We start from the raw sequence: 230148 nt of genomic DNA, 5'->3' as shown, positions 1-230148 counted from the left end.
ATCAGATCCCGGCGTGGTTCGACGCCGACGGCAAGGCCTATGTCGCCGAGACCGAGGAGGACGCGCAGGCGCAGGCCGGGGCGGGCGTCGTCCTGACCCGCGATCCCGACGTGCTCGATACGTGGTTCTCCTCGGCACTGTGGCCGTTCGCCACACTCGGCTGGCCGGAGAACGACGATCCGACGCTCGGCGGGCGTTATCCCAACGACGTGCTGATCTCCGGCTTCGACATCCTGTTCTTCTGGGATGCGCGGATGATGATGCAGGGGCTGCACTTCATGCAGCAGGTGCCGTTCAAGACGCTGTATCTCCACGGCCTCGTTCGCGCCGCCGATGGCGCCAAGATGTCCAAGTCGAAGGGCAATACGGTCGATCCGCTCGGCCTGATCGACAAATACGGCGCCGATGCGCTGCGCTTCTTCATGGCGGCGATGGAGAGCCAGGGCCGCGACATCAAGATGGATGAGAAGCGCGTCGAGGGCTATCGCAACTTCGCGACCAAGCTGTGGAACGCCAGCCGCTTCGCGCAGGCGAACGGCATCGGCGGCTCGGCGCCGGGCAAGGCGCCCGCGGCGACGCTGGCGGTCAACCAGTGGATCATCGGCGAGACGATCGCGACGGTGCAGGCGATGGACCTCGCACTCGCCGACCTGCGCTTCGACGCGGCGGCGGAGGCGATCTACCAGTTCGTCTGGAACCGCTTCTGCGACTGGTATCTCGAGCTCATCAAGCCGACGCTGGGCGAGGATGCGACGAGGCATCCGGAGCATGCCGCCGAAACGCGCGCGGTGGCGGGCTGGGTGCTCGACCAGATCCTCGTGCTGCTCCACCCGTTCATGCCCTTCATCACCGAAGAGCTGTGGCATGCGATGGCGCCGCGCGAGCACGACCTGATCGTCGCGCAATGGCCGCTGGTCGATGGCGAGCATATCGATGCCGGGGCGATGGCGGATATCGCGTGGCGCATCCGCCTGATCGGCGAGGTGCGCACCGCCAAGAACGAGCTGGGCATCGCGCCGGGCACGCAGCTCACCGCTTATGTCCGCGATGCCGACGCGACGACGCAGCGGCGGGTCGGCAGCGCTTATACCGCGCTGCGCAAGCTCGCCCGGTTGCAGGAGGTGTCGTTCGATCCCGCGCCGGCGGGTGCGGCGATCCAGCTGGTGGTGGACGAGGCGACCTATGTCATCCCGCTCGACGGCATCATAGACCTCGACGCCGAGCGCACCCGCCTGACCAAGGCGATCGCGGCGGCGAAGAAGGAGCGCGACGCGCTGGCGGGACGGCTCGGCAACCCGAGCTTCGTCGAGCGCGCGAAACCCGAGGCGGTGGAGAAGGCCAAGGCAGACCATGCCGACAAGGCGGCGGAGGAGGAACGGCTTTCGGCCGCGCTGGCGCGGCTGGGATAGGCGATTGGACCAATCCCGCCGTCATTTTTGGAACAAGGCGAAACCTCTACGAAAGTTTGCATCGCGTCTGGAACAGCATAGTGCTCCTGCGTTCGCAGGAGCAAGGGTAGGGTTTTGCAGCGGTCCCGGACAAGTCCGGGGGTCGGCCGGTGAGAGGGCTCGAACCAAATGAACGACCGCCGCGTCTTCGCGGTGACGCGGTTATCGCGTAAGGCCGCGCCCTCGTCTACGCGATCGCGCGAGGCGAAGAGGGGGCACGAGGAATGGCGAAGCCGCAACGCGACCTGACGTCCGGGCCGATCGGCAAGACGTTGCTGCTGTTCGCGCTCCCCACTCTGGGGTCGAGCGTGCTCCAGTCGATCAACGGTTCGATCAACGCGATCTGGATCGGCCAGTTGCTCGGCGAGCGTGCGCTGGCGGCGACAACCAATGCGGGGCTCGTCATGTTCCTGCTGGTGTCGGCGGTGTTCGGCTTCGGCATGGCGGCGACGATCCTGATCGGGCAAGCGATGGGGCGGCGCGACATCGACGGCGTGCGGCGCGTGGTCGGTACCGCGCACGGTTTGTTCGCGATCCTGTCGCTGCTCGTCGTCGCGGCCGGGTGGGTGACCGCGCCGGCGATCCTCACCGCGCTGCGCACCCCGGTGGACGCCTATCCGCTCGCGCTCTCCTATCTGCGGGTGATCTTCATCGCGATGCCGACCAGCTTCCTGGCGGTGCTGCTCAGCATGGTGCTGCGCGGCGCGGGCGATTCGATCACGCCGCTCAAGTTCATGGCGCTGGGGTCGCTGGTCGACGTGCTGCTCAATCCGGTGCTGATCCGCGGGCTGGGGCCGATCCCGGCTTTGGGCATCGCCGGGTCGGCGACGGCGACGTTCATCGCCAACACCGTGTCGTTCGCGGCGCTGCTCGCCTACGTCTACCGGCGCGATCTGGTCGTGCGGTTGCGCGGCGCGGAGTGGCGCTATCTGATCCCCGACCCGGCGCTGCTGCGGCCGATCGTCGCCAAGGGCGTGCCGATGGGGCTGCAGATGCTGGTCGCGACCGGATCGGCGCTGGCGATGATCGGTCTGGTCAACGGCTATGGCACGACGACCACCGCCGCTTATGGCGCCGCGAGCCAGCTCTGGACCTATATCCAAATGCCGGCGATGTCGGTCGGCGCGGCGGTGAGCGCGATGGTCGCACAGAATATCGGCGCGGGGCGGTGGGACCGGGTGGCGCGGATCGCGCGATCGGGGCTGCTGCTCAACCTCGCGATGACCGCGGCGCTGATCGTGGTGGTCACGGTGCTCGACCGGCCGGCGCTCGGGCTGTTCCTGGGCAGCGATACCGGCTCGATCGATCTTGCCGCGCATATCAACATCATCGGCTCGGCGAGCTTCCTGCTGTTCGGCGTCTCGATGGTGCTGTCGGCGACGGTGCGCGCCAATGGCGCGGTGGTCGGGCCGCTGGTTATCCTGACCGTGGCGCTGTTCCCGATCCGGCTGGGGCTCGCTTATGCGCTGCAGCCGAGCTGGGGCGCGGATGCGATCTGGTGGAGCTTCCCGGCCGGATCGGCGGCGTCGATGGTGATGACGATCGCATATTATCGCTACGGCAACTGGCGCAAAGGCGCGTTGATGTCGGTCGTTGAGGGCGAGGAGCACGTCAAGGCCGCCACCGAACCCACCGCCAAGCAGATGCCGGTGGGGTGATTTGCGCGCGATGGCGCAAAGGCGCGAAGCGGTGTTCGTTGAAGGGATGACGGCGCAAAATCAGCGCGCTGCGGGCGCCGGCACCATCACCTCGATCACCCCCGGCGCGACCTGCGCCATTACCGGGGTATGTGCCAGCACCTCGCCGTCGATCGAGATCGGCAGCGATGGTTTGGTGTCGATGCGCAGCGACTTGCCCGCGAAGCTCACCGTATCCTGATGCCGCGATTCGTGGCCGAAGAAGCTCGCGGCCCAGTTCTTGACGAGCGTCCGCTTGTAGCGCCCGGTCACCGCCTGCACGACGATCTCGCCCGAATTGACCGAGGCTTCGTCGACCAGCCAGGTGCCGCCGTGATACGGACCGTTGGAGATGCGTACCTCGACGACGCGCATCGTCTTGGCCTCCGTGCCGTCGTCCACCGTCAGGATGAATGGCTTGAAGCGCGCGAACTGCCAGCTCGCCCAGCCGAGATAGCCGATCCGCCCGAGCACCTTCTTCAGGCCGTGCGGCACCGTCTCGGCGATCTGCGGGCTGATCCCCATCGCGGCGCAATTGGCGAAATAATCGCCGTCGATCCTGCCCAGATCGATGCGCTTGCGCACGCCGGTGCGGATCGCCTCGATCGCGCCCTCGACGTCCATCGGCAGGCCGAGCGTGCGCGCGAAGCTGTTGGCGGTGCCGAGCGGCAGCACGCCCAATACCACGTCGTGGCCGACGAGTAGGTCGACCAGCCCGCTGATCGTGCCGTCGCCGCCGCCGAGGATGACGAGCTGCGGCTTCTTCGCCAGCGCGTTGCGGACCGTCTCGACGAGGTCGTCGGGATTTTCCACGGCATGGGCGTCGACCGGATACGGCAGCCCGCTCAACGCCTTGCACGCCCGTTCGAACAAGGCCTGGCCTTTTCGCGACTTGGCGTTGACGATCAGCGCGGCGGACGTGAACTGGGTCATGGGGTTCCGATCGGTTACGGGCGCGCAACGCTTGGCAAGTGCGCCGCGATCCCTCAAAGCCACCCTAACCCGTCAAGCAGGATGCGTCATGACCGCTGCCTATCCCGCGCTCCGTCTGCGCCGTACCCGTTCGAGCGGCTGGAGCCGCCGGCTCCATGCCGAAACCGTGCTGACCCCGGCCGATCTGATCTGGCCGATGTTCATCGTCGGGGGCGAGGGCGTCGAGCAGCCGATCGACAGCCTGCCCGGCGTGTCGCGCTGGTCGGTCGACGGCATCGTCGCGCGGGCGAAGGAGGCGCGAGCGCTCGGCATCCCCTGCGTCGCGCTGTTCCCGTTCACGCCCGCCGAACTCAAGACCGACGACGGGCGCGAAGCGCTCAACCCCGACAATCTGATGTGCCGCGCGATCCATGCGATCAAGGATGCGGTGCCAGAGGTCGGCGTGCTGACCGACGTCGCGCTCGATCCCTACACCAGCCACGGTCATGACGGACTGGTCGATGCGGCGGGCTATGTCGTCAACGATACCACCGCCGACCTGCTGATCCAGCAGGCGCTCAACCAGGCGCGGGCCGGCGCCGACATCATCGCGCCGTCGGACATGATGGACGGCCGCATCGGCATGATCCGTAGCGCGCTGGAGGGCGAGGGCGCCCATAATGTCCAGATCATGAGCTATGCCGCCAAATATGCGAGCGGCTTCTACGGCCCGTTCCGCGACGCGGTCGGCAGCCGCGGGCTGCTCAAGGGCGACAAGAAGACCTATCAGATGGATGCAGCCAACGCCGAGGAAGCGCTGCGCGAGGTCGCGCTCGATCTCGCCGAGGGGGCGGACAGCGTGATGGTCAAGCCGGGGCTGCCCTATCTCGACATCATCGTTCGCGTGAAGACGCGGTTCGAGGTGCCGGTGTTCGCCTATCAGGTGTCCGGCGAATATGCGATGCTGGAGGCATCGGTCGCCGCCGGCGCGGGCGAGCGCGACGCGCTGGTGCTCGAAACGCTGATGGCGTTCAAGCGCGCCGGCTGTTCGGGCGTGCTGACCTATCACGCGGCCCATGCGGCGCGCCTGCTGAATGGCTGATCCGACGGAGGGCGCCGCGCGCGCCTGCCGCTTCACCTTCGTCGTCACGATCCTCACCGGATCGTTCCTGCTGTTCCTCGTCCAGCCGATGGTCGCGCGGATGGCGTTGCCGCGGCTCGGTGGCGCGCCGGCGGTGTGGAACTCGGCGATGCTCGTCTACCAGACGTTGCTGCTCGGCGGATATGCGTATGCGCACGCACTGGCGCGGGTGCGGCCGGGGTTACAGGTGCTCATCCATATCGCGGTGCTGCTGGTCGGGGCGGCGTGGCTGCCGATCGGGCTGGCGCTGACCGGGAGCCCGGCGGGCGTTACCCCGGCGCTATGGGTGCCGTGGCTGCTCGGCGCGTCGATCGGGCCGCTGTTCTTCGCCGTCTCCGCGCAGGCGCCGCTGGTGCAACGCTGGTTCAGCATCGCGAGCCGCGACGGCGATCCCTATGCGCTCTATGCGGCGTCCAACCTCGGCAGTTTTGGCGGGCTGATCGCCTATCCGCTCGTCGTCGAACCGCTGCTCGCGCTGCGCCAGCAGAGCTGGTTGTGGAGCGGCGGTTATGTGCTGTTGATCCTGCTGGTGATCGCCTGCGCGTTCCGCCTGCCGCGCGGGGCGAGCGCCGCGGTCGCGCGACCGACCAGCGTGCCGGCGACGCGGCGGCGGGTGCTGCACTGGATCGCACTGGCGCTGGTGCCGTCGGGCCTGATGCTCGCCACCTCGACCTATATCACCACCGATATCGTCGCGATGCCGTTGCTGTGGGTGCTGCCGCTCGGCCTCTATCTCCTCAGCTTCACGATCGCCTTCGCCGCCAATCGCGAGATCGCCGACCTGCTCACCCGGATCGCGCCGATCACCATCCTGATGTTCGGCGGGGTGATGATCGGCGGCTTCAACGAATCGCCGCTGGTCAATCTGACCATCGCGCTGACGTTGCTGTTCATGGCGTCGGTGGCGCTGCACACGCAGATGTACCGGCTGCGGCCCGAGCCAGACCGGCTGACTGGTTTCTATCTGGCGATGGCGTTCGGCGGCGCGCTCGGCGGAGTCTTTGCCGGGCTGGTCGCGCCGGTGGTGTTCGACTGGACCTATGAATATCCGATCCTGATCTTCGCGGCGGGGCTGCTGGTGCCGCAGGTCTTCCTGACGCACCGCATCCGCAGCCTGTGGACGACGCCGGCGAAGCGGCGCCTCGCTTATGCCGGGGTGGTGGCGATGCTCGTGTTGCTCGCGACGCTGACCTTCCGCGGGCCGGCGGATCTGTTCGGCGAGGGGCATCAGGGGCTGACCTTCATCGGCATCGCGCTGATCGGGGTGATCTCGGTGGGCGCGCGCCTGTCCTATGCGATGATCCTGGCGGTGACGCTGGTGATCTTCGGCGGCTGGCGCGCGGTCGAGCTGTCGCTTGAGCAGGGCGCGCGGACGCGCAGCTATTTCGGCGTCTACACCATCCGCGACGGACGCGGCGTGCGCGAGCTCGACCATGGCACGACGGTGCACGGCATCCAGTTCACCGGCAGCCCGGTGCTCGAACGGCTGCCGACCACCTATTATGCGCCGCCCTCCGGCATCGGCCGCGCGATGGAGGCGCTCGACGGGCTGTACGGCCCGACGGCGCGGGTCGGCGTGGTCGGCCTGGGGACCGGGACGCTCGCCTGCTATGCGCAGCCGGCGCAGCGCTGGCGCTTCTACGAGATCGACCCGGCGGTGGTGCGTATCGCCCGCGATACCGGCCAGTTCACCTATCTCAAAAACTGCCTGCCGCATCCCGACATCCGCATCGGCGACGCGCGGATCAGCATCGAGGCGGACCGGCCGGCGAGCCTCGACCTGCTCGCGCTCGATGCCTTCTCCTCCGATGCCATTCCGATGCACCTGATGACGCGCGAGGCGTTCGCCGGCTACGCGCGGGTGCTGCAACCCCGGGGGCTGCTGCTCGTCCATATCTCCAACCGCTTCCTCGATCTCGAGCCGGTCGTCGCGGCCGCGGCGCAGGCGGGCGGCTGGCGGGCGGCCAAGCTCTATTACCAGCCCGAGCAGCGTACCCCCGTCGCCTCGCCGAGCCAGTGGATCGCGCTGACGCGGGACCCGGCGACGATGCGCGCGTTGAGCCAGGCGGATGCGCGCTGGGTGCCGCTCACCCCGCGCGCGGGCTTCGTCGCCTGGACCGACGATTACTCGACGATCCTGCCGCTGCTCAAGTGGCGCCGCTAGGCGGCGGGCAGCATCGCCTGCAACCGGTCGATCGTCGCGCTCTGCCGCTCCGCCTCGGCGACGATACGCTCGCGCAGCGTGGCGAGCGCGGGATAAGCAGGGGCAAGCGCCGCGGCACGGTCGGTCGCCGCCTGGTCGAGGTCGGTGAGCAGCGACGAGGTCTGCGCGCGCCAGTCGTCCAGCCCGGCCAGCGCCGATTGCGCGTCGAGCCAGGCGTCGCTGCCGACGCTCTTGCCGCGCGCCCGGCCGGCGGCGGCCTCCGCCTTGGCGGCATCGGTGCCGAACCCCTTGGCGATCGTGTCGAGCGTCCGCTGCCAGTCGGCGATCTTCGCATCGAGCGCCGGATCGGGCTTGGCCTCGGCGACAGCCACCGCCGGCTCGGCGAAGCCCAGCTTCTCCACCGCGCGCGGCGCCAGCGACGGATAGGGCGTCGCATCGTGCGCACAGCCGGCGAGCGGGAGGAGGAGGAGCACGGGCGCGAGCAGCGGGACGGTTTTCATACCATCGGTCTATGCGCGCGCAGAAAATGGCGCAACGCACTTGCGCCGGGCGAAGCGTCTGCTATCAGCGCGCCTCCGATGTGCGCCCGTAGCTCAGCTGGATAGAGCATCAGACTACGAATCTGAGGGTCGGACGTTCGAATCGTTCCGGGCGCACCAGGATCTCCCCCGCGGACCAACGATGGTTCGGCGGGGGTTTTCATATCCGCGGTCGGCGATCGCGGGGTGGCCGCGCGGCGGCCGACGGCCTAAGCGGTGGCCATGTTGCGCGCGATCCTGTCCTTTTTCGAACCCTTCATCCTGATGCTGCTCGGCACGGTGCTGCTCGCCAGCCTGGTGCCCGCACGTGGGCCATATGCGGACATCGTCGGCGGCGCCGCGGACGTCGGCATCGTGCTGCTCTTCTTCCTGCACGGTGCCAAATTGTCGCGCGCCGCGATCTGGGAGGGCGCACGCAACTGGCGGCTGCACCTCACCGTCGTCGCCACCACCTTCCTCGTCTTCCCGCTATTCGGGCTGGCGCTCGGGCAGGTGCCGGGTCTCACCGGCGCGGTGGCGACGGGGATGCTGTTCCTCACCTTGCTCCCGTCGACGGTGCAATCCTCGATCGCCTTCACCGCGATCGCACGCGGCAACGTCGCGGCGGCGGTGTGCAGCGCCTCCTTCTCCAATCTGATCGGCATCGTCCTGACCCCGGCGCTGGTCGCGTTGCTGATCGGCAGCGGCGTCGGCGGCAGCGGTGGGCAGGGGGGCGGCATCTCGCTTTCTGCGGTCGAGGCGATCGTCGCGCAATTGCTGCTGCCGTTCGTCGCCGGCCATCTGTTGCGGCCGTGGATCGGCGGCTTTGTCGCACGGCAGAAGCGGCTGCTGACGATCGTCGATCGCGGCTCGATCCTGCTCGTCGTCTACAGCGCCTTCGGGGCGGCGGTGGTCGAGGGGCTGTGGAGCCGCGTGTCGCCGGCGGACCTAGTGCTGATCGGCGTCTTCTGTTCGGTGCTGCTCGCCGCGGTGCTGTCGCTCACCTGGCTGGCCGGCCGGCTGCTCGGCTTCAGCCGCGAGGATGCGATCGTCCTGCTGTTCTGCGGCTCCAAGAAGAGCCTCGCGTCCGGCGTGCCGATGGCGGGCGTACTGTTCCCCGCGGCGCAGGTCGGCGCGGTGCTGTTGCCGGTAATGCTGTTCCACCAGTTCCAGCTGATCGCCTGCGCGGTGATCGCGCGGCGGTATGCGGAGGCGGGGGGTGCGGCCTCAGTCAGGGCGGAAGGAGGCGAGGCGGCCTAGTGATACCGAAAGCCGCCCCTGTCGTACCGACGAACCACGATGGTCCGCCGGCACGGATGTGTCAGAGCTTCGCCCGCACCGAGAAGCTGAAGTTCCGCGAGAAATAGCGGACGTCTCTTGGCACGTCGTATGAGCCGAAATAGCTCTTATCGCCATTGCGGGTCAGGTTGGAGCCTTCGAGCGCGACCGTCAGGTGCTTGTTGATGTCGTAGTTGATCGAAGCGTCGAGCCGTTCGATCGGATCGATGAAAATGTTATTATAAGGATTGTACGCATCGCGCCAGACCTGCTGCCGCGAGCGCCAATTGTAGGCGACGCGGACGTTGAGACCGTTTCGTTCGTAAAAGCCAACCAGGTTATAGATGTATTTTGATACCCAAAGATAAGGGCCGGAAACAGAGACCTCTTCGGCCTTGTTGCCGTAGGAGGGAAATTCGGCGTGCGTGATATTTAAGGTTCCGTTGACCGAGCCGCCGAACGATTTCAGGATGCCCGGTAGGAAGGTGAAGAAGGTGGTTGCGGCTCCCTCGATGCCACGATGCCGACCTTTGCCGAAGTTATACGGGCGCGTGACCAGGGTCGGGGCATCGGGCAGCTCCGCCAAATACTCTGGATACGTGCGGTCGGCTACGAGACCATCTTGGTCCCACTGCCAAGCAGCAAGGCTGATCGACCCAGTTGCACCGAAATACCACTCAAGCGACGCATCATACGCCTTCTTCTTCACCGGGCCGAGGTTTGCATTGCCTCCTCGCGCGTAAGCCTGTGCCACATTCCGGGCATCAAGATAAAGTGCCGGGTTGAGCTGTAATGCAGTTGGACGACCAACATCATATGAGTAGGATGTCCTCAATTGTAACTTGGGAGTAATATGAATAATTGCATTTAAACTTGGCAACGTGTCGAGCATATTACTTTTCGGCGTGTTCATTTTATCAATATAGACGGTCTTATATTGGCCATCGACCTTCTCTATCGTCGTCGTGCGCTGAAGGGCGGTAAGTCCGGTAACCGTATTGACGAGGCGCGCTCCCAGCGTGCCTTCTATTGGAAAGAGCAGCTTGAAGGTGTAATGAAGCATTCCGTAGCCGGCGTAGGTCGTTTCGGAACCGTGGAAGGCCTGAAACGGATCATACGTCGGATAAGGGTCGCTCAAGTCCGGATGGATCTTCTGTGCCATATTCCGGATGAGGCTCCAGCTGCTGCGAATGGATTTGCTGTCGCCGATCAGCCAGTTGGCAGTCGATGCCGTTGGCGCACTCGGAAAAAGCGGGCCGGCTTCGACCAGATGATAGTCCGGCAGGCTGCTCATTGGGATGCGCAGTTCTCCGTACGCTCGTCGGCCATACTGCCGATCATAGCTGCGATCGGCAGAACGAACCCCAACCTTGAACCAGTCTAGCAAGTTCCAAAAGGTGTTGAGACGTAGGTCGGCCTGAAATTCCTTCATGCCGCTGTAGGTGAATTGCTTTGTCTGATCGATGCCGTCGACGTACAAATAATTATTTTTATCAAGCAGGTCGACGTTTTTAAACCTGACGTTGGGACCGCCTTTCGGGTCAGACGTGTCGTTAAATATTACATCCAAGGCGGGTTGTTGATTAAAGCGAATCCAGTGAAACAGATTATTTGAGTCATTGTCTGACCGGTTGTAGTTTAGCCACGTATTGAATTCAAAGCGATCGCTGCGATATTCAACTTGGAAGCGAGCATTATAGGCAAGCGTGTGATGCAGATATGATGCGCGACCAGGGCCGACGGGATCAAGTCCATAAAGTGAAAGAGATTTAACCAAGCGACCGTCTGTTCCCATCACTATATTGGACAGATTTGCGGAGGGGGTGGCTGTCTTGGTATAGGTGACCGGGATGTCGAAAACGTTGTCCCCCCAATACATGCGCTGATCGTTGTAGCCCCCTTCGAGCGTGATCGACCAACGATCGTCTGGCCGCCACTGGGTTGACGCCGAGAGTGCAGCCCGCCGCGACCAGCCATTCGTCCCGGCAAAGCCGATCTGATACGGTAGATAGATATTTGCGGAGAGCGTACTTGGTGTGACTATTGCTCGGGTGTCGCTGTATTGAGTTGGTAGAGCGTTATATCGAAGGGATTCATTCCAATTTACTTTGTTGTACGTACCGCTTAGAGTAAAGCCGATCTTGCCAAGCGACGTATCTGTATTGTAGGCGATGAGTGCGGTATAATAAGGATTGAAGATCTTTACCTGATCGGCATAATCCTCCCGAATGTTGAAGGAGTAGGTCGCTCCATGTTTGAAGTCAGTGGGTCGGCGCATCGTCAAATTGACCACCCCGGTTTGGCTGCCTTCGACCTGATCAGGAGTGCGCGTCTTATATACCTCGATGGCCGCGACGAGGTCGGATGAAATATCCTGTAGATAGGTAGTCCGATCGCCCGCCGAGAAGGTCGGTGATCCATTGACGGTGGTCATTACGCCATCAAGTCCGCGGATTTTGATCGTGCCGCCTTCCCCATGATTGCGATCGATCTGTACGCCCGGCACGCGCGCCAGTGCCTCGGCGACGTTCTTGTCCGGCAATTTGCCGATATCCTGCGCGACGACGACGTCGACGATCTGATGCGCGTGTCGCTTGGCGGCGCGGGCACTCTTCACGTTCTCGCGAAGACCTACGACGACGATATCACCTTCGAGTCGCCCTGATTCGTTGCTGATCTTGGGTTGCGACTCGTCCGCCTTGGTTATGGCCGCGGCCTTCTTGGCGCGCTTGCTCTCACGTGCTTGATCTTTCGCCTTTTTCTTTTGCTCTTCGACCTTTTTCGCTGCTTCGCCCTGTGTTTTGTCGTCCGGCGTCTGTGCCGCGGCCGCGTTGGTGACAAATGTCGCAATCATGGCCGCGATAGCGACTTCCGCGACAAGTTTTCCTTTTCTTGACATCAACTTGGCCTCCCCCTGTCGCCGTAGGGCTACATGGCCCCTCCATGCCCCCCGGCTCAGATTACATACGATATACAGTTTCTGTATTGTCCTACAATTCTTTTTGATCCAAACATGCTGAGGGGGTGACCGGTGCGATTGTTGCGTACCGGGTTAACTCGGCGTCGCGCCCGAACGGGCGGTTTGGAACAGGGGAGAGGGTGATGACGGGGGTTGAGAGGATCGAGAGCGAGGATGCCGTGCGCTGTGGCGGGCGGCGTGCGGCCTTGGCGGCGCTGGTGGGGGGCGCGATGCTGACCGGGCTGGCGAAACCGGCGGCGGCACAGGTGTCGTCATCGGTGGATTCCGCGCCGCTGCAATTCGCGCTCAACCTGCAATATCTGACGACGAACTTCCTGCAGGTCGTGACCTATGGCCAGGGGCGGCAGTTGCCCGCCCAACATATCCGCGGCGGGGAACTCAGCGACCAGCCAGGGGTGTCGGCCACCTCGGTGCTGCAGGTCAAATTCCCGAGCGGCGTGCGCAGCATCCAATCGCGTATCCATGAGATCGCGGACGAACATTGGTATCGCACGCTGATGCTGCGCGGCATCTTACGCGCCGATGCGCCGGCACAGACGCTAATCGATTACTCGGCGGAGACGTTCGCGAAAATGTTCGTCGCGGCGGGCGCGATGGCGAGCACCGACACGCTGTACCTCTACGCCGCATCCCCGACCGACGCCTTCGAACTGGTGCGCAACATCCTGCTGGCGGCGGACACGATGGTGAGCGTCCAGGCGTCGGTCTACGCCGCGATGCTGCCGAGCATGACCAACGAGGTGACGCAGCCGATGATGGCGTCGCTGTCGGCGAGCGCTGCCAGCAATGCGACGACAATCCGGTCGATGCTGTACGAAATGGCGCAAACAAACCCGGCGCTAATGACCAAGGTCGACAGGCTTGCGGCATGGCGCGACCGGATCGACGGTTCGGCGACGACCGACGTGGGACTGTCGCCGGTCGATGGCACGGCGCGCACCGCGGTTACCGATGCCACCGGCGTCTATGTCGGCCGGACGCCGCAACAGGCGCTCAACGTGCTGTTCATGAGCGCGGATTCGGTCACGCAGGGCGGTTTCTTTCCGAACGGGATCAACGGCACGATTGTGCGCAGCGGCAAAGCGAACTGACTGAAACGCTATGAAGGGGGACGATATAATGGGCACGAATGTAAAGAAGACGGACGTCAGCGAGACGCGGCGGCGCGTCCTCGCTTTGTTCGGTGGCGCATCGGTAGCGGCGGGGGGACTGGCGCTGCTGTCAGGGTGCAACGACGAAATCCGGGACGCTACCAGCATTCCGACTCCCACGCCGACGGCGACGGCCTCCGCCACCGCCGCGCCGGGTGCCTATACGGCAACGAGCGCGGACTGGCTGAACTTCACGCTCCAGGTGCATTACCTGCTCGCCGCGTATCTCCAGCGCTCGCTCGACGGGACGGTGCTGTCGGCGAGCCTGACCAGCGGCAGCGGTGCTGCGGGGCAGGTGAAGGGTGGGCAGGCGGTCGCGTTTTCCGATCCGACGCTCAAGACGCTGGCGCGCGAGGTGGCCGGTGCGACGGTCGCGCGCGTCGGCCTGCTCCGCCGGACGCTGGGATCGGCGGTCACCGCGCAGCCGGCGATCGACATTTCGGGAGGGCAGGGCAGCGCATTCCAGGCGATCGCCGCCTATAACGGGGCGAGCGCGACGGCGAACGCCTTCAATCCTTATGCGTCGGACAAGGACTTCCTGCTCGGGGCGGTGGCGTTGTTCGCCGTCGCGACCAGCGCGATCACGCGGGTGGCGGCACTCGCCGGCAGCGACGTCCGCGCCTCGCTCGGCGTGCTCAGCGCCGGGGTAGCGGCGAACGATTCGACGATGCGCAACGCCTTGTTCTATCGCGCCGACCTCGAACCGCTCAAGGCCGCCGCGGGGGAGACGTCGCTGTTCGACCGTGCCAATGCGATGAGCGCCGGCCGCGACCAATTCGACGGTCCGAGTGCGCTCGACCGCGGTATCGGCAACTTCTCGGGCAAGACCGACGTCAATTCGAACATCACGATAAAAGACGCCAACTGGATCCAGATACGTCGCACCCCCGAACAGGCACTCGGCGTGCTATATGCTTCCGCCAGTTCGGTGCCGTCCGGGGGCTTCTTCCCGGCGGGGATCAACGGAACGATCCACGTCAGCGGTGCCAATATCGCTTGAGTGGCGACAGGCGCGGCCGCCGGGCCGCGCCTAATGCGCAGCCGCGACCGCCGCCAGCACCTGATCCGCCAGTTCCGGGCGGCAGATCAGCAGGTCGGGGAGCAGCGGGTTGGCGCAATTGTAGACCAGCGGGCTGCCGTCGATGCGCGAGGCGTGCAGGCCCGCCGCCAGCGCCACCGCGGCGGGGGCGCAATTGTCCCATTCGTACTGGCCGCCGTCGTGCAGGTAGATGTCGGCGCGGCCGTCGACCACCGCCATCGCCTTGACCCCGGCCGAGCCCATGCCGACCCGCGTCGTCGCCAGCGCCTCGCTAACGCGCGCGACCATGTCGGTCATGCGGGTGCGGCTGACCACCATGCGCGGAGCGGCGGCGCTGCGCAAATGCGTGCAGCGCGCCTCGGCGGTGGTGTAGATACGGCCGGTGGTCGGCACCGCCACCGCACCCACCGTCGGACGGCCGCCGATCGCAAGGCCGATATGCACCGCCCAATCGTCGAGCCCCTCGGCATAGTCGCGGGTGCCGTCGAGCGGGTCGACGATCCACACCCGCTCGGCAGCGCAGCGGGCGCGATCGTCGATCGACTCCTCCGACAGGATGAAGTCGTCGGGTCGCGCAGCGCGCAGGCGATCGAGGATCAGCGTGTTGGCCTCGCGATCGCCGGCGTCGCCCAGAGCCTTGCCATGCGCATCGCCGCGGTCGCGGATCGCGAGCAGCAGCGCGCCGGCCTCTTGGGCGACGCTGCGCGCCAGTTCGACGTCGGTGGCGGCGGCGGTCACAGTTCGAAACTCCATATGCCGAGCACGTGCTCGACGATCCGTTCGGCGGCAGCCTCGGCGCTTTCGCGGCGCGTGTCGATATGGATATCGGGCCGCTCGGGCGGTTCGTAAGGGCTCGAGATGCCGGTGAAATGCGCGATCTCGCCGGCACGCGCCTTGGCATAGAGGCCCTTAGGATCGCGCGCCTCCGCCTCCGCCAGCGGCGTGTCGACGAAGATCTCGACGAATTCGCCCTTCGGCAGCAGCCCGCGCACCAGGTCGCGCTCGGCGCGGAACGGCGAGATGAAGGCGGTGAGGACGATCAGCCCGGCATCGGTCATCAATTTGGCGACCTCGCCGACGCGGCGGATGTTCTCGATCCGGTCGGCATCGCTGAAGCCGAGGTCCTTGTTGAGCCCGTGGCGGATGTTGTCGCCGTCGAGCAGGAAGCTGTGGCGGCCGAGCGCATGCAGCTTCTTCTCGACCAGATTGGCGATCGTCGACTTGCCCGAGCCGGACAGGCCGGTGAACCACAGCAATCGCGGCGACTGGCCCTTCTGGCGCGAATGCGCCTCGCGGGTGATGTCGACCGACTGCCAATGGACGTTCTGCGCCCGGCGTAGCGCGTGGTGGATCAGCCCCGCCGCGACGGTCGCATTGGTTTCGCGGTCGATCAGGATGAAGCCGCCGAGCTGGTGGCTGTCGGCATAGGGCTGGAAGACCAGCGGCGTGTCGGTGAACACCTCGGCAACGCCGATGTCGTTGAGTTCGAGCGTCTTGGCGGACAGATGCGCCTGCGTGTTGACGTCGACGACATAGGCGGGCGGCTGCACGGTCGCGCCGACGGTGCGCGTGCCGAGCTTGAGCCAATAACCGCGGCCGGGGACGAGCGCGGTGTCGGCGAGCCAGACGATCGTCGCCTCGAACTGACTTGCAGCCTCGGGCGGGGCATCGGCGGCGGCGATGACGTCGCCGCGCGAGCAATCGACCTCGTCGGCGAGCACCAGCGTCACCGCCTCGCCCGCGCCGGCCGTGTCGAGATCGCCGTCGGCGGTGACGATGCGCGCGACCTCGCTCGTCTTGCCCGATGGCACGATCCGGACGGGATCGCCGACGCCGATACGGCCCGCCGCGATCGTCCCGGCGAAACCGCGGAAGTCGAGATCGGGGCGATTGACCCATTGTACCGGCAGACGGAACGGTGCGGCGGTCGCTTGATCCGCCTCGACCGGCACTGTTTCGAGATGCGGCAGCAGCGCCGGCCCCTCGTACCACGGCATGGCGTCGGAGGGCGCCAGGATGCTCGCGCCGGTCAGCCCGGACAGCGGGATGGCGGTGAAGCCGGTGATGCCGATGCTGAGCGCGAACGCGCTGTAATCGGCGACGATCTGCTCGAACCGTGCCTGATCGTGATCGACCAGATCCATCTTGTTCACCGCCAGCACGATGTGGCGGATGCCGATCAGGTGGGCGAGGAAGGAATGCCGCCGCGTCTGCGTCAGCACGCCCTTGCGCGCGTCGATCAGGATCACCGCGAGATCGGCGGTCGACGCGCCGGTGACCATGTTGCGGGTATATTGTTCGTGACCGGGGGTGTCGGCGACGATGAACTTGCGTTTGTCGGTCGCGAAGAAGCGATAGGCGACGTCGATCGTGATGCCCTGTTCGCGCTCGGCGGCGAGACCGTCGACGAGCAGGGCGAAATCGATATTCTGCCCCTGCGTGCCGAGCCGCTTGCTGTCCGCCTCGAGCTGGCTGAGCTGATCCTCGAAGATCGTCTTCGAATCGTAGAGCAATCGGCCGATCAGCGTCGATTTGCCATCGTCCACCGACCCGCAGGTGATGAAGCGCAGCATCGACTTGTGCGCATGGCCGTCGAGATAGGCGTGGATGTCCGCGGCGATCAGCGCATCGGGGGTGTAGGCGGTCATCAGAAATACCCCTCGCGCTTCTTCTTCTCCATGCTGGCGGCCTGATCGTGGTCGATCGCGCGGCCCTGGCGTTCGGAGGTGGTGGTGAGCAGCATCTCCTGGATCACCGCGGGTAGCGTCGCCGCCTTGCTTTCCACCGCGCCGGTGAGCGGATAGCAGCCAAGCGTGCGGAAGCGGATCGAGCGTTCGACCGGCACCTCGCCGGGATGCAGCCGGAAGCGGTCGTCGTCGACCATCAGCAGCATGCCGTCGCGCTCCACCGTCGGGCGCGGCGCGGCGAAATAGAGCGGCACGATCTCAATCCCCTGATCGAGGATATATTGCCAGATATCCAGCTCGGTCCAGTTGGACAGAGGGAAGACGCGGATGCTCTCGCCGCGGTGGATGCGCGCGTTGTAGAGGTTCCACAATTCGGGGCGCTGCGCCTTGGGGTCCCAACCCTGGCTCGCCGAGCGGAACGAGAAGATGCGCTCCTTGGCGCGGCTCTTCTCCTCGTCGCGCCGCGCACCGCCGAAGGCGACGTCGTAGCCGCCCGCCTTCAGCGCCTGTTTGAGCCCCTCGGTCTTCCACACATCGGTGTGGCGGCTGCCGTGGTCGAAGGGATTGATGCCGGCGGCGAGCGCATCGGGATTGGTGTGGACGATCAGCTCCATCTCGGCCTCCGCCGCCGCGCGATCGCGCAGATCGTACATCGCGCGGAATTTCCACGTCGTATCGACGTGAAGCAGCGGGAAGGGGGGGCGTGCCGGGAAGAAGGCCTTGCGGGCGAGATGCAGCATCACCGCCGAATCCTTCCCGACAGAATAGAGCATCACCGGCCGTTCCGCCTCGGCGACGACTTCGCGCATGATGTGAATGCTTTCGGCTTCAAGCCGTTGTAAATGGGTAAGCCCGCTCATCACCGTCCAGATAAGCATCCCTCGCCGGGAAGCGACGAACTTATCCTATCGGGCGGCCCTAGTCCGACTGCCGCCGCTCGACCGAATCGAGCAGCACGCCGCCGACCATGAACACCGCGACCGGGCAGCAGGCGAACAGCAGCCAGCCGCCATAGCCCGGATATTGCTGGAGATAGTGGATGCCACGCTCGACCGCGCCCAGGCCGAGGCCATAGATGACGAGGAACGCCTCGAACTTGGTCTTGATCGTGAAGAGGCGCTTGATCCGGGTCCACATGCCCCGGCCCTACGCAAGCACCGGGCCAGTGGCGGAAAACCGCCATTTCCCTTTCGGTGCACAGGGTTAACTGTCAATTAACCCGACAGGCCCAGCGCCTCCCACAGCCGGTCGTGCGCGATCTCGATGTCGCGGATCAGCGCGGCGTCGCCGAGCGCGCCGGGGTCGATCGCCTCGGGCCACCAGCGGCGGACGACCGCGCGAATCGCATCGAGCTTCGCCGCATCGACGAGGAAGCGCGGGTCGATCGTCGCGGGGTCTGCGACGACGCGCAGCCGCAGGCAGGCGGGGCCGCCGCCATTCGCCATCGACTGGGTGACGTCGACCGTCTCGACCCGGCGGATCGGGCCGTTGCCGGCCTGATGGCGTTCGAGCCAGGACCATACCCTCTCATTGGCCCTGGCCTCCATCGGCACGACCAGCGTCGGGCCCTGCGCGGTCGTCACGAGCTGCGCGTTGAACAGGTAGGAGGCGATCGCGTCGGCGAGGCTGACCTCGCTCTCCGGCACTTCGACGATCTCGACCTCGGGCAGCAGGCGGCGCAGGTCGGCGTAAAGCCGGTCCTTGTCGGCGAAGGCGCGCTCGTGCGCGAACAGCACGCGCGCGTTGGCGACCGCGACGACATCGTTGTGGAAGGCACCGGCCGCCACCGCCTCTTCGGATTGCTGGACGAACAGCGTCCGCGCGGGATCGAGCCGATGCGCGCGGGCGATCGCGGCGCTCGCCTGCAGGTGCTGGCGGGCGGGGAAATGGCCGCCGGCGATGGTGTAGACGAACAGCTCGACCCCCGGCGCATCGTGCGCCGCGGCCAGCCGCATATGGTTGGCCGCGCCCTCGTCGCCGAACGGGGCGGGGATCGGGCCGTGCACCGCAAAGGCGTCGTGCGCGAAGGCGGTGCGGAGCTGTGCCAGCGTCTCGGGCCATTCGTGGCTGCGATGCGGCATCGTCATCAGATTGGCGACGGTGAGATGGCAGTGGCCGTCGGCGGTGTCCGGCGCCGGCGAGACGGTGGCGGCATTGGCCGCCCACATCGCCGAGGCCGACATCGCCTGCGCCTGCAACAGCGGCTGCGCGTCTTCGTAGCGGGTCGACAGCGCCGCCAGCCACGGCCGGTCCGGCCGGCGATGCGGCAGCAGCACCCCCTGCGTCAGTCCGAGCGCGAGATTGGCGCGCATCTTGTCGAGCCCCTGCAACGCCGCCGCCCGCGGTCGCGACACCTGTCCGGCATGCGCGGTCGCGGCGAGATTGCCGACCGACAGGCCGGCGTAATTGTGGCTCGGCCCGACGATGCCGTCGAAATTGATCTCGATCACCACCGCGGCACCTGCAACACTTCGTCGCCCGCCTGCACGCCGAGCACCTCGGCACAGTCGCGCGACAGCGCGATGCCGCCGTCGATGTGCCGCACCATACCGAATGCGCAGCGGAAGTCGGCCAGCCGCCCGACTGCGACCAGCGACTCGTCGCCGTCGTCGCCGTCGATCGACACGATCCGCCGCTCGCGCGCCTGTTCGACCGTCTTCACCCGATCGGTGCGCGCCGTCATCGTCGGACCACCGTCGAAGATGTCGACATAATGTTCGTAGCTGAAGCCTTCGTTCTCAAGCATCCGCATCGCGGCGCGGCCGCTGGGATGCGGCAGGCCGATCGCCGACCGCGCCGCTTCGGAGAGCATCGCGGTGTAGATGGGATGTTTGGGCATCAGGTCTGCGATCATCTGATGGCCGTTGATCGCGTTGAACTGGTCGGCGTCCTGGAAATTCATCCCGAAGAACCGCCCCGCGAGCCCGTCCCAGAACGGCGAGCCGCCCGCCTCGTCGATCACGCCGCGCAGCTCGGCGAGAATTCGGTCGGCGAAGCGCTGGCGGTGCGCGCGGATGAACAGATAGCGGCTGCGCGCGAGCAGCAGGCCGAGGCCGCCGGCGCGCTCGCCGGGATGGAGGAACAGGCCGCCGACCTCGCACGACCCTTCCAGATCGGTGGTCAGCGCCAGCATCTCGGCGCGGAAGGTGCGCGCCAGCTCCTTGCTGTGCTGGGTCAGCGTGCCGAGGCGATAGCTGTAGAAGGGATGCTGCTGGCCGACCTGGGTGAACAATTGGCAGGTGCCGCGCACTTCGCCTGTCGCGGCATTCTCCAGCATCAGCACGAACAATTCGTCGGTGACCGCGCCGTCCTGCCGCGCGAAGGCGGCGCCGGCGCGTTCGAGCTTGCCGCGCAGCGCGGTGCGGTCGGGCGGCAGGTTGGTGAAGCCGCCGCCGGTGAGCTTGGCCATTTCGTAGAGATGCTGCAGGTCGTCGGCACGCGCCGCCCTGATCCGGAAGGTCATGCATGCCCCTTTCGCAGGATGCGGTGGATGGTGAGCGCCGACAGCGCCGCGCGTTCGGCGAGGCTGTCGACGATCATGAATTCGTCGGCCGAATGGATCGCGCCGCCGCGCACGCCCATCGTATCGACCACGGGCACGCCGGCGGCGGCGATGTTGTTGCCGTCGCAGACACCGCCGGTCGCCCGCCACGCGATGGGGATGCCGAGATCGGCGCCGGCGGCGGCGACGAGCCCGAACAGCGCCTCCGCGCCGGCATCGACCGGCTTGGGCGGGCGGTTGAAGCCGCCGTGGACGGCGATGGCGACGTCGTGGCTCGCCGTGACCTGCGCGACCGCGTCGTCGATCGCGGCGCGGGCGCGGGCGATCTCCGCGGCGGCGGCGGGGCGGAAATTGACGCGCAGCACGGCAAGATCGGGGACGACGTTGTTCGGGCCGCCGCCGTCGATCCGCGCCGGATTGACCGCAAGCCCCGGTGCGCGGGCCTCGGCGAGGCGCACCGCCAGCGCGGCGGCGGCGACGATCGCATTGCGACCGTCTTCGGGATTGCGGCCGGCATGCGCGCTGCGCCCGCGCACGACGATCGAGAAATTGCCCGTGCCGCCGCGCGCACCGGCGAGCGTGCCGTCGGGCAGCGCCGGTTCGTAGGTCAGCGCGGCGACCTTGCCGCGCGCGGCGCGGGCGAGCAGCGCGGCGGAAGACAGCGAACCCGTCTCCTCGTCGGAATTGATCACCACCTCGTACCCGAGCCGCGACGCGCCCGCCGCTTCGACCGCGCGCAGCGCGGCGAGCATCACGGCGAGGCCGCCCTTCATGTCGGCGGTGCCGGGGCCGTTGATCGTACCGTCGGCGCGGTGGGTCAGCGTCTGGAAGGGATGATCGGCGGGGTAGACGGTGTCCATATGGCCGGTGAACAGCATCTGCACATGCGCCTTGGGCCGGACCTGCAGGTGGAGGTGGCGGCCGTGTGCGATCGCCGCGACGCTGCCGTCGGCGGCGACCGCTTCTGCCGCTTCGGGTTCGACCAGCGTGATCTCCCCCGGCAGCACCGCAAACGCGTCGGCGAGTAGCCCGGCCATCCGCCCGACCCCGGCGAGATTGCGCGTCCCGCTGTTCACCGCCGCCCAGCGCTCGACCTGATCCAGCATCGCGGCCTGGTCGATCGTCCCGACCAGCGCGTATTCGTCGTCCGGCAATCCTCTCATCCGGGGACGTTAGCCGATGGACGCGGCGGGGGGAACCGGGGTGAGGGTGGAGCTAAGACCGATCGACATTCAACTCGTGGAAGATGACAATTCCTCCCCCATCAAGGGGGAGGATCCTATAAAGCCTAGAAGCTGTACACCAGCGACGCGCGGCTGGTCGTGTCGGTCGACAGCGAGCCCACCGGCGGCATGCTTTCATATTGCACGTTGTACGATAGCGCCGCCGACAGCGGTCCGATCAGCTTGGCGTTGACCGAGGTCGTGCCGCTCAGCGTCGAATTGGAGCTTTGCACGTACGCCGACGCATTCTGCGTCACCGACAGGCCGGGCAGCAGCCGCCAGTTGAACGCCAGGGTACCGCGGCCGGCGATATTGCTCTGGTCGGTCTCGTCGGTGAAGGCGGTCTGGCGGAACGCGGGGCCGAGTTCGATGTCGAGCCGGATCGCCGATGTCTTGATCGCACTGTAGCCGACGCCGGTCGAGGCGGAGTAACGGTGATAGAAGCCGAGGAACCGGTCTTCCTCATATTGCGCCGCGCCGTAAAGGTAGACGCGATCCTTGATCTTGTAGTTCGGTTCGTAGCTGGCGAGATAATGTTCGCGCGTCGTGATCCCGGCGTTTTCCTGATAGTCCGCCTGCGCGTGGAATTTGTGCCGCCATTGCAGGCCTTCGCGGGTCAGGTCGAGCACAGCCGAGCCGCCCTTGCTGTCGGTGTTGCCCGTGGTGATGTAGCCGCCGAGCTCGGCGCGGCCGCTCCACAGGTCGAACATGCTCGCCTGGCGGATCGTCGTCTGCCGCGCCTGCGCACGGTCGCTGCGCCATTTCTGCGCGATCGCCAGCACCGCGTCGGCGCTCGCGGGATCGGCGAGCCGGGCGTATTTGACCACCACCGAGACGTCGCCGTCGTTGCCGCTTTCGATCGCCGCATCGAGCATCGAGCGGATCGCGGCGGGGATCGGCACCTTGCTGTCGTCCGGCTCGCCATCCGCCGGCGCATTGGCGAGCAGCAGCGGAGCGAGGATCAGGATGAGGATCGGGGACAGCAAGGTAGCGCGCACATCGCGCGCTCTACCCGTTGAGTCCGTAGAGGAAACCCCCAAATCCGCTCACCCCGTTTGGTCTGCGCCGAGCTGAGGCCGGAACGCGGCGAGCACGGCCTCGTACAGATCGCGTTTGAACGGCACGATCAGCGTCGGCAAATCGTCCGGATCGCTCCACCGCCAGGCGCGGAATTCGGGGTGGGGCGTGTTGATCCGCACGTCGCCGTCCTCGCCGAGGAAGCGGAACAGGAACCAGCGCTGGCGCTGGCCGCGCCATTTGCCCTTCCACACCTTGCCGACCATGTCGTCGGGCAGGTCGTAGAAGAATTCGTCCGGCGCCTCGGCGATCAATGCGACCTTGTCGGGGGTGATCCCCGTCTCCTCGCCGAGCTCGCGGATCGCCGCCGCATAAGCGTCCTCGCCGGGGTCGATCCCGCCTTGGGGCATCTGCCACGCCTCCAGGATCGTATCGATCCGCTGGCCGACGAAGACCTTGCCCGCGCGATTGACCAGCATGACGCCGGCGCAGGGGCGATAGGGGAGGCTTTTGATGTCGCTCATCGTCCGGCCGCCTGTGTCATGACGCGCGTACCCTCGGCCTCGGCGATCACGTCCTTCAAGGCCGCGAGATAGCCTGCGACATCGGTTTGCGCCGAGGGGATTGCCTTGCGGAAGACGACGAAGGCGTGGATGAGCCCCGCCGCCTCGCGGAACACCGTCGGCACGCCTGCCTCGACCAGCGCGGCGGCGTACGCGCGGCCCTGATCGCGCAGCGGATCGAGACCGGCGGTGACGAGCACCGCCGGCGGCAGGCCCTTCAGCCGGCCGTGCAGCGGGCTCGCGCGCGGGCTTTCGGGATCGGCGCCATAAGCCGCGTTGTAATATTCCATCGCCTCGCGGGTCAGCAGATAGCCCTCCGCGAAGGTCTCATAGGACGGATAGTCCATGCCGCCGTCGACGACCGGATAGATCGGCGCCTGGACGATCACCGGCACCGCCGCCGGCTCGTCGCGCAACGCCATCGCCGTGACGATCGCGAGCGCGCCGCCGGCGCTGTCGCCGCACAGGATCAGGCTGGTGACGCTGCGGTCGAGCGTCGCCGGGCTCCCCGCCACCCAGCGCGCCGCCGCCTCGGCGTCGTCGGGCGCGGCGGGCCAGCGATGTTCGGGTGCGAGGCGATAGTCGACCGCCACCACCGGCACGTCGAGCACGCGCGCGATCTCCGCGCAGACGCCGGCATGCGTATCGAGATCGCCGACGACGAAGCCGCCACCGTGGAAATAGACCAGCGCCGGCCCCGGAACGCGCGTCGCGCGCGCGTCGAACAGCCGCGCCGGGATCGTGCCGGCCGGGCCGGGGATCGCCAGATCGCGGACCACCGCCAGTTCGCCGACCGGCAGATCGGTGACGGTGCGAGTCGCGCGGAATGCCTCGCGTGCCTCGGCGGGCGGCATCTCGTGCCTGGCCGGGCCGGGCAACGCATTGAGATAGTCGAGGAAACTCCGCACGTCCGGGCGGACGTCAGGGGGCGTATCGGTCATGCGTCACTCCGCAGGCGGCTTGGGGAACGGCCGCCGCATCCCCAATTACCGATCGTGATCCCGATCGTCCATCATCCCGCCTATGTCGCGCCCGCGCCGGCGCGCTCCACCTACCGCTGGAACAAGAACGGCCTGATCCGCGACCTCCTCCTCGCCGAGGGCGCGCGGGTGGCGTGGCACGAGCCCGAACCGATGCCGCTGCGCTGGCTGGAGGCGGTGCACGACCCCGGTTACGTCGCCGAGGTGCTGGCCGCGGACGTGCCGTATTTGAAGACGCGCCGCATCGGCTTCCCGATCACGCCAGAGGTCGCGGCGCGGGCGCAGGCGGTGCCGGGCGGCACGTGGCTGGCGGCGCATCTCGCGCTCGACCACGGCTTCGCCGCCAATACCGCCGGCGGCAGCCATCATGCGGTCGCCGACACCGGCGCGGGCTATTGCGTGTTCAACGACCTCGCGCTGGCCGCGGTGCGGCTGATCGAGGAGGGGACGGTCGACCGTCTCGTCGTGGTCGATTGCGACGTGCATCAGGGCGACGGCACCGCCGCGTTGCTCGCCGGACGGCCGGAGATCGCGACCTATTCGATCCACGCCGAGAAGAACTTCCCGGCGCGCAAGGCGCGTTCGACGCTCGACGTCGGGCTGGCCGACGGCATCGGCGACGCGGCGTATCTCGCGACGCTCGCGGCGACGCTCACCCCCTTTCTCGCCGAGCACCGGCCACAGCTCGTCCTCTATCAGGCCGGGGTCGATCCGTTCGCGGGCGACCGGCTCGGGCGGCTGTCGCTGACGCTCGACGGACTGGCGCAGCGCGAACGGCTGATCGCGCGGCTGACCCGCGGCATCCCGCTCGCGAGCACGGTCGGCGGCGGCTATGGCGACGACGCGCTCGAGATCGCGCAGCGCCACGTCGCGGCGATCCTGACGCTCGGCGAGGCGATCGCCGCGCGCTGACCCTTCCCTGATCGGGCAAGCTGCGGCATGAGCGCCCGCGACATGGCTGCGGACACATTTCAGACACGCGCGCTCGCCCCGATCTTCCACCGCTTGCTCAACCGGATCGATGCCGGGCTGGCGAGCGGCGGCATCGAGGCGCGGCTGCCCGACGGCACCCACCGGCTGCTCGGCGGGCGCAAGCCGGGGCCGGTGCCGATCGTCACGCTGCATCGCTGGCGCGCGCTGGTGCGGTTGGTGACGGGCGGCTCGGTCGGCTGGTATCGCGCGTGGCGCGATGGCGACTGGTCGAGCCCCGATCCGGTGCCCCTGTTCGATCTCTTCATGCGCAACCGCGTCGAACTCGCCGACGTGGCGCGGGCGGGTGGCGGGTCGAAGCTGCTGCTGCGCCTCTGGCACCGGCTGCGCCGCAACGACAAACAGGGCGCGCGCCGCAACATCGCCGACCATTACGACCTCGGCAACGATTTCTACCGCGAATGGCTCGACCCCGGCCTGACCTATTCGAGCGGTATCTTCGCGCGCGGCGACACGCTGGAGAGCGCGCAGGATCGCAAGCTCGCCGCGATCCTCGATCGCACCGGCACGGCGCCGGGCGAGACGATCCTCGAGATCGGCTGCGGCTGGGGCTCGTTCGCGGCGAAGGCGGCGGCGGGCGGCCGGCGCGTCCATGCGCTGACGCTGTCGACCGAGCAGAAAGTGGCGGTCGATGCGCGCGGCTTGCCCGGCGTGAGCGTGGCGCTGACCGATTATCGCGACGTCGCCGGGCAATTCGATGCGGTCGCGAGCATCGAGATGGTCGAGGCGGTCGGGCAGGCCTATTGGCCCGCCTATTGCGACACGCTGGCGCGGGTGCTGAAACCCGGCGGGCGCGCGGCGCTGCAATATATCAGCATCGCCGACGACGTGTTCGACCGCTACGCGGCGAGCGTCGACTTCATCCAGCGCTATGTCTTCCCAGGCGGCATGTTGTTGTCGGAGAGCCGCTTTCGTGCGCTGTGCGGGGCACGGGGGCTGGCGTGGACCGACCATCACAGCTTCGGCCTCGATTATGCGCAGACGCTGCGCCACTGGCGCGAACGGTTCGAGAATGCCGACAAGGCGGGGCGTTTGCCGGCGCGGCTCGACGCGCGCTTCCGCGACCTGTGGCGCTATTACCTGATGTATTGCGAAGGCGGCTTCCGCGGCCGCGGCATCGACGTCGCGCAGGTGACACTGGTGAAGACGCGCTAATTCCTCCCTCGCTTCAGCGGGAGAGGGGGACCGTTCGCGAAGCGAATGGTGGAGGGGGCATTTCCGCAAACGCGGACCTAACCGTATCCTCCCCCTCCGTCAGGCTTTCGGCCTGCCACCTCCCCCTTGCGGGCAGGGTAATCGCATATGAAATTTTTGAGTTGCGATCGTGCGCCGGAGGCCCGCAGCTCAATTGGAAAATGCCAACCTCGCGAAAGGTCACGTACCCATCGTTGCGTGGAACATTGCGTGGAACGTCATATGCGATAGCCCTGCCCTTGCGGGGGAGGAGTTAGGGTCACCCCACGCGTTCGCGGTGTCCTGCCTCGAAGCCGGCGATCGCCAGCGCGACAAGCCGTTAAATTCCTCCCCCGCAAGGGGGAGGTGGCAGCGCATCGCGCTGACGGAGGGGGAGGAAAGGGTGGGAGCTTTGACAATCGAGCTGCCGCCCTATCCTCCCCCTTCCACCATTCGGCTGGCGCCGAACGGTCCCCCTCCCCCTGGCGGCGGAGGACTAATCAGCCCACGCGTTCGCGGTGTCCTGCCTCGAAACCAGCGATCGCCAGCGCGACGATCCGCTCGGCGACCACCTCGGGCGGCTTGACCGAATCAGGCGCCTCGCCCGGATAGGCGCGCGCGCGCATCTTCGTCCGCGTCGCGCCGGGATCGACGATCGCGGTGCGGATCTTGCTGATGTCCGCGGTTTCGTCGCCATAAGCGCCGAGCATCGTCTCGAACGCCGCTTTCGAGGCGCCATAAGCCCCCCAATACGCGCGGGCATTGCGGCCGACGCTGGAGGTCAGGCCGATCACCTTGCCCGCCGCCGCCTTGCGCAGCATCGGGTCGAACGCCTGGATCATCGCCACCTGCGCGCTGACGTTGAGCGTCAGCACCTGTGCCAGCTCCTTGGCGTCGATCGCCGGCACCGCCGCGAGACTGCCCAGCATCGCGGCGTTGAGCACCAGCACGTCCAGCGCCTGCCAGCGCTCGCCGACCGCGGCGGCGAGCCGCGCGATACTGTCGGTCTGCGTCAGGTCGAGCGGCGCGATCGTCGCCGAGCCGCCGGCGTCGAAGATCGTCTCCTCGACCGCTTCCAAATCCTTCGCGGTGCGCGCGGTCAGCACGACATGCGCGCCCGCCGCGCCCAGCGCGATCGCGGTGGCGGCGCCGATGCCGCGGCTCGCGCCGGTGACCAGCGCGAGTTGGTTCGCAAGCGGCTGGGCCATGCGTTAGTTGACCCGCTCCGCCAGCATCGCGAACTGGTCGACCGCAACGCTGTCGTCCTGGTCGGTCAGCGTCGTCGGATAATCGCCGGTGAAGCAGGCATCGCAATATTTCGGGCGGATCTCGGCGCGCTTCGCCTCGCCCAGCGCCTTGTAGAGGCCGTCGATCGAAACGAACGACAGACTGTCGGCATGGATGAAGTCGGTCATCCCGCCGAGGTCCAGCTTGGCGGCGAGCAATTTGGCGCGCTCGGGCGTGTCGACGCCATAGAAGCAGCTATGCCGCGTCGGCGGGCTGGCGATACGCATATGCACCTCGGCCGCGCCAGCATCGCGCATCATCTGCACGATCTTGAGGCTGGTGGTGCCACGCACGATCGAATCGTCGACGAGGATGATCCTTTTGCCCTTGATGAGCGCGCGATTGGCGTTGTGCTTGAGCTTGACGCCGAGGTGACGGACCTTGTCGCCCGGCTGGATGAAGGTTCGGCCGACGTAGTGCGAGCGGATGATGCCGAGCTCGAACGGAATGCCCGATTGCTGCGCATAACCGATCGCCGCCGGCACGCCCGAATCGGGCACCGGGATGACGAGGTCGGCGTCGACCGGCGTCTCGATCGCGAGCTGCGCGCCGATCTCCTTGCGCACGGTATAGACCGACTGGTCGCCGGCGATCGAATCGGGGCGGCTGAAATAGACCCATTCGAAGATGCACGGCCGCGGCGCCATCGGCGCGAACGGGCGGATCGAGCGCACCTCGCCGTTCTGGACGATGACCAGTTCGCCCGGCTCGACCTGCCGTTCGAAGGTCGCGCCGCAGACGTCGAGCGCCACCGTTTCGGAGGCGAAGATCACCGCGCCGTCGAGCTTGCCCATCACCAGCGGCCGGATGCCGAGCGGATCGCGACAGGCGATCATCCCCTCGGGCGTCATCACGACGAGGCTGTAGGCGCCCTCGATCTGCTTCAGCGCATCGATGAAGCGGTCGAGCAGGGTGCGATAGTTCGACGTCGCGACGAGATGGATGATCGTCTCGGTATCGCTGGTCGACTGGAAGATCGAGCCGCGCCGGATCAGCTCGCGCCGCAGCTTCATGGCGTTGGAGATGTTGCCGTTATGCGCGACCGCGAAGCCGCCGCTGGCGAGTTCGGCATACAGCGGCTGGACATTGCGCAGCGCCGTCTCGCCGCTCGTCGAATAGCGGACGTGGCCGACCGCATAGTCGCCGGGCAGCGCGCGGATCACGTCGTCGCGGTCGAAATTGCCGGCGACATGGCCCATCGCGCGATGGGTGTGGAAGTGATGGCCGTCGAAGCTGCTGATCCCAGCCGCCTCCTGGCCGCGGTGCTGCAGCGCGTGCAGGCCGAGCGCGACGAGCGCCGCGGCGCTATCGCTGCCGGATACACCGAATACGCCGCACTCTTCGTGCAGCTTGTCGTCTTCAAACGGATGGGTCGTCAGCATGGTGGCGGGGGCTCACATCGTGCGGGTGGCCATATAGGAGCGCATTCCGCGTTTGTCGCGTATTTGTAATGCGCAAATCGAACCGATTGTCGCGATACGCGTTTCGGGCGCCGGAAGGAGAGGGTGATGGCCAAGGACCACGGTGCGCAGATCAAGGACGACGCTTTGTACGAGGAATTGCTGAAACAGGGCAATTCCAAGGAGAAAGCGGCGCGAATCGCCAACGCCAAGGCGGCCGGCACGCTGGACCACCCGGGCGGGACGTTGGACGCGCGCAGCAAGGCGGACCTGCTCAAGGAAGCGCGCGAGATCGGCATCGAGGGCCGATCGAAGATGGACAAGGCGGCGCTGATCAAGGCGATCCGCAGCCACAAGTAACTGAAATTCCTCCCCCGCCAGGGGGAGGATTTAAAGGCGCATCTAAGGCTGCCCGGCGAGCGGCAGGTGCCGCGCAGAGGACGAGGCGGACGGAAAGGCGGAACTCGGCCCTTTCGCCCCGGTACTATCGGGTGCCGCCGCATCCCCCTTGCGCCGCACGCCACCCAGCTCCGCCACCGGCGTTGCGGTCGGGACGGGCGTCGCCGTAGCGACCGGCACGGCCGTCAGCAGCACCTGCTGCTTCATGCACTGGTGCCGGTCCGGGCGCGGATATTTGGTGCAATTCCACAGCGTCCGCTCCACCCCCGCATCGCGGTCGCGCAGGTAGCTGAACGCCATCGCTGCGACCTGATCCGCGGTCAGCGGCGCGGCGGCCGGGGTCTTCGCCGCATCGCTCCACGCCGAGAAGCGGCACGCCTTGCGCTCGCCGCACGCCTTGGCGGCGATCGTCGGATACAATTCGGTCTGCACGCCCCATGGCAGCGTCACGAAGAAGCTGTCGCCGTCGCCGGCCGAGGCGGTGAACGGCGCCGTCTCGCCCGCCACGCCGTCCGCCGCGACCAGCCCGAGCGCCGCCGATGCATCGAGCAGCGCCGCATCCGCCTCGGCGAGCGCGCCGCCCATCTTGTGCGCGTCCGAAATCGGCGCGAGCTGCGCGATCACCGGTTCGCTCGAACTCACCTGGCGGTTGAACGCGGGCGGCGTCCCCCACCAGCCGGTCCAGCGGAAGAACAGATGGCTGTGGACCGCGACGACCTTGTCGAGGCTCGCCTGCCAGTACGGCACGACCCAATCGGTATGGTAATGCGTGGCATAGCCGACCGGGCGATAGACCGCCCCGGCCAGCGCCATCGTCGCGACCTCGCGCGCGCGCCGCCACGCATCGGCGGTCGGCGTCCAGCGGGTCAGCGCGTGGTCGCAGGCGAAGCTGAACTGGCAGCCGGTGCTGCGCTCCTGCCCCTCGAAGATGACGCCGCAGACGGTCTTGGGGAAAGCGGGATGGCGCAGGCGGTTGAGCACCACCTGCGCGACCGCGCGCTCACCCTCGGTGTCGTCGCCCGCCTCGTAGAGCACGCCCGCCGCCATACAGTCGGTCGCGCGCGCGCGATCCTCCGAACCGCCGGCGAAGCGGAACGGCCGCGCCGCCGGATTGGGCAAGTCCGAAAAGGGCACGCTGGCATTGAACGCCTTGGCGTCCTCCGGCGTCAGGTCGATGAACGTCACCGGCTCGACCGGCGGCAGTTCGGCGGCGGGCACGACCCGGCGATGCAGCGCGACACGCGTGTGCGGCTGCGGAATGGCGGGCGGATGGGTGACGACGAGGGCGGGGACGGCGACCGCGACGATCGCGGTCGCCGCCAGCACCGCGCGCAGCCACGCCGGGCTGCGCGCCTGTGAAGGACGCGTCACTGTTCGGGCAGGAAGTCCGGCACCGACAGATAGCGCTCGCCTGTGTCATAGTTGAAGCCGAGCACGCGGACGCCATCGGGCAAATCGGGCAGCTTCTGCAGGATCGCGGCGAGCGTCGCGCCCGACGAAATGCCGACGAGGATGCCCTCTTCCGATGCCGATCGCCGTGCCATGTCCTTGGCGACCGCGGCGTCGACCTCGATCACCCCGTCGAGCGCCTGCGTGTGCAGGTTGCGCGGGATGAAGCCGGCGCCGATCCCCTGGATCGGGTGCGGCCCCGGCTGGCCGCCGGCGATGACCGGCGAGGCGGCGGGCTCGACCGCGAAGACCTTGAGGTTCGGCCAATGCTTCTTCAGCGTCTCGGCGACGCCGGTGATATGGCCGCCGGTGCCGACGCCGGTGATGATGACGTCGATCGGCGTATCGCGGAAATCGTTGAGGATCTCCTGCGCCGTGGTGCGGACGTGGACGTCGATGTTGGCGCCGTTCTCGAACTGCTGCGGCATCCACGAACCCGGCGTCTGATGGACCAGCTCGAGCGCACGCTCGATCGCGCCCTTCATGCCCTTTTCGCGCGGGGTGAGGTCGAAGGTCGCGCCATAAGCGAGCATCAGCCGCCGCCGCTCGAGCGACATCGATTCCGGCATGACGAGGACGAGCTTATAGCCCTTCACCGCGGCGACCATCGCCAGGCCGACGCCGGTGTTGCCGCTGGTCGGCTCGATGATCGTGCCGCCGGGCTTGAGGTCGCCATTGGCTTCCGCCGCCTCGACCATCGCGAGCGCGATACGGTCCTTGATCGACCCGCCCGGGTTGGAGCGTTCGGATTTGATCCAGACTTCCGAATCGGGGAACAGCTTGGCGACGCGGATGTGCGGCGTGTTGCCGATCGTTTCCAGGATGGTGTTGGCCTTCATGGCTTGGCTTCTCCGTGCTGCGGTTCGATCTGTAACATGTCTGGCGGGTCGAAGGTCCGTGCGGCGCGCAGTTCGGGGAACAGCCGCGCCCACAGCAAGGTGACGACGATCGCCGCGATCCCGCCGAACGCGACCGCGCCGACCGGGCCGAGCAACGACGCCATCAGCCCGCTCTCCGCCTCGCCGAGTTCGTTGGATGCCGAGATGGTGAGCTGCGACACCGCGCTCACCCGGCCGCGCATCTCGTCGGGGGTGTGGAGCTGGATCAGCGACTGGCGGACGTAGACCGACACCATGTCGGCGCCGCCCGCGACGATCAGCGCCGCGAGGCTCAGCGGGAAGGAGGTCGACAGGCCGAAGGTGAGGACGGCGACCGCGAAGACGATCACCGCGATCAGCATCTTGGTGCCGACGTTGCTGTCCATCGGCCGCACCGAGAACCACACCGCGGTCACCGCCGCGCCGATCCCCATGCCCGCGGCGAGCACGCCCAGCCCCTGCGCGCCGACGTGCAGGATGTCGCGCGCGTAGATCGGCAGCAGCGCGGTCGCCCCGGCGAGCAGCACGACGAACAGGTCGAGCGTGATCGTCGCCAGCACCAGCCGGTTGTTGCGGACATACCGGAAGCCGTCGAGGATACGCGTGAGCGGATGTTTGTCGGTCTGCGCCGGCGGCTGCGGCACCGGGCCGATCAGGAACATCGTCGCCAGCGCGAGCACGAACAGCCCGGTGATCGTCGCATAAGCGACGTCCGGGTGGATGGCGTAGAGCAGGCCGCCGACGCTGGGGCCGGCGATCGAGCCGACCTGCCAGGCGATCGACGAGATCGCGATCGCGGTCGGCAGGCTCTCGCGCGGCACCAGATTGGGGGCGAGCGCCGAATAGGCCGGGCCGGTGAAGGCGCGCACCACCCCGATCACCACCGCCGCGAAGAACAAGGCCGGCAGCGTCAGGTCGCCCCAATAGGTCAGCACGCCGAGGAACGCCGCGACCAGCGCGATTACCGCCGTCGTCGCGCGGACGATCCAGCGCCGGTCGACGCTGTCGGCGACGAGGCCGGTGACGGGGGTGAGCAGGAACAAAGGCACGAACTGCGCCGCGCCGATCATGCCGAGCAGGAACGCCGCCTGCCGCACGTCCATCGTCTCGCGGGCGAGGCCATAGACCTGCCAGCCGATGACGATCGCCAGCGCGGTCTGCGCGATCGTCCCCGACAGGCGCGACAGCCAATAGCTGCGGAAATTGGCGATACGGAAGGGATGGGTGGCCATGTGGCGCGCAGCTTTGCCGCGTGCGCAACGGAAGGGCAACATAGTTGCACTTGATCGGGGTTCGGCTGCCGCGACGGACGGGGGTCGCGTCACCCCGCACGGGAGGATGACGCCGCCGCCGCACCCGCTATACGTGCCGATATGGCCGACCCCTGCGAAACCGAACTCGTCCTCGATCCCAAATACGATGCCGCCGGGCTGATCACCGCGGTCGTCACCACCCGCGACGGTGCGCTGCTGATGGTCGCGCACATGAACGCCGAGGCGCTCGCCGCGACGCAGGCGAGCGGCGAGGCGACCTTCTGGTCGCGCAGCCGCGCGCGGTTGTGGAAGAAGGGCGAGACCTCGGGCAACGTGCTGCGCGTGGTCGAGATGCGGATCGACTGCGATCAGGACGCGCTGTGGATCATCGCCGATCCCGCCGGCCCCGCCTGTCACACCGGCGCCGCGAGCTGTTTCTACCGCCGCGTCGACGGCGATCGGTTGCAGGCGATCGGATGAGGCGCGCGTTGCTGGCGACGCTGCTGCTCGCCGGCTGCGGATCGCCGCCGCCGGCGCCGCAGGACACGCCGGGCAGCCGGCTGGAACGCGCGGCGCAGCGTGCCGGCCTCGTCGGCGATCCCGCGCGCGCCGGCCTCACCGGGTCGTGGGCCGCCGATACCGACCGGCTTTGCATCGTCCCCGCCGGCCGCGACACGTTCCGGATCGGCGCGCTGATCGATTACGGCGAGGGGCAGGGCTGCGCCGCCGCTGGCACCGTGCGCCGCAGCGGCGAGCGGGTCGCCGTCGCCTTCGGCCCCTGTCGCTTCGACGCGCATTTCGATGGCGAGCGCATCGTCTTCCCCGCCGCGATGCCCGCCGCCTGCGATCGTTATTGCACCGGTCGCGCCTCGCTCGATTCGCTCACCGTCGAGCGGCTCAGCGGCGCGCTGGCGGAGGCGGCGACGCTGCGCACGCCATCGGGAAAACGGCTGTGCAGCGTGGGGGAGTGAGTTGACGTTGACGTAAACGTGACGTAATAATCCGTGCATGGCCTCGTCACCCGCTTATGCCGTGATCGAACATCGCCACGATCGCGACTCCTTCACGATTTCCGATCTTTGCGAGGAGTTCGGCGTCACCGCGCGGGCGCTGCGCTTCTACGAGGACGAGGGGCTGATCGCACCCGAGCGGCGCGGCACCCAGCGCATCTATTCGCATCGCGACCGCGCGCGGCTCGCCTGGATCCTGCGCGGCAAGCGCGTCGGCTTCAGCCTGGGCGAGATCCGCGAGATGATCGACCTCTACGATCTCGATGACGGCCGCCGTCTCCAGCGGCAGGTGTCGATCGACCGCTGCCGCGCACGGATCGAACTGCTCGAACGCCAGAAGCAGGACATCGACGCCGCCATCGCCGAGCTCACCGAATTCGTGGCGGTCGTCGAGGCCGTCCATATCGCCGACACACAAGGATAATCGGATGCCCCAGTATACGCCCCCCGTCCGCGACACGCGCTTCATCCTCGAACATGTCGTCGGCCTGCAGAATTACGCCAATTTGCCCGGTTTCGACGCCGCCACTCCCGACGTGGTCGAGGCGGTGCTGGAGGAGGGCGGCCGCTTCGTCGCCGAGGTATTGTTCCCGCTCAACCAGTCGGGCGACCTCGAAGGCTGCACCCGGAACGAGGACGGCAGCGTCACCACGCCCGCCGGCTTCAAGGAAGCCTATAGCCAATATGTGGAGAGCGGCTGGGCGACGCTGGGCAATGCGCCGGAATATGGCGGCCAGGGCATGCCGCACGTCGTGTCGATCGCCTTCCAGGAATATATGATCTCGTCCAACATGGCCTTCGCCATGTACCCCGGCCTGACGCACGGCGCGATCGCCGCGCTGGTCGCCAAGGGCAGCCCCGAGCAGCAGCGGATGTACGTCCCCAAGATGGTGTCGGGCGAATGGGGCGGCACGATGAACCTCACCGAGCCGCAATGCGGCACCGATCTCGGCCTGATCCGCACCAAGGCGGAGCCGCAGGCGGATGGCTCCTATGCGATCACCGGCACCAAGATCTTCATCTCGGCCGGCGAGCACGACCTGACCGACAACATCATCCATCTCGTGCTGGCCAAGACGCCGGGCGCGCCGGACAGTTCGAAGGGCATCTCGCTGTTCGTCGTCCCCAAAGTGCTGGTCAACGACGACGGCAGCCTGGGTGAGCGCAATGCGGTCACCTGCGGCTCGATCGAGCACAAGATGGGCATCCACGCCAATTCGACCTGCGTGATGAACTATGACGGCGCCAAGGGCTGGCTGGTCGGCGAGGAGATGAAGGGCCTTGCCGCGATGTTCATCATGATGAACGCGGCACGGCTCGGCGTCGGCCTGCAAGGGCTCGGCATCGCCGAGGTCGCCTATCAGAACGCCGTCCAATATGCCGAGGACCGCCGTCAGGGCCGCGCGCTCACCGGCCCGAAGCAGCCCGAGGAGAAAGCGGACACGTTGTTCGTCCACCCCGACATCCGCCGCATGCTGATGGAAGGCAAGGCGTGGACCGAGGGTCTGCGCGCGCTCTGCCTGTGGGGCGCGTTGCAGGTCGATCTGGAGCATCATGCCGGCACCGACGAGGAGCGCGAGCTGGCGGGCGACCTGATCGGCCTGCTCACGCCGGTGATCAAGGGCGTCGGCACCGACAAGGGCTATGAGGTCGCGACCAACGCGCAGCAGGTCTACGGCGGCCACGGCTACATCGCCGAATGGGGCATGGAGCAATATGTCCGCGATGCCCGCATCGCGATGATCTACGAGGGCACCAACGGCGTGCAGGCGATGGACCTCGTCGGCCGCAAGCTCGCGCTGAAGGGCGGCCGTGCGGTGCAGGCCCTGTTCAAGATCGTGACCGAGGAAACGACGGCCGCCGAGGGCGTCGAGGCGACCGCGGCGATCGCCGTCGCGCTCAAGAAGGCACTCGGCGAGCTGCAGGCGGCGACGATGTGGTTCATGGCGAACGGCATGAAGAACCCGGAGAATGTCGGCGCCGGCGCGGTGCCGTACATGCATTTGATGGGCATCGTCGCCACCGGCCTGATGTGGCTGCGGATGGCCAAGGCCGCCGCCGAACTGAAGACTGCGGGAGAGGGCGACACCGCGTTCCTCGACGCCAAGCTGGTCACCGCCCGCTTCTTCGCCGAGCGGATCGCGCCCGACGCGGGTGCGCTGCGCCGCAAGATCGAGGGCGGCGCGGAGAGCCTGATGGCACTGCCGCCGGAGATGTTCCGCGCGGCGTGAGCCGCGGGGGCGCCGGCGCTTTGGACGCCGGTGCTCGTGCTTCCGCGGGGTTTTGCGACAGCCGATTTCCCATCCTGTGTTCCCGCGGATGCGGGAACCCAGGGCCAAGCAGAGCAACGACCCACCATGCGCGTGACTCCTGGGCTCCCGCCTGCGCGGGAGCATTGGTGAAGTTTGGCCGAAGGCGCCGCGCTTTCGGCAGCTCTGCGAGAGTCGCCACAAACCCCAAAGGCTGTACCCCGGCGAAGGCCGGGGCCCAGTTGGGAAGGCCGTTGTAAGTAGTTCCGAACCGTCACCCAACTGGGCCCCGGCCTCCGCCGGGGTACATAAAGCATTCCTCCAAGTCTTCGCGCTCACCATTATGACGGCGTGGGTGAAAGCCGGACGCCAAGGTTCGACATCTACCCAAACCGTCCTCGGACGATATACTGCGCCGCAAGACGAGCAGGTCGACCGCGTTCATGGTCGCCGCACCGGCCCGGTCCGGTGACCGGGAGCGAGGGGATGCCGTAACCTACGCGCAGGCGGCACCGGCCGCCCGCGCGTTCGACGCGGAGACGGACCCATGACGTCGAAGATCCAGATCGTCATCGTCGGCGGCGGCGCGGCGGGGCTCGAACTCGCCACCCGGCTGGGCGCGCGCTACGGCCGCAGGCGGCACGACATCATCGTCGTCGATCGCAACCGCACGCACATCTGGAAGCCGCTGCTGCACGAGGTGGCGACCGGCTCGCTCGACGCCAACATGGACGAGGTCGGCTATCGCAGCCATTGCCATCGCTGGGGCTATCGCTTCTTCTACGGCACGCTGCGCGCGATCGACCGGACCGCGCGGCAGGTCCATCTGGCGCCGGTGTTCGACGATCGGGGGCGCGAGGTGATCGCCGCGCATTCGATCCGCTACGATTATCTGGTGCTCGCCTACGGCTCGGTGACCAACGATTTCGGCACGCCCGGCGTGGCGGAGAATTGCACCTTCCTCGACAGCCGCGCGCAGGCCGACCGTTTCCGCGACCGGCTGCTCGATCATTGCCTGCGCGTCTCGCGGACGATGACCGCCGACCCGGCCAGCGACGCGCACGTCCGCATCGCCATCGTCGGCGGCGGCGCGACCGGGGTCGAGCTGGCCGCCGAATTGTTCAACGCCGCCGCCGCGCTCGGTCATTACGGGCTGGAGGTGTTCGATGAGAGCCGGCTCGCGGTGACACTGATCGAGGCGGGTCCGCGCATCCTTCCCGCTTTGCCCGACCGGCTCGCCGATGCCGCCCGCGGCGAATTGGAAGCGCTCGGCGTGCACGTGTTGACCGGGACGCCGGTGACCGCCGCAGACCGCGACGGCCTGACCACCGGCGGCGGCGAGCGGATCGATGCCGATCTGATGGTCTGGGCGGCGGGGGTGAAGGCGGTGCCGATCGCCGACGGTCTCGACGGCCTCGCCCTCGCCCGCGGCGGGCAGGTGGTGGTGACGCCGACCTTGCAGAGCGTCGGCGACGCGCGGATCTTCGCGATCGGCGATTGCGCGGCGTGCACGCTGCCGGGCAGCGACCGACCGGTGCCGCCGCGCGCGCAGGCTGCGCATCAGATGGCGGCGACGGTCTTCGTCAATCTCAGGCAGCTGATGGCGGGCAAGCCGTTGCGGCCATTCGTCTATCGGGATCATGGCTCGCTGGTGTCGCTCAGCCGCTTCTCGACCGTCGGCACGCTGATGGGCAATCTGGTCGGCGGCAAGCTCGCGATCGAGGGGCGGCTGGCGCGGTTCGTCTATCTCTCTTTGTACCGGATGCACCTGATCGCCATCCACGGCTGGATCAAGGGTTGCGCGCTGATCGTGATCGGCCACGTCAACCGGATCGTCCGGCCGCGGCTCAAGCTGCACTGATCCGGCGAGCGCTGAAATCCAGCCTATCCGCGGGGCAAACCAAGCTGCTTTGCCAAGCCGCCATGCTCCGCCGAGATGGCAGGCCGCAGCAAGGATCGAAACCATGGTTGAGCCCAGCGCCGACGATTTTCCGTCGATCGCCTTTCCGCAGGAGATCGACGTCGTTGTCGAGCGATTGCAGCGCGCGCGGATCGAGTGGCGCACCGCGCATCCGCACAACGACGAACGCGGCAGCCGCTTTCCCTCGCGCCAGGCGCTCAAGCGGATCACCGGGGAGCTCGGTACCGCGCTGTTCCCGCTGCGGCTCGGCCCGTCGGAGCTGACCGTCGCCAACGAGAATGCGTTCATCGCCGCCTCGGTCGAATCGACGCTGGCGCAGCTCGCCGCGCAGGTCGATCTCGAACTCGGCTATAGCGGCAGCGATGGCGACAGCCATGCGACGGCGGTGCGCGCCGAGCGGCTGATCGGCGCGTTCGCGGCCGGGCTGCCGGAAATCCGCCGCATCCTCGACAGCGATGTGGAGGCGGCTTATGCCGCCGATCCCGCGGCGCGCAGCGTCGACGAGGTGCTCGTCGCCTATCCGTCGTTCACCGCGATCATCCATCATCGCATCGCGCATCTGCTGTATCGCCTCGGCGCGCCGCTGGTCGCGCGGCTGATCGCGGAGATCGCGCATGCCGGAACGGGGATCGACATCCACCCCGCCGCCCGCATCGGCCGGCGGTTCTTCATCGATCACGGCACCGGCGTGGTGATCGGCGAGACCGCGATCCTCGGCGACCGCGTCCGCCTCTACCAGGGCGTCACGCTGGGCGGCGACCCCGATCTGTTCGGCGACAAATCGGGCGCGCCGCGCCATCCGATCGTCGCGGACGATGTGGTGATCCACGCCAATGCGACGATCGTCGGCCGGGTGACGATCGGCGCGCGCTCGCGGATCGGCGGTGGCGTCTGGCTGCGTCAGGACGTGCCGGCGGACACGTTGGTCGAAGCGCCGCCGCCGCTGTTCCGCGCCTTGCCGGCGGCGGCCGCGACCAACTGATCAGGCAGTCAGCGCCATCAGATAGGGGTGCGCGAGGACGCGGTCGGCGTTGCGCGCGCCGATCGCGGTGTCGTTGACCAGCCGGCTGCCCGCGACGGTGCGATAGAGCGCGACGCAGGCGTCGATCCGCGCGAAGCGGGCGCCCGCCGCGGCGGCACGGGTATAGAAATCCCAGTCGTTGCAATTGTGGAAGCTGGGGTCGAACCCCTCGACCTGCGCCACCATAGCGCGGCGGACGATCGACCAGCTCGGGCCGATGACGCCGCCGCTCGCCAGCCCGCGACGGATGCAGCCGCCGTCCCAGCCGCATTCGGGTGCTTGCGGCGCGCCGTCGCCCTCGACGCGGGCGAAATGACCGACGACGATGTCGTGCAAGCCGCCCGCGGTGCCGTCGAGCAGCGCGCGCGCCGCGCCGGGCAGCCAGACGTCGTCGCTGTCGAGGAACGCGATCCAGTCGGATCGGGCGGCGCCCGCGCCGGTGTTGCGCGCCTGCGACGCGCCGACGTTGCGGGGCAGCACGATCGCCTCGACCGACGGATGCGCCGCGGCGAGCGCGCGGATCACCGCCGCGCTGTCGTCGGACGAGCCATCGTCGACGACGATCACGCGGGCGGGTGGATGATCCTGCGCCAGCACGCTGGCGACCGCATCGGCCACGACATGGGCGCGGTTGTGGCAGGGAATGACGACGTCATAGATCGCGAGCGGCGCGAACAGCAGCGGAACGTGGAGCATCGCCGCTCATTGCCAGTTTCCGCCGCACGATCAAGCGCCGGGCGGCTCAGCTGCCGCCGAACCGCACCTTGGCGCCCGCATAGAGGTAGCGGCCGACCGGCGAGATCGGCACATTGGTCTGGAAGCCGATATCGGGTTTCTGGTCGGTCAGGTTATTGACCCCACCGTAGAAGGCGAAATCGCGGGCGACCTCGATCTGCGCCTGCACGTCGTGCTGCCACAGCGCCTTGTAGCGGAAATAGCGGGGATCGACGAGGTTGGCGTTGCCGTCGCTCTCGAACCGGCTGAAGCGGCGCACGCCGTTCTGCCAGCGTAGATTGTAGCTCAGCGTCAGCGGGCCGTCGCTCCACGTCGGCGACAGCGTCGCGTTCCAGCGCGGGCGGAAGATCTGGTCGACGTTGTTCTCGACCTCGGCGCCCGGCGTCGCCACCTGTTCGAGCGTGTTCAGATAGCCGCCGACCAGGCGCACGTCGAAGGTGCCGGCGCCGCTGGTGCGGAAGCGATAGGCGACGTTGAGTTCGGCGCCCGAGGTGCGGAAGGCGGAGACGTTCTGCGGCGTGATCGTATAGCCGTTGATGAAGCCGCTGCCGGTGCGCCGGCTGATCTGCCCGCAGAACGGATTGGCGAGCGTCGGCTGGTCGACGCAGAGCGCGGCGATGCTGTTGGCGGCATCGCCATTGGGGTTGTTGATCGCATCGCGCAGGCGGATATCGTACCAGTCGACGCCGATCGACAGGCCGGGGACGAAATCGGGGCGCAGCACCACGCCCGCGGTCCACGTCCGCGCCACCTCCGCCTTCAGATCGGGGTTGCCCGACACCGATCCGGGGATGAAGATCGCGGCATCGGGATTGTTGGCCGCGGTGAAGGCCGCAGGATTGCCGCCCAGCCCGCTGATCAGCGCGACGCAATTGGCGGCACGCGAGGTGCTGCCGAGATTGCGGTTGCCGACGTAGCAGGGGTCGGAGAAGAAGGCGCTCGACCCGGTCGTCGGGCGGAACAGCTCGCCGATATTGGGTGCGCGCACGGAACGCCCGTAGGAGCCGCGGAAGCTGATCGCGCGGATCGGCGCCCAGATGCCGTTGAACTGATAGGCCCTGGTCGAGCCGACCGTCGAATAGTCCGAATAGCGTCCAGCCGCGCCGACCGAGAGCAGGTGGAAGAACGGCCGGTCCTTGATCAGCGGCGCGTTCAGCTCGCCGAACGCCTCCCATACGTCGAAACGGCCGCGCGACGCGGTCGGGATGATATATTCGTCATATTGGTAGAAGGCGTTGTCGACGAGCGATTGGGCGGGCGTGAAGCGGCTCGATTCGCGCCGATATTCGCCACCCGCGGCAAAGGCGACCGGGCCGCCGGGCAATTCGAAGAACTGGCCGAAGTCGCCCGTCAGCGCGGCATTGACGACATGCTGGGTGATCCGCGCGTTGCTCACCGGATTGTCGAGATAATAAGCGTAGGAGGCGGGATCGACGGTGCCGCCGCCGAAGGTGTTGACCGGTATGCAGCCCGCCGCCTGCGCCGCCGCCGATCGGCAGACGATCGTGCCGCCGGGGCCGCGCACCGCGTCGAGCGCTTCGAGGAAACGCGTGTTCACCCGGTCGTTGAGCTTGGTCGCGCGGACGTCGGTCTGGCCGTAGGTGTAGGACACGTCGTAGCTGGCATGGTCGTTCAGCCGCCCGGCGATGTCGACGACGCCGCGATAGGTGCGTCGGCGATCGGTCTCGCCGCGGCGGGGAATGTCGAAATTGTTGCGATTGACGTCGACCGAGGTCAGCCCCGCCGCGCGCGCCGCGGTGAGGATGGTCGCGGGGATGAACGGATTGTCGAGCGCGATCGTCGCGGGATAATTGCCGCCATAGCCGCTGAAGCTGGTGATCGTCGACTGGACGAACTTGCCTTCCAGGCTGATCTTGAACGCGTCGGAGGCATCGTAATGCGCCAGCGCGTTGACCGCGTGGCGGCGGGTGCGCGGCAGGATGTCGCCGATATAACCCGCCACCGGCGTGTCGTCGCCGCCGATGCTGTACCCGTCGTTCTGGAGGACGCGGCCCGGCGTGTAGATCGCGCCGTCGCCGCGAAACGTCTGGTTGCCGATATAGATGATGCCCTGGTTCGAGCTGGCGGGGTAGCGCAGGTCGCCGAGCGGCGCCTTCTGGTAGCTGCCCGCCTGGCCGGGGACGTAGCTGTCGACGTTGACGAAATACTGGCGCTGCGCGGCGGTGAGGTAGGAGCGGTCGTCGTTGGCGAGCGGCTCGTCCGCGTTATATTCGTAGGCGAGCGTCACATTGGCGCGGCCATCGGCGAAATTGTGCCCCGCGACGATCGAGGCGAAGCGGTTGGCGGCATCGCCGCGGTCGGAGATGCCGAATTGCGAGCGTGCCGAGATGCCGTCGAAGTCGCGCTTCATCACGAAATTGACCACCCCCGACACGCCGTCGGCGCCGTAGACCGCGGAGGCGGCGCCGGTCAGCACGTCGACCCGGTCGATCAAATCGGTGGGGATCGCGTTGATGTCGACCGCCGCGGTGTCGGGCTGGCCGGCGACATGGCGGCGGCCGTTGACCAGCACCAGCGTGCGGTTGGGACCGAGCCCGCGCAGGTCGAGCAGATTGAGGCCGACCTGGCCGAAGCTGCCGTCCGCCTGGTTGCTGCCCGCGGTTCGCGTGCTGTCGAGCGAGTTGGTCAGCGCCGGCACCCGCTGGAGGAAGGTGGTGACGTTGGTGTTGCCCGATTGCTGCAGATCGGCGGCGCCGAACGACACGATCGGGTTCGGCGCGGCGTAATCGGGGCGCTGGATGCGCGACCCGGTGACGACGATGTCGGCGGCGGGTGCCTCGGCGGCCGGCTCAGATGCGGGGGCAGGTGCTGGTGCGGTAGTCTGGGCCTGCGCCAACGGCGCGACGAGGAGCGCCGCACCTGACAGCAGGCAGCGGCTGCGATGAATGCGGCGCGACATGGTATTTCCCCTGTGTACCGGCTCGGTTCCGCCGGCATTCTGTTGCGCCGATCTTTAAGGCCATTGCCGAGGGGTTCAATCGCCACACGCCCGACGTAGTAAATAATACAGCGGGTTATGAACGATTTAACTCCATCGCATGGGTGGTGCCCCAGCCCTGGATGCGCCATCGTCGCACCGATGGGAGCGGGGAGCAGGGACGTCGCATGGACGCGAAGGGAGGCGATCGGGCTGTTGCCCGCGCTGGGTCTCGCCGGCTGCGGTGGCGCGCGCGGCGCGTCGCGCCCCCTCGCATTATGGGCGATGAGCTACGAAGGCGACTATTCGCCGCTGCTGATCCCCGCCTTCACCGCCGCGACGGGCGTCGACGTCGAGGTGCAGTCGCTGCCGACCACCGCGAGCCACGAGAAGCTGCTCACCGCCTTCGCCGGCGGCGCGATGCCCGACGTGCTGATGCTCTATGACGATTGGGTCCAGGAGTTCGCGATGATCGGGGCGATCGCGCCGCTGCAATCGCCCGACCTCGTCGCCGACTTGGTCCCCGGCGTGCTGGCGGCGACGCGCTTTGGGGGCCGCAATTACGCGGTGCCGTGGTCGGTCGCGCCGCAGGTGCAATTCTACCGCCGCGATATCCTCGCACAGGCGGGCTATGACCGCCCACCCGAGGATTGGGACGGCTGGCGCACGATGGCGGGCGCGATCAAACGCCGCCGGCCCGACGATTACGTCGTTTTGATGCTGCTCAACTGGCCCGACGGGTTGATCACGATGCTGTCGCAGACGGGCGCGACGCTGCTGCGCGACCGCAACACGCGCGGCGATTTCCAGACGCCCGAGGTGCGCGCCGCCTTCGGTTATTACGCCTCGCTCTACGCCGACGGGTACGCCCCGATGGCGCTGTCGACCGAGATCCAGGACCCGGTCGCCGCCTTCGCCACCGGCTATTGCTCGGTCTGGCCGAGCGGGCCGACGACGCTGAAGGATTTCGCCCGCCGCGCAGACCTGATCCCCGCCGATCGCTGGGCTACGGCACGGCTGCCCGGTCCGCACGGCGCCGGCGTTGTCTCCGGGTTGAGCACCAGCCTGTGCGTATCGACCCAGACGAGGCGCCCCCGCGAGGCCTGGGCTCTGGTCCGCCACCTGACCTCCGTACAGAGCGAATTGCGCTATCAGCGGCTGATCGGCAATTTGCCGGCGCGGGCGGCCGCGTGGACGTCGCCGCAACTCGCCGATCCGATCTTGCGCCCCTTCGCCGAGCAGATGCGCTGGCCCGCCGTCACGCCGCCAGTCATTGAATGGGAACGTATCAAGATCGAAATCCAGTTCGCCGCCGAACGCGTCGTCCGCCAGGTGCAGACGATCGACCAGGCCCTCGCCGCGCTCGACCGGCAGGTCGACCGCCTCTTGGCCAGACGCCGCGCGCTGGTCGAGGCGGGGCGGATCGCATGACGCGGCAGGAGCGGACCGGCTGGCTGTTCACCGCGCCGGTGCTGGCGATCATCGCGCTCGTCTTCGTGCTGCCGACCGCGCTCGCGCTGGCGCTGTCGGTCACCGATTATTCGATCTACGCGCTCGCCGACTGGTCGAACCTGCATTTCGTCGGCCTCGGCAATTTCACCGAATTGCTGTCGACGCCGTTGTTCTGGCGCGCGCTCGGCAACACCCTGCTGTTCGCCGGGCTCGGCGTGCCGATGGCGATCGGCACCTCGCTGTTCGTCGCCTTGCTGCTCAACGATGCGACCGTGCGGTGGAAGCCGCTGTGGCGCGTGCTGCTGTTCGCGCCTTATGTGACCAGCGTCGTCGCCACCGCGGTGGTGTGGCGGATCCTGTTCAACCAGCGCTTCGGCCTGATCAACCGCGCGCTCGCCGCGGTCGGCATCGCGCCGGTCGACTGGCTCGGCGACCCGCATATGTCGATCCCCGCGATCCTGCTCTTCGTGACGTGGAAGATCTTCGGCTACAACATGATCGTCTTCACCGCCGCGCTGTCGGCGGTGCCCGGCGAGCTGATCGAGGCGGCGCGGCTCGACGGGGCGGGGCGCTGGGGCCGCTTCCGGCACGTCACCCTGCCGGCGATCGGCCCGACGCTGCTGCTGGCGACGGTGATGAGCGTCGCCGGCTTCCTGCAGATCTTCGCCGAACCCTATGTGATGACGCTCGGCGGCCCGGCGCAGAGCACGACGACGGTATTGTACTTCATGTTCGACGAAGGCTTCAAATGGTGGAATTTGGGGCAGGCGAGCGCGGTCGCGTTCGTGCTGTTCCTGATGATCCTCGCGGTGACGATCGTGCAGACGCGGATCGGGAGGCGCCACGAATGGCTGTGAGGCGGCTGCGCACGATCGTCTCGACCGGCGCGGCGGCGGTGCTGACCGCGCTGACCATCGTGCCGCTCGTCTATATGGTCGTCGTCTCGTTCATGCCGCGCGGCGAATCGACCACGCTGCCGACGCCGTTGTGGCCATCGCGGTGGTCGGGCGAGAATTATTACGAGCTGCTGGTCCGGCGATCGATCGACGGCGCCTGGTTCGACTATCGCATCGTCCCGGCGCTGTTGAACAGCCTGGGTATCGCCGCGGCCTCCACGCTGCTCGGGCTGCTGCTCACCGTGCCGGCGGGCTATGCCTTCGCCAAGCTGCGCTTCCGCGGGCGGGCGCGGCTGTTGCAGATATTGATCGCGTCGCTGGTCGTGCCGGGGCAGGTGGCGATGCTGCCCCTGTTCCTGATCTTCAAGGAGCTGGGGCTGGTCAACAGCTATGCCGGCGTCATCCTGCCCAGCCTCGCCGGCATCTTCGCGATCCTGTTCGTCCGCCAGGCGACGCTGGCGATCCCCGACGAGATGATCGACGCGGCGCGTATCGACGGCGCGGGCGAGGCGCGGATCTTCGTCAGCATCGTGCTGCCGCTGCTCACCCCGATCGTCGTCACGCTGGCGCTGTTCCTGTTCCTGGGGAGCTGGAACGACTTCCTGTGGCCGCTGATCGTGCTCGCCGACCAGCATCTCTACACCCTGCCGGTGGCGATCGCCGCGATCGGGCGGGAACATGCCGCGGACGGCGAATTGATGATGGCGGCGGCGGTGGTGACGACGATGCCGGTGCTGCTGCTGTTCCTCGCGCTCCAGCGTTATTATCTGACCGGGCTGCTCGGCGGCAGCATCAAGGGATAGGCGCGGCCGTCGGCGGCGAACAGATGCGTATCCGCTGCGGCGACGTCGAAGCGTAGCGTCTCGCCGAGCGTCACCGCGCGATCCCCCGGCAATTGCGCGACGATGGTCCCGATCGCGCCCTGCGCGCCGAGATGCGCGAACGACAGCGGCCCCAGCCGCTCGAACAGCTCGACCGTGCCGGCGAACGCACCGTCCGTGGCCGCGACGAGATGCTCCGGCCGCACCCCCAGCGTCGCGGCGGCGCCCACCGCATCGGCGGGCACGCGCGCGGCGCTGCGCACCGTGGCACCGCCCGCCAGACGGACCACGGCCCCGTCCGCGTTCGCCTGCGCGATCGTCGCCGGCAGCAGGTTCATCCCCGGCGAGCCGATCGCAGCGGCGACGGCCAGGCTGGCCGGGCGGCGATAGACGTCGAGCGGCGCGCCGACCTGTTCGACCCGTCCCTCGCTCATCACGACGATGCGGTTGGCGAGCGTCATCGCTTCCAGTTGGTCGTGCGTCACGTAGATCATCGTCGCGCCGAGCTGCTGGTGCAGCCGCGCGAATTCGTGCCGCATCCGCGCGCGCAGCGCGGTGTCGAGGTTGGACAAAGGCTCGTCGAGCAGCAGCACGCGCGGCCGGCGCACCACCGCGCGCGCGATCGAGACGCGCTGGCGCTGACCGCCGGATAGCGCGCGGGGACGGCGATCGAGCAGGTCGGAAAGGTCGAGCATCGCCGCCACCGCCGCCACCCGCTCGGCGATCTCGCGCTTCGCCACGCCCGCGACCTTGAGCGGAAAGGCGATGTTCTGCGCGACGGTCATCTGCGGATAGAGCGCATAGGATTGGAAGACCATCGCGACGCCGCGCTCCGACGGGGCCGCGTGGGTGACGTCGCGCCCGCCGATCGCGACGTGGCCGCCGCTGGGGTCTTCGAGCCCGGCGATCATCCGCAACAGCGTCGACTTGCCGCATCCCGACGGGCCGACCAGTACGAGGAATTCGCCGTCCTCGACGACGAGGTCGGTCGGCTGCAACACGGTCACGCCGCCGAAGCCCTTGGTCAGTCCTGTTATTTCGACGCTGGCCACGCTCGTCTCCCGCGGATCGGTCCTGCGGGGGGGCGGTGGCCGCTGTCAAACCAAAGTTACTGACGTAGGTTGGCGGGACCGCGCTGCGGCCGCGCCGCGCTTGTGCGAATCACCGGCGGATGGCTAGGCTGGCGACATGACCGAAGATGCAGCGACCCACCGGTTGGGCGAAGCCCTCAACCATCTCCACGCCTTCGCCGCGACCTTCGACGCCGGCGACTATGTCGACGAGGCGAGCGCGCTGACCGCCGACGACCTCCACCTCATCCTCGATACGCTGGAGCAGGTGCACGGCATCGTGAAAGCGGCGCCGGGTCTGTGAAGCGGCGCCACGCCGGGATCGATCTCGGCGCGACGGTCGCGACCGTGCTGTTTCTGGCGGGCTTCGGCGGGATGATCTACGCGCTGGGGGCGAAGATCGGCTTGTTCTGACGCGTAGGGTGATGCCGCCGCGACGGCGGTACAGAACGGATCGACATTCCGGGTTTGCTGAAAGTCCTCCCCCGCCAGGGGGAGGTGGCGCGGCGAAGCCGTGACGGAGGGGGAGGTAAGCGACACGTTAGTTCCGTGTCCTCCCCCTCCGTCAGCGCTTTGCGCTGCCACCTCCCCCTGGCGGGGGAGGATTTTTGCTTGATGTAAATCCTCTCTAGCGGTCAGCCCCGCCGGTCACCCGCGAGCGCCGCCATCACGATCCGGCTATATACGCGATGCGTCGCATTCTCGGCATGGTCGCCCGCCGCGGCCGGGGCGATGCCGAGCGACGCCGCCGGGGTGAAGGTCAGCTCGCCGAAATAGATGCCGTCGCTGCCGTCGTAGAGATCGACGCGGACGAAATCGAACGGCGCGGACAGCGCCCTGGCCGCCGCCATCATCGCCGCGATCCGCTCGGCGGCGGGGAGTGCGTGGCCCGGGGGCGGCTCGAGCCCGTCGTCGCGGTCCATCGGCTCGAAGCTCGGGACGCGATAGAGCCGGCTCCACGGCTTGCCGAAGCGGCTGTGATCGACCTGGCAGACCAGCGGCTGCCCGCGCACGCAGTGGAATTTGTAATCGTCGGGAAGGGTCCCGGCGGCGCTCGGCACCAGCGCCTCGACGATGATCTTCCGCGGCAATCGCCAATATTGCATCTCGCGCAGGATCGCGGCGTAATCGCCCTGCGCCAGCCAGAACAGGCGACGCAGGTCGTCGGGTCCGGTGACGTCGCGCAGGAAGACGGTGCCGCCGCTCGCATGCGTCGGCTTGGCGATCGTCTCGGTGCCGACGAACGAGCGCAGCGTCTCGAACAGCGCCTCTGGCGAGGGGACGTCGTCCATCGCCACCACCGATTGCGTCTCCGGCACGCGCAGTCCGGGCGACAGCCGTTGCGCTTCCCGCTTCGCGGTCTCCTTGTCGACGAAGGCGCGTTCGAGCGCCGTCCAGCGCGGATCGATCATCCGGCCGAAGATCACGTCGTTGATCGTCGATCGCGGATCGGCCGCGGGCAGGGGCCAGCGTCCGAAACGGCGGCGGAAATGCGGACCGGCGACGACATGGTTGAACGCGCGGGTCATCGGCGCGGCGGCGTCGAACGCCGCGCCGTCGGCGGCCTCGCAAATGTCGGTATCGGCATCTACGGCCCGCTCATCCGGAACGCGGCAGGACAGGGGCGGGCGGGCGCGATGCATCTTCGGCGGGTAGCGCGGGGTACGGGTACAGGCAATCGTCAAGGCGGCGCCAGCGCATGCCGCGGCCACACGCCATTAACAATCAGACATAGTCCAGCAATTGATATTGCTAGTGACTCGCAACAACGATGACGCTAGGTCCCCGCGGATCGAAGGGGAATTGAAGTGATCTATATCAGCGTTCTACTTGCAGGCGTGGCTTCGGTGAGCGGCGCGGCGCCCGTGCCCGCCCCGGCGGCCGCGGCCGAGCCGTCGGAAACGGCCGCGGCCGATCCGCAGCGCGAGGACGAGATCCTCGTCGTCGGCAAGAGCTATGGCCGCGGCGTCGGCAAGACCGTCACGCCGCTGAAGGACACGCCCAACACGATCACCGTGGTCGATCGCGAGCAGATCGAGGCGCAGAACCTCTTCACGCTCGAAGACGCGCTGACCGCGACCAACGGCATCACCGTCAACGGCGTCGGCAGCGAGGACCCGTCGTTCCTCTCGCGCGGCTTCGCGATCAACAATTACCTGATCGACGGCGTCCCGACGCTGTCGGTCAACTTCCCTTCGGCGGTCCCCGACCTGTTCTTCTACGACCGGCTTGAGGTGCTGCGCGGGCCGGCCGGGCTGTTCAGCGGATCGGGCAATCCCGCGGGCAGCATCAATCTGGTGCGCAAGCGGCCGCTCGATACCGCCAGGATGCAGGCGAGCGCCGGCTATGGCAGCTACGACAATCTCCGGCTGGAACTGGACGTCTCGACCCCGGTCGCCGGCATCGCCGCGCTCCGCGCCGGCGTGATGGCGCAGGATCAGGATCAATTCTTCGACACGGCGCATCGCAACCGGCTCGCGGCCTTCGCGGTCGGTACGCTGGAGATCGGGTCGCGGACGACGCTGACCGCAGGCGCGAATTACGATCGCTTCCGCCCGGCGGTCCAGTCCGGCCTGCCCGGCTATGCCGGCGGGGCCGACGGCAGCGACGGGCGGCTGCTCGACGTGCGGCGATCGACCTATCTGGGTGCCGACTGGAACCGCTTCGATGCCAAGACCTGGTCGGGATTCGTCGAGCTGGCGCATCGCGTCTCCGATCGCTGGACGTTGCGCGCGACCGGGCTCTACACCGATGTCGATCGGGTCGATGTCTACAGCTATATCGGCGCGCAGCCGGTGACGCCGGCCAATCGTGGCCTGACCAACCAGATCGCCTATCGCGGCGATAGCAAGCAGCAGACGCGCTCGTTCGACGTCAACGGCATCGGCAGCTTCCCGCTGTTCGGCCGCGACCAGACGCTGATCCTCGGCGCCGATTACCAGGCGAGTGCCGGCACCTCCTATTTCACCCGCCTGTCGAACTATGCGCGGATCGACGTCTTCGATCCCGTCTCGCCGGCCGAGCCGCCGCTCGATCCCTACGGCCCGCTGCCGCCCTATCCCGTGCAGGGCACCGCGGGCATCTGCACGCCGGTGCAGACCCCGGCGCAATGCGTCACGCAGGTTTATGGCGGGTCGGTCACCCACCTCGAACAATATGGCCTGTACGGCCAGATGCGGCTGAGCCCACTGGCCGGGCTGACGCTGATCGGCGGCGGCCGCCTGACCTGGTTCGATACCGACACGCGCACCGTGCTGCCGACAGCGGGCGCCCGCACCGGCTATACGATCGACAACCGCTTCACGCCTTATGCCGGATTGGTCTGGGACGTGACCCGCCACCTCAACCTCTACGCCAGCTACGCCGACAGCTTCACACCGCAGGCGCAGCCGGTCGGCCGCCAGCGAGGCGACGGCGGCAGCATCCAGCCGATGGTCGGCGAGCAATATGAGGCGGGCAGCAAAGTGTCGCTGATGCAGGACCGCCTGCTGCTCTCTGCCGCGGCCTATCAGATCACGCAGCGCAACCGCCTGGTCAACGACCCCGTCGACGTCAATCTCTACTATCAGCTCGGCAAGGTGCGTGCGCGCGGCATCGAGCTGGAGGCGACGGGCGAGATCCTGCCGGGCTGGCGGATCAATGCCGGCTACAGCTACACGCGGACCAAATTGCTCGAGGACATCAACCCGGCGCTGGAGGGCACATCTCTGGTCCCGGTCATCCCCCGCCACATGGGCAAGGCGTTCACCAATTACGCGCCGACGGCCGGCGTGCTGGCCGGCGCGAGCTTCGGCGGCGGGCTGACCGTGTTCGGTGCCGCCTCCGGCGGGACGCCGTCGTCGATCGCCGCCAACGGCACGCGTGTGCTGTCGACGCTGGTCCGGCAGGGCAGCTATGCCGTGTTCGACCTGCGCGCGGGCTACAAGCTCACCGAGCAGCTCGGCGTGTCGATCAACGTCAACAACGTGCTGGATCGCACCTATTATGCGCGCATCTTCTCGACCGCCCGCGGCAATTACTACGGCAGCCCCCGCACGGTCTTCGCGACCTTGCGCTACACGCTGGGATAAGGCGCGGTAGCTACGAAGAGCGCAACGGTGTCCTCAGCAGTGTTCGAGGTCCGGAAGATCGTGCTCAATCGTAATAATAGGGAGAGCGCGCCGTCCATCTGGATCGGGGGTACCGCCGGTGCAGCAGCAGGAACGCGCGGCGACCGAAATGGTCGTGGCCACCGCCCCAGCGCGCGACGCGGATCAGGCGGTACAAGGCTTCGGGCGCCCGGGAGTCGTTAGGATGCCTGGCGACATAGGCGAGACCGCTCTCCCAGAGCGATGCGCCCGGCGGCCGGATCGTCACCGGATTCCCGCTGGCGCCGAAATGGCGGGTGGAGAAGAGGAACGAGCGGCGCTCCTCCTGTGCGCGGGGCAGCAGCGGCAGCGCGAAGGGCGGATAATGCAGCGGAAAGATGCCGGGGCCGCACTTTTCCAGACAGGGCAGGTCGACCCGATCCTGCATGCGATCCGGCGCAGCGGCGCTGTCCCAATAGCCGTCGGGCAGATACGCGCTGTCGGGCGGAAACGGGCGGGAGGCGCCTTTGCGGCCGGGCAGTGGCAGCAGCAGATCCACCCAATAGCCGCCGAACTGGCCTAGTGTGCCGGTCGGGCGCGCATAATCCGCCAGATCGGCCCGCAGGCTCGGTATCTTCATCATCACGAACGCCTCGGCGAACAGCTTGTCCGCGCCCGGCGGCGTATTCGCGATCCGGCGCCAGTCGGCGGCGACCTGCGGAAGCAGCGTCGTCAGCCGCCCGGCGAGATGATCCACCGCAGCATCGTCGCGAAGCTGCACCGCGCGCACGAAGCTGGTGAGCGCGATGTCGAGCCGAATTTCGCGCGGCAACGCGGCCATGTCGGCGATTGCCATCCGTTCGCGCTGGGGAAGCCGGTCGATCATCGCCCGCGCGTCCGGTCCCAAACCTGCGAAGTCACCCGAGGGACGTCGGCCGATCAGGCCGTCGCCCGCCGTTCGGAAGTCGGCGGTGCAGGTGGCGATTCCCGTCCGGCAATAAGGCGCGCGCAGCACATGCGCGGCGAAATCGGCGAGCGACGAGGCCATTTGCGCCCGTACGGCTTCGAAGACGTTCCGGTCCGACCGGATGAGGTCGTTGCGCGCCAACACCGCGTCCACCTCCGCCCGGATCGACGCCGCGTCCGCATTCGGCGTCAGCAAGCGAAGCCGGTGATATCGTACGGTCAGCCATGCCGGATCGGCGGGCGGCACCCGCCGGGCCGCTTCCGCCAGCGCACCCGCGCCCGCATCCATGGGGTCGGCGAGCATCAAGGCGGCGACGAGCCAGGCGGTCCTGCGGCTGGCCCGCCAGCGTTCCTCCGCATGCGCCAGCGCGGCGACACGATCCTTCGCCTGGATCGTCCGTATCCAATCCGCTGCCTCCGGCTTGGCCGGATGCCGGTCGGCAAGCGTGAGATAGTCGCGAAGGGCAACTGCCGGCTCGGGCAGCGGCGCGGGCGCGTTCAATTCCCGGTCCAGCCGCGCGAGGAGTTGCTCGGGATGTTCGTGGAAGGCCAGTATCTGGCGCATCCGCACAAGCTCGCTTTGTCCGAACGTGCCGGCAGGCGCGGTGGCAAGCCGGCCGAGCGCCGCATGCGCCGCGGCGAAGCGCGCGGGCGCAGGGGTGTCGATCGCGGCGTGCAGCAGCGCGCGTGCCGACAGGTACAGACCGGACCGATGCCAGGGCGATGCCGCATCCCCGGCGATGGCGGCGAAGCGGCGCGCGGCCTCGTCGGCGTTCCCGTTGTAGAGCGCCAGGGCCGCGTCCTGATAAGCGCGATCGGCGCGCAGCCACGGCGGCGCGTCGGCCGCCAGCGGTGGCAGCGCCGCGACCGGCTTGGAACAGGCCGTGAATACGGCGTCCTGCGCGTCGACCCACGCGCGGACGGCCGGTGCCGCGCTACCGTAACGCCGCACCCGCTCGGCCAGGGCCGCAGCCGCGGTCGCGAAGGCATCGTCGAAGCAGGTGGGGATCGCGACGAAGGCCGGACCGTTGCGCTCCGCCGCGATCCAATAGACGTCCGCCACCCCCGGTATCGTGCGGCGAGCGTCCAGCCACTCGCGCTGCTTGGTCGCGGGGGTGCCGCAGCACGGGGCGGCAAGCGCATCGGCAGCGGGCTGCCCCACCGTCAGCCCGTTCAGCCGCCGCCAGTCGAGGAACAGCAATGCATCGCTCGTCGCACCCTTGACGATCGGCAGCCGCCCTTCCGCCATCGCGGCGCGTTCGCCCGCGTCCTGCGGATCGGCGAAGACGTACACGGGCCGCGGCGTCGGATCGCCCGAGCCGAGCGCCCGCGTCGCGAGCGCCGCCGCCAATGCAAAGCCGACCGGACCGCGCCACCTCACCGCCATCGCTTCACCTCTTGCTCTACCGCGGCGAAGTCGCGCGGCGTCCAGCTTCGCGGATCGAACAGATACACCCGCCGCCCCGGCGGCGCACGCGGCACCGGCGTGCCGACCGCCACCCCCAGCGCGCCTCTGCATCGATCATGACGCAGATCACCTCCCTCCGCCAGCATCGCGCGCACGTCCTCGCCGCCCCGGCCCATGCGGAAGAGCATGGGGACCACCTCGTCGACCGGTGCCCCCGCCAGCCAGTCCTCGCCGCACCACGACGCCAGCGCGGTCATCGACAACAAGGTACCGCGCGGCAGCGCGCGGCGCACGTCGCCGAGGATATCGAGCAGTATCGCGCGTTCGGACGCGCGAACCTCGAAGTCGACCTGCACGCGGCGTACGGGCAGGCGGGTGGCGTAATGCAGGATCGCCGCGGCCGTCGTCGCGCGCATCGCCGCATTCCAGACGAGGGGGCGGTCGCGGCGGATCTCGACATGGACAACGCTCGTCGTCGGCGGTTCGGCGACGAGCAGCGGAAAGCGGCGCCCGCGCGCCTCGACCGCCTCGCCGTCGAGCACGATCGAGCCACTCTCGACCGCGACCTCCGCGCGGCCCTTGGCGAAGCGCAGATCCTCCGGCCGTTCCCATGCCCACAGGACGAGCGGGGAAGGCGCCGGCGGCGATGGTCGGCACGCCGTCAGGGCGAGCAGCAGTGATACCCAAGTGCGGCCGCGCATCGCGCGATTAGGCCGACGCCTCACCCTGGCGTCAAGCGGCGTTGCGGCCGAGCAGGCTTCGGACTTAGCCCGAGGAGCATCTTCCGTCACGGCATCGCGATCCGCAGGATACGAAGATCGCCGCCCCTCTGGAACATGCGGCGATTGGGGATTACGGCCGGGCGTCAGCCGTCGATCGGCCGGAACGGAGGATACTGGATGCGTGCACATGTGCTGTTGATCGCCGGCATCGCCGCGCTGGGCGGTCTGCTGTTCGGCTACGATACCGGCATCATCTCGGCGGCGTTGCTGTTCATCGGCGAGAGCTTCCCGATCACCGTCGTCGGCAAGCAGATCGTGACCGCCGCGATCGTCGCCGGCGCGCTCGTCGGATGCATGGGCGCCGGGCCGCTGTCGGACCGGATCGGCCGGCGGCCCACCGTCATGGTCGCCGCCATCGTCTTCATGATCGCCTCCGTGGCGTCGACCGTCGCCGGGTCGGTGGCGTCGCTGACCGCCGCGCGTCTCGTCCTCGGCCTCGCGGTCGGCGCGGCGAGCCAGATCATCCCGGTCTATATCGCCGAGCTGGCGCCGGCGGCGCGGCGCGGCGCGATGGTGGTGATGTTCCAGCTCGCGGTCGTCGGCGGCATCCTGGTGTCGACGATCGTCGGCTGGCTGCTCGGCGGCAGCCGCGTCGCCGACGGGCTGTTGGGCGAGGGGGGCGACTGGCGGCTGATGTTCCTGCTCGGCGTGGTGCCGGCGGCGATCTTGCTGATCGGCATGATCGTGCTGCCCGAAAGCCCGCGCTATCTCGCGCTCAAGGGCGACGTGGCGAAGGCGCGCGCCATCCTCGCACGGCTGCGGCCGAGCGCGGCGGAGGTCGAGACCGAACTCGCCGCGATCGGCGAGACGGTGCACGTAGAGGGTCGCTGGCGCACGCTCCTGTCGGGCCGGATGCGCCCGGCGCTGATCGCCGGGGCCGGCGTCGCGATGTTCTCGCAGATCACCGGCACCAATGCGGTGATCTATTACGCGCCCACCATCGCGACCAACGCCGGGCTCGGCCAGAATGCCGCGCTGCTGACCTCGCTCGTCGTCGGCGTGACGATCGTGCTGACGACGATCTTCGGCACCTGGGCGGTCGACCACTGGGGGCGGCGGCGATTGATGCTGCGGTTCCTGCCGGGGGCGGTGATCGGGCTGGCGATGATCGGGATCGCCTTCGCGCACGGCGCGCCGACCGGCGCGATGCGCTGGGTCGCGGCGGCGGGGCTGCTCGGCTATGAGGTGTTCAACGTCGGCAGCATCTCGGCGGCGATCTGGCTGGTCGGTGCGGAGGTGTTCCCGCTGTCGGTACGCGGCAAGGGGATGAGCCTCGTCGCTCTGTCGCACTGGAGCTTCGACCTGCTGGTGACGCTGACGACGCTCAGCCTCGTCCAGGGGCTGGGCACCGCCGCGACCTTCTGGCTGTTCGCCGGGATGAACCTGCTCGCCTGGGGGTTCGTCTGGCGCTTCGTCCCCGAGACGAAGGGGCGTTCGCTCGAGGAGATCGAGGCGAGCTTGCAGAACGGCACCTTCGCGGCGGCACGATGACCGACGCGCTGCCCACCGTCCTCCACGATGCGATCGGCGCGCTGATCGCCCGCGGCGGCCGCGCATTGTTCGGCATCGTCGGCCCGCCCGGCGCGGGCAAGTCGACGCTCGCCGAACGGATCGCGGTGCAATTCGCGGACCAGACGGTCGTCGTGCCGATGGACGGTTTCCACCTCGCCAATGCGGAACTCGACCGGCTCGGCCGCCGCGACCGCAAAGGCGCGCCCGACACCTTCGACGTGGCGGGGTTCGTCGCGCTGCTCGATCGCCTGCGGTACCCGCTCGCCGGCGAGACCGTCTACGCCCCCCGGTTCGAGCGCGCGATCGAGGAGGCGGTCGCCGGCGCGATCCCGGTCCCGGCGGACACGCCGCTCGTCCTGGTCGAGGGCAATTATCTGCTCCTCGACGGACCCTGGTCGCCGGTGCGCGATCTGCTCGATCGCTGCTGCTACGTCCGCACGCCGCCGGCGCAGCGCCGCGACTGGCTGCTCGCCCGGCATATGGCATTCGGCCGCAGCCGCGCGGCGGCGCTCGCCTGGATCGACCATACCGACGAGCCGAACGCCGTCCGGATCGAACGGAGCGCCGCACGCGCCGATTTCGCCGTCGACGTGACGTCCGGCTGACCCGCACGGTGCCGACGCGGCCGATGGCCGCGGCTTGGCACCGGCAAGCAAAAGTATCTCCCCTTCGGTGGGCGCGTGGCTAGCATCGCGGCCGACACAGCACCCGCTCGAAGAGGACGATGGCCATGGTCGATCACACGCTGCACCCCGAAACGCTCGCGCTGCATGCCGGCTGGCGCGCCGATCCGGCGACCGGCGCGGTGGCGCCGCCGGTCTATCAGACCACCTCCTACCAGTTCCGCGACACCGATCACGCCGCCGACCTGTTCGCGCTGCGCGAGCTGGGCAACATCTACACCCGGCTCGGCAATCCGACGACCGACGTGCTCGAACAGCGGATCGCCGCGATCGAGGGCGGCGCGGCGGCGCTGGCGGTGGCATCGGGGCAGGCGGCGTCCGCTTATGCGGTGCAGAACCTCGCGCGGGCCGGCGACAATATCGTCAGCGGCACCGATCTGTACGGCGGCACCTGGAACCTGTTCGCCAACACGCTGAAGGATCAGGGGATCGAGGTGCGCTTCGTCGATCCCGCCGATCCGCACGCGTTTTCGCGGGCGAGCGACGCGCGGACGCGCGCCTGGTATGTCGAGACCTTGCCCAATCCCAAGCTGATCGTCGGGCCGATCGCCGAGATCGCGGCGCTCGGCCGGCCGCTGGGCATCCCGCTGATCGTCGACAATACCGCGGCGCCGCTGCTCGCGCGGCCGTTCGATCACGGCGCGGCGATCGTCGTCTATTCGACCACGAAATATATCGGCGGCCACGGTACGTCGATCGGCGGGATCATCGTCGATGGCGGCAATTTCGACTGGGCGGCGTTTCCCGAACGTCAGCCGCTGCTCAACACGCCCGACGCCAGCTATCACGGCGCGGTGTGGAGCCAGGCGGCCAAACCCTTGGGGCCGATCGCCTATATCCTGCGCGCGCGCACCGTGCTGCTCCGCGATCTCGGTGCGGCGCTGTCGCCGTTCAACGCCTTCCAGATCCTGCAAGGGCTCGAGACGCTGCCGCTGCGCATGCCGCGCCATTGCGCCAATGCGGCGGCGGTCGTCGCCTTCCTCCAGTCCCGGCCCGAGGTGACGCGGGTCATCCACCCCTCGGTGCAGACCGGCGTGCAGGCGGAGCGCGCCGCACGCTACCTGACCGGCGGGCAGGGCGGGCTCGTCGGCTTCGAACTGGCCGGCGGGGAGGCGGCGGGGCGCGCGTTCATCAATGCGCTCGCATTGTTCTACCATGTCGCCAATATCGGCGACGCGCGCAGCCTCGCGATCCATCCGGCCTCGACCACCCATTCGCAGCTTTCGCCCGAGGAGCGGCTCGCAACCGGCGTCTCCGACGGCTACGTTCGCCTGTCGGTCGGGCTGGAGCATGAGGAGGACATCCTCGCCGATTTGCGCCAGGCACTCGATCGCGCCGTGGCATAGCCGCCTCGGCGACCGACAAAACTCTTGCCAAACAGCATGCTAGGCCGGCGATCTTGGCGATCGCCGGCCCCGGCGATAGGACATGGACGAAAGGAAGATCATGGCTGACGAGGATGGCGCGAACAATCTGCCCGCGGGCTATGTGCCGCCCGCGGTGTGGACGTGGGACCGGTCGAACGGCGGCCAGTTCGCCAGCATCAACCGCCCCGTCTCGGGCGCGACGCACGATGCGCCGCTGCCGGTCGGGCAGCATCCGCTCCAGCTCTATTCGCTCGGCACGCCCAACGGGCAGAAGGTGACGATCCTGCTCGAGGAATTGCTTGCCGCGGGCCATGCCGGCGCCGAATACGACGCGTGGCTGATCGAGATCGGCAAGGGCGACCAGTTCGGCAGCGGCTTCGTCGCGCTCAATCCCAATTCGAAGATCCCGGCGCTCGCCGATCACGCCACGACCCCGCCGACGCGGGTGTTCGAGAGCGGATCGATCCTGCTGTATCTCGCCGAAAAATTCGGCGCCTTCCTGCCGGCCGATCCGGCGGCGCGGGTACAGGCGATCAACTGGCTGATGTGGCAGATGGGCTCGGCGCCGTTCGTCGGCGGCGGCTTCGGCCATTTCTACGCTTATGCGCCGATCAAGATCCAATATGCGATCGACCGCTATGCGATGGAGGCCAAGCGTCAGCTCCACGTGCTCGACACGCATCTGGCGGAGCATAGCTATCTGGCGGGCGACGACTATTCGATCGCTGATATCGCGGTCTGGCCCTGGTATGGCGGACTGCTCACCGGCACCTATGGCGCGAGCACGTTCCTGAGTGCCGGCGACTATCCCGATCTGCAACGCTGGGCCGACCGGATCGCGGCGCGCGAACCGGTGCGGCGCGGCCGTATCGTCAACCGCATCATGGGCGAGCCGGGCAGCATCCTGCGCGAACGGCACGAAGCGGCGGATATCGACGCGGCGCTCGCGGCGACGGCCAATCCATAAGGGGGAATGACGGATGATCCTGGCGAAGCGACTTTTATCGGGGGCGGCGCTCGCCATGGCGGCGACGGCGGCGGGTGCGCAACCGGCGGCCCCGGCGCCCGGCTTCGCGGTCGCCGGGGCCGGTTTCGTCAAGGACGGCAAGCCCTATCAGGTCATCTCCGGCGAGATCCATTACGTCCGCATCCCGCGCGCCTATTGGCGCGACCGATTGCGCAAGGCGAAGGCGATGGGGCTCAACACCATCACCACCTACGCCTTCTGGAACGTCCACGAGCCGCGGCCCGGCGTCTACGATTTCAGCGGCCAGAACGACATCGCCGCCTTCATCCGCGACGCGCAGGCGGAGGGGCTCGACGTCATCCTGCGGCCCGGCCCCTATGTCTGCGCCGAATGGGAATTGGGCGGCTATCCTTCGTGGCTGCTCAAGGACCGCAAGCTCGTCCTGCGCTCGACCGACCCCGCCTATACCGCCGCGGTGGAGCGCTGGATCGTCCGGCTGGGGCAGGAGGTGAAGCCACTGCTGCTCGCCAACGGCGGCCCGATCGTCGCGGTGCAGCTCGAGAACGAATATGGCGCCTTCGGCGACGACAAGGCGTATCTGCGGGGGCTGGAGGCGACCTATCGCCGCGCCGGCCTCGCCGATGGCGTGCTGTTCACCTCGAACCAGGCGTCGGACCTCGCCAAGGGCTCGCTGCCGCAACTCCCCTCGGTGGTCAATTTCGGCTCGGGCGGTGCGGCCAATGCGGTCGCCAAGCTCGAGGCGTATCGCCCCGGGGGGCTGCGCATGGTCGGCGAATATTGGGCCGGCTGGTTCGACAAATGGGGCGAGGACCATCACGAAACCGACGGTCGCAAGGAAGCCGAGGAGATGCGCTTCATGCTCCAGCGCGGCTATTCGATCTCGCTGTACATGGTTCACGGCGGCACGACCTTCGGCTGGATGAACGGCGCCGATTCGCATACCGGCACCGATTACCATCCCGATACGACCAGCTACGATTACGATGCGCCGATCGATGAGGCGGGCAATCCGCGCTACAAATATGCGCTGATCGCCAAGGCGATCGCCGAGGTGACGGGCAAGCCCGCCGCGCCCACCCCGGCGCCGACGGTCGCGGTCACCTTCCCGGTCTCGCCGATCCGGCGCAGCGCGTCGCTATGGGACAATCTGCCCGATCCGGTGCGCGCGCGCCTGCCGCTGACCTTCGAGGAACTCGACCAGAATTACGGCTATGTCCTCTATCGCGTCGCGCTGCCGGCGGGCGGGGGCGGGACGCTGACGCTCAAGGGCATGCACAGCTATGCGCAGGTCTATGTCGACCGCAAACTCGCGGGCACGCTCGATCGCCGGCTGGGGCAGGAGAGCGTGACGCTGCCGCCCCGCGCCGGGGCCGCGACGCTCGACGTGCTGGTCGAGAATACCGGGCGGGTGAACTATTCGCACGCGATCCGCACCGAACAGACCGGGCTGACCGGCGCGGTGACGCTCGACGGCAAGACGCTGGAGGACTGGCGGATGTACCGCCTGCCCATGGACGATCCGTCGAGCCTTCGCTTCACGGCCGCGCCCTGCGTCGGACCGTGCTTCTACGAGGCGGAGATGACGGTGGATCAGCCGGGCGACACCTATCTCGACGTGCGCGGCCTGCATAAGGGGCAGCTCTGGCTCGGCAGCCACAATCTCGGCCGCTTCTGGTCGATCGGGCCGGTCCACACGCTCTACACGCCCGCACCGTGGCTGCAGCGCGGCGTCAACCGCATCATCGCCTTCGACGTCACCGGCGACCCCAGCGATCGTCTGACGACGGTCGACGCCCCGGTGTTCGGCAAAGTGACAACGACAAGAGAGGCGCAATAGCGCGCCGCCACCGCTGGTGCTTGCCCGCATGGCCCGGTGCCCGGCCGCGACGCCGCGGCCGGGCGTAGCCGTCAGGCGGCATCGCTATGGATCGGGATGCGGCGGACGTTGTCGGTGGCGGCGGCCGATTTGGGCAAGGTGATGGTGAGCACGCCATTGCGGAAGCTGGCGCTCGCCTTGTCGGCCTCGACGGTGCGCGGCAGGCCGATCCGGCGTTCGAACCGGCCGTAGCTGCGTTCGGAATAGCCGCGATCCCTGTCCTCGACCTCCGATTTCTTCTCGCCGCGCAGCGTCAGCACGCCGTCCTCGGCGACGATCTCGACATCCTTCTCGTCGAGTCCGGGCAGTTCCGCGGTGACGCGGATCTCGTCGTCGGTCTCGCCGAGTTCGAGCTTCGGCGAGAGCAACGCGCGCTCCGTGCCGGCGAAGGTGGGAACGCCGAAACCGCGGACGACGTCGTCGAACAGCCGGTTCATCTCGCGATGCAGCGAGAGCAGCGGATCGCGCCGGTCCTGCTCGACGCCGAACGCCGCCGGGACACGCTCGTCCGTGCGGCTCCAGGGGATCAGATCACGAATGGCCATGGGTCCTGTCTCCTTTCTGGTCAGTAAGATGATGCGGGTCGATCGATGCGGCGGGGCTGCGATCAGGCGGCGCGGAGCGCCTCGCTGTCGCCCTCGCCGATGCGGGTGGCAGCGGCGGGCGTTCCGCCGCCGATCGCGATCCGGCGCGGCTTCATCGCATCGGGAACGACGCGCCTGAGTGCGATGCTGAGCAGGCCGTTGTCGCAGCGCGCCTCGTCCACCTCGATGAAATCGGCGAGCTGGAAGCGCCGTTCGAACGGCCGCGCGGCGATGCCGTGGTGCAGGTAGCGCGCGTCGTCCTGCTCGGCCTCGCGCTTGCCGGTGACGATCAACTGGTTCTGCTGCGCGACCACCTCGATCTGGTCGGGGCGGAAGCCGGCGACCGCCAGCGTGATGCGATAGCGATCCTCGCCCTCGCGGACGATGTCGAAGGGCGGATAGCCGTCGGCGACGTCGCCGCGCCCGGTTTCGAGCAGGTCGAACAGCCGGTCGAAGCCCACCGTCGAGCGGCGATAGGGCGTGAAGTCGAAATTGGTCCTCATCTCCAAATCCTCCTGTGAAGCGATCTGGACATGAGCGGCACCGGCGCGGGAGTCGGCGCCCTCGATGTCCGGTCCGGACCCGGTTCGGCGTCCGGCGCGCGAAAACTGGGAATGCCGATCGGGAGATCAAGGGGGTGTCGGTAGATTTTTTGAGGGCTGGCGAGCGACGAATTTATGCTGCCGATCTTCGGTGCCGCATTGGCGAATGGCCGTAACGGTCCTAAGGGCTGAGGCTACGGTTCCGGGCAGACATCGGAACGTTCAGGGAGGACGATATGAACAAGATCCTGAGGAATGCCTATCTGTGGGCGAGCGCCGCGCCGCTGGCGCTGCTGATCGCGGGACAGGCCCATGCGCAGACCGCCCCAGCCGACGCGGCCGTTCCCGCCACGAGCACCGCGCAGCGCGCCGCCCCCGATGCGGGGATCGTCGATCCGGATGCGCAGGCCGGTGAGGACATCATCGTCGTCGGCACCGCGGGCGGCGGCACGCGGCGGCAGAATGCGGCGTTCGCGGTCACCACGCTCAGCAACGATGCGATCGAGCGCGCCGCGCCGAACAGCACCGCCGACCTGCTGCGCACCGTGCCTGGCGTCATGGCGGAAAGCTCGGGCGGCCAGAACGGCGCGAACATCTTCGTGCGCGGCTATCCCTCGGGCGGCGACGCGCAATTCGTCACCTTCCAGCTCGGCGGCGTGCCGATCTTCCCACCCTCGACCTTGTCGTTCCTCGAGAACTCGCAGCTGATCCGCCTCGATGAGACGGTGCAGCGCGTCGAGGCCGTCCGCGGCGGTACCGGCTCGCTATTCTCGAACGGCCAGCCTGGCCTCACCGTCAACGTCGTGCCGCGCGTCGGCGGCGACACGTTCAAGGGCTTCGCCAAATTCTCCTACACCGATTATGACGAGGCGCGCGGCGATGCCTGGGTGTCCGGCCCGCTCGGCGGCAACACCAGCTTCATGGTCGGCGGCTATTACGCGCAGGGCAATGGCATACGCGACCCCCGCTACCGCGCCGAGAAGGGCGGACAGGTCACCGCCAACATCCACCACGATTTCGACGGCGATCGCGGCTCGGTCGAGGTCTATGCGCGCTATCTGAACGACCACGGCCAGTGGCTGCTGCCGATCCCGATCGTCCAGAACGGCAGCAAGATCAGCGAATATGCCGGCTTCGACGCGGGCACCGGCACGCTCGCCGGACCCGAGACGCGGGTGACGACCAATCTCGTCGGCCGCACGCTAGATCTCGCCGAGGGGCGCGGCGCCAAGGTCGTCAACACCGGCCTGACCTTCGATTACGAGGTCGCCGGCGGCGTCCGCCTGCGCGAGCGGCTGAGCTATCTCGGCGGCGATGCCGACACCGTCGGCCTCGTTCCCGCCGATGCACCGACCGCCGCATCGGCACTGGCAACGACCCTGGGCGGTGCCGGTTCGACGGTGGCCAGCCTCACCTATGCCAACGGCGGTGGCGCGGTGGCGGGCGGCGCGGCGACGCCGCTGATGCGCGCTGGTATCTGGGAAGTCCGCAAGAAGATCAGCTCGTTCGTCAGCGACAGCGCGCTCGAATGGACCACGGGATCAAACAAGCTGACCGGCGGTTTCTATTACGCCAACTACACGACGCGCGACAATTGGTCGCTAGGCAACCAGATCCTGCTGACCGCGACGCCCAATGCCCGCGTCGTCGACATGACGCTGAACGGCGGCCGCGCCGCGACGCTGCGCGGTTTCACCAGCGGCCCGACCTTCCTCGTCAATGCGGGCTATGAAGGCAATGATTACGCTTTGTACGGCGTCGACGAGCTGCAGATCACGCCCGAACTGCGCGTCGACGGCGGCGTTCGCTGGCAGCGGCACGAGGTCACCGGCACCGTCCGCACCCCCGCCGCGGCGGCGGCCAATCTCGATGGCAACGCCGCCACGCTCTACGACAATGCCGTTGCGGTGATCGGTGCACCGACACGGATCGATTATGGCGATTCGAAATGGTCGTGGACCGCCGGTGTCAATTACGACTTCACCCGGACCATCGGCGTGTTCGGCCGATACAGCCGCGGCAACAGCTTCCCGGCGTTCGACAATCTGCGCGAAGGGCTGACCATCGTGGCGCAGGTCGACACCTATGAGGGCGGGCTCAAGCTCTCGCTGCCGTGGATCAACCTCTACGCCACCGGCTTCCACAACACCTTCGACGGGCTGGCGACGACGCAGATCATCAACAACGTGCCGTCGAGCCAGACCGGCGGCGCGAAGGCGACCGGCGTCGAACTGGAAGGCACGCTGCGCCCGTTCCGCGGCTTCAGCCTGAACGCGTCGGGGACGTATCTCGACGCGACCTATCGCGGCTTCTTCTCGAACAACGGCCTGATCGACAACACCGGCAACCGTGTGCAGCGTCAGCCGAAATGGGGCTGGCGCGTCACTCCCGCCTATGAGCTGCCGATCGGCACGCTGCGGCCGGCGCTGTTCGCCACGCTGCAATATACCGGCGATCGCTTCTCCGACCCCGAAAACCAGCAGCTACTGCCGCATTTCTACCAGCTCGACGCGGGCGTGTCGGTCGATGTGCTCGACCATGTCCGCCTCCAGGTCACGGGCAACAACCTGACCAACGAGATCGGGCTGACCGAGGGCAATCCGCGGACCATCGGATCGCAGGGGGCGGGGCCGATCCTCGCCCGTCCGATCCTGGGCCGTTCGTTCCGCTTCAGCGCCGCGGTCAACTTCTAGAACGGCCGACGCCTCCGGATCGTCTCGTCTCGAGACGATCCGGAGGTGGTCATCCCGACAATCGTCGAAACGACGCCACCGCCGCGATCACAGGTGGAATTCCACCCCTGCGCCGAACGTCTGCGGTTCGCCGAGGATCGCGCGGCCGGTGCTGGCGTAGCGATATTGGCTATAGTCTTCGTCGAGCAAATTGCGGGCGAAGGCGAAGAGGGTAACGCCATCGCGCTCCCAGCCCAGCCGCGCGTTCACCAGCGTCCGCCCCGGTAGGCGCGTCTGCGTCTGCGTCACGCCGACATCGCTGAACACCGGACCGCGGTAGCTGGCGTTGATGTTGCCAACGATCGGCCCGACCCGCGCGTTGACGCCGCCGGCGAGCGTCCAGCGCGCGGCATAGGGGAATTGCGATCCGGCCAGATCGATCACGCTGCTCGATCCGCTCGGCAGCGTGAAATCGTCGAACTTGGTGACGACATGCCCGACCGAGGCATAGGCATCGACCGCACGGCTGATCCGACCCTGCGCCTCGACCTCGAAGCCATAGAGGTGCGATTTGGCGGCGTTGACCGTGTTGTAATCATATTCGTTCAACCCGAACAGCGCGTTGGTCTGCTGATCCCGCCAGTCGATATAGAAGACGTTGGCGTTCAGCGTCAGCCGCCCGCCCAGCCAGCGCGACCGCAGCGATCCCTCGTAATTCCAGCTATATTCGGGATCATAGGCGACGAGCAGCGCGCGCGCCGGGTTCTGGCTCGACCCGCCCGAGCGATAGGCGCGCTGCACGGTGAAGGCGGTGCTGAGATCGCGCGTCCAGTCGACGTTGACGCCCGCCTTGGGCAGGAACGCATCGAAGCTGCGCGCATTGCTCGCCCGCGCCGACGAGGCGCTCGACACCAGCCCGAGCACGCCGCGATTGACCGCCGTGATCGCCTGGAACAGCGGCGTTCCCGTCGCGCCGAACGTGGCGGGGTTCGGCAGCGTGCCGGTGAAGCGTGCCACCGTCTCCGCGGTATACCGGTTCTCCTCGTGATCGTAGCGGAAGCCGCCGATCAGCGAGAGCCGGTCGGTCACCCTGTAGCGCCCGTCGCCGAACAGCGCCGCCGTGCGCACCTGCTGCGGCGAATCCGCAGCATAAGCGATCGGGATCACCGGCAGCGCATTGGTGTAGAGCGTGGCGATCTGCCTCGCCGCCGCGGCCGGGAACCCTCCACCCTGCAACAGGGCGGCGATCGTGCCGGTCGGCGTGGTGATGTTGAGCCGGTTGGCGGCGATCAGCCCGCCGCCGCGGCGATAGGCCCAGCCGCCGAGCACGCCGCTCAGCCGTTCCCCGTCGTAATTAAGCCGCAGTTCCTGCGTCCAGGTGCGGAAATCGTTGGTGTTGTCGACCACCTGCAGGTCGGCGGCGGTGCCGTCGGTGTCGATCTGAGCATGCGAATGCGTCTTGTTGAACGACGTGACACTGGACAGCCGCAGCCGCGGGGCGATCGTATAGCCGACGTCCAGCAGCGCAATGTCGCTGTCGATCTTGCCGCGGCTCGGCGCATCACCGGTGGAGACACGGTCGTGGAAATAATCGGGCCGGTCGATGCGGGCATATTCGTACAGATAGCCGCCATCGCGCCGGACGCGATTGTAGCTCGCGCGGACCTCCAGCCCCGGCAGCGCGATCGGCGTCCATTTCAACTTGCCGCGAAGGTTGAGCGAGCGCAGCGCATCGTCGTAGCCGCCGCGGGTGACGTTGCGGATCAGCCCGCGATCGGCGCGGCGCTCCGCCGAGAGGCGAAACCCCAGCTGATCCCTGACAAGCGGCCCGCCGACCGCGGCCGAGAGGGTGCGGTCGTCATATTCGCTCCACAGCACGCGTCCGTCGGCGCTATAGTCGGTGGTCGAGGCATCGCGCGTGGTGAGCACGACCGCCCCCGCCAGCGCGTTCAGCCCCTGGATCGTCGATTGCGGTCCGCGCAGGATCTCGACCTGCGCGACGTCCCACAGGTCGGTCGGGCCGCCGAACAAGGCCTCGCGCGGGATCGGCGCGCGATCGACATAGACGGTCGCGGTATCGGCATTGCCGCCGCCGCCGACGCCCATGTTGTTGATGCCGCGGATCGTGAACCCGGCCGAGCCGTAGGTCTCCGACACGTTCGCGGTGCGATTGTAGATGTCCTGGATCGTCAGGATATTTTCCTGTTCGATCCGCGCCGGCGTGGTGACGGCGACGCTCGTCGTCGTTTCCTGCACCGTGCGGTTCGACTTTTCGCCGGTGACGATGATGTCGCCGTCCGGCGCGCCGTCGGTTGCCTGCTGCGCCTGCGCCGTCCCGGCCCAGAACAAGGCGAAACCCAGCGTGGTGATGTGAATAGTTCGCATTAGCACCCCCTGGCGGCGCTTTGCCGACAGGGTCGTTGCGAGTCAATCGCATTTGGCTTGAAGCGTTGGTGGCCACGGCATTCCCACGGCAACCAGCCGCCGCTGCCGTACGGCGGATCGGCTCGTACGGCAGCGGCGGTCTTCATTCGATCAGAAGCGGAACAGCGTGCCGATATAATAAGCCCGGCCGTTTTCCAGCTCTTCGCTGAGCAGGTTGAAGGCGGGGCCGGTCACGCGCGTCGGGCGATTGTCCGACAGGTTCTTGCCCTGGGCCACGACGGTGATCGCGCGCGAGAGGCGGAGGCGGATCTGCGCGTCGAACGTGTCGCTCGCCTTGTAGCGGACGTCCTGGGTCGGGTCGGTGGTCGAAGCTGTCAGCAGCAGCGGCGACAGGTGGTTCCACGCGCCCTGCACCGTCACCGGTCCGACCGTATAAAAGGCACGGACGTTGCCGACGACGTTCGCACTTTCGACGAGGCTGGACAGGCGGCGGCTGATGCCGTTGGTCATCATGATCGTCGGCGGCGTCGGTTGCAGCAGCGTGACGTTGGCGGCGATGCCGAAGCCGTCGAGCGGCTGCGGCAGGAAGGCCATGCGGGTGATCACCGCATTGAGTTCGACGCCGCGGATCACCGTGCCGCTGGCGTTGACCGGCCGGACGGTGGTGACCTGCGTGACGACACCGTTGAACGGTTGCAGCGCGGTGTTGCTGACCGTCAGTATCTCGTCGCGTACCGACTTGATGAAGCCCGCCGCCGAGAACAGGACGTCGCGGTTGAGATAATATTCGAGGCTGACGTCGTAATTGTCGCTGCGGCGGGGACGGAGCTGCGCATTGCCGGTGGTGATGGTGACGAAGTTGGTCCCCGCGTTGATCGCGATCGTCTGCCGGCCCGCCAGATCGTTGTAATTGGGCCGGGCGAGCGTGCGGCTGAAGGCGGCACGGGCGCGCAGCTCCGCGGTCACGTTCCAGTCGAGCTGCGCGGAAGGGAGCCAGTCGCGGTAATGCTGACGCTGCTGCCCATAGCCGAGACGCACCGTCTTGCCGGTCGTGGTGAGATTATAAGAGCCCGTCGACAGGCCGGTGTCCTCGTACCGTACGCCGGCGGTCAGCCGCAACGCGTCGCGGGCGTAGCGCCCCATGAGATAGCCGGCCTTGATCTCTTCGGTCAGCGTATAATCCGACTGCAGGCTTGCCTGAGCGTTGGTCGCGTTCGCGGTGAATTTGGTCGGGTTGGCGGCGAAATAGGCGCTGACCGCGGCCGGATCGAAGAACATCACGCGCTGCCCGCCGCCGTTATACGGCGTATAACGCTGCGGCGCGATGAAGCTGGAGAGCGATGCGGCTCCGGCGATGGGCGTGTAGTCGCTGACGGTGCGATCGTAGCGGCGGTCGAGGAAGCGCGCATAGGCGCCCGTCGCAAAGCCGAACCCGTCATCCTCATTCGCCATGTTGACCGCCAGATTGGCCCGCGCGGTCAGCGCCTTCTCCTTCTGATCGTCGGGCGTGGTCTGGTAATCATAGAAATTGTACCTCGTCGGATCGGCGACATAGGCCGGCTCGGCGAAGGTGAATTGCGGGAATCCGCCCGGCGTAATCGCGTAAGTATAAGCGAGACGCGTGCCGGCGGGGATGCGGAAGACCGATGTCGTCGCGTCCTGACGATAGGTGGCGATCGCATAATTGACCCCGAAATCGGCACGGACATGGTCGCCGGGCGTCAGCTCGCCATGCAGATCGGCATATTTGATCCCGCGCTTCTGGAAGAAGCGGGACTCGTCGGCCTGTGCGTAATTGCCGCTGGTCACCTTGCCGCCCGACTGCGTGACATTGGTGATATAAGTGTATTTGTTGGTCGCCGCGGTCACCGCATTGTTCGGTGTGACGCTGTTCGCCTGGCGATCCTCGTCGTTGGTGTGATGGAATTCGGCGACGGTCAGCGCGCCGCTGAACATCGCATGATCGTCGAACTCCAGCTTGGCGAAGCCGCCGTAACGCTGGCGAAGATTGTCATAGTGCAGCCAGCGGCGGACCGACGGTACGACCGCAGCGTTGCCGGCATCGCTGACCGCCGGGTTCAGCCGCTGGCCGGTCGCGGGATCGACGTAGAGCGGTGTCGTGCTCGCGCTGTCGAGCGACGCGCTCACCCGGCGGAAATAGCTGCCGGCGACGACGATGCCGAATTTGCGGTCGGGACCGAAGGTCGTCGCGCCGACCAGCTCGGCCTGGCCCGAGGGCGGATTGCCGCCGCGCGTGCGCCGGAAGTCCCAGCGGCCGATATCGACGCGACCCCCGACGAAGCTCTTGCCGCCGTTGTCGAAGGCGCTGCGCGTGCGCAGATTGGCGATACCGCCGATCGCATTGCCGTTCATCGCCGCGGTCATCGACTTATAGACCTCGACCCGGCTCGCGAGCGACGACGGGATCACGTCGAGCGAGACGTTGCGGCGCGAGATCTCGTTGGCGGGCAGCGGCACGCCGTCGATCTCGACCAGATTGTAATCGGCATTGAGCCCGCGGATCGACAGGAATTGCGCCTCGCCGCGACCATTGTTCTGGATCGTCGAGACGCCGGGGACGCGGGTCAGCGCCTCGCCCAGCCCGAAGTCCGGCAGCGTGCCGACTTCGTCGGAACTGATGCTGTCGGAGATGACCGCGATCTCGCGCTTGGCGGCGATGTCCTTCTTCGCCTGCAGCCGCGCCCCCGTGACGACGATATCGCCCTCCGTCTCCGGTCCGGCGGTGGCCGACGCGCTTTGATCGGGCGCCGGCGGGAGCGCGCCGGTCTGCGCGACGGCGATCGCGGGCATCGCGACGGACAGCAGCAACAGGATACGGCAGGTGGTTCGTAGCAGCATGAAATTTCCCCCTAGGTCTGACATGGGAGCGTCATTTAATCACTATAGGTGACATAACGGTGACGCGGCGCGATTTGGCGCAGCCGTGCAGACGAAGGGACCTATGACGATGATATTGCTCGGCATGCTGCTCGCCGCCGCGTCGGTGGAGGTGTCCGGCCTGGTCTATGCCTGCGGCGACGATCAGGTGCGTGAGCTGACGATCGGCAGCAACGGCACCACCGAGTCGTGGCGCTGGACGGCGAAAGCCGCCGCCGATCTGCCGCCCGACTATCGCGACGGACTGCTCGGCCATATCGACGAGTGCAAGCCGGTCGAGAACGGGCTCGCGATCCTCGTCACCGCATCCACCGGCGGCGCGGTGCTGATCGATCGCGCGACCGGGCGGGTGCGGTTCCGCGCGCGCGTGCCGATGGCGCATTCGGCGGCGCTGCTGCCCGGCGGGCTGGTCGCGGTCGCGCTGTCGATCGATCCCGCCGGCGACCGGCTCGACCTGTACGACATCCGGCACAGCGAGCAGGTGATCCAGTCGCTGCCGCTGCCTTCCGGTCATGGCGCGGTGTGGGATGCGCGCCGCCGGCGGCTGTTCGCGCTGTCGCACGATCTCGTCCAGGCCTTCCGCCTCGACCGCGGTGCCGCCGGTCCGCGGCTGGTCGAAAGCGCACGCTGGTCGCTCCCGGGCCGGCACGACGGCCACGATCTGTCGGCTGCCCCGGACGGCGGCTATTATCTGACGACCGACGACGGCGTATGGCGCTTCGACCCCGATCGTGGCGGTTTCGCCCCCTATTCGCCGCTCAACCCCAGCCGGCAGGTCAAGGCGGTGAGCGCGGTGGAAGACCGTATCGCCTGGGTCCAGGCCGAAGGGAGCTGGTGGGCGCGCGGTTTCACGGTGATGCGGCGGGACGGCAGCGACCGGCGGCACGTGCCGGTGCCCGATCTGCACCTCTACAAGGTGCGCTGGGTGCGATGAGCCGTCATCGCCCCGGCGCGCTGTCTGCGGCGGCCGCGCGGCCTCCAGGTCGGCGACGCTGCCCGGTCGTGGTCCGCGCCGCTGTTGCCGCTATGCGGTTGACAAGGCGCGGCGGGCGCGGTGTCGAGGGCGGATGACCGATCCGTTCGCCGGCGCCTTTCCGGCATCCTTCCTGCGCGAGGACGGCCGTCGGACGGCGACCGCCAACGAGCGTGTGGTGATGACCCTGCTGTCGAAGCGGGGTGCCGCCTCGCGGGCCGATCTTTCGCGGGCGACCGGTCTCGCGCCGCATTCGATCACCCGGCTGGTCGAGCCGTTGCTGGAGCGCGGCCTGGTGGGGGAGGGGGCGCCCGAGATCACCGGCCGGGGCAAGCCGAGCGCGCCGCTGCGCTTGCGCGCCGATGCCGCCTTCGCCGTCGGCATCTCCGTCATGACGGATGCGGTATCGCTCGCCTTGATGGATCTTACCGGCGCGATCCGGGCCCGCGCATCCGCCCCGCTCGAAAGCACGGATTTCCCGCGCGCGGCCGATCAGCTAGCGCGCCTGATCGACGATACGGTCGGGACCGCCGGGCTGGACCCGGCGCGGCGGATCGGCGTCGGCGTGGGCGTCACCGGCTATTTCATCGGTGACGGCGCGCGCCTCAATCCGCCCGCGCAGCTCGATCCCTGGGCGCTGATCCCGCTCGATACGTTGCTCGCCGATCGGCTCGGCGGGCCGTTATGGGTCGACAACGACGGCAACGTCGCGGCGGTGGGCGAGGCGATGCTGGGGGTCGGACGGACGGTCGGCGACTTCGCCTATCTCTATTTCGCGGCGGGTTTCGGCGGCGGCGTGGTCGCGGACGGCGCGCCGCTGCGCGGCGCCCATCGCAACGCCGGCGAGTTCGCCTCGATCCTGCCCGAAGGCTGGGCGCAACCCAATCTGGAGACGCTGCGGCTGTGGCTCGCCGCGCGGGGGCAGCCGTGGCCGGACCTGCATGCGATGCTCGCCGGCTTCGATCCGCACGATCCCGTGGTCGACGGCTGGCTCGACGCTTGCGCGCCCTCGCTCAACCTCGTCGCCTCGGCGATCTCCGCGACGCTCGATCCCGCATTGATCGTGCTGGGGGGAAGGCTGCCGCCCGCGCTGGCCGATCGCATCGCCGCGCGCATCCGCTTCACCAACCCCGAACGTCGCGGGCATCATCGTCCCGCCCCACGGATCGTCGCCTCCACGATCGGCGCCGACGCGCCCGTCATCGGCGCCGCGATGCTGCCGATGCGCGCCGCGTTCTTCACGTAGCGTGCTGATCGGCGTCATGCGGCGCACGGACGATCCGCCACGCCCGCCCGCATCTACCGCAATCGCCGCCCGTAGACGTCCTGCACCTCCACCGGCTCGTTGCCGGTGCTGACCGACGGAGCCTCGGTGGTGCTGGTCGGGTCGATCGCCGACGGCACGGGCGTGACGCCGTTGCGTACCTATGCCGCGACCAAGGCGGCTGTGCGGCCCTACACGCACAGCTCGGCGGCGAAACTCGCGCCGCGTGGCATCCGCGTCAACGTCGTCTCGCCGGGCCCGCCGGATACGGATATGATGGCGTCGGTATCCGACGGTATGCGCCGGTTGCTGATGGTGTCGCCTGACGGTCTCGCCACCGCAACGAAACGCCGCGATCGCAGCGGTACCGCGGCGCCTTCATCCGGCGATGGTGAAGACCGAGCCCGAGTCGACGCGGATGCCGGCACCGTTGATGAAGCTGGCCCGCTCCGAGCACAGGAACGCGACCGCCGCGGCGACTTCCTCGGCGCGGCCGCGTCGCTTGAGCACCATGCCCGGCCGTTCCTCTTCGAGGAAGCTCTCGATCGCCGCGTCGAAGCTCTCGCCGCGTTCCTCGGCGCGCTTGCGCATCATCGTGTCGGTCATCGGCGTCGCGATGAAGGCCGGCGAGACGGTGTTCACCAGCACGTTGTCGCCGCCATAGGCCTTGGACAGCCCCTTCGCGAGGGCGAGGATGCCCGCCTTCGACGCGCAATAGGCCAGTTCGTCGACATAGGGTTGCACCGCATCCTCGGACGCGAACAGGACGATCCGGCCCCAGCCGTTCCCGCGCATCGCCGGGATCGCCTCGCGACACATCCGCACCGCGCCCAAGAGATTGATGTCGAGCGTCTGCTGCCAGCCGGCGTCGTCGACGTCGAGGAAGTCGCCGGTCGCCCCCGTCACCCCCGCGGCGTTGACGTAGATATCGGGGTGACCGAGCCGGTCGCGCACCTCCGCCCAGATCGACCGCACGTCATCGGGGCTGGTCACGTCCCCGGTCACGGCGACGACCTCGCCGAGCGGGGCCAGTTCGGCAACCGCCTCGTCCAGCGTGCCGCCGGGCTGATCGGTGATCGCGACGCGCACGCCCGCCTCCAGCAGCAGCCGCGCCGTATCCTTGCCCATGCCGGAGTCGGCGCCGCTGATCAGCGCGATACGGTTCTTGATACCCAAATCCATGACGAACTCCTCAACGGTCGGATGCGAGAAAACGGTCGGCGGTGCGCAGCGACAGCGCCATGATCGTCAGCGCGGGATTGGCCGCCAGCGCGCTGGGAAAGACGGAATTGTCGCAGATCAGCAGATTGGGAACGTCGAAGCTGCGGCCGTCGGGATCGACCACCGCGGCGTCGCCGTCCCGTCCCATGCGGCACGTACCGATCGTATGGGCGGAGCGGTCGACCGCGAAGATGTCGCTTGCGCCCGCCGCGGCCCAGATGTCGGTGAGCGTCCGCCGGGCGTGACGGTCGATCGCCTGCTCGTTGGCGTGATAGCTGAAGTCGATCCGCGCCTTGCGATGGCCAAAGGCGTCGGCCTCGTCGCTGAGCGTCAGGCGATTGTCGGCATGCGGCAGGCATTCGCCGTTGATCCCGATCCCGGCCATGCGATTGTATCCGCGCAGGACGCTCTGCAGCCGTTCGCCCCACATGCCGGCCCCGCGGGCGAGGCCGGTGGCGAGGGTGACGGGCAGCACGCCGAGGCTCTGGATCAGATAGCCGCCGGCACAGCCGGCATCACCGGGCCGCATCATGTCCTCGCTGATCAGCGACGAGGGATAGCCGCGGTTCATCCGCATGTCGGCGTCGAACCGGCCCCAGATCTGCGTCGCGACATGCGCCATGAAGTTGCGCCCGACCTGACCGCTCGAATTGGCGATGCCGAGGTTGAGCAGCAGGCGCGGCGTCTCGATGCCGCCGGCGCACAGGAAGACCGCGGCGCAGCGCTGGCGATGCTCCTCTCCGCCCTGCCGGTAGACAATTGCGCTGATCCGGCCGCTGCCGTCGAACTCGAACGACAGCAGGCGCGCCTCGGCGCGGATCTCGGCGCCATGGGCGACCGCGACGGGCAGATAGGTCGTGTCCATGCTCGTCTTGGCGGCGGTGCGGCAGCCTTGATGGCAGGTGCCGCAATTGACGCAGCCCTGCCGCTGTCCCCAATGCGGCTGGTCGCGATCGCGCGAGACCAGGGCCGCCGGCGCGTCGGTGGCGGTGATGCCGATTGCCGCGCAGCCCCGCGCCATCGCGTCGGCCGCGGCGTTGCGCGCGACGGGGGGATAAGCGTAGCGGCGGGTGGCATCCCAGGGGTAATCGGCCGGGCCGGATACGCCGGTGAACCGCTCGACCGCGTCGATGTAGCGGATCAGCTCGGCGTGATCGATCGGCCAGTCCGCGCCTTCGCCGGTGAGCGTCTTCAGTTGCAGATCGCGCGGATCGGGGCGGGGGCAGAAGGCGCCCCAATGCAGCGTCGACCCGCCGACCCCCATGCCCGAATTGTTCGAACCGAAGGCGGTGGGCGTCGCTCCCCCGCTCAGCCGCTCCTCCATCCAGTAGATGTCGGCCGCGACCTCGTCGGCGACGTGATCGTCGGGCCGGAAGGCCCGGCCCGCCTCGATCGCCACGACCGACAATCCCGCCTGTGCAAGCCGCGCGGCGAGCGGCGCGCCGCCTGCGCCCGTGCCGATCACCACGGCATCGACCACCTCCGCCGCGGCATAGCGCGATGCCGTCACGCGATGCGCTCCAACGAAGGCTGCCAGGCTTCCGGATCGTCGGCGCCGGTGCGGGTATAGCCCTGTTTGCGCCGCCCGTCGCCGCCGACCGCAAAGCCGTCATAGCCGATCGCCGCCATCGTCGCCGGCAGCGACATCCACACCCGCACCGTCTCGGCGCGCACGTCCTCGAACCACAAGGCCATCTGCTCGGGCGAGAGGCGCGCCGCATCGTCGACGCTGCCGATCTGACCGCCGGCGATGCGTTCCAGCAGCCCGCTCTGCGCATCGGGCGCGAGCGCGGCGAAGCTGCCGGATGCGGTCGCCAGGGTGGCGAGCCCGCGCTGCCATGCCGCGCGATCGGGCGGCAGGGCGGCGAACCGCCAGCCGTCGCCGGGACCTTGGGCGATGCCGGCCAGGATGCGATCCGCCAAGGCATCGGCCCCGCCGCAGTCGGGCAGGATGCGCGCGACCAGCGCTGCGGTCGTCGCCCGTTCCTCCGCCGTCCAGCCCGTTGCCGCGGCCGGCGGGCGCATCCGCGCCAGCATCGCCGCGCGCGTCGCGCGACTGACGCGATCGGAGCCGAGGATCGTCGCGAACTCCGCGGGCAGGGCGGCGCCGGCGACCGTCGCCACATGGCCGTCGATCAGCGCGGCGAGCACGTCCGGCTGCTCGTACGGGATGAGATGCGCCGCGCCTGCCACGACTTGCAGGTCGGCGGTGACATAATGCGGCAGGTTGAGCCGGCGTTGCGCGTTCTCGCCGAGGTCGCCGTCTTCGGCGCCGGCGACGATCAGCGCGGGGATCGCGATGCGGTCGGCATCGGCGGCCCGATCCTCTCGGCTGCCGCGTTCGAGCCAGCCGAGCCAGGCCTCCCGGTTCGACCGCCGCACATCGCCGATCGCCGCGTCGCGCAGCGGACCCGCCAGCGGCGTCGCGCTATTGGCATCGACGAACGTCGCCGCATCGGTGCTGGAGGCCTGCCCCGCGGCGAACCAGCCGATCATCTCGGCGCGGCGATCCTCGTCCATCGGTTCGGGCGACGGGGGCGAGGCCGCGACGAGCACGACGCCGAGCACCCCCGACAGGCCGATCTCTCCGGCGGCGGCGCGCGCCGCGACGAGCGTGACGATCTTGCCGCCCATACTGTGCCCGACGAGCACGCAGGACGCCGGCGCGCGCGAGCGGACCTCGTCCGCCAGCCAGTCCGCCATCGCGTCGACACCGGCATATCCGGCATCCGCCCTGTCGCCGAACCCGGGAAGGTCGAGCGCGACGCAATCCCGCCCCGGCAGGCGATCGACGACTTGCGTCCACTCACCCGCACTGGCGCCGAGCGCATGAAGAAATACCACCGTCGGTCCGGTCATGCACCCTCGCAAAATCAACTGCATGCCCCGACGATGCAGCGACCGGTCCGTTCCGGTGGATATCGCCCTGCGACGAATTATCTTATGTTAGCAGGGTCGCGCCGCGGTCATCCGTCGTCGCCGAGCAGATCGCGCGCGGCGCTTTGCAGCAGTTCCTCCAGCGTCGGATGGTACCAGGCCTGATCGGCGAAGGCCGCCGCATCCATGCCGCGTTCGATCGCCAGCGCGACGAGATGGCCGAGATGTTCGCCTTCCGGGGCGACGATCGAAGCGCCCAGCAGCTTGCCGTCGGCATCGGCATACAGGCGGACCAGCCCCTGATCCTCGCCATCCGCGGTCGCCCGGCCGTTGTCGGCGACACTCGCCTCGCCGATCCGGACATCCTCCGGCAAATCATCGAACGACATACCGACTTCCGTCAGATTGGGTTCGGTGAAGGCGATCGCGAAGGCCGGGAGGGGCTTGGCGGATGGCCCGCCCATCGCGACATCGCCGGCGATGCGACCACCGCGCGCCGCTTCGTGCAGCACGGGGCGCCACGCATTGGCGTCGCCGGCGATGAAGATGTCGCTGTCGCCGCAGCGGCGTGTATTTTTCTCGAAAACCGGCGTGCCATGATCGTCCAGCGCGATGCCCGTGGTATCGAGATCGAGCCCGTCGAGCGACGGCGGCCGCCCGGTCGCGGCGAGGACGAGGTCGACCTCGACCGCGCCGCCCGACCAGCTCAGTCGTGCACGACCGTCGTCGGTCAGCGCCGCGGATGCGTCGACGCCGAGCTGGAATGCGAATTCCTCGCCGATCGCCGCGATGGCGGCCGCATTCGTCTTCGGGTCCTTGAGGCCGCCGATCATCTCGCCCTCATCGATGACGGTGACCGCGACGCCGAGCCTGGCGAAGGCCTGGGCCAGTTCGAGCCCCAGCGGCCCGGCGCCGAGCACCGCCATCGTCGCAGGGAGATCGGCGAGTTCGAAGATCGTCTCGTGGGTATGGACGAGGTCGCGGACCGGATCGAGCGTCTCGGCGATGATCGGATGTCCGCCGGTCGCGATGATGATGCCGCGGCGCGCGGTGATCCGGTCGTCGCCGACCGCGATCGTCCGCGGACCGGTGAAGCGGGCGCTGCCATGGACGACGCGGTCCGTGGGGATGGCATGATAGTCGTCGAGAACCGAGTCGACGAAGCGATCGCGTTGCTGCCGGACACGGCTCCACAGTTTGGCGGCATCGACGGAGACCTCACCCGTCACGATCCCGAATTCGCCCGCCTTGCGGGCCTGATACGCGACGCGCGCCGCGGCGATCAGCAGTTTGGAGGGCATGCAGCCGACACGCGTGCAGGTCGACCCGCCGGGTCCGCGCTCGACAATCACCACGTCGGCGCCGCGCGCCACCGCTGCCTTATAGGCCTTCAACCCCGCGGTGCCCGCTCCGATGATCGCCACATCGCATGTGCGCTCGTTCAATACCCGTCTCCACCTGAGGATCACTGTTCGTTGATCGACAAGGTATTGAGGTGCCACGATGTTCCGGATTATCTCTGCGGGGCGACGATAGCGCGACGATTGCGACCCGGAACGATCCGGGCCGCGGCGTCCGTTCTATCCGTTGCTAATACCGATCATCATCCTTCTCCGACCCCGCATTGCCCCGAACGGCCGCTCCAGCGGTTCGAACCATGGCGTCACGAGCAGATGCGGTACGGCGAGCGCGGCGATGCCGGCAAACAAGGGGCGTACCCCCGACGGATCGAGCCGCAGCAGCAGCCCGCCCGTGATCCCGATCAGGACCACGGCACTGAACAGGATCGGCCCCGTTGCCCGAAGATAGTCGGCGATGTCGGCGCAGCCGAGCTGATCGCTGCGTTCGGCCGTCTGCGGCAGCGCATGCAGCATAAGGAAGCCGACCGAAAATCCGACGAGAGGCGGCAGAACGAGAAGCGCCGCCGTCCCCGTCAGAAGGCGACCATCGCGGCGCTGAATGGCGCCGGCGATCAGCCAGGCCGCGGCCCCGCCGCCGGCGAAGGCCATCACCGCCACCATCGGCGGCACGAAGGTCGACGTACCCGCAAGGCTCAGCAGCTCGGTGAGCGCACCCATATGGAGCGTCGCAGGTGTGGCGACGAGGCTCGTCCCCCGCGCGATCTTCTCGAGGATCGAGCCGTCGGGTGCATCTTCAAGCCCGAAATGCACGGCGGACGCGACCAGGAGCGCGGGCAACGCCACCGCGGGATCGGCGATCCACCACGACAGGCAGAGGATGCCGACGAGCGCATAGAGCGCGAGGAACAACGGGCGCTGACGACGCTCCACGATCGCGAGGTCGCTGGCACCGTGCGCCATGCCGATCACGCCGATCGCCACGACGGCAAAGGCGAGCTGGACGGTCAGCGACCCTAAGGCGACGGCCGAGGCTGCCGCCAGCAATAGGCTGCCGCCGATCGCCGACGCGCGCGTCGTCATGACCGATGGCCGCGCTCGTCACCATGTTCGGCCAGCGCCTTGTCGAGGTTGCTGGCGGCGTAGAAAGCGTAAACGACCTTCGCGACGACATCCATGATCAGGATCGCCCAGACCGATGCCGGATCCGCGATGATCTTCATCCCCTCCGGCCCGATCAGGAAGACGATCGGGTACAGGAACCAGATGATCGTAAGGAAGGCGACGTTCTTGTTATAGGCCGCCCCCAATGCGGCGCCGCGGCTCATCGCCAGCGTGCGCAAAGGTCCCCACAGGAGATACAGCACGCCGAGGAACGCGACGCAGGACCAGCCATACCAGACCCACTTCGCCAGCGAAGGGCCCGCTAGCGACGAGACGAGACCGGTGACGATCATCAACACGTCGAGGACGATGATCGCGGTCAGGTGACCGCCGACCTCGCCGGTCCTGCCGCGTTCGTGGAAGGCGAGCAGAACGAGGCTCGACAGGAGGATGGGTGTGGTCACCGACCAGTCGAGATACCGGGCGAGATAGGTGATCGATCCGTCGATCTTGAACAGCGTCCCGATGCCGAAGGCCATGGCGAGATAGGCCGTTGCCGCGATGAACGGCACGCTGGCGTGCAGGAGGGTATGATGGCCCGAGGGATGCGTTTTTTTTCCGGTGACGTAAATCGCGAGCGAGCCCAGCGACATGATCGTGAACCCGAGGAGGAAGGCAGTTTGATCCATATGGGATGACCCCAATTCGTGGGGACGACCCGGCGCCGACCCGCCCGTAATAACTGGATTTGTGTCTTTTTGTGTCCATGCGTCGGTGAAGTTCATCCAACTGTCATGATGAGCGGGACGGCGAGAAGATGTCGGTCTTCGCGATCCGCCGTCGGGACCGGCGTTTGCCCGACCCATGCCGTCACCGCGACGCCTGCGCGGCTCGACGCGACCGGGCCGCTGCGCAATGTAGGCGCTAGCCGCCCGGCCGATAGCGACGTTCGATATGCCCGTTCAATTCGTCGGGATAGAAATAGACCGGGCGGAGCCTGCCCTGCGCATAGCGTGCCGCTTGGTCGGTAAAGTGGCGCGAGCGCACGTCGCCGCTCTGCCCGCCGGCCATCACCGCCATCGCCTTCACGCGTGGACCGAATTCGACGATCGCGACGAAGCTGTTGCCGCTGGTGCCGTAATAGCGCTTCGTCCCCGGCCAGCGTTTCGCACCGAACGAGGCCAGGCTGCCCCATTGCGCCGACGTGAAGGGCACGGGGATGGAGGGCGCCGCATCGTCGAAGTGCGGCGCGATCGCATCGTCGATCCGCTGGAACCGATTGATGTTTCCCCACGGTACCCGCCAGCCGCCGAAGTCGCGGGTCAGCCGGTCGACCGCCTCCGACAGCGCGGCGAGCTTGGCGTCCGCACCGACGCGGGTGGCGATATAATCGGGGACGTTCAGCCGCTCGGCCTGCGCGAAGCCGCCGACCTCGCGCCACAGATGATCGCCCCAGAACACCGCGAGGCTGGTCGCGGCCGAATCGCGGCTCCAGCGGTGATCCCACGCTTTCAGCAAGGCGACCGGCGCGGCGAGCGAGGCACGGCGCGGATCGCGGGCGGGCAAAGCGTCCCACGCCTCGACGAGGCCGGGCAGCAATCGCGCGAAGGCGGGCAGATAAGGATCGAAGGCGGCGGCGCGCAGGCTCTCGGCCGTCCAGCCGCTCTTGCCGGTCAGCAGCAGATCGGCGTGCACGCCGCGCGCGTTGCCGCCGACCTGATCCATATAGCGCGGATAGTCCTTCGCCTGCGGGCTGTCCGGCCCCGCCGCGCTCCACGGCCAGTCGTTGGTATTGTGCACCCAGCCGGTGCGCGGGCCCACCACGTTCGGCAGGCTGGCGAGGCTGTGCAGCCCGTGCCAGTCGGTCGCCGGATCGCTGCCGTCGACGGGACGGGTATAGTCGAACCGGTCGCTGCGGACCGGCATGAACTGCGGCATCAGGAACGCGATCTCGCCCTTGTCGTCGGCGAACAGCGTGTCGTTGGATGAATTCGCCTTGCGGTCGGCGACCGCCGTATAGCTCGCCAGATCGGTCGCCTTGGTGCGCAGATAGCTTTGTTCGAGCGCGGGGACGGGCTTCCACATCAGCGCCGTCGCGATCCAGCGCCCCGCCTTCCTCGCGACGATCGGGCCGTGATGCGTGCGATAGGTCGTGAAGCGCCGCTCGCCCATCGTGCCGTCGTCCCTGCGGTAGCGCAGCGTGACGGTGCGGGTCGCGACCGGGCGCTGGTCGCTGCCGTAGCGATAGGCGTAGCCCGCGCCGGCCCGCACGATCCGCTCGGCGAATTCGTCGATATTGTCGACCGTCGACGAAGTGTGCATCCACCCTGCCTTGGGGTTGAAGCCCTGATAGATGAAGAACTGGCCCCAGGTGCTGGCGCCGTAAGCGTTCAGGCCTTCGCCGCTCGTCATCTGCGCCTCGGACCGGAAATAGAAACTGGTGTGCGGATTGATGAGCAGTAGCGCATTGCCGTTCGCGGTCAGGCGCGGCGCGATGGCGATACCGTTCGATCCCGCGGGCTCGCGCGGAACCGCGCCCAGATCCTCCGGGGTCGGCGGGGTGGGCGTGCCGTAGAAGGTCTTGAGGTCGCTCAGCGTGATCCGCTCGATATCGCCGCCGATGCTGCCCTCGGTAAAGCTCAGCGCCATCCAGGGTTCGAAGCGGGTCAGGACCTTGGGTCTGGTCTGCGGGTGGGTCGCCAGATAACAGTTCAGCCCGTCGGCCCAGGCCTGCATCAGCGTGCGCAGCCAGGCCGGGCTGGCGGCATAGTCGGCCCGAAGCTCGGCCGGATCGACGAACAGCCGCTGGCGCAGATCGGCCCAGATTGCATCCTCGCCCAGCGCTTCCGCGGTACGGCCGAGCGCGGTCAGGTAATTGGCCTCGATGCGGGGGAAGTCGTCCTCGGCCTGCGCGTAGATCAGGCCGAACACCGCGTCGGCATCCGTCTGGCCGCGGACATGCGGGATGCCCCAATCGTCGCGCGTTATCGTGACGCGCGCGGCCTGCGCCTGCCAGCGTGTCGCTTCGGTCGGCGGCGGGCTCGGGGCGGCCGTCAGCAGCGCCAACAGGATCACCGGATTGCGCATGCGCCGAAGGACCTTATCCATGCCCGCAGCCTAAGGCGGGACAAGGGGAAAGACCATGCGTCGGCGAACGATCGAACTGCTGCTCGCAATGCTGCTGCTGACCCCGGCGAGCGCGGTGCCCGCAGCGCCGCCGGCGTCGGGACCAGCGTCGGGGCCGGCGTCGATCCTCCTGAAACCGGCCGGCGTCTTCGATGGCGTCGACGGGATCGTCCACCCCGGCTGGCAGGTGCTCGTCAGCGGCGAGCGGATCGTCGCGGTCGGGCCGAACCTGCCGGTGCCCGCCGGGACCCGGATCGTCGATCTGGCGGGGGATACGCTGATGCCCGGTATGATCGAGGGCCATGGCCACCTGTTCCTGCATCCCTATGACGAGACGAGCTGGGACGATCAGGTCCTGCACGAGCCGCTAGCTTTGCGCACGGCCCGCGCGGTCGCGCATGCGAAGGCGACGCTGCTCGCCGGCTTCACCAGCGAACGCGATCTCGGCACCGAAGGGGCGGGCTATGCCGATGTCGGGTTGAAGGCGGCGATCGACCAGGGGATCGTACCCGGACCGCGGCTGTCGGTCGCGACGCGCGCGATCGTCGCGCTGGGCGCCTACGGCCCGAAGGGCTTCGAACCCGGCGTCGCCGTGCCGCAGGGCGCCGAGGAGGTGTCGGGCGTCGATCAGATCGTCGCGGCGGTGCGCCGCCAGATCGCCGCGGGCGCCGATTGGGTGAAGCTCTATGCCGACTATCGCTGGCGTCCGGGCGAGGACAGCCGCGCGACGCTGAGCCTCGCCGAGATGACCGCGGCGGTCGCCGCCGCGCACGACGCAGGACGCCCGGTGGCGGTCCACGCCGCCACCGCAGAGGGCATGCGGCGCGCAATCGCCGCCGGCGCCGACACGATCGAGCACGGATATGGCGGTACGCCGGAAATCTTCGCGGCGATGGCAGCCAAGGGGATAGCGCTATGCCCGACGCTCGCCGCGTCGGACGCGACGTCGCGCTACCGCGGCTGGAACGGCAGCGATCCTGCGCCGCGTGCGGTCGAAGTCAATCGCGCGAGCCTGCGGATGGCGCTGAAAGCCGGCGTGCCGATCTGTATGGGCGGCGATGTCGGGGTATTCGCGCATGGTAAGAACGCGCGCGAGATGGAGTTGCTCGTCGGCGCGGGGATGCGACCGGCGCAGGTGCTGATCGCCGCGACCTCCGGCAACGCGCGCTGGCTCCACCTTGCCGAGAAACTCGGTGCGGTGAAAACCGGTCTGCTCGCCGATCTGATCGCCGTGGCAGGCGATCCCACCACCGACATCGCCGCCGTTGAACATATTAGATTGGTGATGAAAAACGGCTCAATTATGCCTGCCACGTAATCGAGCGTGCAGGCACTCGAGTTATTTCTGCTCCTAGTCACAAATCACGAAAAGCCGCGGCGCGCTTCCCGAAATCGGTCATTGCTCCGTTTCCCCAAGGTTCTGGGCTTGAGCCGGACTCTTGCGCGTGACGATCGTACGAAGGTCGCAATAGGCCTTCAGTCCCTCGATCCCGTTTTCCATGCCGATGCCGGACTGGCGGCGGCCGCCGAACGGCACGGTCGGCGAGAGATGCTGCACCTCGTTGATCCAGACGATGCCGCTGGCCAGACGCGTCGCGATGTCGCGGGCTTGCCCCGCATCCGCGCTCCACACCGATGCGCCGAGCGCATAATCGCCGGCATTGGCGCGCGCGACGACCTCGTCGACCGCGCTGAACCGCAGCAGCGGCAGGATCGGGCCGAATTGCTCCTCGCGGACGATCCGGCTGTCGTCCGGGGGATTGTCGACGATCGTCACAGGCACGAAATAGCCGGGACCGGGCGCGGGATCTTCGCTCGATGCGAGGGTGTAACCATGCGCCCGACAGTCCGCGATCAGGTTCGTCACGCGATCCCGCTGGGCGCCGCTGGAAAGCGGGCCGATCTGCGTGCCCTCGGCAGCCCCGTCGCCGATCCGGACCGTGCGGGCATAGGCGACCAGCGCATCGCGCAGCCGGTCGTAGATGGCGGCATGGACATAGAGGCGCTTGACCGCGATGCAGACCTGCCCGGCATTGCCGAAGGCCGCCCAGAACAGGCGCGGGACGACCGCCTCCAGATCGACGTCCGGCAACACGATCGCGGGATCGTTGCCGCCGAGTTCCAGCGTGATCCGCTTGAGCGTGGCCGCGGCGCTGCGCATCACTTGCCGCCCCGTGTCCGTCGATCCGGTGAAGCTCACCTTGTCGATACCGGGATGCGCGGTGAGCCAGGGGCCGAGCCGATCGCCACCGGTGACGATGGTGAGCACGCCCGGCGGCAACAGGTCGGCGACTTGCGCGCCGAAGCGGAGCAGGGTCAGCGGCGTGACGGGCGAGGGCTTGAGCACCATCGTGTTGCCGGCGAGCAGCGCCGGCGCCAGCTTGAACATCGCCAGCAGCACCGGGAAGTTCCACGGCACGATCGCAGCGACCACGCCGAGCGGCACGGCCTGCATCTCGACCAGATGCTCGGGCGTATCCTCGATGACGCCGCCGGGCAATTCGAGTGCGGCGGTTGCCTTGAGCCAATAGGCCGCGGCGCCGATTTCGCCCTCGGCCTCGGCGAGCGGCTTGCCCTGTTCGCTGGTCAGCAGCTGCTTGAGCGTGGCGATATCGGCCAGCATGCGGTCGCCCATCGCCTCCAGCGCCGCGCGCCGCGCCGCGATCGGGGTCGCCGCCCAACCGGGAAACGCGGCGCGGGCGCTGGCGACGGCGGCGTCCAGATCCTGGCTGGAGGCATCGGGGACATGAGCGATGACGCGCTCGGTCGCGGGATTGGTCACCGCCAGCCGGTCGACCGCGGATACGGGCTTGCCGTCGATCAGCATGGCGAAATCATCGTTCGGCGTCATCCGACGTCCTCCTCTTTCGCTCGTCAGGCGAGCAGGCTGCGATAGGTCTGCGAGAAGATGTCGCGGCCGATGATGAGCCGCATCACCTCCGAACTGCCGGCGAGGATGCGGTTGACGCGCGCGTCGGTGAACATGTGGCTGATCGGATATTCGTCCATATAGCCCGCGCCGCCGTGGAGCTGGACGCCGAGGTCCATCATCCGCCATTCGGTCTCGGTCGACAGCATCTTGGCCTTGGCGCCCATGTTGCCGGTCAGCCGCCCGGCATTATGCTCGGCGACGCAATGGTCGACATAGGTCTGGACGAGGTCGATCTCGGCATCCAGCTCGGCCATCCGGAACTGGGTGTTCTGCTGCTGCGCGAGCGGCTGGCCGAACAGCACGCGCTGCATCACGTAATCGCGCGTCACGTCGAAGGCGCGGCGGGCGTTGGCGGCGGCGCCGACCGCGGCGATCAGCCGTTCCTCGGCCAGCCCCTCCATCAGATGGTAGAAGCCGCGCCCCGGCTCGCCGAGCACATTGGCCTTGGGGACCTTCACGTTGGCGAAGAACAATTCGGCGGTATCCTGCGCCGACAGGCCCATCTTCTTGAGATTGCGGCCGCGCTCGAACCCCTCCATCCCGCGCTCGACGACGAGCAGCACGAGCGCACGCGGCGTGTCGGCGCCGGCCAGCTTCGCCGCGACGACGACGATATCGGCGTTGATCCCGTTCGAGATATAGGTCTTCGACCCGTTGAGCAGGAAATGGTCGCCGCGATCCTCGGCGGTGGCGCGCATCCCGGCGAGGTCGGAGCCCGCGCCCGGCTCGGTCATCGCGATGGCGAGGATCGTGTCGCCGCTGACGCAGCCGGGCAGGATGCGGCGGCGCAGGTCCTCGCTGCCGAAGCGCTGGAAATAGGGGCCGACGAGCCGGCTGTGCAGCGTGTTGTACCAGGCGGCGCAGCCGGCGCGCACCGTTTCCTCGATAATGATCTGTTCGTAGCGGAAATCGTCGTCGCCGAGCCCGCCATAGGCCTCGTCCGGCCAGATCATCAGGAAACCCTGATCACCCGCCTTCTTGAACGCGCTGCGATCGACGATCCCCGCCTCGCGCCAGCGCTCCATATGCGGCGCGATCTCGGCGTCGAGGAAGCGGCGGTAGGCGTCGCGGAACAGGCTCTGGTCGTCGGTGAACTGGCGCATCTCGGTGTCTCCGGGGATCAGCGCGGGGCCATGCGGATGGCGCCGTCGAGCCGCACGTCCTCGCCGTTGAAATAGCCGTTCTCGATCATCAGCAGCGCGAGCGCCGCGAATTCCGCCGGGTCGCCCAGCCGCTTGGGGAAGGGGACCGACGCGGCAAGCGCCGCCTTCACATGATCGGGCGCGGCGAGCAGCAGCGGCGTGCTGAAGATGCCGGGCAGGATCGTGTTGACGCGGATGCCCTCGTTCATCAGGTCGCGCGCCAGCGGCAGCGTCAGGCTGACCACGCCGCCCTTGGACGCGGCATAGGCGGCCTGGCCCATCTGGCCGTCCTCGGCGGCGACCGAGGCGGTGTTGACGATCGCGCCGCGCTCGCCCGATTCGTCGACCGAATCGAGCGCCGCCATGCCGAGCGCCGATTTGGCGACGCAGCGAAAGGTGCCGATCAGGTTGATCTGGATGATCCTCTCGAAGTCGGCGAGCGGGAAGTGGCGCAATTCGCCGGTCGTCCGGTCGCGGCTCACCGTCTTGATCGCATTGCCGGTGCCGGCGCAATTGACCAGCACGCGCTCCTGGCCGTGGGTGGCGCGCGCCTGCGCGAAGCCGGCGTCGACCGAGGCATCGTCGGTGACGTCCACCGCGCAGAAGATGCCGCCGATCTCCGCGGCGACACGCTCGCCGAGTTCGGCGTTGAGGTCGAACAGCGCGACGCGGACGCCCCTGACCGCGAGCGCACGGGCGGTGGCGGCGCCGAGGCCGGAGGCGCCGCCGGTGACGACGGCGGCGATGGGACTGTCGAGTTTCATGGATCGGTCCTCCAGCGGGTCGGTCGCGCGATCACAGCCGCTCGACGATGGTGACGTTGGCGATGCCGCCGCCCTCACACATCGTCTGCAGGCCGAAGCGCCCGCCGGTGCGGCCGAGCGCATGGACCAGCGTCGCCATCAGCTTCGCGCCCGACGCGCCGAGCGGATGGCCGAGCGCAATCGCGCCGCCATGGACGTTGAGCCGGTCGGGATCGGCGTCCAGCATCCGCAGCCAGGCGAGCGGGACCGGCGCGAACGCCTCGTTGACCTCGTACAGGTCGATCTCGGCGAGCGAGCGGCCGGCGCGGCGCAGCGCGGTGCGGGTGGCGTTGATCGGCTCTTCCAGCATCACCACCGGATCGCCGGCGGTGACGGTAAGCGAGTCGATCCGCGCGATCGGGGTCAGCCCGTGCGCCTTCAGCGCGCGTTCGTTGACGATCAGCATGGCCGAGGCGCCGTCGCAGATCTGGCTGGCATTGCCCGCGGTGATGCTGCTGCCCTCGACCACCGGCTTGAGCCCGCCGAGCCCGGCGAGCGAGGCGTCGGCGCGCAGCCCTTCGTCGGCGGCATGGATCGCGTGCGACCCGTCGGGCCGGGTGATCGCGACCGGGACGATCTCGCGATCGAACACGCTTGCCGCGACTGCGGCGGCGCCCTTGCGATGGCTCGACAGCGCGAAAGCGTCGGCCTGTTCGCGCGTGATGCCATATTTGTCGGCGATCATCTGCGCGCCGGTGAACTGGTCGAACGCGGTGACGCCGTAGCGGCGCTTGGCCGCCTCGCTCCACGGGCCGGTGCCGAGCCCCGCCTGCGCGTAGAGCGCGACGGTCGAGCCCATGGGCACGCGGCTCATGCTCTCGACGCCGGCGGCGATCACCATGTCCTGCGTGCCGGAGAGCACCGCCTGCGCGGCGAAGTGCACCGCCTGTTGCGACGATCCGCACTGGCGGTCGATCGTCACCGCCGGCACGCTGTCGGGCAGGCGCGAGGCGAGGACGGCGTTGCGGCCGACCTGCGTGCTCTGCTCGCCGCCCTGGCCGACGCAGCCCATGATGACGTCCTCGATTTGCGCGGGGTCGATCCCGGTCCGCGCGACGAGTGCGTCGAGCACGACCGCGGCGAGATCGGCCGGGTGGATGCCGCTCAACGCGCCGTTGCGGCGCCCGCCGGCGGTGCGGACGGCATCGACGATATAGGCTTCAGCCATGTACGGCTCCTTCGAGAATGGGGAGGGGCGGCGCGGCGACCGCGCGATGCAGCGTGCCGCCGCTTTCCGCGAGGCGGACCAGCAGCGGCGAGGGGGCGAAGGCGGGGCCGTGGCGCTCAGCCAGCGCCGCCAGCGTCGCGACGATCGTCGGCAGACCGACGGTATCGGCCCAGAACATCGGCCCGCCGGTATAGACCGGCCAGCCATAGCCGGCGATCAGCGCCATATCGATGTCGGAGGCGCGCCGCGCGATCCCCTCGTCGAGGATCCTCGCGCCTTCGTTGACGACCACATAGAGCAGCCGCTCGCGTAGTTCCCGATCGGTGAAGCTGCGGCGCGCGATGCCTTTCGCGGCGGCTAGTGCGGCGATCACCTCGTCGGCGACCGGTGAAGGCGCGGCGCGGCGCTGCGCGTCGTAATCGTAGAAGCCGCCATTGCTCTTCTGTCCCAGCCGGCCGCGCGCGACGAGATCGCCCATCGGCGTCCGTTCGGTGGCATCGCGGCCGATCACGTCGAGCCCGATCAGGTCGAGCATCTGGAACGCACCCATCGGAAAGCCGTATTCGACCAGCACTTTGTCGATCTGCTGCGGGCTGGCGCCTTCGAGCGCGAGTGCATCCGCCTGCGCCATGCGCGCGCCCATCGCGCGATTGGCGATGAAGCCTTCGCACACGCCCGACAGGACGGGCAGCTTGCCGATCCGCTTGGCGAGCTGCAGCGCGGTCGCGACCACCGCTGGCGCGGTGCGCGCGCCGCGCACCACCTCGAGCAGCCGCATGACGTTGGCGGGCGAGAAGAAATGCAGGCCGATCACCTGTTCCGGGCGGCGAGTGACCGCCGCGATCGCATCGAGATCGAGGAACGAGGTGTTGGACGCCAGGATCGCGCCCGGCTTCGCCACCGCGTCGAGCCGGGCGAAGATCGCCTGCTTCACCGCCATGCTTTCATAGGCGGCCTCGATGACGAGGTCGCAGGATCCGATATCGGCGATCTCCAGCGTTCCGGTCAGCAGCGCCATGCGCCGCTCGACCTCGACGGCGTCGAGCCGGCCCTTGCGCGCGCTCGCCTCGTAATTGCGGCGGATCGTCGCGATGCCGCGATCGAGCGCCGCCCGGTCCGTCTCGACCAGCGTGACCGGTACGCCGATCGCGAGGAAGTTCATCGCGATGCCGCCGCCCATCGTGCCGGCGCCGATCACGCCGACCGTGGCGATCGCGCTCGCCGCGCCGGCCGGCAGGCCGGGTATCTTGGCGGTCTCGCGCTCGGCGAAGAAGGCGTAACGCTGCGCTTCCGATTCGCGGCTGTGGAGCAGCTCGGCGAACAGCGTTGCCTCGCGGGCCATGCCTTCGTCGAAGGGCAAGGCGACCGCCGCCTCGACCGCGGCGATGATGTTCGCCGTCGCGCGGAAGCCGCGCAGCAGCGCCGCATGATCCGCGCGGATCGCGTCGAACAGGCCGGGCTGTCCGCGGTCCTCGGCAATCCGGTCGTCGCGGTCGCGGACGCGGCGGCGCGGGGTGCCGTCGGCGACGATGGCGTGGGCGAAGGCGAGCGCATCGTCGGCCAGCCGCTCCGGCGCGCTCAACCGGTCGACGATGCCGAGCGCCAGCGCGCGCGCCGCCGGGACGGGCTTGCCGCCGAGCATGATGTCGAGCGCGACGCGCGCGCCGACGATGCGTGGCAGACGCTGGGTGCCGCCTGCGCCGGGGAGCAGACCGAGCGAGACTTCGGGCAAGCCGAGCTTCGCCGCCGGCTCCGCGATGCGATAGTCGCAGGCCAGCGCCACTTCGAGGCCGCCGCCGAGCGCATTGCCGTGGATCGCGGCGATCACCGGCTTGGGCGCCTGTTCGATCCGCGCGATCACCGCGTGGAGATCGGGCTGGACCGGTGGCTTGCCGAATTCGGTGATGTCGGCACCCGCGAAGAAGGTGCGCCCCGCACAGAGGAGCACGATCGCGGTGACGTCGGGATCGGCGACGGCGGCGTCGATGCCGCGGACGATCGCCTGCCGTACGGCCAGGCCGAGCGCGTTGACCGGCGGCGAATCGATCACGATCGTCGCGATGCCGTCGCGTGGTTCCAGCGTTTTCAACGGCATGCTGCCCCTCCTTCCTGCGTCGTCGGTCCGCCACGGCAAGGCGACCGAACCGATCATGTCGGTCGTCTGATGGCGCAAGCCGCAGGTTTTGGAAAGGGGTAATTAAACGTACAATTAATACGGCTGGATCGGGTTGATCTTTGTACCTCGAAAGCGCTACTCAGGGTCGGTCGGCGGCGGAAGAGGGCGCCGGTTTAATCGGACGGATAACGGCCGGCGGAGGAGCGGATGACGAAGGCTTATGCGCATATCGGTCTGGTGGTGCGCGACGGAGTCGCGGAACTGACGCTGCGCCGTCCGGCCGTCCTCAACGCGCTGACCGTGCCGATGGCGGTGGAATTGCTCGATGCGGTGCGCGCGATCGCGGCGGACGGGGCGGTGCGGGCGGTGCTGCTCACCGGAGCGGGACGTGCCTTCTGCAGCGGCGCCGATCTGGCCGGCGACATCGGCGCCGACGCGATCGACGTCGGCGAAAGCCTGGAGCTTTATTTCAATCCGCTGCTCGAAACCTTGTTCGCGATGCCCAAGCCGCTGGTGGTCGCGGTGAACGGCGCGGCGGCGGGCGCGGGCTTCTCGCTGGCGCTGGCGGGCGACATCATCCTCGCGGCGCGCTCCGCCTATTTCGTCCAGGCGTTCGTCAAGGTCGGGCTGGTGCCCGATCTCGGCGCGACCTGGCTGCTGCCGCGGCAGATCGGGCGAGGGCGGGCGATGGCGCTGATGATGCTCGGCGACCGGCTGCCGGCGGAGACCGCGCTGGCCTGGGGCATGGTTCACGGCGTCGAGGAGGATGCGGCGCTGCCCGATGCGGCGCGCGCGCTGGCGGCGCGGCTCGCCGCCGGCCCCACCCGCGCCTATGCGCTGCTGCGACGGGCGGTCCGCGACGGGTTGGAGAGCGGGCTGACCGAGGCGCTGGCGCGCGAACGGATCGACCAGCGCGACGCCGGCCTGACCCGCGACTTCGCCGAGGGCGCGCGGGCCTTTCTCGACCGGCGCGCGCCGGTCTTCACCGGTGGGTGAGGGGGCGGCGATGACCGGACGGTTCGACAATCTCGGCGAGGTCGCCGCGTTCCACGCGCAGGTGCGGCCCACCGCGACGGCCTTCAGGTTCGAGGGGCGGACGACCGATTTCGGTACTTTCGCCGCGCATATCCGCCGCGTCGCGGGCGCGCTCGTCGCGGCGGGTTGCCGGCCGGGCGATCGCGTCGCCTATCTGGGCAAGAACAGCGATCTGTTCTTCGAACTGCTGTTCGGCGCCGGGCTGGCCGGCGTGATAACGGTGCCGCTCAATTGGCGCCTCGCCGCCGCCGAACATGCGCAGATCCTCGCCGATGCCGCACCGAAGCTGTTGTTCGCGACCGACGATTTCCGCGATGCCGCCGTAGGGCTAATGCCCCCCGACCGGGTGATCGCGATCGAGCCCGGCGACGATCCCGTCCGGGATTTCACCGCGTGGCGCGATGCCGCGGCGCCCTTGCCCCACGAGGCGGGGGCGGTGAACCGCGATCACGTCGCCCTCCAGCTCTATACCTCCGGCACCACCGGGCGGCCCAAGGGCGTGATGCTGACGCACGGTTCGATCCTCGGCGCGCTCGAAGCCGGCGAACGGGGCGGCGAGCCGTGGCGGCGCTGGACGCCGGACGCGCTCGCATTGGTCGCGATGCCGGTGTTCCACGTCTCCGGGTCGGGCTGGGCGCTCGGCGCGTTCCATGGCGGCGGCGGTTCGGTGATCCTGCGCGAATTCTCGATACCGGGGGTCGAACGGGCGATCGCCGAGGATGGCGTCACGCATGCGATGATGGTGCCCGCCGCGTTGCAGATGCTGATCGAACGCTGGGAGGAGGCCGGCATCGGCAGCGGATCGCTTCGCCAGATCGTTTATGGCGCCAGCCCGATGCCGCCGACGCTGCTCGCGCGCTGCCTGACGCGGCTGGGCTGCGATTTCGTCCAATATTACGGCATGACCGAAACCTGCGGCAGCTTCGTCGCGCTGACCCCCGACGATCATCTCCGTCCGGTCGGCGACCGTCTCGCCTCGGTCGGGCGCGTCATGTCGGGCAGCGCGATCCGCATCGTCGATCCGGCCGGCGAGGCGCTGCCGCCGCTGGTCGTCGGCGAAATCTGCGTGCGCACCCCGGGGATGATGGCGGGCTATTGGAACCTGCCCGCCGCGACGCGCGAGACGATCGGCGCCGACGGCTGGCTGCGCACCGGCGACGCCGGCTATCTCGATGCGGACGGCTATCTGTTCCTGCGCGACCGGATCAAGGACATGATCATCTCGGGCGGCGAGAACATCTATCCGATCGAGGTCGAGAATGCGCTCGCCGATCATCCGGCGGTGGCGGCGGTCGCGGTGATCGGCGTTCCCGATCCGCGCTGGGGCGAGACGGTGAAGGCGATCGTCGTGCTCGCGCCCGGAGCAGCCGCGACCGGGGACGATCTGATCGCGCATGCGCTGGCGCGGATCGCGGGCTACAAACTGCCCCGATCGGTGGCATTCGTCGCCGCGCTGCCGCGCAATGCGGCGGGCAAGGTGCTCAAGCAGGACCTGCGTGCCGTATATGCCGTGCCGGCCGACCGGGTCGTCGCATGACCGTTTTCCCGGATTTCGCCGACCATCCCCGCGATCACGCGCAGCGCGATCCGGACAAGGCCGCCGTCCTGATGCAGGCGAGCGGCGAGATCGTCAGTTACGGGCAGCTCGAACGCCGCGCCAATCGCGGCGCGCAGCTCTTCCGCGGCGCCGGGCTGAAGCGTGGCGACGTCGTCGCGCTGTTCCTCGAAAACCACGTCGGCGTGTTCGAACTCGCCTGGGCGGCGCAGCGCAGCGGCCTGTATCTCGTCTGCCTGCCGTCCGGCGCGACCGCGGTGGAGGCCCAATATATCCTCGTCGATTCGGGCGCGAAGCTGCTCGTCACCTCGCCCGCCCACGCTGCGGTTGCCGCCGATCTGCCCGCACGGCTGCCGCAGCTCGCGCCGTTCATGCTCGACGCGCCGATCGCGGGATTTCGCGACTGGCATGCGGAGGCGGCGGCAATGCCGGCGACGCCGATCGCGGACGAAGCGGCGGGCGCGCTGATGCTCTATTCGTCGGGAACGACCGGCCGGCCCAAGGGCGTGCGCTGGCCGTTGCCCGACGATCCCGATATCGCGGCGCCGCCGCTGCTGACGCGCATCGCCGCCGAGCGGTTCGGCTTCACCCGCGACACCGTCTATCTCTCGCCCGCGCCGCTCTATCATGCCGCGCCGCTGCACTGGTCGATGACGGTGCAGCGGCTCGGCGGGACGGTGGTGGTGATGGAGCGGTTCGATCCCGAACTCGCGCTCGCGACGATCGCGCGCCATCGCGTGACGGCGAGCCAATGGGTGCCGACGCATTTCGTGCGGCTGCTCAAGCTGCCCGAGGCGGTGCGCCGCCGCCACGACCTGTTGTCGCTGCGCGTCGCGATCCACGCCGCCGCGCCCTGTCCGGTGCCGGTGAAGCAGGCGATGATCGACTGGTGGGGGCCGATCCTGTTCGAATATTATTCGGGGACCGAGGGCAATGGCTGGACGATGATCGGCCCCGAGGAATGGGCCGGCAAGCCGGGTTCGGTCGGCAAGGCGCTGATCGGTACGCTGCATATCTGCGACGAGGCTGGCGCCCCCCTGCCGCCGCGTCGCGAGGGTGCGGTCTATTTCGAGGGCGGGCCGGCGTTCGCCTATCACAACGACCCGCAGAAGACCGCGGACGCCGCCAATCGCCACGGCTGGACCACTTTGGGCGATGTCGGCTGGATGGACGAGGACGGCTATCTCTACCTGACCGACCGGCAGAGCTTCATGATCATTTCGGGCGGCGTGAACATCTATCCGCAGGAGATCGAGAATCTGCTCGTCACCCATCCGCGGATCGCCGATGCGGCGGTGGTCGGCGCGCCCGACCCCGATCTCGGCGAGATGGTGGTGGCGGTGGTCCAGCCGGTCGACTGGGTGGATGCCAATCCCGCGTTCGCCGAGGACGTGCGCCAGTGGCTGCGCGGCCAGCTCTCGGGGGCCAAGACGCCGCGGCGGATCGACTTCATGGCCGAGCTGCCCCGCCAGCCGACCGGCAAGCTCTACAAGCGGCTGATCCGCGACCGCTATTGGAGCGCGACGACATGAGCATCATCGAACCCGTCCCGGGCCGCCCCGGTTTCGGCGCACGACTGACCAACCGGCTGTTGCGTGCGATGCGCGCCAGGACGCCGCTCGACGTCGCCGACCCCGCCGCGCTGATCGCCGCGCGCGCGAAGCTCGACGGCGTCGATGCGGCGATGGCGCGGCTGCGGCGCAGCGCGAGCCTGCCGTTCGACGTCCGCGCCGTGCCTATCGGCGGCGTCGCGGCGGAGGACCTGACGATCCGCGCTCCGGCGCCGCCGCGGCGCGGCGACACCTTGCTGTTCGTCCATGGCGGCGGCTTCTTCTTCCGCTCGCTCCACGCGCATCGCCTACTCGCGGCGCGGATCGCGCGGGCGGCGGGGATCGGCCGCGTCGTGCTGCCGCTCTATCGGCTCGCGCCCGAGCATGTGCATCCGGCCGCGCAGGACGATTGTCTCGCGGTGTATCGCGCGCTGCTCGGCACCGGCGTCGAGGCGGGGCATATCGTCGTCGTCGCCGATTCCGCCGGCGCCGCGCTGGCGCTCGGCGCGATGGTGCGGGCACGCGATGCCGGGCTCGCGCTGCCGCGCGCGATCGCCTTGCTCTCGCCGATGACCGACCTCAGTTATTCGGGCACATCGATCCGCGGCAATGCGGAGCGCGACCCGATGTTCGGCGGCCAGCCGATGCCGCCGCCGGTCTATTATTGCGGCGCTGCCGATCCCGCGCACCCCTCCTGCTCGCCGCTGTTCGCCGATCTGTCCGGGCTGCCGCCGCTGCTGGTGCAGGTCGGCAGCAGCGAGCGGCTGCTCGACGACGCGACGCGGCTCGCCGCCGCGACCCCCGACGTCCATGTCGAGATCTGGCCCGGCATGCCGCACGTCTTCCAGGCCTATGATTTCCGCGAGGCGCGGCAGGCGCGTGCACGCATCGCCGCATTCCTGCGCGGCGATGCGTCCCCCGTTCCCGCGAAGGGCTGAGCCATGCCGTATATCAGGGCAGCGAGGTATAGGGCTGGAGGTAGGGATTGACCTCGACATAGCTGCGGCCCGTCACCGGGCGGCCGTTGAGCGTGCCGACCACCGCGGACGTCCCCTCCCAATAGGTCCGGTGCAGCGGCCAGACCATCTCCTGATCGATGACCTGCGGCGTCAGCGTCAGCGTGCCGTCGGGCAGCGTCACCGTCCATCCCGACGGATAGGTGTAGCCGGAGTTGACGCTGTGCCAGTGCGCGAGCGCCCTGATGCCCATCTGGTCGCCCGGCACCGGCGTGGCGGTGCCGTTGACGACGCGCGTGCCGAATTTGTTGACGATCGCGCCGGTCACCGGGCTTTGCAGGTAATAGAGCATATATTGGACGTGGTTATCGAGCTGGATCGCAAACCAGTTCCAGCCGCCGCCGAACAGCGATCCGCCCTGGTCGAGCGCGGTACCCTTGTTGAACCACTGGCGATCCTGCCACGACGTTCCCGTCACCTTGATCGGCACGCCATTGTCGTAGATCGTCCCCGTCGTATCGAGCGCGGTCGACGAATAATAAGCGGAGGTGCGGCCGACCGGGCGATAGTCGACGACGCCGTTGCCGTTGTGGAGCGCGAAGGGAATGCGGCTGCTGGTCGACAGATCGATGCCGAAGCGGCCGTCGGCTAGCGCCGCCTTGATCGCGTAATTCTGCAGCGAGCCGCCGACCGACCAATCCTGATTGACGAAGCTGAAGCTGCCCTTCCGGTCGGGGATGGCGGCGCTCACGGCGCGTTCCTCGACACGATGCAGCTTGTTGTTCACGTCGGTCACCGCGAAATGCCACGAATAGGTCGCCGGACCACCCGGCAGCGCCCAGAGCTGGAACACGGTGACCTCATAACCGAATTCGCGTTTCGCGCCGTTTGGGTCGGTGCCGTAGAGATGGCCGACGAAATACCACCATTCGAGCTGGCTCTTGTGCGGTCCCTCGTCGCGCGGCAGCACGACGGGGGCGGGCTGTTCGAACGATTGCGCCTGCACGGGCGATCCTATGGGCGAAACGCCGGTCGCCAGCGCGATCGCGCCGGTCAGCCAATGGGCCGATATCCTGTTCATGCTTCGTCTCCTCTTGCGGTGATCGTGGCGTGGTGGCGTCAGGGCAGGACGCGCAGGCCCCAATCGACCCCCCACGGGTTCATCTCGGCGAAGGCGCGGCCGGTGACCGCGCGGCCGCCGAGCGTGCCGGAGACGCGGGCAGGGCCTTCGTAATAGAATTTCTGGGTGGCGGGCGCGTAGAGCTCGGCATCCTGGATCACCGGTACGATATCGATCGTGCCGCCGGGCAGGGTCACCTTCCAGCGCGCGGGATAGGTGTAGCCGGTGTGGGGGCTCTTCCACGTCCCGACCCGCTCGAGGCGGAGCTGGCCTTCGGGGATCGGCGCATAGCCGCCATTGGCGGTGCGCACGCCGATCGCATGATCGACCGTGCCGTCGCCCTTCATGAAGAAGCTGAGGTTGTATTGCGTGCCGTCGGCGAGCAAGACGCCGAACCAGCTCCAGCCGCTGTCCGCCTGTCCCGGCGCGCCGGTCGCCCATTCATGATCGTACCAGCTCGAACCCGTGACCTTGACGGGCACACCATGGTCCCAGACCGTCCCGCTCGTCCGGTTGACGTCGAACGAATAATAAGGCGATTTCCACGTGCCATAGGTCTCGACGCCGTCGACCCCGTTGAGCGTCGGCCGCTGCGTCGCCTGCGCGGTGAGGTCGAGGCCATATTGGCCATCGGTCCGCGTCGCCTTGGCATAATAGCTGCCCATCGTGCCGCCCATCCGAAAGCCGAGCACGTCGAAGTCGAACCGGCCGGTCGCGGTCGGGAAGGGCGCGGCGATCACCCGCTTCTCGAAGCGGAAGGTGCCGCGATCGAGATCGGAAATGGCGAAATGCGCGTCGTAGGTCGGCGGCAGCCCGGCGACCGCCGCGATCTGGAACACCACCATTTCATAGGCATAGGCGTGCTTGACGCCGGCGGGATCGACCCCGTCGAGGAACCCGGTCATATACCACCATTCCGCGGGCTGGCGGTGCGCCGCCTCGTCCTTGGGCAGGGTGATGCCGGTTTCGATCGGCGGGAAATTGCCGATCTGCGCCGCTGCGGGCGCGGTGATCGCGAGGGTCACGACGGTGAATGTCGTGAGCGCGCAAGTAACGGCGCGCAGAAGCACGGTGTCCATGGCTAACATTTCCTGTTGAAAGCGTTTACAAGCCGAGAGGCGGGCAGAATACGCTGCGTCTACGTGAGTCGTTTATTGTCAGTCAGTGTCGCACATCACGTCAATTAGTCAATGCTGACTAGACCTTTCATATCCAGGACCGATCGACATTCATCGTCGTGACGTAGGTCCTCCCCCGCCAGGGGGTGCCGGGTTGAACGGCCCCCGGCCGTTCAAGGTCATGCCGGGGGCATGACCGACCCGGCACTGTGGCGCGGCGAAGCCGTGACGGAGGGGGAGGAAACGGAACGGACGTGTCGCTTACCTCCCCCTCCGTCATGCCTTCGGCATGCCACCTCCCCCTGGCGGGGGAGGAATTTCACTACGACGATGAATGGCGATCCCGCCTAGTAATTGAACCCCAGGGTCGCGCCGATCGTGCGCGGCATGCCGGTCTGGCGGACGAGCGCGTCGTTGATCCGCGTCGCCGAGGTCCAATACCAGCTGTCGGTGACGTTGCGGCCCCAGATGCTGACGCGCCAGCGATCGGTCTCCACCCCGGCACGCAGGTCGAGCAGCGTGTAGGCCGGCACCTCCTCGTTATCGTTGGGCACGAACCCCGAATACGTCTCGCCCTGCACCGCGAAATTGCCGCCGACGAACGCCTTGAGGGTGCGGTTGAGCGGCCAGCGATATTGCGCGTCGAGCGATGCCTGCACCTTGGGCACCAGCGGAAAGGCGCGACCGCCGAAATCCTGCGGCGCCCCGACATAATCGTAATTGCGGAAGCTGCCGAGCACCTTCGTATCGAGATAGGAGACGATCGGCGTGATCGTCAGCCCCGGCGCCGGCCGCCATGCCGCCGACACCTCGACCCCGGCGATGCGTGATTTCGGCACGTTGATGAGCTTGAGCAACGTCCCGAAGGCGATGTCGGCGTAGCGGCCGATCGTCTGCTTGTTGCGATAGTCGTAATAGAAAGCGGCGGCGGTGAGATCGAGGCTGCGGGCGAACAGCGACGTCTTTACGCCCGCCTCATAGGCGAGCACCTTTTCCTGCGTCACCGGGTCCATTTCCGCCTGCGTCGATGCGATGATCGTCGGGAAGCTGCCCGCCTTATAGCCCTGGCTGACGTTGGCGTAGAGCATCGTCTCGGGCGCGACCTTCCACGTCACGCCGCCGCGCCAGCTGACATTGTCCTCCTTCAGCTGGTCGGTGCGGCAGCCCATCAGAAAGGTCGGCGCGGCACCGAGCGACAGGCAGTCGGTGAGGCCAGGCGTCTGGCCGCTCGGGCTGAACAGGCCATAGGCGGCGCGCAACTGCGCCTGCAGCAAGGTGAAGAAGAAGGCGGTGTTGCCGTTCACCCCGTCGAAGGCACGTCCGGTGAAATCGCGCACCGTGCGCGTGTACCGCGCCGACGCCTGTAGCGTCAGCGTCGGCGTGACGGGATAATCGACCCCGCCGAACGCCGCCCAGGTCGCGATCTCTTGGTCGGTACGCTCGAAATTGCCCGGCAAATTGAGGACGATGAGCGGTGCTGCCGACAGCAATACGTGGCTGAGCGAGCCGTCCCTGTCCAAAATCTGGAACTGGTCGAACACGGTATCGTGTTCGTAATTGGCGCCGATCAGCCAATTGCCCTTGCCGCCGAACGTGCCGGCGAGCCGCGCCTCCTGATACCAGGTCTTCACGTCGCCCTGCTGGATCGTCGAATAATCCTGATAGCTGGTGCCGTCGGCCTCGACCGGCTGATCGCGGCGGTAGCGCTGGTACGAGGTGAGCGAGGTCAGTGTGACGTCGTCGGTGAGATCGTAGGCGAGCCGCAGCGAGGTGAAGACGAAGCTGTTGCGGCGGTGATAGTCGACGCCCCGATCCCAGTCGGCGGCGCGATTGTCATGCGGGGCGAGGGGGTAGTTCACCAGCCCCGGCGGCATTAGCGCGGTCGCGCCGGGGGTGAGCACCTGCAGCCCGAAGAATTGCGGTGCGGGCGTCTCGCCGTGATCGCGCCATGCGCTGACGTTGAGCTTGGCGTGGAAGCGGCTGCCCGGGTCCCAGTCGAGCAGCAGCCGGCCGTTGAGCAGGTCGCGCTCGCCGAGCTTCGCGCCGGTCGTATAGCTTTTCTGCCATGCGCCGCCCTCGCTGACCCGGACGGCGACGCGACCTTTCAGCGTGTCGGTGAGCGGGCCGGAGACGAAGCCCTCGGCGTCGAAGGCGTGAAAGCTGCCATAGCCGATCTGGCCGCCGGCGTGGACCGTGTCCGTGGGCCGCGCGGCGATGAAGTTGATCAGGCCGCCGGTCGAATTCTGGCCGTAGAGCGTGCCCTGCGGCCCCTTGAGCACCTCGACGCGCGCGAGGTCGAGCGCGGTGCCGACGGTTTCCGGGCTGAACGGGATCGGCACTTCGTCGCTGTAGACGGTGACGGTGGGGGCGGCGGCGAGCGTCGTCTCCTGATAGCCGATGCCGCGCAGCGTATAGACGCTGGCGCCATAAGGGGTCGGGTTGCTCGCGAACCCCGGTACCACCTTCACCAGATCCTGCGGCGCGGCGACGCCGGCATCGGTCAGCGCCTGGCTGGGCAGCGCCTGGATCGACATGCCGACGTTTCGGATGCGCTCGCTGCGCTTCTGCGCGGTGACGATGATGTCGCCGGGCTGGACGTCCCCGGCGGCGGGTGGGGACTGCGTGGGCGGTGTTGGTGCGGTCTGCGCGCGCGCGGCGAGCGGCGCCGCGATGGCGGCGATCACGGCGAGTGCGATGCGGGACGCGGTTCCCGCCAAGGCGTGCTTGGGCATTTCCTCTCCTCTTCCGGTCGTCGGAGGCTTGGACGATCCGCGTGACCGGATTCGCTTTACCTCTTGTTCCTTATTAACTACACGTTTAAATAGTAGGCGGATAGAGGGTCCGTGTCGTTTGGGAAGGGCATCATGCAGGCGGCACTCGAAACCTATTTCCGCCATGCGCTGCTCGATGCCGACGGGCCGCTGCGGATCGAGGCGATTCCGGGCGGTCAGTCCAACCCCACCTTCTTCGTGACGCTGGGGGCACGGCGGCTGGTGCTGCGCAAGCAGCCGCCCGATGCGCTGCCGTCGGCGCATGCGATCGATCGCGAATATCGCATCATGGCGGCGCTCGCCGACAGCGCGGTGCCGGTGCCCGAGATGCTGTTCTATTGCGCCGACCCTGCGGTGATCGGCACGCCTTTCTATGTGATGACGCGGATCGAGGGGCGGGTGTTCGACGATCCGACGCTGCCCGGCGTCGCCCCCGCGGATCGGCGGGCGATGTATCTGGCGATGGCGGATACGCTGGCGGCGCTGCATGGCGTCGACTGGCACGCGCGGGGGCTCGCCGATTTCGGCCGGCCGGGCGATTTCTTCGCGCGGCAGGTCGCGCGCTGGACGCGGCAATGGCAGCTCGCCGGCGGTGCCCCCTCGGCCGATATCGACGCGCTGATCGACTGGCTGCCGCGCCACGTGCCGGACGGCGAGATCACGACGATCGCGCATGGCGATTTCCGCATCGGCAACCTCATCTACCATCCGAGCGAGCCGCGTGTCGTCGGCGTGCTCGACTGGGAATTGTCGACCCTCGGCCACCCCGCCGCCGACCTCGCCTATAGCGCGCTCGGCTGGCGGCTCGATGCGGCGGATTATATGGGGATCGCCGATCGCGACCCCGCGGCGCTCGGCATCCCGTCGGAGCGCGCGTATCTCGACCGCTATCGCGCCGCGGCGACGCACGACGTCGGCGTCGCGCCCTTTCATTATGCCTTTTCGCTGTTCCGGCTCGCGGTGATCTTCGAGGGGATCGCGGCGCGGGCGCGACGGGGCAATGCCAGCGCCGCCAATGCCGCCGACGTCGGGCGGCTCGCCGGCCGCTTCGCGCGCCTCGCGGTGGCGCAGACCGGCACGGCCGGGAGGATATGATGGATTTCGATTATTCGCCGCGGGTCGAGGCCTTGCGGGGCCGGATGGCGGCCTTCCTCGACGCCTATGTGCTGCCGCACAATCGCGCCTGGGCGCATGCCAGCGAGGCGGGGCGCTATCCGGGCGAGATCATGGACCCGCTGAAGGAGCTCGCGCGGGCGGAGGGCCTGTGGAACCTGTTCCTGCCGGGGCTGCGCGACGACGAGCCCGGTACGCGGCTGACCAACAGCGAATTCGCGCCGCTCGCCGAACAGATCGGCCGGCTGCCCTGGTCGGCGGAGGTGTTCAACTGCAGCGCCCCCGACACCGGCAATATGGAGCTGCTCCACCTGTTCGCGACGCCCGGGCAGCGCGAACGCTGGCTCGACCCGTTGCTGCGCGGCGAGATCCGCTCGTGCTTCGCGATGACCGAGCCCGACGTCGCCTCCGCCGATGCGACCAATCTCGAAACGCGCATCCGCCGCGACGGCGACGATTATGTCATCGACGGGCGCAAATGGTTCACCACCGGCGCGCTCCACCCCAATTGCCGCTTCTCGATCGTGATGGGCGTCACCGATCCCGACCCCGCCGCCTCGCCGCACGCGCGCCATGCGATGGTGATCGTGCCGATGGAGACGCCGGGCGTGACGATCGTCCGCAACGTCCCCGTGCTCAACCATCTCGCCGTCGAAGGGCATTGCGAGGTCCTGTACCGCGACGTGCGCGTGCCCGTCGCCAACCTGCTGGGGCAGGAGGGGGCGGGGTTCTCGCTCGCGCAGGCGCGGCTCGGGCCGGGGCGGATCCATCATTGCATGCGCACGATCGGCCAGTGCGAACTCGCGCTCGACCTGATGTGCGAACGCGCGCTCGAACGGCACGCCTTCGGCCGGCGCCTGTCGGACTATGCCAATATCCAGGACTGGATCGCGCTGTCGCGGATCGAGATCGACCAGGCGCGGCTGCTCGTGCTGCGCGCCGCTGCGGTGCTCGACCGCGACGGCAACAAGGCGGCGCGGATCGACGTGTCGGCGATCAAGGTCGTCGCCGCGGGGCTACAGAGCCGGGTGGTCGACCGCGCGGTGCAGGTGTTCGGCGCGATGGGGCTGACCAACGATACGCCGCTCGCCGGCTTCCTCGGCTGGGCGCGCGCGCTGCGCTTCGTCGACGGGCCGGACGAGGTGCATCTGCGCACCATCGCCCGCGCCGAGATCGCGCGCGTCCGCGCCGAGCCGGGCGCGCGGGCGCTCTATTACACGCCGCCATGACCCGCTTTATCTATTAGTCAAGCTGGACTATTAACTGGGTAACGGAGTCGCAAAGGCTCGATAGACGACAGGAGCAGGATGGCATGGAGCTGAACGGCAGGACCGCGTTCATCACCGGCGGCGCGAGCGGCATCGGCCGGGCGATCGCCGAACGCTGCGCGGCGGAAGGCATGACCGTGCTGCTCGCGGATATCGAGGCGGCGGCGCTCGCCGATGCGGCGGCGGCGCTGCGCGCGACCGGTGCGACGGTGGAAACCTATCCGCTCGATGTCTCCGATCTCGATCGCTATCGCGCGGTGGCGGCGCAGGTGCTCGCCGATCATGGCCCGCCCTGTCTGCTCGCCAACAATGCCGGCGTCGCGTGGAAGGCGTCGGCGAGCGCGGCGACGCCCGAGGACTGGCGCTGGACGATCTCGGTCAACCTGCTCGGCCTGGGTTATGGCATCAGCCTGTTCGTGCCGGCGATGATCGCGGCCGGGGTGGCGGGCTATGTGCTCAACACCGCGTCGATCACCGGGCTGATCGTCTCGCCGGGCAATTCGGCGGTCTATTCGGCGAGCAAACATGCGGTCGTCGCGATTTCCGAAACGCTGGCGCACGAACTGCGTCCGCACGGGCTGCACGTCGCGGTGCTCTGCCCGGGCAGCGTCGCGACCAATATCACCGAGGCGGACCGCAACGTGCCCGCCGGCCTGCCGCGCGAGGGCCTCTCCGCCGCCGGGGCCGAGGAGCGCGCCTTCACCCGCGCCTTCGTCGCCAACGGCATTGCGCCCGCGGAAGTCGCCGATCAGGCGTTCGCAGCCCTGGCCGAGCGGCGCTTCTACGTCGTCACCCATCCCGAATATCGCGAGACGATCGAAACCCGCCACCGCGAGATCGAGGCGGCGGTGCGCGGCGCGCCCGCCAGCGACGTCGGCCTGCTGGCGATGGCGAAGCAGGTCCTCGCACTCGAACCGCTCACCTGAAAGGACCGTGCCATGACCGTTTCCGTCCCGGACGACCTGCCGCGCGGCATCGCGCTGACCTCGCTGTCGCCCGCCTTTCGCGCCGATCCGCATGCGGTGCTCAACGATGCGCGCGATCGCTGCCCGGTGCTGCACGACGGCGTGCTGCGCGACTATGTCGTGCTGTCCGCCGAGATCGGGCGCAAGGTGCTCGCCGACCGCAGCCTGCCGAGCGACCCGCGTAACACCGTCGAGACCTCGACGCGGCGGTTGCGCGGCGAGGATCTCACCCGCGATCCGCCGATCATGTTCATGGACGATCCGCTGCACAAGCGCGTCCGCGGCCTCGTCGGCCGCGCGTTCAACGCCGAGCGGATCGAGCGCACGCGGCCCCGCGTCGCGGCTTTGTGCCGGCAGTTGATCGACGCCGCCGATCCCGCCGGCTTCGACTTCGTCGACGCGATCGCGCGGCCGCTACCGACGATCACCATCGCCGATATCCTCGGCGTCGATTCGCGTCATCACGACGATTTCAAACGCTGGTCGGACGAGATGGTCGCGGCGCTGCTCAACCCGCTCGCCCCGCCCGACGTCAAGGCGCAGGGGGTGGCCGCCGCGGCGCATCTCTACCAGCTCTTCACCGCCGAGATCGCGGCACGGCGCGGTGCGATCGAAGCGCGCGACGATCTCATCACCGCGCTGATGACGGTCGAACATCAGGGCGAAAGACTCGACGACGCCGAAATCGCCGAACACGCGCAGGTGCTGCTGATCGCGGGCAACCAGACGACCACCGACCTGCTCGGTACGATGCTGTGCAACATCCTCAAGGACGCGGACAACTGGCCGCGGCTGGTCGCCGATCCGGCGCTGGTCGCCAATGCGGTCGACGAGGCGATCCGGTTCGAACCGCCGATCTTCTCCACCGACCGGATCGCGCCCGAGGATATGGCGCTGGGCGGGGTCACCGTGCCGAAGGGGCAGCAGATTTCGGTGATGCTGACCGCGGTCAATCACGATCCCGCGCTCAACCCCGATCCCGACCGCTTCGATATCGCGCGCAAGCCGGTGAAGCATTTCTCGTTCGGCGGCGGGCGGCACACCTGTCTCGGCGCGCCGCTGGCGCGGCTGGAGGCGCAGGAGCTGCTCCGTGCGCTGGTCGAGCGCTTCCCGGCGCTGGTCGCCGATCCCGCCTATCCCGCGATCTATACGAGCAATCCCGGCTTTCGCGGGCTGGAGACCTTCTGGGTCAAGCCCGCCTGAACGCCGGCGGAAAGGAACGAGCCATGGCCACGATCGATCTCGACACGCTGCGCGCCAAATATCGCGAGGAGCGCGACAAGCGCCTGCGCAAGGACGGTATCGACCAATATATCGGCACGGGGGGCGATTTCGCCTATTTCGCCGAAGACCCCTATGTCGAGCGGATCGACCGCGCGCCGGTGGTGCGCACCTGCGAGGTGGCGATCGTCGGCGCCGGCTTCGGCGGCATCCTGTCGGCGATCAAGCTCAAGGACACGGGCGTGACCGATCTGGTGATGATCGAGAAGGCGGGCGATTTCGGCGGCACCTGGTATTGGAACCGCTATCCCGGCCTCGCCTGCGACATGAAGGCCTATGTCTATCTGCCGCTGCTCGAAGAGACGGGCTATATGCCGCCACGCAATTATGCGTCGGGCGAGGAGATCCGCGCGCATGCCGAACGGCTGGTCGATCGCTGGCAGCTTCGCGACGCGGCGCTGTTCCAGACGCAGGTGACGCGCGCCGAATGGGACGAGACGGCGGCGCGCTGGCACGTCTCGACCGACCGCGGCGATACGATCTCGGCGCGCTATCTGGTCACCGCCAACGGCCCGCTGTCGCGACCCAAGCTGCCGGGGATGCCGGGGATCGCGACGTTCAAGGGCCATTCCTTCCACACCAGCCGCTGGGATTATGAATATACCGGCGGCGGGCCGGACGGCGGGCTGACCGGGCTGGCGGGCAAGCGCGTCGCGATCGTCGGCACCGGCGCGACCGGCATCCAGTGCATCCCCCATCTCGCCGAACATGCCGAGCATCTTTACGTCGTGCAGCGCACGCCGTCGGGCGTCGACGTGCGGCAGGAACTGCCGACCGATCCCGATTGGGCGGCGTCGCTCGAACCGGGCTGGCAGCAGGAACTGATCGACAATTTCAATGCGCTGACCTCCGGTGGCGCGGCGGATCGGGACCTGATCCAGGACGGCTGGACCTTCCTGTTCACCAGGATCGCCGCGGCGGCGGCGACCGCGACCGGGCCCGATGCGATGGAACAGATCCTCCACGCCGCCGAGGTCGCGGATGCCGAGAAGATGGAGGAGATCCGCGCGAGGATCGACGCGATCGTCGCCGATCCCGCGACCGCCGAGCGGCTCAAACCCTGGTATCGCCGCTTCTGCAAGCGCCCGGTCTTTCACGACGGCTATCTGGAGACGTTCAACCGCGCCAACGTCACGCTGCTCGACACCGACGGGCGCGGCGTCGAGGCGGTGACCGCCACCGGCATCCGCGTCGGCGGGGTCGAATATCCCGTCGATTGCATCGTCTTCGCCTCGGGTTTCGAGGTCGGCACCGATTATATCCGGCGCGCGGGCTATGACATCATCGGCCGCGGCGGCCGGTCGTTGCAGGCGAAATGGGGCGAGCGGTTCGCGACCTTCCACGGCATGCACGTCCACGGCTTCCCCAATCTGTTCGTCCACCAGAATGCGCAGGCGGCGCTGCCCGCCAATTTCTGCCACGGCCTCGCCGAGGGGGCGAAGGCGATCGCGGCGATCGTCGGCCATGCCCGGCGGCTGGATCGCCCGGTGGTCGAGGCGACGCAGGCGGCGGAGGACGATTGGGTGGCGCATTGCGGCGCGATGGCGGCCAATCTGGTGCCGTTCTTCGCGGACTGTACGCCCGGCTATTACAATCTCGAAGGACATCTGACGCAGGAGGCGGCGCAGGGCTTCGGCTATGGCGCAGGCGCGGCGGCGTTCTTCGCGCTGATGGATGCGTGGCTGGCGACGGGGAACTTCGACGGACTGGCGTTTTCGCGCGGGTGATCTCGCCTGAGGCGCGCACGCTGAGGGCAGGGGGATAGCAGCGCCACGCCCCCCCTCGTCATGCCGGCGAACGCCGGGACCCATGGTTGCGGGCGATCAAATGGGTCGCACTACGCTAGCGACACCGTGTCCGTGGGTCCCGGCTTGCGCCGGGATGACGAAGGGGAGGGGCTGCGCGTCATCCGACACGACCGTGCCGACGTAGGACCATAACGTCACGCCTCGATATCAATATCTTACCCCCGCTTGCGGTGCCAATATCACCCGATAGAAGGACCCTCCGTCCGCTCAGCTCCGGAAGCCCGATGACCGCCACCCCCGACGCCCCCGACGGCAAGCGCAACGTCGCCACCCGCCGCCGCGGCAAGGCGACGCGCGAGATCCTGCTCGACAGTGCGATCCGGCTGGTGGCGTTGCAGGGCTATGCCGCGACGACGACGCAGGCGGTGATCGACGCGGCAGGGGTCAGTCGCGGTTCGCTGCTCCATCAATTCCCGACGCGCGACGTGCTGATGGTCGCGATCGCCGAGGCGGCGATGGCGCGGATGCTCGCCGCGGTCGAGGAGGCGCTGCTTGCCTATGACGATCTGCTCGCCGGGATGCTCGCCTTTCCCGATATCCTCTGGCGCGTGCAGAACGATTTGCCCGCGCGTGCCTTCACCGAAATCCAGCTTGCCAGCCGTTGGGACGCGGCGCTGGAGGAGGGGCTGCAACGCGCGATGGCGACCGCGCGCGCGCTGACCGGCGACAAGGTGCGGCAATTCGCCGAACGTCATGCGATCCGCGACCTGCCGGGATTGCTCCACGAAATCTATCTGCTGATCGCCGCCACGCAGGGGCTGGCGATCGGCCGCGACCTGACCGGCGACACGGCGTTGGCGACGGCGGCGCTCGCCCTGCTCCGCACGCGGTTCGCAGAGGCGTTGCACCAACGGCTGCCCGACGACGCCTGACAATCGGCGCTTGGTTCGCGACTGTACGCGCGATACAGCGTTCATCATCTGGTTAAGGAGGAAAGATGCCGCGCAGCAAGATCGTCGTCGATACCGAAGAGCCGCCCGCATCGGGCCGCGCCCGGTTGCTGGAGGCGACGAGCCAGGTCATGCGCGCCGCAGACAGTCTCGAAGTGCCGCTCAGCGACATCGCCGCCAAGGCTGGGCTCAACGCCGCGCTGGTCCGTTATTATTTCGGCGGCAAGGACGGGCTGCTGCGCGCCTTGCTCGAACGCGATGCCGGGGCCAGCCTCGCCGAACTCGACCATCTGCTCGAAATGGATATCCGGCCATCGAAGAAGCTGCGCTATCATCTCGCCGGGCTGATCGGCACCTATTACAATTTTCCCTATCTCAGCCGGCTGATGATCAAGCTGCTGCACGAGGGAAGCGAGGAGGAGCGGCAGCGGATCGCCGACCGCTTCCTCAAGCCGATCGCCCGCGCCTATGAGGTGATCGTCGCCGAGGGAAAGGCGATCGGCGAGTTCCGCGACATCGATCCAAAGTTACTGTATTTCAACGTGATCGGCACGTGCGATCACCTCTTCTCGTCGAGTGTCTCGCTCAAATATTGCTATGGCATCACCGAAGTCGACGACGCGTTGAAGCGGCAATATATCGATCAGGTCGTCACCATCTTCCTCAAGGGCGTGCTGGTCGACGGCGCGTGATCGGCGTCATAGCCGCTCGATGATGATCGCCGGCGCCATTCCGCCGGCTGCGCACATCGTCACCAGCCCGCGCTTGAGGTCGCGCCGCTCCAGTTCGTCCAGCATCGTGCCGATCAGGATCGCGCCGGTCGCGCCGATCGGATGGCCGAGCGCGATCGCGCCGCCGTTGACGTTGACGCGGTCGCGGTCGAGGCGGAGGTCGCGGATGAATTTTTCGGCGACCACCGCGAACGCCTCGTTGATCTCCCACAGGTCGATGCCCTCGACGCGCAACCCCGCGCGATCCAGCACCTTCCGCGCGGACGGAACCGGCGCGTTGAGCATGAGCGTCGGGCAGTCGCCCATATTGGCGACCGCGACGACGCGGGCGCGCGGCGTCAGGCCGTGGCGGCGGGCGTGATCGGGCGACGTCAGCAGCAGCGCGGCGGCGCCGTCGACGACCCCCGACGAATTGCCGGCATGATGGATGTGGTCGATGACGAGATCGGGATAGCGCGCCTCGATCAGCCCGCGATAGGTCGTTCCCGCCGCGTCGAGCGCGACGTCGGCGATGGCCGCGAACGCGGGCGTCAGCCCGGCGAGCGCCGCTGCCGTCGTTCCCGGCCGGGGAAATTCGTCATGGTCGAGCGCGACGCTGCCGTCGGGATGATGGACGGGGACGAGGCTGCGCGCGAACCGCCCCTCGGCGATGGCGACCGCCGCGCGGCGCTGGCTTTCCAGCGCGAGCGCATCGACGTCGGCGCGGGTAATGCCCTCGAACGTCGCGATCGCGTCGGCGCAGACGCCCTGATGCGATTGCGGATGGCGCGCGCGGAGGCGGAGATTGCCCGCGTCCATCAGCATCGGCGGCTCGCCGCGTGCCGCCTCCTGCGCGGCCAGCGTCGCGGTGACCGACATCATCTCGGTGCCGCCGGCGACGATCGCATCCTCCAGCCCCGCGCCGATCATTCCGGCGGCAAGTCCGACCGCGGTGATCCCCGAACCGCAGAATCGGTCGAGCGTGACGCCGCTCACCCGCGGATCGAAGCCGGCATCGAGCATGCTCATCCGCGCCAGATCATTACCCTGCGCGCCGCGTTGCGCGCTGGTTCCCCAGATGACGTCGTCGATCGTCGCGCTGTCGATGCCGTTGCGCGTGACCAGCGCGGACAGCACCGTCGCGGCGAGATGCTGCGGGTGCAGGCCGGCAAGCGCGCCCTTGCCGGGCTTGCCGATGCCGCGGGGGGTGCGGACCGCATCGATGATCCATGCTTCGCTCATGAGGCGCCGTCCTTCGAATGATTCCGATCCGTTCCGTTCGCGAAGCGCGCGTCGGGGCGGGGGATGCCGTCCCACATGCGCGGGTACGGCAGCGGGGTGGCCGAATAGCGCGGCGCGGGGGCCGGCTGCATCGCGCCATCGACCGGCAGGAAGGTCTCGCGTGCGACATTGTGCGGATGATGCGGCGCCTCGGCCATCGACAGCACGGGCGTGACGCAGGCGTCGCTGCCTTCGGTCGCCGCGGTCCAATCTTCGCGCGTACGGCAGCGGATGATGGCCTCGAGCCGCGGCTTGAGCGCCGCCCAGCGCAAGGGATCGCGATGATCGTCCCATTCGGCGTCGGTCAGCCCGGCCTCGGCGCGCAGCACCGCGTAAAACTGCGGCTCGATCGCGCCCAAGGCGATGAACTTGCCGTCCTTCGTCTCATAGGTGTCGTAGAAATGCGCGCCGGTATCGAGCAGATTGACGCCACGTTCGTCGCGCCACATGCCGGCTGCAGCCATGCTCCAGATCGCGCTCATCAGCAGCGCGCTGCCATCCGTCATCGCGCAATCGATCACCTGTCCCTCGTCGCTTTGCCGCGCATGATAGAGCGCGCTGACCATGCCGAAGGCGAGCATCATCGCGCCGCCGCCGAAATCGCCGACCATGTTGATCGGCGGCGTCGGCTTGTCTCCCGCCCGGCCGAAGGCGTGGAGCGCGCCGGTCAGCGCGATGTAATTGATGTCGTGGCCAGCGGTCGGGGCAAGCGGGCCGGTCTGCCCCCAGCCGGTCATCCGACCGTAGACGAGCCGAGGATTGAGACCGAGCGCCTCCGCCGGACCGAGGCCGAGCCGCTCCATCACGCCGGGCCGGAAACCTTCGATCAGCCCGTCCGCCTCGGCGATCAGCGTCCGCGCACGGCCGAGCCCTTTCGGAGTCTTCAAGTCGAGCGGCACGATCGTGCGGGAACGCAGCGTCACGTCGCGACGACGGAGGGCGATCGCCGCCTCGGACAGGTCGGCGCTACGTTCGATCCGGATCACCTCCGCGCCATGATCCGCGAGCATCATCGCCGCGAACGGCGCGGGGCCGATGCCGGCAAACTCGACGATGCGCAGCCCGGCGAGGGGACCGGCCATCATCCGCGTCCCGGCGTCGCCGTGCGCATACGGTCAGGACGCCAGCACGACATTGATCTGTCCCTTCGGCACGACGCTGGCGAAACGGGCGACATCGGCCTGCAGCAATGCCGCATCCGGCTCGGCGAGCGCTGCCTGCAAATCCTGCTCCGACCGGAAATAGAGCAGCGTGATCGCCGAGAAGGCCGGCGGCGCATTCGGCGCGAGTGACGCAACCCCGCAGAGCACCTCGACCCGATCAAGGAACCGCCCCCACACGCGCGTCACCAGCGGCAGATGCTGGCCGGCGTAATAGGCGGCATCGAAACCGCCGTCGGGCACATGATCGTAAAACAAGGTCAAAACCGGCACAGCCGTCTTCTCCGCATAGGAACCTGCCGCATCATCGGCGGTGTCATGGATTAATAACTATACGTTTAATTACGAGCGGCAAGGTTTTTCCAATGGGTGGATGAGGAACGTCCCGATTTTTGAACGGTTGCCGATCTTGATGTACGCTCGAACGTGTTCTGGAAGTCGTCACGCGGGTGAGCGGTTCGCTGATCGCTTGCTCGAGGTTCTGCCGCCCAGTCCCGCCGCCATCGCACCGGATGCATTTCTTTCAGGCATAGCCGGGTCAATATCAGGAGCCGCGAGGCACCATCCGGGCGAAGCCCCCCTTCAGAAGCCTATGACTATTTTTGACGGTGACGTGCTCGTCGGCGTGCAGCCGGGCAACAGCCGCTCCCAACTCAACGGTGCCGCTGCGATCCCTTCTCCGCCCAAAGTGTCGACGGCGGGCGGCCCGGCCGCGCTGTTGCGACGCCTGCCCGATATCATTGCGGCCGAACGAAGACTGGCGGCGTCGAATGCCCGGATCGGGGTGGCGGTGTCGGAATATTATCCCAAATTCTCGCTCAGCGGCCTGCTCGGCACCGCCGCGATGGTCGCGGGCGGTGTATTCGGCGGCGATGCGACGCAGGCCAATGGCGTGCTGGGATTACGTTGGCGATTGTTCGATTTCGGTCGGGTCGATGCCGAGATCAAGGCAGCGAAAGGCCGCAATGCGGAGGCCCTGGCGGCCTATCGCCTGACCGTGCTGCGCGCGTCGCAGGATGTCGAGGACGCCTTTTCGACCCTGGTGCAACAGGAAGCCCGCGCCGCGATACTGGAGCAGGGTGAATTGTCCCTTGCTCGGGCCAGGGCGACTTCCGATACGGCCTATCGGGGCGGCGTCATCAGTCTCGTCGACGTGTTGGACGCCGACCGGCGCCTGCTGGAGACGCGCGACGGGGCCATACAGGCGCGCGCGGCCGCATGCCGTTGCGGCCTATCGGGGCGGCGTCATCAGTCTCGTCGACGTGTTGGACCCCGACCGGCGCCTGCTGGAGACGCGCGACGGGGCCATACAGGCGCGCGCGGCCGCATGCCGTGGCGCGGTCGCATCGTTCCGCGCGCTGGGCGGTGGCTGGGATCCGAACCGGGTCGCGCGTTCGACCGGTGCTGGTGCGATGGTGGCCAGCTGGACCAATTAGAAGGAGAGACGTATGTCATCGATTGCCGCTGAAGGTGCCGACGGGCTCACCCAGGTTCGCGCGCTGCTCGCCACCGGACGGCAACCGCCGCTCGGCGAGAAGCTGGGTATCTCGCTGATCGAAGCGGATCATGGCCATGCCGTCTTCGAAGCCACCCCCGATGGAAGCGCCTACAATCCGATGGGGTCGGTGCACGGCGGCTATATCGCGACGATCCTCGACAGCGCCTGTGGCATCGCGGCACATACCGCGCTCAAGCCCGGATACGGCTATACGACGCTGGAGTTGAAGGTGTCGTTCGTGAAGGGCCTGAGCAGCACCAGCGGCACGATCCGCGCGACCGGCCGCCTGATCTCGATGGGCCGGCGCGCCGCCTTCACCGAAGCCACGCTGCACAACGACAAGGGTCAGATTTGCGCCACGGCGACCTCTACGCTGCTGGTGTTCGAACTGCGCCCCGCGGGATAGGCGGGGCCGTCTGTATCGTTCGCACGTCACGGCGTCTTGCACCGCGCCCGTCCCTCGTTAGGCTGTGGCCAAACCATGGGGGGTGATGTTGCGACGTTCGATGATCGCGCTTGCGGCGGCAAGCGTGTGTGCGATGCCTGCGCTGGCCGAGGACAAACCGAGCTTTGGCCCGGTGCCGGCCTGGGTGAAACCGCAGCCCGCTCCGGCGACGCCTGCCCAGCAGGACGGCGCGCCGATGCGTGTTCTGCTGTCGGACCAGCAGGTGCAGTTCGAACGAGGACGACAGACGGTCTATTCGGCGAGCCTGATCGAGATCGAGACGCCGCCGGGTCTCGCCGTCGGCAACATCTCGCTGCCCTGGCGGCCCGACACGGACACGCTGACCGTCCACACGTTGCTGATCCACCGCGGCGCCGAGGTGATCGACGTACTCAAGGCGGGCCAGACCTTCACCGTGGTGCGACGCGAGCAGAACCTCGAACAGGCGATGCTGGACGGGGTGCTGACGGCGAATATCCAGCCGGAAGGCCTGCAGGTCGGCGACGTCCTCGAACTGGCAATGTCGGTCAGTCACGCCGATCCGGTGGTCAAGGGTCATGTCGAGCAACTGGCGGCAGCCTGGAACCCGCTGCCGATCACCCGGGCGCACGCCTCGATCCGCTGGCCGTCGGATATGCCGGTACATTTGCGCAGCAACGGCAGCCTGCCGCGTGTCAGCACCCGCAAGGAGGGTGGCTATACCGTCGCCGAAATCGGCATGGCGGACGTCGCGCCAGCCGTGCTGCCGAAGGGCGCACCGCCGCGGTTCCGCATCGGCCGCTTGCTCGAGGCGAGCGACTTCTCCTCCTGGGCGGACCTCGCCGGGCTGTTCGCGCCGCTGTTCGCGCAGGCTGCGCAACTGCCGGCCGATGGCGCCTTGAAAACCGAGTCGGACAGGATTCGCGCGCTTCCCGATGCCAAGGCGCGCGCGCAGGCCGCTCTGACCCTGGTGCAGGATCGCATCCGCTACGTCGCGCTGGCGATGGGGGCCGGCGGTCTGGTCCCGGCGGACGCGCCGACGACCTGGGCGCGTCGGTATGGCGACTGCAAGGCGAAGACTGCGCTGCTGCTGGGTCTGCTGCATGCCACCGGGATCGAAGCCGAACCGGTGCTCGTCGGGACCGGCTTCGGCGACGGCCTCGACCAGCGTTTGCCGATGATCGCGCTGTTCGATCATGTCCTCGTCCGTGCGCATATCGGCGATCGCATCTTCTGGCTCGACGGGACGCGCACGGGCGACACCGATCTCGACCGGATCAGGCCGCCGGCGTTCGGCTGGGGTCTGCCGGTCCAGCCCGAACGGGCGGCACTGGTGCGGATGATGCCGCCGCCGCTGACCGCACCGGGCGTGGCGACCACGATCCGGATCGACGCGCGCAACGGCCTGACGGTTCCCGCTCCCTTCATCGTCGACACGGTGATGACGGGCGACGAGGCGATCGGGCTCAACGCCTCGCTGTCGAACCTTACCGGTGCGGCGAAGGATCAGGCGCTCCGCGAATATTGGCACAGCCAATATGATTTCGTCGAGGTGAAGAGCGCCGCCGCGTCCTTCGACCGGGCGCGCGGCGAGGCACGCCTCAGCATGACGGGCAGCGCCAAGCTCGACTGGAGCAGCGGCTGGTACGAGACGGATGGCACCGGCGTCGGCTACAAGGCCGATCTTACCCGGGACGCCGGCCCGGATCGCGATGCGCCCTGGGCGCTGCCATTCCCGTATTACAATCGCGTGCAGGAGAGCATCCGTCTGCCGGCCGGGTTCCGGAGCGTCTTCGACTCGGCTGCCGCCGCCGTCGACGAGACCGTCGGGGGAATCGAATATCACCGTCATGCGGACGTCAAGGATGGCACCTTCACGATCGAGAAGACCGAACGCAGTCTCGCCCCCGAAATGACCAACGCGGAGGCCGCAGCCGCGCAGCCGCGTCTGCGTGCGCTCGCCGAGAAGACCGTCTATCTGCGCCGACCCGACGATTATGTCATGACCGACGCCGAACTGGCGATCGCGCTGAAAGAGACCCCGACCACCGCCGTCGCCCTGATCGATCGTGGCAACGCGTTGCTCAATCGCGAACGCCATGACGAGGCGATCGCCGATTATTCCAAGGCCGCTGCACTCGCACCCCATACCTATTGGCCGCTCGCCGACCGCGGGCTCGCTTATGCGCGGAAGGGCGACGTAGCAGCGGCGGAGCGGGACTTCGCTGCGGCCGAGCAGATCGAGCCGCGCAACCCGTTCATCGCCAACCGCCGCGGCTGGGTCGCGATGCAGAACAACCGCCCCAAGGAGGCGGTGGCGGCCTATACGCGCGCGATCGAACTCACGCAGGACGATACGGCTGCGCTCTACGCAAGAGCGGCGGCCTATCGCAAACTGACGGATAACGATGCGGCGCTAGCGGATGTCGCGAAGATCAAGGCGATCGCCCCCAAGGACATTCAGGCGTACATGCTGCGCGCCAACATCCTGCGGGATATGGGCCGGACCGATGACGTGCTGGCCGAGGCCGATGCGATCGCCAAGGCGTTCCCGACCGACACCTATGCCCTTGCCGGGGCTGCGGCGATACGCACCGCCGCCGGTCGGCCTGCCGAGGCCATGGCCCTGTACGATCGCGCCATCGCGATCAAACCGGAAGCGTATCTGTACGTGAATCGTGCGCTGGCACGTCCGGTGAGCGACGTCGTCGGCCGACGCGCCGATCTCGATGCGGCCTTGGCACTCGATGCGACGGGCGACGCCGTCAGATACAAGGCCGATCTCGAGCTCAAGGCCGGCGATCCCAGGGCAACGCTGGCGGCGGTGGACAAGGCGGCCGCGGCGCATCCGGACGACGACGATATCCTGCTGGTACGCAGCCTGACCCGGATGCGGGCCGGTCAGCAAGCCGCTGGCGAGTCCGATTGGGCTATTCTTCGGGCGAAGGCGACGACCCCGTTTCAGCTCAACAACCTCTGTTGGGAAGCGGCGACCACCGGCGTCGCGCTGGCGCGAGCCCTGGAAGCCTGCGACGCCGCGCTCATCAAGCTACCCAACGATGCGGCGATACGCGACAGTCGTGCGCTCACTCTGCTGCGGATGGGCCGTATCGACGAGGCGATCGTGGACTATGATTGCGTCCTGGCGATGGAACCCCGCGAGACATCGTCATTATGGGGCCGGTCGATCGCCTGGTCGAAGAAGGGCGACCGTGCCAAATCCGACGCCGACGCCGCCGCTGCGATCAAGATCGACCCACGCGTCGAGACGCGGTACGCCGCCTTCGGCATGACGCGGTGATTCACCGCCGCCGGCAGGTCCGCGGTTAGCGTTCGGGCCAGTCCAAATCGCGCGAGATACTTACGGAGTCGAGCAGCATCGTTGCACGAACGTCAAAAGTAGCGAGTTTGCGAACCGGCGTTGGCTTTCGCATTTCTCAGTTAAGCCTCAAGTCCGGATCGGGCAGGCGGTCGTCGGATGCGTTTGACGCCCAGCTATTGACGCAATTTGACCATCTTCCACCGCGCATATCCTAGCAGGATAGCTTTGGCGGAAGGATCGAGGTCAGCCGTATGGGTGTTCAAAGAAAGTACCCTCGGCTCACCTTTTCCGTAAGTTTGGGAGATGAATGGATAACTGCCCCGTGGGTGACGTTGATCGGTCTGGGGCTGGCTCACTCGACCGCTGTGAAGGCCCAGCAGAGCAGCTCGAACCAGTCCGCCATCGTTCAAGGCGAGGATGACAAGCTGCCCCGCGATGCCGACATCGTCGTTACCGGTCGCCGCGTCTTGGGCTCAATTATCTCGGATACGTTGCCGGTTGCGATCCTCGGCGGAGACGCGTTGCGATCGCTTGGGGCAACGGACCTCCGGACGGTCCTCAACCGGCTGAAACCGCTCACCGAGGCTGCTGGCGGTGGGGACCCCGTCATCCTGCTGAACGGCCGCCGCATATCGAGCATCGGTGAATTGCAGGGCCTGCCACCCGAAGCGATCGACCGAACCGAAGTGTTGCCCGAGCAGGAGGCCGCGCGCTTCGGCGTTCCTCCCACGGTTCGCGTGCTGAACTTCATCACGAAGAAGACCTATCGCGCAACGACCATCAGGCAGCTCGTCGGCACCACCACCGAAGGCGGCGGAGAGACGAACTTCGCCGAGGCCGCGATGGCGAACATAAACGGTCCGCGCCGGACCTCGCTCAGCGTTTCCCACCTCCGGCTGAACCCGATCCTGCAGGGCGAACGGGACATCGCCCCCGACACGGACACGCCTTACGCAATTGCCGGCAACGTCGTCGGCGTGAACGGCGCCAGCCTCGATCCTGCGCTGGATGCGCTTGTCGGCGCTCGCGTGACCTCGGCGTCGGTGCCGGCCGCACCCGCGCTACGCCGGCTGCTGGGCAGCTATGTCGGTCGTGCGAACGAACGCGCGGTCACCGATATCGGTCGGTATCGCACGATCAGGGATCGCAGCGACCGGATCAACGTCGATGGCACGTTGGCCGGGCCGATCGGCGGCCTAGATGGATCGATCAACCTCGCGATGGAGGCGCAGCGGACGTCCGGCCTGAACGGTCTGGCGCCAGCGACGCTGACCGTACCCGCCGGCAACGGTAACCTACCGTTCGCGAACGACGTGCTGCTCTATCGCTACCTGCCCGGAGCGGTATTGGGCGGGCGCAGCGACAGCCTCAACCTGCACGCTGGCGGATCGCTGCAGGGCGGCATCCGGCGCTGGAATTGGAACGTGACCAGCAACTACGATCGCCTGCGAAGCCGGGCCCGGTACGAACAGGGTTATGACCTGTCGGGGCTTCAGGCCAGCGTCGATGCCGGCGGCGATCCGCTGGCAACGATCGATCCGGGGCGTACGCCGCGGCTCGTCTCCCGGAGCGAGACGGTCACCGGCACGCTGGCCGGTAAAGCGGTGTTGAACGGTCCGTTGGCCACGCTGCCCGCCGGGGAGGCGCAGGTCACGGCGAGCTTCGACTATGCCCGCTCGACCAGTTCCGGGCGTCAGCCGGGCGTGCGCGGCTCCGCGCTTGATCTGGCCCGGACCACGACCGCCGCCCGCGTCAGCGCCGACCTGCCGATCACCTCGCCCGATCGCGACGTGCTGGCGTTCGCGGGACGCCTGTCGGCCAACGCGTCCATCGGCATCTCGAACGTGTCCCGCTTCGGACGCCTCGCCAGTTCGACCTTCGGTTTCAACTGGGCGCCTGTCGGGCGCGTGCAACTGACGGGTTCGCTCGACGATGCCCGTACGCCGCCCGACATCGCGCTGCTGACGAGCCCGATCACGACCTCGCCCAACACGCCGTTTTTCGACTTTACGAGCGGCAGGAGCGAGCTGGTCACGGTCCTTGGCGGTGGCAAACCGGATCTCGCGCCGGAGCGCCGGCGCAGAACGACGGTTGCCCTGTCTGTGCAGCCGATCAAGGACAAGGAGATCCGGCTCAACCTCGAATACGTCAACACGCGAACCTACGACCAAACGACGACGCTCGGCAGCGTGACGTCCGACTTCCAGCTGGCCTTTCCCGACGCGTTCCAGCGTGACCAGACGGGGAGGCTGTTGCTGGTCGACCTGCGGGCGACCAACGTCGCCTTCGAACGCGAGCGGAGGCTGCGCGCGACGGTCAACCTGTCGATGCCGATCGGTGCCAAGCCTCCTCCCGCGCCGGACAGGGCGTCAGCAGACGGGCCACCGCCTGCACCCGCGTCGCGGCGGCCGACGATCAATGCGACGATCGGCGCGACCTATCGACTTGCCGACGTGCTGTCGCTGCGTTCGGGCTCGCCTTTGCTCGACCTGCTCGACGGTGCGACGCTCACAGGCACAGGTGGTCGCCCGCGTTGGCAGAGCGATATCGACATCCGCGGCACCTACGCGACGGCAAACATCGGATTGTACGGTCGCCTCCAGGGGGCAACGCGCATCCGTAGCGATCTGGCCGCATCCGATCTGCGCTTCTCGGGGCGCGTCTGGCTGGTCCCGTATCTCGATCTCGGCGTCGAGAAGATCGTCAACCGGCCTTGGGCAAAGCAGATGTCGCTCCAGTTGACGATCGAGAACGCGCTCAACGACCGTATCGACGTGCGCGATCGCGGCGGACGGACCCCGGACCGGTTTCAGAGCGCCTATATCGATCCCGAGGGTCGTTCGGTACGCCTGGGCGTGCGGAAGATCTTTTGAGATGATGATGCCGACGACCGGCCCGTTGCAGACCGTTCAGCAAGAAAAATGCAAATTCGTTTCTCCAATACCTCACGACACGTCAGAACTTCGCGATTAGCGTGACGCCTCCGACCATCAGTAGTGCGCCGAGGAAGCGCCATGGGTTCATTTCGTGCTGCTCCATGCGGAACAGCCCGAAGTGATCGATCGCGAGGCTGGCGAGGATATTGGCGGTGATCGTGATGCCGTTGACGGGGCCGGCGCCAAGCTTCTGGATCAGCAGGAACCCGGCAAACACGGCGACTGCACCGACGATGCCCCCGAGTGGTGCCCACCATGGCATAGCGGCAAAGTCGCCCATGCTAGGCAGCGGCTTCGGCATGCACGCGAAAAGTGCGACCGTCAGGAACAAGACGAGCATGAACGAGATGGATGTTGCGAGCCACGGATTGCCGATCGACTTGTTCAACTGACCGCCCATCGACGCACCGACGGCTTGCAACATGCCAGCGACGAAAATGAATGGATAGGCCCAGGCTGCGTTCATCGAATGTCCCCCAATGATAGCATGATCGGCCCGCCGCGTCTCACTCAGGCGCAAATCAGACGTCCGACTGCCAAACCCGGAAACATTATGAAATATCCGGGCCGGTCCCTTTTATTTCAAGGTGGGCGCCCGTTCGCCTGTCCCGCGAACAAGCGCTTAGCCGCTGCACCATGCATCACTTGCTGGCTCGCACCGATCTTTGCGGCCAGCGGTGTGGGCTAGGTGCTCCATCTGCCAAAAGCCCATGGTCCGGTACGCCCACAGTCATGGGGGCAGGCCGGCGAACATCGTCTTCGGTCGCGACAGGTCGCATCAACGGATGGCTAAAGTTGGGAAGCGGGGAAGGGCGCGTTAATGTCCGCCTATGGGTCACACTTACAAAGCCGACTGCGTCGCGTGGGGAGTTGTCGCCGCGCTGTAACCAACCCCGCCTAGTCGCCGCCCGACTGATGGGGGTGCGCGTTGAGCTGGCTGCGGGATATCGATCGCTGGTTCGTCGCCGAGGTGCTGCCGCATGCGGCGGCCTATCGCGCCAAGGCAGTGTATTTCTGCGGCCGCGACGATGCCGACGATTTGGTGCAGGAGGCTTATGCGCGCGTCCTGAAGACACCGGATCATCGCGCGATCGTCGCACCGCGCGGGTTCGTGCTGACCATCGTGCACAATCTCGCGCTGGAGCGGCTGCGGCGCGCGCGCGTGGTCAGGATCGATCTGCTCGCGTCGCTGGAGATGCTGGACGTCGCCGATCCCGCGCCGGACGCCTTTGCGATCGCCGCGGGACGCTCCGAATTGCAACGGCTGCTCGATCTCATCGACGCCCTGCCGCCGCAATGCGGCCGCGTCCTGCATATGCGCAAGGTGCAGGGCATGTCGCCTGCCGCCATCGCCTTGGCGCTGTCGATATCCGTCTCGACCGTCGAAAAGCATATGGCTAAGGGGCTGGCGCTCGTAACCAGCGCCCGTCGCGATAGCGACGCGCGCGTGGAGGATCCTTGCCCGGCCATACCGACATCCCGCAGCGTCGTGCTGACCTGACCGACGAGGCTGCCGCCTGGCTGGCCGCGCTCGACGCGGGATCGGCGGACGTGGCGGCATTCGAGGCCTGGCGTGACGCCGATGTCCGCCATGCCGTCGCCTTCGCCGAGGTGGCGGGCGCGTGGCGGGATATGGACCGGCTGCGCGTCTCGCACGGCGAGATTCAGCATGCGGCGCCTGCTTTACCGGCCGATCCGGTCAGGGCGACGATAGAGCGTCCGAACCGAAGGCGCGTGTTGCGGGCCGCGGCCTCATTCGCGGCGGTAGCGGCGATCGGCGGCGGCGCGACCTATCGCGCCTATGCGCGCGACATGGCGGTGACGGCGGTCGGCCAGCGCAAGGCGGTAACTGCGGCGCCGGGTCTGTCACTCGATCTCAACACGGACAGCCGCGTGTTCTGGCGGGACGGCACCCCGGCGCGTGTGTGGCTCGATCGTGGTGAGATTGCGATCGCGCTGGCCGAGAACCGTCATCTAGAGCTGTCGACGCCGGGCGGACGGTTCCGGCTCGAACCGGGGCGGTACAATGCCCGGCTGCGCGGTTCCGGGTGCGAGCTGGCGGTGCTGGCTGGCAGCATCGCCGACGGTATGGCGCTGCGGATGGGCGCGGGCGATGTCGCGCTCGTCACCGCCGGGCAGGTCAGCCTGCAGACGCGTGACGCCGGCGCGCTCGGCCGCGTCACCGCGTGGCGCCACGATACGCTGGTGCTGAACGGCGAAAGCCTCGATTATGCGGTGGCGGAACTCAACCGCTATCTCCCCGACAAGATCGTGATCGGTGACCCGGCGCTGTCGCGGCTGCGGCTCGGTGGTACCTTCGCGACGACGGACCCGGCGGAATTCCTGCACGCGCTGCGCAGTTCGTTCGGCATCCGCGCCACCGCGGGCGGGAACGGCGTGGTCCTCACCCGCGCCTGAGAATTTTTTCGGCCGCGAATGGCGGTTTGTCGCCGCTCGTCCATCCCTGCATCGACATTCGTATCGAGCGGGGATTGCCATGTTCAAGTTTCTGACGACGACCGCCTTGGTGGCGGTCGCGATGCCGGCGGCCGCCATCGCCGCGCCGGGAGACGCCGCCCGCCTGCGCTTCGAGATCGGGGCGTCGGATACCGCGACCGCGCTCAACGCCTTCGCCCGCCAGGCCGGCGTGCATCTGGTCTTTCCCTATGATGCAGTCGCCAATCGCCGCGTCGGCGCGCTGCGCGGCAGCTTCACCCGCGACGAGGCACTGCGCCGGCTGATCGCGGGGCAGGGGCTGGTGATCGCCGAACAGACCGCCTCGATGATCTCGCTGAAGGTCGCCCCGGTCGACACCGCGCAGGAAACCGCGGCGACCACCGACCAGGATATCGTCGTGCTGGGGCAGGGGGAGTCGCGGCAGGTGCAGACGGTTTCGGCGAAGGTGATGGCGAAGCTGACCGCCGGTTCCTCGCCGTTGCGCGCGCTCGGTCGGCTGCCGGGCGTCAATTTCGACTCGTCCGATGCGCGCGGCACCTATGAGGCCGCGACGCAGCTGTCGATTCGCGGCTTCCTCACCGACCAGATGGGCTATACGCTGGACGGCGTGCCGCTGGGCAACATGCAATATCGCAACAACAACGGCCTCTCGATCAACCGCGCGCTGCTGACCGAGAACAACGGCCCGGCGACGCTGTCGCAGGGCAGCGGTGCGCTGGGCACCGCCTCCACCAGCAACATCGGCGGCACGGTCGACTTCACCTCGATCGATCCGACCGCACGGTTCGGCGTCGATGTCGAGGGCAGCTACGGCAGCGCCAATTCGTGGCGCGGTTTCGTCCGGATCAACAGCGGCGATCTACCGGGAAACGGCAGGATCGCGCTCTCCTATGCGCATGATCGGCAGGGCAAGTGGAAGGGCTGGGGCCAGCAGGTCCAGGATCAGATCAACGCCAAATATATCCAGCCGCTCGGCGACGACGTCACCGCGACGACCTTCCTCAACCTGATCGACCGGCGCGAGGACGATTATAACGACTCGTCGCTGGCTCGCATCAAAGCCTATGGCTGGGATTTCGACAACATCCCGACCTTCGCGCTCGCCGAGCAGCTCGCGACGCTGACGCAGAACGGCGGCACCCCGCCTGCGCCCTACGTCAACGCCGACGACAGCGTCTATCAAGGCGGCGGTGTGCGGCGCGATCTGCTCGCCTATGAAAAGCTTGGCTATCGCCTGTCGTCGCGGCTGTCGGGGTTCACGACCGGCTATCTGCACCTCGACAAGGGCATCGGCACCTGGGCGGACCCCTATGATCCCACGCCGGCAGCTTATGGTGGCTCGCCCATATCGGTATCGGCCAACCGCTACGATATCGATCGCAAGGGCGTCATCTCGCGCCTGACCTTCACTGCCGGCGATCACAAGATCGAGGGCGGCATCTGGTACGAACGCAACGCCTTCGATCAGGCCAATTACCTCTACGGTCTCCAGGCCGGCGTCACGCCGCAGCAATTTCAGCGCTTCTACACCAATCCGTTCCAGACGACCTATGCGAATCAGTATCGGACCGATACCGTCCAGCTCGATATCGGCGATATCTGGCAAGCGACCGCGCATCTTCGCCTGAATGCGGACGTGAAGGGCGTCGTCTCGACCAATCACGCGCACAGCATCGTCAGCCGCAAGCCGATCGACGGATCGATCAAGGCGCAGAACTGGTTCCTGCCGACCGCCGGCCTGCTCTACACGCTCGACGGACATAGCGAGTTCTTCGGCGACTATACGCGCAACATGGCGGCGTTCGTCGCCTCGACGTCGAGCGGGCCGTTCTCGAGCAGTTCGCAGGCGGGGTTCGACTATATCCGCAGCGACCTGAAGCCGGAAATGACCAACACGTTCGAGGCGGGCTATCGCTTCCACGATGCGGCGGTCCAGCTCTCGTTGACCGGCTATTACGTCAAGTTCACCAACCGCCTGCTGGCCTCGTCGATCAGCGCCACCGTCGTCGGCAATCAGAATGTGTTGCAGAACGTCGGCAGCGTCTCGTCGCGCGGCGTCGAGGCGGCGGCGAACTGGCGGATCGCGCCGGGCTGGTCGGTCTATGGCAGCTGGGCGTACAATGACGCGACCTATGACGATAACGTCCGGCCGCTGGGCGGCGCGGTCGTCGCCACCAAGGGCAAGCAGGTCGTCGCCTCGCCCAGGCATGTCGGCAATGTCGAGCTGAACTATGACGATGGCGTCGTCTGGGGCGGGGTGACCGCACATTATCGCAGCGCGCGCTATTACAGCTACCTCAACGACGCGGTGCTGCCCGGTGCGGTCAACGTGAACCTGTCGGCCGGCTATCGGTTCGACCGCCGCTTCGATCTTCAGCTCAACGTCATGAACCTGTTCGATGCGCATTACATCGCCTCGACCGGGACCGCGGGGTTCGTGACGTCCGATCCCACGGGAACCTACACCACGCTGCAGGCCGCCGCGCCTCGGCAGGTCTTCGTCACGGCGCGGGCGCATTTTTGATGCCCCGCACTCCTGCTGAACGAGGGTGATATATGGATCGACGCACTCTCCTGACCCTCGCGATGGCTGCGCCGTTTACACCGCTGCCGGCAAGGGCCGCGCCGCGCGTGACGGAGCCTGCCGGTGAGACGTTCCGCTTCGCCTTCATGGGCGATTGCCACATCCGGCCCGAACTGGATGCCGCACGTGCCTGTGCGATGTGCTTCGAGCAGATTTCGGCGTCGGACTGCGATTTTGCGATCCAGGGCGGCGATCATGTCGAGGACGCGCTGGAGACCGGGCGGGCGCGCGCGACGATGCTGATGGACCTCTATCAGCGCACCGAGCGCGCGCATCTGCGCAAACCGGTCCATCACGTCATCGGCAATCACGATTGCCTCGGCGTGTTTCCCAAGAGCGGGATCGACCCGACCGCGCTCGATTACGGCAAGCAATTCTACGTCGATCGCTTCGGGCCGCGCTATTATGCCTTCGATCACAAGGGCGTGCATTTCGTCGTGCTCGACACGATCGGCCTGACCGCCGACCGCAATTACGAAGGCCGCGTCGACGCCGAGCAACTCCAGTGGCTGCGCGCCGATCTCGTCGCGCAGCCGAGGGCCAAGCGGATCATCGTCGTCACGCACATTCCGCTCGTGACCGCGATGCAATGCTACGAGCCCGAATCCTGGGTCGATACGCCACACAATTGGACCTTCGTGGTCAATGGCCGCGAGGTGCTGCGCATCCTGCGCGACCATGACGTGCTGGCGGTGCTGCAGGCGCACAGCCACGTCTACGAGCGGATCGAGCTGAACGGCATTTCCTTCATCACGACGGGGGCCGTTGCCGGTGCGGACTGGCGCGGTGCATTCCTCGGCACACCTGAAGGTTATACCGAGATCACCGTCTCGGGTCGGATCGTCAGCAGCCGTTACCGGACGTACGGTTTCACCAGCCGCGATCCGCAGGATGTGCCGATCTGAGCCGTGCAGAAGGCCACAAGCAAGGTTGAAGTGCGTCAAGACCTAGATGGGCCCGCCAAACTTGATGCTGCTCGGCGTGGAAGCGAGAGTCTGAACTAGTCGGATACGGTCGCACGGAGGGGCGGGAAGTCTGATACGTTCATCATACCGGCGGATCGACCTTCGACAGTCACGGTGCATATCCTATAACTGGTCCGGACGATCTTCAAGATAAAACAATGATATTATATTAGGTGCAGGCGGTTAGCAGTTTTTGGTGTCGTCAAATACTGTCCTTGCCACCACCAGAACAGAAATTGATTTACCCCAAATGTTGATTACGATCGCATCCAAAAATTGAAGCTAGCCTGGACAGATTTCTTGTGACGCCGCTCCGACGTCACAAGCGAGCTCACCTTTAGAACGGCCGCTTCCGTGGTTGCCGCTCTTCTGCTAGATGAGGCGCGCTCGTCCGGGGCAAGACGAAAAGCAGGGTGAGGAACCGCAAGCCCAAGCGGATCGTGATTACCGTGGGCGCGCGCTCAAACGGCTCCTGGATGCGCTCAAAGCTTCGGACGAGGACGCAGGCAGGACCACTCCCTGCGACCATCCTGCTTACCGAGCGGGGCCAGTCATGGACGAGCGACGGGTTTCGTACGTCATGGCGCGAGGCATGCACCAAAGCCGGGATCGCCGACCTCACATTTCATGATCTGCGCGGGACGGTGGTGACCCGGCTGGCGATCGCGGGAGCGAGCGTTCAGCAGATCGCGACGATCACCGGACACAGCCTCAAGGATGTCGAGCCGATCCTCGACACGCACTATCTCAACCGCAATTTCGGGATAGAGGAAACGGCCATTTCGAAGCTCGAAAAACGAGGCAAAATGTAAACTGCGTTGTAAATCGGAGGGGGTAGGTCTGGCACAAAGCGCCGGCTCATCCCGTAAGTCACTGAGAAGAATGGTGGACGCACTTGGGCTCGAACCAAGGACCCGCTGATTAAGAGTCAGCTGCTCTACCAACTGAGCTATGCGTCCATGACTTGGCCGGTTGTTGGCGCTTTGGAGAGGCGCCGGCCCCGTCGGGAGGCGGCCAATTAGCAGTCGTGTGGCAGGTTGCAAACCCTTTTTTGCACCTGCGGCATTTTTTGTCTCACCAGCGCACCGCACGACGATTTTGGCGGTCGATCGACATCAGGATGCCTATGCACAGCAGGACGGTCATCTGCGCGGAACTGCCGAAGCTGACGAGGGGAAGGGGGATGCCGACCACCGGCGCGAGGCCCATCACCATCGCGAGGTTGATCGCGACGTAGAAGAAGATCGTCGTCGCCAGCCCCGCGGCGGTGAGGCGCGCGAAGCGGCTGGTGGCGTGCTGGCCGACGTTGACCCCCCAGCGCACCACCAGGATGAAGGCGAGGATCAACAGGCAGCCGCCGACCAGCCCCCATTCCTCCGCCATCGTCGCGAAGACGAAGTCGGTGTGGCCTTCGGGGAGATAGTCGAGATGGCTCTGCGTGCCATTGAGGAAGCCCTTGCCCCAGATGCCGCCGGAACCGATTGCGATCTTCGACTGGCTGATGTGATAGCCGGTGCGCAACGGATCGCTTTCGGGGTCGAGGAAGATCAGAACGCGGTTGCGCTGGTAGTCGTGGAGCACGTAGTTGAAGGCGATCGGGGCGGCGACCGACAGGGCCAGCGCACCGCCGATGAACAGCCGCATCGGCACGCCGGCGAGGAACATGACGACGACGCCGCCGCCGCAGACCATCAGCGCGGTGCCGAGATCGGGCTGTTTGGCGATGAGCGCGGCGGGAATGCCGACGAGCAGCGCGGCGGGCCAGATCGCGCCGAAGCGCCGCGTCTCGTTGGGCGGGAGCATGTCGTAGAAGCGCGCGCAGGCGAGCACGATCACCGGCTTCATGAATTCCGACGGTTGCAGCTTGATGCCGACGTCGAGCCAGCGCTGGCTGCCGCCGCGCACCGCGCCGACCAGCTCGACCAGCACCAGCGCGATGACGATCACGACATAAGCGGGCAGCGCCGACGCCTTCCAGATGCGTTCGGGAACGTAGGAGATGCCGAGCGCCGCACCGAGCAGCACGAAGAAGCGGATGCCCTGCGACAGCGCCCAGGGCTGGAGCGAGCCGCCGGCGGCGGAATAGAGGACGACCTGGCCGAACGCGCCGATCGCCACCACCAGCAGGATGACGCGCCATGGCTGGCGGGCGATGGGATCGGGGACGATACGGCTGCGGGTCATGGTTCGCTTCGTTCGGTCGTGCCGTCTTCGGCGACGGTGTTGCCGACCGGACCGGGGGTGGCGAGCGCCGCCTGGGTCTGGTTGGCGAGATCGGTCGCGGCCTCGACCGCGTCGGAATCGCTCGGCACGGTCGCGTCGGTCTTGGTGGCGTTGGCGGCGGGCGGCGGCGATTGTGCGGCGCGATAGGCGGCGGCCTGCGCCGCCATGCGCGTGCCGATGTCGCCGCCCCAGGTGGGCTCGACGTCGGCGAGGCTCTTCATCGCGCGGTCGCGGTCGAACAGATAGGTCATGATGTCGCGGCCGATCATCGGGGTGTCGAGGTTGCGGACGGTATGGCCGTTGTGTTCGAGCACCACCGCGATCGCGTAGCGCGGGTTGTCCGCCGGGGCGAAGCCGACGAACAGCGCGTGGTCGCGCATCTTGAAGGGCAATTGGCCGTTCTTGATGACGCCGGTGCTGCGCCGCTCCGCCATGGTGATGCGGCGGACCTGCGCGGTGCCGGTCTTGCCGGCGATGGCGACGCCGGGCACCAGCAGCCGTGCAGCGGCGCCGGTGCCGCCCTGGTTGATGACGCCGTACATCGCATCGCGGACGATCGCGAGATGTTCGGAGGCGACGGGCAGGGCGGGGGCGTCGAGGTGGACGTGGTTGGCGAGCAGACTGGGCTGCAGCGTCCGGCCAGAGGCGATGCGCGCCGCCATCACCGCGAGCTGCAACGGGTTGGCGAGCACATAGCCCTGGCCGATCGACGCGTTGAGACCGTCGGCGACGGTCCAATTATGCTTGTACTTCCTGAGCTTCCACTCGGAATCCGGTACCGTGCCATAACGCTGCGTGGCGATCGGCAGATCGAACTTCTGCCCGAGCCCGACCAGTCGCGCCACCGGGGCGATCTTGTCGTAGCCGAGCCGGCGGATCATCTCATAGAAATAGATGTCGCAGCTCTGCTCGATCGCGCCCTTGAGGTCGAGCGGGCCGTGGCCGCCCTTCTTGTGGCAGTGGAAGATGCCGGTGCCGACGCGCAGCGCGCCCGAGCAGACGATGCGGTCGTGCGCGCCGACGCCCGCGGCGAGCAGCGCCAGGCCGTTCATCGGCTTCACCGTCGACCCCGGCGGATACAGGCCCTGCGTCACCTTGTTCATCAGCGGCACATGGTCGTCGTCGGACAGCATCTTCCATTCGAGATGGCTGATCCCGTCGGAGAAGCTGTTGGGATCGTAGGCGGGCATCGACACCATCGCCAACATCTCGCCGGTGCGGCAGTCCATCACCACCGTCGATCCCGAATTGGTGCCGAGCCGGCGCGCGGCATATTCCTGCAGGCCGGCATCGATCGTCAGCCGCTGCGTCTTGCCCGGCACGTCGGCGCGGGTTGGCAGTTCCGCGACGACCTTGCCGCGCGCGGTGACCTCGACGCGCTTGGCGCCCGGCGTGCCGCGCAATTGCGCCTCGAGCTGCTTTTCGAGACCGTCCTTGCCGAGCTTGAAGCCGGGGGTGACGAGCAACTGGTCGTGCGTCTTCTTGAATTGCTCGGCGTTGGCGGCGCCGACATAACCGGTGAGATGCGCGACCGCGGCACCGGCGGGATAGGCGCGCGCGAAGCCGCGGGTCGGCGCGACGCCGGGCAGCTCGGGCTGGCGCAGGCTGATCGCGGCGAACCGGTCCCAGCTGATGTTCTCGGCGACCTGGACGGGCTGGAAGCCGGCCGCGCCCTTGAGGTCGATCTTGATCCGCTCGACGTCGTCGGGGGTCAGTTCGAGCAATCGCGCGAGCAGCCCGATCACGCGGTCGCGGCCGGCGTCGCCCCCCTCGAGGCGATCCGGGATGATGTCGATCCGGAAATCGGTGCGGTTGTTGGCGATCGGCGCGCCGTGGCGATCGATGATCCAGCCGCGGCGCGGCGGGATCATCGTCAGATTGACGCGATTGCTCTCGGCGAGGAGATTGTATTTCTCGTTCTGCGCGATCGCGAGCCAGCCCATGCGCGCGGCGAGCAACACGCCGACGCCCGCCTGCGCGGTGCCGAGCAGCCAGGCGCGGCGCGAGAAGCTGTAGGTCTGCATCGCCTCGGTGACGATGCGGGGAGAACGGCGGATCATGCGGCCGGTCCGCGTTTGCGGTCGATCCAGGCGACGAACCGGACCGAAAGGGGGAAGAGCATCACCGCGATCATGATCTGTGCCAATAGCACGGGATCGACGTGCGCGCCGAGTGGAAGCGCGATCCAGCGACCGAGGGTGAGGCAGAAGGCGATCGCGCCGCTGGCGATCAGCCAGTCCTGCCAGAAGTCGCGGAACACCAGGCGTTGTTCGATCAGGTCGATCGCGATGAAGCAGAGCGACCAGAGCAGCACCGCCGATCCCATCGGCTGGCCGCTGACGAGATCGTCGAACAGGCCGAGCGGCGCCGCCGCCCAGGGGCGCAATGCGAAGCGGGCGAGCAACCGCCAGGTCAGCAGCATCAGCAGCCCGAGCGGCGGCACCAAAGCGAGGCTGGCGACGACCGGCAGCACCGCGGTGAGCGCGGAGCCGCCGAGGACGCTCATCCACGGCACCGCCCGCGCCCGGCCGGGGGGCAGCGGCAGCTCGAACGGCCGGTGATCGATCGTGTAGCGGGACATCGGCGCTTTCCCGCTCAACGCGCGGGCGCGGGCGCGGATGGCGTCGCGGGAGGGGTGATCGCCCGCGGCGGCGGGGGCGGCGGCAACGGCATGAACGGCCGCTCGACCAGGGCGAAATCGAGCGAGTCCGGCGCGGCGAAGGGGATTGCGAGGACGCTGTCCGAGCCGTTCGTCTCGACCTGCGCGACCGGCACGCCGGGCCCGTAGAGGCCGCCCGTGCCCGAAGTGACGAACATGTCGCCGGCGGCGAAGCGGACGTTGGTCGCGTTGACCGAACGGATGTCGACGCGGCCGTCGCCGCGGCCGGCGGCGATCGCCGGCATGCCGTCGCGGGTGCGGCGCACCGGCACCAGGCTCTCGGGATCGGTGACCAGCAGCACGCGCGCGGCGAACGGCCCGGATTCGAGCACGCGGCCGACCAGCCCCTCGGGACCGCGGACCGGCATGCCGGGCGTCACGCCCTGCACCCGCCCGGCGTCGAGCAGGGCGAAGCGCCGGCCGCTCGACGCGGTCGAGGCGACGAGGCGCGCGGCGACGACCGGCTCGGGCGTGCGGTCACGGACCTTCAGCAGCGCGCGCAGCCGGCGGTTGTCGTAGGCGATGACCCGCGCCTTGGTGAGCAGAGCGCGGTGGCGCTTGGCCTCGGCGCGCAGATCGGCGTTCTCGCCATGGACGTGGAACCAGGTGCCGATCGCCTCGGGCACCGACGCGACCGCGTCGACGCCGGCGTCGAGGACGCTGGCGACGGGCGCGGTGACGCTCGCCACCGCCATCCGCACCGCGCTGAACGCCGGCGGATTGAAGATGGAGGCGGCGAGCAGCGCGGCACCGACCACCGCGCCCGCCACTGCGAGCACGTAGCCGAAGAACGCACTATACTGCCGTCGCCGCGAGAAACCCGTGCGACGGTCGCGGGCAGGCGCCATGCGCCGATGTCCCCCCGTCTCGTGTGAAAGAACGCCCGCGGCTTAGCCGGTCTGCAGCACGCCGCGGAACATCGGATCTTCGAGCGCGCGGCCGGTGCCGAGCGCGACGCAGGTCAGCGGGTCCTCGGCGACGGTGACCGGCAGGCCGGTCTCGTCGCGCAGCACCTCGTCCAGCCCTTCGAGCAGCGCGCCGCCGCCGGTGAGCACGATGCCCTGATCGACGATATCGGCGGCGAGTTCGGGCGCGGTATTCTCGAGCGCGACGCGGACGCCCTCGACGATCGTCGCGACCGGCTCGCTCAGCGCCTCGGCGATCTGGCCCTGGTTGATCTGGATCTCCTTGGGCACGCCGTTGACGAGGTCGCGACCCTTGACGAAGATGATCTTGCCGATGCCGTCGGCGGGCGGGCGGGCGATGCCGACCTCCTGCTTGATCCGCTCTGCGGTGGCTTCGCCGATCAGCAGATTGTGGTTGCGGCGGACGTAGCTGACGATCGCCTCGTCCATCTTGTCGCCGCCGACGCGGACCGAGGTGGTGTAGGCGAGGCCGCGCAGCGACAGCACCGCGACTTCGGTGGTGCCGCCGCCGATGTCGACCACCATCGAGCCGATCGGCTCGGTGACGGGCATGTCGGCGCCGATCGCCGCGGCCATCGGCTCCTCGATCAGATAGACCTGGCTCGCGCCCGCGTTCGACGCCGCGTCGCGGATCGCGCGGCGCTCGACCTTGGTCGAGCCCGACGGCACGCAGATCACGATCTCGGGCCAGCGCGCGAACTTGCGGGGGCCGTGCACCTTGCGGATGAAATGCTTGATCATCTCTTCGGCGACGTCGATGTCGGCGATGACGCCGTCGCGCAGCGGCCGGATCGCCTCGATCGAGCCCGGCGTCTTGCCCATCATCAGCTTGGCGTCGTCGCCGACCGCCTTCACCCGGCGCACGCCGTTGATCGTCTCGACCGCGACCACCGACGGCTCGTTGAGCACGATGCCGCGGCCGCGGACATAGACCAGCGTGTTCGCGGTGCCGAGATCGATCGCCATGTCATGGGACATGAATTTGAAGAAGCGAGGAAATGCCATCGGGCGCTAGGTTCCGTATGCGGGACGCGGGAGTTCCATGAGACCCGCCGCAGACCGTGTCGGTCACGAAGTTCGTCACGTCTGGCGGAGGGGCTCGCGGGATGCGTTCGCTTGGTATAGAGCTTGCGCGGTGTCAATACGCCGTCTGCCTGAACATCTCGTCAACCGTATCGCCGCCGGTGAAGTGGTGGAAAGGCCCGCCAGCGCGTTGAAGGAATTGGTCGAGAATGCGATCGATGCGGGTGCCCGGCGGATCGCGATAACCCTCTCCGAAGGCGGCCTTTCGCGGATCGAGGTGGCGGACGACGGGTGCGGCATGACCCCCGCCGACATGGCGCTGGCGCTGGAACGGCACGCCACGTCGAAACTGCCGGAGTCGCTGGTCGGCGACGAGGGCGCGATCGAAATGGTCGCCACGCTGGGCTTCCGCGGCGAGGCGCTGCCGTCGATCGCCAGCGTCGCGCGGCTGACGATCGAAAGCCGAGTCGCGGGGGCCGAGGGCTGGGCGCGGACGATCGACAATGGCGTGCTGGTCCGCGAGGGGCCGGCCGCGCTGCCGCCGGGGACGCGGGTGATCGTCGAGGCGCTGTTCGGGCGGGTGCCGGCGCGGCGCAAGTTCCTGCGCTCGCCGCGCGCCGAATATGCCGCCTGCCTCGATGCGGTGCGGCGGCTGGCGATGGCGCGCTGCGACATCGCCTTCACGCTCGAACACGACGGTCGCCGCGCGCTGGCGGTGACGCAGGCGGAGGAGCGGCCGGAGCGCGTCGCGGCGCTGACCGATCGCGCGCTCGCCGACAATGCGGTGCCGATCGACCTCAAACGGCCGACCGACGCCGGGCCGCTGGTGCTCGGCGGGGTGGCGAGCATCCCGACCTACAACCGCGGCGTCGCCGATCACCAATATCTGTTCGTCAACGGCCGGCCGGTGCGCGACCGGCTGCTGATGGGCGCGATCCGCGGCGCCTATGCCGAGATGCTGCCGCGCGACCGGCATGCGGTGGTGGCGTTGTTCCTCGACGTGCCGGCGAGCGAGGTCGACGTCAACGTCCACCCGGCGAAGACCGAGGTGCGCTTCCGCGATCCGGCGCTGGTGCGCGGGCTGATCGTGTCGGGGCTGCGGCGCGCGCTGGACGCCGCCGGCCACCGCAGCGTGCAGCGGCCGAGCGCGGATGCGCTGGCGATGTGGCAGCCCGAAACTCCCGCTCCGCCCGCTGGGGGGGCAGGTTGGGGGCTGCCGGAGACGTTAGGTACCGATGCGATGTCCGCGGCCCACGACACCGCGCCGCGCGGGGAGGGGCTTTATGGGGGCGTGCGCGATTATCGGCCAACCTTCTTCACCGCGCCGCCGGCGGCGCGCGCCGAACCCGCCTGGGCACCGCCGCCGCAGACCACGTCGCATCCGCTCGGCGTCGCGCGGGGGCAGGTCGCCAAGACCTATATCGTCGCCGAAGCGGAGGACGGGCTGGTGCTGGTCGACCAGCATGCCGCGCACGAACGGCTGGTGCTCGAACGGATGCGCGCGGCGCTCGCCGGCGGGCGGGTCGCGTCGCAGGCGTTGCTGATCCCCGAGGTGGTCGAGCTGGAGGAGCCCGCCTGCGACCGGCTCGAGGCGCGTGCCGCCGAACTCGCCGAACTCGGCCTCGACCTCGAACGGTTCGGGCCGACCGCGATGCTGGTGCGCGCGACGCCGGCGCTGCTCGGCCAGGCCGACCCGACCGGGCTGGTCACCGACCTTGCCGACGAACTCGCCGCCTTCGACCAGGCGCTATCGCTGCGCGAGCGGCTGGATGCGGTGGCGGGGACGATGGCCTGCCACGGCTCGGTGCGGGCAGGGCGGGTGCTCGGCGTCGCCGAGATGAACGCGCTGCTCCGCGAGATGGAGGCTACGCCGCATTCGGGCCAGTGCAACCATGGCCGCCCGACGTGGGTGAAGCTGGCGCATGGCGATATTGAAAAATTGTTCGGCCGCCGATGAGCGAATCCTCGAACAGCCAGGCCTCGGCGGCGCCGCGCTCGGCGAAATAGGCGATGCCCTCGCGTCCGGGCGTGGGCAGGCGGAGCATCTGCTGGCGCGACAGCGACATGCCGACGACGAAGGCCATGCGGCGCGAGCGCAGGTCGGGGTCGCGCGTCATCGCCATAAACGCCTCGACGACCTCGCGGCTCTGGATGCGCATGCCCGATGCGTCGGTCAGCGTCAGATGCTGGTTGGGACCGCAATGGAGCAGGCCGAGCGCGTCGCGATAGGACTGCCTGAACGCCGCGACGTCTTCCACCAGGAAAAACCCCGCCGACGTGACGGTGACGAGGTGACGAGCGGGGTCGACGGCGATGCTGAAACGGGCTGGCATGGATTAGTCCATAATGGCCGATGTCTTTCGCGTGAGTTAACGCGTTGATTTTCGGTGACCATTTTGGGTGTCGCCGGACGGCGCCAGCGGACATGCCATTTTATGAAAAAGGCCGCCCGGATCGCTCCGAACGGCCTCTTTCAATATATGAAGGCGAACGCGGGGCTCAGCCCTGCGCCGGCGCCTCGTCGGCGGGCTCGTCCTGCACTTCGGCAGTCGCGCCCGGCTCGGCGTTGGGATCGTAATCCTCGGTGAAGCCGGCTTCGTCGCGCTCGAACATCGACGACATGACGTCGACGCCCGATGCCTGCATCTCGGCCTCTTCCGGCGAGCGTGCGACGTTGACCTTGACGGTCACGGTAACCTCGGGGTGCAGCGCGACGCGCACGGTGTACAGGCCGATCGACTTGATCGGCTTGTCCAGCACCACCTGGCTCTTGGTGACCTTGTGGCCGTCGGCGACGAGCGCCTCGATCAGATCGCGGACCGCGACCGAACCGTAGAGCTGGCCGGTGTTCGACGCCTGACGGATCAGGGTGACACTCGCGTCCTTGAACGAACCCGCTTCCTTCTCGGCTTCGCCGCGACGGTTGGCGTTGTCGCTCTCGATGCGGGCGCGGTTCGCCTCGAACACCTTGCGGTTGGCTTCGTTGGCGCGCAGCGCCTTCTTGTTCGGCAGCAGGAAGTTGCGGGCGAACCCGTCCTTGACCTTCACCACGTCGCCGATGGCGCCGAGCTTCTCGACGCGCTCAAGCAGAATGACGTCCATGTGTCCGTTCCTTACTTAACGACGTAGGGCAGCAGGCCCAGGTGGCGGGCGCGCTTGATCGCCTGGGCGAGCTCGCGCTGCTTCTTGGCGCTCACCGAGGTGATACGCGACGGCACGATCTTGCCACGCTCGGACACGAAGCCCTGGAGCAGACGGACGTCCTTATAGTCGATCCGCGGCGCATCCTTGGCGCTGAACGGGCACGACTTGCGGCGGCGGAAAAACGGGCGAGCCATTATGCGGCCTCCTCTTCACGGTCACGACGGGGGGCACGGTCCGGACGATCGCCGCGATCACCGCGGTCGCCGCGCGGGCCACCGTCACGGCCGCCTTCGCGATCGCCACGACGCTCACGATCGCGCTCCTGCTTGCGCATCATCACGGTCGGACCCTCTTCCAGCCCATCGACCTTGACGGTCATGTAGCGGATGACGTCTTCGTTGATCTGCGTCTGGCGCTCCAGCTCGGCGATCACGGTGCCGGGGGCATCGATCTCGAGCATGACGTAATGCGCCTTGCGGTTCTTGGCGATGCGATACGCGAGGCTGCGCAGGCCCCAGGTCTCGGTCTTGACGACCTTGCCGCCATTGTCTTCGATGATCTTGGTGGCGGTTTCCGCCAGCGCGTCCACCTGCGCCTGTGCCAGATCCTGGCGCGCAAGGAACGTGTGCTCGTACAGAGCCATGCCTTGTCCTTCGTTGGCCGATCGCTGACGCCGCCCCATGCGACGCCCCTCCGACTGTCGTCTCAAACATAAAAACCGGGGCGGAGAGACTGGCTCTCCACCCCGGATGTCGCTCTCATACGCCGAAGCGGCGAAAAGGCAAGCCTTGGTGCTTAGCGGAACGAGCGCTGGATCACCCGCACGACGGTGCCGTTGTCGCGGACGAGAACCGCGTCATTGCCCGAGCGCGCCCAATACTGGCCGCGCGGCGGGGCGGCGAGGCGATAGGTGCGATAGTCGCGGACGACGCGATAGTTGGTCGCGTAGCGGCGATCGAAGCGCTGGCCGGCACGCCAGGCGCGCGGACCGTTGTTGCGGACGGTGGTCCGCTGCGTGACGACGGTGCGGCCGTTCGGGCGCTGCTTGACCGTGGTGACGGTGCGCTCGCGCTGCACGGGGGCGGCGTCGGCGGCGGCGAGTGCCAGCGGGCTGGCGACCAGGGTTGCGGCGATCGCGCTCAGGATCAGCTTCTTCATTGTAATCACTCCCATTTGCAAACCGGCGCCGTGTCCGGCGTCGACACAAGAGATAGGGGCGACTTGTCGCACACCTCTCCCGCCGATTCCCGAAAACGGTCGCAAGGTGTCGCAACTCCGAGAGGTTCGTTCAGGTTGCGTGAGGGCCGCAGCGGTCCTAGTGGCGCGCTCCTGTTATAGAGGAGACGCGCGATGCGGGCATTCATCTTCCCCGGCCAGGGCAGCCAGGCGGTCGGTATGGGCAAGGCGCTGGCCGAGGCGAGCCCGGTGGCACGCGAGGTGTTCGGCGAGGTCGACGAGGCGCTCGGCCAGCATCTGTTCCGGCTGATGGCCGAGGGGCCGGGCGAGGATCTGCAGCTCACCGCCAATGCGCAGCCGGCGATCATGGCCAATGCCATCGCCACGCTGCGCGTCGCCGAGCGCGAGGGCGGCATCCGTCTTGCCGACAAGGCCGATTATGTCGCGGGCCATAGCCTGGGCGAATATGGCGCGCTGTGCGCGGCGGGGGCGTTCGACCTTTCCACCACGGCACGGCTGCTGCGCCTGCGCGGCGAGGCGATGCAGGCGGCGGTGCCGGTCGGCGAGGGGGCGATGGCGGCGCTGCTCGGCGCCGATCTCGCCAAGGCGCAGGTGATCGCCCGCGCCGCGCTGGACGCGATCGCGGCGGAGGGTGGCGGCGACCTCGTCTGCACCGTCGCCAACGACAACGATCCATCGCAGGTGGTGATCTCCGGCCACCGCGCCGCGATCGAGCGCGCGGTGGCGCTGGCGAAGGAACACGGCGCCAAGCGTGCGGTGCTGCTGCCGGTCTCCGCGCCTTTCCACTGCCCGCTGATGCAGCCCGCCGCCGACGCGATGGCGGCGGCGCTCGCGGAGGCGCGGATCGCTGCGCCTCTGGTGCCGGTCTACGCCAACGTCGACGCGGCACCGATCGCCGACCCCGACGCGATCCGCGCGGCGCTGGTCCGCCAGGTGACGGGCATGGTGCGCTGGCGCGAATCGGTGCTGGCGATGGCCGAGGCGGGGGTGACGCAGTTCGTCGAATTCGGCGGCAAGGTCCTCGCCCCGATGGTCAAGCGCATCGCCCCAGACGTCGACGCGATCAGCGTCGTCACGATGGACGACATCGAGGATTTGCTAAAGAAGGTGTGATGTTCACGCGGAGGCGCGGAGGCGCGGAGAGATGGATCTTGAGGCGGCCGCAGCCGATGTCATTGATGTATCCTTGCGACTTCACCGGCAATTGGGTCCGGGCCTGCTCGAAAGCGTCTACGAAACCGTGCTTGCGGCTAAGATGGCGGCACTCGGTTATGCCGTGGGACGACAGCGACCAATCGCTATCGATTTCGAAGGGCTGCATTTCGACGCGGCATTTCGTATCGATCTCATCATCAATGACCGCTTGTTGGTCGAGATAAAATCGGTCGAGCGGCTGAATGCCGCTCATGCTAAACAATTGCTGACATACCTTCGGCTTACCAAGCAGCCGCTGGGTTTGCTCCTGAATTTCGGTGGCGAGACGTTGAGGGAGGGCATCCGTCGCGTCGTTAACGGCCACACCCCCTTTGCGCCTTCGCGCCTTCGCGTGAACAAAAATTTCGGAGACTAACATGTTCGATCTTACAGGCATGACCGCGCTGGTTACCGGCGCTTCGGGGGGCATCGGGTCCGCCATCGCCAAGGCGCTCGCGGGGCAGGGGGCGACGCTCGCAGTGTCGGGGTCGAACGCCGACAAGCTCGAGGCGTTTCGTGCCGGGCTCGGCGGGGCGCATGTCGCGGTTCCCTGCGATCTGTCGGATGCCGCCGCGGTCGACGCGCTGGTGCCGCAGGCGGTGCAGGCGCTCGGCGGGCGGCTTGATATCCTCGTCAACAATGCCGGCGTGACGCGCGACAATCTGACCATGCGGATGAAGGACGACGAATGGGACCAGGTGATCCGCGTCAATCTGGAAGCCGCGTTCCGCCTCGTCCGCGCCGCCGCGAAGCCGATGATGAAGCAGCGGTTCGGCCGCGTCGTGTCGATCACCTCGGTGGTCGGGCAGACCGGCAATCCCGGGCAGGCGAATTACGCCGCATCGAAAGCCGGCCTCGTCGGCATGTCGAAGGCGTTGGCGCAGGAGCTGGCCAGCCGCAACATCACCGTCAATTGCGTCGCGCCGGGCTTCATCCGCTCGGCGATGACCGACGTATTGCCCGAAGCGCAGAAGACCGCGCTGCTGGGGCGGATTCCGGCCGGCGACCTCGGCACCGGCGAGGATATCGGCGCTGCCGTCGTATACCTTGCCAGCCGCGAGGCGGGATATGTCACCGGCCAGACCTTGCACGTCAACGGCGGTATGGCCATGATCTAGGCAGGTTGGGGCTGATCACAACGATCGACCTTAACAGACGCTTGCCACCCGCACGCCTGCGTTCTACGGGCGTTCGGGAAGAACGAAACACCCCCAAAGCGAAGAGGGAATATACCATGAGCGAGACCGCCGACCGCGTGAAGAAGATCGTCGTCGAGCATCTCGGCGTCGAAGCCGACAAGGTGACCGAGGACGCGAGCTTCATCGACGACCTGGGTGCCGACAGCCTCGACATCGTCGAGCTCGTCATGGCGTTCGAGGAAGAGTTCGGGGTCGAGATCCCCGACGATGCCGCCGAGAAGATCACGACCGTCAAGGACGCGATCACCTATATCGACGAGCACAAGGGCTGAGCCTTCGGCTTGCCCGCGCCCGCTGAGGGCCGGATCTGAACGGCTCCCCGTCCCCGATTGTGAGGGCGGGGGGCCGTTTTTCGTAATAGCCGCCCGTTTCCGTCGGACGGCGACCTGTTTGGACTGGATGGAGTAAGGGTATGCGGCGCGTTGTCGTAACCGGTTTGGGTCTGGTGACCCCGCTTGGCGCGGACGTCGAGACCGCCTGGGCGAACCTGATCGCGGGCAAGTCGGGCGCCGGCCCGATCACGCGTTTCGACGCGTCGGACCAGAAATGTCTGATCGCCTGCGAGGTCAAGCCGGCGGATCACCCTTATGGCTTCGATCCCGACAAGCGCGTCGACCACAAGGTCCAGCGCCAGGTCGATCCGTTCATCGTCTATGGCATCGATGCCGCCGGCCAGGCGCTCGAGGACGCGGGCCTCACCGAGATGAGCGAGGCGGAGCGGTTCCGCGCCGGCTGTTCGATCGGTTCGGGGATCGGCGGCCTGCCGGGGATCGAGAGCGAATCGCTCGTCCTCGCCGAAAAGGGACCGAAGCGGGTCAGCCCGCATTTCGTCCACGGCCGGCTGATCAACCTGATCTCGGGTCAGGTTTCGATCAAATACGGGCTGATGGGGCCGAACCATGCGGTGGTCACCGCCTGTTCGACCGGTGCGCATTCGATCGGCGACGCGGCGCGGATGATCGCGCTCGACGATGCCGACGTGATGCTCGCGGGCGGGTCCGAGAGCACGATCTGCCCGATCGGCATCGCCGGCTTCGCCGCGGCGCGTGCGCTCAACACCAGCTTCAACGACCGGCCCGAACAGGCCAGCCGCCCCTACGACCGTGACCGCGACGGCTTCGTGATGGGCGAGGGCGCGGGCGTCGTCGTGCTCGAGGAATATGAGCACGCCAAGGCGCGTGGCGCGAAAATCTATTGCGAGGTGGTCGGTTACGGCCTGTCGGGCGACGCCTATCACGTCACCGCGCCGGAGCCCGAGGGATCGGGCGCGTTCCGCTCGATGGAGATGGCGATGAAGCGTTCGGGCCTCGCGCTGACCGACATCGATTATATCAACGCGCACGGCACCTCGACGATGGCCGACATGATCGAGCTCGGCGCGGTCAAGCGGCTGTTCGGCGATGCGATCGGCGGCCTGTCGATGAGTTCGACCAAGTCGGCGATCGGCCATCTGCTCGGCGGCGCCGGCGCGGTGGAGAGCATCTTCTGCATCCTCGCGATGCGCGACCAGATCGTGCCGCCGACGCTCAACCTCGACAATCCCTCCGAGGGTGCGGAGGGCGTCGACCTCGTGCCGCACGTCGCGCGCAAGCGCGAGGTGCGCGCGGTGCTGAACAATTCGTTCGGTTTCGGCGGCACCAATGCCTCGCTGGTGATGAAGGCGATCTGACGCCATGCGCAGGGTCGGTTGCCTCGGTCTGCTGATCGGCCTTGTCGCGATCGTCGCGGCGTTTCTGGTGGTGCAGGGCTGGGGCGGCAGCGGCCCGGCGCCGCGGACGCTCACCGTGCAGGTGGCGGAGGGCAGCAGCCTCGCGTCCGCCGCGCGCGAACTGGAGAAGGCGGGGGCGATCCGTTCGGCGGGCCGCTTCCGCTTGCTCGCCCGCGTGTTCGGATCGGGCGAGCCGATCAAGGCGGGCGAATATCGCATCCCCGCGCACACCAGCCCGGCCGACATCCTCAAGATGCTGCAAGGCGGCAAGGTGTTGCAGCGGCTGGTGGTGGTACCCGAGGGCTATCCTTCCGTGCTCGTCCACGAGGCGCTGATGAAGGCCGACGGCCTGACCGGCGACGTACCGGTGCCGGCGGAGGGGTCGGTGCTGCCCGACAGCTACGCCTTCCAGCGCGGCGATACCCGCGCGAGCGTGGTGGCGCGGATGCAGAAGGCGATGCGCGACTATCTCGCCGCCGCCTGGGCCAGGCGCAAGCCGGGGATCGCGGTGACCACACCCGAACAGGCGATCATCCTCGCCTCGATCGTCGAGAAGGAAACCGGCAAGCCCGCCGAGCGGCGTACCGTCGCGGCGGTCTATGGCAACCGGTTGCGGCAGGGGATGCCGTTGCAGGCCGATCCGACGGTGATCTATCCGATCACCAAGGGGCGGCCGCTGGGGCGGCGCATCCTGCGATCGGAACTGCACGCGAAGAACGGCTACAACACCTATGCCGAGGCGGGGCTTCCCGCCGGGCCGATCGCCAATCCCGGTCAGGCCTCGATCGATGCGGTGCTCGATCCGGCGGCGTCGAAGGCGCTGTATTTCGTCGCCGACGGGACGGGCGGGCACGTGTTCGCGGACACGCTCGCGCAGCACAACGCCAATGTGCAGAAATGGTATGCGATCCGGCGACAGCGCGGGGAGATGTAGCGCGCGTCAGCGCGCGGCCCCGTCCTCGCGCAAGCGCCCGTCGAGCTTGCGGCGTGACGAGGCGGCATAGGCGCGGCAGGCGCCGGGTGTCGTACGGAAGCGATCGGTGGCGCCGTCCTGATCGGCGTGCGCGGTGATCAGCAGATCACATGGCAGCGTCTGCATGACCGAATAGCTTTTACGGAAACCTGCGACGATCGGGCGGCTCGTCGCGGCCGTATAGCGATAGCCGTCGCTCGAGACGGGATTGAGGCTGGCGGCGAAGACGATCGTCCTGCACCCCTGGCGGGCGCAGGACCGCCAGCTCCAGCTCGTGCTGCCCATCGTATGACCGGGCGTCGCATGCGCGGTCACCGTGGTGCGCCCCAGCGTCAGCCGCTCGCCGTCCCCGATCACCCGAACCGCGGCGACGGCGGGAAAGCGGCTGTCATAGCCGCGCTGTGGATCGTCCGCGGCGAGGCGTCCGGATCGCAGCCCTTCGGCGGCGCGGGCGCTGGCGATCACCGTCGCGCCGGTGGCGCGGGCGAGCGCGGCGATGCCGCCGGCATGATCGAAATGCGGTTCGGTGCTGAGGATGTAGCGAATGTCGCGTGGCCGGAAGCCTAGCCGCCTGACATTGGCGAGGATCGCCGGCGCGGCCTGCGGCAATGCGCCGTCGATGAGGATCAGCCCCTTGCCCGTGTCGATCAGCGCGACGTTGAGCCCGCCGAAGCCCACCAGATAGCTGTCGCCGAACACCCGTACCGGCGGCCGCGGCGCCAGCCATTCGGCGACGTGATCTCCGACGATCGGCCGGGTGAGGGGATCGTTGTGCTGCATTGTAGCCACGGGCGTGGTCTGCGCGGCGAGCATGGCGGCAACGAGGCTGGCGATCATGGACGGCTCTCCTTCGCTCCCCGAATGCCCCCGGTGGCGATGCCGCACAAACCATCTTCCCTCGCCTCGGCCATGAGGATTATTCATGGCGGGATGGATCGTGCCCAGCTCCCGCTCAATGCCCTGCGCGCCTTCGAGGCATCGGCGCGGCATCTCAATTTCACCCGCGCCGCGAGTGAGTTGTTCGTCAGCCAGGGGGCGGTGAGTCATCAGGTCGCGGCGCTGGAGAAGCGGCTGGGCACCCCGCTGTTCCGCCGCCTGCCGCGCGGACTGGCGCTGACCGACGAGGGGCAGGCGCTGGTGCCGGTGCTCGCCGAGACGTTCGACCGGATCGGCGCGACGCTCGACCGGTTCGCCGGCGGACGCCTGCAACATCCGCTGGCGATCGGCGTGGTCGGCACGTTCGCCACGGGCTGGTTGCTGCCGCGGCTCGAACGCTTCGCCGCGCGCCATCCGCACGTCGACGTCCGGCTCTCGATCAACAACAACCGCGTCGATCTGGCAGGCGAGGGGATAGACGGCGCGATCCGCTTCGGGGACGGCGCATGGCACGGCACGCATGCCGAACCGCTGCTTGCCGCACCGCTGACGCCGCTCTGCGCGCCACGCATCGCCGCGCGGTTGCGTGGCCCGGCCGATCTGCTGCGCGAACCTCTGCTGCGCTCGTACCGGACCAGCGAGTGGGAAGGGTGGTTCGCCGAGGCGGGGCTTTCCCCGCCGGCACTGCGCGGGCCGTTGTTTGACAGTTCGGCGGTCATGGCGAGCGCGGCGATGGCGGGGTTGGGCGTCGCGCTGGCGCCGCGCGCGATGTTCCTGCGCGAACTCGCCGCGGAGCAGCTCGTCCAGCCGTTTGCGATCGAGATCGATGCCGGCCGCTACTGGCTGACGCATCTGCTCTCGCGCAAGCCGTCGCCGGCGATGCGGTCGTTCCGGGATTGGCTGCTGACGGAGGCGGGGGACTGATCCGCCGCCTCCGCCCTGTCGTCAGCGGCGCAGATCGCTCGCCGCGCGGGCCTTGGCCTCGATGTCGGCCATCGAGTCGCCGGTCACCCAGCTGCCGCCGACGCACAGCACCGGCTTGAACGCCAGCCAGTCGGGGGCGCTTGCCTCGGTGATGCCGCCGGTCGGGCAGAAGCGGCATTGATAGAAGGGCGCGGCCAGCGCCTTCAGCGCCTTCAGCCCGCCCGACGTCTCGGCGGGGAAGAACTTGAAATGGGTGAGGCCGAGGTCGAGCCCGCGCATGATGTCGCCCGCGGTCGCGGTGCCCGGCAGATAGGCCACGCCGGCATCGAGGATCGGCTTGGCCAGCCGCTCGGTGAGCCCCGGCGAGACGATGAACTCGACCCCGGCGTCGATCACCTGCCGCGCCTGTGCCTCGTTGACGACGGTGCCGGCGCCGACGATCGCGCCCGGGACCTTCTTCATCTCGGCGATCGCCTCCATCGCCGCGCCGGTGCGCAACGTCACCTCGAGCACCTTGAGGCCGCCGGCGACGAGCGCCTCGGCCAGCGGCCGCGCGGTGGCGGCGTCGTCGATCACCAGCACCGGGATGACGGCGCTGGTCTGCATGATGGTGGCGATGTCGGTCATGACGCAGGAGCCTCTTATATGTGTTCTTGGGCGAAGGCCGCGGCGGCGCCGAACAGGCCCGGCTGCGGATGGGTGATGAGCTTGACGGGGATGCCCGCCATCATGTTCTGGAACCGGCCCTTGGCGACGAAGCGCTGGTCGAAGCCGGAACGGATCAATTTGTCCTTGATGCGCAGGCCGAGCCCGCCGGCGATCACCACCGCCTTGGCGCCATGCGCCAGCGCGAGATCGCCCGCGACCGCGCCGAGCGCGAGGCAGAAGCGGTCGAGCGCGGCGAGCGCGATCGAATCGGTGCCGTCGAGCGCCTCGGTCCAGATCGTCTTGTCGTCGCGGCTCGGGACGGCGCGGCCTTCCAGTTCGGCGAGCGTCTCGTAGAGCGCGACGATGCCGGGGCCGGAGCAGATCCGCTCCGCCGAGACGCGGGTATAGGTACGGCGCAGGCGCTTGACGAACGCGTCCTCGATGCCGTCGAGCGGCGCGTAATCGACGTGCCCGCCTTCGGTGGGCAGCACGTGATAGCGGCCCTTGGTCTTGAACACCTGCGCGACGCCGAGCCCTGTGCCGGGGCCGCAGACCGTCGTCACGCCCTCGATGGGCAGCGGGGTGTCGGGGCCGCAGAGATGCTCGAAATCCGCATGCGGCAGCTGCGCGACGGCATGGCCGACCGCGCCGAAATCGTTGATGACGGTATAGATGTCCGCACCGAGCCGCTCGGGGATCAGCGACGGGCGGATCACCCAGGGATTGTTGGTCAGGCGGATGATGTCGCCGGTGATCGGCGAGGCGACCGAGATCGCCGCCGCCTTCGGCAGGGGCGAACCGTGACGCGCGGCGAACGCCTGCCAGGCGGTCTGGAGGCTGGCGTGTTCCGCGGTCTTGAGCGTCACCGGCTCGCCGAGCGCGACGACATGGCCGTCCTCCACCTCTGCGATGGCGAAGCGGGCATGGGTGCCGCCGATATCGACGCTGACGAGCTGCATTTCTGTTCTCTCCTGACGTTCCGCTCTCACCCTCACCCATCGCCGGCTTCGCCGTCTCTCCCTCTCCCGGCGGGAGAGGGAAGGGGCCCGCCGCCGCAAGCGGTGGGAAGGGTGAGGGTGGTTGGTGTTTCTATAGACCCGCCGCGGCGAGCATGCCCGATGCGCCCTTTTCGGCCTCGTCGGCGAGGCCGCGGAACATCGCGAACAGCTCGCGGCCGGTGCCGATCGCCGCGCCGGGCGCGTCGCACAAGGGCCGCGCCAGCCATTCGCCGGGATCGACGAGGGCGTCGAGCGTGCCGTTGACCGCATCGACGCGGATGATGTCGCCGTCGCGGATCTTGCCGATCGCGCCATGGCCAAGCGCTTCGGGCGAGCAATGGATCGCGCAGGGCACCTTGCCGCTCGCGCCCGACATGCGGCCGTCGGTGACCAGCGCGACCTTGAAGCCGCGGTTCTGGAGCACGCCCAGTGGCGGGGTCAGCTTGTGCAGCTCGGGCATGCCGTTGGCGCGCGGCCCCTGGAAGCGGACGACGACGACCATGTCCTGCTCCAGCTCGCCGCGCTTGAACGCCTCGAGGACGTCGAGCTGGTCGTGGAAGACGCGCGCCGGCGCCTCGACCACCCAGCGCTCGCGATCGACCGCGGACACCTTGATACAGGCGCGGCCGATGTTGCCGGCGAGGATGCGCATCCCGCCGTCGGGCGAGAAGGCCTCGCCGACCGGGCGCAGGATGCTGGTATCGCCGCTGTCGCCGACCGGCTGCCACGTGAGCCGATCGTCGACGATCGCCGGCTTCTCGGCATAGGCCGCGAGGCTGTCGCCGCTCACCGTGGTGATGTCGCCGTGGAGCAGCCCGGCGGCGAGCAGTTCGCGGATGACGAAGGGCATGCCGCCCGCCGCCTCGAACGCGTTCACGTCGGCGGCGCCATTGGGATAGACGCGCGCGATCAGCGGCACCGCGCGGCTCAACCGGTCGAAATCCTCCCAGTCGATGACGATCCCCGCCGCGCGGGCGATCGCCGGCACGTGGAGCAGGTGGTTGGTCGAGCCGCCGGTGGCGAGCAGGCCGACCGCGGCATTGACGATCGCGCGCTCGTCGACGCAATGGCCGAGCGGGCGATAATCGTTGCCGCGCCAGCCGATGCCGGCGAGGCGATGCACCGCAGCGCGGGTGAGTTCCTGGCGCAGCTTGGTGCCGGGATTGACGAAGGCGGCGCCGGGCATGTGCAGGCCCATCACCTCCATCATCATCTGATTGGTGTTGGCGGTGCCGTAGAAGGTGCAGGTGCCCTTGGAATGATAGGCCTGGATCTCGGCGTCGAGCAATTCCTCGCGCCCCGCCTTCCCCTCCGCATATGCCTCGCGCACCGCCGCCTTGGCCTTGTTGGGGAGGCCGGAGGGCATCGGTCCGCCGGGGATCAGGACCATCGGCAGATGACCGAAGCGCAACGCGCCCATCAGCAGCCCCGGCACGATCTTGTCGCAGATGCCGAGCAGCGCCGCGCCCTCGAACGTGCCGTGGCTCAAGGCCACCGCGGTCGCGAGCGCGATCGTGTCGCGGCTGAACAGCGACAGCTCCATGCCGGCATAGCCCTGCGTCACGCCGTCGCACATCGCCGGCACGCCGCCCGCGACCTGCGCGGTGGCGCCCACTTCGCGCGCCCAGACCTTCATCAGCTCGGGATAGCGGTAATAGACCGCATGCGCGGAGAGCATGTCGTTATAGGCGGTGACCACGCCGATGTTCATGCCGGTGTCGGCGCGCATCGTGTCGCGATCCTCCTCGGTGCCGGCATAGGCATGGGCGAGGTTGGCGCAGCCGAGCTGCGGCCGGCGTGCGCCGGTTTCGCGCTCGCGCTCGATCAGCGCGAGATAGGCGGCGCGGCTCTCCCGCGAACGTTCGATGATGCGGTCGGTGACGGCGGAGACTTCGGGGTTCATGACGCGGGTCCTGGGGAGGGGGGCAGCGGTCAGGGCGCCCAGTGGATGTCGACGGGCAGTTCGGCGTCGGCGAGCACGCGGCCGATCGGATAGGGCGACGACGGCCCCTGTTTGATCGCCTGTTCGATGACGTCGCGCTTGGCCTGGCCGGTGACCGCGATCAGCAACGCGCGCGCCGTCACGATGCCCTCGCGCGACAGCGTCACGCGCGGCACCGGTGCCTCGGGCGGCAGCGGATCGGGCATCACGCCGAGCGCGCGCCGTTCCTTGGGGCCGGACAGCGCCTCGTCGAAATCGGGGCCGGGGAAGATCGACGCGGTATGACCGTCGCCGCCGACGCCGAGCAGGCAGAGATCGAGCGGCCAGTGCAGATCCTGCATCAGCGCATCCGCGGAGCGGCCGGCGGACTTATAGTCGGCGGTCGCCTGCGGCACGATCGGCATCACCCGCGCGCCCTTGGGCAGGAAGGTCTTGGCGATCATCGTCACGTTCGACAAAGCGTCGCCGAGCGGGACGATCCGTTCGTCGGTGGGGACGATCGTCACCCGCTTCCAGTCGAGCTTGGCCTTGGACAATGTGTCGTAGATCGGGATCGGCGTCTTGCCGCCCGACAGCGCGATCACCGCCGCGCCGCGCGCGTCGATCGCCGCTTCGATGATGAACTGGATGTCGCCGGCGACCGCCTGGGCCATTTCGGCCGCGTCGTCGTAATCCCACCATTCGATCTCGGTCATGTCTTTGCTTTCGTTCGGTCGGCGTCGACGCCCGATAGACCGGGTGAACGCACAAGGTAAGAGGCCGCGCATACGTATGAGCGGCGGAAGGTGCTGGCCAGCCGGTCGGGACGCACCCCTATGTCCCGCAACCCCGGGTCAAGCCCGGGGTGACGGGGCGGGGGTCAGCCTAACCCCTCAATCGTCCTGCCACGTGACGCCGTCGCGCTCGGTCAGCGCGATCGCGCCGGCGGGGCCCCAGGTGCCGGCGGCATAATGTTTGGGCTTGGTCTGGTTGGCGTCCCAGCCGGCGCGGATCGCGTCGATCCACGTCCATTGCGCCTCGACCTCGTCGCGCCGGACGAACAGCGTCTGGTCGCCCTCGATCAGGTCGAGCAGCAGCCGTTCATAGGCGATGCGGCGGCGCGACCCGGCGAATTCGGCATCCATGCTGAGATTGAGCGGCACCTCGCGCAGGCGGATGCCCTCACGGTCGAGCCCCGGCTCCTTCGCCATCACCAAAAGCTGGACATATTCCTCCGGCTGCAACCGGATCACCAGCGTATTGGGTTGGAGGATGCCGCCGCGGCCCGAGAACATCGAATGCGGCACCGGCTTGAACTGGATCGCGATCTCGCTGCGCCGCTTGGCCATCCGCTTGCCGGTGCGCAGGTAGAAGGGCACGCCCTGCCAGCGCCAATTGTCGATGTGCGCCTTGATCGCGACGAAGGTCTCGACGTTGCTGTCATAGCCCAGTTCGTCGTCATAGCCCTTGACGACCTTGCCGCCGACCGCGCCCTCCTCATACTGGCCGGTGACGGTGCAGACCGGCACGTCCTCGGGCGCGATCTTGCGCAACGAGCGGAACACCTTGGCCTTTTCGTCGCGGATCGCGGCACCGTCGTAGAGGGCAGGGGGCTCCATCGCGATCAGCGCGACGAGCTGCAGCATATGGTTGGCGACCATGTCACGCAGCGCGCCCGCGCCCTCGTAATAGCCGGCGCGATCTTCCAGCCCGACCGTCTCGGCGATGGTGATCTGGACGTTGTCGATCCCTTGCGCGTTCCACACCGGTTCGAAGAACGAATTGCCGAAGCGCAATGCGAGGATGTTCTGGACCGTCTCCTTGCCGAGATAATGGTCAATGCGGAAGGTCCGCTCCTCGGGAAAGGCGGAGGCGACGGTGTCGTTGATCTCGCGGCTCGACGCGAGGTCGTAGCCGAGCGGCTTCTCCAGCCCGATCCGCACCGTCTCGCCGGCGAGGCCGACGCTTTCGAGGCCCTTGACCGCCGGTTCGAACAGCGACGGCGCGGTGGACAGATAGATGGCGAGCCCGCCCGACACGTCGCCGATCTTTTCGGCGAGGCCGGCGAAGCTCGCCGGATCGGAGAGATCGGCGGGCTGGAAGAACAGGCGTTCGAGGAAGCTGGCGATCTTGTCGTCGTCCTTGCGGTCGGCGGCGAGGAACTGGCCGAGCGCCTTCTGCACGAAGGCGCGGAAGGCGTCGTCATTCTGGTCGCCGCGCGCCGAGCCGACGATCGTCAACGCCTCGGGCAGCAGCCCGTCGGCGTGCAATCCGTACAGCGACGGCCACAGCATGCGCTGGGCGAGGTCACCGGTCGCTCCGAACAGGAGCAGCTTGCCGACGGGATTGCGCTGCATGACGGTCCTTCTGTTAAACGATCAGGCCGGCCAGGGGATCGAGCCCGGCCATGATGTTGAGATTCTGCACGGCGGCGCCACCGGCGCCCTTGCCGAGATTGTCGAGCGTGGCGATCAGCCGCACCTGCCCGCTGTCGGCATTGCCGCAGACGCGCAAGGTCATGCGATCGGTGCCGCTATTCTCCTCGATCGTCACCGCGGCGACGTCGCCGCTCGCGACCGAGATCAGCGCGCTGTCGACATAAGCCGCGGCGAGCGTCTCCTCGACTGCGGTGAGGCTCGGCCGGCCGGGGATTTGTGCCAGCGCGAGCGGCACCTCGCCGAGCATGCCGCGGTTGAGCCGCGCCACCGCCGGCGCGAACACCGGCGGGTGGGCGAGGCCGGCATGCGCGCGCATTTCGGGCAGATGCTTGTGCGCCAGCGTCAGCGCATAGGCACGCAGCGCCGTATCGACGCCGCCGCCCTCGAATTCCGTGATCATCGCCTTGCCGCCACCCGAATAGCCCGACACCGCATTATAGGTCAGCGGCCAGTCGGCGGGGATCAGCCCCGCCCGCACCAGCGGCGCGACCAATGCAAGGAAGGCGGTGGGATAGCAGCCGGGATTGGACACGAAGCGCGCCGCGGCGATCCGCTCTGCCTGCCCCTCGGCCAGCTCGGGGAAGCCATAGGTCCAGCCCTCGGCGACGCGATGCGCCGACGAAGCGTCGATCAGCCGCGTCGTGCCGCCGCGGACCAGCGCCGCCGCCTCGCGCGCCGCCTCGTCGGGGAGGCAGAGGATCGCGATATCGGCATCGTTGAGCGCCTCGGCGCGTGCGTCGGCGTCCTTGCGGCGTGATTCGTCGAGCGTGACGACGGCGATGTCGGTGCGGCCGCTCAGCCGCTCGCGGATATCGATACCGGTGGTGCCGACGGCACCGTCGATGAACACGGTGACGCTCATGCTGCGCTCGCCTTGTCGAGGATGGCGCGGTCGACATAGCCGACCAGGTCCAGACCAATCGCGCGGCCCCAGGCATGGCGACCGGCGAGTTCGAGCACCTCGAACACGTCACCCGCTGAGAGCGATGCGATCGGCTCGCTCATGTTGCGATCGGCGAAGACACCGGCGTCGCGCAGCGCCACCGCCGCCATCGGCGCGGCATAATGCGGCGCGAACACCTGTTCGGCGAGGCGGACGTCGGCCAGATCGCCGCGCACCGCATGCGTCCGGGGATCGAGCGTGACCGACGGGCCGGTGAGCGCGAACGCCCTACGCGAGGGCTGGCTGGAGCGACCTGGCGTCGCCTTCGCCAAGGAATTGCCCGAACTCTTCAAGAAACTCTGCCCCTTCGGAAGTACGCGCGACGAAGATGTTGCGCTTGTCGCTGTCGTCGCGTTGCCGGCGCAGATAGCCGAGCGCACCCAGCCTGTTCAAGGCGCGCGTGACGACGGGCTTCGATACGTTGAGCGCCCGGGCCAAACCGCGGACGGTATGCGGGCCGGGATTGAGGTAGACGAGGAGGAGCAGCGCCATCTGCCGGTTGGTGAGATCGGGTTCGCCCGACCGCACGTAATCCACCAGGGCCGTCATCCACGTCGCGAGTGATTGCGCGGCAGTTCCCACGATCAAATATCCGTTTCTGCGCCATTTTCGGGGCTTTGTTTCGCGGTCATAACGCCCCCGCACGGTGCAGGTTTCCGGTAAACGGACGGGCAGGGTGAATAAGTCGTCCCGGTATGTCTGCGGAAGGACGGCAGGGTCGGCGACGGGGCCTGGAAATGCGACACGGCGGGCGATCCTCCCGCATGCCATCGCGGCCGCCGCACCGGCACGGTTGATCGTTTCGCGACCCTCGCCTATGTGCGCGCCTTCATCCGAGTTTCCGGGACCATAGATGTTCACCTTCCTCCTCGTCGTTCATGCCATCATCGCCGCGGCGCTCGTGACGGTGATCCTGATGCAGCGGTCGGAGGGTGGCGGTCTCGGCATGGGTGGCAGCCCGTCGGGGCTGATGTCGGCACGCGGCGCGGCGGACTTCCTCACCCGGATGACCTCGATCCTCGCGACGGTGTTCGTCGGTATGTCGATCGCGCTCGCCTTCATCGCGGCGCACCGCCAGACGCAGACGATCGACACCTCGCTCGCCCGCACGCCCCCGGCGGCGGCACCGGCACCGGCGCCTGCCCAGGATGCGGTGCCCAACGCCCCCGCGGACAATGCCGCGGTGCCGCTCCAGCGCTAAGCCGCTGATCCGTTCATCGTGAATCGCGCGCGGGGCCGACCCGCGCGCTCTTGTCGTTCGACCCCATAACACGCTAGGCGATTTCTCCCATGGCGCGGTACATCTTCATCACCGGCGGCGTGGTCTCGTCGCTCGGCAAAGGCCTCATGGCGGCCTCTCTCGCAGCTTTGCTCCAGGCGCGCGGCTACCGCGTCAGGATTCGCAAGTTCGATCCCTATCTCAACGTCGATCCCGGCACGATGAGCCCGTATCAGCACGGCGAGGTCTACGTCACCGATGACGGTGCGGAGACCGATCTCGACCTCGGCCATTACGAGCGGTTCACCGGCGTCGCCTCGCGTCAGTCGGACAACGTCACCTCGGGGCGCATCTACAAGACGATCATCGAGCGCGAGCGGCGCGGCGACTATCTCGGCGCGACGGTGCAGGTGATCCCGCATGTCACCGACGCGATCAAGGCGTTCGCCCGCGCCGAGACGGACGATCTCGATTTCGTGCTCTGCGAGATTGGCGGCACCGTCGGCGACATCGAGTCGCTGCCGTTCATCGAGGCGATTCGCCAGCTCAAGAACGAGGTCGGCCGCGGCAATGCGATCAGCATCCACGTCACGCTCGTCCCCTATATCGCCGCCGCCGGCGAGCTGAAGACCAAGCCGACGCAGCATTCCGTGCGCGAGCTTGCCGCATTGGGCGTGCAGCCCGATGTGCTGGTCTGCCGCTGCGAACATCCGCTGCCGCCGTCGGAGCGCGCCAAGATCGCGCTGTTCTGCAACGTGCCGGAAAGCGCGGTCATCCCGGCGCTGGACGCCAAGAGCATCTATGCGGTGCCGCTGCAATATCACGGCGAGGGCCTCGATTCGGAGGTGCTGCGCGCCTTCGGCATCACGCCGTCCTCGGCGCCCGACCTCAGCCGCTGGACCGACATCATGGACCGGCTCACCAACCCCGAGGGCGAGGTGACCGTCGGCGTCGTCGGCAAGTATGTCGGCCTGCAGGACGCCTACAAGTCGCTCAACGAGGCGCTGGTGCACGGCGGCATCGCCAACCGGGTCAAGGTCAACGTCCGCTGGATCGATGCCGAGATCTTCGAGAATGACGACAGCGAGATCGTCAGCCAGCTCGAACCGTGCGACGCAATCCTCGTCCCCGGCGCGTTCGGCGAGCGTGGCGCGGAGGGCAAGATCAAGTCGGTCAAATTCGCCCGCGAGCGCGAGATCCCTTATTTCGGCATCTGCTTCGGCATGCAGATGGCCTGCGTCGAGGGCGCGCGCGACCTCGCCGGCATCGCCGGTGCCTCGTCGACCGAATTCGGTCCGACCGACGAGCCGGTGGTCGGCCTGATCACCGAATGGATGGGTCGCGACGGGCTGGAGAAGCGCGAGGAGCAGGGCGACATGGGCGGCACGATGCGGCTCGGCGCCTACGAGGCGGCGCTCGACGGCAACAGCGTCGTCGCGTCGATCTATGGCGACACGGTGATCCACGAGCGTCATCGCCACCGCTACGAGGTCAACACCGGCTATAAGGACGCGCTGGAAAAGGGTGGGCTGGTGTTCAGCGGCATGTCGCCCGACGGCACGCTGCCCGAAATCGTCGAGCGGCCCGATCACCCATGGTTCGTCGGCGTCCAGTTCCACCCGGAGCTGAAGAGCAAGCCGTTCGATCCCCACCCGCTGTTCGCCAGCTTCATCCAGGCGGCGCTGACCAAGAGCCGGCTGGTCTGACCTTGACGATTGCCGTAGTGTACGTACATTCTGGTACGGCGTTACGGTCTTCGAGTTCGACCCGGCCAAGGCGGCGGCGAATGTCGCGAAGCATGGCGTGTCGTTCGCGCTGGCGCAGGCGGTCTGGGACGACCCGCTGCATGTCATCGTGCCCGATCGCGTGGCCGACGGCGAGCGACGGTATCATGCGATCGGCATGGTGGGTCATGTCGTCTTGCTGGTCGTCGTCCATATGTATCCCGAAGGGGAGGACGCAGACCGGGTGCGGATCATCGGCGCGCGCCGTGCGACGCGCCATGAGAGGAGGCGATATGAAGAAGACGCGACTTGATCCTGCCTTGCAGCGCGAAGCCGAGCAACTCGCGGCGCTGGCGGACGAGACGATCGACACCGCGGACATTCCGGAGGCGCCCGCGGCGGCGTGGCGCGATGCAGTCCGCCCCGGCCTTTACCGGCCGGTCAAGCAGCCGGTAACCTTGCGGCTCGACGCCGATATCGTCGCCTGGTTCAAGGATCACGCGGTCGGAGCGGGTTATCAAACGGAGATCAACCGCGTGCTGCGCGATCATGTCGCCAGCACCGATCGTCGTGCTGCGAAGGGTACATCGGCCTGATCTAGCAAGGCGCCCGGACCGATCGGCCCGGACGCCCCCGACCGGTTAGGCGGCTTCGGCCACGTCCGGCGTGTTCTCGACCGCGGCAAGCGGTGCGCCGGTCTTGATCGCGATCGTCTTGGGCTTCATCGCCTCGGGCACTTCGCGGACCAGGTCGATGACGAGCAGGCCGTCGCTGAGACGGGCATCCTCGACGAAGACGAAATCGGCGAGTTCGAAGCGGCGTTCGAAGCTGCGATTGGCGATGCCGACGTGCAGGAAATTGGCGTTGCCCGCCTTGTCGTCCTTCTTGCCGGAGACCAGCAGCAGGTTCTGCTGCGCGGTGATCTCGATCTCGTCGCGCGAGAAGCCGGCGACCGCGAGCGTGATGCGATAGCGATCCTCGGCGAGGCGTTCGAGGTTGAAGGGCGGGTAATTCTCCGCGGTGGCGGCGCGCGCGTTGGTTTCCAGCATGTCGAACAGACGGTCGAAACCGATGGTCGAGCGGCGATAGGGGGTCAGGTCGAGTCGCATGTCAAATCCTCCGCGAGAAGCGAGTTGAACGACGGCATCCACGGACGTGCGATGCCGGTACACGGCCCAACAATCGGCGCCGTGCAGCGGGGATTTCGGTTCGCGCCAATCCCGGTTCAAGAGGGGGTTCGCCACCCCGTTCGGTAATTTTTCGCGTCTGCGCCGAAGCCCCGCTTTGCCGCCGCGAAGCATCTCCATCTTTGAACATCCCCCGAACCAGTGGAGTTTGCAGTCAAAATCACATCAGGGAAACCGCATGTCGCTCACGCTCGCCCTTCTTCTCGCCGGCCAGACCGCCGCTGCCGCCGCCGCACCCGGCGCGGCGCAGGACGATGCCGCACCGGCGACGGCGCCCGCCGGGGCGAGCGAAGATGCCCGGCCGGCCGCTGCGGCGGCGGGCAGCGGCGACATCCTCGTCACCGCGCGCCGCCGGGCCGAATCGGTGCAGCGGGTGCCGATCGCCATGTCGGTGGTCGGCGGCGCCGAGATCGACCGGACCGGCGCGTTCAACGTCAACCGGCTCCAACAGCAGCAGCCCTCGCTGCAATTCTTCTCGAGCAACCCGCGCAATTCGGCGATCAACATTCGCGGCTTGGGCGCGCCGTTCGGCCTGACCAACGACGGGATCGAACAGGGCGTCGGCTTCTATGTCGACGGCGTCTATATCGGCCGCATCGGCGCCTCGACGTTCGACTTCGTCGACGTCGACCGGGTCGAGGTGCTCCGCGGGCCGCAGGGTACGCTCTATGGCAAGAACACCACCGCCGGCGCGCTCAACGTCACCACCCGCCCGCCGAGCTTCACGCCCGAAGGGCGCGCCGAGATCAGCGTCGGCAATTATGACTTCGTCCAAGCCAAGGCATCGATATCCGGCCCGTTGTCGGACACGGTCGCGCTGCGGCTGTCGAGTTCGGCGACGACGCGCAAGGGCACGATCTACGACGTCACCTCGCAGCAGGACCTGCACCGCCAGCGCAACCTGGGGCTGCGCGGGCAATTGCTGTGGAACGCCACCGACTCGCTGCATTTCACCTTGTCGGGCGACTTCAACGTCCAGAACCCGGAATGCTGCGTGCAATATTATGCGCGGGTCGGCACGACGCAGCGGCCGATCGCACGCCAATATGACGCGCTGGCCGCGGCGCTCAATTACGCACCGCCCAGCCGCGATCCGTTCGACCGCCGCACCGATCTGGATGCCGCGATCAACTCGCGCCAGGAGGTGGGCGGTGCCTCGCTCGTCGCCGATTGGGACCTCGGCCCGGCGACGCTGACCTCGGTCAGCGCCTGGCGCTATTGGGACTGGCAGCCGCAGAACGATCGCGACTTCACCGGCCTACCGATCACCACCGTGTCGCAGAATCCATCGCAGCAGAAACAGGTGTCACAGGAACTGCGCCTCGCCTCGAACGGCACCAACCGGCTCGATTATACCGTCGGCGCCTTCCTGTTCCACCAGACGATCGATACCCAGGGCTCGCAGGTGCAGGGACCGGCGGCGAGCCGCTTCCTGCTGTCGGGCATCGACGCCAACAATCCCAACGTGCTCAACGGCCTGACCTCGACCAACACGATCACGTTCGACAACACCAGCTTCGCGGTGTTCGGCAAGCTCAACTGGGCGCTGACCGATGCGCTGCACATCCAGCCCGGCCTGCGCGTCAATTACGACCGCAAGTCGGGCTTCTACGAATCGGTCGTGAGTATCGCCAACAGCCAGTATAATTTCACCGCCACGGCGGATAACGTCGCGACGTTGCGGCTCAGTCAGCCAGCGGGCGCGGCGCGCACAACCTTCCAGAACCAGATCAACACGCTTGCGCCACAGCGCTACAGCCCGAAGTTCAGCGCGTGGAACACCTCGGGTGACATCACCATCTCTTATGATTTCACGCCCGAAATCCATGGCTACGCGACCTATGCGCGCAGCTTCAAATCGGGCGGGATCAATCTGTCCGGCTTACCGCTGAATCAGGATAGCACCGGCGTCGACCTCTCCACGCAGACGGTGAAGCCCGAGAAGGTCAACAATTACGAGATCGGCCTCAAGACGCAGTTCCTCGATCGCCGGCTGACGCTCAACCTCGCCGGCTTCTGGACCGACGTCTTCGATTATCAGGCGACGGTGAACAACAATGCGATCAACGTGATCCGCGGCTATCTCGCCAACGCCGGCGAGGTGCGGTCACGCGGCGTCGAATTCGATACCAGCTTCCGCCCGAGCAAGCGGCTCAACCTGTACGTCAGCGGCGCCTTTACCGACGCCACATATGTCGACTTCAAGAACGCGCCATGCCCGCCAGAACTGTCCGGCGGCAGCGCCGCGAGCCTGACCAATCCGGCAAGCCCCGCCGGTCAGGCCGGAAGTTCGACTCAACCCTCGTACAGCCCGGCGCAATGCGACATCTCCGGCCAGCGCCTGCCGGGCATCTCGAAATGGTCCTTCTCCTACGGCGGCGAATATAACCTCCCCGTCGATGGCTCGGGCGGCGAGGTCTATGTCGGCTATGACGGCAATTACCGGTCGCGTTTCTCGTCCAACCCGTCGCCGTCTGCCTATACGTGGATCGAGGGTTATTCGATCTCCAACGTTCGCGCCGGTTATCGCAAGGACGATTTCAACGTCTTCGGCTGGGTTCGCAACGCGTTCGACCAGAATTACTTCGAATTGCTGTCGACCCAGTCGGGCAACACCGGTCTGGTTGTCGGCCAGCCGGGCGATCCGCGGACGTATGGAGCCACCGTGTCGAAGCGGTTCTAGGCCGATCGACATTCAACTCGTGCACGATGACAATTCCTCCCCCTGGCGGGGGAGGACTTACATTACGACGATGAATGGTGGCGCATACCGTTGCCGTCATCGCGACCATGGGTCCCGACTTTCGTCGGGATGACGAAGAAGCCAAGCGCGCCGCCCAAACCGGATTCGGTCCGGAATCGCAGATATTTCGGTCCGCGTTATGACCCGGTTCAGGATTGTTCGGCAATAAACAGGATCGCCGGACAGGGGGCGCGACCTGGAAGCTCCCTCCCTCTGCCCGGCTACTCTGGTCTAAATCTGCGGCGGACAAGCAAACGCCCGGACCGTTGCCGATCCGGGCGCCTGCGTGACGAGAAAACCCGTCAGCCCCCTTAGGTCGTTTCCCGACGATCGCGCGTTGTTTCGCTGCGCTGCCGTTCCACTCTTCCCCGAACCACGGCCGTTGCCTGTGTCTCAGTAAGTCTTTGCTAGGCAGCACTGCCGGCTTTGTCACCGGCTATGTGGAGGGCCGGAATCGATTGCCCGAAACCTGTGTCGAATCCGCAACATTTGTTGCTTGTGACTCGCACGTCACCTAGAGGTCCGGCCATGCTCCTCTCACGCTACGAACGGATGATCGCCCGGCGCTACCTGCTCCCGGGCAAGGGCGAGGCGTTCATCTTCCTAGTCGCCTCGATCAGCCTCGTCGCGGTGATGCTCGGCGTCGCCGCGCTCGTCATCGTGATGAGCGTGATGAACGGCTTCCGCGCCGAACTGTTCGACAAGATCGTCGGGCTAAATGGCCATGCCGTCATCCAGGGCGTCGGCGGCCGCCTGCCCGACTGGCGCGAGATCGTCGCCGAGGCGCGCCGGACGCCCGGCGTCACCTCCGCGACGCCGATGGTCGAACAGCCGCTCGCCGCGACCTATAACGGCCGCGCCGAAGGCGTGCTGGTCCGCGGCGTCCGCATGGCCGACGTCAAGCCGGTGATCGGCGACAAGCTCGTCATGGGGACGCTCGCCGGCATCGCACCGGGCAACGGCCGCATCGCGATCGGTTCGCGGTTGGCCGAGGCGCTCGGCGCGCAGGTGGGCAGCGAAATCTCGCTGTTCAATCCGCAGGGGCAGGCGACGCCGTTCGGCACCGTGCCGCGCATCGTCAACTATACGGTCGGCGCCATTTTCGAGATCGGGCTGTACGATTACGACAAAGCCTACGTCATCATGCCGATCGAGGATGCGCAGACGCTGCTGCTGCTCGGCGACAACGTCAGCCAGATCGAGTTGCAGACGGTCGATCCCGACAAGGTCGCGCCGATCCTCGCCCCGCTCGCCGACAAGCTGCGCGGCGGTGCGGTGATCGCCGACTGGCGCAGCATGAACGCGCAGCTGTTCCAGGCGCTGGAGGTCGAGCGGGTCGCGATGTTCACCGTGCTGTCGATCATCATCCTCGTCGCGGTGTTCAACATCCTGTCGTCGCTGATCATGCTGGTCCGCGCCAAGACCCGCGACATCGCGATATTGCGGACGATGGGAGCGACGCGGGTCGGATTGATGCGCATCTTCATGGTCGTCGGCACCACGATCGGCGCGCTCGGCACGCTCGCCGGACTGGCGCTCGGCTTCGTCTTCCTGTTCTACCGGCAGGCGGTGGTGAACCTCGTCCAGCTCGTCACCGGGCAGAACCTGTGGGACCCGTCGATCCGCTATCTCACCGAATTGCCGTCAAAGCCCGATCCGGTCGAGATCGTCATCATCGCGCTGATGGCGCTGGTGTTCAGCTTCCTCGCCACGCTCTATCCGGCGTGGAAGGCGGCAAGCACCGATCCGGTACAGGTGCTGCGCTATGAATGACGTCCTCCGCACCACCGGCCTGACCCGCAGCTTCCGCCAGGGCGAGGAGACGATCCACGTCCTGCGCGGCGTCGATCTGTCGGTCGCGCCGGGCGAGATCGTCGCGCTCGTCGGCCCGTCGGGGTCGGGCAAGTCGACGCTGCTGCAGGCGGTCGGCCTGCTCGAAGGCGGCTTCCAGGGCTCGATCATGATCGGCGGCGAGGAGGCGGCGAAGCTCGACGCGCATGGCCGCACGATCATGCGCCGCGACCGCCTGGGCTTCGTCTACCAGTTCCACCATCTGCTGCCCGACTTCAACGCGACCGAGAATGTCGTGCTGCCGCAGCTCGTCCACGGCGCCGAGCGCAAGCCGGCCGACGATCGTGCGGTGGCGTTGCTCACCGCGCTCGGCCTCGGCCATCGCCTGACCCACCGGCCGAGCCAGCTCTCCGGCGGCGAGCAGCAGCGCGTCGCCGTCGCGCGTGCGCTCGCCAACCGGCCGGCGCTGGTGCTCGCCGACGAGCCGACCGGCAATCTCGACGAACATACCGCCGACGTGGTGCTCGCCGAACTGCTGCGGCTGGTCCGCGGCGAGGGGTCGGCGGCGCTGATCGCGACGCATAACGAGCGGCTGGCGCAGCGGATGGACCGCGTCGTCCGCCTGCACGAGGGCGTGCTGACGTGACGCTCTGGCGCGAGACGCCGACGCTGATCGGGCGTCACGTCACGCTGCGGCCGCTGGTGCGCGCCGACCGGGATGCGCTGGTCGCCGTCGCCGCGGCGGACGATCTGTGGGACACGTTCTACGCCAATGTCGCGCAGCTCAAGAACGCGGATCGCTGGATCGAGACGTCGTTCGCGCAAGCCGATTACGGCCGCGCGCTCCTGTTCGCGGTATGCGATCCGGCGGGGCAGGTGATCGGCACCACGCGCTATATGCGGATGGCGCCGGGGCATCGCCGGCTCGAGCTCGGCGGCACCTTCTACGCCAAGGCGGTGCAGCGCACCGGCGTCAACACCGAGGCCAAGCTGCTGCTGCTCACGCATGCGTTCGAAGCTTTGGTTTGCCAGTGCGTGCAGATCCGCACCGATTCGCTCAACAAGCGCAGCCAGACGGCGATCGAACGGCTCGGCGCGACGAAGGACGGCGTGCTACGCGGGCATCAGCGGATGGCCGACGGCCGGTTGCGCGATACCGTCGTCTATTCGATCCTCGACCGCGAATGGCCGGGTGTGAAGCAGAACCTCCACTTCCTGCTGGCGAGGCACGCATGACTGCGATCACCGACTTCACCGTTACCGGTGCCGACGGCGCCGCCGCATCGCTCAATCGTTGGGCGGGGCAGGTGCTGTTGATCGTCAACACCGCATCGAAATGCGGCTTCACGCCGCAATATGAGGGGCTGGAGGCGCTGCATCGGCGCTTCGCCGACCGCGGTTTCGAAGTGCTCGGCTTCCCCTGCAATCAATTCGGTGCGCAGGAGCCGGGCGACGCCGCCGAGATCGCCAGTTTCTGCTCGCTGAGCTATGACGTGACCTTTCCGGTGTTCGCCAAGGTCGACGTCAACGGGGCAGGGGCCGATCCCCTGTTCGTGCGGCTGAAGGCCGAGGCGCCGGGGCTGCTGGGGTCGAAGGCGATCAAGTGGAATTTCACCAAGTTTCTGGTGAACCGCGAGGGGAAGCTCGTCCGCCGCTACGCACCGACGACCAAGCCCGAAGAGATCGCTGGGGATATCGAAGCATTGCTGTAACGCTTACAATGTCCAGTACCCCGGCCTCCGCCGGGGTACTGGTCTTGCGCGAGAGGACCGCTCACACCTCCGGCGCGGCGAAGGCTTTCGCGCCGGTCTTGTGGTTGAGCGCCGACGCCACCGACGCGACGCCACCGAGCAGGAAGCTGATCCCGAGGATGAACCCCGGCAGCGTCAGCGCCGACCAGGGCAGCGTCGCCAGCACGTAGATCGCCAGCAGGATGTTGACCACGCCGAGGACGATCATCAGCCCCCGCCCGCGCTTGAACCGCGCGCCCAGCCCGATCTCCAGCGCACCGCGAATGCCGAGCCAGATCGCCACCAGCAGCGTCAGCGAGATCGCCGCCGTGGCGGGCGCGAAGGCCATCAGCAGGCCGATCACCAGCGACAGGATGCCGAAACCGATCGCATAGCCGCGCCCCTCATGCCCCCTGCCGGCGAAACCGGCGGCGATCGACACCAGTCCGGCGGCGATGAAGAACGCGCCGATCACCAACGTCGCGGCATAGGTCGCCGCGAACGGATTGAGGAAGGCGAGCACGCCGAGCACGATCGACAACACGCCATAAGCGAGGATCCAGCCCCAGCCGGCGCCGGCCGAGTCCGGCGTGAGCGGATTGGTGAAAGCATTCCTGTCCGACATCGACGTATCCTCCGTTGCCCTGCCGAAACGGAGTTATCCACGACCGGTTCCTCGCGCCGCCCTGTTCGAATCACGGCGGACGGACTAAGTCCCGGCAATGGCTCATTCCGGTTTCGTACCGCTCCGCATTTTCTCGTCCTACACGATGCTCGACGGGGCGATCGAGCCCAAGGCGATCGCCAAACAGGCGAAGGCGATGCGCTTTCCCGCCGCCGGCCTGACCGATCGCAACGGCCTGTATGCGGCGATGGCCTTTTCGGATGCCGCGAAGAAGGACGGCGTCCAGCCGGTGATCGGTACGATGCTGTGCGTCGCGCGGCCGGACATGCCCGACGGCGTCGTCGTGCCGCTCGACTGGATCGCGCTCTATGCGCAGGATTCGACGGGCTATGACAATCTGTGCGCGCTGGTCAGCCTCGCGCATCTCGAACGGCCGATCGAACTGCCCGCGCACGTCGATTTCGCCGCGCTGGAGGGGCGGACCGACGGCCTGATCGCGCTGACCGCGGGCGGCGAGGGTGCGCTCGCCCGGCTGATCCACGAGGACCAGCCGGCCCGCGCCGCCGCTTACCTCGACCGGTTGCAGGCGCTGTTCCCCGATCGCCTCTACATCGAGCTGGCCCGCCGCAGCGACGCGATCGAGGAGGCGGCCGAACAGGCGCTGATCGACTTCGCCTACGACCGCGATCTGCCGCTCGTCGCGACCAACCCCTGCTGTTTCTCGGACAGCGCCTTCCTCGACGCGCATGACGCGATGCTGTGCATCGCGCATTCGACCTATGTCGAGAGCGAGGATCGCATCCGCTCCTGCCCGGACGCATGGCTCAAGCCCGCCGAGACGATGCGGCAATTGTTCGCCGACCTGCCCGAGGCGATCGACAATACGCTGGTCGTCGCGCAGCGCTGCGCGGTGATGGCGCCCTATCGCAAGCCGATCCTGCCCAGCCTCGCCGGCGATCGCGAGGGCGAGGCGGCGATGCTGCGCGCCGAGGCGGCGGCGGGGCTGGAGAAGCGGCTCGACCGGATCGAACAGCTCGGCACCCAGCCCGCCGACGACCCCAATTGGCGCGACGCCTATCGCGCGCGGCTCGCCTTCGAGGTCGACGTCATCGTCCAGATGGGGTTTCCCGGCTATTTCCTGATCGTCGGCGACTTCATCAAATGGGCGAAGGATCACGACATTCCGGTGGGGCCGGGGCGCGGTTCGGGCGCCGGTTCGGTCGTCGCCTGGGCGCTGACCATCACCGATCTCGATCCGATGAAGCTGGGTCTGCTGTTCGAACGCTTCCTCAACCCGGAACGCGTCTCGATGCCCGACTTCGACATCGATTTCTGCGAAACCCGGCGCGGCGAGGTCATCCGCTACGTGCAGGAGAAATACGGCCGCGATCAGGTCGCGCAGATCATCACCTTCGGTAAGCTGAAGGCGCGCGCGGTGCTCAAGGACACCGGCCGCGTCCTCCAGATGAGCTATGGCCAGGTCGATCGCCTCGCCAAGCTGGTCCCCAACCACCCGACCGACCCGTGGGACCTCAAGCGCGCGCTCAACGGCGTGCCCGAGCTTGCCAAGGAATATTCGAACGACAATCAGGTCCGCCGCCTGCTCGATCTCGCCACCAAGCTCGAAGGCTTGCCGCGGCACTCCTCGACGCACGCCGCCGGCGTGGTGATCGGCGACCGGCCGCTCGCGCAGCTGGTGCCGCTCTACCGCGACCCGCGTTCGGACATGCCCGTCACCCAGTTCGACATGAAGTACGTCGAGGGCGCCGGCCTCGTGAAGTTCGACTTCCTCGGCCTCAAGACGCTGTCGGTGCTCAAGAAGGCCGTGCAACTCCTCGCCAAGCGCGGCATTTCGATCGATCTCGACGCATTGCTGTGGGACGACGAGGCGGTCTACAAATTGCTCCAGAAGGGCGACACGGTTGGCGTGTTCCAGCTCGAATCGGAGGGGATGCGCCGCACGCTCAGCGCCGTGCGCCCGACCAATTTCGGCGACATCATCGCGCTCGTATCGCTCTACCGCCCCGGCCCGATGGACAATATCCCGAGCTTCGGCCGCCGCAAGCAGGGCACCGAGCCGATCGTCTACCCGCACGACCTGCTCGAACCGATCCTGTCCGAGACCTACGGCATCTTCGTCTATCAGGAACAGGTGATGCAGGCGGCGCAGATCCTCGCCGGCTTCTCGCTCGGCGGCGCCGATCTGCTGCGCCGCGCGATGGGCAAGAAGATCAAGGCGGAGATGGACGCCCAGCGCGCGATCTTCGTCGAGGGCTGCGCCAAGGTGAACGGCATCGACAAGGCAAAGGCGAACGAATTGTTCGACTTGATCGACAAATTCGCCGGCTATGGCTTCAACAAGAGCCACGCCGCGGCCTACGCGCTGCTCGCCTATCAGACCGCGTGGCTGAAGGCGCATCACCCGGAGGAATTCTACGCCGCGTCGATGTGCTACGACATGGCGCAGACCGACAAGCTCTGCATCTTCGTCGACGACATGCGCCGGCTGGGCGTGGCGATCTGCGGCCCCGACATCAACAAGAGCGATGCCGAATTCGACGTCGAGGTGACCGAGGACGGCGGCCTCGCCGTCCGCTACGCGCTCGCCGCGCTGAAATCGGTGGGCGAGGGGGCGATGGAGAAGCTCGTCGTCGAGCGTAGCGCCAACGGCCCGTTCAAGAGCATCGACGATCTCGCCACCCGCGTCGATCCGCGCCTGATCAACAAGCGCCAGCTCGAAACGCTCGCCGCCAGCGGCACGTTCGACAGTTTCGACGCCAACCGCGCCGGCATCCACGCCGTCGCCGAGACGATCCTCGCCGTCGCCGCGCGCACGCACGAGGGCAAGACCAGCGGCCAGCACGGCCTGTTCGGCGCCGAGGATGTCGCCGGCGACGCGATCAAGCTGCCGGCGGGCGCGCGCTGGTCGATGGCCGATGCGATGGAGCAGGAGAAGGAGGCGTTCGGCTTCTATTTCTCGGCGCATCCGGTCGATCGCCACACCCATCTCGCCAAGATGCACGGCGCGCGCCAATATGTCGCGCTGACCGAGCTCAACATCCCCGAGGACGGCACCCGCGCCGGTGCGACGATGGCGGTGCTGGTCGAGGACGCCCGCTGGCGTACCTCGGCACGGGGCAAGCGCTATATGATGGCGACGCTGTCGGATGCGAGCGGCCAGTTCGTCGCCACCTGTTTCGATGATTCGGTCGCCGCCGAACTGGAGGACGCCGCGCGTTGCGGCGGCTGCGGCCTCATCACCGTCGAGCTCGACCGTCGCCCCGGCGAGGAGACGCCGCGCGTCTCGGTCAAGCGCATCCAGCCGTTCGAGGGGCTAGCGTCGATCGCGCGCTTCACGATCGAGGCGAAGGTCGCGCACGCCACCGCCTTTGCGGCGCTGTCGGCGTTGCTCGCGCATCACCGCGGTGCGCGCGGCGAGGTGCGCGCGCGCATTCCGGTGGAGGAGGGCGAGGCGACGGTGCTGCTCGGCCGCGACTTCCTGCTCGACATGGAATTGGTCGAGACGATCCAGGCGATCCCCGGCGTCAGCGACGTCGCGCTCGACCGCGTCGCTTCGCAATTGCGCTCGGTGGGCTGAGCCATGTCGATCGACACCAGCCTCGCTTTCCGCCCCGTCAACATCGCGGTGCTCACCGTTTCCGACACGCGCGGGCTCGCCGAGGATCGCTCGGGCGACACGCTCGTCGCGCGGATCGCGGCGGCGGGCCACGTCCTCGCCGACCGCGTCATCCTGCGCGACGATACCGACGCGATCGTCGCGCAGCTCCACCGTTGGATCGACGACGAGAGCGTCGATTGCGTCGTCACCACCGGCGGCACCGGCGTCACCGGCCGCGACGTCACGCCCGAGGCGGTCGAGCGCGTCGCGACCAAGATGATCCCCGGCTTCGGCGAGTTGTTCCGCTATCTCAGCTACGCCAAGATCGGCACCAGCACGGTCCAGTCGCGCGCCTGCGCCTGTGTCGCCCGCGGCACCTATATCTTCGCGCTGCCCGGCTCGACCGGCGCGGTGAAGGACGGCTGGGACGGCATCCTGCAGGACCAGCTCGACAGCCGCCACCGCCCCTGCAACTTCGTCGAGCTGATGCCGCGGCTGACGGAACGGTGATCGGCCAGCGGCTGTAGGCCGGCGCCGGCTCACCGGCGGAAAGCGCACGACGTCACTCCGAACCACCCGTCACCCCGGAACAAGCCCGGCATGACGGACAGTGGCTCACCGGGTCCGTCAAGAAACGAAATTAGCCCGCGTCCACCTGCATCACCGCCAGCTCGTGTCCATCGGGATCGGCGAAGTGGAACCGCCGCCCGCCGGGAAAGGCGAACACGGGCATCGTCACCCGCCCGCCGGCCGCCTCGACCGCGGCGAGCGCCGCATCGACATCCGCCACCTCGATCACCGGCAGCGCCGCCGCGGTCTGTTGGGCGGGATCGGCCTGGAACCCGATATCGGTATCCCCGCTCGTCGTCGCCGCATAGCTCGGCCCGAAATCGCTGAACCCCCAGCCGAACGCGGCGCCGTAGAAGGCCTTCGCCCGCGCCGTATCGGCCACCGGCAGTTCGAGATAGTTCAACCGCGCCATCGTATCGCTCCCATCAATGTTCTTGCTATGTTCTACGCGCCGGCCTAGCCCCGTGCAATGGCAAAGCCCCATGTCAAACGTGCCGTCCGCGGCGCCACGGTCAACACCGCGAGCCACCGCTTCAACCTGCCGCAGGTCGAGGCGGATGGCGACTGGCTCGACGCCCGCGCGGATATCGACGGTGCCGCCGCGCCGCTGCGCACCAGCGTCACCGTCGAACAGCCGCGCACGATCATCACCCGCAACAGCTCGCCCGACGTGTTCTTCGATCGCTCGATCAACCCCTATCGCGGCTGCGAGCACGGCTGCATCTATTGCTTCGCGCGGCCGACGCATGCCTATCACGATCTGTCCCCCGGCCTCGATTTCGAAACGCGGCTGTTCGCCAAGCCGCAGGCCGCCGCGCTGCTCCGCGCCGAACTCCGCAAGCCCGGCTATGCCGTCGCGCCGATCGCGCTCGGCACCAACACCGATCCCTATCAGCCGATCGAGCGCGACTGGCGGATCACCCGCGGCATCATCGAACTGCTCGCCGAGACGCGCCACCCGCTGACCATCACCACCAAATCCGATCGGGTGACGCGCGATATCGACCTGCTCGGCGCGATGGCTGCCGACGGTCTGGCAGGCGTGGCGATGTCGATCACCTCGCTCGACCCCAAGATCGCCGCGACGCTGGAACCGCGCGCGCCGCATCCCGAACGCCGGCTGAAGGCGGTGCGCGCGCTCGCCGATGCCGGCGTGCCCGTCTATGTCTCGATCGCGCCGGTGATCCCGTCGATCACCGATCACGAGCTGGAGGATCTGGTCGAGCGCGCCGCGGAGGCGGGTGCGACATCCTGTTTCTTCATCCCCGTCCGCCTGCCGCACGAGGTCGCGCCGCTGTTCCGGGCGTGGCTCGACGAACATTTCCCCGATCGCGCCGGCAAGGTGATGAGCATCATCCAATCGCTGCGCGGCGGCCGCGACAACGATCCCGATTTCTTCACGCGCATGCAGGGTGCCGGCCCCTGGGCGGAGCTGATGCGCACCCGCTTCCGGATCGCCTGCCGCAAGCACGGCCTCGGCAACCGCGGCCGGCCGCTGCGCACCGACCTGTTCCGCGCGCCCGCCGGGCCGCAGGGCGAGCTGTTCTGAACGGCGTTAGCGCCCCGCTAACCCTCCCGGCGCCATGACGGGCGCCGCATGACGCACCGGCTTTCCTGGCTGATCCTGATCCTCGCCGCGGTGGCGTTGCGGCTGCCCGATATCGGCAATCCGCTCGTCGACGTCGACGAACAGATGTACCTGCTCGTCGGCCAGCGGATGTGGGACGGGGCGATCCCCTATGTCGACATCTGGGATCGCAAGCCGATCGGCCTGTTCCTGATCGCCGCCGCCGCGCGCGGCCTGCCCGCCGATCCCGGCGTCGCCTATCATGTGCTCGCGCTCGCCGCCGCGGCGGCCACCGCCGGCCTGATCGCGACGATGGCGCGCCGCCATGCCGGTGCCGGTGGCGCACTCGCCGCGGGCCTGCTCTACCTCATCTGGCTGGAGCTGCTCGGTGGCCGCGGCGGGCAATCTCCGGTCTTCTACGATCTCGCCATCGTCGCGGCGGCGCTGCTGACCCGCGACACGATCGCCGGCCACCGCCGCGCCGCGATCCCGGCGATGCTGCTCGCCGGGATCGCCTTGCAGATCAAGCCCACCGCGGTCTTCGAAGGCGGGTTCCTCGGCATCGCGCTGCTCGTGGCCGTCTGGCAGCGCCATCGCAGCCCGGCGCGGCTCGCCGTAGCGGCCGCGCTCTACGCCGTCACCGCGCTGCTCCCGACGATCGCCGCCGCCGCGGCTTATGCCGCACTCGGCCATGGCGAGGCGTGGTGGTTCGCCAACGTCGAATCGATCTTCCTGCGGCAGGCGACCCCCGGCGATCCGGTCGCGGCGCGGCTCGCCGGCGTCGCGATCGTCCTGCTCGTCCCCGCCGGGCTCGCGGTGCGCGGGCTGGTTTTGCGACCCGATCGGTTCCTGACCGGCTGGCTCGCCGCGGCGGTGATCGGCTGGCTGCTCGTCCCGCCCTATTTCAATCATTACGCGCTGCCGCTGCTCGTCCCGATCGCGGTCGCCGCCGCGATCGCGCTTGATCGTCGCGCGATGCAGGCGCTCGCCGCCGCCGCGGCGGTGGCGCTGCTGCTGTTCAGCGGGTATCCGCATCGCGGCGAGACCGCCGATACGCGCCGGCGCCTCACCGCGCTCGCCGGGATCATCGATCGCGCCCGCGGGCAGGGCTGCCCGTTCCTCGTCCAGGCCCCGCCGGTGCTCTACGACGCGACGCATGCCTGCCTGCCGACGCGGTACCCGTTTCCGTTCCACCTCGTCGAAGCCAGCGAGGCGCACGCGATCGGCGTCGACCCGACGCAGGAGGTCGCCCGCATCCTCGCCGCCCGCCCGCCGGTGATCGCGATCGGCGACATCCCTCGCAACCGCCGCCGGCCGGTCGTGATCCTCGTCCGCCGCACGCTCGCGCGTCACTATCGCGTGATCGCCCGCGACCTCGGCGTCACCGTCTATCGCCGCGCCGGCTGATCGAGATCAGGACGGTTGCGACCGCGCGCCATTGCCGGGAACGACCGGGCCGACCGTCGGTTGGTCCCGGACGCCGTGTTGCAGAAGGACAGACGATGACCGACCCCGACCGCACCGAAGACCAGGACAAGAACGACCACAATATCGATCCGCTCGCGCCGACCGAGAATACCGACACCGAGGAATCGGGCGCCGGTTACGGCAATCACGGCGAAGGGCAGGGCAGCGTCAACGACAACGAATAATCCCTTCCGCCATCGTCCCGGCATGCGCCGGGACGTTGGATGAGGGTCAGGGGATGAGGGTCAGGCCGCGACGTCCCGCCGTTCCCGTGCATCCGCCATCAATCGATCGCGGCTCGACAGGAACGGCCCCTCCGGTCGCCGTGCCGGTGCGAAAGCCCCCAGCCCGACCGGATCGTCGATCCCCACGTAGATCGCCTCGATTCCCCCTTTGGCGCTATACGCCTCATGCCAGAACCCGCAGCCGTGGCGATCCGCGAGGAAGTCCCGCCACCAGCCGCTGTGCGGCGCCGAGCGGGTGAACCGGCCGAGGCTGTCGAGATCACGCCAATAATGGCGGATGCCGACGTGGTTCCAGCCGAACATCATGCCGTCATTGCCCAGCAATCCCTCGGGCGGCGAACGCCCGATCGTGGCGAGGCCGCGGCCGATCCGCATCAGCGCGGGCAGTCCTCGCAGGCTGCCGACCCGGAACCCGAGCAGCACCATCACCAGATCGGGATAGCCCGACAGGTCTACCGTCGCGCGCGCCGTCGCGGTTCGTCCATCCGTTTGCATCATCCGGCCTCCTTGTTTACACCGTAAGCTACCATCCCATGCTTACAGTGTAAACAGCTTATGACCACCGCACCTTCGCTCCGCCAGACGCTCGTCGATCATGCGATGCGGCTGCTTGACGCGGGCGAGCACGATCCCTCGCTCCGCGCCGTCGCGAGGGCGGCAGGGGTGTCGGCGATGGCGCCTTATCGCCATTTTCCGGACAGGAATGCGCTGCTCGGCGCGGTGGCGGCGGAAGGCTTTGCGACGCTGCATGGCCTGCTCGTCGCCGCCGATGAACGGGGTGGCGCCGTCGCGCCCGAACAGGCGCTGGTCGAACAGGGTCTGGCCTATGTCGGCTTCGCGCAGGCGCATCCCGCACTGTTCCGGCTGATGTTCACCGACGCGATCGCCGCCGCCGTGCACGTCAGCCCCGACTGCGCGGCCGAGGGCGACGCTTATGGTGTGCTCGCCGCGCGCGTCGCGACGCTCTGCCCGGATAGGGCCGCGGCTGCGACGATGGCCGCTTGGGCGCTGGTCCACGGTTTCGCGACGCTCGCGCTCGACCGCCGGCTGCCGCCCGAGCCCGACGCCGCCCGTGCCGCGCTCGCGCTGTTCGTCGCGGGTCTTACGAAAAAGGGCCCGGACGCTTAAGCGTCCGAGCCCCCGATCGTTTCAGGCGAAGGCGATCAGCCCCAGTTCGCCATCTTCTGCTCGAGGTTGGCGCGCACCGCCTCGAAGAATTGCTCGGTGGTCATCCACGGCTGGTGCGGCCCGATCAGGATCGCGAGATCCTTGGTCATCTGGCCGTTCTCCACGCACTCGATGCAGCACCGCTCCAGCGTCTCGGCGAACTTGGTCACCTCGGGCGTATCGTCGAACTTGCCGCGATACTTCAGGCCACCGGTCCAGGCGAAGATCGACGCGATAGGGTTGGTGCTGGTCGCCTTGCCCTGCTCGTGCTGGCGATAATGGCGCGTGACGGTGCCGTGCGCGGCCTCCGCCTCGACCGTCTTGCCGTCCGGCGTCAGCAGCACCGAGGTCATCAGGCCGAGCGACCCGAAGCCTTGCGCGACCTGATCCGACTGGACGTCGCCGTCATAGTTCTTGCAGGCCCAGACGAACTCGCCGTTCCACTTCAACGCCGAGGCGACCATGTCGTCGATCAGGCGATGCTCGTAGACGATGCCCGCTTCCTTGAACTTGTCCTTGAACTCGGCCTCGAACACCTCGGCGAACAGGTCCTTGAAGCGGCCGTCATAGGCCTTGAGGATCGTGTTTTTGGTGCTGAGATACACCGGCCACTTGAGGTTGAGGCCGTAATGCATCGAGGCGCGGGCGAAATCGCGGATCGAATCGTCCAGATTGTACATCGCCATCGCGACGCCGGAGCTGGGGAAATCGAAGACTTCGCGGTCGATCGTCTGGCCGTCGACGCCCTCGAAGACGAGGCGCAGCTTGCCGGGGCCGGGGACGAGGAAGTCGGTCGCGCGATACTGGTCGCCGAAGGCGTGACGGCCGACGACGATCGGATGCGTCCAGCCCGGGATCAGGCGGGGGACGTTCTTGATCACGATCGGTTCGCGGAAGATCGTTCCGCCCAGGATGTTGCGGATCGTGCCGTTGGGCGACTTCCACATCTTCTTGAGGCCGAATTCCTCGACGCGCTGCTCGTCGGGGGTGATCGTCGCGCACTTGACCGCGACGCCGTGCTTCTGCGTCGCCTTGGCGGCGTCGACCGTCACGCGGTCCTCGGTCGCGTCGCGATTCTCGATGCCGAGATCGTAATAATCGAGCTCGACGTCGAGATACGGCTTGATCAGGCGCTCGCGGATCCATTCCCAGATGATCCGCGTCATCTCGTCGCCGTCGATCTCGACGATCGGGTTCTTCACCTGAATCTTGGCCATATGCGCTTCCTGCGAGAGGGGATTTGCGCCGTCGTCTAGGCACAAGCGGGCAGGGGATCAACCATCTCGGACGGTTTGGCGGGGCGGGAGGCATGGTTGCCGGCAAAACGTTGTGTTGCATGAACGACACGGTTACACCGTGTGGTTATGCCATCGCTCGAAAAGCCACCGACCACCCCGCTGCCGACGACCACGGTGAAGTGGCGCTTCCCCTCCGTCCATCCCGAGGGTCACAAATACGCCGCCATCGCGCTCGGCATCACTTTGCTCGCGACGGTGATCACCAAGGTGCTGTTCTGGCCGTTGCTCGCCGTCGTCGTCTGGGTGCTGACCTTCTTCCGTGATCCGATCCGCACCACGCCGGTCGGCGACGGTCTCGTCGTCGCGCCCGCCGACGGGCTCGTTACGATGATCCAGCGGGTGGCGGTCCCGCGCGAACTGGTCGGCGAACTCGGCGAGGCGCCGCTGACGCGGGTTTCGATCTTCATGTCGGTGTTCGACGTGCATATCAATCGCACGCCGATCGCCGGTACGATCCGACAGGTCGTCTATATCAGCGGCAAATTCCTCAACGCCGATCTCGACAAGGCGTCCGACGAGAACGAGCGCCAGCATATCGTCGTCGAGGGGCGGGACGGGCGGCGCATCGGCTTCACGCAGATCGCCGGGCTCGTCGCGCGCCGTATCGTCCCCTTCGTCAAGCCGGGCGACATGGTCGCGACCGGCCAGCGGATCGGCCTGATCCGCTTCGGCAGTCGCGTCGACGTCTTCCTGCCCGACGACATCATCCCGCAAGTGACGCTCGGCCAACGCTCGATCGCCGGCGAGACCGTCATCGGTCGCGTCGGCGGCGCGCCCGTCACCGGCATCGCACAATGATCGGCAAATAAATGGAACCGCGCGACTCCACCCCCGACGCCGCCCGCCGCCTGCCGCGTCGGCTGCCCCGCCGTCCGCGCGGGCTGCCGCTGCGCGCGGTCGCCCCCAATGCCGTCACCGCGCTCGCGCTCTGCTCGGGCCTCAGCGGCGTGCGCTTCGCGATCGGCGGTGAATGGCAGAGCGCGGTGACGATGATCATGATCGCCGGCGTGCTCGACGGTCTCGATGGCCGCATCGCCCGCATGCTCCACGGCGAAAGCCGCTTCGGTGCGGAACTCGACTCGCTGTCCGACGCGATCTCGTTCGGCGTGGCGCCGGCGCTCATCATGTATCTCTGGTCGCTCGCCGCGCTGCCGCGTCTCGGCTGGATCAGTGCGCTGATCCTGGCGGTTTTCTGCGCCTTGCGGCTCGCCCGCTTCAACGCGGCGATCGACGCGGACGACCAGCCGCATAAATCGGCGGGCTTCCTGACCGGCGTTCCCGCACCCGCCGGGGCGGGCCTTGCGATGCTGCCGCTGTATTTCTGGTTCTGGACCGATCAGCCGATCTTCGCCAACCCGTATATCGTCGCAATCTGGGTCGCGTTCATCGCGATGCTAATGGTGTCGAGCGTCGCCACCTTCTCCTGGGGCTCGCTCCGCCTGCGCCGGACGATCCGGTTCGAGGCGATCGCCGGCGTCGTCCTGCTCGGCGCGGCGCTCGTTTCGGCGCCGTGGCATACGCTGAGCGCGATCTGTGTCGGTTACCTCATCACGATCCCGTTCAGCGTCGCCAGTTACGCCAAGATCAGGCGGCAGCGCGCAGGCGGCGAACGCCTGCGGGAACCGGAGCCGACGCCCAGCGCCTGACGGCGATACGGCGCTCGGCCGAGGCGAGCTGCGACAATGGCGCGAACGCGGGTTCGACATGACCGGCGGCGAGGCGGACGATGCGCTGCCATTGCGGCGCAACCGTCGCGGCGATCACGCCGACCGCGACCAGGAACGCACCGGAAAATACGAGAACACTGACGACTGCAACCATCGAAACGACTCCCTGGCAGGCGCGCGAGCAACCTGTGGATAACTCGCTTAACCATTGTTTAATCAGTGAGTTCCCCGCTGTGTCCATATTCGCCGATTTAGCGATGCCGCAGCGCCACTAAACTGGGATAGACTCACCGTGTCCACTGTCTGGACGCTTTATGTTCCACCTACGTTCCACTGTCAAGCAGAACGGAACGCTTGCCTTTTGCCGCCGCTGCGGCTAGTGGCGCAGCCCTCAAACCCCGCATGGGAAGCAACATAGCCCGGTGCGTGCGACCGCAAGGTCCGCGTCATCCGCTTCCCAGAGGCTTAACCGGAAGGAATTATCCTATGGCGGCACCCGTCGTCACCATGCAGCAGCTCATCGAGACCGGTGCGCACTTCGGCCACCAGACCCACCGCTGGAACCCGAAGATGAAGCCTTACATCTTCGGCGACCGCAACGGCGTCCACATCCTCGACCTGTCGCAGACCGTTCCCCTCTTCGCCCGCGCGCTCGAGTTCGTCTCGTCGTCGGTGGCCGGTGGCGGCAAGGTGCTGTTCGTCGGCACCAAGCGCCAGGCGCAGGACGCCGTCGCCGATGCGGCGCGCCGCTCGGGCCAGCATTTCGTCAACCACCGCTGGCTGGGCGGCATGCTCACCAACTGGAAAACGATCAGCAACTCGATCAAGCGCCTCAAGACGCTCGAAGAACAGCTCTCGGGCGACACGCACGGCCTCACCAAGAAGGAAGTGCTCCAGCTCACCCGTGAGAAGGACAAGCTTGAAATGTCGCTCGGCGGCATCCGCGACATGGGCGGCGTGCCGGACGTCATGTTCGTGATCGACGCGAACAAGGAAGAGCTGGCGATCAAGGAAGCCAACACGCTCGGCATCCCCGTCGTCGCGATCCTCGATTCGAACGTCTCGCCCGACGGCATCGCTTTCCCGGTGCCGGCGAACGACGACGCGAGCCGCGCCATCCGCCTGTATTGCGAAGCGATCGCCATCGCGGCGACTCGCGGCAACCAGGAGCAGCAGTCGCGCCGCGGCGTCGACCTCGGTGCGCAGGATGTCGCCCCGGTCGAGGAAGCGCTGACCGTCCCGACCCCCGAGCCGGAGCAGCAGGCTGCCGGCACGGTCGAGGGTGCGGGCGCCGAGGCCGAGCGCCAGATCGACGCGTAACCGCAGTCGTCGAACCGTCATGCGGGCGGGGTAGGGCGGCGCCCTGCCTCGCCCGTAAACACATTCAGAACAAGGAATATGCAACATGGCTGATATCACCGCAGCGATGGTCAAGGACCTGCGCGAGAAGAGCGGCGCGGGCATGATGGATTGCAAGAAGGCGCTCAACGAGACGAGCGGCGACATGGACGCCGCGCTGGACTGGCTGCGTACCAAGGGCCTCGCGGCCGCGCAGAAGAAGTCGAGCCGCACCGCCGCCGAAGGTCTCGTCGGCGTCGCCACCGCCGGCACCAAGGGCGCCGCGGTCGAAGTCAATTCGGAAACCGACTTCGTCGCCAAGAACGACCAGTTCCAGGATTTCGTCCGCGAAGTGACGCAGATCGCGCTCGCCACCGGCGGCGATATCGAGGCGCTCAAGGCCGAGGCGATGCCGTCGGGCACCACCGTCGCCGAAGTGCTGACCAACAACATCGCCACGATCGGCGAGAACCAGTCGCTGCGCCGCGCGCGTCGTCTCGAAGTGTCGCAGGGTGCGGTCGTGTCCTACGTCCACAACCAGGCGTCGCCGGGTCTCGGCAAGATCGGCGTGCTCGTCGCGCTCGAATCGGACGCGTCGGACGAGGTGCTCCAGGGTCTCGGCAAGCAGATCGCGATGCACATCGCCGCTGCGTTCCCGAAGGCGCTGAACGAGGAAGACCTCGACGAGGCCGAGATCGAGCGCGAGCGCGCGATCGCGACCGAGAAGGCCGCCGATTCGGGCAAGCCCGCCGACATCATCGCCAAGATGGTCGAAGGCGGCATCGCCAAGTTCCGCAAGGAGCATGCGCTGGTCAGCCAGCTGTTCGTCATGGACGGCAAGACCAAGATCAGCGACGTCGTCGCCAAGGCGGCCAAGGACGCCGGCGCGTCGATCGTGTTGAAGGACTATGTCCGCTTCCAGCTCGGCGAAGGCATCGAGAAGGAAACGTCCGACTTCGCGGCCGAAGTCGCCGCCGCCTCGGGCGTCGCGCAGAAGGTCTGATCCGGCCGGCACGCTGCGGCGCGCCACGCAATCGAACGAAGGGCGTCGCGCATCCAGCGCGGCGCCCTTTTTCGTTGCGGGAGGTGGCGATGCGGGTGCGGCGCTAAGCCGCTGGGCCCGCCACCGTCCTCGCTCAGTTGCTCGTCCATCCGATCGTAACCCGGAGCGCGAGCACCAGCGCATTGCGGATCGTCGGATCCGCTGACGGGTGGACGACATATTGGATGTCGGGCTGCAGCGACACGCCGTGAACCGGTTCGTCGCTGTAGGTTGCCTCGTAGATTGTCTCGATCTGCCCGAGCCCGGCCGGCTGGCTGCGGCGGTAGCTGCGTGACAACATGCCGCTACCCGCGCCGACCGACAGCGCACTCGCCGGTCGTGCGGCGAAAGGGCGCTGGAGCAGCAATCCGCCCTGCCAGCCGCCGCGAAACGGCGTGGTCCGCCCCTCCGACAATCCCAAGCGCAAAAAGCCGATCAGATGACGCGGCCCTTCGACGGTGCCGAGCAGATCGTGCTCGCCGAGCAGATAGACGCCCCGCGATACATGCGTGCCGAGCCCGACGGTGAGGCCCGGCGACAGGATCGCGGGCTGTTTGCGGGTATAGCGCCACGCGCCGATCGCGAACCGGCCGCTGCCGGTCCAGCCCGCCTCGCCGATCAGCAATGCGCCGTCGCGACCGGACAGATCGATGCCGTCGTCGTCGCCGATCGTGCCGGCATGCGCGTTGACGACGGCGAACGCGCCATAGCTTCGTGCGGTCGTCACGCGGAAGCGCGCGGCGAGCGCGGTCGACGGAAAGATCGCCGGTCCGTTGACGCCCGTCGCCGCCAATTCCGATCCGACGCCGAACATCGGCGACACCAACAGCCCCGCGGCCTCGTTCTGGTAGAATTCGCTGTTGATGTCGTAGAGCCCGGTGCGCAGCGTTGTATCGCTGCCGATCCCCTGTTCCAGCCAGGCCTCGTAGAGCTTGAGCCGGCGATCCGCGACTTCGATATTGTCGATGCCCTGGATCGACCCCGCGAGCCTATTGGGCTGGCCACCCAGGTTGTTGAGCAGCGAGGCATGCGCCTGTGCCCGCTTCCAGCCGAAGGCGGCGTCCAGGTCGACCTTGCCGGCGATATAGAGGTCGTCGAGCATTCGTAACCCGGTGTCGAGCCCGCCGGACGCGACCCCGGCGACATCGGCCTTGTAGGTCGCCGCCAGCGTCCAGGCCGGGGCGACTGCGTCCTGCGCCTGCGCCGACCCGCCAATGGCGAGCGCGGTCGTCGCCGCTGCCCGGCCGATGGCGGTGCGTGCCGTCTGCCACATGATCGAAAACTTGCCCCCGTATGCCCCAGCGGAGACCTGTGGCGGCTAGCCTATTTAAACGCGTTGATTTTGCTGGATAATGCACGTTTAACCGGAGCTCTTCATTCGACGTCAACGGATCGGACAATTTCAATTCGCGCGAAAATCCGGCGAAATCAGCTACATGCCGCGACAGTCGACGAAGCGAGCGCATGGCGCCGTCGGTACCGCGCCTGCGCTGGTGACCGACGAAGGCCCCGGGTTCTCGCCGCCGCGTATCCGGTCCGGGATATCCACGACCGTCCACATCCGCGCAGCCGAAGGTTGCCCCGGCGCGCGCGTACGCCTAAGGTCCGACCCGCTTTCTCCCACCAGCGATAGGAACTTATGACGTTCGCGCCGCGCTTCAAACGCATCTTGTTGAAACTGTCCGGCGAAGTGCTGATGGGCGAGGGCGGTGGCCTGTCCATCGACCCCGCCGTGACCGCGCGCGTCGCGGAGGAGATCGCCGACGTCAAGGCGCAGGGCTATGAGCTCTGCATCGTCGTCGGTGGTGGCAACATCTTCCGCGGCATCTCGGGTGCCGCGCGTGGCATGGAGCGGGCGACGGGTGATTATATGGGCATGCTCGCCACGGTGATGAATGCGCTCGCGGTGCAGAATGCGCTCGAGCAAATCGGCGTCGAAACGCGCGTCCAGTCGGCGATCCCGATGGCGTCGGTGTGCGAGCCGTTCATCCGCCGCCGCGCCGAACGCCATCTCGAAAAGGGGCGGATCGTGATCTTCGCCGCCGGCGTCGGCAGCCCGTTCTTCACCACCGATTCCGGTGCCGCGCTGCGCGCCGCCGAGATGAAGTGCGATGCGCTGTTCAAGGGCACCTCGGTCGACGGCGTCTACGATGCCGATCCCAAGAAGGTGCCGACCGCGACGCGCTATGCCACGGTCAGCTATTCCAAGGTGCTGTCCGACGACCTCAAGGTCATGGATGCGAGCGCCATCGCGCTGTGCCGCGACAACAACATTCCGATCGTCGTCTTCAACATTCGCGAGCACGGCAATTTCGCCGCGGTTCTCAACGGTGATGGCGTCTCGACGGTCGTCCAGAACGAACAGGAGTAGACCATGGCAGCCTATGACAAGGCCGATCTCGAGCGCCGGATGGCCGGCGCCGTCGAGGCGCTCAAGCACGACCTCAACGGCCTGCGCACCGGCCGCGCCTCCACCGCCTTGCTCGACCCGGTGACGGTTGAGGTGTACGGCAGCCACATGCCGCTGGTGCAGGTCGCCACCGTCTCGGTGCCCGAGCCGCGCATGCTGTCGGTGCAGGTGTGGGACAAGTCGAACGTCGGCCCGGTGGAAAAGGCGATCCGCTCCGCGGGCCTCGGCCTCAACCCGATCAACGACGGCCAGACGCTGCGCCTGCCGATCCCCGATCTCACCGAGGATCGCCGCAAGGAACTCGCCAAGCTCGCCGGCAAATATGCCGAGGGCGCGCGCATCGCCGTCCGCAACGTGCGGCGCGACGGCATGGACAATCTGAAGACCGACGAGAAGAAGGGCGTCATCAGCGAGGACGAGCGCAAGCGCCACGAGACCGAGGTGCAGAAGCTCACCGACGCGACGGTCGCCGAGCTGGATGCGGCCGCCGCGGCGAAGGAAAAGGAAATCCTCGGAAAGTGAGTCCGACGGCGGCCTCGGTTGCGTCGCTGGCGGCGGTCCCGGACACGGGGCCGGTGCCGCGTCACGTCGCGATCATCATGGACGGCAACGGCCGCTGGGCGAAGGCGCGGCACCTGCCGCGCGTCGCCGGTCACAAGGCCGGGGTCGAGGCGGTGCGCCGCGTCACCCGCGCGGCGCGCGCGATGGGCGTCGAGGCGCTGACGCTCTACGCCTTCTCCAGCGAGAATTGGCGCCGTCCCGAGGATGAGGTCGGCGCGCTGATGGGGCTGCTGCGGCTGTTCATCCGCAGCGATCTCGCCGAGCTGGTCGCCGAAAACGTGCGGCTGCGCATCATCGGCGACTATCGCCGCTTTGCGCCCGACCTGGTCGCGCTGGTCGACGATGCGATGGCCAAGACCGCCGCCAATACCGGCCCGATCCTGGTGATCGCACTCAATTACGGGTCGCAGGCCGAGCTGGTCGCCGCCACCCGCCGGCTCGCCGCACGCGCCGCCGCGGGCGAGATCGAGGCGAGCGCGATCACCGCCGAGCATATCGAGGCGGAGCTCGACACCGCCGATCTGCCGCCGCTCGACCTCGTCATCCGCTCGTCGGGCGAGCAGCGGCTGTCGAACTTCCTATTGTGGCAGGCGGCCTATGCCGAGCTGCTGTTCATCGACACGCTCTGGCCCGATTTCAGCGCCGACACGCTCGCCGACGCCATCGCCGCCTTCGGGCAGCGCCAGCGGCGCTACGGCGGCCTGTGAGCGACGCGCCCGCCGGCAAGCGCCCCTCGGAGCTTGCGACCCGTACGCTCACCGGGCTGGGCCTGATCGCGCTCGCGCTGGTCGCGCTGGCGCTCGGCGGCTTCGTCTTCTGGCTGCTCGTCGTCACCGCGGGCGTGTTCATGATGGCGGAGTGGAGCGATCTCCACGGCGCCGATCCGAAGACCAAGCGGCTCGGCCAATATGTCCTGTCGGTGCCGCTGGCGATCATGTGCCCGCTCGCCGCCGGCCCGGATTTCTTCGCGCTCGGGCTGCTGGTCGGCGCCTTCTTCTTCCTGACGATCATCAGCCGCCGCCCGCAATTGGGCGCGGGGGTGCTCTATTGCGGCCTGCCGATCTATGCGCTGCTGCTGATCCGGCACGAGCCCGACGGCCTGCGCAACGCGCTCTGGGCGCTGAGCCTCGTCTGGTCGACCGATATCGGCGCCTATTTCGCGGGTCGCAGCATCGGTGGCCCCAAATTGGCGCCGTCGATCAGCCCCAATAAGACCTGGGCCGGCCTGATCGGCGGTATCGTGCTCGCGACGATCGTCGCCGCGGCGATGCACCAGTTTTACCTCCTCCCGTTGCGCTTCGTGCTCGCGACGCCGCTGCTCGCGATCCTTGCGCAGGCCGGCGACCTCTACGAAAGCCACCTCAAGCGCCGCGCCGGCGTCAAGGATTCGGGCAGCGTCATTCCCGGCCATGGCGGCTTCCTCGACCGTCTCGACGGCGTCGTTCCGGTGATGCCGGTCGCGGCGCTGCTCGTCGTCGTGCCGCTCGCCTTCTGACATGAAAAGCGTCTCAATCCTCGGTGCGACCGGCTCGGTCGGCACCTCCACGCTCGATCTCGTCGAGCGCGAACCCGACCGCTTCAAGGTCCGCGCGCTCACCGCGAACGGCGACGTCGGCAAGCTCGCCGCCGCGGCGCGCCGCACCAGAGCGGAGCTTGCGGTGGTCGCCGACGAATCCTGCCTGCCCGCGCTGCGCGAAGCGCTCGCCGGTACGGCCACGCAGGTCGCCGCGGGACGGCAGGCGATCTGCGACGCCGCGGCGGGGGCCGACTGGACGATGGGCGCGATCGTCGGCTGCGCCGGGCTGGAACCCGTCATGGCGGCGATCCGCCACGGTGGTACGGTGGTGCTTGCCAACAAGGAGCCGTTGGTGTCGGCGGGCGAGGTGATCCTCGCCGCCGCCGCGCGCTCGGGCGCGACGCTGCTGCCCGCGGACAGCGAACACAACGCCATCTACCAATGTTTCGACTTCGCCCGGCCCGAGGGCGTGCGGCGCATCATCCTCACCGCCAGCGGCGGCCCGTTCCGCGACTGGTCGCGCGAGCAGATGGCCGACGTCACCGTCGAACAGGCGGTCGCGCATCCCAATTGGTCGATGGGCGCCAAGATCAGCATCGACAGCGCGACGATGATGAACAAGGGGCTGGAACTGATCGAGGCGGCGCGCCTCTTCCCGGTACCGCACGAGCGGATCGAGGTGGTGATGCACCGCCAGTCGGTGATCCACTCGATGGTCGATTATGTCGACGGCTCGATGCTCGCGCAGCTCGGCCCCTCCGACATGCGCGTGCCGATCGCGCATACGCTCGCCTGGCCCGAGCGGATGGCGACGCCGATGGCGCCGCTCGATCTCGTCGCGATCGGCCGGCTCGACTTCGAGGCGTGCGATCCCGTGCGCTTCCCGGCGATCAAGCTGGCGCGCGACGCGCTGGAGGCGGGCGGCGCGCGTCCCGCCATCCTCAACGCCGCCAACGAGATCGCCGTCGCCGCGTTTCTCGACCGGCGCATCGGCTTCCTCGAAATTGCCGCAATCGTCGCCGATACGCTGGATCATTACGATCCGCCGGCTCCGGAGACGCTGGAGGCGGTCCTCGCCATCGACGGCGAGGCGCGACGAATGGCGGACGAGCGTATTCGGGAACATGCTAAGGGGCGTGTAGAGGTTCGCGCGTGAAGGATTGCCTAGCTTGATCCAGTCTCCCGGCGTTCTGATGGCCGCGCTCGCGTTCCTCTGCGCGATCGGCCCGCTCGTCTTCATCCACGAAATGGGCCATTATCTCGCCGGCCGGCTGTTCGGCGTGAAGGCGGAGGCCTTCTCGATCGGCTTCGGGCGCGAGATCGCCGGCATCACCGATTCGCGCGGCACCCGCTGGAAATTCGGCTGGCTGCCGCTCGGCGGCTATGTGCGGTTCGCCGGCGACATGAACCCGGCGAGCCAGCCCGATGCCGCGTGGCTGGCGCTCCCCGCCGCCGAACGCGCGCTGACCTTCCAGGCCAAGCCCTTGTGGCAGCGGGCGATCATCGTCGCCGCCGGGCCGGCGATCAACCTGATCCTCGCGGTGCTGATCCTCGCCGGCTTCGCGCACCATTACGGCGTCGACCGTACCCCGGCGGTGGTCGGCACGGTGATCGCCGGTGCGCCCGGCGCGAAGGCGGGCCTGCAACCGGGGGATCGCATCCTGTCGATCGACGGCCGCGCGATCCAGAGCTTCACCGACGTCGCACGCTACGCGCTGATCCGGCCGGGCGAGCAGGTCACGCTGCGCGTCGCCCGCGACGGCAAGGCGTTCGAGCGCCCGCTGGCGATCGGCGTCGTCCACCAGCGCGATCGCTTCGGCAACGAATATCGCATCGGTCGCATCGGCATCGGCAGCGGCGATCCGGTGCTCGCGCCGGTCGGCCTGCTCGAGGCGCCGGCGGCGGGCGTGCGGATGACCGTCGACATCATCTCGGGCACGCTCGAGACGCTCGGCCAGATCATCAGCGGCCGCCGCTCGATCGACGAGCTCGGCGGGCCGATCCGGATCGCCAAGATCTCGGGCGAACAGATGGCGCTCGGCGTGTCGGCCTTCGTCTGGCTGGTGGCGATGCTGTCGATCAATCTGGGGTTCATCAATCTGCTGCCAGTACCCATGCTCGATGGCGGACACCTCTTCTTCTATGCGATCGAGGCGATCCGCCGCCGGCCCCTCGAACCCAGGGTGCAGGAATGGGCATTCCGCGGTGGTCTGGCCGCGGTATTGGCGCTGATGCTGATCGTGACCTTCAACGATTTGAGTGCAGTCGGTCTGTGGCAGCGGCTGGCCGGCTTGATCGGCTGACCGGTCTGGGGCAGGGCAGGCGCCTGCGTCCCGGCGGATATTGGTATCCTGACGTATTTGGGGTGGGTTGAGTGACAGCGATGAAGAGTACCAAGTTCGCGCCGGTGAGCGCCGCGTTGCTGGCCGGCACGATGCTGTCGGGCATGCCGGCGATGGCGCAGACCGCGCCCGAACCGGCGGCGCAGCAGCCCGCCGCGCCGGCTGCCGATTCGCCCGCCGCGACACCGACCGCAACGCCGACGCCGGCTCCCACACGCGCGCCGGCCGGCGCTCGCACGCCGGCGCGTGCCGCCCGCACGCCAGCCACGCCGGCCGCCCCGGCGGCGGCGGCGCAGCCCGCGACGCCGGCCGTGGTGCGCACGATCAAGACGCTGCGCGTTGAGGGTTCGCAGCGGATCGAGCCCGAGACGGTGCTGTCCTACACCAAGCTGCGCGTCGGCATCCCCTATACCGCCGAAACGCTCGATCAGGCGTTGAAGGACCTGCAGGCGTCGGACCTGTTCGTCGACTTCTCGATCTCGGGCGTCGAGACCGGCGACATCGTGCTGCGCATCCGCGAGAATCCGATCATCAACCGCGTGATCCTCGAGGGGAACAAGGCGCTCAAGAGCGACAAGATCACCAAGGAGATCAAGCTCGCGCCGCGGCAGATCTTCACCCGCACCGCGGTCCGTCAGGACGTGTCGCGGATCATCGAACTGTATCGCCGCCAGGGCCGCTTCGCCGCAGTGATCAGCCCGAAGATGGTCAGCCTCGACCAGAACCGCGTCGACGTGGTGTTCGAGATCACCGAAGGGCCGAAGTCCAAGGTCCGCCAGATCAACATCATCGGCAACGAGATCTTCAACGACGGCAAATTGCGCGGGGAGATGGTCACCAAGGAATCGCGCTGGTTCCGCCTGCTCTCGTCCAACACCTCCTACGATCAGGATCGCCTGAACTACGACCAGCAGAAGCTGCGGCAATTCTATCTGACCGAAGGCTATGCCGATTTCCGCGTCACCTCGGCGGTCGCCGAGCTGACCCCGGACAAGCGCGACTTCATCATCACCTATGTGGTCGAAGAGGGTAAGCGCTACAAATTCGGCGACGTCACCGTCGACAGCGAGATCCGCGACTTCGACAACAAGAAGCTGGCGGCGTCGCTGCCGGTCAAGAAGGGCGATTGGTACAACGCCAAGCTGGTCGAGACCTCGATCGACCAGTTGAGCGAGGCGGCCGGCCTGTTCGGCTACGCCTTCACCGACGTGCAGCCCGATTATGCGCGCGACCCCGACACGCTGACGATGGGGCTGAACTTCCACATCGCGCAGGCGCAGCGCACCTATGTCGAGCGGATCGACATCAACGGCAACACGCAGACGCAGGACAAGGTGATCCGCCGCGAGATCCGTCTCGCCGAGGGCGACGCGTTCAACAGCTTCCAGGTCAAGCGTTCGCAGGATCGCATCAACTCGCTGGGCTTCTTCCAGGACAAGATGGAGATCAAGCAGACCCCCGGGTCGACCCCCGATCGCATCATCCTCGACACCACGCTCGAAGAGAAGAGCACCGGCGAGCTTCAGCTCTCGGTCGGCTATTCCAGCCTCGAACGCTTCATCATCCAGGCCAATATCACGCAGAACAACTTCCGCGGTAAGGGCCAGGTGCTGCGCGCCGGCGTCAATTATTCGACCTATTCGAAGTCGATCGAGCTGGGCTTCACCGAACCCTATCTGTTCGACAAGAACGTCGCAGTCGGCGTCGACGTGTTCCGCCGCGATTACAATTCGTTCAACTATATCGGCACGCAGCGCCAGACGACCTATTCGCAGGTGTCGACCGGCTTCCAGGTCCGCATGGGCGTGCCGCTGACCGAATATTGGTCGCTCGCCGGCCGCTACGGCTTGTCCTACGACGAGGTCGGGCTCGACCAGTCGACCTATTTCACCGACGGCGCCTGCGATCCGCTCAAGGCCGGCCGCTATCTCTGCGAGGCGATCGGCAACCGCTGGACCTCGTCGGTCGGCTATTCGCTGATCTACGACAGCCTCAACAGCCGCCTGCGCCCGACCGCGGGCCAGCGGCTCAGCTTCAGCCAGGATTTCGCCGGTCTCGGCGGCGACGTGAAATATATCCGTACCCGGCTCGAAGGCTCGAAGTTCGTCAACGTCGGCTCGGGCTTCATCGGCTCGCTGGTCGGCGAGGCGGGCTATATCAAGTCGCTCGAGGGCAGCCGCGGCGAGGGCGTCGACCGCATCCGCATCACCGATCGCTTCTATCTCGGCGAACCGCAGTTCCGCGGCTTCGACATCCGCGGCGTCGGCCCGCGCGTCCAGCGTCAGCAATATACGGTCGATACGACGACGGGTAAGCAGATCCTGGTCACCGATCGCGACCAGCTCGTCGACGACGCGCTCGGCGGCCGCGCTTATTATCTCGCCCGCGCCGAGCTGGAGATTCCGTTGGGTGCCGGTGCGCGCGAACTCGGCCTGCGTCCGTCGATCTACGTCCAGGCGGGCAGCCTGTTCGGCCTGACCCGTCCGCTGCCGACCGCGAGCTTCCCGACGATCACCGATGCCGCGGGCAACGTCACCGTGCTGCCGATCCAGCGCCTGCTGCTCGATTCGTCGGGTCGCCAGCTTTATCAGGTGCCGACCGGGGCGACGGCGGGAGCGGGGGCCTTCACGACCTGCGCGATCGGTTATTCGGAGACGCTCGGCGGCGCCTGCGCCGGCAGCTCGACCAACGCGATCTCGTATCAGTCGCCGATTTCGCCCTTCAAGGAAACCTATTACGCCAGCAGTGCGACGCCGCGCGTCAGCATCGGCATCGGCGTCAACTGGACTTCGCCGTTCGGTCCGTTGCGGATCGACCTTGCCAAGGCGCTCGTCACGCAGAAGGGTGACGATCCCAAGCTTATTACCTTCAACGTGGGGACTCAGTTCTAATGAAGACGATCACCAAGACTTCGCTGGCGGCACTCGCCGGCGCCTCGATCGCGCTGGCGGCCGGTGCCGCGACCGCGCAGACGGCGGGTATCGCCACGGCGCAGGCCGATGCGGCGATCTTCAGCGCCAAGGCGTTCGACGCTGCCAACCAGCAGATCTCGACCACCTACAAGACGCAGCTCGATCAGGCCGCGGCAGCGCAGACCGCGCTGAACACGCAGCTGCGCGCGTTGCTCGACACCAACAAGGACGGCCAGGTCAGCCAGGCCGAAGCCGCCGCCGCCGAGGCGCAGAACAGCGCGATCGGCAACCAGGTCCGCGCCGCGCAGCAGAAGGCGCAGCCGAACATCGAAACGCTGCAGGGTCCGGCGATCAAGGCGCAGGCCTATGCGCTCGAGCAGATCACCGCCAAGTACGACCCGGCGCTGCGCGCTGTCGTCGCCGCCAAGAAGATCACCGTCGTGCTCGCGCCGAACGCGATCCAGTACGCGCCGCCGGCGACCGATGTGACCCGCGACATCATCGCCGAGATCGATCGCAGCACGCCGACCGTCTCGATCACCCCGCCGGCCAATTGGCAGCCGCAGCAGCAGACGGTCGAGCTGCTCCAGCAATATCGCCAGCTCGTCTATGCGAACGCCGCCCGTCGTCAGCAGGCCGGCGCACCCGCTCCCGCCGCCGGCACCCCGGCACCGGCCGCCGGCGCTGCGCCGCGCGCCACGCCGCAGGGCCGCTAAGGCTGCACGGGTGAGCGAAGACGCAACCCAGCAGGGCACGACCTTGGGGCCGCTCGATATCGGGCGGGTCATGGCGGCCCTGCCGCATCGCTACCCGATGCTGCTGGTCGACCGGGTCGAGGAGATCATCCTCGACCGGTCGATCGCGGCGATCAAGGCGGTGACGATCAACGAAGGCTTCTTCCAGGGCCATTTCCCCGGCCGGCCGATCATGCCGGGCGTGCTGATCGTCGAGGCGCTGGCGCAGGCCGCGGGCATCCTCGCGGTCGAGAGCCTCGGCCTCGCCGGTTCGGGCAAGCTCGTCTATTTCATGGCGATCGACGGCGCCAAGTTCCGCAAGCCGGTCGAACCGGGCGTGCTGCTGCGCCTTGAGGCGACCTTCGTCCAGAAGCGCAGCTCGGTGTGCAAGTTCGCCGGCGTCGCGAAGATCGACGGACAGGTCGTCGCAGAGGCCAATTTCACCGCGATGATCGCCGATCCGCCCAAACGCTGAGCCCGACGATCTTTGACAATCCCGCGGCGCTCATCTACGGGCGCCGCTTCTCTTCCAGGCTGGTCGGAACCAGCCGCATCAGGAGCGCATCGGCGTGAAGAAAGATACCCATCCCGACTACCACATGATCAAGGTCCAGATGACCGACGGCACCGTGTTCGAAACCCGCTCCACCTGGGGCAAGGAAGGCGACACGATGCAGCTCGACATCGATCCGCTGGCGCACCCCGCCTGGACCGGTGGTCGCGGCACGATGCTCGATGCCGGCGGCCAGGTCGCCCGCTTCAACAAGCGTTTCGGCGGCGGGCTCACCCTCCGCAAGAGCTGATCGGCTCGTTTACGCAAACATAACCATGGTCTCGCTAGACCGTGGTCATGTTCGCGGCAGAGTTCGAACCTGCATTGACCTACGGCCGGCGCCGCGTTCCGCGTGCGCCGGCTTCGTTCGTTGGGGAGATCGACAAGGCGCATCGGACCTTGTGCAAGGTCGTCGATATCTCGCTGCACGGCGCGCGGCTGCAGACCTATTGCCCGCTGGTCCGCCACAGCATGATCTGGCTGACGCTGCCGGGGGCTGGCTGCATCGCCGCCGAGATCCGCTGGGCGGAGGAGTTCGCCGCCGGCTGCCGCTTCAAGGAGGCGCTCGATCTCGACGTGTTCGAGATGCTGGTCGCGCTCAACCGCATGGATCGTTGAGCCAACTCACCCCTTGATCCCACGGCCGTACGTCGCCATAGGCTTGCGCGGGAGTCGGGCGGACGTGGTCGTCGCCAACCCGGTCAGGTCCGGAAGGAAGCAGCCGCAACGATTTCGCCGCGGGTCGTCCCGGCTCCCACCCCATAACATCGGGTCAATTGGGCCGCTTGAGCCAGGAGCGCTCGCGGAACCACTTGGTGACGATATATTTCGTCCCCTCCACCACCGCCGTCCCCTCGTGCAGCGTCGCCGTATTCGGCGTGCCGTCCGCATTCATGTTGTTCCAGGCGAGCAGCAGTCCCTGCCGCGGCGCGATCTTGAAGCCGGCCTGCGGGAACCACGTCGCGCCGCCTTCCGCGACGTCGTTGAGGTAGATCATCGTCGTCCAGGTGCGCTGCCCGCCCGACGTCTGCATCTGCTCCCAATAGCTCTCGGTCTCGTGAAAATAATCGTGATGCGCGCGGAATTGCTGCCCGGCGGCATAGCGCTGGCCCTGCAACGTCTCGCCGTGATCGGCGGGGAGGCCAAGCAGCGCGGCTATCGCCTCGTCGATCGGCTGCACCTCGGGCGCATAGCGGTTCATGTCGCAGCTCTCGCTGGTCCGGAAGCCCGGGTCTGCGCGATCGGACAGCAGCGACGACGGCCGGCGATTGGCGTCGATCATCGCGATCAGCGTCGCGCATTGCGCCGCATCGAGGAAGTCGAGCTGATAATAGATCTGGATCGCCGGCACCTCGGCGCGGGTCACCGCGGGATTGGTGTCGAGCCGCTGCGCGACACGGGCGCCGGCCTGCTGGCGCAGCGGGGAGGGGGCGGGCGCTTTGCGACGGGCGAACATGGCCGGAAAATGCCGTCGCCGCGCCGCAAAGACAACCTTCAAAGCAGGGTAACGCCCCGCCCGATCAATAGAAGATGCCGTAGACCGTATCGATCACCAACCCGCTACGCAGGTCGACCAGCAGCGCATCGTCGTAATAGCGCACCCAGCGATACGGGCCATAGGCCTCGGGCAGGCGATAGGCATAGGGATCGCCGATCCAATAGGCGCGGCTGAACAGCACCGGCGACAGCGGCACGCCGACCCCGAACCGGCGATAGCCGCGGCCCCAGCCCGACGGCGCATAATAACGCGGCAGGCGATACGCACCGCGGTTCACCGCGCGATAGCGGTTCCAGTCATAGCGATCATCGTCGCGCCAGCCGCGATCCCAGGCACCGCCCCGCTGGCCTGCGCGCCAGTCGCGCGCCACTGGCCCGCGATCGTCGAAGCGCCGCTCGTCCCATCCGCGACCATCGTTGGCGCGGCCGACGTTGGCGCGGCCGACGTTGCCGCGGCCGACATTGCCCCAGCCGACGTTCGGGCCGCGATCGCCGGGGCGCGGGCCGTCGCGATCCGGCCGCGGTCCACGCTCGGGACCGGGACGGTCGTCGCGGACGCCCGGCCCGCCGTCGCGCCCATCACGCGGCGGCGGGGGACCGCGATCCGGACCGAAGTCGCCGGGCTGCGGCCGCTCGGCGCGCCCCTGCGCCTGCCAGCCGAGATCGCCCGATGGCTGCGGTCGCGGCCCGCGGTCCGGCCCCGGTCCGCGCTCTGGCCCCGGCCCGCGCTGATCCCAGCCGCCGCGGTCGTCCTGCGCCTGTGCGGCCACCGGCATCAGCATCGAAGCCGCCAGCAACGCCTTGATCACGGTCTTCATCCTGTTCGTCCTCAACCCGCCGGCGCACGAGCCGGCTCCGATGATGACCCCTTCTAGCGACGCTGCGATGTGGCGAAGCTGAATTGGATCGTCAGCGTTCCGACAGCTTGTCGCGCGCGGCGTCGGCCGGGGGCGGCACCAGCGCCGGCACGACCCGCGCCGCATCGGCGGGATCGATGCCGGGCCGCGCGCCGGCGGGGATCGTCTCCTCGCCGCGCGCCGCACGGCCGGCGCGCTGGATCGCCTCGATCAGCCGCGGGTAGACGCCGCAGCGGCACAAATTGCGTATCGCGCCGCGGATATCGGCCTCGCCGGGATCGGGATTGTGCTTGAGCAGCACCGCGGCGGCCATCAGGATGCCGGGGATGCAGAAGCCGCATTGCGGCACGTTGGCGGCGATGAAGGCAAGCTGCAGCGGGTGGTTGCGTTCGCGCGACAGGCCCTCGACCGTGGTGACGTAGCTGCCCTCGACCGATCCGATCGCGACCCGGCACGACAACATCGCGCGCCCGTCGACATCGACTGTGCACGCGCCGCAGTCGCCGGTGCCGCAGCCATATTTGGTGCCGGTCAGATTCGAGGCGTCGCGCAGCGCCCACAGCAGGGGCGTGGCGGGATCGAGCCGGTATTCGACCGGCTGGTTGTTGACCGTGAGGCGCGACATGGCGCCTCTTAGGCGAAACGCGGCGTTTCGATCCAGATGATTGCGGTACGGGCTGCGAGGCGCGACCTTGCCGGCATGACGCTTCCGACGCTGTTCGTGCCGCATGGCGGCGGCCCCTGCTTCTTCATGGACCCGGCCGGCGGCCCGCCCGATCCGATGTGGCGGCCAATGCAGGCCTATCTCGCCGGCCTGCTCGCCACGCTGCCGGAACGGCCGCGCGCGATCCTGATGGTCTCGGGCCATTGGGAGACGCCGGATCTCACCGTCCATATCGGCGAGCGACCGTCTCTGCTGTTCGACTATTACAACTTCCCCGAACATACCTATCGCCTGCGCTGGGATGCACCGGGCGCCCCCGATATCGCGCGACGTGCCGCGGCGCTGCTGCGCGGCGCGGGCTATCGGGTCGGCGAGGAGGCGGCGCGCGGCTGGGACCATGGCGTGTTCATCCCGATGATGGTCGCCGATCCCGCCGCCGACATCCCGCTGGCGCAACTGTCGCTGCGCGCCGACCTCGACCCGGCAGCGCATGTCGCGATCGGGCGGGCGCTCGCCCCGCTCCGCGACGAAGGCGTGCTGATCGTCGGATCGGGGATGAGCTTCCACAATCTGCGGGCGCGCGGGCCGCAGGTGACGCCGGTCGCCGCCGCATGGGACGCGGCGCTCACCGCCGCGGTCACCGATCCCGATCCGGAACGCCGCGCGGCGCGGGTGATCGACTGGGAGGGGCTGCCCCACGCCCGATTCGCGCATCCCGACGCCGAACATCTGTTGCCGCTGATGGTCGCGCTCGGCGCGGGCGGCGAGGGGACGGCGGTGTGCGACTATCGCGACGTCGTGCTCGGCTGGGCGGTGTCGGCCTATCGCTTCGGCTGAACCGGCTCGGCCGAATCGCCCGAGCCCAGCCGCGGTGCCGGGCGGCCGGTCGCCAGCGCCGCGTCCGAGAAGCGGATCGGCGTGCGCAGCCCGCTGATCGGTGCCTGGTCGAGCACCAGCCCGCGCGCCAGCACCTGCGGATCGGTGAGCGCCTGTTCCACGGTGTTGATCGGCCCGGCCGGAACGCCCGCCGCATCGAGCTGCGCGAGCAATGCGTCGCGCGCGAACCGCCGCGTCGCCGCGGTGATCGCGGCGAACAAGTCGTCGCGATGCGCCAGCCGCAGCGCGTTGCTGGCGTAGCGCGGATCGTCCGCATCCATGCCGACCACCGCGCAGAAGCGGCGGAACTGGCCATCGTTGCCGACCGCGAGGATGAACCAGCCGTCCGCCGTTTCGAACACCGCATAGGGGCAGACGTTGAGATGCGCATTGCCGACCCGCGCCGGCGTGACGCCGCTGGCGAAATAATTCGCCGCCTGATTGGCGAGCACCCCGGTCATCGTGTCGAGCAGCGCCATGTCGATCCGCTGGCCGCGCCCGGTCCGCTCCCGCATCGCCAGCGCCGCCTGGATCGCGATCACCGCGTAGAGGCCGGTGGTGATGTCGGCCATCGCGACGCCGATCTTCTGCGGCGCACCGTCGGGGTCGCCGGTCAGGTCCATCATCCCGCTCATGCCCTGCACGATGAAATCATAGCCGGCGCGCGGTGCGTAGGGCCCGTCCTGCCCGAAACCGGTGATCGAACAATAGACGAGGCGCGGGTTGTCGGCCGACAGGCTGGCATAATCGAGCCCGTATTTGACCAGCCCGCCGACCTTGAAATTCTCGATCAGCACGTCGGCCTCTGCCGCGAGCGCGCGGACGCGCTGCTGGCCCTCCGCCGTGGTGAAGTCGATGACGTGGCTGGTCTTGCCGCGATTGCAGGCGTGGAAATAGGCGGCATCCCGCGTCCCGTCGCCATAGTCGACGAACGGCGGGCCCCAGGCGCGGGTGTCGTCGCCCGCCGGGCTCTCGACCTTGATCACCTCGGCGCCGAGATCGGCAAGCACCTGTCCCGCCCACGGGCCGGCGAGGATACGCGCGAGTTCGAGCACCTTGAGCCCGGCCAGCGGGTGGTCAGCCACCGCGTTGCTCCTGCGGCCGCATCAGCCTCAAAACGCCGCGATCCCCGTAATCGCCCGCCCCAGGATCAGCGCATGCACGTCATGCGCCCCCTCATACGTGTTCACGGTCTCGAGGTTCATCATGTGGCGCATCACCTGATATTCGCCGGAAATGCCGTTGCCGCCATGCATGTCGCGGCTCATCCGCGCGATCTCCAGCGCCTTGCCGACGTTGTTGCGCTTGACGAGGCTCACCATCTCCGGCGCGAACCGCCCCTCGTCCATCAGCCGCCCGACGCGCAGCGACGCCTGCAGCCCAAGCGCGATCTCGGTCTCCATATCGGCGAGCTTCTTCTGGTAGAGCTGCCGCCCGGCGAGCGGCGTGCCGAACTGCTTGCGGTCGAGGCCATATTGGCGCGCGGCATGGAAGCAGAATTCCGCCGCTCCCAGCGCGCCCCAGCTGATCCCGTAGCGCGCGCGGTTGAGGCAGCCGAACGGCCCCTTCAGCCCCTCGACATTGGGCAATAGCGCATCCTCGCCGACCGCAACGTCCTCCATGACGATCCCGCCGGTGATCGAGGCGCGCAGCGACAGCTTGCCCTCGATCTTGGGCGCCGACAGCCCCTTCATGTCCTTGGTCAGCACGAAGCCGCGGATCGCGCCGCCATGCGCGTCCGACTTCGCCCAGACGACGAAGACGTCCGCGATCGGGCTGTTCGAAATCCAGGTCTTCGCGCCGGACAGGACGTAGCCGCCGTTGACCTTGCGCGCCCGCGTCGTCATGCCGCCGGGGTCGGAGCCGGCATCGGGCTCGGTCAGCCCGAAGCAGCCGATGTATTCGCCGCTCGCCAGCTTGGGCAGGAAGGCGCGCTTCTGCGCCTCCGATCCATAAGCGAAGATCGGATACATCACGAGGCTCGACTGCACGCTCATCATCGAGCGATAGCCCGAATCGATCCGCTCCACTTCGCGCGCGACGAGCCCGTAGGCGACATAACCCGCACCGACGCCGCCATATTCCTCGGGCAGCGTCGGCCCGAGCAGGCCCAGCTCGCCCATCTCGCGGAAGATCGCGGGATCGGTGTGCTCGGTCCGGAACGCCTCGACGATCCGCGGCGCGAGCTTGTCCTGCGCATAGCTCCGCGCGGTATCGCGGATCATCCGCTCGTCCTCGCTCAACTGGTCGTCGAGCAGGAAGGGATCGGCCCAGTCGAACTTGCCCATACCGGCCATCGCATCATCTCCTTTTGAAGGCGCGGTACGGGAGGACGGTAGGCGACGCAAGCTCCTCCCCGGCACGGGAGGGGGACCAGCGAAGCTGGTGGAGGGGGGCTTCCTCAGACGGTTCGCCTGGTGGGAGCCCCCTCCGTCACGGCCTCGCCGTGCCACCTCCCCGTGCCGGGGGGAATGCGATGTTTACAGTCCGAAGCGAAGCGTCACCCGGATGTCGCGCCCGGCGAGCGGCGCGAAGTCCTTGAGGAAGCTCGAATGCCGGCGCGCGACCACGTCGAACAGATTGTTCGCCGACAGCAACAGGCTGGTCTTGCTGTCCTTGCCGAACGGACTGATCGAGGCCGAGGCGTTGACCATCGTATAGTCGCTGGTCGGCGTCTCGAACGCGGCGATGCGGTTCTGGTCGAAGACGTGCTCCACTTCGACCCGGCCGCCGAGCCGGTCGCCCTGCGCCTCGATGCCGCCGAGCACGCGCGCCGGCGGAATGCGCGGCACCGGGCCGAGATCGACGATATTGGCATGGACGTAATCGCCCAGCAGGTCGGCGTTGATCGTATAGCCGCCGATCCGCGCCAGCCGCACCGAGGCATCCGCCTCGAACCCGTAATAGCGCGCGTCGCCCTGCTGATATTGGAAGCAGGGCAGGCCGTCGAGTTCGTCGGTCCGCGTCAGGCACACCGCCGGATCGACCCGGTTCTCCGAGATATAGTTGGAGAACCAGTTGTAATAGGCCGAAGCATCGAAGCTGTAGCCGTCGCCATGCGCGTGCAGCGTCGCCTCCAGCCCCCAGGATTTCTCCACCCGGAAGTTGGGATCGCCCAATTCATAGGCCTGCGTGCCGGCATGCGGTCCGTTGGCGAGCAATTCTTCCGCCGACGGCGCACGCTCGGTACGCGAGCCGTTGAGGCCGATGCGGATGCCGTCGCCGATCGCATAGGAGGCGCCGACCGAGCCCGACAATGCCTCGAAATGCCGCGTGCCGCCGAAGAACCGGTCCTCGCCGTTCGGCACGCGCCCGGCGACGTCGGTCAATTCGTAGCGCAGGCCGCCCTCGGCGCGGAACGGCCCGGCGCTATATTGTTGCAGCGTGAAGAAGCCGGTCTGGTTGGTCTCGTTCTTCGGCAGGAAGGCCTCGTCGCCGACGACGTTGAAGATGCGATTGAAATATTGGACGCCGCTCGCCCCCTGCCAGCCGCCGCGGTTCGCCTGAACGACCTCCAATCGCCCCTCGAGCCCCTTGTTGTAGAAAGCGGTGCCGACGCTGCCGTCCTCCTCAAGCTCGAAATGGCGATAGGTCGCCTGACCCGCCCGGATGCGGATGCGGTCGAAGATGTCGCCGCCGGTCTTCACCTCGCCGCGCAGGTCGACGCGGTTCTGCACCACCGACAGCCGGGGCGCCTCCTGCTCCTGGCCGACTGCGGTCGCGTAGCGGATCGGCACGCCGTAGAGGCTGTCGTAATGGCTGTACGACACGCCGAGATTGCCGGTATCGGTGATGATCGCCGCGCCGGCGCCGGCGGTCCAGGTCGTCGCCGCCGAATTGGGCAGGCGGTTGAGCAGCCCGGCAGAGGCGGCGAAGTCGATCGGCTCGTCGGTATCCTGCGGCAGGCCGACCTGGCTCAGCGCCGCGGCGCGCGCGCTCGGCGACAGCAGATAGCCGTGGCCGGTGCGCAGATCGTCCGCCTTCAGATACGAACCATCGGCGTGCAGCACCAGATGCTCGCCGATCGCGACATCCCCCGCCGCGCCGCCCGAGCGCTCGTCCGCCGCCGATCCGTAATTGGCGATGCCGTTCAGCCGATAGCCCTTCTCCGGCACCGTCCGCGGGATGCGCGTGTCGATCACGTTGACGACGCCGCCGACCGCCGACGATCCGAACAACAGCGCCGACGGCCCGCGCAGCACCTCGATCCGTTCGGCGAGCAGGGGATCGATGATCACCGCATGGTCGACACTGGTGTTCGATACGTCGATCGAACCGATGCCGTCGGTCAGCACGCGGATGCGATCGCCCTGGAAGCCGCGCAGGATCGGCCGCGACGCGCTCGGCCCGAACGAGGTCGCCGACACGCCGGGCTGGCGCGCTAGCGTCTCGCCGATCGTCGGGCGCAAATTGCGGGTCAGTTCCTCGCCCGAGATCACCGACGTGCCCTGCAACACGTCGCGCTCGCTCTGCGGCAGCGCGGCGGTGACGATGATGTCTCGGCCCTGCGGCGCCGGAATGGTCGGATCGGTCTGGGCGAGGGCGGGGAAGGGGACGGCGATCAGGGCAGCGCCCGCCAGCAGGGAAAACTTCAGCATCGAAACTCCGCGGTGCACGATAGACAACCCGCGATTGTGCAGGTGCGAAGCATCTAGGCGGTATGTTACATTATATCCAAATACATTCGGCTGCGGTTCGTCGCGGTGTCGTCTCGTGTCGTCGCACTACAAACTCGTGCGAACGTCGAGCAATTCGGGAAAGAAACGCTGTTCGACCACCTCGGCGAGATAGGGCACGCCGGCGGTGCCGCCGGTGCCGGTCTTGAACCCGATCACCCGCTCCACCGTCTTGAGATGCCCGAACCGCCAGAGCTGGACGTGATATTCCAGATCGACCAGCTTTTCGGCGAGTTCGTACAGGTCCCAATAGTCGTTCGGCCGACCATAGACGGTCGCCCAACAGGCCTCGACCGCCGCCGACGGCGGCGCGATCTGCGCGAAGTCGCGTTCGATCCGGGCGGCGGGCACCGGCAGTCCGCGACGCGCGAGCAGCCGCAGCGCCTCGTCGTACAGGCTGGGCACCGCGAGCTCGGCCGCCAGTCGCTCGCGCACGACCGGCTCCTCGAACAGCGCGACCATCGCCGCATTGCGATTGCCCATGATGAATTCGAGGCAGCGATATTGGTCGGACTGGAAGCCCGAACTCTGCCCCAGGCTGCCGCGCATCGCGGCATAATCCGCCGGGGTCATCGTCGCCAGCACCTCCCACGACTGGATGAGCTGCGTCTGGATGCGGCTGACCCGCGCCATCATCTTGAGCGCCGGCGGCAGATCGTCCGCCGCGATCCGCCGCCGCGCCTCGCCGAGTTCGTGCAGGCAGAGCTTCATCCACAGCTCCGACGCCTGATGGATCGTCACGAACAGCAGTTCGTCATGCACCCCGCTCAGCGGCGATTGCAGATCGAGCAATTCGGGCAGGCGCAGGTAGCTGCGATAGGTGATCGTCATTGCAGTAGCTTAGCCGAAGCCATCACCACTCTCCAGCAACAGCACCGCCAGCGTCGCGCGCGTCGCGACGGCGTGCGTCACCACCAGATCGGCGACCAACCGGCCCGGCACCGGCAGATCCTCTTCGGGCAGCGCCGCCAGCCAGTCGCCGGGATCGCCGCCACCGATCGCCAGGTCGAGCGTCAGCCGCCAGCCGGTGAAGGTCGCGCTCGACCACGGCCGCTCGCGCACCGTGACCGGATGCAGCGTCAGGCCGTAACAGGCGGCGCTCGCCGCCAGCGCGCGGTGCAGCCGGCGCTGCGGATCGGGGCGGTGGATCATATTTCCCTCCCGTCGATGAATCGCGTGATCCGCGCCTCGACCGCCGGACCGATCACGCGGCCGCGGATCATGTCGGTGACCAGCCGCGGATCGTTGACCGCCAACCGGCCGAATTGCGTGCGCGACATGTTGGTACGCCGCAGATAGCGGTCGATCTTGACCAGCAATGACATCTTTCCCTCCCGAGTCCTTGGGGTGATGTTCCCGATCTGTTCCGAGCAATCCAACTTGTCTAGGAAAATTTCCTACGCTATCGTCGCGGCTATGGCGCAAGGCGAGGCAGGGCTGCGGTTGAAGGCATTGGCGGCGGCGCGCGGCGACAGCCTCGCCGCGCTGTCGGCGATGCTCGGCCGCAACGCCGCCTATCTCCAGCAGTTCGTCGTTCGCGGCTCGCCGCGCCGGCTCGCGCCCGACGATCGCCGCCGGCTCGCCGATTATTTCGGCGTTGATGAGGTCGAACTCGGCGCGGACCCCGGACGCCGCCCGTTCACGCTGCCGCGGCTCGACGTCACCGCTTCGGCGGGGCCGGGCGCGTTCGTCGATGGCGAGGTGATGCTCGGTGCCGCGGCGATCGATCCGGCGCTGGCGACCAGGCTCGGCCTGCGCGGGGGGATGGCGGCGATCGTCCGGGTGCGCGGCGATTCGATGGAGCCGGGGCTGGTCGACGGTGACCTGATCGTCGTCGATCAGGCGCGGCGCACGCCCGATACGCAGGGGCGGGTATTCGTCATCCGGATCGAGGACGCCGTCATGGTCAAGCGCATTGCGCGTCGCCGTGAGGGGCTGACGATCGCCAGCGACAATCCCGCTGCGCCGCCGGTGCCGGACGGCGTCGTGGAGGTGATCGGTCGCGTCGTCTGGCTGATGCGCGAACCGCGCTGATCAGCGGCGGCTGTCGCGCAGCCACACTGCGACCGCGCCCGCCGCGCCGATCGCGAGCCCGGCGAGGAAGCCGATCGTCACCTGACCCTGGATCAGACCGACGACCGCACCGCCGATCGAGCAGATCGCCACGAGGATGCCGCCGGCAGCGGAAGGAGGAGTTTCGGCCATGGCGCGGTCCTGCCACGTCCCGCCGCGAGACGCCAGCGTCCCCGCCTGGGACACGCGGGACGGCGGCGGCGCAAGGGTTTACCATCGTCTCCCGCCCCTCGGCACCCATTCCATGATCTGGCACGCGGCGTGTAGGGATGCGGCGATGATCCATCAGGACTTAGATAGCGCGCCGTTCCATCTCGACGATGCCGAGCAGGTCGTCGAGGCGACCGACCTGATCATGCTGTTCGGCGCTCACGCCCCGGTCGAAGCCGCGATCCGTGCCGGCCATATGCGCGACATCGGCAACGTCGTGCACTTTTGTCGCTGGCGCCAGACCGCTCGCCTGATCGCCCTTCTCACGCGCGAAGAGGCGGTCGGCACGGTGCATTGAGGACGGTCGGAAGTCCCGCGCCTTATCCTTGCCCGCGGCCGGTCGCGGTCCAGTAGATCCCGCCGAGCAGATGTTGCAGGTACCGGTCGTCGCGATACATTTCGACGTTGTGGCCGAGCAGGGTGACGAAGACGCGGCCCTTCTCGTACGAGCGATACCAGGCCTCGGGATGATCCTTGCCCATCCGCCGGCCGACCTGCCCCGGCCAGATCCGCGTCGGATCGTAGCTCGTCTCGTCGGCGTTCAGCACCGGGTGGATGGTCACCTTATAGGGGTTGGCGGTGACGTAATATTCGTCGCTCCAGATCCAGCGGTCGGGCAAGCCGAAGGTCGCGGGGAAGCTTCTGTCGGTCACCGTCACCACGCCGGTCTGCAACATCGGATGGTTGACGAAGGAGCGGCCGACCAGCTGTTCGTACCACGGCCACGCCGCGGGCGGGATGATCGCGGCGCGATGCACCACCATCGCATTGCCGCCGCCGCGCATATAGGCCTCGAACCGCCGCCGCCGCGGTTCGCTCAGCGTCTCGGCGGGCGTGTTGAGGAACATCACCGCGGCATATTGGCCGAGATCGCCGTCGAACGCCGCGCCGTCGCTCGTCCAGGTCATCGCAAAGCCGTGCAGCCTTGCGAGCCGCTCCAGATTCTCCCGCGCGACCGGGATGTATTCGTAATGATAGGTGCTCGGCGCGGCGATCACGAGCAGCTTGAACTGGTCGTCGGCCACCGCGGCGGCGGGGACGAGCGACGCGGCCAGCGCGGCGAGCAGGGGCAGGGCCTTCATGGCGTTCCTTTCATCGGCGAACACGTGCTCGCATGCCCGCGCGCAGCGTTGCCGCGCAACCGCAACCTTGGTCGGGCTCGCATCCGCGGCCGCGCCGCGCCCGGTCGGGCGATATGCGCGCCCGATCGAGCGCAAACGCGTCGGAAATGGGACTGTTGCGAGCAACCGCCGCGCGCTAGGACGGCGCCATGCTGTTGCGTTTGGGGTGGTTCGGGCTTGGCGCGACTGCCGTGCTCCTTCTTCCCGGACAGGCCGCGGCGCAGACCATGCCGGCGGACGCGACGCCGCTCGACCCCAATGCGCCGCTCGCGCCGCTGCCCGACATCGGCGTCGCCTGGCCCGAGCTCGGCGCCGACCCCGCCGGCGCCGCGGCCGCGGCGGCGACCGACGGTGCCGCCGAACGGCGCTACGACTGGCGGATCGACGGTATCGACACCAGCGCGACGCCGCTGCTGCGCAAGCGCTTCGAGGAATTGTCGACGCTCGACGCCAATGACGGCACCGCCGCCAACGCCGCGCAGCTCGATCGTCGCGCGCGCGAAGACGCCGACCTTCTCCAGACGTTGCTGCGCGGCGAGGGCTATTACGACGCGCGCGTGACGACGCGGGTCGAGCCCGGTGCCAAGCCGCTCGTCGTGCTCGCGGCCGAGCCCGGCACGCTCTACCGGCTGAAGGACGTGACGCTCGGCGGTATCGCCGCGGCGGGTGCCAAGGCGCAGCCGCTGCGCAGGGCGTTCGGGGTGAAGCCGCAGGACCCGGTCAACGCCGATGCGATCGTCGCCGGCACCGCGCGGCTGACCGCAGAGATCGGCAAGTCCGGTTTCCCGTTCGCCGACGTCGGCGAGCCGCAGGTCGTCGTCGATCACGCCACCAAGAGCGCGACGCTCGACCTTCAGGTCGCGCCCGGCGCGGAGAGCCGCTTCGGCAAGTTCGTCGCGCTGCCCGGCAATCGCGTGTTCGACGCCGAACACGTGCAGGAAATCGCCCGCCTGTCCCCCGGCGACACGTTCGACGCGACGACGCTGGACGACCTGCGCCGCGCGTTGATCCAGACCGGGCTCGTCGCCGCGGTCGAGGTCAAGCCGATCCCCGGCGACGCGCCCGGCACCGTCGACATCGGCGTCAAGCTCGCCGCCGCGCCGCCGCACACCATCGCCGGCGAATTGGGCTACGGCACCGGCGAGGGCGCCCGCGCCGAACTGAGCTGGACGCACCGCAATCTGTTCCCGCCGGAAGGCGCGCTGACGCTGCGCAGCGTGCTCGGCACCCGCGAACAGCTCGGCAGCGTCGTCTTCCGCCGCAACAATTTCGGCGATCGCGATCGCGTGTTCACCGCGCAGATCTCCGCCAGCCACGTCCAGCGCGACGCCTATGAGGCAAAGACCTATACCGTCGCCGCCAATATCGAACGACAGACGACGATCTTCTTCCAGAAGACCTGGACCTGGTCGATCGGCGGCGAGGTGCTCAGTTCCGACGAGCGCGACGTCATCGCCGCGACCGGTGAGCCACGCCGCCGCACCTTCTACATCGCCGCCGCGCCGACCAGCCTCAATTACGACGGCTCCGACGATCTGCTCAACCCGACCCGCGGCTTCCGCCTCGGCGGCCGGTTCAGCCCGGAATTCTCGCTGGAGAACGACGCCTTCGGCTATGCGCGCGTGCAGATCGACGCCAGCGCCTACCAGCCCGCGCATCGCGGCGTCGTGCTCGCCGAGCGCATCCGGCTCGGCTCGATCCTCGGCGCGTCGCGCGACAGCATCGCGCCGTCGCGGCGCTTCTACGCCGGCGGCGGCGCGTCGGTGCGCGGCTATGGCTATCAGGCGATCGGCCCGCGCGACGTCAACAACGATCCGATCGGCGGCCGCAGCCTCGCCGAATTCTCGATCGAGGCACGCGTCAAGACCTTCGGCAATTTCGGCATCGTCCCCTTCCTCGACGGCGGCACGATCTACAGCAGCGCGATCCCGAAACTCGGCGACTTCCAATATGGCGCCGGCGTCGGCGTCCGTTATTATTCCAACTTCGGCCCGATCCGCTTCGACGTCGGCACGCCGCTCAACCCGCAGCCGGGCGACAGCCGTATCGCCGTCTACGTCTCGCTGGGGCAGGCGTTTTGACGCGCTGGCTGCGGCGCATCGCGATTACGCTGGTCGCGCTCGCCGGGATCGCCGCGCTGGCGCTGCTGATCGTCGACACCGACGTCGGCCATCGCTGGGTGGCGCAGCGGATCGGCGCGATCCGCACCGCCAACGGGCTGCGCTTCACCATCGGCCGGATCGACGGCTCGCTCTATGGCCGCACCCGCCTCAAGGACGTGCGCGTCTACGATCTCGACGGCCTGCTCGTCCAGGCGCCCGCGGTGGCGCTCGACTGGGCGCCGTGGCGCTGGGCGCGTCACCAACTCATCATCAGGGAGCTGGCGATCCCGCAGGCGACGCTGTTCCACGCGCCGCACACCCGCGCGTCCGCGCGCCCAGGGCCGATCCTGCCGGATTTCGACATCCGCATCGGCGCATTGAGCGTCGATCGGCTGGTGCTCGCCCGTCGCGTGCTCGGCAGCGAGCGGATCGGCCGCGTCGCCGGGCGGGCCGACATCCGCCACGGCCGCGCGCTGGTCCGGCTGGATGCGCGCGTCGCCGGCTCCGACCGGCTCGCTTTGCGCCTCGACGCCGAGCCCGACCGCGACCGGTTCGACATCGACGTCCGCGCCGCGGGGGCTGCCGGTGGCGTGCTCGCGCGCAGCCTCGGGTTGCGGCGCAGCGTCGCGCTCGACATCGACGGCGACGGCCGCTGGTCGCGCTGGCGGGGCAGGGCGACCGGCCGCGTCGGTGCCGCGCGCGCGCTCGACCTCGCGCTGGCGGCGACCAACGGCCGCTACACGCTGTCCGGCGAGATCGCCCCCGCCGGCATCGTGAGCGGCGCGGCGCTGCGCCTCGCCGGCCCGCGGATGCGCGTCCGCGGCGACGCGACCTTCGCCGACCGCCGGCTCGACGGCAGTCTCGACCTGCGCAGCCCGGCGCTCGCGCTGGATGCGGTCGGGCTGGTCGATCTCGGCGCCAACGCCTGGCGCAACCTGCGGCTGCGCGCGCGGCTGCTCCGCCCCGCGGCGGTGATCCCGGCGATGACCGGCAGCGGCGTCGAGCTGCGCGCCGTGCTCGACGGCGGCTTCCGCACCGCCCGGTTCGACTATCGCCTCAAGGCGGACCGGCTCGCGATCGACCGCACCGGGCTGGACACCGTCCGCCTCGCCGGCAGCGGCCGGCTGGGACCGGGCAAGCGGACGCTGCCGACGCGCTTCACCGCGGCTGAGGTCACCGGCATCGGCACCGTCGCCGGCGGTATCCTGCGCAACTTCAGCCTCGACGGGCCGCTCGTGCTCGACGGCTCGCTGCTCACCGGCGACGCGCTGCGGCTGCGCTCCGACAAGCTCGCCGGCCGGCTGATGGTCGCGCTCGACCTCGCCACCGGCCGCTACGAGGTCGGGCTGAACGGCACGCTCAACCGCCTGTTCGTCAAGGGGCTCGGCGTGGTCGATCTCCGCTCCGACCTGCGCGTCGTGCCGGGGGCGGGCGGCAGGGGCACGCGCATCGTCGGTCGCGGCACCGCGCAGGTCGTCCGGCTCGACAACGGCTTCCTGCGCGGCCTGACCGGCGGCCTGCCGCGCATCGTCACCAACCTCGAACGCGGCGCCGACGGGCTGCTCCGTTTCTCCGACATGGTGCTGACCTCGCCGCTGCTCACGCTGCGCGGCAACGGCTATCGCCGCGCCGACGACACCTTCCATATCGAGGCGATCGGCCGTCACGCCACCTATGGACCGGTGACGCTGCGCCTCGACGGCAAGATCGATCGTCCGACGCTCGACCTCCAGTTCGCCAGCCCCAATGCCGCGCTCGGCCTGTCGCAGGTGCGCGCGCACCTCGATCCGACGCCGACCGGGTTCACCTGGCGCGGCGAGGGCGGCTCGCGGCTCGGGCCGTTCACCTCCGCGGGATCGATCCTGCTGCTGCCGCCCGGCGTCGACGACATCCTCGTCGTCGATCGGCTGTCGGTCAGCGGCACCGATGCCGCGGGCCGGCTGGCGATGGGCCATGGCGGCTTCACCGGCCGGCTCGCCGTCACCGGCGGCGGACTGACGGGCGAATTGCTGTTCCGCCCGGTCGGCACCGTGCAGCGTATCGAGACGCATCTCGACGCTGGCAATGCCCGGCTCGGCGCCGCCACCCTGCGCCGCGGCCACGTCGATGCGGCGCTGCTGCTCGACCCCGCCGGCACCGCGCTCGATCTCACCGCGACCGGCGCCGGCGTCCGTCAGGGCCGGCTCAGCCTCGCGCGCTTCGCCGCCAATGCCAAGCTGCGCGGCGGCGTCGGCGAAGTGCGCGCCTCGATCGCCGGCTCGCGCGGCCGCGCCTTCGACATCCAGACCGTGACGCAGGTCGCCCCCGACCGTTTCTCGGTCGCCGCGCAGGGCACGCTCGACCGGCGCCCGCTGCGCCTGCTCTCGCCCGCCGAGATCACCCGCGACGGAGACGGCTGGACACTCGCGCCGACCCGGCTCAGCTTCGCCGGCGGCGAGGCGCAGGTCGGCGGCCGGTTCAGCGACGCCGCTTTGTCGGTCGACGCCTCGCTCACCCGCATGCCGCTGGCGATCCTCGACATCGGCTATCCGCGCCTCGGCCTCAGCGGCACCGCCTCGGGCAGCGTCAGCTACGCGACCGCCGCCGGTGCCGCGCCGACCGGCAAGGCCGATCTCACCGTGCGCGGGCTCAGTCGCGCCGGGCTGGTGCTGGCGTCGCGGCCGATCGATCTCGGCCTCGCCGCCGCGCTTTCCGCCGACCGGCTCGGCTTGCGCGCGGTGATGGCGTCGGGCGGCCGGACGATCGGCCGCGCGCAGGCGCTGCTGCGGCCGTTGGGCGAGGGCGACCTCGCCAGCCGCATCGCCGCCGCGCCGTTGTTCGCGCAATTGCGCTATCAGGGGCCGGCGGACACCGTCTGGCGGCTGACGGGAATCGAATTGTTCGACCTCTCCGGTCCGGTCGCGATCGGTGCCGACGTCAGCGGCCGGATCGGCGCGCCGGTGATCCGCGGCGTCCTGCAGGCAAACGGCGCACGCATCGAGAGCGCCAATACCGGCACCGTCCTCACCAACGTCCAGGCGACCGGCCGCTTCGGCGGCTCGCGCCTCCAGATCGACCGGTTCGCCGCCGACGCCGGCAAGGGCGGGCGCGTCACCGGCAGCGGCGGCTTCGACTTCGCCGCGGCGCACGGCATCGGCCTCGACCTCAAGCTGCGCGCCGATCATGCGGTGATGATCAACCGCGACGACATCGGCGCGACCGTCACCGGACCGCTCACCTTCACCTCCGACGGCGCCGGCGGGACGATCGCGGGCGACGTCGTGCTCGACCGCAGCCGCTACCGGCTCGGCCAGGCGAGCGCCGCGAGCGCGCTGCCGCAGCTCAAGATCCGCGAGATCAACCTGCCCGAGGGCGGCGAGGAGGACGAGGCACCGCCGCCGCCCTGGACGCTGGCGATCAAGGCGAAGGCGCCCGACAAGGTCATCGTCAGCGGCCTCGGCCTGTCGAGCGAATGGTCCGCCGATCTCGGCATCGCCGGCCAGCCCGGCAATCCCGCGATCACCGGCCAGGCGAACATGATCCGCGGCGATTATGAATTCGCCGGCCGCAAGTTCCAGCTGTCGCGCGGCGTCATCCGCTTCGCCGGCGAAGTGCCCGCCAATCCGGTGCTCGACATCGAGGCGAACGCCGACAGCACCGGCCTCAACGCGACGATCCGCGTCACCGGCACCGCGCTGAAGCCGGAGATCGGCTTCACCAGCACGCCCGCCTTGCCCGAGGACGAATTGCTGTCGCGCCTGCTGTTCGGCACCTCGATCACCAAATTGTCCGCGCCCGAGGCGTTGCAGCTCGCCGCGGCGGTGGCGGCGTTACAGAACGGCGGCAACGGCCTCAACCCGATCAACGCGGTGCGCCGCGCCGCCGGCCTCGATCGCCTGCGCATCCTCCCCGCCGACCCGCAGACCGGCCAGGGCACCTCGATCGCCGCGGGCAAATACGTCACGCGCCGCCTCTATGCGGAGATCGTCACCGACGGTCAGGGCTATTCTGCGACGCAGGTCGAATTCCAGGTCACCCGCTGGCTCTCGCTCCTGTCGAGCATCTCGACGCTCGGCCGCCAGAGCGCCAACGTGCGCGTGTCGAAGGATTATTGAGGGGGGCATGGGGTAGCGCGTCAGGGCCGTGGTCAGCTCGCAACGATGATTTGCGCCTGTCACTCTAATGCAACATCTCCGCAACAATTTGCAATGCATGGGCAGCGTGATTGACCCATCGTGAATCCCGGACCTACCATCGCCCCAAGATAAAGTAATGGTTCAGGGGCATTTTCTATGATCTTCCGGACGTCTCGATCGCGCACCCTTCTCGGTGCGAGTGTCATTGCATTGGCAGTGTTGAGCATGCCGGCAGGTGCGCAGACGACCACCAGTCCCGACCAGCCGGGTGTCACCCCGCCGGCGAACCAAGCCGATGCACAGGCGCAGCAGGGCGAGGTCGGCAATACGCCGCCGAGCGATGCCGCCGATGGCGCCAACGACATCATCGTGACCGGCTCGCGTATCCGCCGGCTGGATTTCGCCAGCCCGAGCCCGATCGTCTCTTTGGGCGCGGAGACGATCCAGACGTCGGGCACCAGCAATCTTACCGACTTCCTCTCCGGCTATCCCGCTCTCGTCGGATCGTCGACATCGGGGGACAATTCGGGATCCGGCGCGGGGATCGGCGCGACCGGGCTCAACCAGCTCAATCTGCGCAATCTCGGCACGCAGCGCACGTTGGTGCTGATCGACGGGCGCCGTCAGGTTGCGGCGACCCCCGGCGAACAGTCGGTGGACATCAACACAATCCCGACCGATCTGGTCGAGGGAATCGACGTGCTGACCGGCGGTGCCTCGGCGATCTACGGCGCCGACGGCGTCAGCGGCGTCGTCAATTTTCGTTTGAAGCAGAATTTCGAGGGTATCTCCGCCCGCGCGCAGAACGGTATCTCGACCCGCGGCGACGCTGCCCAGCGGTTGCTCGACCTTACCGTGGGAAGCAATTTCGCCGATGGCCGCGGCAATATCGCGGTCGCATTCGAACATGGCGAAGAAGACAGACTGCAAGCCAAACAGCGGGCTCGCTACCGCGAAGGCAATCTTCAGACGTTCGTGCTCAACCCGAACGATCCCAGCGACGATCCAAAGCTCCCCGATCGCATACCGTTGCGTGATATCCGCTATGATGGCTCCGCGCCGAACGGCGCGGTCGATACGACGTTCGACGGTTACCCCGATTTCGATGGCTCAGGCGCGGTCTGGAACTCCGGTACGCAGCTTGGCGAAGGGTTTACGCAGGGAGGGTCGGCGACCCCCGTCGCCCGTTATGCCAATGATCTGCTGCCGCAGACCAATCGCGACATCGTCAACATCCTTGGCCATTTCGACGTCAGTGACAAGCTGACGATATTCGCCGAAGGCAAATACGCCAACATCAACACCTTCTCCTTCGGTCAGCCGAGCTTTGATTACAATATCCTCGTTCCGCAGGATAATCCTTACCTGCCGGCGAGCATAAGTGCGGCGATTGACCCGGAATTAGGCGGCGTTCTGGTCAGTCGTGACAATTTCGATCTTGGGCAGCGAGGCGAGCGTATCCGGCGTGAAACGTACCGCGGTGTGGTCGGGGTGCGCGGTGACATCTCGCCGTCGTTCCATTACGAACTGTCTTACAACTACGGCGAAACCAAGGTTCGCAGCCGATATCTCGGCGACGTCTACAGCGACCGGTTCTTCGCCGCGCTCGACGCGGTCCGCGACCCGGCGACCGGTCAGATAACCTGCCGCATCAATGTCGACCCCAGCTGGGAGCCCGATCAGCCCTATGCGTCGCGCAAGGTAAATCCGGTGACGACGTTCAAGCCGGGGGACTGTTCGCCGCTCAATCTGTTCAACGATGGCCAGAGCGCGCAGGCTGTCAATTTCATCACCGCGGCGACAACCGACCGTTCGACGATCCGGCAGCAGGTGGTGTCGGGATCGATCAGCGGCGACACCCGCCAGCTCTTCGAACTGCCGGGCGGCCCGGTCGGCTTCGCGCTCGGCGGCGAGTATCGGAAGGAGGACAGTAGCTTCCAACCAGACCCGATCATCCAGCAGGGCCTGACCTATACCAACGTGCTGCTGCCCACGAACGGTAAGTTCGACGTCAAGGAGGTCTTCGGCGAAATCAATCTCCCCGTCGTCAAGGATCGGCCGTTCTTCCACTCACTCGAACTCGGGGCAGCGATTCGCTATTCCGATTATTCGACGATCGGCCGGACGACGACGTGGAAGGTCGACGGCATGTACGCGCCGGTTCGCGACATAACGGTTCGCGGCACCTATTCCGTTGCGATCCGTGCACCGAACATCAGCGAATTGTTCGGTGGCCAGTCGCAAACGTTCGCTTTTTTCCAAGATCCCTGCACGACGCAGAACCTCAACAATGGCACCGGGAGCCGCGCAGCGAATTGTCAGACGTTGTTGAGTGGGCTTGGGGTCGCCAATCCAGCCGCATTCACGGATTCGCGCTCGGTCAATATCCCCGGCCTCCAGGGTGGCAATCCGGCGCTTGCGCAGGAGAAGGCAAAGACTTGGACGGCAGGGTTGGTGTTGGCGCCGCGTTTCCTGGCGGGTCTGACTGCATCCTTCGACTGGTATGATATCCGCCTCACCAACGCGATCAATACGGTTGCGCCACAGCAACTGGCAGAGCTCTGCGTTGACCAGCCGTCGCTCGACAATGGCTTCTGTTCCTCGATTACGCGCCAGAATGGCGGTACCAATGCGGGGCAGATAACCGGCTTCGTCGTAGGCCCGCAGAACGTTGCCGCGTTCCGTACCGCCGGCCTCGACGTCAACGTTAATTATCGTCTGCAGACTGCCGCGCTCGGCACCTTCAATTTGAAGCTCGTCGGCGGCTATTTGGACAAGCTGAACTTCATCGGCACGCCGGGCGCTGATCCAACCGATTCGCGTGGTACGGCTTTCGCGCCTAAATACCAGGCGACGGGCGACGTGACGTGGTCGTCGGGCATCGTCACGCTCAATTATGGTTTGTCATGGTTCGACAAGACGTTACGCTATTCGAAGCTCATCGTTGCCGGCGATCCGGATTATGTCGCACCGGAGTACCTCTACTTCAAGGAGCGTTGGCAGCACGATGTCTTTGCATCGGTCGATGTCAACAAGTCGTTCCAGATTTATGGCGGCGTCAATAACGTCTTCGATCAAAAACCCGATGTCGGATCGACCAGCTATCCGATCAGCTCGGTCGGACGTTTCGCTTATGCCGGTGTTCGCGTGAAGACGGGTCGCCTGTTCTGATTGCGTCTCCGGCGCGGCTATGGCGGGCGCGGGTCGGCGAATTGGACGAGGCACATAAAGCAACGGCCCGGATCGACAGCGGTCGATCCGGGCCGTTATGCGTAACCGGCTGGGTGAGCCGATCCTACTTCTTCCCCGCGCGCGATTTGCGGGCGGCGTAGCGGGCGTCGCGGGCGGCCTTCATTTCGGCCTCGGTCGGCATCTTGGGCTTGGCCTTGGCGGCGGCTTCGGCGGCGGCAAGCGCGGCGGCTTCGGCGGCGGCCTTCTTCTCGGCGATCGCCTGTTCGCGGGCGGCCTGCTTGTCGGCGCGCGCCTTGGCGAGGGCGGCTTCCTTGGCTTCGGCGGCGGCGACGCGGGCGGCCACCACGGCCGGGTCGAGCGGCGGCTTGGCACGCAGTTTCTCCAACGCCGCCTGCTTGGCTTGGGCGGACAGCGCGGCGCGCTCTTGGAACGTCTGGGGCTTGTAGGCTGACATGTGGGGCGTGATGATCCTGTCGATACGATATGGACGGCGTGCAGCGGGCGCGGCGTCTCGGCGACGCCCGTTAAAGCAAAACGCCCGATTCTGCAAAAACGCCCATCGCGGCGCGGTGATCGTCGCGGTAGAGGCGCGCTTTGTGCGCAGGAGGAGCGAGCCGGCATGACGCCACGCGAATTGATCGACACCGCCCCGGTCCCCGGCGGCGAGCCGCTGCGCCTGTTCCGCCGCGGCGGCGATTACATGATCGTGCTCGACCGCAACGAGCTGATGAACAGCCGGATGAGCGGCTCCGAAGAGGCGCTGGCGACGATGACGATCGAGCGGCTGGGCGCGCGCACCGCGCCGCATCTGCTCGTCGGCGGCTATGGCATGGGCTTCACGCTGCGCGCCGCGCTCGCCAGGCTCGGCCCGCAGGCGCGGGTGACCGTCGCCGAGCTCGTGCCGCAGATCGTCGACTGGGCACGCGGACCGATGGCGGCGCTGACCGCCGGCTGCCTCGACGATCCCCGCGTCGCCGTCACCTTCGCCGATGTCGCCGAGGTGATCGCCGCGACGCCGCGCGGCTATGACGCGATCCTGCTCGACGTCGACAACGGCCCCGACGGGCTGGTCCGCGCCGCCAACGACCGGCTGTATGCGGCACGCGGCCTTGCCGCGGCGCGCGCGGCGCTGGCCCCCGGCGGCGTACTCGCGGTGTGGTCGGCGGCCAAGGACGCCGCCTTCGCCCGCCGCCTGCGCGAGGGCGGCTTCACCGTCGACGAGGTCACCGTCCGCGCGCGCAGCAACGGCAAGGGCGCGATGCACACGATCTGGTTCGCGGTGCCGCGCTGATCGTGCAACCCGCCGGTTCCGCGAACGGTTCGGACCCGAGCACCCAAGGAGGATGAGATGAGCGAACGCATAGCCCGCATCACCCGCACCGGCGGGCCGGAGGTGATCGAATGGGTCGACGCAGACCTGCCGCCGCCTGCGCCCGGCGAGGTGCGGATGCGCCACCATGCCGTCGGCCTCAACTACATCGACACCTATCACCGCAGCGGCGTCTATCCGATCGACCTGCCCGCCGGCCTCGGCAGCGAGGCGGCGGGCGTGGTCGAGGCGGTCGGCGACGGCGTCGAGGGCTTTGCGGTCGGCGACCGCGTCGGCACCTTCGGCCCGGCGCGCGGCGCCTATGCCACCGCGCGCAACGTCGCCGCGCAGCAGCTCCTCCACCTGCCCGATGACGTCGACGACGCGACAGCCGCGGCGCTGCTGCTCAAGGGCTGCACCACCGAATGCTTGGTCGATCGCTGCGCCAAGGTGCAGCCGGGGCAGACGGTGCTGGTCTGGGCGGCGGCGGGTGGCGTCGGCCAGTTGCTGGTCGGCTGGCTGAAGGCGATCGGCGCGACCGTGATCGGCACCGCGGGCAATGCGGACAAGGCCGACCATGCCCGCGCCGCCGGTGCCGACCGCGTCATCCTCCACCGCGACGAGGATGTCGCCGCACGGGTGCGCGCGTTGACCGACGGCAACGGCGTCGCGGTGGTCTTCGACGGGGTCGGCAAGGCGACGTGGGACGCGACGCTCGCCGCCACCGCGCGGCGCGGGCTGATCGTCAGTTACGGCAATGCCGGCGGCCCGGTCACCGACGTCGCGCTCGGCACGCTCGCCGCCAGGGGCTCGCTGTTCGTCACCCGCCCGACGCTGTTCGACTATTACGTCACCGCGGAGGAACGCCGCGCCGGCGTCGACCGCGTCTTCGCGATGCTGCGCCGGGGTGCGATCCGTCCGCATATCGGCCAGCGCTTCGCCCTCGAACAGGCCGCCGACGCGCACCGCGCGCTTGAGGCGGGCGAGACGCAGGGCAGCACGGTGCTGGTCGTGCCGCAGGGTTAGGGGGGCGGAGTCTACATATAGACTTCGGGCAAAAATTCCTCCCCCGCCAGGGGGAGGTGGCATGCCGAAGGCATGACGGAGGAGGAGGAAACGGCACAGAGGACGTCGCTTACCTCCCCCTCCGTCACCGCTTCGCGGCGCCACCTCCCCCTGGCGGGGGAGGAATTGACTGCATATCGATCCATCGCCTGCGCGCGGTCGCCGCGCGTGACGGCTTTGTCATCGCCGTGTCTTGATAGCGGCACCCGGTCTGGCGCATGTGAGGCGCGGGGGAGTGCCGTATCATGTCTCAACATCCCGTGTTCTATGACGCCAGCGGCCGACGCAAGCGGCGCTTCACGCTCGGCGTCGTCGCCTTCGTCGCGCTGGTCGTGCTCGCGCTCGCGGTGTTCGCGGTGTCGATCGGCGCGGTGCCCGCGGCGCCGCTGTTGCCGGTGGATGTCGAGCGTCCGGTGCTGCGCCGGCTCGCCCCCCCCCACGGCGTCATCCGTCGCGCCAAGCGCGGCCTCAATTACTACGCGGGCGAATTGCTCGGCACCGGCCGCGGCAAGGATGCGGCGGCCAACCCCAGCCTCGCCATCGCCTTCCACACCCCCTGGGACCCGTCGAGCGCCGCCAGCCTCGAACGCCACGTCGAACAGCTCGACTGGGTGATCCCCGGCTGGGTGTCGGTCACCGGTGCCGATCATCACCTCACTGTGTTCCGCGACACCGCCGGCCGCGCCATCCTCAACCGCGCGGTGCATCGTCCGGTGGTGATCCCGATGATCCAGAACGCCAGCAACGGCACCTGGGACGGCGCCGGCACCGCCGCGCTGCTCGCGGACCCCAAGGCGCGCGCGGCCTTCCTCGACCGGCTGATCCCCTGGCTCGCGACGAACGGCGCCGGCGGCGCCTTCTTCGACCTCGAGGACCTGCCGCCGAGCGCGCAGGCGAATTACCGCATGTTCCTCGGCGAGGCGCGGCGCCGCTTCGCGCCGCGCGGGTGGAGCGTGTCGATCGCCGCGCCGGTCGCCAATCCCGACTGGAACCTGCCCGCCTATGCTGCGGTCACCGACAAGATCTTCCTGATGGCCTATGACGAGCATGAGACGAGCGGCCCCGCCGGCCCGATCGCCTCGCAGCATTGGTTTGCCGAAACCGTCGCCAGCGCCGCGCGGGGCATTCCCGCCGCCAAGCTCGTCGTTGCGATCGGCTCCTACGCCTATGACTGGCACGACGGCAGCGGCGACCCGCTCGGCGTCGAGGAGGCGTGGCAGGCGGCGCGCGATTCGGGGACGATGCCCGCCTTCGATCGCGCCAGCGGCAACAGCAGCTTCGCCTATAGCGAGGGCGGTACCCGCCACGTCGTCTGGCTGCTCGACGCCGCCTCCGCCTATAACCAGATCGAGATGCTGCACCGCGCCGGCGTCGGCAGCGTCGCGCTGTGGCGTCTGGGGTCCGAGGACCCGGGCCTGTGGTCGCTGTTCGGCCGCGATCACCGCAGCTTGCCGCCGCCGTCGGCGATCGACGCCATCCCCGCCGGCACCAACGTCGACATCGAGGGCGCGGGCGAGATCCTCAAGATCGCCGCCACCCCCGTACCCGGCGCGCGCCATGCGGTGGCGGGGCCGGGCGGCGCGATCGCCGACGTGCGCTTCGATCGCCTGCCTAAGGCCTATGAGGTCGATCGCACCGGCTATCGCAAGAGCCAGCTCGCGCTGACCTTCGACGACGGTCCCGATCGCACCTGGACGCCGCAGATCCTCGACGTGCTCAAGCAGAAGCACGTCGCCGCCACCTTCTTCATCGTCGGCGAGAATGCGCTGACCCAGCGTTCGCTGCTCCAGCGGATGGTCGCCGAGGGGCATGAGATCGGCAGCCACACCTATACCCATCCGAACCTCGCCACCGTCTCGCCGGGGCAGGTGTGGTTCGAGCTCAACGCGACGCAGCGCCTGTTCCAGGCGTTCACCGGCCATTCGCTGCGCTTCTTCCGCGCGCCCTATTTCGGCGACGCCGAGCCCTCCACCGCCGACGAGATCGAGCCCGCGCTGCAGGCGCAGGAACGCGGCTATGTCTCGGTCGGCCTGCACGTCGATCCCGGCGACTGGAAGCGGCCGGGCGTCCAGCAGATCATCGACGCGACGATCGCGCGGGTGACCAGCGGTCCCGATCATTGCGACGAGGATTCGGACGCGGATTGCAGCCGCAACGTCATCCTGCTCCACGACGCCGGCGGCAACCGCGCCGAGACGGTCGCGGCGCTGCCGGTGATCATCGATCGGCTGCGCGCGCTCGGCTATCAGTTCGTGCCCGTGTCGACGCTCGCCGGCCTGTCGCGCCACGCCGCGATGCCGCCGATCAGCGCCAGCGACCAGCTCGCCGCCAACGTCGATCTCGCCTTGTTCAGCACGCTGGGCGCGATGGCGGTCGGCCTGCGCTGGCTGTTCGGCATCGCGATCGCGATCGGCATCCTGCGAGCGCTGGCCCTGTCCGCGCTGGCGCTGATCCAGGCGCGGCGTGAGGGGCGCACCGTCTTCCCGCGCATCGACCCCGACCGCTTCGTCACCGTGCTGATCCCCGCCTATAACGAAGAACGGGTCATCGAACGCGCGGTGCGCGGGGTGCTCGCCTCGACCGACGTGAGGATCGAGGTGATCGTGATCGACGACGGTTCGAAGGATGCGACCTCCGCGATCGTCGCCGCCGCCTTCGCCGACGATCCCCGCGTCCGCCTGCTGACGCTGGAGAATGGCGGCAAGGCGCGCGCGCTCAACACCGGGCTGGAGCTGGCCAAGGGCGAGATCGTCATCGCGCTCGATGCCGATACGCAGTTCGAGCCGACGACGATCGCGCGCCTCGCGCGCTGGTTCGACGATCCGCAGCTCGGCGCGGTCGCGGGCAACGCCAAGGTCGGCAACCGCGTCAATCTCGTCACCAAATGGCAGGCGCTCGAATATATCACCGCGCAGAACCTCGAACGCCGCGCCTTCGCCCGGCTCGACGCGATCACCGTCGTGCCCGGCGCGGTCGGCGCGTGGCGGCTGGCGGCGATCCGCGCCGTCGGCGGCTATCCGCACGATACGCTGGCCGAGGATCAGGACCTCACCATCGCGATCCAGCGCGCCGGCTGGCGCGTCCAATACGATCAATATGCGATCGCCTGGACCGAGGCGCCCGAGACGTTCCGCGCGCTCGCCAAACAGCGGTTCCGCTGGGCGTTCGGCACGCTGCAATGCCTGTGGAAGCATCGCTCGGCGATCGGCCGCAGTGCCCCGCGCGGGCTCGGCTGGGTCGGGCTGCCGCAGGCGATCGTCTTCCAGATCGTGCTCGCCGCGATCAGCCCGATCATCGATCTGGCGCTGCTCGTCAGCTTCTTCGTCACCTATCTCGACATCCAGGCGCACGGCTGGGCGCAGACCAGCCACGACGTCTATACGATGCTCGGCTTCTGGCTGGTGTTCACCGCGATCGACCTGCTCGCCGCGACGATCGCCTTCGCGCTCGAACGCCGCGAGAAATGGCGCCTGCTCTGGCTGCTGATCCCGCAGCGGATCGGCTATCGCCAGATCATGTATTACGTCGTGCTCAAGGCCATAGCGCAGGCGCTGCGCGGCCCGATGGTCGGCTGGGGCAAGCTCCAGCGGACGGGCAGGGTAAGCGCGACGTAAGACGGTTTTGTTCGTCACCCGTCACCCCGGACCCGTTTCGGGGTGCTCCGGGCCACTGGCGAATGGTGTCGAGGCGTTCCTTAGCCTCGCCGCGGCGTAGACCCCGCTAAGCATCGAGACCTCGGGAACGTCAGGCGTGACATACCAACGCTGTACCCCGGCCTCCGCCGGGGTACAGCGGCCGCCATGCGAAGGTTTCGCGCAAAAATCCCGTTGACGAACGATGTGGCAGTGGGCTGATTCATGCCGATGGGGAAGGGCAGCGAATGACCACGAAGCGCATCACGGTCACGGCATTGGGCGTCGTCGTGCTTGCTGGATGCGCGACGACGCCTGGCGAGAAACCGGTCCTGACCGCAACCGCGGCGAAAGCCATCGCCCGCTCGTGCCATGCGGTGAGCGGGACGATCGGTCACGACCATCATTCCGCAATGCCGTCGGCGCGATTTGTCCTGCCGCCAGGCGCGTCCTCGGCCGATGACCACGTCGCGCCGATGGTGGCCTGCCTCAGCACGCGGCTCGCCGCCTATCGATACGAGATGATGGACTTCGGCGAGGCGCGCGACGCGGCCGTGCGCTGAAAACGCCGGTCGCGCCGGACGAAAGCCTTGTATACGGCGGTATATATTCGTTGGTCCGAGGTGCCGTCATGATCCGTTCCCTGCTGCTCCTGTCGCTCGCGATCGCCGCGCCCGCGGCCGCGCAGCGCAAGCCTCCGCTGGTGCTCGCCGCCGCCAGCCTGCAGGAATCGATGAACGCCGCCGCGGACGCCTGGGCCAGACAGGGCCATCCGCGCCCCGTCGTCTCCTTCGCCGCCTCGTCGGCGCTGGCGCGGCAGGTCGAGGCGGGGGGTGCCGCCGATCTGTTCGTCTCCGCCGATCAGGAGTGGATGGACGCGCTCGCCGCCAAGCGGCTGATCGTCGCGAGCAGCCGCGTCACCTTCCTCGGCAACCGCCTCGTCGTCGTCGCGGCGAAGGGCAATCCGGTGCGCATCCCGGTGCGTCCGTCCGCCGCGCTGGCGCGCGTGCTCGCCGCCGGGCCGCTGGCGATGGCCGACGCGCCGGTCCCCGCCGGCCGCTATGCCGAGGCGGCGCTGCGCAGCCTCGGCGTGTGGAGCGCGGTCGCGCCCAAGGTGGTGCGCGGCGACAGCGTCCGCGCCGCCCTGACGCTGGTCGAGCGCGGCGCCGCGCCGCTCGGCATCGTCTACGCCACCGACGCCAGGGCCTCGTCCAATGTGCGCTTCGCCGGCGTCTTCCCGGCGCGCAGCCATCCGCCGATCACCTATCCGGTCGCGCGCCTCGCCGCCTCGCGCAATCCGGAAGGGGAGGGCTTTCGCCGCTTCCTGATCAGCCGCCCCGGCAAGGCGATCTTCGCGTCCTACGGCTTCACCCCGCGCTGATGCTGTCGCCTGCGGAATGGACGATCGTCGCGCTGTCGCTCAAGGTCGGCGGCGTCGCGATGGCGGCGGTGCTGCCGCTCGCCTTCGCGCTCGCGTGGCTGCTCGCGCGCGGGCGCTTTCCCGGCAAATTGCTGCTCGACGCGCTCGTCCATCTGCCGCTGGTGGTACCGCCGGTGGTGACCGGCTGGCTGCTGCTGCTCGCCTTCGGCCCGAACGGCCCTTTGGGCAGCCTGCTCGACCGCTGGTTCGGCGTGACCGTCCTGTTCCGCTGGACCGGCGCGGCGATCGCGGCGGCGATCATGGCGCTGCCGCTGATGGTGCGCGCGATGCGGCTGTCGATCGAGGCGGTCGACCGCCGTCTCGAAAGCGCCGCACGCACGCTCGGCGCGGGTCCGTGGCGGGTGTTCTGGACGCTGACGCTGCCGCTCAGCCTGCCCGGCATCCTCGCCGGCGCGGTGCTCGGCTTCGCGCGCTCGATCGGCGAGTTCGGCGCGACGATCACCTTCGTCTCCAACGTGCCGGGCGAGACGCAGACGCTGCCGCTCGCCATCTATTCCGCGCTCCAGCAGCCCGGCGCCGAGGCGACCGTCTGGCGCCTGTCCGCCATGTCGGTCGCGCTCAGCCTCGCCGCGCTGCTCGTCTCCGAACTGCTCACCCGCCGCGTCCGCCGGGGGCTGCATGTCCTTTGACATCCGCGTCGAGAAGCGGCTCGGCGAGGCATCGGTCGCGCTCGACCTGCAGGCGGGCGAGGGGCTCACCGTCCTCTTCGGCCCGTCGGGGATCGGCAAGACCAGCGTGCTCAACATGGTCGCCGGCCTGCTCCGCCCCGATGCCGGCCGCATCGCCGTCTCGGGCCGCACGCTGTTCGATGCGGCCGCCGGCATCGATGTCGCCCCCGAACATCGCCGCGCCGGCTACGTCTTCCAGGACCCGCGGCTGTTCCCGCACCGCCGCGTCCGCGCCAACCTCCTGTACGGCGCCGCCGACGACACCGGCCTCGCCGCCATCGTCGCGATGCTCGGCATCGGCCATCTGCTCGACCGCTGGCCGCGCACCCTGTCGGGCGGCGAGGCGCGCCGCGTCGCGATCGGCCGCGCGTTGCTCAGCGATCCCGCCTTCCTGCTGCTCGACGAGCCCCTGTCGTCGCTCGACCGCGCGCGCCGTGGCGAGATCATGGACGCGCTGTGCCGCGTCCGCGACGAGGCCGGGCTGCCGATCTTGATGGTCACGCACGACCCCGAGGAGGCCGAACGGCTCGGCACCCGCATCGTCGCGTTATGATCCCTCTTTGCCGCAAAAGCGTAACATGCCATGCGTAGGCGGACGCTGCGGGACGGGATGACTTCATGCGCTTGAAACTCGACGCGCGCACGCGGCGCCTTTTGCGCCGCTTGCCCGTCGTGAACGTCTATTCGCTGGCCGAGCTGATCCTGATCGCAGGGCTGGCGACGCAGAGCGCGCGACTGGTGTGGACGCTCGTCACGCCGGTGTCACCGCTCGGCGACTGGCGCCCGGCGGCGATCACCGTGCCCGGCCGCCCCTACGACGTGCTCGCCGGCTTCGATCCCTTCTTCCGCCTCGGCGGGCCGCAACAGGGGCCGGCCACGGTCACCTCGCTCCAGCTCACGCTGTTCGGCATCCGCGTCGACGAAGCCTCGGGCCGCGGGTCGGCGATCCTCGCCGGTCCCGACAACGTCCAGAAGGCCGTCGTCGTCGGCGAGGAGATCCAGCCCGGCGTCCGGCTGAAGGCGGTCGCCTTCGACCATATCACCATCGATCGCGGCGGCACCGCCGAGGATCTGTTCCTCGTCCAGTCCGACGCCCCCGCCGGCGCCCAGCCCGCCGCGCTCGGCGCCCCCGGCACGCCGCCCGCGCCGGCGTCGCCCGGCACCGGCGCCCCCGCCGCGATCCGCGCCAACCAGATCCGCAACGAGATCGGTTTCATCCCGCGCATCGATTCGGGCCGCATCTCGGGCCTCGTCGTCCGCTCGCAGGGGTCGGGCGCGCTGTTCCGCAACGCCGGCCTGCGCGACGGCGACGTCGTCACCGCGATCGGCGGCCGGCCGGTCAGCGGCCCGCAGGACCTCGACCGCGTCACCGCCGATTTCGCCGGCGGCGGCAACATCCCCATCACCGTCGAACGTGGGTCGCAGACGCTTGCGCTCGCCATCACGATCGCGCCCAATTGATGAAGACGGCCCCCATGAAGACGCTCGCCTCCGCCCTGCTGCTGTCCACCGCGGCGCTCGCGCTGCCCACGGGCGCGCTGGCCCAGACCACGCTCAACGTCCGCGACGCCGACATCCGCGCCTTCATCGCCGACGCGGCCAAGGTGACCGGGCGCACCTTCATCATCGACGCGCGCGTCAACGGCAAGGTCACCGTGGTCACCGACCGGCCGCTCAGCCGCTCCGAATATTTCGAGACCTTCCTGTCGACGCTGCGCGCCAACGGGCTCGTCGCGGTGCCGACCGGCAACGGCGCCTTCCGCATCCAGCCGATCGACAACGCCGCCTCGCAGCCGAGCCGCATCGGATCGGCCGGCGCCAACCGCAACAGCTTCGTCACCGAGATCGTCCGCCTCCGCTCGATCGACGCGACGCAGGCGATCGAGACGGTGCGGCCGCTGGTCAGCGCGCAGGGCTCGGTGAGCGCCAATCGCGGCTCGAACAGCCTCGTCGTCGTCGACTTCGGCGACAATATCCGCCGCATCCGCGAGGTGCTGCGCCGCGTCGACGCCGACAATGCCGCGACCCGCGTCGTCGCCTTGAAGAACGCCAGCGCCAAGGAGATCGCCGCCGCCTTGCAGGGCCTCGCCACCGGTGCGCCGGGCGGGCAGGGCGGTGCGCAGGGCGGCGTCGGCACCAGCGTCACCGCGGTCGACAGCAGCAATTCGGTCATCATCCGCGGCGACGCCAACAGCGTCGCGCGGCTCGTCCAGGTCGCGCAGGACCTCGACCAGAAGGCGAAGAACGGCACCGAGATCCGCGTCGTCTTCCTCGAGAACGCCGATGCGGCGCAGCTTCTCCCCGTGCTCCAGCAGCTCGTCGGCCAAACCCCCGATGCGGTGCAGGAGACGCAGCTCTCGCGCACCCAGACCGGCTTCGGCAGCAGCACCGGCGGCGGCGGCGGCGGCCAGAGCCAGCAGCGCCAGTTCAACCAGGCCCCCGCCCAGCAGGCGAGCGTCGGTGGCGGCGCCAATACCGCCGCCAACGGTCGGCCGGCGATCTCGACCGAGGGCGGCCGCACCGCCGCGGTCGTCACCCGCTTCCAGGGTGCCAATGCGATCGTCATCGCCGCGCCCGCCGACATCCAGCGCCAATTGGCCGATGTCGTCCGCCAGCTCGACACGCGCCGCGAACAGGTGCTGATCGAAGGCATCGTCGCCGAAGTGTCCGACGCGACGGTCAACCGGCTCGGCGCGCAGTTCGTGCTCGCCAACCCCTCGGGCGGCGCCTTCGCCGCTTCGACCTTCTCGAACAGCGCGCCCAACATCCTCCAGATCGCCGGCGCGATCGGCGCGCAGTCGCTGGGGTCGAGCAAGACGGTGACGATCGGCGCCGACGGTACGCGCACCGAAGTGACGACCAACAATTCCGCGTCGGATTCACTCACCCAGTCGGCGCTCAACTCGATCCTCAGCTCGACCGGCGGCTTCGGCGGTTTCGGCGGCAAGATCGGCGACGTCCTGTTCGGCGCGATCATCAACGCGGTGAAGAGCGACACCACCTCCAACCTGCTCCAGGTCCCGCATCTCGTCACCGTCGACAATCAGGAAGCGCACAGCCTCGTCGGCCAGGAGATCCCGATCACCACCGGACAGGCGCTGTCGAACAATTTCGACAACACCTTCCGCACCACGCAGCGCGAGAATGTCGGCATCGAGCTGACCGCGCGCCCGCAGGTCAATTCGAGCGGCACGGTCAAGCTCAACCTGCGCCTCGAGGTCAGCTCGATCGCCGGCCCGGTGTCGAGCGACAACAGCGACCTCATCCTCAACAAGCGCGAGATCGAGACAACGCTGACCGTCGATGAAGGCCAGATCGCGGTCATGGGCGGCCTGCTCAGCGACGAGGAGCGCCGCACGATCGAGAAGATCCCGCTGCTCGGCGACATCCCGTTGCTCGGCAACCTCTTCAAGTCGAAGGCCAAGTCGCGCAACAAGACCAATCTGATGATCTTCATCCGCCCGACGATCCTGCGCAACGCCGCGGACAGCCGCAAGGTCGCCGAGCAGCGCTACGGCTACATCCGTCTGCAACAGGGCCTGCAATCGCCGGGCGAGGAACCGTCGATCGACCAGCTCGTCCGCGATTACATGGGCGCCGCTCCGCCGATCCCCTCAGCCCCGATCCCCGGCAACATCGAAGACCCCCGCATCGCCGTCCCCATCCAGCACAACACGACGAAGGTCATTCGCCCGAGGGACCGGTGAGGCGCGCCGCCAGCGCGTCATGCCGGCGGAGGCCGGGACCCATGGACAAGGCGCAACCGGCGTCGGCACGCACCCTCGGCGTCCCGCGCCCATGGGTCCCGGCCTCCGCCGGGATGACGAGCGGGGAGGGCGAATCCCCATCCCCCAACACTGTCATCCCCGCGCAGGCGGGGATCCAGACGCGCAGGTGTCGCGATGGAGTCGTGAGGTCCGCGCGTCTGAATCCCCGCCTGCGCGGGGATGACAAAGCTGGTGAGGCACCCCTCACGATCATCGGCAGCGCCGCACGATCGGTTACGAACCCCACCCCTTCGTCATCCCGGCGAACGCCGGGACCCATGGACAGGGTGCATTCGGCGTCGGCACGCACCCTCGGCGTTCCGCACCCACGCATCCCGGCTCCCGCCGGGATGACGAACCGCGAGGGCGAACCCACATCCCGCAAAGCCGTCGTCGCCGCCGCCGCGGGCATGACGAACCCATGGGGAACCCGCTTATGATCATCCGCACCGGCGACGCCCTCGACGCCCCGCTCGACACCGCCCCCGAAACCCTCATCCTCCCCGAGCCCCCCGCGCCGGCCGAGCCGCTCCCGATGCTCGCCATCCCCTATGCCTTCGCGCGCAAGCACGGCGTCGTCGTCACCCATACCGAGGCCGACACGCACCTCACCGTCGCGCTACGCGCGGGCGCCAATCCCAAGACCCTGCTCGAAATCCGCCGCTATCTCGCCCGTCCGTTCGACGTGTCGATCGTCGAGGCGCCGCAGTTCGACCGTCTGCTCTCCGACCATTATGCGATGGACGGCCAGGCCAATGCGCTCGCCGCGGTCGGCATGGGCGACGAGCTCGACAGCCTTGCCGAGGGGCTGCCCACCGCCGAGGACCTGCTCGACACCGCCGACGACGCGCCGGCGATCCGCCTGATCAACGGCATCATCGCCGACGCCGCGCGCAACGGCGTCTCCGACATCCATATCGAGCCGTACGAGACGGGCCTCATCGTCCGCATGCGCATCGACGGCGTGCTGCGCGAGACGCTGCGCATGCCGCCGCACGTCGCCCCCGTCGTGGTCAGCCGCATCAAGGTCATGGCCCGGCTCGACATCGCCGAGCGGCGCGTGCCGCAGGACGGCCGCATGGGCCTCACCCTCGGCGGCAAATTGCTCGACGTCCGCGTCTCGACCCTGCCCAGCCGCGCCGGCGAGCGCGTCGTGCTGCGTATCCTCGACAAGGACAATGCCGGCATCGACCTCGACGCGCTCGGCATGGACGAGCGGATGTACACGCTGCTGCGCGGCGCGCTCGCCGAGCCCAACGGCATCATCCTCGTCACCGGCCCGACCGGTTCGGGCAAGACCACCTCGCTCTACGGCGCGCTGCGGCTGCTCAACGACGGCAGCCGCAACATCCTCACCGTCGAGGACCCGGTCGAATATGCCGTCGAGGGCGTCGGCCAGACGCAGGTCAATCCCAAGGTCGGGCTGACCTTCGCCGCCGGCCTGCGCGCGATCCTGCGGCAGGACCCCGACGTCGTCATGGTCGGCGAAATCCGCGACCGCGAAACCGCGGAGATCGCGGTGCAGGCGTCGCTGACCGGCCATCTCGTGCTCTCGACCGTCCACACCAACGACGCGATCGGCGCGATCACCCGCATGCGCGACATGAAGGTCGAACCGTTCCTGCTCGCCTCGACGCTGCGCGCGGTGATCGCGCAGCGGCTGGTGCGCCGCTTGTGCCAGGTCTGCCGCCGCCCGGTATCCGGCGCCAGCGGCGTCGCCGGGCTGCTCGGCATCGAGCCCGAGGCGATTGTCTACGAATCGGTCGGCTGCCCCGCCTGCAACCACACCGGCTTCAAGGGGCGCATCGGCGTGTTCGAGGCAGTGCGCGTCGACGACACGATCCGCCGCTTCATCAACGACGGCGCCGACGAAACCGCGATCGCCGCCCACGCCTTCGCCCGCACGCCCAGCCTCGCGCAGGCGGCCGAGACGCTGGTCCGCCGCGGGCTGACGACGCCGGAAGAGGCGGTGCGCGTGTCGCGCAGGGATGCGACCGACGTGGTGGTGGACGATGCGTAGCGCGCCGCAAATCCTCCCCGGCACGGGGAGGGGGACCAGCCGCAGGCTGGTGGAGGGGGGGTGCCACGCAGCGCCCCGCCTGAGGAAGCCCCCCTTCGTCACCGCTACGCGGCGCCACCTCCCCGTGCCGGGGAGGAGTGATGCGCATGGCTGACTTCGACTATCTCGCCATCGACACCCGCGGCCAGGAGCAGCGCGGCCACGTCGCCGCGCCGTCGCTCGACGCCGCCCGCGCGCAGCTCGATCGCCGCAAGCTCTACGTCGTCCGCCTCGACCCCGGCGCGCCGCCCGCCGCGACCAGCCGCCCGCTGTTCGGCATCAAATTCGGTTCGAAGAAGATGAGCGTCAAGCAGCTCACGCTCTTCACCCGCCAGCTCGCGACGCTCAACCGCGTCTCGCCGCTCGAGGAATCGCTGCGTACGATCACCCGCCAGACCGAGCAGGACAGCGTCCGCACGATCGTCGCCCACGTCCACGCCGGTGTCGTCGAAGGCCGCCGCCTCGCCGATTCGATGGCGCGCGAGGGCAAGAGCTTCCCGCCGCTCTATCGCGCGATGGTGTCGGCGGGCGAAAGCTCGGGCAGCCTGCCGACGATCCTCGACCGGCTCGCCGCGCTGCTCGAACGGCAGGCGGAGATCCGCGGCAAGCTCATCACCGCGCTCGCCTATCCGACCATCCTCGCGGTCGTCGCGATGGGCGTCGTGACCGCGCTGATGATGTTCGTCGTGCCCCAGGTCGTCGAGCAATTCGATACGGTCGGACAGCAATTGCCGCTGCTCACCCGGATCGTCATCGGCCTGTCCGACTTCCTCGTCGGCTATTGGTGGCTGATCGCTTTATGCGTGGCGTTGGTGGTGGTGGGCACGTGGTATGCGCTGCGCGACCCCGCGTTGCGCCTCGCCTTCGACACCGCCTTGCTGCGCCTGCCGCTGCTCGGCCGGCTGTTCCGCGACCTCCACGCCGCGCGCATGTCGCGCACCCTGAGCACGATGATCGCCAGCCGCCTGCCGCTGCTCGAAGGGCTCGCGCTCACCGCCTCGACGATCCACAACCGCCGCCTGCGCGCCGCCTCCGACGAGATCGTCGACGCCATCCGCGGCGGCGGCAGCCTGTCGGCGGCGATGCGCCGCGCCAACGTCTTCCCGCCGCTGCTCACCTATCTGGCGGCGTCGGGCGAGGCGGCGGGGCGGCTCGACGAGATGCTGGAGCGCGCCGCCGACTATCTCGAGCGCGAGTTCGACCGCTTCACCGCCACCGCTCTGTCGCTGCTCGAACCCGCGATCATCGTCGTGATGGGCGGCGTCGTCGCGACGATCGTGCTATCCATCCTGCTGCCCATCCTCCAGCTCAATACGCTGGCCGGCCAATGAGGACCCACATGCCTACCGAACCCAAGAAGCGCCATCGCAACGACGAAGGCTTCACGCTCGTCGAGCTGATGGTGGTCATCGTCATCATCGGCCTGCTCGCCGCAATCGTGACGTTCAACGTCCTGCCCGCCGGCGACAAGGGCAAGATCACCAAGGCCAAATCGGACATCAGCACGATCGAAGGCGCGCTGGAGATGTACCGGCTCCAGATGAACAGCTACCCGACCACGTCGCAGGGCCTGCAGGCGCTCGTCACCGCCCCCGCCGGCGTCAACGCCTCCGAATATCAGCGCGGCGGCTATATCAAGAAGCTGCCGCCCGATCCCTGGGGCCGCCCCTATCTCTACGCCTCGCCCGGCCAGCACGGCGAGGCCGACGTCTGGAGCCTGGGCGCAGACGGCAAGGACGGCGGCGAGGGCGTCAACGCCGACATCACCAGCTGGCAATAACCATGGCCCCGCGCCGCAACGGTTTTACGCTTGTGGAGCTGATGGTGGTGGTGACCATCATCGGCCTCGCGGCGGCCGTGGCGGTGTGGAACATGCCCGATCCCCGCGGCCGGGTGGCGGACGAGGCGGCGCGCTTCGCCTTGCGCGCCCGCGCCGCGCACGACGCCGCGATCGTCGATGCCCGGCCGGTCAGCATCTGGGTCACCGCGGGCGGCTATGGCTTCGACCGCCGCGGCGCCGGACAGTGGGTGGCGATGGCGGAGAAGCCGCTGCGCGTCGAACGCTGGACGCCGGGCACCGTCGCCGCCACCGGCGAGGCGAGCGGCCGCCTGCGCATCATCTTCGATCCCACCGGCCTCGCCGACCGCCCCGCGCAGATCACGCTCACCCGCAGCGGCGCGCGCGCGGTGATCGACATGGCCGCCGACGGCTCGGTCCGGGTGGCGAGCTGATGCGGACGCGCGGCTTCACGCTCATCGAGATCATGGTCGCGCTCGCGGTGTTCAGCCTCGCCGTGCTCGCGCTGCTGCGGCTGGAGACCGCGACGATCCGCGGCGCGCATACGCTCGACGAGAGCCTCGTCGCCGGCCTCGTCGCGCGCAACGTCGCCAACGACGCGGTGACCGAGGCGCAGCCGCCCGTCGCCGGCCGCACCACCGGCAGCGAGGTCAACGGCGGCCGCAGCTGGACCTGGGTGCGGCAGGTCCGCGGCACCGGCAACGCCGCGATCGTCCGCATCGACGTCGCGGTGAGCAACCGCACCGGCCAGATCGTCGGCCGCACCACCGCCATCCGCCCGCCGGACCAGCCGTCGTGATCGCCAGGCTGCCGTCCCGCCCGACCGCGCAAGCGGGCTTCACCCTCGTCGAGGTGATGATCGCGCTGATGATCTTCGGCCTCATCGCCGCCGCCGGCGTCGCGATCCTCACCTTCAGCGTCCGTGCGCAGACCGCCACCGGCAAGCGCTTCGACGACATCGCCGCGCTCAACCGCACCGCGTCGCTGCTCGCCGGCGATCTCGGTCAGGCGATCGACCGCCCCGCGCGCGACGAGGGCGGCACGCTGCTCCCCGCCTTCACCGGCGAGGGTGACGGCCGCATCCGCTTCGTCCGCACCGGCTGGGCCAACGTCGACGCCGCGCCGCGGGCGAGCGCGCAAAAGGTCGCCTATCAGCTCGACGGCAATACCCTGCTGCGCGTCGCCTATCCGATGCTCGACGGTGCCGCGCCGCTGCCCGCGGTGACGCTGCTCGACAAGGTCGCCGGCGTCGGTGCGCGCTATCGCTACAAGGGCGCGTGGAGCGACCGCTGGGACGGCACGCAGGGCGCGCCGCTGCCGCAGGCCGCGGAGATCACCGTCCGCCGCACCGACGGCACCGCCTTCCGCCTGATGCTGCTCGTCGGCGCGGGCAGCAGCGCGAGCCCGGTATCGGGCGGCTTCCCCAATCCGGGTGGCTCGCCGACCCCTGCTGCCACCGGCACGCCCCCCGGACAACGCAATGGCCGCTGACCGCGAGCGCGGCGCCGCGCTGCTCACCGTCCTCCTGCTCGTCGCGATGATCGCGGTGCTCGCCGGCACCGCGCTCGAACGGCTGCGGCTGACGACGCGGCTCGCCGGCAATGCGCTCGCCGGCGAACAGGCGCGCGGCTATGCCCGCGCTGCCGAGGCGCTCGCCACCACCAAGGTCACCGACATGCTCGGCACCAGCCGCGACCGCGTCACGCTGGCCGGCGGCTGGAGCAACCGCCCGTTCGGCCTGCCGCTGCCCGGCGGCGGCCTCGCGGTGGCGCGGGTGCGCGACGGCGGCAATTGCTTCAACCTCAACGGCCTCGTCACCCGCCTCGGCCCTAGCGTCTACACGTCGACACAGGCGATAACCCAGCGCATCCAGTTCGTCCGGCTGATGCGCTCGCTCAACGTCCCCGCGCAATCCGCCGAACGGATCGCCGCCGCCGCCGCCGACTGGATCGACACCGATCAGGACCAGCAGGGCAATGGCGCCGAGGACCCCGTCTATCTCGCCCGCGCCACCCCGTATCGCACCGCCGGCACGCTGATGGCCGACCCCAGCGAGCTGCGCGCGGTCGACGGCGTCACGCCCGAAATCTACGCGCAGCTCCGCCCGTGGATCTGCACCTTGCCCGATGCCAAGCCGGCGCCGATCAACATCAACACGCTCCTTCCCGAACAGGCGCCGCTTATCGCTATGATGTTCCCCGGCAACCTGTCGGCCGATGCGATCCGCGGCATGCTGCTCCGCCGCCCGCCGCAGGGCTTCAAGGACGCCAGCACCTTCCTCAACCTCGCCGGCAATGGCGCCTCGCCCGACGGCGGCAACGGCGGCCTCGCGGTCACCTCGACGTGGTTCGCGCTCGCCATCGACGTCAGCAACGGCGGCACGCAATTGCAGGAAAGGGCGCTGATCGACGCAAGCCGGCTTCCCGCGCGGCTCGTTGCGCGGCAATGGGGCGACGAATCATGACGACGCTCCTGTTCCTCCCCTCCGGTGACCGCGGCTATCGCTGGCTCCGCCGCGCCGACGGCATCCTCCACGACGGCGAGGGCGTGCCGCCGGCGGGCGACGACCCCGTCATCGCGATCGTCCCCGCCGACGCGGTCGCGCTCCACTGGGCCGAGCTGCCCGTCCGTTCGCCCGCGCAGGCGATCGCCGCCGCCCGGCTGCTCGTCGCGGAGGCGAGCGCGACGCCGCTGGCCGAATTGCACGTCGCGGTCGGTGACGAGGGCGAGGGCGAACGCCCCATCGCCGTCGTCGCGATGGCGCAGATGGCGCAATGGCTCACCGATCTCACCGCGCAGGGGATCGACCCGCTGGCGATGATCCCCGCGGCCTTGCTGCTGCCGCGTCCCGACGAGGGCTATGTCCGCGCGACGATCGCCGGCGCGGCGCTGGTGCGCAGCCGCACGACCGGCTTCGCCGACGAGGCGCCGCTCACCGACCTGGTCATCGGCGACACGCCGCAGCAGACGCTTGACCGCGAGTCGATCGACATCGCGCTCGACGCCGCCACCGCGGCACCCGCGCTCGATCTGCGGCAGGGCGCCTTCGCGCGCCGTCGCCGGCGTATCGGCATCGACTGGGCGCTCGTCCGCCGGCTCGCGCTGCTCGGCGCCGCGATCCTGCTGGTCACGCTCGGCATCGATCTCGTCCGCATCGCCAAATACAGTTTCGGTGCCGACGCGCTGGAAAGCCGCGCCGATGCGCTCGGCCGCACCGGCCTTGCCCGCGGCGAGACGGTGACCGATGTCGACCGCCAGCTCGCCGAACGCCTGTCGGCGGTGCGCGGGCCGGGGCTCGGCTTCACCACGACGGTCGCCGCGATCTACGACGCGGTGCGAGCGACGCCGGGTACCGAACTGACATCGCTCGATTTCCAATCGAACGGCAGCGTCCGTATCGGCGTCGGCGCGGCGCGCGAATCGCTGCCGACCGATCTCAAGCGGACGCTGGAGGCGGCGGGCTTCACCGTCACCGCGGGGACGTTCCAATCCGCCAACGGAAGGGTGACGGGCGAGATGACGGTGACCCGGCGATGAGCGGCCTGCGCAACTGGTTCGTCGGGCGATCGCTGCGCGAGCGGCGGATGATCCTCGCTATGCTCGGCTTGCTCGTCGTGACGATCATCTGGGGCGGGATCATCCTGCCCGTCCGCGACGGCCTGTCGAGCGCGCGCGAACGCTATGCCGACGCGGTCGTCCGCTTCGCCGGGACGCAGGACGAGGTCGATCTGCTCCGCTCCGCCGGCCGACGCGTACCGCTCAGCGGCTCGCTCGCCGACACGCTGCGGCTGCGCGCCGACGCAGCCGGCCTCGCGCTCGCCACCGTCGACGATTCCGGCGGCGGCCGCGTCCATGCGACGATCCAGGCGGCCAAGCCCGCCGCGCTCGGCCGTTGGCTCGGAGGCCTCGAAGCGAACGGCATCCTCGTCGAATCGGCGACGTGGCGCGACAATCAGGACGGCAGCGTCGCCGCCGACCTCGTCGTCCGGGCGCGCGCCGCATGAGGCGCATCCGCCTCCGCACCGGCCCGGCCGCGTTGTTCGGCGCGCTGATGCTGCTCGCCCTGCTCGTCTTTTTGCCGTTACGCCTCGTGCTCGGCGCGATCGGCCTCGGCGAACAGGGCTTTTCGGCGCGCACCGTCACCGGCAGCGTCTGGGACGGGCGGCTCAACGAGGCGCGCTTCGGCGCTCTCGCTCTGGGATCGCTCGACGCCAGCCTGTCGCCCTTCGCGCTGCTGATCGGTCGCGCCCGCGTCGTCGTCGACGGCGATCCCGGCCTGATCCACGGCGCGATCACGATGAGCCGCCACGGCCAAGGCATCGACGACATGACCGCGACGCTGCCGACCGGCGCCGCCTTCGCGCCGCTGCCCGTCAACCAACTGGCGCTGGAAGGCGTCACCGTCCATTTCGCCGACGGCGTCTGCGACAAGGCGGAGGGCCGCGTACGCGCCCGGCTGATCGGCGAGGCGGCCGGCATCGCCTTGCCCGCCGAACTCTCCGGTGCGGCACGCTGCGACGGCGGTGCCTTGCTGTTGCCGCTCGTCAGCCAGGCCGGGACCGAGGGGATCGAGCTGCGCATCACGGGGCAGGGCCGCTACACCGCGGCGCTACGCATCAATCCCACCGACCCCGCCGCGGCCCAGCGGCTGGCGGCCTCCGGCTTCGTCGCCGGCGCGGGCGGATATCGACTTTCGGTGGAAGGAAGCTTCTGATGGCCTTGACGCGGGGCGTTCGGCCCCGCTAGGGGCGCATGCGTTCGCGGCGACCGTAGTTCAATTGGTTAGAGCGTCGGCTTGTGATGCCGGAAGTTGCGGGTTCAAGTCCCGTCGGTCGCCCCATTCTCCACCTTCTCCCCGCTTGGGTCCAGTTCGGGACTAGCCAAAGGTGTCGAGAAACAATATTGCGAGTTGTCGCAATTTTCTGCCAGCGGAGTGAGCTATGACCTCGGTATGGGATCTTCCCGATTTCGATTCTCATGAGGGCGTGCACGCCTTCACCGATCGGGCGTCCGGTCTTCGTGCCATCATCGCGGTCCACTCCACGCATCTCGGGCCGGCCGCCGGCGGCGCCCGCTTCTGGCATTACGCTTCGGGCGACCTTGCGGTGACCGACGCGCTGCGCCTGTCGCGCGGCATGAGCTTCAAGAACGCCATGGCCGGGCTCGCGCTCGGCGGCGGCAAGGGCGTCATCCTCGCCGATGCGCCGGGTGCGGTGATCGGCGAAGATCGGCTCAAGGCGTTCGGCCGCGCAGTCGAATCGCTCGGTGGGAAATACGTCACCGCGGAAGACGTCGGCATGTCCGAGGCGCGGATGAAGGTCATCGCCGGCGAGACCAATTTCGTCAGCGGCCTGCCCGTGGCCAGCGGCGCGGCGGGCGGCGATCCCGGCCCGTACACCGCGCACGGCGTCTATCTCGGCGTCAAGGCGGCGGCCAGGCGCGGGCTCGGCACCGACGACATGAAGGGCGTGCACGTCGCGATCCAGGGCGTCGGCTCGGTCGGCGGCGGCCTCGCCAAATTGCTCGCCAAGGACGGTGCGCGCCTGACGCTCGCCGACGTCGATGCCGAGCGCGCCAAGGCGCTTGGCGCCGAACTCGGCGCCGAGACGGTGGCGGCCGGCGCGATCCTCGGCGTCGAGGCGGACATCTTCAGCCCCAATGCTCTGGGCGCGATCCTCACCGAGGCGACGATCCCGACGCTGGTCGCCAAGGTCGTCGCCGGCGGCGCCAACAACCAGCTCGCGACGCGCGAGGATTACGACCGCCTCCACGATCGCGGCATCCTCTACGCGCCCGATTACGTCATCAACGCCGGCGGTATCATCAACGTCGGCCTCGAATATCTCGGCCAGGGCGACGAAGCCGAGGTGATGGCGCGCATCGCCAAGATCCCCGCCCGCCTCGACGAGGTCTGGGACGAGAGCGAGCGCACCGGCCGTCCGGCAGCGGAAGTCGCCGACACCATCGCACAGCGGCTGATCGGCCGCGGGTGAGGTGATTCCTCTCCGGTCCGAGGCCGGATCAACATTCGGGATTTAGGCAAAATTCCTCCCCCGCCAGGGGGAGGTGGCATGCCGCAGGCATGACGGAGGGGGAGGTAAGCGACACGTCTGTTCCGTGTCCTCCCCCTCCGTCACGGCTTCGCCGCGCCACCTCCCCCTGGCGGGGGAGGAATTGTCATCGTCCCCGCGTTGAAGGTCGATCGGTCCTAGGCGGCGGCCTTGCGGCGTTCCGCCATTTCCTCGTTGAGCATCTCGGCGAGGAGGAAGGCGAGTTCGAGGCTCTGGCCGGCGTTGAGGCGCGGATCGCAATGCGTGTGGTAACGGTCGGCCAGGCTCTGTTCGGTCACGTCGATCGCGCCGCCGGTGCATTCGGTGACGTTCTGGCCGGTCATCTCGGCGTGGATGCCGCCGGCATGCGTGCCCTCGGCGCGATGCACCGCGAAGAAGCCGCGGACCTCGGCGAGGATGCGGTCGAACGGCCGCGTCTTGTATCCGGTCACCGCCTTGACGGTGTTGCCGTGCATCGGGTCGCAGCTCCACACCACCGGATGGCCTTCGCGCGTCACGGCGCGGACCAGCTTGGGCAGCGATGCCTCGATCTTGTCGTAACCATAGCGGGTGATCAGCGTCATCCGCCCCGGTACGCGGCCGGGATTGAGCGTGTCGAGCATACGCAGCAGCGCGTCAGGATCGAGGCTCGGCCCGCATTTGACGCCGATCGGATTGCCGATGCCGCGCAGGAATTCGACGTGCGCCGATCCTTCGAAGCGGGTGCGGTCGCCGATCCAAAGGAAATGCGCGCTGGTGTCGTACCAGTCGCCGGTGAGCGAATCCTGCCGGGTCAGCGCCTCCTCGAACGGCAGCAGCAGCGCTTCGTGGCTGGTGTAGAAATGCGTCTGCGCGAGCTGCGGCACCGTCTCGGGATCGATGCCGCAGGCGGCCATGAACTCGAGCGCCTCGCCAATCCGATCGGCGGTCTCGGCATATTTCTTCGACCAGGGGCTGCGGCCCATGAAGTCGTGCGTCCAGCGATGCACCTGATGCAAATTGGCGTAGCCGCCCTGCGCGAAGGCGCGCAGCAGGTTGAGCGTCGCCGCCGATTGCGAATACGCCCGGATCATCCGCTGCGGATCGGGAATGCGGCTTTCGGGCGTGAAGGCGATGTCGTTGACGTTGTCGCCGCGATAGCTCGGCAGCTCGA

The 230148-nt window shown here is 68.1% G+C and carries 199 protein-coding genes, 3 tRNA genes, 1 other RNA gene and 2 pseudogenes (2 of these 205 running past the window's edge); 118 read left to right on the top strand and 87 right to left on the bottom strand.

Annotation, left to right across the window (positions count from 1 at the left end):
- Together ACLBWH_RS14900 and ACLBWH_RS14895 are read left to right on the top strand one after the other, a co-directional pair.
- Positions 1-1409, top strand: the 3' portion of a protein-coding gene (locus ACLBWH_RS14900; protein ID WP_447799663.1) for a valine--tRNA ligase. It extends 1282 nt beyond the left edge of the window; 1409 of the gene's 2691 nt are visible here — the last part of the coding sequence; its start codon lies off the left edge, out of view; it ends in the stop codon at positions 1407-1409.
- A 263-nt stretch (positions 1410-1672) separates the two neighbouring features.
- Positions 1673-3106 (top strand): MATE family efflux transporter, encoded by a 1434-nt coding sequence (locus ACLBWH_RS14895; RefSeq protein ID WP_322849635.1) that lies wholly within the window; start codon positions 1673-1675, stop codon positions 3104-3106.
- A 60-nt stretch (positions 3107-3166) separates the two neighbouring features.
- On the opposite strand, the gene ACLBWH_RS14890 is transcribed toward ACLBWH_RS14895, so the two are convergent.
- Complete coding sequence (locus ACLBWH_RS14890; RefSeq protein ID WP_322849634.1) at positions 3167-4057, bottom strand: diacylglycerol/lipid kinase family protein; 891 nt, start codon at positions 4055-4057, stop codon at positions 3167-3169.
- An 88-nt stretch (positions 4058-4145) separates the two neighbouring features.
- Here ACLBWH_RS14890 and hemB point away from each other — a divergent pair, with 88 nt between their 5' ends.
- Both hemB and ACLBWH_RS14880 read left to right on the top strand, forming a co-directional pair.
- Positions 4146-5138, top strand: coding sequence for a porphobilinogen synthase (gene hemB / locus ACLBWH_RS14885; RefSeq protein ID WP_447799662.1), 993 nt, complete (start codon positions 4146-4148; stop codon positions 5136-5138).
- Positions 5131-7341, top strand: coding sequence for a spermidine synthase (locus tag ACLBWH_RS14880; protein WP_447799661.1), 2211 nt, complete (start codon positions 5131-5133; stop codon positions 7339-7341). The genes hemB and ACLBWH_RS14880 overlap by 8 nt, the downstream gene beginning before the upstream one ends.
- On the opposite strand, the gene ACLBWH_RS14875 is transcribed toward ACLBWH_RS14880, so the two are convergent.
- Positions 7338-7841 carry a hypothetical protein gene (locus ACLBWH_RS14875; RefSeq protein ID WP_447799660.1) on the bottom strand — a complete coding sequence of 168 codons (504 nt, stop codon included), beginning with the start codon at positions 7839-7841 and terminating at the stop codon, positions 7338-7340. The two genes, ACLBWH_RS14880 and ACLBWH_RS14875, sit on opposite strands and share 4 nt — an antisense overlap.
- 82 nt (positions 7842-7923) lie before the next feature.
- On the opposite strand from ACLBWH_RS14875, the gene ACLBWH_RS14870 reads away from it, so the two are divergent.
- Together ACLBWH_RS14870 and ACLBWH_RS14865 are read left to right on the top strand one after the other, a co-directional pair.
- Positions 7924-8000 (top strand) — tRNA-Arg (locus tag ACLBWH_RS14870).
- 102 nt (positions 8001-8102) lie between these two features.
- The gene (locus ACLBWH_RS14865; protein ID WP_447799659.1) at positions 8103-9119 is read left to right on the top strand and encodes a bile acid:sodium symporter family protein; all 1017 of its coding nucleotides are present in this window, start codon (positions 8103-8105) and stop codon (positions 9117-9119) included.
- A gap of 61 nt (positions 9120-9180) precedes the next feature.
- Here the strand turns inward: ACLBWH_RS14865 and ACLBWH_RS14860 are convergent, their stop codons facing one another.
- Positions 9181-12036, bottom strand: a complete 2856-nt coding sequence (locus ACLBWH_RS14860) for a TonB-dependent receptor (protein WP_447799658.1) — start codon at positions 12034-12036, stop codon at positions 9181-9183.
- A gap of 203 nt (positions 12037-12239) precedes the next feature.
- On the opposite strand from ACLBWH_RS14860, the gene ACLBWH_RS14855 reads away from it, so the two are divergent.
- Both ACLBWH_RS14855 and ACLBWH_RS14850 read left to right on the top strand, forming a co-directional pair.
- Positions 12240-13208 (top strand): ferritin-like domain-containing protein, encoded by a 969-nt coding sequence (locus ACLBWH_RS14855; protein WP_447799657.1) that lies wholly within the window; start codon positions 12240-12242, stop codon positions 13206-13208.
- A 28-nt stretch (positions 13209-13236) separates the two neighbouring features.
- The gene (locus ACLBWH_RS14850; RefSeq protein ID WP_447799656.1) at positions 13237-14268 is read left to right on the top strand and encodes a ferritin-like domain-containing protein; all 1032 of its coding nucleotides are present in this window, start codon (positions 13237-13239) and stop codon (positions 14266-14268) included.
- Between the two features lie 30 nt (positions 14269-14298).
- On the opposite strand, the gene ACLBWH_RS14845 is transcribed toward ACLBWH_RS14850, so the two are convergent.
- The 10 genes from ACLBWH_RS14845 to ACLBWH_RS14800 all read right to left on the bottom strand — a co-directional run bounded on the left by ACLBWH_RS14845 (position 14299) and on the right by ACLBWH_RS14800 (position 24240).
- Complete coding sequence (locus ACLBWH_RS14845; RefSeq protein WP_447799655.1) at positions 14299-15045, bottom strand: 3'(2'),5'-bisphosphate nucleotidase CysQ; 747 nt, start codon at positions 15043-15045, stop codon at positions 14299-14301.
- Positions 15042-16955 (bottom strand): sulfate adenylyltransferase subunit CysN, encoded by a 1914-nt coding sequence (cysN, locus tag ACLBWH_RS14840; RefSeq protein ID WP_447799654.1) that lies wholly within the window; start codon positions 16953-16955, stop codon positions 15042-15044. The genes ACLBWH_RS14845 and cysN overlap by 4 nt, the downstream gene beginning before the upstream one ends.
- On the bottom strand, positions 16955-17854 hold the full coding sequence (gene cysD / locus ACLBWH_RS14835; protein WP_447799653.1) for a sulfate adenylyltransferase subunit CysD: 900 nt from the start codon (positions 17852-17854) through the stop codon (positions 16955-16957). Before cysD ends, cysN begins: the two co-directional genes overlap by 1 nt.
- Positions 17855-17912: 58 nt before the next feature.
- The gene (locus tag ACLBWH_RS14830; protein ID WP_322849624.1) at positions 17913-18131 is read right to left on the bottom strand and encodes a hypothetical protein; all 219 of its coding nucleotides are present in this window, start codon (positions 18129-18131) and stop codon (positions 17913-17915) included.
- 77 nt (positions 18132-18208) lie between these two features.
- A complete protein-coding gene (locus ACLBWH_RS14825; RefSeq protein ID WP_447799652.1) occupies positions 18209-19447 on the bottom strand; it encodes an N-succinylarginine dihydrolase in 1239 nt (412 codons plus the stop codon).
- Complete coding sequence (locus tag ACLBWH_RS14820; RefSeq protein WP_447799651.1) at positions 19441-20457, bottom strand: arginine N-succinyltransferase; 1017 nt, start codon at positions 20455-20457, stop codon at positions 19441-19443. The genes ACLBWH_RS14825 and ACLBWH_RS14820 overlap by 7 nt, the downstream gene beginning before the upstream one ends.
- Positions 20454-21659, bottom strand: coding sequence for a hydrolase (locus ACLBWH_RS14815; protein WP_447799650.1), 1206 nt, complete (start codon positions 21657-21659; stop codon positions 20454-20456). Before ACLBWH_RS14815 ends, ACLBWH_RS14820 begins: the two co-directional genes overlap by 4 nt.
- Positions 21660-21784: 125 nt before the next feature.
- On the bottom strand, positions 21785-22717 hold the full coding sequence (locus ACLBWH_RS14810) for a DUF481 domain-containing protein (protein WP_322849620.1): 933 nt from the start codon (positions 22715-22717) through the stop codon (positions 21785-21787).
- 48 nt (positions 22718-22765) lie between these two features.
- Positions 22766-23260 (bottom strand): RNA pyrophosphohydrolase, encoded by a 495-nt coding sequence (locus ACLBWH_RS14805; protein WP_447799649.1) that lies wholly within the window; start codon positions 23258-23260, stop codon positions 22766-22768.
- Positions 23257-24240 (bottom strand): alpha/beta hydrolase, encoded by a 984-nt coding sequence (locus tag ACLBWH_RS14800; RefSeq protein ID WP_447799648.1) that lies wholly within the window; start codon positions 24238-24240, stop codon positions 23257-23259. Before ACLBWH_RS14800 ends, ACLBWH_RS14805 begins: the two co-directional genes overlap by 4 nt.
- 54 nt (positions 24241-24294) lie before the next feature.
- On the opposite strand from ACLBWH_RS14800, the gene ACLBWH_RS14795 reads away from it, so the two are divergent.
- Entirely contained in the window at positions 24295-25191 is an 897-nt protein-coding gene (locus ACLBWH_RS14795) for a histone deacetylase family protein (protein ID WP_447799647.1), read from the top strand.
- A 27-nt stretch (positions 25192-25218) separates the two neighbouring features.
- Positions 25219-26424 carry a class I SAM-dependent methyltransferase gene (locus ACLBWH_RS14790; protein WP_447799646.1) on the top strand — a complete coding sequence of 402 codons (1206 nt, stop codon included), beginning with the start codon at positions 25219-25221 and terminating at the stop codon, positions 26422-26424.
- Positions 26425-26942: 518 nt separating this feature from the next.
- Here ACLBWH_RS14790 and ACLBWH_RS14785 read toward each other — a convergent pair.
- Entirely contained in the window at positions 26943-27650 is a 708-nt protein-coding gene (locus ACLBWH_RS14785) for an SDR family NAD(P)-dependent oxidoreductase (protein WP_322849615.1), read from the bottom strand.
- A 3-nt stretch (positions 27651-27653) separates the two neighbouring features.
- Positions 27654-29111, bottom strand: coding sequence for an amidophosphoribosyltransferase (gene purF / locus ACLBWH_RS14780; RefSeq protein ID WP_322849614.1), 1458 nt, complete (start codon positions 29109-29111; stop codon positions 27654-27656).
- Between the two features lie 126 nt (positions 29112-29237).
- On the opposite strand from purF, the gene ACLBWH_RS14775 reads away from it, so the two are divergent.
- Complete coding sequence (locus ACLBWH_RS14775) at positions 29238-29489, top strand: DUF7218 family protein (protein ID WP_447799645.1); 252 nt, start codon at positions 29238-29240, stop codon at positions 29487-29489.
- Positions 29490-29531: 42 nt separating this feature from the next.
- Here the strand turns inward: ACLBWH_RS14775 and ACLBWH_RS14770 are convergent, their stop codons facing one another.
- Genes ACLBWH_RS14770 through ACLBWH_RS14760 form a run of 3 tightly spaced genes read right to left on the bottom strand, consistent with a single transcriptional unit; the run spans position 29532 to position 33087 of the window.
- The gene (locus ACLBWH_RS14770; protein ID WP_447799644.1) at positions 29532-30899 is read right to left on the bottom strand and encodes a cell wall hydrolase; all 1368 of its coding nucleotides are present in this window, start codon (positions 30897-30899) and stop codon (positions 29532-29534) included.
- Positions 30896-31816 carry a cysteine synthase A gene (gene cysK, locus ACLBWH_RS14765; protein WP_447799643.1) on the bottom strand — a complete coding sequence of 307 codons (921 nt, stop codon included), beginning with the start codon at positions 31814-31816 and terminating at the stop codon, positions 30896-30898. The genes ACLBWH_RS14770 and cysK overlap by 4 nt, the downstream gene beginning before the upstream one ends.
- Positions 31813-33087 (bottom strand): MFS transporter, encoded by a 1275-nt coding sequence (locus tag ACLBWH_RS14760; protein WP_447799642.1) that lies wholly within the window; start codon positions 33085-33087, stop codon positions 31813-31815. Before ACLBWH_RS14760 ends, cysK begins: the two co-directional genes overlap by 4 nt.
- Positions 33088-33228: 141 nt before the next feature.
- On the opposite strand from ACLBWH_RS14760, the gene hisI reads away from it, so the two are divergent.
- The 6 genes from hisI to epsC all read left to right on the top strand — a co-directional run bounded on the left by hisI (position 33229) and on the right by epsC (position 39270).
- Positions 33229-33588 (top strand): phosphoribosyl-AMP cyclohydrolase, encoded by a 360-nt coding sequence (hisI, locus tag ACLBWH_RS14755; RefSeq protein WP_447799641.1) that lies wholly within the window; start codon positions 33229-33231, stop codon positions 33586-33588.
- Entirely contained in the window at positions 33585-34079 is a 495-nt protein-coding gene (locus tag ACLBWH_RS14750; RefSeq protein ID WP_447799640.1) for a hypothetical protein, read from the top strand. Before hisI ends, ACLBWH_RS14750 begins: the two co-directional genes overlap by 4 nt.
- Before the next feature lie 37 nt (positions 34080-34116).
- Complete coding sequence (locus tag ACLBWH_RS14745) at positions 34117-34542, top strand: MerR family transcriptional regulator (RefSeq protein ID WP_322849608.1); 426 nt, start codon at positions 34117-34119, stop codon at positions 34540-34542.
- 4 nt (positions 34543-34546) lie between these two features.
- Entirely contained in the window at positions 34547-36349 is a 1803-nt protein-coding gene (locus tag ACLBWH_RS14740) for an acyl-CoA dehydrogenase C-terminal domain-containing protein (RefSeq protein ID WP_447799639.1), read from the top strand.
- A 565-nt stretch (positions 36350-36914) separates the two neighbouring features.
- Positions 36915-38228, top strand: coding sequence for an NAD(P)/FAD-dependent oxidoreductase (locus ACLBWH_RS14735; protein ID WP_447799638.1), 1314 nt, complete (start codon positions 36915-36917; stop codon positions 38226-38228).
- Positions 38229-38331: 103 nt separating this feature from the next.
- On the top strand, positions 38332-39270 hold the full coding sequence (epsC, locus tag ACLBWH_RS14730) for a serine O-acetyltransferase EpsC (protein ID WP_447799637.1): 939 nt from the start codon (positions 38332-38334) through the stop codon (positions 39268-39270).
- Here the strand turns inward: epsC and ACLBWH_RS14725 are convergent, their stop codons facing one another.
- The gene (locus ACLBWH_RS14725) at positions 39271-40005 is read right to left on the bottom strand and encodes a glycosyltransferase family 2 protein (protein WP_447799636.1); all 735 of its coding nucleotides are present in this window, start codon (positions 40003-40005) and stop codon (positions 39271-39273) included.
- A 46-nt stretch (positions 40006-40051) separates the two neighbouring features.
- The gene (locus tag ACLBWH_RS14720; protein WP_447799635.1) at positions 40052-42964 is read right to left on the bottom strand and encodes a TonB-dependent receptor plug domain-containing protein; all 2913 of its coding nucleotides are present in this window, start codon (positions 42962-42964) and stop codon (positions 40052-40054) included.
- Between the two features lie 234 nt (positions 42965-43198).
- Here ACLBWH_RS14720 and ACLBWH_RS14715 point away from each other — a divergent pair, with 234 nt between their 5' ends.
- The 3 genes from ACLBWH_RS14715 to ACLBWH_RS14705 are packed head-to-tail and all read left to right on the top strand — an operon-like array spanning position 43199 to position 46133.
- Positions 43199-44413, top strand: coding sequence for an extracellular solute-binding protein (locus tag ACLBWH_RS14715; RefSeq protein WP_447799634.1), 1215 nt, complete (start codon positions 43199-43201; stop codon positions 44411-44413).
- Positions 44410-45291, top strand: a complete 882-nt coding sequence (locus tag ACLBWH_RS14710) for a carbohydrate ABC transporter permease (protein WP_322849601.1) — start codon at positions 44410-44412, stop codon at positions 45289-45291. Before ACLBWH_RS14715 ends, ACLBWH_RS14710 begins: the two co-directional genes overlap by 4 nt.
- Positions 45282-46133: a carbohydrate ABC transporter permease gene (locus ACLBWH_RS14705; protein ID WP_447799633.1), complete on the top strand. Its 852-nt coding sequence runs from the start codon at positions 45282-45284 to the stop codon at positions 46131-46133. The genes ACLBWH_RS14710 and ACLBWH_RS14705 overlap by 10 nt, the downstream gene beginning before the upstream one ends.
- On the opposite strand, the gene ACLBWH_RS14700 is transcribed toward ACLBWH_RS14705, so the two are convergent.
- On the bottom strand, positions 46094-47203 hold the full coding sequence (locus ACLBWH_RS14700) for an ABC transporter ATP-binding protein (RefSeq protein ID WP_447799632.1): 1110 nt from the start codon (positions 47201-47203) through the stop codon (positions 46094-46096). The two genes, ACLBWH_RS14705 and ACLBWH_RS14700, sit on opposite strands and share 40 nt — an antisense overlap.
- 136 nt (positions 47204-47339) lie before the next feature.
- Between ACLBWH_RS14700 and ACLBWH_RS14695 the strand changes: the two genes are divergently transcribed.
- A complete protein-coding gene (locus ACLBWH_RS14695; RefSeq protein WP_322849598.1) occupies positions 47340-47525 on the top strand; it encodes a hypothetical protein in 186 nt (61 codons plus the stop codon).
- 331 nt (positions 47526-47856) lie between these two features.
- Here the strand turns inward: ACLBWH_RS14695 and ACLBWH_RS14690 are convergent, their stop codons facing one another.
- Positions 47857-48864, bottom strand: a complete 1008-nt coding sequence (locus ACLBWH_RS14690; RefSeq protein ID WP_447799631.1) for an ATP-grasp fold amidoligase family protein — start codon at positions 48862-48864, stop codon at positions 47857-47859.
- 165 nt (positions 48865-49029) lie between these two features.
- Here ACLBWH_RS14690 and ACLBWH_RS14685 point away from each other — a divergent pair, with 165 nt between their 5' ends.
- Positions 49030-51291 carry a TonB-dependent siderophore receptor gene (locus ACLBWH_RS14685; protein ID WP_447799630.1) on the top strand — a complete coding sequence of 754 codons (2262 nt, stop codon included), beginning with the start codon at positions 49030-49032 and terminating at the stop codon, positions 51289-51291.
- A 64-nt stretch (positions 51292-51355) separates the two neighbouring features.
- On the opposite strand, the gene ACLBWH_RS14680 is transcribed toward ACLBWH_RS14685, so the two are convergent.
- Both ACLBWH_RS14680 and ACLBWH_RS14675 read right to left on the bottom strand, forming a co-directional pair.
- Positions 51356-53641 carry a hypothetical protein gene (locus tag ACLBWH_RS14680; protein ID WP_447799629.1) on the bottom strand — a complete coding sequence of 762 codons (2286 nt, stop codon included), beginning with the start codon at positions 53639-53641 and terminating at the stop codon, positions 51356-51358.
- Positions 53632-54363 carry a hypothetical protein gene (locus tag ACLBWH_RS14675; protein ID WP_447799628.1) on the bottom strand — a complete coding sequence of 244 codons (732 nt, stop codon included), beginning with the start codon at positions 54361-54363 and terminating at the stop codon, positions 53632-53634. The genes ACLBWH_RS14680 and ACLBWH_RS14675 overlap by 10 nt, the downstream gene beginning before the upstream one ends.
- A gap of 198 nt (positions 54364-54561) precedes the next feature.
- Here ACLBWH_RS14675 and ACLBWH_RS14670 point away from each other — a divergent pair, with 198 nt between their 5' ends.
- From ACLBWH_RS14670 to ACLBWH_RS14650, 5 genes are all read left to right on the top strand, one after another.
- A complete protein-coding gene (locus ACLBWH_RS14670) occupies positions 54562-55935 on the top strand; it encodes a sugar porter family MFS transporter (protein ID WP_447799627.1) in 1374 nt (457 codons plus the stop codon).
- Entirely contained in the window at positions 55932-56561 is a 630-nt protein-coding gene (locus ACLBWH_RS14665) for a nucleoside/nucleotide kinase family protein (protein ID WP_447799626.1), read from the top strand. The genes ACLBWH_RS14670 and ACLBWH_RS14665 overlap by 4 nt, the downstream gene beginning before the upstream one ends.
- A gap of 125 nt (positions 56562-56686) precedes the next feature.
- Positions 56687-57985: an O-acetylhomoserine aminocarboxypropyltransferase/cysteine synthase family protein gene (locus tag ACLBWH_RS14660; protein ID WP_447799625.1), complete on the top strand. Its 1299-nt coding sequence runs from the start codon at positions 56687-56689 to the stop codon at positions 57983-57985.
- A 100-nt stretch (positions 57986-58085) separates the two neighbouring features.
- On the top strand, positions 58086-58973 hold the full coding sequence (gene yghU, locus ACLBWH_RS14655) for a glutathione-dependent disulfide-bond oxidoreductase (RefSeq protein WP_447799624.1): 888 nt from the start codon (positions 58086-58088) through the stop codon (positions 58971-58973).
- A gap of 13 nt (positions 58974-58986) precedes the next feature.
- Positions 58987-60831, top strand: coding sequence for a glycoside hydrolase family 35 protein (locus ACLBWH_RS14650; RefSeq protein ID WP_447799623.1), 1845 nt, complete (start codon positions 58987-58989; stop codon positions 60829-60831).
- 71 nt (positions 60832-60902) lie between these two features.
- Here the strand turns inward: ACLBWH_RS14650 and ACLBWH_RS14645 are convergent, their stop codons facing one another.
- Together ACLBWH_RS14645 and ACLBWH_RS14640 are read right to left on the bottom strand one after the other, a co-directional pair.
- Entirely contained in the window at positions 60903-61415 is a 513-nt protein-coding gene (locus ACLBWH_RS14645) for an Hsp20/alpha crystallin family protein (protein WP_322849588.1), read from the bottom strand.
- Between the two features lie 62 nt (positions 61416-61477).
- Complete coding sequence (locus tag ACLBWH_RS14640; RefSeq protein ID WP_322849587.1) at positions 61478-61957, bottom strand: Hsp20 family protein; 480 nt, start codon at positions 61955-61957, stop codon at positions 61478-61480.
- Positions 61958-62232: 275 nt separating this feature from the next.
- On the opposite strand from ACLBWH_RS14640, the gene ACLBWH_RS14635 reads away from it, so the two are divergent.
- A complete protein-coding gene (locus ACLBWH_RS14635; protein WP_447799622.1) occupies positions 62233-64689 on the top strand; it encodes a TonB-dependent receptor in 2457 nt (818 codons plus the stop codon).
- A gap of 87 nt (positions 64690-64776) precedes the next feature.
- Here the strand turns inward: ACLBWH_RS14635 and ACLBWH_RS14630 are convergent, their stop codons facing one another.
- Together ACLBWH_RS14630 and ACLBWH_RS14625 are read right to left on the bottom strand one after the other, a co-directional pair.
- Entirely contained in the window at positions 64777-67053 is a 2277-nt protein-coding gene (locus ACLBWH_RS14630; protein ID WP_447799621.1) for a TonB-dependent receptor, read from the bottom strand.
- A gap of 150 nt (positions 67054-67203) precedes the next feature.
- Positions 67204-69912: a TonB-dependent receptor gene (locus ACLBWH_RS14625; RefSeq protein ID WP_447799620.1), complete on the bottom strand. Its 2709-nt coding sequence runs from the start codon at positions 69910-69912 to the stop codon at positions 67204-67206.
- 103 nt (positions 69913-70015) lie between these two features.
- Here ACLBWH_RS14625 and ACLBWH_RS14620 point away from each other — a divergent pair, with 103 nt between their 5' ends.
- The 3 genes and pseudogenes from ACLBWH_RS14620 to ACLBWH_RS14610 all read left to right on the top strand — a co-directional run.
- Positions 70016-70885, top strand: coding sequence for a DUF6528 family protein (locus tag ACLBWH_RS14620; RefSeq protein ID WP_447799619.1), 870 nt, complete (start codon positions 70016-70018; stop codon positions 70883-70885).
- A gap of 133 nt (positions 70886-71018) precedes the next feature.
- Positions 71019-72170 carry an ROK family protein gene (locus ACLBWH_RS14615; protein WP_447799618.1) on the top strand — a complete coding sequence of 384 codons (1152 nt, stop codon included), beginning with the start codon at positions 71019-71021 and terminating at the stop codon, positions 72168-72170.
- Between the two features lie 126 nt (positions 72171-72296).
- A pseudogene (locus ACLBWH_RS14610) lies at positions 72297-72422 on the top strand (oxidoreductase); the annotation flags it as partial.
- Positions 72423-72566: 144 nt separating this feature from the next.
- Here the strand turns inward: ACLBWH_RS14610 and ACLBWH_RS14605 are convergent.
- The 7 genes from ACLBWH_RS14605 to ACLBWH_RS14575 all read right to left on the bottom strand — a co-directional run bounded on the left by ACLBWH_RS14605 (position 72567) and on the right by ACLBWH_RS14575 (position 81856).
- Positions 72567-73370, bottom strand: coding sequence for an SDR family NAD(P)-dependent oxidoreductase (locus ACLBWH_RS14605; protein WP_447799617.1), 804 nt, complete (start codon positions 73368-73370; stop codon positions 72567-72569).
- Between the two features lie 10 nt (positions 73371-73380).
- Positions 73381-74919, bottom strand: a complete 1539-nt coding sequence (locus ACLBWH_RS14600) for a GMC family oxidoreductase (RefSeq protein ID WP_447799616.1) — start codon at positions 74917-74919, stop codon at positions 73381-73383.
- Positions 74916-76268, bottom strand: coding sequence for an alpha/beta fold hydrolase (locus ACLBWH_RS14595; RefSeq protein WP_447799615.1), 1353 nt, complete (start codon positions 76266-76268; stop codon positions 74916-74918). Before ACLBWH_RS14595 ends, ACLBWH_RS14600 begins: the two co-directional genes overlap by 4 nt.
- 107 nt (positions 76269-76375) lie before the next feature.
- Entirely contained in the window at positions 76376-77755 is a 1380-nt protein-coding gene (locus tag ACLBWH_RS14590) for a dihydrolipoyl dehydrogenase (RefSeq protein ID WP_447799614.1), read from the bottom strand.
- A gap of 111 nt (positions 77756-77866) precedes the next feature.
- Positions 77867-78691 carry a Brp/Blh family beta-carotene 15,15'-dioxygenase gene (locus ACLBWH_RS14585; protein ID WP_447799613.1) on the bottom strand — a complete coding sequence of 275 codons (825 nt, stop codon included), beginning with the start codon at positions 78689-78691 and terminating at the stop codon, positions 77867-77869.
- 32 nt (positions 78692-78723) lie between these two features.
- The gene (locus tag ACLBWH_RS14580) at positions 78724-79533 is read right to left on the bottom strand and encodes a bacteriorhodopsin (protein WP_447799612.1); all 810 of its coding nucleotides are present in this window, start codon (positions 79531-79533) and stop codon (positions 78724-78726) included.
- Positions 79534-79672: 139 nt separating this feature from the next.
- A complete protein-coding gene (locus tag ACLBWH_RS14575) occupies positions 79673-81856 on the bottom strand; it encodes a penicillin acylase family protein (RefSeq protein ID WP_447799611.1) in 2184 nt (727 codons plus the stop codon).
- 34 nt (positions 81857-81890) lie between these two features.
- Here ACLBWH_RS14575 and ACLBWH_RS14570 point away from each other — a divergent pair, with 34 nt between their 5' ends.
- Positions 81891-83192, top strand: coding sequence for an amidohydrolase family protein (locus tag ACLBWH_RS14570; RefSeq protein ID WP_447799610.1), 1302 nt, complete (start codon positions 81891-81893; stop codon positions 83190-83192).
- A 78-nt stretch (positions 83193-83270) separates the two neighbouring features.
- On the opposite strand, the gene ACLBWH_RS14565 is transcribed toward ACLBWH_RS14570, so the two are convergent.
- From ACLBWH_RS14565 to ACLBWH_RS14545, 5 genes are read right to left on the bottom strand one after another with little or no spacing between them, the layout of a single operon-like run.
- Entirely contained in the window at positions 83271-84725 is a 1455-nt protein-coding gene (locus tag ACLBWH_RS14565) for an aldehyde dehydrogenase family protein (protein WP_447799609.1), read from the bottom strand.
- 23 nt (positions 84726-84748) lie between these two features.
- The gene (locus tag ACLBWH_RS14560) at positions 84749-85909 is read right to left on the bottom strand and encodes an acyl-CoA dehydrogenase family protein (RefSeq protein ID WP_447799608.1); all 1161 of its coding nucleotides are present in this window, start codon (positions 85907-85909) and stop codon (positions 84749-84751) included.
- A 17-nt stretch (positions 85910-85926) separates the two neighbouring features.
- Entirely contained in the window at positions 85927-86712 is a 786-nt protein-coding gene (locus ACLBWH_RS14555) for an SDR family NAD(P)-dependent oxidoreductase (protein WP_447799607.1), read from the bottom strand.
- Positions 86713-86743: 31 nt separating this feature from the next.
- Positions 86744-87919 carry an acetyl-CoA C-acetyltransferase gene (locus ACLBWH_RS14550; RefSeq protein ID WP_447799606.1) on the bottom strand — a complete coding sequence of 392 codons (1176 nt, stop codon included), beginning with the start codon at positions 87917-87919 and terminating at the stop codon, positions 86744-86746.
- The gene (locus tag ACLBWH_RS14545; protein ID WP_447799605.1) at positions 87912-90014 is read right to left on the bottom strand and encodes a 3-hydroxyacyl-CoA dehydrogenase NAD-binding domain-containing protein; all 2103 of its coding nucleotides are present in this window, start codon (positions 90012-90014) and stop codon (positions 87912-87914) included. Before ACLBWH_RS14545 ends, ACLBWH_RS14550 begins: the two co-directional genes overlap by 8 nt.
- Positions 90015-90242: 228 nt before the next feature.
- Between ACLBWH_RS14545 and ACLBWH_RS14540 the strand changes: the two genes are divergently transcribed.
- From ACLBWH_RS14540 to ACLBWH_RS14525, 4 genes are read left to right on the top strand one after another with little or no spacing between them, the layout of a single operon-like run.
- Complete coding sequence (locus tag ACLBWH_RS14540; RefSeq protein WP_447799604.1) at positions 90243-91031, top strand: enoyl-CoA hydratase-related protein; 789 nt, start codon at positions 90243-90245, stop codon at positions 91029-91031.
- A 10-nt stretch (positions 91032-91041) separates the two neighbouring features.
- Positions 91042-92607, top strand: coding sequence for a long-chain-fatty-acid--CoA ligase (locus ACLBWH_RS14535; protein WP_447799603.1), 1566 nt, complete (start codon positions 91042-91044; stop codon positions 92605-92607).
- The gene (locus ACLBWH_RS14530) at positions 92604-94157 is read left to right on the top strand and encodes an acyl-CoA synthetase (protein ID WP_447799602.1); all 1554 of its coding nucleotides are present in this window, start codon (positions 92604-92606) and stop codon (positions 94155-94157) included. The genes ACLBWH_RS14535 and ACLBWH_RS14530 overlap by 4 nt, the downstream gene beginning before the upstream one ends.
- Entirely contained in the window at positions 94154-95113 is a 960-nt protein-coding gene (locus tag ACLBWH_RS14525) for an alpha/beta hydrolase fold domain-containing protein (RefSeq protein ID WP_447799601.1), read from the top strand. The genes ACLBWH_RS14530 and ACLBWH_RS14525 overlap by 4 nt, the downstream gene beginning before the upstream one ends.
- Before the next feature lie 13 nt (positions 95114-95126).
- On the opposite strand, the gene ACLBWH_RS14520 is transcribed toward ACLBWH_RS14525, so the two are convergent.
- The 3 genes from ACLBWH_RS14520 to ACLBWH_RS14510 form a co-directional block, all read right to left on the bottom strand.
- A complete protein-coding gene (locus ACLBWH_RS14520; protein WP_447799600.1) occupies positions 95127-96212 on the bottom strand; it encodes a lipocalin-like domain-containing protein in 1086 nt (361 codons plus the stop codon).
- Positions 96213-96250: 38 nt separating this feature from the next.
- Positions 96251-97330: a lipocalin family protein gene (locus ACLBWH_RS14515; RefSeq protein ID WP_447799599.1), complete on the bottom strand. Its 1080-nt coding sequence runs from the start codon at positions 97328-97330 to the stop codon at positions 96251-96253.
- A 386-nt stretch (positions 97331-97716) separates the two neighbouring features.
- Positions 97717-100101, bottom strand: a complete 2385-nt coding sequence (locus tag ACLBWH_RS14510) for a TonB-dependent receptor (protein ID WP_447799598.1) — start codon at positions 100099-100101, stop codon at positions 97717-97719.
- A gap of 111 nt (positions 100102-100212) precedes the next feature.
- On the opposite strand from ACLBWH_RS14510, the gene ACLBWH_RS14505 reads away from it, so the two are divergent.
- The 7 genes from ACLBWH_RS14505 to ACLBWH_RS14475 all read left to right on the top strand — a co-directional run bounded on the left by ACLBWH_RS14505 (position 100213) and on the right by ACLBWH_RS14475 (position 108157).
- Positions 100213-101235 (top strand): phosphotransferase family protein, encoded by a 1023-nt coding sequence (locus ACLBWH_RS14505; protein WP_447799597.1) that lies wholly within the window; start codon positions 100213-100215, stop codon positions 101233-101235.
- On the top strand, positions 101235-102482 hold the full coding sequence (locus ACLBWH_RS14500) for an acyl-CoA dehydrogenase family protein (RefSeq protein ID WP_447799596.1): 1248 nt from the start codon (positions 101235-101237) through the stop codon (positions 102480-102482). The genes ACLBWH_RS14505 and ACLBWH_RS14500 overlap by 1 nt, the downstream gene beginning before the upstream one ends.
- 83 nt (positions 102483-102565) lie before the next feature.
- Positions 102566-103447 carry an SDR family NAD(P)-dependent oxidoreductase gene (locus ACLBWH_RS14495; protein ID WP_447799595.1) on the top strand — a complete coding sequence of 294 codons (882 nt, stop codon included), beginning with the start codon at positions 102566-102568 and terminating at the stop codon, positions 103445-103447.
- A gap of 12 nt (positions 103448-103459) precedes the next feature.
- Positions 103460-104689 carry a cytochrome P450 gene (locus ACLBWH_RS14490; protein WP_447799594.1) on the top strand — a complete coding sequence of 410 codons (1230 nt, stop codon included), beginning with the start codon at positions 103460-103462 and terminating at the stop codon, positions 104687-104689.
- A 23-nt stretch (positions 104690-104712) separates the two neighbouring features.
- Positions 104713-106494 (top strand): flavin-containing monooxygenase, encoded by a 1782-nt coding sequence (locus ACLBWH_RS14485; protein ID WP_447799593.1) that lies wholly within the window; start codon positions 104713-104715, stop codon positions 106492-106494.
- Positions 106495-106799: 305 nt separating this feature from the next.
- Positions 106800-107447 carry a TetR/AcrR family transcriptional regulator gene (locus tag ACLBWH_RS14480; RefSeq protein WP_447799592.1) on the top strand — a complete coding sequence of 216 codons (648 nt, stop codon included), beginning with the start codon at positions 106800-106802 and terminating at the stop codon, positions 107445-107447.
- A 65-nt stretch (positions 107448-107512) separates the two neighbouring features.
- A complete protein-coding gene (locus ACLBWH_RS14475) occupies positions 107513-108157 on the top strand; it encodes a TetR family transcriptional regulator (RefSeq protein ID WP_447799591.1) in 645 nt (214 codons plus the stop codon).
- Between the two features lie 6 nt (positions 108158-108163).
- Here ACLBWH_RS14475 and ACLBWH_RS14470 read toward each other — a convergent pair whose 3' ends face one another.
- The 3 genes from ACLBWH_RS14470 to ACLBWH_RS14460 are packed head-to-tail and all read right to left on the bottom strand — an operon-like array spanning position 108164 to position 110889.
- Complete coding sequence (locus ACLBWH_RS14470) at positions 108164-109417, bottom strand: acetyl-CoA C-acetyltransferase (protein ID WP_447799590.1); 1254 nt, start codon at positions 109415-109417, stop codon at positions 108164-108166.
- Positions 109414-110538, bottom strand: a complete 1125-nt coding sequence (locus ACLBWH_RS14465) for a CaiB/BaiF CoA transferase family protein (RefSeq protein ID WP_447799589.1) — start codon at positions 110536-110538, stop codon at positions 109414-109416. The genes ACLBWH_RS14470 and ACLBWH_RS14465 overlap by 4 nt, the downstream gene beginning before the upstream one ends.
- Before the next feature lie 33 nt (positions 110539-110571).
- Positions 110572-110889, bottom strand: coding sequence for an EthD family reductase (locus ACLBWH_RS14460; protein WP_447799588.1), 318 nt, complete (start codon positions 110887-110889; stop codon positions 110572-110574).
- Between the two features lie 319 nt (positions 110890-111208).
- On the opposite strand from ACLBWH_RS14460, the gene ACLBWH_RS14455 reads away from it, so the two are divergent.
- The 4 genes from ACLBWH_RS14455 (at position 111209) to ACLBWH_RS14440 (ending at position 118733) form a co-directional block, all read left to right on the top strand.
- A complete protein-coding gene (locus ACLBWH_RS14455; RefSeq protein WP_447799587.1) occupies positions 111209-112084 on the top strand; it encodes a TolC family protein in 876 nt (291 codons plus the stop codon).
- Positions 112065-112520 (top strand): PaaI family thioesterase, encoded by a 456-nt coding sequence (locus ACLBWH_RS14450; RefSeq protein WP_322849574.1) that lies wholly within the window; start codon positions 112065-112067, stop codon positions 112518-112520. The genes ACLBWH_RS14455 and ACLBWH_RS14450 overlap by 20 nt, the downstream gene beginning before the upstream one ends.
- Before the next feature lie 133 nt (positions 112521-112653).
- The gene (locus tag ACLBWH_RS14445; RefSeq protein ID WP_447799586.1) at positions 112654-115839 is read left to right on the top strand and encodes a DUF3857 domain-containing protein; all 3186 of its coding nucleotides are present in this window, start codon (positions 112654-112656) and stop codon (positions 115837-115839) included.
- A 347-nt stretch (positions 115840-116186) separates the two neighbouring features.
- Positions 116187-118733 (top strand): TonB-dependent receptor, encoded by a 2547-nt coding sequence (locus tag ACLBWH_RS14440; RefSeq protein WP_447799585.1) that lies wholly within the window; start codon positions 116187-116189, stop codon positions 118731-118733.
- An 82-nt stretch (positions 118734-118815) separates the two neighbouring features.
- Here the strand turns inward: ACLBWH_RS14440 and ACLBWH_RS14435 are convergent, their stop codons facing one another.
- Positions 118816-119262, bottom strand: coding sequence for a DMT family transporter (locus ACLBWH_RS14435; RefSeq protein ID WP_447799584.1), 447 nt, complete (start codon positions 119260-119262; stop codon positions 118816-118818).
- A gap of 462 nt (positions 119263-119724) precedes the next feature.
- Between ACLBWH_RS14435 and ACLBWH_RS14430 the strand changes: the two genes are divergently transcribed.
- The 5 genes from ACLBWH_RS14430 to ACLBWH_RS14410 all read left to right on the top strand — a co-directional run bounded on the left by ACLBWH_RS14430 (position 119725) and on the right by ACLBWH_RS14410 (position 125614).
- Positions 119725-120297, top strand: coding sequence for an RNA polymerase sigma factor (locus ACLBWH_RS14430; protein ID WP_447799583.1), 573 nt, complete (start codon positions 119725-119727; stop codon positions 120295-120297).
- Entirely contained in the window at positions 120255-121214 is a 960-nt protein-coding gene (locus ACLBWH_RS14425) for a FecR family protein (RefSeq protein WP_447799582.1), read from the top strand. Before ACLBWH_RS14430 ends, ACLBWH_RS14425 begins: the two co-directional genes overlap by 43 nt.
- A gap of 79 nt (positions 121215-121293) precedes the next feature.
- A complete protein-coding gene (locus ACLBWH_RS14420) occupies positions 121294-123777 on the top strand; it encodes a TonB-dependent receptor domain-containing protein (RefSeq protein WP_447799581.1) in 2484 nt (827 codons plus the stop codon).
- Between the two features lie 107 nt (positions 123778-123884).
- Positions 123885-124742: a metallophosphoesterase family protein gene (locus ACLBWH_RS14415; RefSeq protein WP_447799580.1), complete on the top strand. Its 858-nt coding sequence runs from the start codon at positions 123885-123887 to the stop codon at positions 124740-124742.
- Between the two features lie 473 nt (positions 124743-125215).
- Complete coding sequence (locus tag ACLBWH_RS14410; protein WP_447799579.1) at positions 125216-125614, top strand: tyrosine-type recombinase/integrase; 399 nt, start codon at positions 125216-125218, stop codon at positions 125612-125614.
- Positions 125615-125685: 71 nt separating this feature from the next.
- On the opposite strand, the gene ACLBWH_RS14405 is transcribed toward ACLBWH_RS14410, so the two are convergent.
- From ACLBWH_RS14405 to ACLBWH_RS14380, 6 genes are all read right to left on the bottom strand, one after another.
- Positions 125686-125761 (bottom strand) — tRNA-Lys (locus ACLBWH_RS14405).
- 115 nt (positions 125762-125876) lie between these two features.
- Positions 125877-126986, bottom strand: coding sequence for a rod shape-determining protein RodA (rodA, locus tag ACLBWH_RS14400; RefSeq protein ID WP_322849565.1), 1110 nt, complete (start codon positions 126984-126986; stop codon positions 125877-125879).
- Positions 126983-129085 carry a penicillin-binding protein 2 gene (gene mrdA / locus ACLBWH_RS14395; RefSeq protein ID WP_447799578.1) on the bottom strand — a complete coding sequence of 701 codons (2103 nt, stop codon included), beginning with the start codon at positions 129083-129085 and terminating at the stop codon, positions 126983-126985. The genes rodA and mrdA overlap by 4 nt, the downstream gene beginning before the upstream one ends.
- Complete coding sequence (gene mreD, locus ACLBWH_RS14390; protein WP_447799577.1) at positions 129082-129606, bottom strand: rod shape-determining protein MreD; 525 nt, start codon at positions 129604-129606, stop codon at positions 129082-129084. Before mreD ends, mrdA begins: the two co-directional genes overlap by 4 nt.
- Positions 129607-129620: 14 nt before the next feature.
- A complete protein-coding gene (gene mreC, locus ACLBWH_RS14385; protein ID WP_447799576.1) occupies positions 129621-130532 on the bottom strand; it encodes a rod shape-determining protein MreC in 912 nt (303 codons plus the stop codon).
- 42 nt (positions 130533-130574) lie between these two features.
- On the bottom strand, positions 130575-131615 hold the full coding sequence (locus ACLBWH_RS14380) for a rod shape-determining protein (RefSeq protein ID WP_038660014.1): 1041 nt from the start codon (positions 131613-131615) through the stop codon (positions 130575-130577).
- 130 nt (positions 131616-131745) lie between these two features.
- Between ACLBWH_RS14380 and mutL the strand changes: the two genes are divergently transcribed.
- Complete coding sequence (mutL, locus tag ACLBWH_RS14375) at positions 131746-133590, top strand: DNA mismatch repair endonuclease MutL (protein WP_447799575.1); 1845 nt, start codon at positions 131746-131748, stop codon at positions 133588-133590.
- Here the strand turns inward: mutL and ACLBWH_RS14370 are convergent.
- The 5 genes from ACLBWH_RS14370 to ACLBWH_RS14350 all read right to left on the bottom strand — a co-directional run bounded on the left by ACLBWH_RS14370 (position 133499) and on the right by ACLBWH_RS14350 (position 135935).
- Positions 133499-133966 (bottom strand): hypothetical protein, encoded by a 468-nt coding sequence (locus ACLBWH_RS14370; protein WP_447799574.1) that lies wholly within the window; start codon positions 133964-133966, stop codon positions 133499-133501. The two genes, mutL and ACLBWH_RS14370, sit on opposite strands and share 92 nt — an antisense overlap.
- 166 nt (positions 133967-134132) lie before the next feature.
- On the bottom strand, positions 134133-134735 hold the full coding sequence (rplI, locus tag ACLBWH_RS14365; protein WP_322849559.1) for a 50S ribosomal protein L9: 603 nt from the start codon (positions 134733-134735) through the stop codon (positions 134133-134135).
- An 11-nt stretch (positions 134736-134746) separates the two neighbouring features.
- Positions 134747-134971 (bottom strand): 30S ribosomal protein S18, encoded by a 225-nt coding sequence (gene rpsR, locus ACLBWH_RS14360; protein ID WP_007403456.1) that lies wholly within the window; start codon positions 134969-134971, stop codon positions 134747-134749.
- Positions 134971-135420, bottom strand: a complete 450-nt coding sequence (gene rpsF, locus ACLBWH_RS14355; protein WP_322849779.1) for a 30S ribosomal protein S6 — start codon at positions 135418-135420, stop codon at positions 134971-134973. The genes rpsR and rpsF overlap by 1 nt, the downstream gene beginning before the upstream one ends.
- A 152-nt stretch (positions 135421-135572) precedes the next feature.
- Positions 135573-135935, bottom strand: a complete 363-nt coding sequence (locus ACLBWH_RS14350; protein WP_322849558.1) for an RcnB family protein — start codon at positions 135933-135935, stop codon at positions 135573-135575.
- A gap of 192 nt (positions 135936-136127) precedes the next feature.
- Between ACLBWH_RS14350 and fabD the strand changes: the two genes are divergently transcribed.
- The 6 genes from fabD (at position 136128) to mltG (ending at position 141009) form a co-directional block, all read left to right on the top strand.
- Positions 136128-137087: an ACP S-malonyltransferase gene (gene fabD, locus ACLBWH_RS14345; RefSeq protein WP_447799573.1), complete on the top strand. Its 960-nt coding sequence runs from the start codon at positions 136128-136130 to the stop codon at positions 137085-137087.
- A gap of 31 nt (positions 137088-137118) precedes the next feature.
- On the top strand, positions 137119-137544 hold the full coding sequence (locus tag ACLBWH_RS14340) for a GxxExxY protein (protein ID WP_322849556.1): 426 nt from the start codon (positions 137119-137121) through the stop codon (positions 137542-137544).
- 1 nt (position 137545) lies between these two features.
- The gene (gene fabG, locus ACLBWH_RS14335) at positions 137546-138286 is read left to right on the top strand and encodes a 3-oxoacyl-[acyl-carrier-protein] reductase (protein WP_322849555.1); all 741 of its coding nucleotides are present in this window, start codon (positions 137546-137548) and stop codon (positions 138284-138286) included.
- A gap of 116 nt (positions 138287-138402) precedes the next feature.
- Positions 138403-138639 (top strand): acyl carrier protein, encoded by a 237-nt coding sequence (locus ACLBWH_RS14330; RefSeq protein WP_019515010.1) that lies wholly within the window; start codon positions 138403-138405, stop codon positions 138637-138639.
- 140 nt (positions 138640-138779) lie between these two features.
- Positions 138780-140036, top strand: a complete 1257-nt coding sequence (fabF, locus tag ACLBWH_RS14325; RefSeq protein ID WP_322849554.1) for a beta-ketoacyl-ACP synthase II — start codon at positions 138780-138782, stop codon at positions 140034-140036.
- A 4-nt stretch (positions 140037-140040) separates the two neighbouring features.
- Positions 140041-141009 carry an endolytic transglycosylase MltG gene (gene mltG / locus ACLBWH_RS14320; protein WP_447799572.1) on the top strand — a complete coding sequence of 323 codons (969 nt, stop codon included), beginning with the start codon at positions 140041-140043 and terminating at the stop codon, positions 141007-141009.
- A 6-nt stretch (positions 141010-141015) separates the two neighbouring features.
- On the opposite strand, the gene bla is transcribed toward mltG, so the two are convergent.
- On the bottom strand, positions 141016-141885 hold the full coding sequence (gene bla, locus ACLBWH_RS14315) for a subclass B3 metallo-beta-lactamase (protein WP_447799571.1): 870 nt from the start codon (positions 141883-141885) through the stop codon (positions 141016-141018).
- Positions 141886-141978: 93 nt separating this feature from the next.
- On the opposite strand from bla, the gene ACLBWH_RS14310 reads away from it, so the two are divergent.
- Entirely contained in the window at positions 141979-142848 is an 870-nt protein-coding gene (locus ACLBWH_RS14310) for a LysR substrate-binding domain-containing protein (RefSeq protein ID WP_447799570.1), read from the top strand.
- Between the two features lie 21 nt (positions 142849-142869).
- Here the strand turns inward: ACLBWH_RS14310 and eda are convergent, their stop codons facing one another.
- The 8 genes from eda to ACLBWH_RS14270 form a co-directional block, all read right to left on the bottom strand.
- Positions 142870-143475: a bifunctional 4-hydroxy-2-oxoglutarate aldolase/2-dehydro-3-deoxy-phosphogluconate aldolase gene (gene eda, locus ACLBWH_RS14305; RefSeq protein ID WP_447799569.1), complete on the bottom strand. Its 606-nt coding sequence runs from the start codon at positions 143473-143475 to the stop codon at positions 142870-142872.
- Between the two features lie 14 nt (positions 143476-143489).
- Positions 143490-144455, bottom strand: coding sequence for a glucokinase (gene glk / locus ACLBWH_RS14300; RefSeq protein WP_447799568.1), 966 nt, complete (start codon positions 144453-144455; stop codon positions 143490-143492).
- A 130-nt stretch (positions 144456-144585) separates the two neighbouring features.
- Positions 144586-146397, bottom strand: a complete 1812-nt coding sequence (gene edd, locus ACLBWH_RS14295; protein WP_447799567.1) for a phosphogluconate dehydratase — start codon at positions 146395-146397, stop codon at positions 144586-144588.
- Between the two features lie 29 nt (positions 146398-146426).
- Positions 146427-147131, bottom strand: coding sequence for a 6-phosphogluconolactonase (gene pgl / locus ACLBWH_RS14290; RefSeq protein WP_322849547.1), 705 nt, complete (start codon positions 147129-147131; stop codon positions 146427-146429).
- A 177-nt stretch (positions 147132-147308) separates the two neighbouring features.
- Entirely contained in the window at positions 147309-148772 is a 1464-nt protein-coding gene (zwf, locus tag ACLBWH_RS14285) for a glucose-6-phosphate dehydrogenase (RefSeq protein ID WP_322849546.1), read from the bottom strand.
- A 13-nt stretch (positions 148773-148785) separates the two neighbouring features.
- Positions 148786-149715, bottom strand: coding sequence for an N-acetyl-gamma-glutamyl-phosphate reductase (gene argC / locus ACLBWH_RS14280; RefSeq protein ID WP_447799566.1), 930 nt, complete (start codon positions 149713-149715; stop codon positions 148786-148788).
- The gene (locus tag ACLBWH_RS14275) at positions 149712-149972 is read right to left on the bottom strand and encodes an SH3 domain-containing protein (RefSeq protein WP_447799565.1); all 261 of its coding nucleotides are present in this window, start codon (positions 149970-149972) and stop codon (positions 149712-149714) included. Before ACLBWH_RS14275 ends, argC begins: the two co-directional genes overlap by 4 nt.
- Before the next feature lie 52 nt (positions 149973-150024).
- Complete coding sequence (locus tag ACLBWH_RS14270; protein WP_163958881.1) at positions 150025-150345, bottom strand: MarR family transcriptional regulator; 321 nt, start codon at positions 150343-150345, stop codon at positions 150025-150027.
- Positions 150346-150649: 304 nt separating this feature from the next.
- On the opposite strand from ACLBWH_RS14270, the gene secG reads away from it, so the two are divergent.
- The 4 genes and pseudogenes from secG (at position 150650) to ACLBWH_RS14250 (ending at position 153335) form a co-directional block, all read left to right on the top strand.
- Positions 150650-150997 carry a preprotein translocase subunit SecG gene (gene secG, locus ACLBWH_RS14265; RefSeq protein WP_322849543.1) on the top strand — a complete coding sequence of 116 codons (348 nt, stop codon included), beginning with the start codon at positions 150650-150652 and terminating at the stop codon, positions 150995-150997.
- An 89-nt stretch (positions 150998-151086) separates the two neighbouring features.
- Positions 151087-152721 (top strand): CTP synthase, encoded by a 1635-nt coding sequence (locus ACLBWH_RS14260; protein ID WP_447799564.1) that lies wholly within the window; start codon positions 151087-151089, stop codon positions 152719-152721.
- 67 nt (positions 152722-152788) lie between these two features.
- Positions 152789-153052, top strand: a pseudogene (locus ACLBWH_RS14255) (BrnT family toxin); the annotation flags it as partial.
- Complete coding sequence (locus tag ACLBWH_RS14250) at positions 153033-153335, top strand: BrnA antitoxin family protein (protein ID WP_447799563.1); 303 nt, start codon at positions 153033-153035, stop codon at positions 153333-153335. The pseudogene ACLBWH_RS14255 and the gene ACLBWH_RS14250, both read left to right, overlap by 20 nt.
- Positions 153336-153380: 45 nt before the next feature.
- Here the strand turns inward: ACLBWH_RS14250 and ACLBWH_RS14245 are convergent, their stop codons facing one another.
- Entirely contained in the window at positions 153381-153848 is a 468-nt protein-coding gene (locus ACLBWH_RS14245) for an Hsp20 family protein (RefSeq protein WP_322849539.1), read from the bottom strand.
- 256 nt (positions 153849-154104) lie between these two features.
- Here ACLBWH_RS14245 and ACLBWH_RS14240 point away from each other — a divergent pair, with 256 nt between their 5' ends.
- The 5 genes from ACLBWH_RS14240 to ACLBWH_RS14220 all read left to right on the top strand — a co-directional run bounded on the left by ACLBWH_RS14240 (position 154105) and on the right by ACLBWH_RS14220 (position 160172).
- Complete coding sequence (locus tag ACLBWH_RS14240; RefSeq protein ID WP_447799562.1) at positions 154105-156609, top strand: TonB-dependent receptor; 2505 nt, start codon at positions 154105-154107, stop codon at positions 156607-156609.
- A 588-nt stretch (positions 156610-157197) separates the two neighbouring features.
- Positions 157198-158442 (top strand): lipoprotein-releasing ABC transporter permease subunit, encoded by a 1245-nt coding sequence (locus ACLBWH_RS14235; protein WP_447799561.1) that lies wholly within the window; start codon positions 157198-157200, stop codon positions 158440-158442.
- Positions 158435-159106 (top strand): ABC transporter ATP-binding protein, encoded by a 672-nt coding sequence (locus ACLBWH_RS14230; protein WP_322849536.1) that lies wholly within the window; start codon positions 158435-158437, stop codon positions 159104-159106. Before ACLBWH_RS14235 ends, ACLBWH_RS14230 begins: the two co-directional genes overlap by 8 nt.
- Positions 159103-159696 carry a GNAT family N-acetyltransferase gene (locus tag ACLBWH_RS14225; protein WP_447799560.1) on the top strand — a complete coding sequence of 198 codons (594 nt, stop codon included), beginning with the start codon at positions 159103-159105 and terminating at the stop codon, positions 159694-159696. Before ACLBWH_RS14230 ends, ACLBWH_RS14225 begins: the two co-directional genes overlap by 4 nt.
- On the top strand, positions 159693-160172 hold the full coding sequence (locus ACLBWH_RS14220; RefSeq protein WP_447799559.1) for a glutathione peroxidase: 480 nt from the start codon (positions 159693-159695) through the stop codon (positions 160170-160172). The genes ACLBWH_RS14225 and ACLBWH_RS14220 overlap by 4 nt, the downstream gene beginning before the upstream one ends.
- Before the next feature lie 61 nt (positions 160173-160233).
- Here the strand turns inward: ACLBWH_RS14220 and ACLBWH_RS14215 are convergent, their stop codons facing one another.
- Positions 160234-160815, bottom strand: a complete 582-nt coding sequence (locus ACLBWH_RS14215; RefSeq protein WP_447799558.1) for an HdeD family acid-resistance protein — start codon at positions 160813-160815, stop codon at positions 160234-160236.
- A 97-nt stretch (positions 160816-160912) separates the two neighbouring features.
- On the opposite strand from ACLBWH_RS14215, the gene dnaE reads away from it, so the two are divergent.
- Together dnaE and moaB are read left to right on the top strand one after the other, a co-directional pair.
- Positions 160913-164413 carry a DNA polymerase III subunit alpha gene (dnaE, locus tag ACLBWH_RS14210; RefSeq protein ID WP_447799557.1) on the top strand — a complete coding sequence of 1167 codons (3501 nt, stop codon included), beginning with the start codon at positions 160913-160915 and terminating at the stop codon, positions 164411-164413.
- Positions 164414-164416: 3 nt separating this feature from the next.
- On the top strand, positions 164417-164944 hold the full coding sequence (moaB, locus tag ACLBWH_RS14205; RefSeq protein WP_447799556.1) for a molybdenum cofactor biosynthesis protein B: 528 nt from the start codon (positions 164417-164419) through the stop codon (positions 164942-164944).
- Between the two features lie 130 nt (positions 164945-165074).
- Here moaB and ACLBWH_RS14200 read toward each other — a convergent pair whose 3' ends face one another.
- A complete protein-coding gene (locus tag ACLBWH_RS14200) occupies positions 165075-165416 on the bottom strand; it encodes a VOC family protein (protein WP_447799555.1) in 342 nt (113 codons plus the stop codon).
- Positions 165417-165473: 57 nt separating this feature from the next.
- Here ACLBWH_RS14200 and ACLBWH_RS14195 point away from each other — a divergent pair, with 57 nt between their 5' ends.
- The 3 genes from ACLBWH_RS14195 (at position 165474) to ACLBWH_RS14185 (ending at position 168223) form a co-directional block, all read left to right on the top strand.
- A complete protein-coding gene (locus ACLBWH_RS14195; RefSeq protein WP_447799554.1) occupies positions 165474-166553 on the top strand; it encodes a PA0069 family radical SAM protein in 1080 nt (359 codons plus the stop codon).
- A 48-nt stretch (positions 166554-166601) separates the two neighbouring features.
- On the top strand, positions 166602-167978 hold the full coding sequence (locus ACLBWH_RS14190; RefSeq protein ID WP_447799553.1) for a hypothetical protein: 1377 nt from the start codon (positions 166602-166604) through the stop codon (positions 167976-167978).
- Between the two features lie 95 nt (positions 167979-168073).
- On the top strand, positions 168074-168223 hold the full coding sequence (locus ACLBWH_RS14185; protein ID WP_322849527.1) for a hypothetical protein: 150 nt from the start codon (positions 168074-168076) through the stop codon (positions 168221-168223).
- Positions 168224-168283: 60 nt separating this feature from the next.
- Here ACLBWH_RS14185 and ACLBWH_RS14180 read toward each other — a convergent pair whose 3' ends face one another.
- Complete coding sequence (locus tag ACLBWH_RS14180) at positions 168284-168781, bottom strand: monooxygenase family protein (RefSeq protein ID WP_447799552.1); 498 nt, start codon at positions 168779-168781, stop codon at positions 168284-168286.
- Between the two features lie 57 nt (positions 168782-168838).
- Between ACLBWH_RS14180 and ACLBWH_RS14175 the strand changes: the two genes are divergently transcribed.
- The gene (locus tag ACLBWH_RS14175) at positions 168839-169411 is read left to right on the top strand and encodes a TetR/AcrR family transcriptional regulator (protein WP_322849525.1); all 573 of its coding nucleotides are present in this window, start codon (positions 168839-168841) and stop codon (positions 169409-169411) included.
- A 35-nt stretch (positions 169412-169446) separates the two neighbouring features.
- On the opposite strand, the gene ACLBWH_RS14170 is transcribed toward ACLBWH_RS14175, so the two are convergent.
- On the bottom strand, positions 169447-170667 hold the full coding sequence (locus tag ACLBWH_RS14170) for an NADP-dependent isocitrate dehydrogenase (RefSeq protein ID WP_447799551.1): 1221 nt from the start codon (positions 170665-170667) through the stop codon (positions 169447-169449).
- 147 nt (positions 170668-170814) lie between these two features.
- Here ACLBWH_RS14170 and ACLBWH_RS14165 point away from each other — a divergent pair, with 147 nt between their 5' ends.
- Complete coding sequence (locus tag ACLBWH_RS14165) at positions 170815-171546, top strand: phosphatidylserine decarboxylase (RefSeq protein ID WP_447799550.1); 732 nt, start codon at positions 170815-170817, stop codon at positions 171544-171546.
- 11 nt (positions 171547-171557) lie between these two features.
- Positions 171558-172394, top strand: coding sequence for a CDP-alcohol phosphatidyltransferase family protein (locus ACLBWH_RS14160; protein ID WP_447799549.1), 837 nt, complete (start codon positions 171558-171560; stop codon positions 172392-172394).
- Here the strand turns inward: ACLBWH_RS14160 and ACLBWH_RS14155 are convergent.
- The gene (locus ACLBWH_RS14155; protein WP_447799548.1) at positions 172333-172569 is read right to left on the bottom strand and encodes a hypothetical protein; all 237 of its coding nucleotides are present in this window, start codon (positions 172567-172569) and stop codon (positions 172333-172335) included. The two genes, ACLBWH_RS14160 and ACLBWH_RS14155, sit on opposite strands and share 62 nt — an antisense overlap.
- Before the next feature lie 332 nt (positions 172570-172901).
- On the opposite strand from ACLBWH_RS14155, the gene rpsB reads away from it, so the two are divergent.
- Together rpsB and tsf are read left to right on the top strand one after the other, a co-directional pair.
- Positions 172902-173735 (top strand): 30S ribosomal protein S2, encoded by an 834-nt coding sequence (gene rpsB, locus ACLBWH_RS14150; RefSeq protein ID WP_322849520.1) that lies wholly within the window; start codon positions 172902-172904, stop codon positions 173733-173735.
- An 85-nt stretch (positions 173736-173820) separates the two neighbouring features.
- Positions 173821-174756, top strand: coding sequence for a translation elongation factor Ts (tsf, locus tag ACLBWH_RS14145; RefSeq protein WP_322849519.1), 936 nt, complete (start codon positions 173821-173823; stop codon positions 174754-174756).
- A gap of 133 nt (positions 174757-174889) precedes the next feature.
- Here the strand turns inward: tsf and ACLBWH_RS14140 are convergent, their stop codons facing one another.
- Positions 174890-176068 (bottom strand): carbohydrate porin, encoded by a 1179-nt coding sequence (locus ACLBWH_RS14140; protein ID WP_447799547.1) that lies wholly within the window; start codon positions 176066-176068, stop codon positions 174890-174892.
- A 366-nt stretch (positions 176069-176434) separates the two neighbouring features.
- On the opposite strand from ACLBWH_RS14140, the gene pyrH reads away from it, so the two are divergent.
- The 12 genes from pyrH (at position 176435) to ffs (ending at position 186584) form a co-directional block, all read left to right on the top strand.
- Positions 176435-177166 (top strand): UMP kinase, encoded by a 732-nt coding sequence (pyrH, locus tag ACLBWH_RS14135; RefSeq protein WP_447799546.1) that lies wholly within the window; start codon positions 176435-176437, stop codon positions 177164-177166.
- A gap of 3 nt (positions 177167-177169) precedes the next feature.
- Positions 177170-177727, top strand: a complete 558-nt coding sequence (gene frr / locus ACLBWH_RS14130; protein ID WP_322849516.1) for a ribosome recycling factor — start codon at positions 177170-177172, stop codon at positions 177725-177727.
- On the top strand, positions 177724-178473 hold the full coding sequence (locus tag ACLBWH_RS14125; protein ID WP_322849515.1) for an isoprenyl transferase: 750 nt from the start codon (positions 177724-177726) through the stop codon (positions 178471-178473). The genes frr and ACLBWH_RS14125 overlap by 4 nt, the downstream gene beginning before the upstream one ends.
- The gene (locus ACLBWH_RS14120) at positions 178470-179261 is read left to right on the top strand and encodes a phosphatidate cytidylyltransferase (protein WP_322849514.1); all 792 of its coding nucleotides are present in this window, start codon (positions 178470-178472) and stop codon (positions 179259-179261) included. Before ACLBWH_RS14125 ends, ACLBWH_RS14120 begins: the two co-directional genes overlap by 4 nt.
- A 1-nt stretch (position 179262) precedes the next feature.
- On the top strand, positions 179263-180438 hold the full coding sequence (locus ACLBWH_RS14115) for a 1-deoxy-D-xylulose-5-phosphate reductoisomerase (protein WP_447799545.1): 1176 nt from the start codon (positions 179263-179265) through the stop codon (positions 180436-180438).
- 13 nt (positions 180439-180451) lie between these two features.
- Entirely contained in the window at positions 180452-181585 is a 1134-nt protein-coding gene (rseP, locus tag ACLBWH_RS14110) for an RIP metalloprotease RseP (protein ID WP_447799544.1), read from the top strand.
- An 80-nt stretch (positions 181586-181665) separates the two neighbouring features.
- Positions 181666-184515: an outer membrane protein assembly factor BamA gene (gene bamA, locus ACLBWH_RS14105; RefSeq protein ID WP_447799543.1), complete on the top strand. Its 2850-nt coding sequence runs from the start codon at positions 181666-181668 to the stop codon at positions 184513-184515.
- Positions 184515-185252 (top strand): OmpH family outer membrane protein, encoded by a 738-nt coding sequence (locus ACLBWH_RS14100; RefSeq protein WP_447799542.1) that lies wholly within the window; start codon positions 184515-184517, stop codon positions 185250-185252. The genes bamA and ACLBWH_RS14100 overlap by 1 nt, the downstream gene beginning before the upstream one ends.
- A 10-nt stretch (positions 185253-185262) precedes the next feature.
- Complete coding sequence (gene fabZ / locus ACLBWH_RS14095) at positions 185263-185745, top strand: 3-hydroxyacyl-ACP dehydratase FabZ (RefSeq protein ID WP_447799541.1); 483 nt, start codon at positions 185263-185265, stop codon at positions 185743-185745.
- A 94-nt stretch (positions 185746-185839) separates the two neighbouring features.
- The gene (gene rpmE, locus ACLBWH_RS14090; RefSeq protein ID WP_037535430.1) at positions 185840-186073 is read left to right on the top strand and encodes a 50S ribosomal protein L31; all 234 of its coding nucleotides are present in this window, start codon (positions 185840-185842) and stop codon (positions 186071-186073) included.
- A gap of 47 nt (positions 186074-186120) precedes the next feature.
- Positions 186121-186441 carry a PilZ domain-containing protein gene (locus ACLBWH_RS14085; protein WP_447799540.1) on the top strand — a complete coding sequence of 107 codons (321 nt, stop codon included), beginning with the start codon at positions 186121-186123 and terminating at the stop codon, positions 186439-186441.
- Between the two features lie 47 nt (positions 186442-186488).
- Positions 186489-186584, top strand: an RNA gene (gene ffs, locus ACLBWH_RS14080) — signal recognition particle sRNA small type.
- A gap of 11 nt (positions 186585-186595) precedes the next feature.
- Here the strand turns inward: ffs and ACLBWH_RS14075 are convergent.
- The 3 genes from ACLBWH_RS14075 to ACLBWH_RS14065 all read right to left on the bottom strand — a co-directional run bounded on the left by ACLBWH_RS14075 (position 186596) and on the right by ACLBWH_RS14065 (position 188802).
- Positions 186596-187279, bottom strand: a complete 684-nt coding sequence (locus tag ACLBWH_RS14075; RefSeq protein ID WP_447799539.1) for a 2OG-Fe(II) oxygenase — start codon at positions 187277-187279, stop codon at positions 186596-186598.
- Positions 187280-187343: 64 nt separating this feature from the next.
- Positions 187344-188138, bottom strand: a complete 795-nt coding sequence (locus ACLBWH_RS14070) for an RcnB family protein (protein ID WP_447799538.1) — start codon at positions 188136-188138, stop codon at positions 187344-187346.
- A 91-nt stretch (positions 188139-188229) separates the two neighbouring features.
- Positions 188230-188802, bottom strand: coding sequence for a (2Fe-2S)-binding protein (locus tag ACLBWH_RS14065; protein ID WP_447799537.1), 573 nt, complete (start codon positions 188800-188802; stop codon positions 188230-188232).
- 75 nt (positions 188803-188877) lie between these two features.
- Here ACLBWH_RS14065 and ACLBWH_RS14060 point away from each other — a divergent pair, with 75 nt between their 5' ends.
- Positions 188878-189678 carry a DODA-type extradiol aromatic ring-opening family dioxygenase gene (locus ACLBWH_RS14060; RefSeq protein ID WP_447799536.1) on the top strand — a complete coding sequence of 267 codons (801 nt, stop codon included), beginning with the start codon at positions 188878-188880 and terminating at the stop codon, positions 189676-189678.
- Here the strand turns inward: ACLBWH_RS14060 and ACLBWH_RS14055 are convergent.
- From ACLBWH_RS14055 to ACLBWH_RS14030, 6 genes are all read right to left on the bottom strand, one after another.
- On the bottom strand, positions 189663-190802 hold the full coding sequence (locus tag ACLBWH_RS14055) for a CaiB/BaiF CoA transferase family protein (RefSeq protein ID WP_447799535.1): 1140 nt from the start codon (positions 190800-190802) through the stop codon (positions 189663-189665). The two genes, ACLBWH_RS14060 and ACLBWH_RS14055, sit on opposite strands and share 16 nt — an antisense overlap.
- A 27-nt stretch (positions 190803-190829) precedes the next feature.
- Positions 190830-192014 (bottom strand): acyl-CoA dehydrogenase, encoded by a 1185-nt coding sequence (locus ACLBWH_RS14050; protein WP_447799534.1) that lies wholly within the window; start codon positions 192012-192014, stop codon positions 190830-190832.
- A 183-nt stretch (positions 192015-192197) separates the two neighbouring features.
- A complete protein-coding gene (locus tag ACLBWH_RS14045) occupies positions 192198-194315 on the bottom strand; it encodes a TonB-dependent receptor (RefSeq protein WP_447799533.1) in 2118 nt (705 codons plus the stop codon).
- Between the two features lie 126 nt (positions 194316-194441).
- Positions 194442-195224 carry a tryptophan 2,3-dioxygenase gene (locus ACLBWH_RS14040; RefSeq protein ID WP_447799532.1) on the bottom strand — a complete coding sequence of 261 codons (783 nt, stop codon included), beginning with the start codon at positions 195222-195224 and terminating at the stop codon, positions 194442-194444.
- 9 nt (positions 195225-195233) lie between these two features.
- Positions 195234-195545, bottom strand: coding sequence for a hypothetical protein (locus tag ACLBWH_RS14035; protein WP_447799531.1), 312 nt, complete (start codon positions 195543-195545; stop codon positions 195234-195236).
- Positions 195542-195718: a hypothetical protein gene (locus tag ACLBWH_RS14030; RefSeq protein WP_447799530.1), complete on the bottom strand. Its 177-nt coding sequence runs from the start codon at positions 195716-195718 to the stop codon at positions 195542-195544. Before ACLBWH_RS14030 ends, ACLBWH_RS14035 begins: the two co-directional genes overlap by 4 nt.
- A gap of 91 nt (positions 195719-195809) precedes the next feature.
- Between ACLBWH_RS14030 and ACLBWH_RS14025 the strand changes: the two genes are divergently transcribed.
- Positions 195810-196427 carry a LexA family transcriptional regulator gene (locus ACLBWH_RS14025; RefSeq protein WP_447799529.1) on the top strand — a complete coding sequence of 206 codons (618 nt, stop codon included), beginning with the start codon at positions 195810-195812 and terminating at the stop codon, positions 196425-196427.
- Here the strand turns inward: ACLBWH_RS14025 and ACLBWH_RS14020 are convergent, their stop codons facing one another.
- Positions 196428-196598 (bottom strand): hypothetical protein, encoded by a 171-nt coding sequence (locus ACLBWH_RS14020; protein ID WP_171009451.1) that lies wholly within the window; start codon positions 196596-196598, stop codon positions 196428-196430.
- 145 nt (positions 196599-196743) lie between these two features.
- Here ACLBWH_RS14020 and ACLBWH_RS14015 point away from each other — a divergent pair, with 145 nt between their 5' ends.
- A complete protein-coding gene (locus ACLBWH_RS14015) occupies positions 196744-196974 on the top strand; it encodes a hypothetical protein (RefSeq protein ID WP_447799528.1) in 231 nt (76 codons plus the stop codon).
- A gap of 22 nt (positions 196975-196996) precedes the next feature.
- Here ACLBWH_RS14015 and ACLBWH_RS14010 read toward each other — a convergent pair whose 3' ends face one another.
- Positions 196997-197758, bottom strand: a complete 762-nt coding sequence (locus ACLBWH_RS14010) for a ThuA domain-containing protein (RefSeq protein ID WP_447799527.1) — start codon at positions 197756-197758, stop codon at positions 196997-196999.
- 188 nt (positions 197759-197946) lie between these two features.
- Here ACLBWH_RS14010 and ACLBWH_RS14005 point away from each other — a divergent pair, with 188 nt between their 5' ends.
- From ACLBWH_RS14005 to ACLBWH_RS13995, 3 genes are all read left to right on the top strand, one after another.
- The gene (locus ACLBWH_RS14005) at positions 197947-199878 is read left to right on the top strand and encodes an autotransporter assembly complex protein TamA (protein ID WP_447799526.1); all 1932 of its coding nucleotides are present in this window, start codon (positions 197947-197949) and stop codon (positions 199876-199878) included.
- Positions 199875-203993 carry a translocation/assembly module TamB domain-containing protein gene (locus tag ACLBWH_RS14000; RefSeq protein ID WP_447799525.1) on the top strand — a complete coding sequence of 1373 codons (4119 nt, stop codon included), beginning with the start codon at positions 199875-199877 and terminating at the stop codon, positions 203991-203993. The genes ACLBWH_RS14005 and ACLBWH_RS14000 overlap by 4 nt, the downstream gene beginning before the upstream one ends.
- Positions 203994-204170: 177 nt before the next feature.
- The gene (locus ACLBWH_RS13995) at positions 204171-207185 is read left to right on the top strand and encodes a TonB-dependent receptor domain-containing protein (protein WP_447799524.1); all 3015 of its coding nucleotides are present in this window, start codon (positions 204171-204173) and stop codon (positions 207183-207185) included.
- 124 nt (positions 207186-207309) lie between these two features.
- Here ACLBWH_RS13995 and ACLBWH_RS13990 read toward each other — a convergent pair whose 3' ends face one another.
- Positions 207310-207660 carry a DUF6481 family protein gene (locus ACLBWH_RS13990; protein ID WP_322849494.1) on the bottom strand — a complete coding sequence of 117 codons (351 nt, stop codon included), beginning with the start codon at positions 207658-207660 and terminating at the stop codon, positions 207310-207312.
- 165 nt (positions 207661-207825) lie between these two features.
- On the opposite strand from ACLBWH_RS13990, the gene ACLBWH_RS13985 reads away from it, so the two are divergent.
- The 21 genes from ACLBWH_RS13985 (at position 207826) to ACLBWH_RS13885 (ending at position 228938) form a co-directional block, all read left to right on the top strand.
- Complete coding sequence (locus ACLBWH_RS13985) at positions 207826-208497, top strand: spermine/spermidine synthase domain-containing protein (protein ID WP_322849493.1); 672 nt, start codon at positions 207826-207828, stop codon at positions 208495-208497.
- 57 nt (positions 208498-208554) lie between these two features.
- Positions 208555-209541 carry a quinone oxidoreductase family protein gene (locus tag ACLBWH_RS13980; RefSeq protein WP_447799523.1) on the top strand — a complete coding sequence of 329 codons (987 nt, stop codon included), beginning with the start codon at positions 208555-208557 and terminating at the stop codon, positions 209539-209541.
- 284 nt (positions 209542-209825) lie between these two features.
- On the top strand, positions 209826-213194 hold the full coding sequence (locus ACLBWH_RS13975; RefSeq protein WP_447799522.1) for a glycosyltransferase: 3369 nt from the start codon (positions 209826-209828) through the stop codon (positions 213192-213194).
- A 266-nt stretch (positions 213195-213460) separates the two neighbouring features.
- Positions 213461-213775 carry a hypothetical protein gene (locus ACLBWH_RS13970; RefSeq protein WP_447799521.1) on the top strand — a complete coding sequence of 105 codons (315 nt, stop codon included), beginning with the start codon at positions 213461-213463 and terminating at the stop codon, positions 213773-213775.
- 68 nt (positions 213776-213843) lie between these two features.
- A complete protein-coding gene (modA, locus tag ACLBWH_RS13965) occupies positions 213844-214593 on the top strand; it encodes a molybdate ABC transporter substrate-binding protein (protein WP_447799520.1) in 750 nt (249 codons plus the stop codon).
- A complete protein-coding gene (gene modB, locus ACLBWH_RS13960; RefSeq protein ID WP_322849488.1) occupies positions 214593-215282 on the top strand; it encodes a molybdate ABC transporter permease subunit in 690 nt (229 codons plus the stop codon). Before modA ends, modB begins: the two co-directional genes overlap by 1 nt.
- Positions 215272-215874, top strand: coding sequence for an ATP-binding cassette domain-containing protein (locus tag ACLBWH_RS13955; protein WP_322849487.1), 603 nt, complete (start codon positions 215272-215274; stop codon positions 215872-215874). Before modB ends, ACLBWH_RS13955 begins: the two co-directional genes overlap by 11 nt.
- Before the next feature lie 65 nt (positions 215875-215939).
- Complete coding sequence (locus ACLBWH_RS13950; RefSeq protein WP_322849486.1) at positions 215940-216782, top strand: type II secretion system protein N; 843 nt, start codon at positions 215940-215942, stop codon at positions 216780-216782.
- Positions 216782-219028 carry a type II secretion system secretin GspD gene (gene gspD, locus ACLBWH_RS13945; RefSeq protein ID WP_447799519.1) on the top strand — a complete coding sequence of 749 codons (2247 nt, stop codon included), beginning with the start codon at positions 216782-216784 and terminating at the stop codon, positions 219026-219028. The genes ACLBWH_RS13950 and gspD overlap by 1 nt, the downstream gene beginning before the upstream one ends.
- A gap of 496 nt (positions 219029-219524) precedes the next feature.
- Positions 219525-221108 (top strand): GspE/PulE family protein, encoded by a 1584-nt coding sequence (locus ACLBWH_RS13940; RefSeq protein ID WP_447799518.1) that lies wholly within the window; start codon positions 219525-219527, stop codon positions 221106-221108.
- 146 nt (positions 221109-221254) lie between these two features.
- Positions 221255-222478: a type II secretion system inner membrane protein GspF gene (gspF, locus tag ACLBWH_RS13935; RefSeq protein ID WP_322849483.1), complete on the top strand. Its 1224-nt coding sequence runs from the start codon at positions 221255-221257 to the stop codon at positions 222476-222478.
- 8 nt (positions 222479-222486) lie between these two features.
- Positions 222487-222927, top strand: coding sequence for a type II secretion system major pseudopilin GspG (gene gspG, locus ACLBWH_RS13930; protein WP_447799517.1), 441 nt, complete (start codon positions 222487-222489; stop codon positions 222925-222927).
- 41 nt (positions 222928-222968) lie between these two features.
- Positions 222969-223379: a GspH/FimT family pseudopilin gene (locus ACLBWH_RS13925; RefSeq protein WP_447799516.1), complete on the top strand. Its 411-nt coding sequence runs from the start codon at positions 222969-222971 to the stop codon at positions 223377-223379.
- The gene (gene gspI, locus ACLBWH_RS13920; RefSeq protein ID WP_447799515.1) at positions 223379-223744 is read left to right on the top strand and encodes a type II secretion system minor pseudopilin GspI; all 366 of its coding nucleotides are present in this window, start codon (positions 223379-223381) and stop codon (positions 223742-223744) included. The genes ACLBWH_RS13925 and gspI overlap by 1 nt, the downstream gene beginning before the upstream one ends.
- Positions 223741-224436 carry a type II secretion system minor pseudopilin GspJ gene (gspJ, locus tag ACLBWH_RS13915; RefSeq protein ID WP_447799514.1) on the top strand — a complete coding sequence of 232 codons (696 nt, stop codon included), beginning with the start codon at positions 223741-223743 and terminating at the stop codon, positions 224434-224436. Before gspI ends, gspJ begins: the two co-directional genes overlap by 4 nt.
- Positions 224426-225409, top strand: a complete 984-nt coding sequence (gene gspK, locus ACLBWH_RS13910; RefSeq protein WP_447799513.1) for a type II secretion system minor pseudopilin GspK — start codon at positions 224426-224428, stop codon at positions 225407-225409. Before gspJ ends, gspK begins: the two co-directional genes overlap by 11 nt.
- Positions 225406-226482: a type II secretion system protein GspL gene (gspL, locus tag ACLBWH_RS13905; RefSeq protein ID WP_447799512.1), complete on the top strand. Its 1077-nt coding sequence runs from the start codon at positions 225406-225408 to the stop codon at positions 226480-226482. Before gspK ends, gspL begins: the two co-directional genes overlap by 4 nt.
- Positions 226479-226949 carry a type II secretion system protein GspM gene (gene gspM / locus ACLBWH_RS13900; RefSeq protein ID WP_447799511.1) on the top strand — a complete coding sequence of 157 codons (471 nt, stop codon included), beginning with the start codon at positions 226479-226481 and terminating at the stop codon, positions 226947-226949. Before gspL ends, gspM begins: the two co-directional genes overlap by 4 nt.
- Positions 226946-227659 (top strand): type II secretion system protein N, encoded by a 714-nt coding sequence (gspN, locus tag ACLBWH_RS13895; protein WP_322849475.1) that lies wholly within the window; start codon positions 226946-226948, stop codon positions 227657-227659. Before gspM ends, gspN begins: the two co-directional genes overlap by 4 nt.
- 49 nt (positions 227660-227708) lie before the next feature.
- Positions 227709-227785 (top strand) — tRNA-His (locus tag ACLBWH_RS13890).
- Between the two features lie 100 nt (positions 227786-227885).
- Positions 227886-228938 (top strand): Glu/Leu/Phe/Val dehydrogenase dimerization domain-containing protein, encoded by a 1053-nt coding sequence (locus tag ACLBWH_RS13885; protein ID WP_447799510.1) that lies wholly within the window; start codon positions 227886-227888, stop codon positions 228936-228938.
- Between the two features lie 215 nt (positions 228939-229153).
- Here ACLBWH_RS13885 and ACLBWH_RS13880 read toward each other — a convergent pair whose 3' ends face one another.
- A protein-coding gene (locus ACLBWH_RS13880) for a class II 3-deoxy-7-phosphoheptulonate synthase (RefSeq protein WP_322847731.1) crosses the window boundary here: on the bottom strand, positions 229154-230148 show its 3' portion. The gene runs 379 nt beyond the window's last position; only the last 995 of its 1374 coding nucleotides appear in the window; the start codon falls outside the window, past its right edge; the stop codon is at positions 229154-229156.

This window comes from Sphingomonas sp. M6A6_1c (assembly GCF_053345135.1).
Note: the sequence above shows the minus strand (reverse complement) of the source record. Positions and strands in the feature narration are given on the sequence as shown.

Bases quoted from the DNA above. Each gene is read 5' to 3' on its own strand.
- fabD (WP_447799573.1), top strand. From the start codon at position 136,128: ATGCGGGCATTCATCTTCCCCGGCCAGGGCAGCCAGGCGGTCGGTATG.
- ACLBWH_RS14650 (WP_447799623.1), top strand. From the start codon at position 58,987: ATGATCCTGGCGAAGCGACTTTTATCGGGGGCGGCGCTCGCCATGGCG.
- rpsR (WP_007403456.1), bottom strand. From the start codon at position 134,971: ATGGCTCGCCCGTTTTTCCGCCGCCGCAAGTCGTGCCCGTTCAGCGCC.
- purF (WP_322849614.1), bottom strand. From the start codon at position 29,111: ATGCTGACGACCCATCCGTTTGAAGACGACAAGCTGCACGAAGAGTGC.
- ACLBWH_RS14850 (WP_447799656.1), top strand. From the start codon at position 13,237: ATGGGCACGAATGTAAAGAAGACGGACGTCAGCGAGACGCGGCGGCGC.
- tsf (WP_322849519.1), top strand. From the start codon at position 173,821: ATGGCTGATATCACCGCAGCGATGGTCAAGGACCTGCGCGAGAAGAGC.
- ACLBWH_RS14510 (WP_447799598.1), bottom strand. From the start codon at position 100,101: ATGCCCAAGCACGCCTTGGCGGGAACCGCGTCCCGCATCGCACTCGCC.
- ACLBWH_RS14595 (WP_447799615.1), bottom strand. From the start codon at position 76,268: ATGACCGGACCGACGGTGGTATTTCTTCATGCGCTCGGCGCCAGTGCG.
- ACLBWH_RS14675 (WP_447799628.1), bottom strand. From the start codon at position 54,363: ATGCGCGGCCGCACTTGGGTATCACTGCTGCTCGCCCTGACGGCGTGC.
- fabG (WP_322849555.1), top strand. From the start codon at position 137,546: ATGTTCGATCTTACAGGCATGACCGCGCTGGTTACCGGCGCTTCGGGG.
- ACLBWH_RS14865 (WP_447799659.1), top strand. From the start codon at position 8,103: ATGTTGCGCGCGATCCTGTCCTTTTTCGAACCCTTCATCCTGATGCTG.
- ACLBWH_RS14725 (WP_447799636.1), bottom strand. From the start codon at position 40,005: ATGCTCCACGTTCCGCTGCTGTTCGCGCCGCTCGCGATCTATGACGTC.
- ACLBWH_RS14465 (WP_447799589.1), bottom strand. From the start codon at position 110,538: ATGGCCGGTCCCCTCGCCGGGCTGCGCATCGTCGAGTTTGCCGGCATC.
- ACLBWH_RS14470 (WP_447799590.1), bottom strand. From the start codon at position 109,417: ATGAGCGAAGCATGGATCATCGATGCGGTCCGCACCCCCCGCGGCATC.
- ACLBWH_RS14235 (WP_447799561.1), top strand. From the start codon at position 157,198: ATGCTCCTCTCACGCTACGAACGGATGATCGCCCGGCGCTACCTGCTC.
- ACLBWH_RS14535 (WP_447799603.1), top strand. From the start codon at position 91,042: ATGACCGGACGGTTCGACAATCTCGGCGAGGTCGCCGCGTTCCACGCG.
- ACLBWH_RS14340 (WP_322849556.1), top strand. From the start codon at position 137,119: ATGGATCTTGAGGCGGCCGCAGCCGATGTCATTGATGTATCCTTGCGA.
- ACLBWH_RS14775 (WP_447799645.1), top strand. From the start codon at position 29,238: ATGGCCAAGGACCACGGTGCGCAGATCAAGGACGACGCTTTGTACGAG.
- yghU (WP_447799624.1), top strand. From the start codon at position 58,086: ATGGCTGACGAGGATGGCGCGAACAATCTGCCCGCGGGCTATGTGCCG.
- ACLBWH_RS14030 (WP_447799530.1), bottom strand. From the start codon at position 195,718: ATGTCATTGCTGGTCAAGATCGACCGCTATCTGCGGCGTACCAACATG.
- mreC (WP_447799576.1), bottom strand. From the start codon at position 130,532: ATGGCGCCTGCCCGCGACCGTCGCACGGGTTTCTCGCGGCGACGGCAG.
- ACLBWH_RS14615 (WP_447799618.1), top strand. From the start codon at position 71,019: ATGACCGATCCGTTCGCCGGCGCCTTTCCGGCATCCTTCCTGCGCGAG.
- ACLBWH_RS14740 (WP_447799639.1), top strand. From the start codon at position 34,547: ATGCCCCAGTATACGCCCCCCGTCCGCGACACGCGCTTCATCCTCGAA.
- ACLBWH_RS13975 (WP_447799522.1), top strand. From the start codon at position 209,826: ATGTCTCAACATCCCGTGTTCTATGACGCCAGCGGCCGACGCAAGCGG.
- ACLBWH_RS14250 (WP_447799563.1), top strand. From the start codon at position 153,033: ATGAAGAAGACGCGACTTGATCCTGCCTTGCAGCGCGAAGCCGAGCAA.
- ACLBWH_RS14665 (WP_447799626.1), top strand. From the start codon at position 55,932: ATGACCGACGCGCTGCCCACCGTCCTCCACGATGCGATCGGCGCGCTG.
- ACLBWH_RS14175 (WP_322849525.1), top strand. From the start codon at position 168,839: ATGACCACCGCACCTTCGCTCCGCCAGACGCTCGTCGATCATGCGATG.
- ACLBWH_RS14180 (WP_447799552.1), bottom strand. From the start codon at position 168,781: ATGATGCAAACGGATGGACGAACCGCGACGGCGCGCGCGACGGTAGAC.
- rpsB (WP_322849520.1), top strand. From the start codon at position 172,902: ATGGCGGCACCCGTCGTCACCATGCAGCAGCTCATCGAGACCGGTGCG.
- modB (WP_322849488.1), top strand. From the start codon at position 214,593: ATGCTGTCGCCTGCGGAATGGACGATCGTCGCGCTGTCGCTCAAGGTC.
- ACLBWH_RS14270 (WP_163958881.1), bottom strand. From the start codon at position 150,345: ATGACGGCCCTGGTGGATTACGTGCGGTCGGGCGAACCCGATCTCACC.
- ACLBWH_RS14445 (WP_447799586.1), top strand. From the start codon at position 112,654: ATGCCTGCGCTGGCCGAGGACAAACCGAGCTTTGGCCCGGTGCCGGCC.
- ACLBWH_RS14160 (WP_447799549.1), top strand. From the start codon at position 171,558: ATGGAACCGCGCGACTCCACCCCCGACGCCGCCCGCCGCCTGCCGCGT.
- ACLBWH_RS13985 (WP_322849493.1), top strand. From the start codon at position 207,826: ATGACGCCACGCGAATTGATCGACACCGCCCCGGTCCCCGGCGGCGAG.
- ACLBWH_RS14475 (WP_447799591.1), top strand. From the start codon at position 107,513: ATGCCGCGCAGCAAGATCGTCGTCGATACCGAAGAGCCGCCCGCATCG.
- moaB (WP_447799556.1), top strand. From the start codon at position 164,417: ATGTCGATCGACACCAGCCTCGCTTTCCGCCCCGTCAACATCGCGGTG.
- pyrH (WP_447799546.1), top strand. From the start codon at position 176,435: ATGACGTTCGCGCCGCGCTTCAAACGCATCTTGTTGAAACTGTCCGGC.
- ACLBWH_RS13940 (WP_447799518.1), top strand. From the start codon at position 219,525: ATGATCATCCGCACCGGCGACGCCCTCGACGCCCCGCTCGACACCGCC.
- ACLBWH_RS14635 (WP_447799622.1), top strand. From the start codon at position 62,233: ATGAACAAGATCCTGAGGAATGCCTATCTGTGGGCGAGCGCCGCGCCG.
- ACLBWH_RS14035 (WP_447799531.1), bottom strand. From the start codon at position 195,545: ATGATCCACCGCCCCGATCCGCAGCGCCGGCTGCACCGCGCGCTGGCG.
- ACLBWH_RS14495 (WP_447799595.1), top strand. From the start codon at position 102,566: ATGGAGCTGAACGGCAGGACCGCGTTCATCACCGGCGGCGCGAGCGGC.
- ACLBWH_RS14185 (WP_322849527.1), top strand. From the start codon at position 168,074: ATGACCGACCCCGACCGCACCGAAGACCAGGACAAGAACGACCACAAT.
- hemB (WP_447799662.1), top strand. From the start codon at position 4,146: ATGACCGCTGCCTATCCCGCGCTCCGTCTGCGCCGTACCCGTTCGAGC.
- ACLBWH_RS14545 (WP_447799605.1), bottom strand. From the start codon at position 90,014: ATGCCGTTGAAAACGCTGGAACCACGCGACGGCATCGCGACGATCGTG.
- zwf (WP_322849546.1), bottom strand. From the start codon at position 148,772: ATGCAGCGCAATCCCGTCGGCAAGCTGCTCCTGTTCGGAGCGACCGGT.
- cysK (WP_447799643.1), bottom strand. From the start codon at position 31,816: ATGAAGGCCAACACCATCCTGGAAACGATCGGCAACACGCCGCACATC.
- ACLBWH_RS14060 (WP_447799536.1), top strand. From the start codon at position 188,878: ATGACGCTTCCGACGCTGTTCGTGCCGCATGGCGGCGGCCCCTGCTTC.
- ACLBWH_RS14515 (WP_447799599.1), bottom strand. From the start codon at position 97,330: ATGGACACCGTGCTTCTGCGCGCCGTTACTTGCGCGCTCACGACATTC.
- ACLBWH_RS13990 (WP_322849494.1), bottom strand. From the start codon at position 207,660: ATGTCAGCCTACAAGCCCCAGACGTTCCAAGAGCGCGCCGCGCTGTCC.
- ACLBWH_RS14790 (WP_447799646.1), top strand. From the start codon at position 25,219: ATGAGCGCCCGCGACATGGCTGCGGACACATTTCAGACACGCGCGCTC.
- ACLBWH_RS14710 (WP_322849601.1), top strand. From the start codon at position 44,410: ATGACGCGGCAGGAGCGGACCGGCTGGCTGTTCACCGCGCCGGTGCTG.
- ACLBWH_RS14370 (WP_447799574.1), bottom strand. From the start codon at position 133,966: ATGCCAGCCCGTTTCAGCATCGCCGTCGACCCCGCTCGTCACCTCGTC.
- secG (WP_322849543.1), top strand. From the start codon at position 150,650: ATGTTCACCTTCCTCCTCGTCGTTCATGCCATCATCGCCGCGGCGCTC.
- ACLBWH_RS14085 (WP_447799540.1), top strand. From the start codon at position 186,121: ATGTTCGCGGCAGAGTTCGAACCTGCATTGACCTACGGCCGGCGCCGC.
- ACLBWH_RS14800 (WP_447799648.1), bottom strand. From the start codon at position 24,240: ATGACCGATACGCCCCCTGACGTCCGCCCGGACGTGCGGAGTTTCCTC.
- ACLBWH_RS14830 (WP_322849624.1), bottom strand. From the start codon at position 18,131: ATGTGGACCCGGATCAAGCGCCTCTTCACGATCAAGACCAAGTTCGAG.
- ACLBWH_RS14605 (WP_447799617.1), bottom strand. From the start codon at position 73,370: ATGGATTTGGGTATCAAGAACCGTATCGCGCTGATCAGCGGCGCCGAC.
- rpsF (WP_322849779.1), bottom strand. From the start codon at position 135,420: ATGGCTCTGTACGAGCACACGTTCCTTGCGCGCCAGGATCTGGCACAG.
- ACLBWH_RS14220 (WP_447799559.1), top strand. From the start codon at position 159,693: ATGACTGCGATCACCGACTTCACCGTTACCGGTGCCGACGGCGCCGCC.
- ACLBWH_RS14805 (WP_447799649.1), bottom strand. From the start codon at position 23,260: ATGAGCGACATCAAAAGCCTCCCCTATCGCCCCTGCGCCGGCGTCATG.
- ACLBWH_RS14200 (WP_447799555.1), bottom strand. From the start codon at position 165,416: ATGGCGCGGTTGAACTATCTCGAACTGCCGGTGGCCGATACGGCGCGG.
- ACLBWH_RS13885 (WP_447799510.1), top strand. From the start codon at position 227,886: ATGACCTCGGTATGGGATCTTCCCGATTTCGATTCTCATGAGGGCGTG.
- ACLBWH_RS14020 (WP_171009451.1), bottom strand. From the start codon at position 196,598: ATGGCCGAAACTCCTCCTTCCGCTGCCGGCGGCATCCTCGTGGCGATC.
- cysN (WP_447799654.1), bottom strand. From the start codon at position 16,955: ATGACCGCCTACACCCCCGATGCGCTGATCGCCGCGGACATCCACGCC.
- modA (WP_447799520.1), top strand. From the start codon at position 213,844: ATGATCCGTTCCCTGCTGCTCCTGTCGCTCGCGATCGCCGCGCCCGCG.
- ACLBWH_RS14645 (WP_322849588.1), bottom strand. From the start codon at position 61,415: ATGGCCATTCGTGATCTGATCCCCTGGAGCCGCACGGACGAGCGTGTC.
- pgl (WP_322849547.1), bottom strand. From the start codon at position 147,131: ATGACCGAGATCGAATGGTGGGATTACGACGACGCGGCCGAAATGGCC.
- ACLBWH_RS14455 (WP_447799587.1), top strand. From the start codon at position 111,209: ATGACTATTTTTGACGGTGACGTGCTCGTCGGCGTGCAGCCGGGCAAC.
- gspF (WP_322849483.1), top strand. From the start codon at position 221,255: ATGGCTGACTTCGACTATCTCGCCATCGACACCCGCGGCCAGGAGCAG.
- ACLBWH_RS14310 (WP_447799570.1), top strand. From the start codon at position 141,979: ATGGATCGTGCCCAGCTCCCGCTCAATGCCCTGCGCGCCTTCGAGGCA.
- ACLBWH_RS14500 (WP_447799596.1), top strand. From the start codon at position 101,235: ATGGATTTCGATTATTCGCCGCGGGTCGAGGCCTTGCGGGGCCGGATG.
- ACLBWH_RS14705 (WP_447799633.1), top strand. From the start codon at position 45,282: ATGGCTGTGAGGCGGCTGCGCACGATCGTCTCGACCGGCGCGGCGGCG.
- ACLBWH_RS14450 (WP_322849574.1), top strand. From the start codon at position 112,065: ATGTCATCGATTGCCGCTGAAGGTGCCGACGGGCTCACCCAGGTTCGC.
- ACLBWH_RS14165 (WP_447799550.1), top strand. From the start codon at position 170,815: ATGCCATCGCTCGAAAAGCCACCGACCACCCCGCTGCCGACGACCACG.
- mreD (WP_447799577.1), bottom strand. From the start codon at position 129,606: ATGTCCCGCTACACGATCGATCACCGGCCGTTCGAGCTGCCGCTGCCC.
- ACLBWH_RS14875 (WP_447799660.1), bottom strand. From the start codon at position 7,841: ATGAAAACCGTCCCGCTGCTCGCGCCCGTGCTCCTCCTCCTCCCGCTC.
- ACLBWH_RS14815 (WP_447799650.1), bottom strand. From the start codon at position 21,659: ATGAGAGGATTGCCGGACGACGAATACGCGCTGGTCGGGACGATCGAC.
- ACLBWH_RS14070 (WP_447799538.1), bottom strand. From the start codon at position 188,138: ATGAAGACCGTGATCAAGGCGTTGCTGGCGGCTTCGATGCTGATGCCG.
- ACLBWH_RS13980 (WP_447799523.1), top strand. From the start codon at position 208,555: ATGAGCGAACGCATAGCCCGCATCACCCGCACCGGCGGGCCGGAGGTG.
- ACLBWH_RS13950 (WP_322849486.1), top strand. From the start codon at position 215,940: ATGCGCTTGAAACTCGACGCGCGCACGCGGCGCCTTTTGCGCCGCTTG.
- ACLBWH_RS14215 (WP_447799558.1), bottom strand. From the start codon at position 160,815: ATGTCGGACAGGAATGCTTTCACCAATCCGCTCACGCCGGACTCGGCC.
- ACLBWH_RS14420 (WP_447799581.1), top strand. From the start codon at position 121,294: ATGTTCAAGTTTCTGACGACGACCGCCTTGGTGGCGGTCGCGATGCCG.
- glk (WP_447799568.1), bottom strand. From the start codon at position 144,455: ATGCAGCTCGTCAGCGTCGATATCGGCGGCACCCATGCCCGCTTCGCC.
- ACLBWH_RS14860 (WP_447799658.1), bottom strand. From the start codon at position 12,036: ATGTCAAGAAAAGGAAAACTTGTCGCGGAAGTCGCTATCGCGGCCATG.
- mrdA (WP_447799578.1), bottom strand. From the start codon at position 129,085: ATGATCCGCCGTTCTCCCCGCATCGTCACCGAGGCGATGCAGACCTAC.
- ACLBWH_RS14065 (WP_447799537.1), bottom strand. From the start codon at position 188,802: ATGTCGCGCCTCACGGTCAACAACCAGCCGGTCGAATACCGGCTCGAT.
- gspG (WP_447799517.1), top strand. From the start codon at position 222,487: ATGCCTACCGAACCCAAGAAGCGCCATCGCAACGACGAAGGCTTCACG.
- ACLBWH_RS14560 (WP_447799608.1), bottom strand. From the start codon at position 85,909: ATGCGCCAGTTCACCGACGACCAGAGCCTGTTCCGCGACGCCTACCGC.
- ACLBWH_RS14170 (WP_447799551.1), bottom strand. From the start codon at position 170,667: ATGGCCAAGATTCAGGTGAAGAACCCGATCGTCGAGATCGACGGCGAC.
- bla (WP_447799571.1), bottom strand. From the start codon at position 141,885: ATGATCGCCAGCCTCGTTGCCGCCATGCTCGCCGCGCAGACCACGCCC.
- ACLBWH_RS14245 (WP_322849539.1), bottom strand. From the start codon at position 153,848: ATGCGACTCGACCTGACCCCCTATCGCCGCTCGACCATCGGTTTCGAC.
- ACLBWH_RS14485 (WP_447799593.1), top strand. From the start codon at position 104,713: ATGGCCACGATCGATCTCGACACGCTGCGCGCCAAATATCGCGAGGAG.
- ACLBWH_RS14695 (WP_322849598.1), top strand. From the start codon at position 47,340: ATGACCGAAGATGCAGCGACCCACCGGTTGGGCGAAGCCCTCAACCAT.
- ACLBWH_RS14555 (WP_447799607.1), bottom strand. From the start codon at position 86,712: ATGAAACTCGACAGTCCCATCGCCGCCGTCGTCACCGGCGGCGCCTCC.
- ACLBWH_RS14670 (WP_447799627.1), top strand. From the start codon at position 54,562: ATGCGTGCACATGTGCTGTTGATCGCCGGCATCGCCGCGCTGGGCGGT.
- ACLBWH_RS14550 (WP_447799606.1), bottom strand. From the start codon at position 87,919: ATGGCTGAAGCCTATATCGTCGATGCCGTCCGCACCGCCGGCGGGCGC.
- ACLBWH_RS14640 (WP_322849587.1), bottom strand. From the start codon at position 61,957: ATGAGGACCAATTTCGACTTCACGCCCTATCGCCGCTCGACGGTGGGC.
- ACLBWH_RS14230 (WP_322849536.1), top strand. From the start codon at position 158,435: ATGAATGACGTCCTCCGCACCACCGGCCTGACCCGCAGCTTCCGCCAG.
- ACLBWH_RS14570 (WP_447799610.1), top strand. From the start codon at position 81,891: ATGCGTCGGCGAACGATCGAACTGCTGCTCGCAATGCTGCTGCTGACC.
- ACLBWH_RS14380 (WP_038660014.1), bottom strand. From the start codon at position 131,615: ATGGCATTTCCTCGCTTCTTCAAATTCATGTCCCATGACATGGCGATC.
- ACLBWH_RS14625 (WP_447799620.1), bottom strand. From the start codon at position 69,912: ATGCTGCTACGAACCACCTGCCGTATCCTGTTGCTGCTGTCCGTCGCG.
- ACLBWH_RS14745 (WP_322849608.1), top strand. From the start codon at position 34,117: ATGGCCTCGTCACCCGCTTATGCCGTGATCGAACATCGCCACGATCGC.
- ACLBWH_RS14140 (WP_447799547.1), bottom strand. From the start codon at position 176,068: ATGTGGCAGACGGCACGCACCGCCATCGGCCGGGCAGCGGCGACGACC.
- edd (WP_447799567.1), bottom strand. From the start codon at position 146,397: ATGAACCCCGAAGTCTCCGCCGTCACCGACCGCATCATCGAACGTTCG.
- ACLBWH_RS14690 (WP_447799631.1), bottom strand. From the start codon at position 48,864: ATGCATCGCGCCCGCCCGCCCCTGTCCTGCCGCGTTCCGGATGAGCGG.
- ACLBWH_RS13955 (WP_322849487.1), top strand. From the start codon at position 215,272: ATGTCCTTTGACATCCGCGTCGAGAAGCGGCTCGGCGAGGCATCGGTC.
- ACLBWH_RS13970 (WP_447799521.1), top strand. From the start codon at position 213,461: ATGACCACGAAGCGCATCACGGTCACGGCATTGGGCGTCGTCGTGCTT.
- ACLBWH_RS14895 (WP_322849635.1), top strand. From the start codon at position 1,673: ATGGCGAAGCCGCAACGCGACCTGACGTCCGGGCCGATCGGCAAGACG.
- ACLBWH_RS14785 (WP_322849615.1), bottom strand. From the start codon at position 27,650: ATGGCCCAGCCGCTTGCGAACCAACTCGCGCTGGTCACCGGCGCGAGC.
- epsC (WP_447799637.1), top strand. From the start codon at position 38,332: ATGGTTGAGCCCAGCGCCGACGATTTTCCGTCGATCGCCTTTCCGCAG.
- ACLBWH_RS14820 (WP_447799651.1), bottom strand. From the start codon at position 20,457: ATGACCTTCCGGATCAGGGCGGCGCGTGCCGACGACCTGCAGCATCTC.
- ACLBWH_RS14890 (WP_322849634.1), bottom strand. From the start codon at position 4,057: ATGACCCAGTTCACGTCCGCCGCGCTGATCGTCAACGCCAAGTCGCGA.
- gspK (WP_447799513.1), top strand. From the start codon at position 224,426: ATGGCCGCTGACCGCGAGCGCGGCGCCGCGCTGCTCACCGTCCTCCTG.
- ACLBWH_RS14630 (WP_447799621.1), bottom strand. From the start codon at position 67,053: ATGCGAACTATTCACATCACCACGCTGGGTTTCGCCTTGTTCTGGGCC.
- gspL (WP_447799512.1), top strand. From the start codon at position 225,406: ATGACGACGCTCCTGTTCCTCCCCTCCGGTGACCGCGGCTATCGCTGG.
- ACLBWH_RS14350 (WP_322849558.1), bottom strand. From the start codon at position 135,935: ATGAAGAAGCTGATCCTGAGCGCGATCGCCGCAACCCTGGTCGCCAGC.
- bamA (WP_447799543.1), top strand. From the start codon at position 181,666: ATGAAGAGTACCAAGTTCGCGCCGGTGAGCGCCGCGTTGCTGGCCGGC.
- ACLBWH_RS14240 (WP_447799562.1), top strand. From the start codon at position 154,105: ATGTCGCTCACGCTCGCCCTTCTTCTCGCCGGCCAGACCGCCGCTGCC.
- ACLBWH_RS14660 (WP_447799625.1), top strand. From the start codon at position 56,687: ATGGTCGATCACACGCTGCACCCCGAAACGCTCGCGCTGCATGCCGGC.
- ACLBWH_RS14005 (WP_447799526.1), top strand. From the start codon at position 197,947: ATGCTGTTGCGTTTGGGGTGGTTCGGGCTTGGCGCGACTGCCGTGCTC.
- gspN (WP_322849475.1), top strand. From the start codon at position 226,946: ATGAGGCGCATCCGCCTCCGCACCGGCCCGGCCGCGTTGTTCGGCGCG.
- fabF (WP_322849554.1), top strand. From the start codon at position 138,780: ATGCGGCGCGTTGTCGTAACCGGTTTGGGTCTGGTGACCCCGCTTGGC.
- ACLBWH_RS14720 (WP_447799635.1), bottom strand. From the start codon at position 42,964: ATGTCGCGCCGCATTCATCGCAGCCGCTGCCTGCTGTCAGGTGCGGCG.
- dnaE (WP_447799557.1), top strand. From the start codon at position 160,913: ATGGCTCATTCCGGTTTCGTACCGCTCCGCATTTTCTCGTCCTACACG.
- ACLBWH_RS13995 (WP_447799524.1), top strand. From the start codon at position 204,171: ATGATCTTCCGGACGTCTCGATCGCGCACCCTTCTCGGTGCGAGTGTC.
- ACLBWH_RS14620 (WP_447799619.1), top strand. From the start codon at position 70,016: ATGACGATGATATTGCTCGGCATGCTGCTCGCCGCCGCGTCGGTGGAG.
- ACLBWH_RS14525 (WP_447799601.1), top strand. From the start codon at position 94,154: ATGAGCATCATCGAACCCGTCCCGGGCCGCCCCGGTTTCGGCGCACGA.
- ACLBWH_RS14575 (WP_447799611.1), bottom strand. From the start codon at position 81,856: ATGGATAAGGTCCTTCGGCGCATGCGCAATCCGGTGATCCTGTTGGCG.
- ACLBWH_RS14480 (WP_447799592.1), top strand. From the start codon at position 106,800: ATGACCGCCACCCCCGACGCCCCCGACGGCAAGCGCAACGTCGCCACC.
- mltG (WP_447799572.1), top strand. From the start codon at position 140,041: ATGCGCAGGGTCGGTTGCCTCGGTCTGCTGATCGGCCTTGTCGCGATC.
- ACLBWH_RS14490 (WP_447799594.1), top strand. From the start codon at position 103,460: ATGACCGTTTCCGTCCCGGACGACCTGCCGCGCGGCATCGCGCTGACC.
- ACLBWH_RS14540 (WP_447799604.1), top strand. From the start codon at position 90,243: ATGACGAAGGCTTATGCGCATATCGGTCTGGTGGTGCGCGACGGAGTC.
- ACLBWH_RS14520 (WP_447799600.1), bottom strand. From the start codon at position 96,212: ATGAACAGGATATCGGCCCATTGGCTGACCGGCGCGATCGCGCTGGCG.
- ACLBWH_RS14855 (WP_447799657.1), top strand. From the start codon at position 12,240: ATGACGGGGGTTGAGAGGATCGAGAGCGAGGATGCCGTGCGCTGTGGC.
- ACLBWH_RS14115 (WP_447799545.1), top strand. From the start codon at position 179,263: ATGAAAAGCGTCTCAATCCTCGGTGCGACCGGCTCGGTCGGCACCTCC.
- ACLBWH_RS14330 (WP_019515010.1), top strand. From the start codon at position 138,403: ATGAGCGAGACCGCCGACCGCGTGAAGAAGATCGTCGTCGAGCATCTC.
- ACLBWH_RS14040 (WP_447799532.1), bottom strand. From the start codon at position 195,224: ATGACGATCACCTATCGCAGCTACCTGCGCCTGCCCGAATTGCTCGAT.
- ACLBWH_RS14565 (WP_447799609.1), bottom strand. From the start codon at position 84,725: ATGACGCCGAACGATGATTTCGCCATGCTGATCGACGGCAAGCCCGTA.
- ACLBWH_RS14580 (WP_447799612.1), bottom strand. From the start codon at position 79,533: ATGAACTTCACCGACGCATGGACACAAAAAGACACAAATCCAGTTATT.
- ACLBWH_RS14075 (WP_447799539.1), bottom strand. From the start codon at position 187,279: ATGTTCGCCCGTCGCAAAGCGCCCGCCCCCTCCCCGCTGCGCCAGCAG.
- ACLBWH_RS14880 (WP_447799661.1), top strand. From the start codon at position 5,131: ATGGCTGATCCGACGGAGGGCGCCGCGCGCGCCTGCCGCTTCACCTTC.
- gspD (WP_447799519.1), top strand. From the start codon at position 216,782: ATGAAGACGGCCCCCATGAAGACGCTCGCCTCCGCCCTGCTGCTGTCC.
- ACLBWH_RS14750 (WP_447799640.1), top strand. From the start codon at position 33,585: ATGAGGCGCGCGTTGCTGGCGACGCTGCTGCTCGCCGGCTGCGGATCG.
- ACLBWH_RS14100 (WP_447799542.1), top strand. From the start codon at position 184,515: ATGAAGACGATCACCAAGACTTCGCTGGCGGCACTCGCCGGCGCCTCG.
- argC (WP_447799566.1), bottom strand. From the start codon at position 149,715: ATGAGCGTCACCGTGTTCATCGACGGTGCCGTCGGCACCACCGGTATC.
- hisI (WP_447799641.1), top strand. From the start codon at position 33,229: ATGGCCGACCCCTGCGAAACCGAACTCGTCCTCGATCCCAAATACGAT.
- ACLBWH_RS13925 (WP_447799516.1), top strand. From the start codon at position 222,969: ATGGTGGTGGTGACCATCATCGGCCTCGCGGCGGCCGTGGCGGTGTGG.
- gspI (WP_447799515.1), top strand. From the start codon at position 223,379: ATGCGGACGCGCGGCTTCACGCTCATCGAGATCATGGTCGCGCTCGCG.
- ACLBWH_RS14190 (WP_447799553.1), top strand. From the start codon at position 166,602: ATGACGCACCGGCTTTCCTGGCTGATCCTGATCCTCGCCGCGGTGGCG.
- cysD (WP_447799653.1), bottom strand. From the start codon at position 17,854: ATGAGCGGGCTTACCCATTTACAACGGCTTGAAGCCGAAAGCATTCAC.
- ACLBWH_RS14025 (WP_447799529.1), top strand. From the start codon at position 195,810: ATGGCGCAAGGCGAGGCAGGGCTGCGGTTGAAGGCATTGGCGGCGGCG.
- ACLBWH_RS14195 (WP_447799554.1), top strand. From the start codon at position 165,474: ATGGCAAAGCCCCATGTCAAACGTGCCGTCCGCGGCGCCACGGTCAAC.
- ACLBWH_RS14045 (WP_447799533.1), bottom strand. From the start codon at position 194,315: ATGCTGAAGTTTTCCCTGCTGGCGGGCGCTGCCCTGATCGCCGTCCCC.
- ACLBWH_RS14015 (WP_447799528.1), top strand. From the start codon at position 196,744: ATGATCCATCAGGACTTAGATAGCGCGCCGTTCCATCTCGACGATGCC.
- gspM (WP_447799511.1), top strand. From the start codon at position 226,479: ATGAGCGGCCTGCGCAACTGGTTCGTCGGGCGATCGCTGCGCGAGCGG.
- eda (WP_447799569.1), bottom strand. From the start codon at position 143,475: ATGACCGACATCGCCACCATCATGCAGACCAGCGCCGTCATCCCGGTG.
- ACLBWH_RS14260 (WP_447799564.1), top strand. From the start codon at position 151,087: ATGGCGCGGTACATCTTCATCACCGGCGGCGTGGTCTCGTCGCTCGGC.
- ACLBWH_RS14435 (WP_447799584.1), bottom strand. From the start codon at position 119,262: ATGAACGCAGCCTGGGCCTATCCATTCATTTTCGTCGCTGGCATGTTG.
- ACLBWH_RS14530 (WP_447799602.1), top strand. From the start codon at position 92,604: ATGACCGTTTTCCCGGATTTCGCCGACCATCCCCGCGATCACGCGCAG.
- ACLBWH_RS14050 (WP_447799534.1), bottom strand. From the start codon at position 192,014: ATGGCCGGTATGGGCAAGTTCGACTGGGCCGATCCCTTCCTGCTCGAC.
- ACLBWH_RS14680 (WP_447799629.1), bottom strand. From the start codon at position 53,641: ATGGCGGTGAGGTGGCGCGGTCCGGTCGGCTTTGCATTGGCGGCGGCG.
- ACLBWH_RS14155 (WP_447799548.1), bottom strand. From the start codon at position 172,569: ATGGTTGCAGTCGTCAGTGTTCTCGTATTTTCCGGTGCGTTCCTGGTC.
- frr (WP_322849516.1), top strand. From the start codon at position 177,170: ATGGCAGCCTATGACAAGGCCGATCTCGAGCGCCGGATGGCCGGCGCC.
- rplI (WP_322849559.1), bottom strand. From the start codon at position 134,735: ATGGACGTCATTCTGCTTGAGCGCGTCGAGAAGCTCGGCGCCATCGGC.
- ACLBWH_RS14760 (WP_447799642.1), bottom strand. From the start codon at position 33,087: ATGGCCACCCATCCCTTCCGTATCGCCAATTTCCGCAGCTATTGGCTG.
- rodA (WP_322849565.1), bottom strand. From the start codon at position 126,986: ATGACCCGCAGCCGTATCGTCCCCGATCCCATCGCCCGCCAGCCATGG.
- ACLBWH_RS14735 (WP_447799638.1), top strand. From the start codon at position 36,915: ATGACGTCGAAGATCCAGATCGTCATCGTCGGCGGCGGCGCGGCGGGG.
- ACLBWH_RS14010 (WP_447799527.1), bottom strand. From the start codon at position 197,758: ATGAAGGCCCTGCCCCTGCTCGCCGCGCTGGCCGCGTCGCTCGTCCCC.